The following is a 227,263-nucleotide window of genomic DNA, read 5'->3' on the forward strand; positions in this document are numbered from 1 at the left end:
AGTCAGTGCCCTTGTCACGTTCGGACAGTGCTTTCTCGCGGAAGCTGGCAAGGATCTGGGATAAAACTGATGGCATCGTACGTTCCTTATTTATCGTGCTTCTAGGCAATCACAGAGCCTGACGCTACGCTCCAGATCCGTCCTGAAATCCAGTACTTATGGGTGCCGGGTGAGCTAGCACATGAGGAGGCTCCACACTCAGTTCCGGTTTATGAGAAGAATTGTAAGATGCTATAATTACACATGCAATTCCGCTTTACAGGCTTTATGTTACGCTAGACTGAAAAGGGATTTACACACTCAGTTCCGGATACTCTATAAATCAAACAGTTACCAGCCAGAACCGGGTTATAACCCGAACAATGATGGCGACGCGATCTGCAGGGTGCGAATGCTCAACTCAGGCAGGCAACCCCCACACGAAACCGCAACCGGATCTGGATTTGCGCAAACACCGGAAGCGCTAAAACACAAACCCCAGAAACGACAAAAGGCAGCCCTTTCGGAACTGCCTTTTGTACTACTGCGATCGAAGCGATGCTTGATAACAGCAGCTTAGATGGTGCGGACGGAGAGACTCGAACTCTCACAGCTTGCGCCGCTGGAACCTAAATCCAGTGTGTCTACCAATTTCACCACGTCCGCGTGGTCTAACCTTTGAAACAAAAGCGCCGGGCTTTTTAAGACCCAGCGCTCTTTTCGAATATGGGGTGGACGATGGGGATCGAACCCACGACACCAGGAGTCACAATCCTGTGCTCTACCAACTGAGCTACGCCCACCATATTGCGTTTACATCTACATCTGCTGCGCCTAGCTGCCTAATGGCACGCCCGGCAGGACTCGAACCTGCGACCATCCGCTTAGAAGGCGGATGCTCTATCCAGCTGAGCTACGGGCGCTTATCAATCTGCAAGCAGACTTTAAGTCTTTCGGCATCTGCAGTCACAGCCTATCACTAGGAGATTCTGCGTTTGCCGTCTTATCCAGCAACTGGCTGTGTTCGACAGCGGGGCGAATATTAATGAGTGTTCTCGTACCCGTCAACACTAAAATCGAAAAAAAATCAGTTAGATAAAGGAGTTACATGAAAATAGTAGGCTCGCGCCTTTGCCCGACACCTTCTACATGCGAGAATACACACCCTTTTCCATCCCCCCTCAATGGTTAACCAAGCGCAATGACTGCACAACTGATTGACGGCAAAGCGATCGCCGCCAGCCTACGCCAGCAGATAGCCCACCGTGTCGCCGAGCGCCGCGAGCAGGGTCTTCGTGCACCAGGCCTGGCAGTAATCTTGGTCGGTAGCGATCCGGCCTCTCAGGTTTATGTCTCACACAAGCGCAAGGACTGTGAAGAAGTCGGCTTTGTATCTCAGGCTTATGACCTTCCAGCTAGCACCAGCCAGCAAGACCTTGCCGACCTGATCGACCGTCTTAATGACGAAGCGAGCATCGACGGCATTCTGGTGCAATTGCCGCTGCCGGATCACCTCGACTCATCATTGATCCTCGAGCGTATCCGCCCAGACAAAGATGTCGACGGCTTCCACCCGTACAACATTGGCCGCCTGGCTCAACGCATGCCGTTGCTGCGCCCTTGCACACCGAAAGGCATCATGACCCTGCTGCACAGCACAGGCGTGGATCTTTATGGTTTGCACGCGGTGGTTGTCGGTGCCTCCAATATCGTCGGTCGTCCGATGGCGATGGAATTGCTTCTGGCAGGCTGCACCGTGACCATCACTCACCGCTTCACCAAGGATCTGGCTCGCCACGTCAGCGATGCAGATCTGGTTGTAGTTGCCGCCGGCAAGCCGGGCCTGGTGATGGGTGAATGGATCAAGCCGGGCGCGATCGTCATTGATGTCGGTATCAACCGCCAGGAAGACGGCAAGCTGATTGGCGACGTGGTGTACGAAACCGCCCTGCCCCGCGCTGGCTGGATTACCCCGGTTCCAGGCGGCGTTGGCCCCATGACGCGCGCCAGCCTGCTGGAAAACACCTTGCACGCTGCTGAGCATCTGCACGACTGATTAGCTTGGCGCGTACAGCAAAACGCCCCGACTGCTTGCAGTTCGGGGCGTTTTTGTTTTAACAGCGCGATAGCAAAACCTACTGACGCACCAGACGGCGATTATCCGGCGCAATAGGCGAGGTGCTGCGATACGGATTGATATCCAGCCCGCCTCGGCGCACATAGCGCGCATAGACAGTGAGTGATTCTGGCTTGAGCAAACGCTGCAAATCCAGAAAGATGCGCTCGACGCACTGCTCATGAAAATCAGCGTGCTGACGGAAGCTCACCAGGTAAGCCAGCAAACTGGCTTGATCAATGGCCGGGCCGCGGTATTCGATCACCACCGTGCCCCAGTCCGGCTGACCGGTCACCGGGCAATTGGATTTGAGCAGGTTACTGTAAACAGTCTCACTCACCACCCGCTGCGCGTCACAAGCCAACAATTCCGGACGCGGCTGCGCATAATTGCTTATCGCAACGTCCAACTCGTCAATGCAGGTGCCAGGCAACTGCGCGACGCCTTCGGCGGCAACCTCATTAAGGCTGCGCACACGCACGGCCACCGGCTTGCCCGCAGCAGCAGACAAATCCTTGACCATAACCGCCGCCACAGCGTCGGCATCGGCGAATACGGATTGGTTGAGTGAGTTCAGGTAGAGCTTGAACGACTTCGATTCGATGATATTGGGTGAGTCTGCCGGAATCGCGAACTCGGCCATCGCCACGACCGGCTTGCCGCTCGGCAGCAACCACGACAACTCAAAGCAGTTCCAGAAATCCACGCCCTGATAGGGCAACGTCTCAGCCGTCAGCCCCAACTCGGCCCACTTCGGCGCACGCGGTATCGGAAACAACAGCTGTGGCGAGTAAGTGGCAATGTATTCACTGGACTTGCCCAGCGGCGAATTTTCAGCAGAGTGATGCATGACGGCAACCCAATCAGAACGCTACGTTAAAAGACTCAAGCCAGCTCAGCGACAATATCTGCCAACGCCTGCGCGGGTGACACCGCCTTGCTGATCGGGCGACCGATAACCAGATAGTCGGAGCCAACTTGCAGCGCCTGCTTCGGCGTGAGAATCCGCCGCTGGTCGTCCAGCGCGCTGCCTGCCGGGCGAATACCCGGGGTAACCAACTGCAATTGCGGATGAGCGATTTTCAGGGCTTGCGCCTCTTGCGCAGAGCAGACCAAACCGTCGAGCCCCGACTGCGCCGCCAAACCGGCCAGACGCAGAACCTGCTCTTGCGGCTCAACATCAAGGCCAATGCCTGCAAGATCCTCGCGTTCCATGCTGGTCAGCACGGTCACGCCGATCAGTAGTGGCTTCGGTCCATTCAGTGATTCAAGGGTTTCGCGGCATGCTGTCATCATGCGCTGGCCGCCTGAGCAGTGCACATTGACCATCCACACGCCCATTTCAGCCGCTGCCTTGACCGCCATCGCCGTGGTATTGGGGATGTCGTGAAACTTCAGGTCAAGAAACACCTCGAAGCCCTTTGCGCTCAATGCCGCGACGATATCTGGCCCGCAACGGGTGAATAACTCTTTACCAACCTTGACCCGGCACAGAGCAGGATCAAGCTGATCGGCAAGTGCCAGGGCAGCATCACGAGTCGGGAAATCCAGGGCAACGATAATCGGCGTCTGGCAAGCAGGCATGGGTGTTCTCTCGGGTCAGTCAAATTCGCCGCGCATTGTAGCGTAAGGCGCTGCGCCTTGCTGACCCGCTAATCAACATTCAACATTTGCAGGCGCCGGGCGAGATCTGACTGACAATTGATCTGCACACGCTGCAGCCCGAGCCAGTCGCACATGGCCTGCAAGTTTTGCTGCAAAGCCCGCAGCGCCTCCTCATCCAGCCCATGCACCTCAGTGTGCAGCGCATGCACAGCCAGAACCCCTGCCGCCCGCTCAGCCCGCAGATCCACCCGTGCCAAAAGCTGTTCATTGTGCAGAAACGGCAGCACGTAATAGCCATACACACGCTTGTGTTGCGGTGTATAAATTTCCAACCGATAGCGAAAATCAAATAGCCGCTCGGTACGCGGTCGCGCCCAGATCAACGAGTCAAACGGGGACAGCAACGCACTGCGCTGCACTTTGCGCGGGATGCTGATTTGCGCCGGCGCATAAGCGGCCTGCGGCCAGCCCTCGACGCTCATTTGCTGCAGCGCGCCCTCCTCCAAAAGCTCGGCAAGGCGCGCTTTGCTGTCGACAGCATCGAGGCGGAAGTAATCGCGCAGGTCCGCCTCGGTTGCCACGCCTAATGCATGCGCTGCAAACAACAGCAATTGGCGCTGCGATTCAGCCTCATCTGGCACCGGCTGCTCCAGCACAGCTTTGGGCAGGACGCGCTGCGGCAAATCGTACAGGCGCTCAAAGCCTTTACGCTGCGCAACCGTTACCTCACCCGCGGCAAACAACCATTCGAGCGCGTGCTTTTCTGCACTCCAGCCCCACCAGCCGCCAGTTCCTTTACCGCCCGAAGCCAAACTGCCCGCCCCTAAAGCGCCACGCTCCTGCACCTGTTGCAGAACCTGCTTGATCAACGGCTGTTGTTCGCGACCGAAAGCGGCCAACTGCTTATAAATCCCCGCTCCGGCTCGGGCACGCTGCATGCGCCAGACCATCAGCGGATAACGCTCAAGCGGCATTAACGAGGCTTCGTGCCCCCAGCACTCGAAAAGACTGCGTTTAGGCCCCCACGCCTCGCGCTCTAGCAGTACTTGCGGGTAAACACCTAATCGCGAGAACAGCGGCAAATAGTGCGAACGCACTAGCGCATTCACCGAATCGATTTGCACCACAGCCAAACGCTGCAAGGCAGACCGAATCTGCGCCGCCTTCGGCGCCTGCACACGTTCGGTCGCGCGCCCGTGAAACCCTTGCGCCGCCAATGCCAGGCGGCGCGCCTGCTTGAGAGAAAGTGACTGCTCGCTGCGCATTAACCAGCCTCCTTGTGGGATTTATCCATGATGCCGAGAAACCCGTTCAGGCGCAGCAAGCAATCAACCTTCACTCATTTACTCAAAGGGTCATCCCAGAACGGCCGCCGGGTTTCTTGCATGATATCGGCCCGGCTCAAGCCAATATCCTTGAGTGCGGCATCACTCAATGCAGACAGACGCCGACGCTGGCTCGATAGCTGCCGCCACCGCATAAGCCGCGCATAGACAGCACGCAAAGCTGATAAAAGACCGACAGACGCATGAGTCGGCACACTGACAATCGCATAACCTTTTTGACCTTTCATCTCATCGCCCTCCTGTGGGGTTGGCGACAGTTTCACTCCGGGCTTATGATCAATCTAACGAATGTTTCTTATGTCTTGCATCTCTGAGATTGATCAATGGCCAACTACCCCAGCATCGACAGCGAGCTGCTGCGCACCTTCGTCGCCATCGCCGATCACGGCGGATTTACGCGCGCAGCCAATGCCGTGAACCGCACGCAATCGGCTGTCAGCATGCAGATGAAGCGCCTCGAAGAAGATGTCGTGCAGCGCGCGTTGTTTGAGCGCGACGGCCGGCAGGTCAAGCTGACCGCGGAAGGCCAAGTGCTGCTGGGCTATGCGCGGCGCATTCTCAAGCTGCACGGTGAAGTAATAAACACATTGCGCGAGCCGCACATGGTCGGTTCCGTGCGAATCGGTACACCGGATGATTATGTGATGCGCTTTATGCCGGGGATTCTGTCGCGCTTTGCCCAGGAGTTCCCGCTGGTTCAGGTAGAGCTGCATTGCGAGCCCTCCTTTCAGCTCCTGCAACGCCACGACCTCGACCTGACCATTGTCACCCGCGAGCCAGGCACCGAGATTGGCCAATTACTCCGCCAGGAGCGCATTGTCTGGGCCGAGGCTCAAGGCTTCAGCCCGCATGAGCAGGAGCCGCTGCCACTGGCCATGTTCAATTCACAATGCTTTTGCCGGTCCTGGGCCTGTAATGCATTGGACGCAATCGGTCGCGAATACCGGCTGGCTTATACCAGCCCCAGCCTGTCGGCAATCATGGCCGTCGTCAGCGCGGGGCTTGCGGTAACCGCGCAACTGCAAAGCCTGATTACGCCCGACATGCGCATTATCGGCGAAGCAGAAGGTTTACCGCCGATGCCATCAGCCAGCATCGTCCTGCTGCGCAATGAGCAAAGCCAGTCTCCGGTGACCGAAGCACTGGCCGAACAGATTGTTGAAGGCTTCAGACTTTAAGCCACAGCGAAGCCGCGCAAACCAGCAAAAAACCCGCGAACAAGCCGCGCAGAACCTGCTCTGACAACGCATGGGCAAGCTTCACGCCCCAACTGATACTGAGCAGACCGCCGATTGCTAACGGCAAACCAAGCGCCCAGTCCACATGATCATGCAACGCATAGGTGACCAGCGTCACCCCGGTGCTCGGGGCTGCCAGCGCCAGCGAGAGGCCCTGAGCGATCACCTGTGTAGTGCCGAAAATACTGGTCAGCACTGGAGTTGCCAGCACCGCACCACCCACACCAAACAAGCCGCCGAGCAATCCCGCGCCACCTCCGAGTGCAGCCAGCCAAGGCCACGGATAGCGCAACTCGGTGCCACCAGCAGGTGGGCGAAAATAGATCCGCGCCAAGTTGTACAGGGCCAAGGCAATCAGAAATCCGACGAATGCCAAACGCATGCGCCCGGCATCGAGGCCGACCGCCCAACTCGCGCCCATCAATGCAAAAATGAAGCTGCTTATGGCCAGCGCCAGCGCATGGCGAATATCAATCCGGTTGCGCTGGTGATAACGCCACAGTGCCAACAGCACATTAGGCACAACCATGACCAGCGCGGTGCCCTGAGCCATCTGCTGATCGAGACCGAATAACACCCCCATCGCCGGGATTGCAATCAGACCACCGCCGATGCCGAACAAGCCGCCGAGAGAGCCAAGTGCGGCGCCTAATAACAGGTTTAGAACAAAATCGATCACACAGGCCTCAGGGTCAAAAGAGCAAACACGCAAAAATGCCGCCTACTCAAGCAAGCAGCAGATGGCGCCAGATTAACGGCTCGCGACTATCCCGGAAACGCACAACAGCGCACAATGGCTATGCGCACCATGCAAAAGCAGGACAACCATGAATCCGGATGCACTCAACGCTCAACTCAGCCTTTTTCTCGATGTGCTCGACACCGGCAGTTTTTCGGCCGCTGCCAGACGTCACCCGTTAACACCGTCAGCCGTGGCCCGGCGCATGGATTCGCTTGAGCGCTCACTTGGCACGGTATTGTTTAACCGAACCACCCACGCTGTGCGCGTCACACCCGCAGGGCAAGCTTTTGCCGAGCGCGCCAGACGCATTCTTGGCGAGCTGAATCTGGCCCGCGCCGAAGCGGTATCGCTGACAACCCAGCCAGAGGGATTGATCCGCATTGATGCGCCCTCACCCTTCGGCCGCCGGCATCTGGCGCCGGCCATTGCCGACTTTCTCAAAGCCTATCCGGGCCTTGATGTGCAGTTACGCCTGATCGACAGTTTTGTTGATTTGCAGGGCGAGCATCTGGGCGAAGTTGATTTGGTGTTGCGCATCGGCCCAATGGCCGACACTCGCCTGGTGGCGACGCCGCTCTCGCCGCTGGTACGGGTTGCCTGCGCCAGCCCCGAGTATCTGGCGCAACACGGCACACCGCAGTCCCCTTCGGAGTTGACCGAGCATCACGGACTCGATTGGAGCATCCTCGCCCCGCCGCACGCGTGGCGATTTGAAGACTCAGGGAAAACCAACGCGTACCGCCCCAAACGCCTGCGCATGACCGCCAATAACGCCGAAGCCTTGCTTTTCAGCGCAGTAGGCGGCCTCGGCATCGCCCACCTGCCGACGTGGTTGATTCACGAGCACCTGCTGCGCGGTGAACTACAGGCGTTGTTTTGCCAAAACGGCCTGCCGCCCGCCGAACCCAGCGGTATCTACGCCTTGCGCCTGGACCGCGAAAGCACGTCACGCAGCCGCTTGCTGCTGGAGTTTCTCAAACAACGCTTCGCCCCCGTAGCGCCATGGGACCTTTCCCTGCAAAGCCTGTTCGCCGCGGGTTAAATACCGCCGCAAAAGCCATACACAAAGCTCCCCAAGCCCAACGATCGCCATGACGGATTAACCTGCGGTTTATCCATCCTCCACATCCCGATCACAGACAACACCAACCCGGAGGATGGATAGCCCCTTCGGGGCAATCCGTCATAGCAATGTGTGCAACGCCACATCTCCCGCGCGTGGCATTCCATAATCCGGCAAATCGCCAAAAACGAACGCAAAAACCCACCACACCCAGAGATCGCCATGACGGATTAACCGGCGGTTTATCCATCCTCCCCCATCTCGGGAAATACCAAAACCGGAGGATGGATAGCCCCTTCGGGGCAATCCGTCATAGCCATTTGTGCAACGCCGCACCTCCCGCGCGTGGCATTTCATAACCCGGCAAATCGCCAAAACCGAACGCAAAAACCCGTCACGCCCAACGATCGCCATGACGGATTAACCTGCGGTTTATCCATCCTCCACATCCCGATCACAGACAACACCAACCCGGAGGATGGATAGCCCCTTCGGGGCAATCCGTCATAGCAATGTGTGCAACGCCGCACCTCCCGCGCGTGGCATTTCATAACCCGGCAAATCGCCAAAAACAAACACAAACCCCAACCACACCCAGAGATCGCCATGACGGATTAACCGGCGGTTTATCCATCCTCCCCCATCTCGGGAAATACCAAAACCGGAGGATGGATAGCCCCTTCGGGGCAATCCGTCATAGCCATTTGTGCAACGCCGCACCTCCCGCGCGTGGCATTTCATCATCCGGCAAACCGCCAAAACCGAACGCAAAAACCCGTCACGCCCAAAGACCGCCATGACGGATTAACCGGCGGTTTATCCATCCTCCACATCCCGATCACAGACAACACCAAGCCGGAGGATGGATAGCCCCTTTGGGGCAATCCGTCATAGCCATCTGTGCAACGCCGCATCACATGCACGGGGGCTTTGGCTATTCAACAAATCGCCTGAACCACGCCCAAACCTCGTCGCCCCTACGACCGAAGCCAAATTGCAGCCGAAAAAAAGCCCGGCGCAATGGCCGGGCTCTTTTGATCGCAGGTTAAAGCAGGTCTTAGACCGGTGCTTTAGCGCGCGACTTGTACTCGCCAGTGCGGGTATCGATTTCGATCCAGTCGTCGATTTCGCAGAAATCAGCAACCTTAACTTCGGTACCGTTGCTCAGCTTGGCAGGCTTCATCACCTTGCCAGACGTGTCGCCACGTGCAGAACCTTCGGTGTAAGCGATCTGACGAACGATGGTAGTCGGCAGGTCAACAGAAACAACTTTGCCTTCGAAGAATACGGCTTCGCAAACGTCGGTCATGCCGTCAACGATGAAAGGCATAACGCTTTCCAGGTCGTCTTTGTTCAACTCGTACTGGTTGAACTCTTCGTCCATGAAAACGTAGTTCGGCTCGCTGTAGTACGAGTAGGTTACGTCTACGCGATCGAGGATAACCGGCTCAAGCTTGTCGTCAGCCTTGTATACGGTTTCAGTCGAGGAACCGGTCAACAGGTTGCGCAGCTTCATTTTAACGATGGCACTGTTACGACCGGACTTGGTGAACTCGGCCTTTTGGATAAGCCAAGGTTGGCCGTCGATCAGAGCCACACTGTTGGGCTTCATTTCTTGTGCGGTTTTCATACTAATATCCGGATTTGAATGGAGTTACAGAATTCTGAGCCGCGTATCATAGCCAATTTTGCTGAAACTGCACCAGCGTCGTCGCAAGATCTTGATATTCGGCCTGCTGCTCACACCACTTTTCGGCATGCGCCGACAGCTCATCCCAATGCAGCAACACCGCCTGCCAAGGCTCTGCAACCGACTCCTGCGCACTCCAAGCCTGCCACAGCGAGGTGATTGCGGCGCCAGCCAGCGGCGATAAGTCGCGACAGTAAAGCGACAAAAAGGCCTGCATTTTTTCCCAATGGGCGCCTTCTTCCTGCTGATAGATATGCCACAACAGCGGTCGGCCCGCCCATTGCGCGCGCAAGAACGAGTCCTCTCCTCGTACCGCATTAAAGTCGCAACACCAGAGCAACTGGTCGTATTGGCGCTGCTCTATAAACGGCAAGATATTGATTTGCAGCGCGCCCCTGCGCTGCGAGTCGCCCGCTTTCAGATCATCAACCGCCAGCCAGCGACCAAGGTCCGCGAGAATTCGCCCTTCAGGCACCAGCAACTGGGTGCATTGCGAATCTTGCTCAAGCACATCCAGCCAGCTGGACAGACCTGCACTCTCGTAGGTAAACAGTGACATCAGCCGCGCACAGGCGATGGGCTCAACACCTATCGAGCGCAAAAACTGCTGACGAGCCTGCTCATTCGCCACAAAATCCTGGCGCTGTGTAAGCAAACCCGCCTCACGCAGCAAACCACCGGTGCTTTCAGTAAAGCCCGGGAAAAAGAAATACTTCTGCACGCCCCCGGACTGTAACGATGGCAAGCCATGACAACCACTCACCCAATCCTCTGCGCTCAAATATTCAAGGTTAAGCCAAAGAATCCGCCGCTTGCCCTCGGTAATCGCACGCACATAGGCCGCAGGCAATTCACAGGCAAACGCCTCGATTACCACATCAGCGGGTTCGACCGGCTGCCACTGACTGTGCCAATGACGCACCTCCACCCCGAGCTGCAACTGCTCGCTAGCGTCCGGGCTGGCCTGAGGACAAATGCGTGCAAATGCGGCGACATCATCGACCCACAAGCGTACGTGCAGCCCATGCTCCGCTACCAATTGCCGGGCAAGACGCCAAGTAACCCCGATATCGCCGAAGTTATCGACAACACTGCAGAAAATGTCCCACTTCACAAATTTTCGCCCTTGACTCAACAGCGCCCAGTTTAGCCTTTCGCCGCAGGCTAGGGGTATCCGGCAAAAAGCTGCAGACAGAAAAAACCCACCGCTGGGGTGGGTTAAAGTGAACCGAAGGAGCAACTCGGCTCAAGGGAGGAAACAGGTATTCACATGGTCATCGAGTAGTTGCTTGGCTCGAACTCGGACAGTTGCGACGCCCAGGCAGCTTTGCAGCGATCGGCATCCTCACGGGATGCGAACGGGCCGGACATCTGCACACCATCAACCACAATAAACCAACAAGCCAACGCACCTCTGGCGCGAAGCGCTTCAGGAACGGCACTGCCGACAAGGGACATAATGCTGAGTTGGGGCATACGAACCTCCATAACTTTGGATGGGTCTATTTTCAGACACCCCCGCAGGAATGAACAATCAGCAGGATTAATAGTGGTTATGGCTTTTTAAGATTGCGCTTTGCAGAGGATCTGTGCGCAAAGCCAGGACGCTGGGTAATGCGTGGCGCAGGCACCGCAGAAATAGCGCCCATAGAATGCAAAAAGCCCCGTAAATCTAAGATTTACGGGGCTTTTTGAGAAAGTGGCGGTGAAGATGAGATTCGAACTCATGATACGATTTCTCGTATACACACTTTCCAGGCGTGCTCCTTCAACCGCTCGGACACTTCACCGGATCTCGAAGACATTGCTGTCTGTCGAGGCGCGCTAATGTAGCCGAAGATGGATTTAAACGCAAAAGTTTTTTCAGGCTATTCATGCGCTTATGAGATTTTTCTCTGATCACGGGGCTTTTTAGCTATCTGTTGGCAGGCGAATCTGCCGAATCGCCCCGCATAACGGCACGGCCTGCTGCGCAATCGCAGGTGGAACAGCTGTACGCTGACCCATCAGTCAGTCACCGCACTTTACCGGCGTCGATTGTATGGGTAACGTCAGCCAACTTCTTGAGTAGGAAACCCGAGCATGAGCGACCTGATTAGCTATCAACTTGAAGACGGTATTGCCACCCTGACCCTGAGCAATGGCAAGGTCAACGCCATTTCTCCAGACGTAATCGCCGCGTTCAACACAGCACTGGATCAAGCCGAGCAAGACAAGGCCATCGTAATCATCACTGGCCAGCCAGGTATTTTGTCTGGCGGCTATGACCTCAAAGTAATGACCTCTGGCCCTCAGAACGCAATTGACCTGGTCGCCGCTGGCTCGACGCTGGCCCGACGCATGCTCGCCCACCCCTATCCGATTATCGTGGCCTGTGGCGGTCACGCGGTAGCCAAGGGTGCGTTCATTCTCCTCTCTGCCGACTACCGGATTGGTGTTGAAGGTGCGTTCAGCATTGGCCTCAACGAAGTGCAGATCGGCATGACCATGCACCACGTCGGCATTGAACTGGCGCGTGATCGCCTGCGCAAATCGGCGTTCCAACGCTCCGTCATCAACGGTGAGATGTTCGATCCGCAGGGCGCACTTTCAGCCGGCTTCCTTGACAAGGTTGTCGCCGCCGACGCGTTGCTGCCAACGGCACGGGCCGCGGCCGAGCAAATGAAGAAGATCAATATGAAGGCGCATAAAAACACCAAGCTGAAGGTGCGCAAAGCGCTGCTTGAAACGCTCGACAAGGCAATCGAACTGGACAAATCGTTCAGTTTCTAAGTGCTTCTGCCCTGCATGAACGTGCCTGAAGGCATGTTTGTGCAGGGTTTTGCGCCTCCCCACTCCCCCCGCAAGCATCAGGCCAGAGCCTCTGCGCCTTGCCCTCGATTGTGCTGGTAACAACCTGTTGTCTATGGCTAATTGCTGTTCCCGAGCGGCCCTCGTACACTGCGCGCCCTTATTTCAAGTCGGTCGTAGCTGATGCTTTTTATTGCCCGGATGCTGTTGATGGGGCTGCACTTCGTAATTGCCGGTGTAGCCGGTTTGCTGCTGTGCATCTGCCGTCCCTTTAACCCCGACAACAGTCGCCTTTGCGCCCGCCTCTACTCAATACCCGCGTTGTGGATTTTGCGCATAAACCTGAAAACCGAGGTCTCCTCGCTGTTCGCGAAAAAGCGCGCGTGCGTGATCATTGCCAATCACCAATCCAACTATGACCTTTATGTACTTGGCCGCGTCGTTCCTGAACGTACCGTCAGCCTGGGCAAAAAAAGCCTTAAGTGGGTGCCGTTCTTTGGTCAGCTGTATTGGTTGGCAGGTAATGTATTGCTGGATCGCGGCAATGCGCGCAAGGCCAAGCAGGCGATGCAAACCACCACCGAAACCCTGAAGAACCGCGACACCTCGATCTGGGTATTTCCTGAAGGCACGCGCAATCCGGGCCAGCAGTTGTTCCCATTCAAGCGCGGGGCTTTTCAGATGGCGATTGACGCTGGCGTGCCGATTATTCCGGTGTGCACCAGCCATTACGCGAGCACGGTTAAACTCGGTCGCTGGAACACGGGCAAAATCATGATCCGCTCGCTGGCCCCGATTGAAACGGCGCACATGACCCACAGCGACATGCCAGCATTGATCGAGCAATGCCGCGTGCAGATGCAAGACTGCATCGACCAGATGACCCGCGAGCTGATAGAGCAAGCAGCCGGTTAATCCAGCGCCCATGAAAAAGCCCGATACAGGCGACTGCATCGGGCTTTTTTACGCGTTATTGCTCACCGGCTAAAGCGCGGCAGACTCACGGCCATTGGCCACAAAACGCATCATCCACTCGGCAACAGTGCTGCCCTGATGCTGCTGCTGCAAGCTGTCGATGCCTTTGCGGTAGCTGTTTTCGCCGATGCACTGCTGGCGCAGATCGAGCAGCGCACGCGAGTAGCTGGGCACGAACTCGGGATGACCCTGGAAGCACAGGACTTGATCATCAATCGAGTAGGCGGCGATTGGACAAAACTCACTGGATGCCAACAAGGTGGCGTTTTCCGGCAGTTTAGTGACCTGATCCTGATGGCTAATCAGCAATGAAAAATCATTGGTCTGCGGCTGCAACCAGGCAGGCTTGTTGGCCAGCTGATAATTGTGCACGCCGACACCCCAGCCGTTAGTCGCACGCTCAGCCTTGCCGCCCAGCAACAACGCCAGCAGTTGGTGGCCAAAACAGATGCCCAGCAACTTGTCACCGCGCTGATAGCGGTCAAGCAAGTAGGTCTTGAGGGTTTCAATCCATGGATCAGTGCCGAAAGAATCTGCCTTGCTACCTGTTACCAGATACGCATCGTAAACCTCGGAGTCTGCCGGGTAATGACCGGCCACCACGTTGTAAACCGTGAACTCGGCAGCGATCGGCTGCTGAGCAAACAGCTGCTGAAACATGTAGCCATAGCCCTGATACTGGTCAACCAGCTCCGGGCGAAGATGATCGGTTTCCAAAATACAGATTTGCAACGGCATTAGGCAGAATCCCTAAACGCAGGTGATTGATATAAACCGTGTAATAGCGTGCCCTGCCAGGCGCAACTAGGCAATAGGCAGGGGCGCCCGTCGGGCAAAATATTACAAGAAAAATCTGCGATCGCAGATCATATTTTCTGATTAGCTAAAAAAAATGGCTGCAGCTTTAAACTGCAGCCATTTATTACGCCGATTTAACAGCTACTGAAACAACTGGCCCTTGGCAGCCTTGTCGAGCAGCAGCGCTGGCGGCAAGAAGCGATCACCGTATTGCTCAGCCAGGTATTCGGCTCGGGCGATGAAGTCTTTGATGGCGTACTGGTTGATAAACTGCAACGCGCCGCCCGTCCAGCCAGCGAAGCCGATGCCGAAGATCGAACCGATGTTGGCGTCGGCGACCGAAAGCAACACGCCCTCTTCAAGGCAGCGCACCGTTTCGATAGCTTGAATGAACAGGATGCGGTCGCGCACATCAACCGCCGGAATTTGCCCGTCCGCTTTCTCGAAGTGCTCCTTCAACCCCGACCATAGATGCTTCTTGGCGCCGGCCGGGTACTCATAGAAGCCGCCACCGGCCGCCTTGCCGCTGCGCTTGAACTCACTGAGCATCAGCTCAATTACCTCATACGCGGGATGCTCCGGCAGGGTTCGTCCCTCCTCGGCAAAGTCCTTGATGGTTTGCTTGCGGATGTGGCTCATCAAGCTCATCGAGACTTCGTCACTGATCGCCAGAGGGCCAACCGGCATGCCAGCCTTGCGCGCCTCGTTCTCGATCAGCGGCGCCGCAACGCCTTCGCCAAGCATCGCCAGCCCTTCGTTGGTAAACGTGCCGAACACCCGCGAGGTGAAGAAGCCGCGACTGTCGTTCACCACGATCGGGGTTTTCTTGATCTGCATGACGTAGTCAAACGCACGGGCCAAAGTTGCATCGCTGGTTTGCTCACCCTTGATGATCTCAACCAGCGGCATTTTGTCGACCGGGCTGAAAAAATGCAGGCCGATGAACTTGTCTTGTCCGGCCACAGCGGTAGCCAGCCCGGTAATTGGCAGGGTCGAGGTATTCGAGGCGATCACCGCATCATTCAGCGCTACAGCTTCAGCTGCTGCGGTGACATTGGCTTTCAGATCGCGGTCTTCGAACACGGCTTCGATAATCAGATCGCAGCCTTCGAAGTCGGCATCCTTGTCGGTTGCGCGAATGCGCTCAAGAAAGGCATCACGCTTGTCGACACTCATCTGGCCGCGACCGACTTTCTTCTCCAGCAGCGCAGCCGAATAGCTTTTGCCCTTCTCGGCCGCCTCGATGGATACGTCTTTGAGCACCACCTCGATACCGGCTGCCGCTGAGACATACGCAATCCCAGCGCCCATCATTCCGGCGCCGATCACCCCGACCTTGTGGGTTTTGCTCGGCTCGTATCCCTTGGGGCGCGAACCACCGGCATTGATCTGATTGAGTTGGAACCAGAAGGTGCCGATCATGTTCTTCGCCACCTGGCCGGTGGTCAGCTCGGTGAAGTAGCGCGCTTCAATCAGTTGCGCGGTGTCGAAATCGACCTGTGCGCCCTCGACCGCAGCGCACATGATTTTCTCTGGTGCGGGGTAGCAACCACGGGTTTTGTCGCGCAGTACCGAGGGCGCGATGGCGAGCATTTGCGCCACACTCGGCGTTGCCGGTGTGCCGCCCGGCATCTTGTAACCTGCCTGATCCCAGGGCTGCTTGGCCTCCGGGTTAGCCATGATCCAGGCACGGGCCTTGGCCATCATGTCATCACGGTCACTGGCCAGCGCATCGATCAAGCCGACCTTCAAGGCCGCATCAGGGCGCAACTTCTTGCCTTCGGCAAGGTACGGCAGGGCTTTTTCCAGCCCCAGCAAACGCACCATGCGCACCACCCCGCCGCCGCCCGGCAATAAACCGAGAGTGACTTCCGGCAAGCCGATCTGCACCGCGCTGCTGTCCAGCGCGATCCGATGATGGCAGGCCAGGCAAATCTCCCAACCGCCGCCCAACGCAGCGCCATTGATTGCCGCCACTACCGGCTTGCCGAGTGTTTCAAGGCGGCGCAATTGCGCCTTGATGTTAAGCGTCATCTGGTAGAACTGCGGCGCATCGGCCTGAGTCACCTTAACCAGCTCATTGAGGTCGCCGCCGGCAAAGAAGGTCTTCTTCGCCGAGGTGATAATCACCCCGCGAATCTGCTCCTTTTCAGTCTCCAGGCGTTCGACAGTCGCCGCCATGGCGCTGCGGTAATCCGCATTCATGGTGTTGGCGCTCTGGCCCGGCATATCAATGGTCAGAACGACGATATCGTCCGGGCCTTTTTCATAGCGAATAGCTTCAGTCATGCTGTTCTTTCCCCGACACTGTGCAGGCCTGCGCCGCTCAAGTTGGCGCACGGCTTGGCGTGATGATCAGATACGTTCAATGATGGTGGCGATACCCATACCGCCGCCGACACACAGCGTCGCAAGGCCGTAACGCAACTCACGCGCTTCGAGTTCGTCGAGCAAGGTGCCAAGAATCGCGCAGCCGGTCGCGCCGAGCGGATGGCCCATGGCAATCGAGCCACCATTGACGTTGACCCGCGATTCATCAACGGCCATTTCCTTCATGAACTTCATCACCACAGAGGCAAACGCCTCATTGACCTCAAACAAGTCGATATCACTGACTTGCAGCCCGGCTTTGGCCAGCACTTTGCGCGTAGCAGGCGCCGGGCCGGTGAGCATGATGGTCGGGTCGGTGCTGGTCACCGCCGTGGCAACAATCCGTGCGCGTGGTTTCAAGCCCAACTCTTCGCCCTTGGCCTTGGAGCCGATCAGCATCAGCGCCGAGCCATCGACAATGCCCGAGCTGTTGCCTGGCGTGTGTACGTGCTCGATTTTTTCGAGGTGGCTGTAAACCTGCAACGCGGTGCTGTCGAAACCCATCTGGCCGACCATGGCAAAGCTTGGCTTCAAACTCCCCAAGCCTTCAAGCGTCGAGTCCGCGCGGATGAACTCGTCATGATCAAGCAGCACCACACCATTTTGATCGGTGACCGGAATCAGCGACTTGTCGAATGAGCCATCACCGCGTGCGCGTGCGGCCTTCTGTTGAGAGCGCATGGCATAGCTGTCGACATCTGTGCGGCTAAAGCCTTCGAGGGTTGCGATCAGGTCGGCTCCAATACCCTGCGGGGTGAAATGGGTGTGCATGTTGGTTTGCGGGTCCATCACCCACGCACCGCCATCAGAGCCCATCGGCACGCGCGACATCGACTCGATACCGCCAACCACAACCAAATCTTCAAAACCCGAGCGAACCTTCATCGCCCCCAGGTTCACGGCTTCGAGCCCGGAGGCGCAAAAACGATTGAGCTGTACGCCGGAAACGCTGACATCCCAATCGGCAACCATGGCTGCTGTTTTGGCTATGTCTGCGCCCTGATCTCCGACCGGCGTGACGCAGCCGAGCACAATGTCATCGACCTGGCTGGTATCGAGGTTGTTGCGCGCCTGCAACGCGCGCAGTAGTCCAGCCACCAGATTCACGGGCTTGACGCTGTAAAGCGCGCCGTCTTTCTTGCCTTTACCACGGGGCGTGCGCACTGCATCGAATATGAATGCTTCGTTCATGTCGTCCTCATTCCTCCACGGGTGGGAGTTTGGCGGCGGTCACACCAGCTTTGGCTGGCACTCTACCGGTTCAGACTCCACCATACGCGCCAGCCCAGCGGACTCAATGACAGAACTGCTCAGGCCAATTGACCTGAGCGCTCAGACGAACGGTCAAATACTGGCGCTTTAGTGGCCAGCTCTGGAATTTCCTGTCTAGCGCAAGGGCTGCTCAATTCCTCGCGCATCAATTAATAACCATAAACACAAGAACGTGTGGCTTTAGAAACCAAATCTTATAAACAGAACTTCTCAGTCCCCCTACAGTTACCCGTGCTGGCAGTAAACGCGAGAGCGGTTCTGCGCATGATTCGCTGCCGGGTTTTGCCGGAGCGGTTAGCACCACACCGGGCACTTTAAAGAGCTACTGGCTTTTGCTTGAAAGTCGCCCCATTAACAAAAAGGGTATCTGGCCATGTTCAAACAGCCTAAGTACCGTCAGGCAGGTCTCATCGTCTTTGCGATTACCGTGGTGCTGATTCTGCCCAATCTCACGCGCCTGGTTAATTAACCGGGCTTGGCAATTCCCGTCTGACATTCGACCGCTAAGCGCAATATGCTAGGGTGATTCTCACCGTTCAGTTGAGAGACGCCATGCGTATTCTTTGTGCTTTTGCCCTCATGTTTTTCAGCCTGATGACTCAGGCCAGCGATACTCAGCTAAACGCCGCACTTGAGGCGCTCAAAGCCCCGCAAACAGTCCTGATAGATGTGCGCACCCAGCCTGAATTCGCGGCGGGCTCAATTGCCGGCGCCACACGCATCGGCCACGAGCAGATTGCCCAACAAATAGGCCAACTGAGCCCGGACAAAGACACCCCGATTGTTCTCTATTGCCGCAGCGGCGCACGCTCAGGCATTGCGCAAAACACCCTGCAAGCCATGGGCTATCGCAATGTGATCAATGCCGGCGGTTATGAAGCGCTGGCCAAGGCGCTGGAGACACAGCCATGACGCGCCTGCTCGGGGTATTCCTTGCTGCTTTGCTGTTCAGCGCCACCAGCCACAGCGCGCAGCTCAGTGTGCAAACCAATATCGGCACCCAGCACTGGTCGAGTGAACAATTGCTTGCCCATCCGCAGGTGCAGACTGTCAGCATCCCGGCCGATGTCAGCTACAAGAAACCCATGCAGTACCGTGCTGTGCCGCTCAAGGCACTGCTGGGTGAACTGCAACCGCACGATCATTTACAGGCGATCGCACTCGACGGCTTTGCTGCCGAATTACCGATGCCGGTTATTCTAGGCAACACAGCAGCACAAGCCTGGCTGGCGGTGGAAGACCCTAAAGATCCGTGGCCTGCACTGGCTGCGGGAAAGCCAAGTGCCGGGCCGTTTTATCTGGTCTGGCTGAACCCCGAAGCCAGCGGCATTGGCGCGGAACAGTGGCCGTTTCAAATTGCCAGCTTGCGCCAGCAAACCTCTGTAGCGCAGCGTTACCCTGCGCTGGTACCGGGTGAGGATGCGAGCACACAGGTTGAACGTGGATTTGTCCAGTTTCAGAAAAACTGCCTGGCCTGCCACCGTCTCAACGGCGCTGGCGATGCGCAGTTCGGGCCCGATCTGAACGTGCCGCACAACCCCACCGAGTATCTGGCCGGGGATTTTCTAAAGTCCTACATCCGTGACCCGCAGAGCCTGCGCCGCTGGCCACAAGGCAAGATGCCCGGATTCGACAGCCGCGCCATCAGCGATGAGCAACTCATCGACCTGATCGCCTATCTGGCGCACATGGTGCAGCACAAGGTTCAGCTGCCCTAGCCACTACAAGCCATAGCAGTTGCTCGGTTCGGGCAATTCAGTGAGGGCTTTGCTCAGCTCCGAGCTCCAGCGCTGGCGAATCAGGTTGTAGTACTCATCATCTTCTTCAACCCTAAAGCCTGCCGGAATATTCAGGCTGTCACTGTGATACACCAACACATCCAGCGGCATGCCCACCGACAAGTTGCTGCGCAGGGTCGAGTCGAACGAGATCAAGGCGCAGCGCAGCGCATCCTGCAAGCTGCTGAAGCAGTCCAGCGAGCGATCCAGTATCGGCTTGCCGTATTTGCTCTCGCCAATCTGGAAGTAAGGCGTGTCTTCGGTGGCGGCAATAAAGTTGCCTTGCGGGTAGATATTGTAAAGCTCAGGCGCCCCACCCTGAATCTGCCCGCCGAGCAAGAACGAGCAGCTCATGTCCACGCCTTTGGCCAGCACGCCCTGCATATCACGCTCGAGCACTTCGCGCATGGTGTCACTCACCAAAGTGGTCGCAGCAAATAGGCTGCTCACGCTGTTCAGGTTGACCCAGTCCGTGTTGAGCCGCTGCTGCAACAAGCTGATGACCGCCTGCGAGGTGGCCAGATTGCCAGCCGACTGCAGGACAATCAGCCGCTCGCCTGCCACACCAAATACATGCAGCTTGCGAAAGGTCGCGATATGGTCGATACCGGCATTGGTGCGGGTATCCGAGATGAACACCAGTCCGGCTGTGAGTTTGGCTGCCACGCAATAGGTCATGATTAATCCCTTAAAAAGACAAAACGCTCAGACCAGACAAGCCGGGCTGAGCGCGTGTTGAGGCTACAAAGTGGTTACTGTTCTTGAACCATGGGCGTCGATGCAACTTCGACCCGGGCACGCATTTGCTCGATACCGCCACCGCGCCGCATGCCGCGTACCGGACAGGCATCCAGATAGTCCAGCCCGACCGCCAACTTCAAGTGACGCGACGGTTTATCCAGGCAGTTGGTGACGTCAAAACTGTACCAGGCATCATCCAGCCAGGCCTCGGCCCATGCATGGCTGGCCAGATGATCACTGCTGTCTGTGTACAGGTAACCCGAGACATAACGCGCCGGAATCCCCAACGCGCGTGCACAGGCAAGAAACGCATGCGCATGGTCCTGGCACACCCCTTGGCGGCCGGCGAAGGCTTGCGCCGCGCTGGTCTCAATCGCCGTAGTGCCCGGCACATATTCAATATGCGAATTGAGCGCGTGCATCAGGTCGATCAGAGCACTGCGGTCACGTCGGTCGTGACACTGCTTGAGGCTGAATTCGCGCAATGCATCATCCGCCTCGGTTAATTGGGTGAAGCGCAAGAATGGATAAGCTGAAAGCGCTTCGTGTTCGGCTTCAAGGGTCTCGTTGATTTCGACCACGCCCTGCGCGCCGATTACAATCGACTCGTGCGGCTCGTCCATGGTCAGCACATGCAGAATATTGCCGTACGGGTCGACCTGCGCACGCACCGGCCGCGGCAGATTCAGCTGCCAGTTGAGCACTTGCTGGCGTTCACTGTCGTGCGGGGTCATGCGTAAATACTGGATGCTTGCCCGCACCTGATCTTCATAGTGATAGGTCGTGTCGTGGCTGATAGAAAGTCTCATGCAACCTCCAGATAGGACGCTTGAATGGTTTGGCCCAATTCGCGGACCACCTGGATAAAATCCGTCAGCCAGGTATGCAACCCTTCTTCAAGCACTTCATCAATGACGGTGTATTGCAGCCGCGCGAGCAATTCGGCGGCCAGACGTTGTGCAGGCCGGCCGTTGTCACCCGGCAAGCCACTGAGCATCAGATTCAACTCGTCTACACAGGCTCGTAGTGAGCGCGGAAGTTCTGGGCGTAACAGCAATAACTCGGACACCCGTCTCGAGTTGGGTGAGCCCCGATAGATTTCGGCAAAGGCTTCGAACGATGACAACGCCCGAAGCAAAGCGGTCCATTGGTAATAGCTGCGGGCCGGTCGCCCGTCAATTTCGTCGATGTCCTCGCCCAGCAATTCATAGCGCGCATCGAGCAAACGCAAGGTGTTGTCGGCGCGCTCGATAAAGGTGCCCAGACGAATGAACCGGTACGGCTCGCCCCGCATGATGGTGCCGAACGTAGCGCCACGGAACAGGTGCGAGCGCTGCTTGACCCACTCACAGAAGTGGCTGATACCGTAACGGCCAAGCCCCTGTTCGGAGATGCCGCGAATCTCCAGCCAGGTTGAGTTGATGTTCTCCCACATGTCTGCCGTGATGCGCCCGCGCACTGCATGCGCGTTGGTACGGGCAGCTTGCAGGCAACAATAGATACTCGCCGGGTTCTGCGGATCGAGAGCGAAAAAGGTCAGCATGCGTTCGGCATGCATCTGTCCGTACTTTTCCAGGTACTCGTCCAGCGTGCCCGTAATCAGCAACGGCATGGCCAATTCATCGAGGCCATGTTTGCTGCCGTCTTGTGGCATCAGCGACAGTGAATAACTGACATCGAGCATTCGTGCGAGGTTTTCAGCACGTTCCAGATAACGCGACATCCAGTACAAATCCGAGGCAGTTCGACTCAACATAATCAGCCCATGCTCACAGTAATGTGCCAACGCGGAGGCCTGCAGCCAAAACGGTGCAGAACGTGGTGTGATCAATGCCTGGCATAAACCCTCCTTGTTGTCTTGTTGATAGCCCGCAATGCAGTCTGCGCATTGCCCTTGTTCTAGTCCTCGACGACCCAGGTATCCTTGGTGCCACCGCCTTGCGATGAGTTAACGACCAAGGAGCCCTCACGCAGCGCCACGCGCGTCAAACCGCCCGGCACCAGCCGGGTTTCGCGGCCAGACAATACAAATGGGCGCAAGTCGATATGCCGCGGTGCAATGCCCTGTTCAACAAAGGTTGGACAGGTCGAAAGGCACAAGGTTGGCTGAGCGATGTAAGCATGGGGCTTGGCGATCAGGCGGGCGCGGAACGCCTCGATCTCAGCCTTGCTGGCAGCCGGGCCCACCAACATGCCATAGCCACCCGAGCCTTGAGTTTCCTTGACCACCAACTCACTCAGATTAGCCAGCACATGTGACAGATCAGCCGGTTTACGGCACTGCCAGGTCGGCACGTTCTTGAGAATCGGCTCTTCAGTGAGATAGAAACGTATCATTTCATCGACGTAGGGATAGATCGATTTATCGTCCGCCACCCCGGTGCCAATGGCGTTGGCCAGCACCACATTGCCCGAGCGATAGGTCGAAAGCAGCCCGGGTACGCCAAGCATTGAATCCGGATTGAATGCCAGCGGATCAAGGAAGGCATCATCGAGGCGGCGGTAAATCACATCGACCTGCTTGGGACCTGAAGTGGTGCGCATGAACAGTTTGTCATCACGCACATACAGGTCCGCGCCTTCGACCAACTCGACACCCATCTCACGCGCCAGAAACGCATGCTCAAAATAGGCACTGTTGAAGCGCCCCGGCGTAAGCACCACCACGGTCGGATTGTCGAGCGGTGATGAGGCGCGCAGCGTGTCGAGCAACAGGCTCGGGTAATGATCAATGGGTGCTACCCGCTGCGCCGCGAACAACTCGGGAAACAGGCGCATCATCATCTTGCGGTCTTCGAGCATGTAGCTCACACCGCTGGGCGTGCGCAGGTTGTCTTCGAGGACGTAATAGCTGCCGTCGCCATCGCGCACCAGATCGACACCGGCAATGTGCGCGTAGGTATTGCGATGCAGATCGAGCCCCTGCATGGCCAACTGGTAACAGTCGTTCGCCAGCACCTGCTCGGCTGGAATCACACCGGCCTTGATGATTCTCTGATCGTGATAGAGATCGGTGAGGAACATGTTCAATGCCTGAACACGCTGGATACAGCCTCGCTCGACCACGGCCCATTCACTGGCTGGGATACTGCGCGGGATGATGTCGAATGGGATCAGCCGTTCGGTGCCCTGATCATCGCCGTAAAGCGTGAAGGTAATCCCAGCACGGTGGAATAACAGGTCGGCTTCACGGCGGCGCTGCGCCAGCAGATCTTGCGGGGTTTCGGCTAACCAGCGGGTGAAGTCACGATAATGTGAACGGCACTCACCATTGGCCATATACATTTCGTCATAAAAGCTGCGGGCCATGCTCTGCTCCTTGTCACCCGATTGATGTGGAGCATTGCAAGGCCTGAGCCAGTCTGATTAATTGTTATTAATCAATTAGTTATAGCCCACGAAAAACAGAGCCGCACCAAAACAGCCCACGTGAACTGCGCCCAGCAAAGCCAATGCTCCAAACCAAAGCACATTTTGCGCAGAAGGTTTGCATCAAGGTGTTACTTGTACGCGCCAGCCACTTTTGCAGCAACAAACCACTCGTTAGGTTCATGCAAGTTTCATAATTGGCGCCAACACCCACGAAGAGCATAGCTGGGTGTTGCATCACGACTGACCGACCTGATGTTTGGGAGCATTGCGCTCAGCGTTGTTGCAGACAGTTCTGATTGGGCAAATGGGCAGGCCCGGGCACGCACAAACCCGAGCCGTTGCCGTACAGATCAAGCCGCCATCATGGCCAGCCAATGCCGGTAAAAACCCTCGGCGGTGCGATTGAGATCACGCACGCGTTGCTGAAGATTGCTCAGCATCGTGTCCAGCGATTGCTGGCTCGGCTCGGATGGATCAAGCAAGTGCGACCAGTCGCCCAGCCATTGGCGGACGAGCTCCTCGGTCATTTCAGGGTGACCTTGCAGCGCCAGAATCTTATCGCCCCAGGCAAATGCCTGATTCTCACACCACGGGTTACGCAGCAGAGGCTGCGCGCCGTCAGGGAGCATGAAGGTGTCGCCATGCCATTGGAAAATATCAAACTGCTCTGGCAGATGACTCAACCACGGGCTCTGCGCCGCCGTGGGCGTACGCTCAAGGGTTTGCCAGCCGCTCTCGGTGTAGGGCATTTTGTGGATCTGCGCGCCGAGCGCCTTGGCTAGCAACTGGCCGCCAAGACAATGGCCGATCATGGGTATGTCGCGTCGGATAAAGTGCTGCAACGCAGCGACTTCGGTTTGCAGCCACGGCAACGGATCATTAACGCTCATGGGCCCGCCCATGATGGCGACCGCCTTGGGCCGGTCGAGGTCAAGACCGTCGAGCTCACCCAGATCAACACGCAACACGCTGAAATCCAGCTGCGCCTCATCCAGCACCCGGGCAAGGTGGCCAGGGTGGCAATAATCAATGTGGGTCAGAATTACTATATCGGTCATAACAGCCTCCTGCGCCAAGTTTGCGGCATGCAGGCGGTGCGGTCGAGCATTCGGTGATACACCGGCTGGCCAGTAACCAGCCGGTGTGGTGACGCGGATGTCACTGAATCAAGGGTTTAGACGCTTGAGCTCCTGCGTCACACCCCAGCCTTCAAGTTTACCTCCCTGCGGAATTACCAGCGCTTCAAGGTCTTGTTCAAAGTCACCAATACCGTGGTATGTCGCAAACATCACCTTGCTTACTTGCAGGTGCCAGGCACCGTCTTCTCGCACGGTAATCTGGGTGTTGCATGACTCTCCACGAAAGTTTTTAGCCACTGTGCGGGCCCGCTCCTCATCCGGGAAAATGGCGTAGAACTCGATTGGGTGAAAGGCCGAAAAATCAAAACCGCCCTCTTTCATCCGCTGCAGTACATTGCTGCTGACATCATCATGCATGGCTGTGCTCATGAAACGACCCCCTCAGGCGATGGACGAAATTAACGCTGTTCCAAAGCAACCGCACATCTAGCTGCGGTGTCGCGACACCCAAACAGGTGGCGCCCGAGAATCAAGCAAGGATCTACTTGATGTGTCATAAGCCAGGCTTGGAATCAAACCCGGACAACGCGCACGAATTCATGACAAACAATCCAGTGGCGTCTATTCCATCCTAGCGCCAACTTGTACAGCTTGCATAGCCTCCTGATAACAAGCAGCAAAACCCCGCTGTGCGGCGCTACAGCCGACTATCAATCACGCCCGAGCCAGCGCATGACCAGCCGCGTGAGCCAGACAGGACTAACTTGCCCGGACCAATAGAGCAACTTGAACTGCAGGCTGACCGGCCGGTGCAACCGCGGTTGATGCGCCTGTTGCCAGCAGGCTTCGGCAATATCCTCTGCTGCCAGATTAACCCCGAGGCGTTTGAGGACAGGTGGTGAAAACGTCTGGCTGGTCACCATCGGCGTGTTAACGAACGGCGGCATCAGGTCGCCAACGCTGATCCCGTAGCGCTCCCACTCCAGATTCAGCGCTTCGGTAAGCCCGCGCACGGCAAACTTTGAAGCCGAGTACGTGGCCATGTGCTGCACGCCATAGAGCCCAGAAGCAGAGCCCATATTGATCACCTGGGCATCGCTGGTTTGCTTCAGGTACGCAAACGCAGCGTGAGTCATGTTGATCACACCCTGCACGTTGATCTGCAACAACTGCGAATGCGCGGCCGGTTCGATCTCGGCGAAATAGCCAAAGCGTAAAATCCCCGCGCAGTTGAAAAGCAGACGCAACTGGCCGTCGTGGGCCTCGGCAAAAAGCTTTACTGCATCTTCTACAGCCGCAAGGTCGGTTACATCCAAAGGCTGATGCCAGGCGCCGTTAAGCTCGGCAGCTAACTGGCTTAACGCCGCTTCGTTGACATCCAGCAGACCGACCTTCCAGCCGCGCTTGTGAAAGATTCGCGCCGTGGCGGCGCCAATGCCCGAAGCCGCCCCGGTGATCAGAATATTGTTCATCAGCAACCTCGTGATTTCAGAAACGCAGTGGCCCGCTCCAAGGCAAAATCAGAGACTTCCAACACGCCTGCGTAAACCTGAAACACGTGCCAAAGCCCTGGATAACGTTCCAGCTCCACCTTCACACCTGCGCGTTCCGCCTGCTCTGCAAGGCGCACGCTGTCATTGAGCAGCGCCTCATCTTCGCCAACCTGAATCAGCATGGGTGCCAGGCCCTGGAGATCGGCATAAACCGGCGACAGCTCAGGGCTCTCGAGCGCCACTTCCATCGGGCAGTAGAGTTGCGCCGATTGCTGCAGCCACGCCGGATGCAACATCGGGTCACCGCCTTCTGGCGTGTGGTGCTGCAATCCCGTGTAGTCGGTCAGCGGCGAAAAGCACACCAGCGCCGCTGGCTGCTGCAACCCCAACTCGCGCAGTCTCAGCGCCAGCACCAGGCTCAGGTTGCCACCGGCCGAATCACCGGCCACCACGATTTGCTCGGGGCCGTAGCCTTGAGCCAGCAACGCCTGATAAGCCGCCAGCGCATCATCGCGCGCGGCCGGAAACGGGTGTTCCGGTGCCATGCGATAGTCCAGCGCGCAAACCTCGATCTGGCCAAGACGTGCCAATGTCGTGCAGATGGAACGGTGGCTACGCGGGCTACCCACCAGGTAAGCGCCGCCATGCAGATAGAGCATCACGCTGCCGTTCGGCACCGAAGGCCGATACCACTCGCAAGGACGGCCGGCAATGTTACGCAGCGTGCGCGTGCCATCGAGCTTGGCCAGATTGATTGCGGTTAGCAGATTGATCGTGCTGCGCTGAATTGCGATGGGCACTGGCGGGCGCATAACGCTGCGAAAGCAAACTTTGAGCGCGAACCGCAAACAGCGACGCAGGGTCGGCTGAGTGACGGCCGGGGCTGAAAACTCAGCGTACGCATTCATAATCGGTCAGCTCCATCTTCCGTGTCAGTTGCCGGTAACTGAAGGTGTAACCCGGCCAGTTATTGGTATGTTTGCCCGCAGCGCTGATGTACCAACTGGTACAGCCCTGATCCCACACCGTATGTTTGATCGCGCGCTGAACGCCGCTGTTGTAGTTCGTCTCGACTGCTGGCTTGAGATTGACGTAACGCAGTTGCTTTGACTGAAGCTGTTTGATTGCGCTGAGCACATAACGGTACTGGCTTTCGAGCATGTAAATGATCGAGTTATGGCCCAGATTGGTGTTCGGCCCGTAGAGCATGAAGAAATTCGGGAACCCGCTGACACTGATGCCTTTGTACGCTTGCGCGCCCTCTTGCCACGCCTGATTGAGCGACACGCCATCGAGCCCGGTAATCTGCATGGGCGCGAGAAACTCAGAGGTCTTGAAACCTGTGCCGTAGATCAGCACATCGCAGGCATGTTCCTGGCCATCCTGAGTGACGATGCCGCGCTCACTGACGTGACTGATGGCCTGATTAACCAGCGTGACGTTGTTCTGCGCCAGCGCCGGGTAGTAGTCATTGCTGATCAGAACCCGCTTGCAGCCCATGGGGTAATCTGGCGTTAAAGCAGCGCGTTTGGCCGGATCGCGGATGGCCTTGTTGAGGTTCTGCACAAAGCGGTAACGCATGGGCTTCATCAAGCTCGGCATGCTGATAAACGCCAGGCCACGCGCTTCGTGATGGATGTATTTGAGGCCACGGTCAATCTTCTGCAGCCAGGGCATCTGTTTGACCAGCTCCAATTCCCATGCGCGGTACAGCCGGTCAGGTTTGCTGATTACATAAGCTGCCGAGCGTTGAAACAAGGTGAGGTGCTCAACCTGCGGCTGGATACGCGGAACAAATTGGATCGCCGAGGCCCCCGTGCCAATCACCCCTACGCGCTTGCCGTGCAGATCCAGATCATGGCGCCAGCAGGCCGAGTGAAAGGCCGGGCCTTTAAATGCATCGATGCCCGCAAGTTTTGGGTACATGGGCCGGCTCAATTGCCCGCAGGCACTCACCAGCACCGTCGCACTCAGTTGCTCGCCATCCGCCAGGTTCACGCGCCACTCACCTGCGCTCGCGTCGAAGGCGGCGCTCACCACTTCGGCATTGAAGCGAATCGACTCAGTCAACTTGTACTTGGCTACACAGTGCTGCAAATAACCGAGTATTTGCGCTTGCGGCGCGAACTTGCGTGACCAGTCGAGCTTGGGCTCGAACGAAAACGAGTAGAGATGCGAAGGCACATCACAGGCAGCGCCCGGATAAGAATTCTCACGCCAGGTGCCACCCACACCGCTGGCCTTTTCAAGCAATATAAAATCGTCGATACCCGCCTGCTTGAGTTTGATGGCCAGACCAACGCCGCCAAACCCTGTGCCAATGATGAGTACGCGATGGGATTTATTATTCATTATTAACTCCCTGAAACACTCGCCAACAATAGCCCGATGCTACGCAAATGGCTTATTCAGGGTTATCGCACAGCTGACTTTAAAATTGTTATTTTCGGTCAAAGCATCGGCTAAATAGGCAAGAATGCCACCTCGTGCTTTGCAACCGCATGTCGTGCCAGCCTGAAAACCGAAAACCTGTGAACTAGGCTTAAAGGTGCTGGGGACTCTTAGCTGGCATCTGCGTACAGGCGCCAATGCGCCCTTTAGCAGCAGCCAGCCTCGATACAGCGAGGTAATTATCATGACAACCTTACAGTGCACTCACCGCGATCACCTGATTCAGGCAGAAGTGATGGAGCATCCGGGCATTCCAACGCCCTGGGCTGGCGGCTGTCGCATCACCCTGCCCAACGGCCAGGTCACCCGACGGCTGCCCTTGCCCATGCAGCAGGCTTTTCTCGATGAGCTGGATAAAGCTCAACATGCCTCGATCGCCCACGGTAAATGGCTGGTCGACCAGCATCTGGATAACGGCCTGAGCCTGATGGATTCGGCGCAGCAGCACAAAAGTGCGGCCTGAACGGGCAACTCAGCGCCTGCAGGTTTAACAAGGCGCGGCAAACTAGGTATGCATTGCTGCAGCGAACGCTGCGAGTCGCGGCGCGAGCTTTGTACTGAGCAAAAGCCGGTCGGCGGGGTATTGGCAGGATTTTCACGCAATACCGGGTAGCCGCAGCTACCCGGTGTTTAGCGTTTACTGTTGCAGGTGATGCGCGTCCTTAACCCCGGTGGTGTTATCCAGCAGGCTCTTGGTTGCGGTCTGCAGGAAGGCTTCGAGGTCCTTCTTCAACAGCGGATCAATGTCGACGTGCAGACGCTCAGCGCTTGGGTTGGCACCCAGCTGATAGTCGTACAGGCGCGACTCGAATCCTTTCGGCTGAATCAGAATGCGCTCAGGCGTAACGATTGCCACGGTCTGCTCGCCACCCGATGGCTTGATCACACCAATACCATGATCGCCTTCTGGCAGGTTGAGCAAGTCGCGGCCCCAGCACTGGTGGCGCACTTCGCCGCCAAGACGGCCCATGATGGTCGGCACGATGTCTATCTGGGTGCCCACCGAATGGTTGACCTTGCCGAACTTGTCCTGAATGCCTGGGGCAATCAACAGCAAAGGCACGTTGAAGCGGAACAGGTCCATTTCGGTCAGTTGCTCGTCGCTACCAAATCCGTGGTCACCGACAATCACGAACAGCGTGTCTTTGTAGTACTTCGACTTACGCGCTTTTTCAAAGAACTGGCCCAACGCCCAGTCGGCATAACGCATGGCAGTCAGGTGCTCGTCTACCGAGCCATGCCCGGTGACTGGCTCGACCGGCAGGTCTTTTGGCAATGCGTATGGGGTGTGGTTGGACAGGGTTTGCAGCAAGGCATAGAACGGCTTGTCCTTGCCGGCAAAGTTCTCTTCCAGCTCTTTGGCGCCGCGGTCGAACATGTCCTGATCGGATACGCCCCACGTTGGGTCCATGTACACCGGATCGACGAAATCTTCGCGGCCAACAAAGTTGGTCATGCCCTGATTACTGAAGAAGCCCGACTGGTTATCCCACTGGAAGTTACCGTTGTAGACATACAGATTGTCGTAGCCACGGGCGCTCAACAACTGCGGCAAGCCGGAGAACTGGTGCGAGCCTTCCGGGGTACGCATCAAGTATTCAAATGCCGGCAGGTTCGGGAAACACGCCATGGTCGCAAACATGCCCTGATGAGTATGCGTGCCATTGGAGAAGAACCGGTCGAAGAGCAAACCTTCACTGGCCAGCTTGTCGAAGTTCGGGGTGATATCGCCCGGTGCGCCCAAGGCGCCGACAAAATGCCCGGCGAAGCTTTCCATCAGAATCACCACCACGTTACGTACCGGCAATGTACCGTCTGCAGGCGGGGTGAAATCGCGGCGGATCGCGGCTGTATCGGCATCGACAAGTTTGTCGTGCGGGGTCAGCAGCATTTTGCGTACCGCTTCCAACGCTTCGGCATCGGACATGGTCGACTTCCAGGCGTTATCGCGGTGCGACGACATGCTCGCCGAAGCGGCGGATGCCAGCGTCAGCGTGCCGTTAAGGCCCAGCTGATTGGCGAACATCGAATCAGTGGTGTAGGCATCACCCCAGCGCAGCGGCGGGCCCTGGCGCAAATGACCGCGTGCGGCAATCACCGCAATCAGCAAACAAACAATAAACACCGAGGTGCGCCAGTACCAGGCCGGGCCATTGCTCGGGCTCGATTGCAGCACGGCCTTGGGCCGGCTGAGCAGATCCAGGCCTTTGAACATTTTCGCCAGCAGCCAGGTCGCAATGGCCCAGCAGATCAGATAACGACCCACCGGATAGCCATTCCACAGCATGCTCAGAACGGTATGAACATCTTCTTCGAAGTACTGAAATACCAGGCTGTTGAGACGTTGGTGGAACTCGCGGTAGAAGTCCAGCTCGGTGATCCCGAGAAACAGGGTGATGCTCGCAAACGCAGTCAGCCAGGCCCGATGGAAGCCCCGTGCGGCCATGGCCCGAACACTCAGCAGCGACAGCAGCAAAGGCACCAGCGCGTAGACCACCAGCCGCAGGTCGAAACGGAAACCGTTGTAAAACGCCTCGACAAAGGTCGAGACCGTGTCGTTGCCGATCAGCTCGCGGTTATAGACCAACAGTGCAACACGTAATAACGCATACATCACCAGCAGCGCGACAGCACTTAACAGGGTGAACGTAAGATGACTCTTGATCGTGGGTGTGAAGCGCTTCGAAGGCGTTTTCTTATGGTCTTGCACACTGGCCATTGACTGATAATCCGTTAGTAAGGGCAATAGGGTGTCGGTCACTCAACCTGAACGCGTCAACAACGCCCCTTTCAGGGATGCTGTGGCATCTGGGTGAGCGGCGAAGCAATCGGAAATCTTAAAGCAACAAAACTCAACAAAGTGTGAAATCTGACATCAGACAACGACTTTTGAGAAGCCCGAATACAACTCAAGGGCCGTGCGGCCCTTGAGTTGTATTGCATCGATTCAGTCGTTGCTCGGCTTATTGACAGCCTGCAGAACATACTGCGGCAGCGCAAAAGCGCCACTGTGAATTGCTGGGTTGTAATAGCGCGTTACAATTCCACTCCCTGCAAAGCGCGCGCACAGGGTTTCCTGCGACAGCTTGCGGTATTCGGCATCGGTACTGCCCCAGGCAAATGTCATGCTGCCACCGATGTAAGTCGGCACCGCTGCCATATAGAAATGCCAGTCGGCAAACAGGCCGTGCATGCGCGATGCAGTGGTTTGCACCTCGCTCAACTGCATGAACGGCGTACCGTTTTGGGTCACCAGAATCCCGCCATCATTCAGGCAGCGACGGCAGGCCTGATAGAAGTTCTCGGAGAACAACACTTCGCCCGGGCCAATCGGATCGGTCGAGTCGGAGATGATCACGTCGAACTTCTCGGTGGTGTTGGCCACGAAACGCATGCCGTCATCAATCACCAGATTCAGGCGTGGGTCCTCATACGCGCCACTTGAATGGTTCGGCAGGAACTCCTTGCACATATCGACCACAGTGCCATCGATCTCAACCATGGTGATGTGCTCAACCGTTGCGTGCTTGCACACTTCGCGCAGCATGCCGCCGTCACCACCACCGATGATCAACACGCGCTTGGCTGAGCCATGAGCCAGAATCGGCACGTGGGTGAGCATTTCGTGATAGATGAACTCATCCGCTTCGGTGGTCTGGATTACGCCATCAAGCGCCATTACCCGGCCCATGCGTGCGTTCTCGAAAATCACCAGATGCTGGTGTTCGGTACGCACTTCGTGCAGCAACTTATCCATACGAAAGCGTTGACCGTAACCTTCGTAAAGCGTCTCTTGGTAATCGCTCATGACAGTGCTCCTATTAGCAATGAGTTGAACGCGGAATTCCCGCCTGTCCTGTAACCTCGATGCGCCCGCTTGTGGCAGACGCCTTAAAAATTTTGATGGCCATGAGGCTAACAAATTCAACCACGGCCAATCGATAAGGCTGCGCATTCTACGTGGCAGCGGGTTACAGGTCGAACCTTCTCAACAGCACGCCAGCACTCAATGGCAGCTAAATGCACAATGAATGTTTGAAAGTCATTTCAGCCCTGACAATTGCGCCGTGTGCGGGTAATGTCAGCGCATGGAAAACGATCAATTCACCGAGCTTGTTCTGCCCTATCAGGCGCCGTGGCAATGGCAGCAATTCCATAGCCATTTTGCCCTGCGCGCCCTCAAAGGCATCGAATCCCTGCAAGCCAACCGGTACAGCCGCAGCTTCCATATCGACGGTACTGACGGCTGGTTTTCAGTGGCGCCATCTGCAGAAGCACCTGCACTGATTCTTCGGGTGAGTCCGGGGAGCGAAGCCTGTTTACCGGCGCTGACCCAGCGCGTTCGCAAGATGTTCGACCTTGATGCAAACCCTGCACTGATCAATCAGCACTTGAGTGCCGACACCACGCTAGCGCCGCTATTGGCGCGCAATCCCGGATTGCGCCTGCCCACCGCATTTGATCCGTTCGAGCAGGCCGTGCGCGCCATAGTCGGTCAGCAGGTTACGGTGAAAGCGGCGGTGACCGTAACCGGTCGCCTGGTCGAGCGTTTAGGCAGACCGTTATCCGGGCCATCAACGCCAGGCGTCGAGCGTTTGTTTCCAACGGCCGCAGCAATTGCTGCTGCAGACTTGCAGGGCATTGGCATGCCGGGCAAGCGTGTTGAAACCTTGCAGAACTTTGCCCGCGAGATTGCCAGTGGAAACCTGCAATTGAGCATGCAAATGGGCTATCAGGCGCTGGTCGAGCGCCTTTGCGCCCTCCCCGGTATTGGCCCGTGGACTGCGGAATACATAGCGTTGCGCGCGTTTGGCGAACCGGATGCATTTCCGGACAGCGATCTCGGCCTGCTCAAGGCGCCGGTGTGGGGGAATGATGGCATCAAGGCCAAACAGCTCAAATTGTTGGCAGAGGCCTGGCGGCCGTGGCGTGCTTATGCCGCAGCGCATCTTTGGGAAAATTACTCAGGAGCATAAGTGGTGTTCTATCGATATCACAGCAGCCCAATCGGCCAACTGCTTATCGCGGGCGACGCAAGCGGGCTGCAACAACTGCTGATGGAAATTGACAGCAAGCCGTGGAAAATTGGCGAGAGCTGGCAGCCTGCTGGCAAGCAACTCGACGCCGTGTGCCGGCAACTCGATGAGTACTTTGCCGGTCGCCGCAAACGGTTCGAATTAACGCTGGCGCCGCGTGGCACCGAGTTCCAGCGCACGGTATGGCAAGCCCTGCAAGGTATCGGTTACGGCCAAACCAGCAGTTACGCCGAGCTGGCCACCGCGATTGGCCGGCCAAAAGCTGTGCGTGCTGTGGGCACTGCCAATGGCGCCAATCCGATTGCGCTGATTATTCCCTGCCATCGGGTGATCGGCCGCGATGGCAGCCTGACCGGTTATGCCGGCGGCCTGCAACGCAAAGCCCTGCTACTGCGCCTCGAAGGTGCGCAATTCCCCGAGCAGTCGCGGCTCTCGCTTTAAAGCTCGACGCACTGCATGTCGCTGGCAAATTCGACCAGGCCTTTATAGAACGCATTAATCGCCGCCAGCGTTTGCGCCTGCTGATCTACCGTGCGGCTCATGAAATGCGAGAGCAGCACCTGTTTGACCTGCGCATCACGGCTTATTTCGCCAATCCGGCTCGGCAACATATGCATGCGCACCACGACGCCCTTTGCGCCCTCGGGAATGGCGTTGTGTGCAACCAGCAGATCGCTGCCTTGGGCAAGGCGGATCAGGTTGTCACTGTGGCCGCCGTTATCACCGGAAAACGTCAGCGACTTGCCATCGATCTCGACCCGATAAGCCAGCGATGGCACCGGCCCGTGCTCGGCATCAATCGCGGTTATTTTCACCTCGCCGGTGTCCAGCGTTTGTACTTGCGGGCTTGGTGTCAGGTTATGCGCCTTGATCTGGTAACTGGCATTGCCGTTCACATATCCCTGCAAGTAAGGGTAAACGCCCTGCTCACCAACAAAGCGTTGCACGAAGGTTTCGGTATCCGCGAAGAATTTGCTCGCCGTAGGCCCGTAAACCTGCAAGTCGGTCTGCCGGTCAGTGAAGAACAGCGCCTTGATCAGCGCTGCAAAATCGGCGCTGTGATCACTGTGCAAGTGGGTCAGCAGCACAATAGGCACCTGGCTGATATCCACGCCGGCCAGGCCCATATTGTTTGCCGCCCCGTTACCGAGGTCGACCAGCACCTGCGCCACGCCGTCTGCCCACACCACATACGCGCTGGAGGCGCGCTTGTCGTTCAACTCCGGCCCACCGGAACCCAGAACCTGCAGATAAACCCCGGTTTTCGGGCAGGTGGCAGTGGCTGACTTGGATTGGCCGAGTTCGGCCTGAGCGCTTGCCGAACTGGCAATGCAAAACCCCAGCAGCGCGATTGTCCGTTTAAACATGAGCTATCTCCTTATGACTCAGCCAGCGAACGCCGGCACGGTCTCAGAGATAACAGCTTGCTGGCGTGAGGCAAAGGACCAATTACAGATTGATCAACGCAAAACTGGCCACGCACTCATGCCCTGCAAGTTCACCGCCTTCGCGTACCAGGCCGATAGTCTGCATACCGGCTTGCTGGGCTGCGTCGAGTTCTTCGACGACATCCGACAAAAACACGATCGCGTCCGCAGGCAATCCTATCGCTTCGGCAATGCGCTGATAGGAGCCCACTTCACGCTTGGGACCGGAGGTGGTATCAAAGTAGCCGCTGAACAGCGGGCTCAAATCGCCGGCTTCGGAGCAGCCAAAAATCAGCTTCTGCGCCTGAATCGAGCCGGACGAGTAAACGTACAGAGCATAGCCCTGCTGCTTCCAGCGCTTCAGCGCCTCCACTGCGTCAGGATAGACATGGCCCTTGAGTTGGCCATTGGCGTAGCCCTGCTGCCAGATCATGCCCTGCAATGCCTTGAGCGGCGTTGCCTTGCGGTCATCGGCGATCCACTGCAGGAGTATCTCGATAACCCGTATTGTGTCGGCCTCAGGCTCGGCGCTGTCTTCACGAACTGCATCGAGCAACTGCGCCACCTGCGGCTCGTGCGCATGCTCAAGCACGAACGCCGGCAAATGTTCGACCGCGTAGGGAAACAGCACCTCGAAGACAAAACTGACGGCGCTGGTAGTGCCCTCGATATCGGTAAGAATGGCTTTAACAGGCATGATCAGAGCTCTCGAATAGGCAGCGGGCGCTTGAGTTAGTCATCAATACGCGGGAAACGGCTGGCAATGTCTTCGCCGGTAAACTCGGCAACCCAGCCCTCGGGATTATTGAACAGGCGAATCGCCACAAAGTGCGGGCGCTCGCCCATATCGAACCAGTGGCGTGTACCGGCAGGCACTGAGATCAGGTCATTTTTCTCGCACAGTACGGCGTAGACGTGATCATCGATATGCAGGGTGAACAAGCCACGACCCGCCACAAAAAAACGCACTTCGTCTTCTGCATGACGGTGCTCATCCAAAAACTTGGCGCGCAGCTCAGCCTTCTGCGGGTGATCTTCGCTCAGGCTCACCACATCAACGGTGACGTAGCCGCGCTCGCTCATCAGTTGGTCGATCTGGCTTTGGTAAGCGCTGATCACCTCTTCGGAGCTGGCGCCCGGCTTGATCGGCGCACTGGCCTGCCAGCGTTCGAAACGCACGCCCACTTCGGCCAGCGTGCTGCTGATGTCTTCGGCGTGGGTCAGAACCTTGTGTGGCAACTCGGGTGATGACTCATGAAATACGCTCAGGGTGCTCATGGCGATTCCTCAGAAAATAACTAAAAAACGGCTAACGGAGTCAGATCTTGTGCAGCGCGCGCACTTTGAGTTCGCACTCGAAGAGGAACTCAAAGGCTTCAATCTGGCGCAAGGCATCACTCATCTGCGCGCCCCAGGTATACAGCCCATGCCCACGGATCAGATAACCGACGCAGTCCGGGTGCTCATCCAGCCAGACCTGCACCTTGCGGGCTAAGCGCGCGATGTCCTGATCATTGTCGAAGATTGGCACTTCAACCTGACATTCATGGGTGGTGATACCGCTAAAGGCTTTCTGCAACTCGTAATCGGCGAATACCAGCGAATCACTCAGGGTCCAACGCGAGAGTACCGTCGCATTCACCGAATGGGTGTGCAACACGGCGCCAATCGCCTCACTCCAACTGTACAGCTGCGTGTGCAACAGCGTTTCGGCAGAGGGCTTTTTACCGGGCTCAAGGCTGTTGCCGAGCAGGTCGGTGGCCAGCACATCGTCAACGCCCAGCTGGCCCTTGTGCTTGCCAGAAACGGTTAGCAACGCCGAGTCAGTGCTCAGGCGCGCCGAGTAATTACTGCTGGTGGCAGGGGACCAACCGCGTGCGTAAAGGAACTGCCCCGCTTCGATGATCTGCTGCGCAAGTGTTTCGCGAGTCTGGCTCATGGCCGCTCCTCTTTAAGGCAAGTAGCGATGACTGCCGCGCCGGCTAGAACCGCGACGCTGGCAAGCGTGAATGTCCAGGACGAGCCCAAGGTACTCCAACTGTAACCCGAATACAGGGCACCCAGTGCACCGCCCACTCCGGCTAACGCAGCGTAAAGGGCCTGCCCCTGCCCTTGCTGGCGGTCACCGAAGCTGCGTTGCACGAAATGAATCGAGGCGGCATGGAAGCTGCCAAAGGTGGCGGCGTGCATTAGCTGAGCAATGATCAGAACCACCACGTGATCGGCAAAATTGCCCAGCAAGACCCAACGCACGGCGGTTATCAGAAAACTTGCCAACAACACCCGGCGCAGTGAAAAACGCGCCAGCAACTGCGCCATGAACATGAACAGAACGATTTCGGCGAGCACGCCCAGCGCCCAGAAACCACCAATTGCGCCACGCGCATAACCGAGCGCTTCGAGGTGCACGCTGAGAAAGGTGTAGTAAGGGCCATTGCTCAATTGCATCAGGCTCACACTGAGGTAGAAGCCTAATATTTGCGGACGTTTAAGTTGCTCGATGAACCGGCCCTGACCCGCAAATTCGGGCCGATGACGGGGCTGCGCATCCGGCACCCAGAAGCTGCTGATGCAGATCGCCGCCATGATCAGCACGATTGCCAGCGGATAGGCCGCCAAACTCAAATGCTCGAACAATTGCCCGAGGCCGACGACCGCGACGATAAAACCGATGCTGCCCCAGAGGCGGATCTGGCTGTATTTGGCAGCCTGTTCGCGTAAATGCGCCAGGGTGATGACCTCGAACTGCGGCAACACTGCATGCCAGAAAAACGCATGCAGGGCCATCACCAGCGCCAGCCATGCATAACTTTTACTGATGAAGATTCCGGCAAAACTGAACAGCGTGCACACCGCGCCAAAGCGCACGATAGCCAGCCTGCGGCCGGTGTAATCGCCCAGCCAGCCCCACACGTTCGGGGCCACACAACGCATCAGCATGGTAATGGCGATCAGCTCGCCAATACGCGCAGGAGAGAATTCAAGGTAATCGAAGTACAGCGCCAGAAATGGCGCCGTGGCGCCCAGCAGGGCGAAATAGCAGAAGTAGAAACCTGAAAGCCGCCAATACGGCAATGCGCCGGGCATCGCTAACGGCTCAAAATTGGCTGATAACTTGGCGGGCCGCCAACAGGTCGGCCCGAACAAGTCCGGTTGAACCGCAGGTGATCACAACTGCCCGATTACCGGCGTGTTCACGCGCACATCCGCGTTCTGACCGCGATGGCGTAACAGATGATCCATCAGCACGATGGCCATCATCGCCTCGGCAATCGGGGTCGCGCGAATGCCGACGCAAGGGTCGTGTCGGCCCTTGGTGATCACATCTACCGGCTGGCCGTTGATATCAATCGACTGGCCCGGCGTGGTGATGCTCGAAGTAGGCTTGAGCGCCAGATGCGCAACAATCGGCTGGCCGGATGAAATACCGCCCAGAATGCCGCCGGCGTTGTTGCTGAGGAAGCCTTGCGGTGTGAGTTCGTCGCGGTGCTCGGTGCCGCGCTGGGCAACACTGGCGAAACCGGCGCCAATCTCGACACCTTTAACCGCGTTGATGCTCATCAGCGCATGGGCCAGTTCAGCATCGAGGCGATCGAAAATCGGCTCGCCCAAACCGGGCATAACCCCTTCGGCAACAACGGTGATCTTCGCGCCCACGGAATCCTGATCGCGGCGCAGTTGGTCCATGTACGCCTCAAGCTCGGGCACTTTATCGGGATCGGCGCTGAAGAATGCGTTGTTGCCGACGTGTTCCCAACTCTTGAATGGAATCTCGATGGGGCCAAGCTGGCTCATGTAGCCGCGAATGACGATGCCCTGAGTGGCCAGATACTTCTTGGCAATGGCACCGGCGGCCACGCGCATGGCGGTTTCCCGCGCCGAGCTGCGGCCACCGCCACGGTAATCGCGAATGCCGTATTTGTGGTGATAGGTGTAGTCGGCGTGGGCCGGACGGAAGGTGTCCTTGATCGCCGAGTAGTCCTTGGACTTCTGGTCAGTGTTGCGAATCAGCAAGCCGATCGAGCAACCCGTGGTACGGCCCTCGAACACGCCAGACAGAATCTCTACCACGTCATCTTCCTGACGCTGCGTTGTGTGGCGGCTGGTGCCCGGCTTGCGCCGGTCCAGATCCCGCTGCATGTCTTCGAGTGAAAGCTCAAGCCCAGGCGGGCAACCGTCAACAATCGCCACCAACGCCGGGCCATGGCTTTCGCCCGCAGTGGTAACGGAGAACAACTTGCCGTAAGTATTGCCTGACATGTGCTAAACACTCCACGTGAATCAATTCAGGGGCCATTCCTGTAGTCTGCGCAGGCTATGAAGCCCCAGTTTGCACAGCCATGCGATAACAGCCAAAAATGCAGGCCGCGAGTATACCCGTGCAGCACGCGCAGTTCACCCTTGGCCACACAAGTGCTGCACAAGCTTCACTGGCGCATTCGCGCCCAGGAGTATTTGTTGCCTGCATAGAACCTTCCGCCGCTGCGACTATCCAATCATCACCCGATGCCAATGTGCCTATATATGTTGCGAGTTCTCCTCTTGACCCTCACCCTGTTCGCCCCACTCGCCCAGGCGGCGCAAGCTGTATTGCAGCGCCCAGTGAACTTGCAGACCAGCCAGGGCACACTCTTTGGCACGCTCGAACTGCCCAAGACTGACGCGCAAATGCCCGTGGTGTTGCTCATTGCAGGTTCCGGCCCAACCGACCGTAACGGCAATAATCCGGGTGGCGGCCACAACGACACGCTGCGTCGGCTGGCCAAGCAATTGGCGCAGCGCGGTATCGCCACCTTGCGCTACGACAAACGCGGCGTCGCTGCCAGCCGCCCCGCGACGCCCAATGAGCGTGATCTCAGCGTCGAGCAGTATGTGGCCGACGCGCAAGGTTGGCTGAAAATGCTGCGAGGCGACGCGCGCTTCAACAAGGTTTTCGTCGCGGGCCACAGTGAAGGCGCGTTGATCGCCAGCCTGAGCGCCGATAAGTTCAAGGTTGACGGTATTGTCTCGATTGCCGGCAGTTCAAGGCCGATTGATCAGGTTCTGCGCGAACAGCTCAGCTATCGCCTGCCACCTGCCCTGCTGGGCAAAAGTTCGACCATTCTCGACTCGCTGATTGCCGGTAAACCGACACTTGATGTGCCGCAAGAACTTGAGGTGTTGTTCAGGCCCACGGTACAGCCCTATCTGATCAGCCTGTTCCGTCAGGATCCGGCCAAGGCCTTCAACCAGGCCGATGCACCGGCGCTGATTATTCAGGGTGACCATGACATTCAGGTCGATGTCGCCGACGCACTGCGCCTCAAGGAAGCTCGCCCCGACGCGCAACTGGTGGTCATCAAGGGCATGAACCATGTTCTGCGCATTGTCCCGCTGGACATGAAGGCGCAACTGGCCTCTTACGACAATCCGAAACTGCCGCTGGCGCGTGAATTGATCGACGCGCTGAGCCAGTTCATTGAACACACCGACCAGTAGCCATTTAAGAATGCTGAACAGCGGCCGATAGCGTAAATGCCTCCACCGGTATAGCGCACAGGATCGCCTATCATGCTCGACAGCCCAGTTGAAGAACCGACCGCCCCAGAGGCGCCTGCCGTCGATCAGCCACATCCGTGGGCCAATATCGCTCCCAGCCAGTTCCGCTTGCTGCGTCTGAGCGCGCTCAACGCGGACAGCCACACGGGCGCGCGACCGCTGAGATTTGTCCAATACGGCCGGGCCGAGCGCCACGGCAATGGCCAGAGCCTGCTGCGTTTGAGCGTACAGGTGCCGGAACTGGCGCAACGCAAAGCGCAGAACTGCCTGGAAGTGTGGATCGATCATCGCAACAAAGAAGTGCGTTTTGGCCCGGACAACGGTTTACGCATCGAGCCGCAAAACCGTGGCTTGGGGCGCTTTCTGCTGGCTCAGGGCATTGCCTGGGCGCAGCAACATTGCGCTCATTACATGATTGAAGGTGGCGCACTCTCAGTCAAACAGTCGCCTACACCGGCGGCCCGGCAACTGCGCGACCATATGCTGCAAATGCTTGGTTTCACCCTTGAGTACAGCGATGCGCAGCAACTCAAGGCTCAATACAGCGCCCCACGTGTGGGCAGCCTGAATAGCGACTGGAATGTCCAGAAAGTGCAAATTATCGAAGTCATCGAGGCCGCCCAGATGCTCGAACAAGCCGACCGCAGCCTGCTCGAGCAGGCTATAAAACTGCGCAAGGTTGAAGAGCGCATGGAGCAGTTCAAGCGTGAAGACTCAGGCCTGCGCTTCACTATCGCCTGCCTGGTAACTTTCAGTTTGTTTCAGGCAGGCTTATTGATCTGGATCGCCACCCATTGAAGCGCTGCCGTTAACCGCCAGCGCGCTCACGGAACAACGCCTGATGCTCGCGGCATTGCTCGGCCGCCAACAAGAACACGCCATGCCCGCCGTTGCTGAAGTCCAGCCAGGTAAAGTCGACCTCTGGGTATAGCGCCTGCACGTGGACCTGGCTATTGCCCACCTCGACCACCAGCGTGCCTTGCTCGGTCAGGTGATCGGCGGCCTCGGCGAGCATTCTGCGCACCAAATCCAAGCCGTCATTGCCACAGGCAAGGCCAAGTTCCGGTTCGTGATGGTATTCGGCTGGCATATCGGCGAAATCTTCCGCATCGACATAAGGCGGGTTTGACACAATCAGGTCGAAACGCTGGCCGGGCAAGCCCTCGAAACCATCGCCCTGAACGGTATATACGCGCTCCTCAATGCCGTGGCGCTCGATGTTCTGGTTGGCGACTTCCAATGCGTCATACGAAAGGTCGGCAAGCACCACCTCGGCTTCCATGAACTCGTAGGCACAGGCGATACCAATACAGCCCGAGCCGGTGCACAGGTCAAGAATGCGCATTGGCTCTTTGGCCAGCCAAGGCCGGAAGCGTTTATCAATCAACTCGGCAATCGGTGAGCGCGGCACCAGCACCCGCTCATCCACCAGAAACGGCAGGCCGCAAAACCAGGCCTCTCCCAGCAGGTAGGCGGTGGGCACTCGTTCTTCGATGCGTTTTTTTAACAACGCCTGCAAATGCGCGTGTTCGTCATCTTCAAGGCGGCAATCGAGGTAGCTATCGGCAATTTCCCAAGGCAGATGCAATGCGCCGAGGACCAGCTGGCGCGCCTCATCCCAGGCGTTGTCTGTGCCGTGACCAAAAAACAGTTCTTCACTCTGAAAGCGGCTGACAGCCCAGCGAATGTAGTCACGCAAAGTGCGCAAACGGGTGGTTGCTGCAAACATATCGGCACTCTCAAGAACGGCGAAAAGAGCCACTAGTTTACAGAACATTAAATCTACCGGCAGGCCCCTGCACACCCAGGCGCAAACGGACTGCTCAGTCAGGGCGCTTATTTGCCCATTTAAGCCGCTAAAGCAGCGGTGCTGACCTGCCAATCCCCCAATGGCACCGTTATAATTCGCAACGAATTTTTAACCCTTCCTACCCACTTAACGACTTGAGAAATCTCACAAAATGGTCATTGACCCTTTTTCGCTCACGGGCTTGCTCGTGCTGGCGATATTCCTTATTGGCATGACGCTAATCGTTTTTGAAGCACAGTTGGAGATGGATAAGTTCAAGCCCGCCATGTTCATGATGTCTGGCCTGATTGTCATCGGCGCTCATTACGCCCTCACCGATCCCAACGGCTTCCAGTATTTCCTCCACGCCCAAAGCGAAACCAAGGGCGAACTGTTCGGCCTGATCGCCTTCATGGCGTTCATGTGGATGGTGGTCGAACTGCTCAATGAACGTAACGTGTTCACCGCGCTTAACGGCTACCTGATGGGTAAAGGCTTGGGCGCCAGAGGCATGTTCTGGGCGACGGGGGCGCTGTCCGCTCTGCTTTCACCGTTCCTCAACAACATCACCACGGCGATGATTTTCGGTAAAACCGTAAAGAACATTTCGGTCAACCAGCGCTACACCCACATTGCCCTGTGCAACATCGTGATTGCCTCAAACTCAGGCGTCTGGTTCCTGGGAACCTCAACCAGCCTGATGGTGGTGCTGGCCGGAAAAATCAGCATTGCCGGGCTGCTCCTGCTGATCCCGTCCGCACTCATTGGCTGGCTGATCTTTGCCGCCGCCCTGCACTTTTTCTACCTGCGCAAACTCAGTGACGAGCAACTGATTCACATTGCCGACCAGTCAGAAACGGCGCTCAAGCCGGGCGGCGCGGGCTTGGCAGTGGTTGGCTTTTTCGCGGTTGTCGGCGCGGTTCTGTGCAACGTATTCCTGCGTGTAAGCATCGAATTCGCCATCGGTATTGGCCTGGGCATGGTCGCGATCTACGCGTGGTGGTTGATACGCAAGGGCATTGAAATGCCCTGGCAGGATCAACTGCAGAAGGTCGAGTGGAACGCCCTGCTGTTCTTCATCGGCATCATCACCGCTGTTTCATGCCTTAACCATGTCGGCTGGCTGTCGTATATCTCGCGCTTGTTCGAGATCATGCACCCCACCAGCGTCAACATGATTCTGGGCGTCGCCTCTGGCGTGATGGACAACGTACCGGTAGAAGCCGCTGCATTGATGTCCAACCCGCAACTGGGCCTCGACCAGTGGGCACTGAATGCGCTGATGGTGGGCATTGGCGGTTCGCTTACCGTGGTGGGCTCTGCTGCCGGGGTTATGGCCATGTCGCTCGATAAGACTTATAGCTTCGGCGTGCACATGAAGTTTTTGCCGGTGATCCTGCTGAACTTCTTCGGCTCTCTGGGCATCTGGTATATACAGTTCCAGGTGTTCGGGCTGTACTGACCGCACTGTGCGGTTATGCGCTCAGGTTGAACACCTGTTCGCATAACCGCTGAAGGCATTTCGCTACTAACCCTACCCAGCGCGGCAATTATCCGTAAGAATACAGGGGATAGAGCGCGTCCCGGCTCAAAGACCCAACGAGCCCTGAATACCCGGCGCAATAAAAGTCGCTCGCTGAATTTAACCTGCCGAAACCTTTAAATGGTTCACAGTCGTTATATTCAAGCGGAGAATGATCACTGTCGTATGCGCAGCAAGGACCCTTCAATGTCATATCCACAAACGTTGCTTCAACTCACCGGGCGTAGTTTTGCTCCGGCCACGATGCGCAATGCCACATTGCTGATTATTGATGCCCAGGAAGAATACCGCAGCGGCGTTCTACAACTGCCTAACGTAGAATCGGCCCTTAGCGAAATCGCCAATCTGCTGGCCGCGGCCCGCGCTGCCGGCATTCCTGTGGTCCACGTCAAACACCTGGGAATCCCAGGCGGCGTGCTCGATCCACGCGGCCCGCGTGGTGAACACATTCCTGAAGCAGCACCGATTGCCGGTGAAACCGTCGTCGAGAAGCGCCTACCTAACGCGTTCTCGGGCACCGACCTGCACGAGCGCTTGCAAGCACTCGGCCGACTCGACCTGATTGTTTGCGGGTTCATGACCCATTCGAGCATCAGCACCACGGTCCGCGCCACCAAAGATTATGGCTACCGCTGCACCATCGTCGATGCGGCCTGCGCAACCCGCGACTTGCCGACACCAGACGGTAAAGTGATGAGCGCTGCTGACATCCACAATGCTGAAATTGTCACCCTTGCTGACAACTTTGCCGCGATCGTCCCCAACGCCAGCGCGCTGATCTGATCCGGCTTGTGGTTCACACTGAGCTATCAGTGTGAACCACTGTCGAGACTGCCGGTCTCACACTCGATAACCCAAGAGGAAATCGGGATGAAACTATCCAATGGTTTTGATGCACGCCGATTGCGTCCGCGCGAGCCGCGCAGTTGGCGCCTGCGCGCAGCCTTTGCCTTAGGCGCGTTACTGGCGGCATTCGGCATATTGCTGGCGATGGCCGGCGCAGCGACCCTGCTCGGCCAGCCGGCCGCACTCGGCCCACTCAACGACTCAGTTGGGGCTTCGGTGACCATGCTGGTTATCGGCCTGATTCTGCTCTGGTCCGGTATCGGAGTCTGGCGTATGTGTCGTCGGCGTCTGCGTCGCCCGAGCGACCTCAGCATGCCTTCGCACCTGATGAAAAAACGCGATTAACGCGGCTCTGCAACAAACATCTGGCATCCTTCGGTACACTATCGGCCTTGGAGGAGGCCCCGATGCAAGACGACGATTTTTCCCTGTTCAAAGCCGAGCTGCGCGGCGTTAAACCCTTAACGCAAGATCGTGCCGATACCGGCAAATCGCGCCCGGACGTCAAACGCCTGGCCACTTTGCGCCAAGCGGCGGCAACGCGGGTTGAGTCGATCAAGGTCGACGGCCTTTCCGACCAGTTTGTAATTGACGTTGGCGCTGAAGATCCGCTGCACTGGGCGGCCAATGGCGTGCAGGAAGGCCAGATGCGCAAGCTCAAGCTGGGCCAGATTGCCTTCGACGGCAGCCTCGATCTGCACGGCATGAGTGTCGAGAAAGCCCGCGACACCCTGTGGGAGTTTCTGGCCGAGGCCAACAAGTTCGAAGTCCGTTGTGTACGTGTCACCCACGGCAAGGCTGCACGCAAAGACGGTCGCAAACCCCTGATCAAAAGCCATGTAAACACCTGGCTGCGCCAGCATCCGCAGGTGCTCGGCTTCACCTCTTGCCTGCCCAAACACGGGGGCACTGGCGCGGTTTATGTGATGCTCAAACGCACCATGATGGACGGCCGTGACGAGTAATTTTGGGCGCCATTGCCTGCGCGCATTCACCCCGAATGCGCGCACCGATTGATACAACACTTGCCAGTTTCGGGTCAGCGCCCTAACCTGCCCGTCTGTGCCTATCCGCTAATTCACAGGAAGCTCCATGTCCCTGGAACAAAACTACACCGAGATTCTTGGCCAATTGGGCGAAGACGCCTCTCGCGAAGGCTTGCTTGACACCCCCAAGCGCGCCGCAAAAGCCATGCAGTATCTCTGCCGTGGCTATCAGCAAACGCTCGAAGAAGTCACCAACGGCGCACTGTTCAGCTCAGACAACAGTGAAATGGTCCTGGTAAAGAACATTGAGCTGTACTCGCTCTGCGAGCATCACCTGCTGCCATTCATTGGCAAGGCTCACGTCGCCTACATTCCAAGCGGCAAGGTTCTGGGCCTGTCAAAAGTCGCGCGAATTGTCGACATGTTCGCACGCCGCCTGCAAATTCAGGAAAACCTCAGCCGCCAGATTGCCGATGCCGTTCAGCAGGTAACTGGCGCGATGGGCGTTGCAGTGGTGATTGAAGCGCAGCACATGTGCATGATGATGCGTGGCGTTGAGAAGCAAAACTCTTCGATGGTGACGTCGGTCATGCTCGGCGAGTTTCGCAGCAACGCAGCCACGCGCAGCGAATTTCTCAGCCTGATCAACAACTGATCCCCTAAAGCCTGCCAAACAGGTTAGCGTCAGCCAATAAAAAACCCATGCATGCATGGGTTTTTTATTGGCTGTATTCAGCAAAACGGCAGATGGAGCAGACGCTTAAAAGTCGTCTTCGACATCGCCATCCTTCATCTTGAACTCACGGGTCTGCAGATACGCATTGCGCACGAACGTATAGCGATCACCGCTGATCAGGCGTTCAGCAGAGAGCAGCTCGGCACGAACATCCACCAGGTTGACCGCATAGGTCACGTTACGTGTTGGCACATGGTCGATAAACAGGCCGGTTGCCAGCAAACCATCCGGCAACTTGCCTACGCTGTCGCGCACGGTGCTTGGGCCCAGCAGCGGCAACACGACATACGGTCCGTTAGGCACGCCCCAGACACCCAGCGTCTGGCCGAAGTCTTCATCATTAGCCTGCAAACCCATGGCGGTTGCCACGTCGAACACGCCGACAACACCCAGCGTGGTGTTTAGGATGAAGCGCGTCGTGTCTACCCCGGCATCACGCACCTTGCCTTGCAGCACGTTGTTCAAGAAATTACGGGTATCACTCACATTGTTGAAGAAGTTGTGCACGCCTGTGCGGATGAAACTCGGCGTGACAGCCTTATAGCCCTTGGCAATGGGCTTGAGGGTATACGCATCGAGCGTGTCGTTGATGTCGAACATCACACGGTTATAGCCAATCCACGGATCATCCTCAGTGGCGTAAGCCAGAACAGGCAGCACCGAGATACTGCAGCAAGCAGCCCATTTCAAAAGGCGCTTGTATACCGGCGCTCCAGACTCGTGCATCACCATCTCTCCTCAAATTACGGCTGGCCAGCAAAACCGCTTAGCCTGTTGAGGGCTGCCTGTATTGCGCAGCCCTGCAAAAATTGGCGCTCAGTATAAAGCCTGGCGCCCCTAAAGTGGCAGCTTGACAGCATTGCGCAGCAAACCCAAATAACGGCTTAGGGCGAATTTAGCTGTAGACCTCAAACACCCGCCGCCGTTACACAAGCTTGCAGTGTTTACTGCCAATTTGCGTGCAACGCTGGACTCAAGCCTCGCTCAACAATCCCAGACTCTTGCCCTTCAACACGGCTTGAGTACGACTACGAACACTCAGCTTGGTAAACAGATTATGCAGGTGCCATTTGATTGTCGCCTCCGACAGGTGCACAGCCTGAGCAATATCCCGGTTCGAAAGCCCCGCCGCGACAAAGCGCAGGATCTCCCGTTCACGGCGGCTGACGTCCTGATTATCTTCCGCGCTGTCAGGGTCGAGCTTGAGCACCTTGCATTGCTCGCGCCACTGTTCGGCAACCGACAGCCAGCGTTCCTTACGGCCAGGATCAGCCGCCAACCAGGCATCCATCAACGGATAGAGCCAATTGGCGTCATCGAGAAACATGCGCCGATAACCACAATCCCAGGCTTTTTCCAGGCTCACGCCGAACAACTCAAAGGCTTTGTCAGTGTGGCCCTTACGCCAATGAGCTACCGCTAATAGCAAGGATATATGTAGCCGCCGCTCGCGCTGATGCTCAGCCAGATGCTTACCGAGACAGGTCTCCAACACGGCCTGAGCTTTATCCGCACGGCGCTCGGCCAAGGCCAGACGGGCTTCGGTGAGCACACGAGAGGTTTGCGCCTCACTGAACCGGCCATCCGGTATCCCAGCCATGTGCCGTTGCAGTTGCAAGGACGTGCGCTCGGCCTCATTGGGGCGGCGTAGCCATAACAGGAACTGCACCCGGCAACTCATGCCCAGGGCAAATACCCGCTCATAACCTGGCGCATGCAGACCATCCAGCCAATCATCCAGCACAGCCAAGCCTTTATCCGTGTCACCGGCATAGAAATAGGCCCGCGCCATCACCAGCTTGCCCCGGCTTATCAGCTCAATCGGCGTTGCAACATCGCGCCAGGTGATTGCATCGGGCAGTTTGTCGATGATCTGTGCATGCTCATTACGCTCGTAAAGCAGATCGGCGCTGACCAGCGTCAGCGGCTCAACTACGCGGCTGTCCATCCCGTAAACTTTCTTTACACGGGCGCGGGTGTCCTCCGCAACCTGACTGCCATGCAGGAGATCGCCGGCCTCTTTACACACCAGCGCCTCGATCAGTGAAGTAACCACAAGCAAGTAGGTGTTTGCGCTTTGGCTCAGATACTGGCGTGCGCGGGCAATCGACTTGACCCCTTCATCCACCTCGCCCAGCAAGGTGTAAGCTGCGGCCTGGATGCACAAGAGACTGGCACTGAATACCGGCTGATTCTCGGACACCAGTCGCAACCAATGACGCGCGACCTTCAGGCAGCTCTCCAGCTTGTCCTGATACAGCAGGATCAAGGCCTTGAGCACTTGTGCAGCAACCATCAATTCCGCCAGACCGTAATGCAAAGCACCACTCTGGCCATGCGGCAGACGCAGGCTTACATCTTCAATCAGCGCCTCTGCCTCGGCATATCGCTGCTCCAAGGCCAGCTGCCAGGCATAAAAAATCTGGAACACGGCGTGTTCAAGAATCACCTCACTGGGTAATTGCTTGAGCACTTTGAGCACGCTGTAAACCTCGTTGCTGGAGACCAAACTGCCACCGTGCAGCTCAAGCAGCTCGGCGCCACGGGCAAAGTCGCCAGCACGTAACAGGTACTTGATCGCCTTGGCGTAATGCCCCTTATCGAGACACCATTGTGCGGCGCTGCGCTGGAGTGTCGCCAGCTCGCCACTGCTGGGTATACCAGTGCGATTGAAGTCGGCGAACAGCCCGTGGTAACGCAGCCAGCCGTCCGCCTCTTCGAGCGGTTTGACGAACAATTGATTACGCTGGAGAAAGGCCAGCATCTGCGCTGAGTCATCGCGACCGGACATCGCATCGCAAAGCTCAGCGTTGAACTCGTCGAGAACGGCGGTTTGTTGCAAGAAGCGGATCACCACATCTGGCAAGTCCGCCAGCACATCAGCTTGCAGATAATCTGCAATATTGCGTTCACTGCCGGTCAGTTGCTGCATGTACAGGGTGCGGTCAGCCACTGTACCGAGTGCCAGCGCCAGTAGTTGCAGTGCAGTAACCCAGCCTTCGCTACGCCCATGCAGCACCACCAACTCTTCCCGGCTCAGTTGCAGCTGCTTGATGTCCTGTAAATAATTGGCCGTCTGCGCCGCAGTGAATCGCAGATCCGCAGAACTCAACATGCAAGTCTGAGCCTGCAGCTCAGGTGCCAGCCCCTCAATTAGCGCACCACTGCGGGCGCTGCCAATAAGGTGTACGTGCGCGGGCAACTGGCTGATCAGCCGCTGCGAAAGCACGTTCACGCCCGGCACGGCGATGCGGTGCATGTCATCGATAAGCAGGTAAAGATCAGCCGGAAGCTTGCCAAGTGCGCGGGCAAATTCATCAATCGCCTGCTCGACCGCAGCCGCATCAACTCCCACCGGAATATGCAGGGAGTAATCAAACTGCGGGTAGCAGCTCTCGATAGCAGCACTCAGATAGTCGAGCACCCGCAGCGGATCAGTATCAGTTTCGTCACACGCCAGCCAGGCAACCTGTAAGTCGGCCGCCAGCAAGTGCGCACGGTACTGCTCAAGCAAAACGCTTTTGCCGTAGCCTGCAGGCGCGCACACTAAAGTTAATGGCCCTCGGCAAGTAGCATCGAGGCGATCGATCAGGGTTTCGCGTGGCACCAGCAGTTCGGGATTGATTGCGACGGGCGCAATTTTAGTGCGCAGCAGAGGCTGAGCCGGAGCAGTGGCATATTCAACAATTTTGTTCATTACAAGAGACTCAATTCGCGGGCACGTCGAATCGCCTGGGTGCGATTGCGAACCTTTAGTTTTTCGTAGATGTTGTGCAGGTGCCATTTCACAGTGCCCAACGCCAACTCAAGTTGTTCGCCGATCTCGGCGTTAGACATACCTTGCGCAGCCAGACACACCACCTCACGTTCACGCTCAGTCAGGCCTTCGTCCACCTCAAGCAGCGTTTGGCTTGCGCTGTAACCCGGCCAGATTGCCAACAATTGGCGGATAAAACCCTGCAGCGCTGGTTGGCGCTCAGCCGTTTCGAGCTGCTGCAGCATCAGCCGGACACTGTCTCCCTCCTCGATAAACAGCGTTCGGATGCCTTCGCGCTCGGCATCGATCAAACACTGCACCAACAAGGTTTGAGAACGTTCCTGATACCCCAGGCGTTGATAACTGAGCGCCGAGAGCAGGTCCAAACGCAGCCGGTGCAGTCCATGCCAGTCGGGAAGCAGCAATGCGCGCAGATGGGTGATTTCATGCAAGGCTTCGCTGGAATGCCCACGGGCTTGTTGCAAGCGCACGCGTGTCAGGCCTTGCATCCATTTCACCGGATTGAAGCGCATGTGCAGGTAAGGTGCCGCGAGGCTGTCCCAGTCGACGCTTTTGAGTCTCAACTCAGCCCGCTTGATGCGGTCGACTGCCGTCTCCTGGAGGATTTGCGCAACCTCATCGCCCACTGCCAGCGCATAGAAGCGCCAGGCTTTATGGCGGGCCGCCATGTTCTGCATCATCACCAGTGTGGCGTGTGCTTCCTTGGGATTTTCCTGCATGCGCTGCAAGCGCGACAAACACAACAGCCCTTGCGCGTAGACATCGATCGGGCTGATCAAATCGACAGTATCGAGCGCCCAGCGCAGACGACTTTCCAGCCCTTCGAACTCACCCTGAATGCACTTGATAACAGCCCCGGTAACGGTCGAAAGTACCAATGCCTGCGAGCGCTCGGCAAACCACGGCATGCTGTGCAGGCGCAGGTGGCTATACAGCAATGCCGCTTGCTTGATTTGCCCTTGCTCAAGACTCAACAGCAACTCGACATTGGCCAACTGCATTTCGAGGTAGCGCCCGGACAAGAAATGATTACGCTGCTGCGCCAGCGCCAACAGCCGGTGCGCCGACTGCGGCGCGCCCATCATTACGTGTGCAATGGCGCCGACAATCAGCATTGTCACCTCGACAAATGCTGAGTGCTGACCCAGGTGCACCTCAACCCGCCGGGCCAGCAGCACACAGGTCACCAAATCATCTTTCTGCAGCGCAATCACCGCTTTGATCGCCAGCGCTGCTAAATGCCTGTCACTCAGGTCGGTGGTCACCTCCAGCTCACCCCAGCCTTGCAACAGGTCGTCGATATTGCGATTGGCCTCTTGCAGCCCCATTTGCGTGGCGCGTGTCCACACATCGACCAGCATCAGCACCGGATATTCGCTGGCAATCGAGTAAGGCACGTGCTGGCGCCAGTAGGTGATAAGACTGAGTTCGCCCTGGTTGATCATCTGCATGCCGGCCGCTTCGATGAGCTCAGCCAACAGCCGCGGATCATCGGCAAGGTGCGCATGGCGAATTGCCAAGGCCTGCATGTCATGAGCAGCAAACCAGTGACTGGCGCTGTAATTCAGTTGCTTGAAACGCGCAGGATCCTGCGCTTGCAGGCGGTTACGCAGGAAGTCGGCAAACACATCGTGGAAACGGTACCAGTGCCGCTCATGGTCCAGCGGACGCAAAAACAGCTGGCGCGCTTCGAATGCTTGCAGCGTCGTCTGGCCGCCAGTGCCGCCGGTGAGGTAATCGACCAACTCACCGCTCACTTGCTGCGCCACAGCCAAGGTCATCAGCAAGGTTTGTTCATCCGCCGGTAGTGTCGACAGAACCGAATGCAACAGGTATTCGGCGACAGTGTCAGGCTCTTCCGGGCGCTCGTAATTGCCGTCGTAGGCGTCTGCGCGATGCCCCAGCCACAAGCTGGCCAAGTGCACACCCAGCACCCAACCACCGGTATGCGTGTATAAGTTTTCCAGGGCCTGGCCACTGAGTTCGTGACCGCGCTGCTTGAGATAATCCTGGGTCTCGAGTTTAGTGAGGCGCAATTCTTGCTCACCTATTTCGAGCAACAATCCCTTGGCCCGCAGGCGAGCCAGTTGCATCTGGGGTTGCGACCGGCAGCCAATCGCCAGGGTGAAATTTTGCGGCGAGAACTCAACCAGCCGGTTCAGCGCCTGTTGCAACTGCACATTGCTGATGCGATGCAAGTCATCCAGCACCAGCAACATGGGTAATACCGTTTCAGCCAACTCGACGAGCAGTGATTCCATGACAATGTCGACGGGAATATGCAGAGAGTTGCGCAGATAGTCCTGAGCATTGCTGCCAAAACCTGGAGAATGAGCGGATATAGTCGCGATCAGATGAGCAAAGAAACTTGCCGGGTCATTGTCTGCATCGACGATATTAAGCCAGGCAACAAGCGCTCCTTGCTCCATCCTGCTCGCCGCCAGCATTTGCATGGACACGGTTTTACCGAAGCCTGCAGGGGCCGAAAACTGAATGAGCTTGGCGTGGGGGTGGGCTTGAAGCGAATCGTCTACAGCCTGCCGACAGAAGTGGGCAGTAGCGGCTCTGGCAGATTCCTGCGCAGCCGCCGTCATACCCGGTACGGGTAATTCAATAACATCATCCATGATGTTTTCCTTATACACAGTGCTGGATTTGTAACAGTTACCTTCCTGGTTCTCAGCCATAGTAATCGGCTGTCCAACCCCGCGTAAACCTTGAACGAGACTAGGATCAATCGCTTGGGCGATCTACAATCGCCATCCACGCTCGTGAAAGTCCGAAATGAATATCTGCGAAATCCATCCGCTGCCGTATCAAGCCTCGCCGTGCGTTTACTTCGATGCCATCCATAAGGAATGCGGCGCGATATTGCTCGACTCGGGTCGACCGAATGCCGAGCGCGGGCGTTTCGACCTGCTCAGTGCGTGGCCGCTTGAAACCTTTGTACCTGCCCCCGACGAGTCGGCGGCAGATTACAACCAGAGACTGCGTGCGGGCCTTGCAAGGCTTCAAGCGTGCGACTATCCGACAGGCTTTGAGCTGCCATTCAGTGGCGGGCTGATGGGCTATTTCGGCTACGATTTCGGTCAGCGAATCGAACCTCAGCAGCCGAAAAGTTGTGACGATCTTGGGCTTCAGGATGCCCGCCTTGGCCTGTATGACTGGGCGCTGATTACCGACCATCAAGCACTTACCAGCCAACTGGTGTTTCATCCGAGCTTGGATGAACAGCAACGCAAAAAACTGATCGCAGTATTTGAAAAAAAGCGCGAAAGCAGCCCGCAAAACTTCAAATTGGCCGGTGATTTTCGAGCCAATATCCGATCAACGGACTACAAACAGGCCTTTGAGCGGATCCAAAGTTACATTTCAGCGGGTGATTGCTACCAGGTAAATTATGCTCAGCGCTTTCAGGCCGAGTATGAGGGTGATCCGTGGGGCGCCTATCAGGCGTTGCGTGAGGTATGCCCTACGCCGTTTTCCGGCTATCTCGGGTTGGGCGAAAACAACGCCATTCTCAGTTTATCGCCTGAGCGTTTCATGCACGTTAGCCGGGGCCATGTAGAGACCCGACCGATAAAGGGCACCCGCCCGCGCGGGCACACGCCAGAACAAGACAAAGCGCAGGCAGATGAGCTACTCAATAGCCGTAAAGATCGCGCTGAAAACTTGATGATCGTTGATTTGCTGCGCAACGATCTGGGCCGCAGTTGCCGGATTGGCTCAGTGCGCGTGCCTGAACTGTTCGCGCTCGAAAGCTACCCCAATGTGCATCATCTGGTGAGCGCAGTAACCGGTGAATTAGCCGCAGACAAAGACGCGCTGGACCTGTTTGCCGGCAGCTTTCCCGGCGGATCGATCACCGGCGCACCCAAGATTCGCGCCATGCAGATCATCGACGAACTCGAACCTACCCGTCGCGCACTGTATTGCGGTTCATTGATGTATCTGGATATTCGCGGCGAAATGGACAGCTCGATTGCCATTCGCAGCCTGCTGGCTCGCGATGGCGTTATCAGCTGCTGGGGCGGTGGCGGGATTGTTGCTGATTCACAGTGGCAGGCGGAATATCAGGAGTCGATAACCAAGGTCAATGTGTTGCTGAGTACCCTACAGAATCTTGGCAAGTAGCTAAGCCGCTGGATTGCCCAGCGGCTTATTCAACTCAGACTTGCACAGGTGCCATGTAGGCGAACGCTTCCTGAGTGAAGCGAACCCGTTCCTCGACAGACTCCGTAATGCCGTCTTTCGCCAGTTCAGCCAAACGTGCTTCGACCGCATGCGCACGCAGGGTCAAGCCACTGTTATTGGCTATCTGGATATTCAAGCCGGGACGCGCATTGAGCTCCAGGATCAAGGGACCCTTGTCCTGATCGAGCACCATGTCGACACCGATATAACCCAGCCCACACAGCTCATAACAGCCTGCAGCCAAGGTCATGAAGCCTTTCCAGTTCGGCAACTGAACGCCGTCCACGGCATTGGTTGTATCGGGGTGTTTGGAGATCTTGTTGTTCAGCCAGGTCCCGCCCAATGTCATGCCGGTCGCCAGATCAACGCCTACACCAATCGCACCTTGGTGCAGGTTAGCCTTGCCGCCCGACTGACGCGTCGGCAAGCGCAGCATTGCCATGACCGGATAGCCCATCAACACGATGATGCGAATATCCGGCACGCCTTCGTAGCTGATGCTTTTGAAGATCTGATCGGGCACCACACGGTACTCGATCAGCGCGCGGTCACGCAGGCCGCCCAACGAATAGAGACCGGTGAGAATGCTCGAAATCTGGTGCTGGATCTCATCAAGACTGATGATCCGGCCCGAGACGGTACGGAAGCGGTCTTCAAAGCGATCAGCAACTACCAGAATCCCGTCACCGCCCGCACCTTGCGCGGGCTTGACTACGAAATCACTGCGCTCACCAATGATCTTTTCAAGGTTATCGATCTCTTTTTCAGTCGAGATGATCCCGTACATTTCGGGCACGTTAATGCCCGACTCAATCGCCCGTTCCTTGGTGATGATCTTGTCATCGACCAAGGGGTACAGGTGACGCTTGTTGTACTTGAGCACGTAATCAGCATTACGTCGGTTGATGCCCATGATGCCCAGCTCTTCAAGAGCCTTCCAACGTTTCCAGAGGCCAAACATAGGTCACTCCTTGAGGAAGGCATTGAAGCGGAACAGTTCAGTCAGGCGATAGCCGCGATAGCGACCCATTGCCAACATGAAGCCCACTAGAATCAACAGGATTGCCGGGAAGGTGAACACGAAGTAAACCAGTTCAGGCACGGTCATCAGCAGATGCGCAAGCGATGCGGCGATCAGTGTGCCGACACCCACTTTCAAGGCATGGCCAGCGCCACGTTCTTCCCATGTAATCGACAGACGCTCGATGGTCATGGTCAGAATCACCATCGGGAACAATGCTACCGAAAGGCCGCGATCCATACCCAGTTTGTGGCTGAACAAGCTGATCACTGCAATCAGCACAACCACGAAGGTCAGCACCACCGACAGTCGAGGCAGCATCTGTAGTTTCAAGTGTTCAAGGTAGGAGCGCAGCGACAAGCCCAGCGCCGTAATGAAGGTAAACAGCACGATACCGAAGCCCAACCCCGTCTCGCGGAACGCCAGTGCGATCAGAACCGGCGTAAAGGTGCCGAGGGTTTGCAGGCCGCCGAGGTTACGCAAGATCAGGATGAGCAGAACCCCGATCGGGATCATGACCATGATCTGGAAGTTGTGCTGGGTCTGCAACGGCAGGCCGTAAAGGGAATAGGAAAGGAAGCCGGCATCGGTGCTTTCGTCGGTCAGTTTAGCCAGACGAATTGCATTCATTTCGCTGTTGTTCAGGCTAAATGTAACGTTGGCCTGCTTGCCGCCTTCAAGGTTCATCAGCGGGTCATTGCCCACCCACCAGACCAGTCGGTCCGACGGCAAACCTTGCTCACCACTCACCGGATTGAAATACAGCCACTTCTCGCCGTTAAAGCTGCGCAGCCAAAGCTCCGGGTCCTGCTGAATTTCAGCGGCCAGGCGAATGGTGTGTACCCGCTCCATCGGCACGTGCGCGATGGACAACAGCAACTCGACCGCCTTGGCCTTGTTTTCGGTCGAGGCATCGCCACCGAGCAGCAACTTGGCGTTGTCGTCGGCTTCGTTGTTCACCCGCTTGATGGTTTCACTGATAAAGGTTTCAACATCAGCTGAATGCTGACGAATCGGTGCAAGCAATGCTTCTGCAGCGATTTTCTCGGCGCCTTCAACCGGCAGGCTGTCGCGGAAAATCGGGCCTTTGGCCTTGGCTTGCTCACCGCTGTAGCGCTTGGTCAGTACCAGGCGGTAATAAATGGTTTGCTTGCCACTTGCCCGACGTGCAGACCAGGTGGCTTTGCGATTGCCATCGGCGCGATTGATGCTCACGCCGTAGTTATTGGAAATGAAGCTCTCGTTGAGGCTTACATAATCCTGATTGAGAGGAGGCACAAACATCTGCAGTTTGACTGGCTCGCGAGGGCTGGCCTGAAACTCGACCTTGGCGTCAATGTTCCACAAGTCGTCAGTTTCATCCGAGGTAAGGGGAATACCCAAAATGAATATCTGATAGGCAGTAATCAAAATGCCCAAGCTCACAGTGAGCAAAATCAGAATTTTAAGGTGCAAGTTAAGAGAGCGCATGGGCATTACTCGCCGGGGGTTACGTCATTGGCACAGTCAGGCTTGCCTGCTGCATATTTAAGGCTTGGATCTACCATAGCACCGAAGCGTTTGAGTGCTTCCGAGCCGATAAGAAGCGGATATTGGAATGCACTTCGGTCGGTCAAGTTCACTTCAATTTTGCGAAGCGCTTCACCCATGCAGATATCCAACTCGATTACAGGTCGGGCGGTGTAGGTTTTTTCTTCATTTGGATCATAGTCGCCGGAGCGGCGTTTGATCTTGCTGACACGGGCCAGAGGACGTTCGATAGGATTGCTGTGCGCATCATCTATGGCCAGATAAAAGCGCACCCATGTCTCGCCGTCACGCTTGAAGCGTTTGATATCACGTGCGCTGAGAGAGGCGGTCTTGGCCCCGGTATCGAGTTTAGCGGCAACCTCAATATTGAGATTCACCAACTGTGTGTATTCATTAAGGCCGTAGACAGACTTGTCCGCTGCAACTGCTACACAGGGAACAATAAATAGCCATAGAAACAGTAGGTTAGGCGTGAGTCTCATAAATCCCGTTAGTATTTTTCTCTATCAATGAGGCTAAAGACCCGCACGCATCTACCCGGCAGGCTGGTATATGCGCTGAAGTTTAGCAGGCATGCGTGAAAGCATGCTCAAACGGGGCGAAGTCTAACATGGCGCATTTGGCGGACAACAGATAGCGACCCAGTAAGTTTGTTGGGGTTGGGCTAGCAATCAGCGTCTAACGGCCAGAAGACTGTCGACAATCCCAATCACACGATTGACCATTACCGCTCAAAAAGGTATTTTTTGCCTAAATAAAACAGCCATTGTTGACAATATGCTCGATACCGTCGAAGTCCCTCTAAATCATGGCGAAGATTCTGAAACGCGCTCAGAGCAGGTTTTCCGGCGCATTCAGGCTGCAATCATCAAGGGCGAGATAGCCCCCGGCAGCAAAATTTCTGAACCTGAGCTGGCGCGCACCTATGGCATAAGCCGCGGCCCGCTGCGCGAAGCCATTCACCGGCTTGAAGGCCAACGCCTGCTGGTGCGCATCCCTCACGTCGGCGCCCGCGTGGTGTCTCTGAACCACAGCGAACTAATCGAGCTGTATGAAATACGCGAATCATTAGAAGGCATGGCCTGCCGGCTCGCTGCCGAACGCATGAGCCAGGCCGAAATTGATGAGCTTCGCCACGTACTCGACACCCATGAGCGTGATGAAGCGTTTCAGGCAGGCAATGGCTATTACCAGCAAGAAGGCGACTTCGATTTCCACTACCGGATCATTCAGGGCAGCGGCAACCGGACGCTGACGCAAATGCTCTGCTCCGACCTTTATCAACTGGTGCGCATGTACCGCATTCAGTTTTCCGCCACCCCCAATCGCCCGCGCCAGGCGTTTGCCGAACACCACCGAATTCTCGACGCCATTGCTGACCGTGACGGTGAGCTGGCGGAACTGCTGATGCGCCGTCACATCGGCGCATCGAAGCGCAACATTGAGCGTCATTATCTAGACGCAGAATCCAAGACAGCCAAAACCAGAGGTGAGTCATGAGTTTGAAAACCCCAGGCCAGCGTTTCCGCGATGCCGTAGCCGAAGAGCACCCGTTGCAGGTCATTGGCGCGATCAACGCCAACCACGCACTGCTGGCAAAACGTGCCGGTTTCAAAGCTATTTACCTGTCGGGCGGCGGTGTTGCTGCAGGCTCGCTGGGGCTTCCGGATCTGGGCATCACCGGGCTCGATGACGTGCTCACCGACGTGCGCCGCATTACCGATGTCTGCGACTTGCCGCTACTGGTCGATGTCGACACTGGCTTCGGCTCGTCGGCGTTCAACGTTGCGCGCACGGTCAAGTCGATGATCAAGTTTGGCGCAGCCGCCATTCACATCGAAGATCAGGTTGGCGCCAAGCGCTGCGGCCACCGCCCGAACAAGGAAATCGTCTCGCAGCAGGAAATGGTCGACCGGATCAAGGCTGCGGTAGACGCACGCACCGATGACAGTTTCGTGATCATGGCGCGCACCGACGCCCTGGCCGTTGAAGGTTTGGAGTCTGCGCTGGACCGCGCCGCCGCCTGTATTGAAGCCGGCGCCGATATGGTATTCCCGGAAGCCATTACAGAACTTGAGATGTACAAGTTGTTTGCGCAGAAGGTCAACGCTCCGATTCTGGCCAACATCACCGAGTTCGGCGCGACCCCGCTGTTCACCACTGACGAACTGCGCTCTGCCGATGTATCGCTGGTGCTCTACCCGCTCTCGGCGTTCCGCGCCATGAACAAGGCTGCCGAAAACGTCTACGAAGCCGTGCGTCGCGATGGCACCCAGAAGAATGTCATCGACACCATGCAAACGCGCATGGAACTTTACGATCGCATCAACTACCACGCCTTCGAGCAAAGCCTGGATGCCCTGTTCGCTCAGAAAAAGAACTGAGCCGCGCATTCCAACATCGACCCGAACAACAATTTCAAGATGATGAGGATCTAACAATGGCTGAAGCAAAAGTACTCAGTGGCGCGGGCCTTCGTGGCCAGGTCGCCGGCCAGACCGAACTGTGCACCGTCGGCAAGACCGGCGCAGGTCTGACATACCGCGGCTATGATGTGCGCGATTTGGCAAGCAGCTGCATCTTTGAAGAAGTCGCCTACCTGCTGCTCTACGGCGAGCTGCCAAATCAGGCCGAGCTCAGCGCTTATCAGAGCAAGCTGAACAAACTGCGCGATCTGCCCCAGGCGCTCAAAGAAGTGCTGGAGCGCATTCCGGCGCAAGCTCACCCGATGGATGTCATGCGTACCGGCGCCTCGATGCTTGGCAATCTGGAGCCAGAGCACAGCTTCGACGAGCAACGCGACAAGGCTGATCGTCTGCTCGGCGCGTTCCCGGCGATCATGACTTACTGGTATCGCTTCAGCCATGATGGCGTGCGTATCGACTGCAACAGCGACCAGGCCACTATTGGCGGCCACTTCCTCCAGTTGCTGCACGGCAAAGCGCCGAGCGAATTGCACGTTAAAGTGATGAACGTTTCGCTGATTCTCTACGCTGAACACGAATTTAACGCCTCGACCTTCACCGCCCGCGTTTGCGCCTCAACCCTGTCGGATATTTTCTCCTGCGTTACGGCAGCCATCGGTTCCCTGCGCGGCCCGCTGCACGGAGGCGCCAACGAAGCGGCAATGGAGATGATCGAGAAGTTCGCATCTGCCGAGGCCGCCACTGCTGGCACGCTGGACATGCTCGCCCGCAAAGACAAGATCATGGGCTTTGGCCACGCGATCTACAAAGACTCCGACCCCCGTAACGAGGTGATCAAAGGCTGGTCCAAGCAGTTGGCCGATGAAGTGGGCGACACTGTGATGTTCCCGGTCTCCGAAGCCATTGACGCGGTCATGTGGGAGCAAAAGAAACTGTTCCCCAACGCCGACTTCTATCACGCCTCGGCTTACCACTTCATGGGCATCCCGACCAAGCTGTTCACGCCGATCTTCGTTTGCTCGCGGGTGAGTGGCTGGACCGCACACGTATTCGAGCAGCGCGCCAACAACCGGATTATTCGCCCCAGCGCGGAATACACCGGTGTAGAGCAACGCGCAGTAACGCCGCTAGAGCAGCGCTAATTGCTAGCGGGGAGGTGGCGCGATAAGCCCCTCCCCCGACCGGTCATTGTCGATTACCTGATTGAGCCCAACGCTATGAACACTGAATTTCGCAAGAATCTTCCCGGCAGCGTGCTGGATTACTTCGACGCCCGTGCGGCGGTTGATGCGATCCAGCCCGGTGCCTATGCAAAACTGCCGTACACCTCTCGCGTATTGGCTGAAAACCTGGTGCGTCGCTGTGACCCGAGCATGCTCAACGCGGCGCTAAGCCAGCTGATTGAGCGCAAGCGTGACCTCGACTTTCCCTGGTTCCCGGCGCGCGTGGTGTGCCACGACATTCTTGGCCAAACCGCATTGGTCGACCTGGCGGGTCTGCGCGATGCCATCGCTGAGAAAGGCGGTGATCCCGCGCAAGTTAACCCCGTCGTGCCCACTCAGCTGATTGTCGACCACTCGCTGGCCGTCGAATTTGGCGGGTATGACAAAGACGCCTTTGCCAAAAACCGCAGCGTCGAAGACCGTCGCAACGAAGACCGCTTTCACTTCATCGAGTGGACTAAAAAGGCCTTCAAGAACGTCGACGTGATCCCGCCCGGCAACGGCATCATGCACCAGATCAACCTGGAGCGGATGTCGCCCGTGGTTCATGCACGTGAAGGCGTTGCCTTCCCGGACACGCTGGTCGGCACCGACAGCCACACCCCGCACGTCGATGCGCTGGGCGTGATTGCCATTGGTGTCGGCGGCCTGGAAGCCGAGAGCGTAATGCTCGGCCGCGCCTCCTACATGCGCCTGCCAGATATCATCGGCGTTCGCCTGTCGGGCAAGCGCCAACCGGGCATCACCGCCACCGATATCGTGCTGGCGATTACCGAGTTCCTGCGCAGCCAGAAAGTTGTTTCCTCGTACCTTGAGTTCTTCGGAGAAGGCGCCGACGCCCTGACCCTCGGTGATCGGGCAACTATCTCGAACATGACCCCGGAATTCGGGGCGACAGCGGCGATGTTCTACATCGACCAACACACCATCGATTACCTGACGCTGACAGGCCGTGAGCCGGAGCAAGTCAAACTGGTCGAGAACTACGCCAAGGTTACGGGCCTGTGGGCGGACGACCTGAAAACTGCTGAATACGAGCGCGTTCTCGACTTTGATCTGTCTTCGGTGGTACGCAACATCGCCGGCCCAAGCAACCCGCACAAACGCGTCGCCACCACAGACCTCGCCACAGCGGGCATCTCTGGCGTGGTTGAGAATGAAGCCGGGCTGATGCCGGATGGCGCGGTAATCATCGCGGCCATTACCAGCTGCACCAACACCAGCAACCCGCGCAACGTCATCGCCGCTGCCCTGCTCGCCCGCAACGCCAATGCGCGCGGCCTGACCCGCAAGCCATGGGTTAAAACCTCGCTGGCTCCCGGCTCGAAAGCAGTGCAGTTGTACCTTGAAGAAGCCAACCTGCTGACCGAACTTGAACAGCTCGGTTTTGGCATCGTCGGCTTTGCCTGCACCACCTGCAACGGCATGAGCGGCGCACTGGACCCGGTAATCCAAAAGGAAGTGATCGACCGCGACCTCTACGCCACCGCAGTGCTGTCGGGTAACCGCAACTTCGACGGGCGTATCCATCCGTACGCCAAACAGGCTTTCCTGGCTTCGCCGCCGCTGGTCGTTGCCTACGCGATTGCCGGCACCATTCGTTTCGACATCGAAAAAGACGTGCTCGGCATCGATCAGGCCGGTAACGCCGTTACCCTGAAAGACATCTGGCCATCGGATGAAGAGATTGATGAAGTGGTGAATGCCAGCGTCAAGCCGGCCCAGTTCAACCAAGTCTACATCCCGATGTTCGCCATCGAAGCCGACAATGGCGAGAAGGTCGAGCCGCTGTACGACTGGCGCGCACAGAGCACTTACATCCGTCGTCCGCCTTACTGGGAAGGCGCTTTGGCTGGTGAGCGCACGCTTAAAGGCATGCGCCCACTCGCCGTGCTGCCAGACAACATCACCACTGATCACCTGTCGCCGTCGAATGCGATCCTGCTCAACAGCGCGGCCGGTGAATACCTGCACAAAATGGGTTTGCCGGAAGAAGACTTCAACTCCTACGCCACCCACCGCGGCGATCACCTGACCGCACAACGGGCGACCTTTGCCAACCCGAAACTGCTCAATGAAATGGTGGTTGAAAACGGTGTGGTCAAACAAGGTTCTCTGGCGCGCATTGAGCCGGAAGGCAAAGTCACGCGCATGTGGGAAGCGATTGAAACCTACATGGAGCGCAAGCAACCGCTGATCATCATCGCCGGTGCTGACTACGGCCAGGGCTCATCCCGTGACTGGGCGGCCAAAGGCGTGCGTCTGGCCGGTGTTGAAGCCATCGCCGCTGAAGGTTTTGAACGTATCCACCGCACCAACCTGGTCGGCATGGGCGTGTTGCCACTTGAATTCCTGCCGGGCACAACCCGCAAGACGCTGGAAATTGATGGCAGCGAAACCTACGACGTGATTGGCGAGCGCACACCACGCGCCACCCTGACGCTGGTGATCAACCGCAAAAACGGTGAACGCGTTGAAGTGCCCGTGACTTGCCGCCTCGACACCGCTGAAGAGCTGTCGATTTATGAGGCCGGAGGTGTGCTGCAGCGTTTCGCGCAGGACTTCCTTGAGTCTGCAAACGTCTCGTAAGCCTGCCGCGGTCACGGCGGAGCAATTCGCCGTGACCGCCCTCTTCTTTCAGTGACGGTTCGCGGCGCTAGGTTCAGCGCGTAGCGGCCCTCACTTCACGCAGTTTCAGAGGACATAACCCACATGTCTCATGTAGCGCAAATCAAAGTCCCGGCCACTTACGTTCGGGGCGGTACCAGTAAAGGCGTGTTTTTCTGCCTGCAAGAGCTTCCGCCATCGGCCCAGGTCGCCGGTGCTGCGCGCGACGCTTTGCTGATGCGCGTTATTGGCAGCCCTGATCCGTACGGCAAACAAATTGACGGCATGGGCGGCGCCACTTCCAGCACCAGCAAAACCGTGATCATCAGCAAAAGCAGCCAGCCGGATCACGACATCGACTATCTGTTCGGCCAGGTGTCCATCGACAAAGCCTTCGTCGACTGGAGCGGTAACTGCGGCAACCTCTCAGCCGCCGTTGGCCCGATCGCGATCAGCAAGGGCTTGGTCGATGCCAGCCGCATTCCACAGAACGGCATCCTCACGCTGCGCATCTGGCAGGCCAACATCGGCAAGTCGATCATCACTCACGTACCGATTACCAACGGTGAAGTCCAGGAAACCGGCGACTTCGAACTCGACGGCGTGACCTTCCCTGCCGCCGAAGTGAAGCTTGAGTTCATCGACCCGGCTGCTGATGAGGATGACGGCGCAGGCAGTTCAATGTTCCCCACCGGCAATCTGGTAGATGACTTGGAAGTGCCGGGCATTGGCACGCTCAAGGCGACAATGATCAACGCTGGCATTCCGACCATCTTCGTCAACGCCGAAGCCATTGGTTACACCGGCACCGAGTTGCAGGAAGCGATTAACAGCGACCCGAAAGCGCTGGCCATGTTCGAATCGATCCGCGCCCACGGTGCGCTGCGCATGGGCCTGATCAGCCACATTGATGAAGCCGCCAAACGCCAGCACACGCCCAAGGTTGCATTCGTTGCACCGCCGGCCGCCTACACCACGTCCAGCGGCAAGTTGCTTAATGCGGGCGACTGCGAACTGCTGGTACGCGCCATGTCGATGGGCAAGTTGCATCACGCCATGATGGGCACGGCAGCGGTGGCTATCGGTACTGCAGCGGCCATTCCCGGCACGCTGGTGAATACCGCAGCCGGCGCCAAGGCGCGCAACGAGGTGCGCTTCGGGCATCCGTCCGGCACTTTGTGTGTAGGCGCAGAAGCCACGCAAGAGAACGGCGAATGGAAAGTCACCAAGGCCATCATGAGCCGCAGTGCACGGGTACTGATGGAAGGCTGGGTACGGGTGCCCGGCGACTCGTTCTAGAAATGCGCCTGGCGGGATGAGCGCGTTGCCAGCACGCTGAGTTTTCTTGCAACGCGTCTTCTTACGTGCGGCGCTCGCCGGGTTTTAACCCGCTGTAAACAACAAAGCCCTGATTATACGATCAGGGCTTTGTTGCATCTCAGGTCTCAGTAAGTCGGTAATTCGACGTCGGCAAACAGCTCTTCCAGCTCGGATTTGTTGTGGCAAGCCACAGCCTTGGCGAGCATGTCACGGCTCAGGTGCGGGGCGAATTTCTCGATGAAGTCGCACATGAAACCGCGCAGGAATGTGCCGCGACGGAAACCGATTTTGGTGACGCTCGACTCGAACAATTCGCTGGCATCGAGTACTACCAGATCCGGATCGTGCGCGGCATCCACCGCCATCTTGGCAAGAATGCCCACGCCCAAGCCAAGGCGCACATAGGTTTTGATCACGTCGGCGTCGGCTGCGGTGAACACCACCTTGGGCGACAGACCGCGATGACTGAAAGCTTCGTCCAGTTTGGAACGGCCGGTAAAACCAAACACGTAAGTGACAATCGAGTACTCAGCCAGGGCTTCCAGGGTGAGCTTCGGCAGTTTGGTCAGCGGGTGGCCTTGCGGCACGACCACACAGCGGTTCCAGCGATAGCACGGCATCATCACCAGATCATTGAACAACTCAAGACCTTCGGTGGCGATGGCAAAGTCCACCGTGCCGTCAGCGGCCATTTCGGCGATTTGCATGGGCGTGCCCTGATGCATGTGCAGGGCAACATCCGGGTATTGCTTGATAAAGCTGCTGATCACCGGCGGCAAGGCATAGCGCGCCTGGGTGTGGGTGGTGGCGATAGACAACGAGCCTTTCTTCTCGTTGGAGAATTCCTGGGCGATCTGCTTGATGCTTTCGACCTTGCGCAGAATCTCGCCAGCGGTGGTGATAATCCGCTCGCCTGCCGGTGTAACACGAGTCAGGTGTTTACCGCTGCGGGCAAACACCTCAACGCCTAGTTCGTCTTCGAGCAGGCGGATCTGTTTACTGATGCCGGGCTGAGAGGTGTACAGACTTTGCGCAGTGGCGGAAACGTTGAGATCATGGTGCGCAACCTCCCAGATATAGCGCAATTGCTGAAGCTTCATAACTATCCCTCAAAGCAGTTGAGCAGCCATTCAATTGGCGGCTGCCGCATATAACCATAAGAATGGTTCAATTGATCCAAACTGACCATAAATTTAATTTTTATCCGCTATCGCTCAAAGATCAGGGCGACCCCGGTGTTGCAGCATGGGCACCATATACACCGGAACTTCAGATAACTGCACCAACCTCAGGGCTGTGCGCCCCATCGGAATGTCCATATCCGTGCCGTGGCTGTGACTGCCTACGACCAGCAAGTCGACGTCGAGTTTCTGCGCCTCCTCAAGAATCATCAGTGGCGGGTCGCCCTGCACAACGCGCACGCCGGTAATCAAGTCGAGATCATCGGACATCTCGCCCAACTCGTCGCGAAAACCCTCTAACACGCGCGTCTCAATGCTGGCCATAACGGTGCTCAAGCCGCTTGTGCGCAACTCATGCATCCGCTCTTCATCAAGGTAGGTTTTCAACACCGACTCGGCAAACAAGCCGATTGGCTCGACCGCGTGCACAACATACAGCCTGGCGTTAAAACTGCGCGCCAACCCCAGTGCATGTTGCAACACATACGGGGCGTAGAGCCCTAGATCGGTGGCATATAAAATCGTTCGAACCATACGGCCTCCACTGCCAACGAACCCTTGCTCTTGAGCTTAGCAGCGCTACCAACAAGTCAACAAAAAGCCTAGCTTTTAGGACAAGTGGCTATAAGGCGATGGCAATAAAGGCCGCCAAACCCAGCCGTGGCGGCCGTTTAGAGGTGTGGCTCGTTGCTGATGCCATGCGGCACATGACCAGTGGCGACTACTTTACTGGCCTTCTCGCAATGCCCGGCCTGATCATCGAAAAACACATCAGCGGCAAAGGTTTCGAGAATTTTCGATTTCTCCAATCCGCCCAGGAAGAACGACTCGTCAAGGCGGATATTCCAGTCGCGCAAGGTTCTGATAACGCGTTCGTGAGCCGGCGCAGAACGCGCGGTCACCAGCGCTGTGCGGATCGGGCAACTCTCCTCCGGGAATTCCTGCTGCAGCAGGTGCAGCGCCGCCAGAAACGGCTTGAATGGGCCGCCGGGTAGCAGCTCTCTGGCGGAGTTGCGTTCGTGGGTCTGGAATGCCTCCAGCCCGGCTTCCTGAAACACCCGCTCGGAGGCATCCGAGAACAGCACCGCATCGCCATCGAATGCAATCCGCAGCTCATTGCTGGCGGCCCGTCGCGGCCCACCGGACAAAATCGTCGCGGCGCCGAAACCGGCCCGCAAGGCACTGCGCACATCTTCAGCATGGGTGGACAAGAACAGGTGGCAACCAAAGGCCGCCAGATACGGGTCCGGGCTGCGGCCGCCGACAAATGCAGCGCGGGAAATGCCCAGCCCATAATGCTGGATCGAGTTGAACGCCCGCAGGCCAGTGTCAGCGCTGTTGCGCGAGACCAGAATCACCTCGACCCGTGGCTGACCCAGCGCCTTGTTCAGCCCCAGCAGCTTTTCGACCAAAGGAAAGGCGTCGCCCGGCAGAAGAATTTCATCTTCGTGGGCGATCTGGTATTGGCGGTATGCCTCAACGCCTTCGCTTTCGTAAACGCGATGGCTTTCACTGAGGTCAAATAATGCCCGCGAGGAAATTGCCAGCACCAGCTTGTCGCTCATTACCTTGGCCATTGCCACCTCGCTATCAATTGGTACGCTGCTCGAGAAACCGCAAAGCCTGATACAGCGCTTCGACTTTAGGCATGCTCACGCCCGCCGCTTTGGCCGCCGCCAGTGGCACCTCATACAACGCTGGCAGCTCTGCCGGACGGCGATGGGCGAAGTCATGGTACATGCTAGGCAAATACTCGGGCATGCGCGCAGTCGCGCCCAACAATTTGCCGACAATGCCTTCTGGGAGCTGATGGCCACAGGCAGCGGCGGTGTCGACCACCTCCTGCATCATTGCAGCGACCAGTGCGTGGCTGTCCGGGTTGGCCATCATGGCTTGGGTGTCGGCATTAAGCAGCACCGACAAACCGTTGTAGGGCACGTTCCAGGCCAGCTTTTGCCAGCGCGCCTGCTCCAGATTGGCCATTGGCGCGCTGTCGATACCGGCAGCTTTGAACAACCCGACGCCCTGTTCAAGAATCGCCTGACGCTGCGCCGCATCAGCAGGTCCGGAGTGGTAACCGAGATTGATTGCGCCTAACGCCTGATGCTCAACCACGCCCGGCGCCGATCGCGCCACGCAGATGTAGCAAAGCCCGCCCAACAGGTGCAGCGTGTCCGGCAGCAGTGGACGCAGGGCCTCTTCGACGCCCAAGCCGTTTTGCAGCAATATCACCTTGCAATCCGGCCCGGCGAGCTGGCTGATAATTGGGGCCAGTTCCCCATTACTGGTGGTTTTAGCCCCCACCAACAGCCAGTCGCACGCCGGCATGTCCTCAACTGAGCGGTAAGCCTGCACAGGCGCCAGCGTCATCGGGCCATGTACCTGGCTATTGATTTGCAGGCCGTTCTGCTCGACGGCGGCGTATTCACTGCGCAGTAAAAAGTGCACATCGAAGCCTGCTTTCGCCAGCATTACGCCATAAAAACCGCCAATTGCGCCGGTACCAACAATGCCAATACGCGGTTTTGTGTTGCTCGACATCAGGGAAGCTCCTCAGCCGGACGGCTTAATGCGCCGTCCACGGCGTTCGTTAATTCGTGAAGATTCAAACGCGCCTGCACGGCGCCGTAAAAGTCGCCATCGCGCACAACAAACAGCGCAGGCAAGTGAAATACCTCATAGCGCTGCACCAGCCCCGCGTTGTCAGCCGCATCGATCCACGCCAGCCGGTCAACAGGTAACGCCATGTGCGGTAAATGAGCGCGCGCATATCGGCAACTGGCACAACCTATGCTGGTAAATAGCACGAGGGAGATGCCTGGCAAAGCCAGCAATTGCTGATCGGCATCAAAATCTGTGAGTTCAAGCTCCGGCAAAATTGGACCCTTGATTTGCTTGCAGTCGATACATGTGGAGTGTTCCCGAATGCGGAGTTTTTTGCGCCATCCAAGCAGTATTCCTGTCGAGTTGCGCCTATGCAGGCAACCCGCACCGCCTCGCCAGCGCCTGCACAATATAAGTCTTGGCGGGATCGCCTGTAACTCCCCGCGTGCATTTCGCCGTGGCGCGGCCGTTGAATTGCGCATTCGCCTGCTCGGTGACGATGTGTTCTGCGCGGGTGTTGTCGCGTGGTGCCAGCAACAAGGTGCTGAATATCTGGTCGGGGTCGCCTTTACAGATCAGGACACCCTGTTTCGCGCACGCATGGTGGAGCAGGTCTGCCAGATTGAGCACTACCGCCTGCAGCGCGAACAGGAACTCGGCGTGCCTCTGTGCTGCGAAAGTATCGCGGCTGAGTGGGTTGCCGAACACGCCGCCCAGTTTGGGCAGCCCGGCCAGCAGCAATTGTGACGTTTTGCGGCACAGCATCCACCACCAAAACGCCTTATTCAGCCGACGATAGCCGCGCAAAACGACTGCAGAATCAGGCCAAAGCGGCCAATTTTTTACGATCAACCCTGTGCATCGTCAAATTCCGCGCCATTAGCCGGATTAATCGCCCCTGAACCCATTGTCTCCCGCGCCTGTTACGCGCTAAGGTTCTGGTTCCCCGCTGTGCCCAAATTGCTGTGCTCCGCCACACGGGGAACGCTGGCGGCCGGCACCCGTGACCTGATGACTCTGACTGATGAGAAGCACGATGGCTGATTTACCAATTGATGACCTTAACGTTGCCTCCAACGAGACGCTCATCACCCCCGAACAACTCAAGCAGGAAATTCCCCTGACGGCAGCAGCGCTGAAAACCGTCTCTGCGGGCCGCGAAGTTGTTCGCAATATTCTGGATGGCAAAGATCACCGTCTGTTTGTGGTGGTGGGTCCCTGCTCTATTCACGATATCAAAGCGGCTCATGATTACGCCGAACGCCTCAAGGCGCTGGCAGCTGAAGTGAGCGATACGCTGTATCTGGTTATGCGCGTTTATTTTGAAAAGCCGCGCACCACCGTTGGCTGGAAAGGCCTGATCAACGACCCGTATCTGGATGACTCGTTCAAGATTCAGGATGGCTTGCACATTGGCCGTACCCTGCTGCGCGATCTGGCAGAAATGGGCCTGCCAACCGCAACCGAAGCACTCGACCCGATCTCCCCGCAGTACTTGCAGGACCTGATCAGCTGGTCGGCAATCGGCGCACGCACCACCGAATCGCAAACTCACCGCGAGATGGCCTCGGGTCTGTCCTCGGCGGTCGGCTTCAAGAACGGCACCGACGGCGGCCTGACCGTGGCAATAAACGCCCTGCAGTCAGTTTCCAGCCCGCACCGTTTCCTCGGCATTAACCAACAAGGCGGCGTGTCTATCGTCACCACCAAAGGCAACGCCTACGGTCACGTGGTCCTGCGCGGTGGCAACGGCAAGCCTAACTACGACTCGGTCAGCGTTGCTGTTTGCGAGCAAGAGCTGACGAAAGCCGGGATTCGCCCAAATGTGATGGTTGACTGCAGCCACGCCAACTCCAACAAGGACCCGGCCCTGCAGCCACTGGTCATGGACAACGTTGCCAACCAGATTGTTGAAGGCAATCAGTCGATTGTCGGCCTCATGGTGGAAAGCCACATTGGTTGGGGCAGCCAGTCGATCCCTAAAGATCTCGACCAGCTCAAGTATGGTGTTTCGATCACCGATGCCTGCATCGACTGGGACACAACGGCCAAGACGCTGCGTGACATGCGTACTAAGCTCAAAGACGTGCTGCCCAAGCGTGACCGCGCCTGAGTTTTCAGCACCTACAAAAACGCCGGGCAATGCCCGGCGTTTTTGTAGGTAAACCAATCAGCTTTCGGCGTTGTCGCGCTGGCGGCGCTCCATGTAGCGCTCTACATACGAGCACGACGGAATCACCGAGTAGCCCATGCGATCAGCATACTGCAGCGCATGCTCGGTTAACGCCGCGGCAATACCGCGCCCGCGCAAAGAGTTGGGCACAAATGTGCGGTAGATATCCAGCGTTTGCTTACCCAAGTCCATATAGGCCAAATAAGCACGATCACCGTCCACTGTGGTCTCAAACTGGTGACCTGCCTGGTCATGGAGAATGGATAACGCCTCGCTCATTGTTACTCCTCTGGCGGACTGATACTGCATCCGCGTCGATCTAATTATTTGGGCGACGACTGCTCGGTAAGACGCAATGTTCTGCCAGGGTTTGCTTGGATCAACCGGCACGTGTGCGTCTGAACAGGCAATACAGATTGCCAAATACGCTAAGTCGAAAGCAGCGCATTTGCGCTGCCAACTCCGCTGATAAACACAGTGTTTGTGCATTTATCTGGCAGGGTAATTATTGGCAATATATTCGCGCTTTCTGGCGCTGCCGTCAAAAATCACCCCGAGCTTATCACCAGCCTCCCTAACAACCAAATAGAATCAATAACTTAGACAATACTAAGAACGGCAATGCAACTCAGCACGGCCACCACCGGAATGCACACAGTCACCACAAACATATCCTTGTAAGCCTGTTTGTGGGTGAGCCCCATGATCATCAACATGGCGATCACGGCGCCGCAATGCGGCAGCGAGTCAAAGCCGCCCGAGGCAATATTGGCGATCCGGTGCAAAACCTCAGGCTCAATTCCCATGTCCAGGTATTTGGGCGCCAGCGTCTGCATGAAGATTTGCAACCCGCCCGACGACGAGCCAACGATGGCGGACACCACGCTCACCGACGTGAACACAGAGAGCAAGGCTGGCATGTCGACCTCAAGAATCCAGTTAGCGAACTGCGAAAAGCCAGCGGTATGGGTCACCACACCGCCAAAGCCGATAACCGCTGCGGTGTTCAGCAGCGGCATGATCGCATCGTCAGCGCCCTGCCCCAAAGTAGCCAGAGTGTTACGGCGCAGACCCGGAAACAAGCCGATAGCAACCAGCGTGGCGACCATCAATGCAAGGCTCGGCCAGAGAATAGGTTGGCGTTGACTAAAGTTCAGTACCTGCGCGAAAGCGCCGGACCCTGCCGGATCAATACCGGCCAGCAAGAACAGGCGCGGCAACACGATAATCCCCAATACCAGCGCAATCGGCACCAGCGCCAGCCCCCAATGCGGGCCACTGCCGGAGGTGTTGGCCAGCTGCTCCATGCGCTCATCCTGCGCATTGGCCTCAAAGCCTTCCCCGCGCGCTTTAGCCAGACGCCACTCGCGCTGCACATAGGCCATGCCCAGAACAATCATCAGCGCACTGGCGAAAAGACCAATCCAGGCACCTGCAAACAGGTCGGTGCCCAATGCTGTCGCGGCAATGACGTTATGAATCGAAGGAGTGCCGGGCAAGGCCGTCATGGTGAACGTACCCGCCCCGAGCGCTGTAGCCGCACAAAACAGACGCTTCGGCAGGTCAGCTTCGCGCATCATGCTCACGCCCAGGGGATACATGGTGAAGATCACCACAAACACCACCACGCCGCCGTAAGTCAGCAAGGCACACACCAGCATCGCCACCCAGAGCGTGCGCTCAACGCCAAGCTTACGCGTGATGATCATGGCAATGCTGTTAGCCGCCTGGCTTACGGCCATCACTTTGCCAAAGATGGCGCCACAGACGAATAGTAGAAAGAACTTACCGGCAAAGGTGAATGCACCCAGCGGCCCGAAGGGGAAAAACTCGAGCAGGGCCTGCGGCACGAGCAAGTTGTTGGTCAGCGCAACGACAATCGAGCAAAGTACAACCGCGATGAAAATATTGACCCCACGCAGGGCCATGAACATCAGTAAAACCAAGCCTGCAAGCAAGCCAAAATTCCCTAACATACTGCTCTCCAATTCAATCTTATTGTTATCTAGCGCGGACTCTTCCGAAGAAAAATCGAACAGCTGTTTTATATCAACAAAGCGCCCCTAACGCGACAGGCCAACGGCCTTTGATTACTTTTCACCCACTTTGTTCGGTAAAGATGAAATTTTCCCCGGAAGTGAAAAAAATAGTGCTCTGACTTGCGTCTTCTCCGTTTACTTACTACAAGTTATGGGTAGTATGTACGCGGCTATTTTCCCGCTACTGGGAATATGCTCTTATGGAAAAACTCGCTCTCTTAAGGGGAACACGATGAACAACGTTCTGAAATTCTCTGCTCTGGCTTTGGCCGCAGTATTGGCTACCGGTTGCAGCAGCATGTCCAAAGAAACTGAAGCACGTCTGACCGCAACTGAAGACGCCGCTGCTCGTGCACAAGCCCGTGCTGACGAAGCCTATCGCAAGGCTGACGAAGCTATGGCAGCTGCTCAGAAGGCTCAGCAAACTGCTGACGAAGCCAATGAGCGCGCTCTGCGTATGCTGGACAAAGCCAGCCGCAAGTAATAACCCCCGGGTTATTAAAGAAAGCCGACCCAGTTTATGGGTCGGCTTTTTTATTGCCTGGCGTTTAAGCGTAAAACAGCGGGCGGGTTAATAGCCGTGTAATAAAAAACCCGCAGGCTGTTGAGCACTACGGGTTTTGTTTACGCCGCTTTACTTAATAAGCGCCGAGTTGCTCCGCTTGCGGGGCTACGCTCTGTTCAGCGATTTCGATGGGCAAGCCATCCTGCGCTGCAACCACTTCACGCACCACATCCCAATCCAGATGCAGGCCACTCAATTCATCGCTCTTGAGCAGGGCATTGATAACGGCCGTGTGCTTGTCAACGATCGAAGTATTACCGGTGTCATCCAGCGGCTCGTGCGCCTCTAAGTAGATCTTGCCGTTACTGCGGCCGAACTTGTAGGGCTCATTAATGATGCGCACCGAAGTACCGACTTTGGTCATCGCCGCCAATTCCAGGACATTGTTATTGAACATGCGGAAACAGCCGTGGCTGACGCGCATACCAATACCAAACTTCTTATTGGAGCCATGAATCAGATAACCCGGTACAGACAAACGCATTTTGTACGGGCCCAATGGATTGTCCGGGCCTGGCGGCACGACCGTTGGCAGCGGATCGCCATCGGCAGCGTGCTCTTCGCGAATCGACTTGGGCGGATACCAGGCCGGGTTGGCGATCTTGTCAGTAATACGCGCGTTGGCCACGGGTGAGCCCCAGCCTTCACGACCAATGCCCAGCGGGTAGGTGTAAACCTTGTTCTGGCCCTTGGGGAAGTAGTACAGGCGGTACTCAGCCAGATTGATCACGATCCCTTCACGCGGGCCTGGCGGCAGAATGAAGCGCGTCGGCAGGATAACCTCTGAACCCTCACCCGGCAGCCAGGCATCGATGCCCGGGTTGGCCGCCAGCATTTCCGAATAACCGAGGTCGTTGGCGGTGCCGAGGTCAGCGAAGGTGTCTTCGTACTTTGCCTTGACCACCCGCACTTCGCCGATGATGTCGTCACCAGCTGGCGGCAGAGGAAACTCGAGGGCAAAGGCAGAGCCAGCCGCCAGACACAGCGAGGCAACTGAGAGGCAACGGGCGACGGCATGCATGCGCGACAACATCCGGAAATCCTTGATTAAAGAATGGTTGGGAGAAAGCATTTAAGTGTACACCTGCGCCGATACCGCTGGAGAATTTCAGACCTCTGGCCAGCCGAGTCGTTCACCCCTGCGCTGGGCCTCGAGCACCTCGCGACAAGCGACGCAGAGGCGCTTATCACGCAGCGTCGGCTTGTCAACGGGCTTCCAAAGCGGTTGCGCCGGCAGAAAGCCGCCGCACAGAGTCCGGTCGGCCACGCTACCCAGCTCAATCTGGCGAGCTGCCAGGTGCACGCGCACTTCACGGCAGGCGAACAGGTCTAGCTGCTCGTCAGGCTCGATCAAATGGTAAGCGTGCAAAGACCAAGAATGGCGCGACATCAAGGGCTCCTGAATGGGCGCGCAACATTAGCCGAAAGACGGGTGACAGAAAAGCCCATTTTCAGTGTCTTTCACTGCCATCGAGCGTATTTTTTGCGCATTGATTGTGCAGCACCCGTATCAACGAGCCAGCGCCCACAGGAATCCAGTGCACGCAATCCTCGGCTCAGAGCAGTGGCTTAAGCTGCGGCCAGACATTTTCGAGCAGTATTGATTGCGCCTCGGCGGCCGGATGAATGCCATCCGCCTGCATCAGGCGCGGCACGCCGCCCACCCCTTCAAGCAAAAACGGCACCAGCGCCACTTGCTGTTCACGGGCCAAGTCGCTGAACACATTGGCGAAAGCCGTGGTGTAGCGCTTGCCGTAATTAGGGGGCAACTGCATGCCCAGCAGCAGCACTTCGGCGCCGGCCTGCTTCGACTGCTCAATCATCGAAGAAAGATTTTGTTGCATTTGCACGGGGGCTAAACCGCGCAGGCCGTCATTGCCGCCCAGTTCCACCACAACCACTTTAGGCTTATGTTCCTGAAGCAGCGTAGGCAGCCTCGAAGCCCCACCAGCCGTGGTATCGCCGCTGATTGAGGCGTTCACCACGTGCTCGGAAAACCCCTCGGCAGCCATCCGCTCCTGCAGCAAAGCAACCCAACCCTGACGGGTATCCAGCCCGAAAGCGGCACTGATACTATCTCCAACCACCAGCACTGTACTGGCCGCGGCGGTTTGCCCCCAAAGCAACATGATCAGGGCGAAGCCGATTAACCTTTTCTGCATTGGATTCTCCATGAGCTCACACATTCTCAGCGCGCGAAACCTTAGCAAAGTGGTGCCCAGCGCTGAAGGCCAGTTAACCATACTTGACGATTTATCACTGCAACTCGCTGCGGGCGACAGCCTGGCAATTGTCGGCAGTTCCGGCTCGGGGAAGTCCACCCTGCTCGGCCTGTTGGCCGGCCTTGATTTGCCCAGCAGTGGTTCGATAGATCTGGCCGGGCATGATCTCGCCAGCCTCGATGAAGACCAGCGCGCCCGCGTCCGGGCTGAACATGTAGGGTTTGTGTTTCAGTCATTCCAACTGCTCGACAGCCTCAATGCGCTCGAAAACGTGATGCTGCCACTTGAACTTGAAGGCCGGGCCGATGCGCGCCAGCAAGCCGCCGAGTTGCTTGACCGGGTCGGCCTGGGCCAGCGCCTCAGTCATTACCCCCGCCAACTCTCCGGTGGTGAACAGCAGCGCGTCGCAATTGCCCGTGCGTTTGCGGCGCAACCGGATGTGTTGTTCGCCGACGAACCCACAGGCAACCTCGACAGCCACACAGGCGCGCATATCAGCGACCTGTTGTTCGAGCTGAACAAGGAACGTGGCGCGACACTGGTGCTGGTCACCCACGACGAACATCTGGCGCAACGCTGCAACCGCCTGATTCGCCTCGAAGGGGGCCAGTTGGTTGGCCAACAGGCCTGCTGATGACAAACTTGCCGCTGCTGCGCCTGTTCAAACTTGCCTTACGCCAATTACTTCGCGAAGCACGCGCCGGAGAAATCCGCGTGCTGTTCTTTGCCCTGCTGGTGGCAGTGGCCGCGAGTACCGCGATTGGCTACTTCAGTGCGCGCCTGAACAGCGGCATGCAATTGCGCGCCAGTGAATTCCTCGCCGCCGACTTACGCTTGAGTGCCAGTACGCAGGCCAGCCCTGAACAAATCGAGGCAGGTCTGGCGCTCGGTCTGAACCACGCCAGCAGCGTAGAATTTTCCAGCGTTATCGCCACCGATACCGGCATCCAACTGGCCAGCGTCAAGGCAGTCAATGAAGCCTACCCATTAAGAGGCCGGCTAAAAAGCGCGGCGCAACCATACGCGCAAGAGCAAGTATCTGCCGGACCAAAGCTTGGCGAGGCTTGGGCCGAGGCGCGCCTGTTTGCCGCGCTCAATCTCAAAGCAGGCGACAGCATCGATGTCGGCAACAAAACCCTGCGCCTGAGCCGTGTGCTGACCTACGAGCCAGATCGCGGCGGTGACTTTTACAGCCTGACGCCGCGCGTGCTGATCAATCTTGCCGACCTGGACGCTACCGGTGTGGTGCAGCCGGGCAGTCGGGTTAAATACTTTGAATTATGGAGCGGCGAGAGTGACGCTCTGGCGCAGTACAAGACGGCATTACAGCCGACACTGGCAGCCAACCAACGCATCCAGGGCGCCCGCGACAGTAATCGGCAGATCGGCGGTGCATTGGGGCGCGCTGAACGCTATTTGAACCTCAGCAGTCTGGCCGCTGTGCTGTTGTCCGGGGTTGCTGTCGCCCTGTCCGCCACACGTTTTGCCGCGCGGCGCTTTGATGCCAGCGCCCTGCTGCGCTGTTTCGGCCTGTCGCGCCGGCAAGCGCTGACGCTCTACAGCATCCAACTGGGTTTGCTGGGACTCAGCGCCTGCCTGTGCGGCGCACTCGTCGGCTGGCTCGCCCAGTACGGTTTGTTCTTCCTGCTCGACGGCCTGCTGCCAGGTGAAATCCCCGCTGCGGGCGTTTGGCCTGCACTGGCGGGAATCGCAACAGGTCTGGTCGCCCTTGCAGGCTTTGCCTTGCCGCCACTTGCCGCCTTGGGCCGCGTCCCTCCGCTGCGCGTTTTGCGGCGCGACATGCTGCCCGTGCCGGCAAGCTCCTGGCTGGTCTACGGCGCTGCGCTGTTGGCGCTTGGCCTGATCATGTGGCGCCTGAGCCTGGATTTACCGCTGACGCTGGCGCTGCTTGGCGGCGGTCTGCTAACAGCATGTCTGCTGGGCGGATTGCTGCTTTTAGCCCTGCGCAGCTTGCGCCGGATGATGGCGCAGGCCTCCCTGCCGTGGCGTCTTGGTTTGGGCCAACTGCTGCGCCATCCGCTCGCCGCTGCCGGGCAATCGCTGGCATTCGGCTTGATCATTCTGGCGATGGCACTGATTGCCTTGCTGCGTATTGAGTTGCTGAGCACCTGGCAAGACCAACTGCCAGCTGACGCGCCCAATCAGTTTGCGCTGAATATCGTACCGGCCGAGAAAGAAGCGTTTGCCCAACAGTTGCAAGCCATATCACCGCACGCAGCCCCGCTCTATCCCGTTGTTCCAGGCCGTTTGACTGCGATCAATGGCCAAGCCGTACGCCAACTCGTGAGCAAGGACAGCCGTGGCGAGCGGGCGACCCAGCGTGATCTGAGCCTGACCTGGGCGGCGGATCTGCCGGGTGACAACCAGTTGGTTGCCGGCAGTTGGTGGAGCCAGGAGAAGCGCGAAATACCCGGCGTCTCGGTCGAAGAGAAGCTCGCCGAAAACCTTGAACTGAAGATTGGCGACACCCTGACGTTCAATGTCGGCGGGCTAAACCGTGAAGCGCGCGTAACCAGCTTGCGCAGCGTGGACTGGAACAACTTCCAGCCGAACTTCTACATGATTTTCGAGCCAGGCACGTTGCAGGACATGCCAGTGACCTACCTCACCAGCTTCTACCTGCCAGCCGGCAACGACAAGCAGCTGGTCGAATTATCCCGCGCCTTCCCGGCGGTGACCTTGCTCGGGGTGGATGCATTGCTGAGCCAACTGCGCAGCATTCTGGCGCAGGTGACACTGGCCATCGAGTTTGTCCTCGCGTTTGTGTTGGCAGCCGGTTTTGCCGTGCTGTTCGCCGGTTTGCAAACCACCCTTGATGAACGCATTCGCCAAGGCGCGCTGCTGCGTGCTCTCGGCGCTGAACGAAAGATAGTGATCAATGCCCGCCGCGCAGAATTCGCCATGCTGGGCGCCACCAGTGGTGTGCTGGCCGCACTTGGCTGTGAGTTGATCAGCTACCTGCTTTACCGCTACGCCTTCAACCTTGAGTGGTCGCCCCATCCCTGGCTGCTGATTCTGCCGGTGATCGGCGCGTTGGCAGTCGGTGCAGCCGGTATTTGGGGCACCCGCAAAGCCCTCAACAGCAGCCCGCTCACAGTATTGCGTGAGGGCTGATACTATCGCCGCCATCTTCCACTGTGCAGTTTTTCCAGCATGAGTCGTTATCGCCCTCCCCGTACTGCAGGCACCGCCTTGATCACCCCGCAAGGCGAGGCTCGCCTGCGCGCCGAACTGCACGAACTGTGGCATGTGCGTCGCCCGCAAATTACTCAGTCGGTCAGCGAAGCCGCAGCGCAGGGCGATCGCTCGGAGAATGCCGAATACACCTACGGCAAGAAAATGCTGCGTGAAATCGACAGCCGCGTGCGCTTTCTGACCAAACGCCTTGAAAGCCTGAAAGTGGTCGACGCCAAGCCGAGCGATCCGGACAAAGTGTATTTTGGCGCCTGGGTGACGCTTGAAGATGATGACGGCAATGAATCACGCTACCGCATCGTCGGCCCTGATGAGCTGGACTTGAAACTCAATCTGATCAGCATCGACTCGCCTTTGGCCCGCGCTCTGATCGGCAAGTCACTCGACGCCGAGGTCTGCGTGCAGACCCCGACTGGCGAGAAGAACTGGTACATCATCGCCATTGAGTACCCCTGATACGCACAATCAGTTGCGGGTAATCAGGCCCTGCTTGGCGACTCGCACCAGTTGCTTCACCGCCTCTTGCAACTCGCTGGCAGCAGGCGCCTGCAGCACCGCCATATCGAAGCTGTTGTTGGCGAATTTGGCCAGGCCCTGGGCATTTTCAGCGAAGTGAATCAGAAACGTCCGCGAACCGCCCCAGCGCGCTGGCCAGCCATCGAGATGGCGTAACAAACCGGGCTGATTATTGCCTGCAAGGAGAATTTTCGGAGTGGGGAGTGACCGATCAGAGGTGACCGGGGTGCAACGTTCCAGCGTTTGGGGACAGTTCATGCTCGACTCTTCGCCTCAGAGATTCCGCTGGGCAGCGGTGGGAGGCGACACCGAACCAGCGCTTTAGCGGTATTTCGGAGTCTCGGCTGAGCGCTCCTCAGGGAGTCGATAAATCGATGATCCCGGCGCCCCGCAAGTAGCTGTTTAAATCGGCGCTTGCGGCAATCCTAGTGAAAGCTGGCGCGAACTGTCAATCGTCAATCCAGCACAATTACCCATCAACCCGAAAAAGCAGGCATTAAAAAGCCCGCCCCAGCACAGACTCATGCTGGGGCGGGCTTTTGCCAGGCAGGTTGAGGTTAGTCAGCCAGTTGCTGATCGACAGACAACTTGCCGGCACCTTCGAGCAGAATCGCCAGGCTTGCGACCAGCAAGGTCAGGGCGAATTCGTAACCGTTGTTGCTCATGAACAAGCCATTGCCGATATGCACCGAGAAAATCGCCACCACCATTGTGAATGCCAGCGCTACAGCAGCCGGGCGCACCAGCAAGCCGATAACTAAAGCCAGGCCACCAAAGAACTCGGCGCTGCCGCTGAGCAAAGCCAGCAAGTAGCCAGGCGTCATGCCAAGGCTTTCCAGCCATCCCGCGACACCGGCCAGGCCTGGGCCATCAAACCAGCCAAAGAGCTTTTGAGCGCCGTGCGCGGCGAAGATCAAGCCCACGACAATACGCAAGATTGTCAGGCCATAACCGGCTTGGGTAGCGGTGATTTTGTGCAGTAGGTTGTTCATGTTTATTGCCCTGAGTGAGAGTTGATGGACGCTATACTAACCACAAAATTAGATAATCAAAGCGGATAAAATCGCTAATTAAAATCAAGTTATTCGATTATTTACGCGAACTCACTTCACCCTTGTGCGGCTCTAGCAGGTACCGCTCACGGGAAAATGCCAAATAGTATTTGTTCACACTATTAACATAGCTCACCACGCCCATTCCCATCTGCTCCATCGCGATCCGCTCAACCTGAAAGAACCATTGATTGGGATTCAGACCGCGCCGCTTGGCCTCGGCGCGCATGCTTTGTACACGTTGCGGGCCCAGGTTGTAGCCCGCCAGAACAAAGGCCATCCGCTCACGTTCGTTGAGTTGAGCGCTGCTGAAAAAGCCGCGGCGAATCTTCGCCAGATAGCGGGCACTGGCGCGCACATTGTTATCGAGCACCCCGATATTGCTCACGCCCACGCTGCGTGCCGCGATTGGCGTCACCTGCATCAACCCGGTCGCGCCGCCATAGCCTCGCGCAGCCGGATTTAGCGTTGATTCCTTGAACGCCAGCGCTGCCAGCGTCAGCCAGTCGAAGCCCTGCTCTTGCGCATGTTTTTGCAACACTGGGCGCACCGACTCCAAACGCTTGCGCTCGGTTCTGCCCAGCGGGTAATGCACTTTGTACAGCCGCCGGTAAACGCGCTGGAATGCCGTATCCGGATCGACGGGGCTGCGGTAGGCGCGGAAGAAACGGTCAATACTGGCACTCAGCAACGGCGCATCACGGCGCACAAACCAACGCATATCGCCATCTTTGGACAGCACCAGTTTGTATTCGATACGCAGTTTGGGCATGACCTTGGCCCAGCGCTGGGCAATTGGTAATTCGACTGCCGTGACGTTGAAAATCCCGGCTTGGACCATCTCCAGCACATCCTCAACGGCCAGCGTCGGGTCCACCCATTCGATCACGATAGGCGCCATTTTTTTCATCAGAAGCGTGCTATTAAGCGCCTGAATTGCAGTGCCTGCTACGCTGCCTGCCGGCAGGGCAATACTGCGCCCGGATAATTGCTCCAGGCGCGTATAACGACGATCGCCAACCCGTCCGACCAGAACCACCGGGACGTTTTCGCGGATAGGCTTACTTGCCGTCACCTGCGCGCCCCCGCGCACATCCAGCAGTTCACCTGGCGCGACCAGATCACCCTCACCGCGCTGCAAAGCACCCAGTAACTGATCCTTGGCCTTGGGGATAATTTTCAGCTTCAGCTGCCTGCCGTTACGCGACTCACGATTGAGAAACTGCTCATAAGCCCGAAGGCGATGGTACTCAACGCCGATGCTCTCACCCTTGACCTCGCCAGAGCTGTTGCGGCTCTGGTTGATCAAGACGCGCAATTCACCGCTGGCGCGGATGTTTTCGAGATCACGTGTCGCCACGGGCTTGCCAATTTCCAGAGGTCCAGCCACGCGCGCAGCCGCCACTAAAGGCAGCAACAGCAGGCTCAAGACCAACAAAAATCGCGCCATCAAGGCTCCAGGACAGGGTTTGCTTGCATCATAAATGCGGGGATAAACCGCTTGCGCCCGCTTCAAGGGGCGCGGAGATTCTCACAGCCGGGCAAATGACGCCAGACCAACCCGACAAACAACATCACCAAAACAATGTAACCAACTGTATTTGTTGGATTTTTTTATTTTGCAAAAGCTCTGCTATGCTGCGCATCCTGACCTACAGGTAGCACCATGCAACTCATCGACATCGGCGTCAATCTGACCCACCCAAGCCTTGCCGACCAATTGGACAGCATAATCAGCCGCGCGTATGACAGTAATGTCATGCAAATGGTTCTGACCGGTACCGATCTCGCTGGAAGCGAACTGAGTCTAGAACTTTGTCGCGCACTCGACGCCAATGGCCAGCAACTTTTTTCCACGGCGGGAATTCATCCACACTCTGCCAGTGAATGGAACAGCGATTGCCGCCAGCAATTGCGCAATTTGCTCAGTGAACCCGAGGTGCGAGCCGTCGGCGAATGTGGCCTGGATTTCAATCGCGATTTCTCGCCTCGCCCGCAACAAGAGAAAGTGCTTGAAGAGCATCTGGAACTGGCCGTCGAATTGAACATGCCGGTGTTCCTGCACGAACGCGATGCCGATCAGCGACTGCTCGAAATAGTCGCTAATTACCGCGACCACCTGCCAGCGGCCGTGGTGCATTGCTTTACCGGCGAAAAGCGTGCGCTGTTCAATTATCTCGACCTCGACTTGCACATTGGTATCACTGGCTGGATCTGCGATGAGCGCCGCGGTACGCACCTGCATGCACTGGTGTCCAACATCCCCAAAGGACGCCTGATGCTGGAAACGGACTCGCCGTTCTTGCTGCCGCGCACCCTGCGCCCGAAACCCAAGAACGGTCGCAACCAACCAGCATTCCTCACTGAAGTGCTGCGTGAAGTCGCGCTGCACCGCAACGAGAGCCTCGAAGCACTGGCCGCGCACACCACGGCAACCGCAAGGCAATTTTTCTCACTGCCGGCTGTCCCAGCCGCGCAAAATATCGAGCACTGACCGGGCCGCCTGCGGCGGTCTATCTCGTCGATAGCCAGGTTCAATTCGCCTTGGCGCTGCCCTCACGCATAAGCTTTATCCAGCCACAGGAGAACGCTCATGCCCAGCACCGCCCAAGCCGTTATTGATACCCCAACCAGCTCGACCCAACAGCATGCGCAGCGTCTCTGCGCTGGCGCCTTGCTGCTCACGGCGAGCCTGATCCTGATTGATGGTTTGCTCAGCCTTCAGCTAACCAACGTCGCCTTGGCCCTGTTAGGTGGCGCCGCTGCGGTGGCTGTCATACCGTGTAGCAACTTGAAACCGACTGGCCCCCAGCCCGCAAGCTGCTGATTTAGGGCGCTTTCACTCACGTTGTCACTTTCAAGCTATTTCGTTTCGTCTGATACGAATGGCAATCTGATCGTTAAATGCAATAGCATTCTTGTTTTTAGCGGCATCTGAACCTTAGTTAGTGGCTGATCGCCGCTTGTTCGCCGCAGTCAACGAGGACGACGTATGTCGCTACAGCGACATTTCTGGGCCATGATGGCCATTGTAATGCTGCCTGCGCTTGCACTCGCGGGCGGTGATGCCTATCCAGTCGACAGGCCCGCGCTGGTTCTGCACCTGAGCGATAACCAGACGGTCCAGCTCACCTTGCAGGATCTGGCTAAATTACCCAAGCGCAGCCTGACGGTTCAAGACAGCCCCGCCTCAGCGCCTGTTGAGTGGACTGGGGTCGATGCTGACGCCCTGTTCAACAGCCTTAATCTGCAGTCACCGCCCTACAAGCTCCTCCGCTTGCAGGCTCTCAACTTTTACTCAGTGCTGGTCCCGCGGTCGGACATCGAACAATTCCACCCCATCATTGCCTACGCCCGCAATGGCCAGCCAGTGCCTGCCCACAAGTCCGGTCCGCTGTTCTGGATCTATCCCTTCGATGATTACCCCGAACTGCGCACGCAAATCCATTTCAGCCGTGCAGTCTGGCAATTGAGTGATATTTATTTTGAGTAGTTTCTGATGCCTGCATTGATGCTGAGTAGATCCCAAAAGAACCTCGCCCTGAGTGTGCTGGTTCTCATCGTGGTAACCATGCTCGGGCTGCTTACCGCCGCCTTGTTACTCGCCGGACAACAAGCCAACCAACTTGCCGCGCCCAACCTGCACGGTGAGCTTTGGCGCGCGTATCAGACCACCCGCGAGATGGAGCTCACCCTTAAAGCGGCCCGGCAATACCAACAAGGGGAAATCAGCGGCGATGATTTAGTAGTCCGCGTACAAGTTCTGCGCAGCAGTACCCGCAGGCTCCAGAACAGCAAAATATTCAGCGCCCTGCCCTTGCCGCGCCCGCGCGCCGATGAGGCGCTGGCAAGAATTATCAGCCTCAGCTCCGCTTGGAATAAACAGGCACACTTCGCGGATGAACAAGCCGCAAAGCGCCTGGCAATTCAGATAAACCGCGATATGGCGCCACTGATCGAACCCATGCACGAGGTGATGATCGCCAGCAATATCTCTCTGGCCAACAAACTCGATCATGACCGCCAGCTGCTGTACAAAAGCTTTCGCTACATTGGCTGGGCGTTGATCGGTTTGCTGATCGGCTCGACCTTGCTGGTTGCAAGGCTGATTTACAACTATCGCCAAGCCCGACAGCTGTCGAACCGGCTGAGCGAGCTTAATCATACGCTGGAAGACCGGGTCGCTATGCGCACCCTTGAGCTCAGCGAAGAACAACGCGTTCTGAACCAGATCCTGCAAGCCAGCCCGAGTGATGTGGCGTTCTTCAGCGCCGACGGCGACGAGGTTTACTTTATTAGCGAAGGCTTGCAATCGAGCTTGCTGAGCCCTTCATCTACGTTTGAGTACGCCCAGTTTTTTGCCGACCCCGCCGATGCTGAACGCTTTCACGCCAACTTGATCAACGACAATCAGGTCGATGATCTCGAGGCGCTGCTCCGCGGCCCAAGCGCACCCTACTACGCAGTGATTTCAGGACGCGTACTTGAGCACAAGGGCCGCCCTGCCCACCTGATCTGGTGTTATGACATCAGCATGCGCAAACAAATGGAAGAGTCACTGTTGGCGCTGGCCAACACCGATGCCCTGACAGGCCTCGACAACCGTCACTCGTTCTGGCGCAAGGGCGAAGCGTTGCTGCATTACACGAGGCGAACAGAACAGCATTGTGTAGCGCTGATGCTCGACATTGACCATTTCAAGCAAATCAATGACAAATACGGGCATCAGGCTGGCGATCTCGCCCTGCAAAAGGTGGCGAGCGAGTTGCAATTAGGCGTCCGTGAAAACGACATCCTCGGCCGTATTGGCGGCGAGGAGTTCGTGGTCTTGCTGCCGCATATCAGCACCGAGCAGGCCATGCCAATTGCCGAACGCCTGCGCAGCAACATTGAAGCCTTGCACCTGCCGCTCGGCAACGGCCAGTACCACTCACTGACCCTGAGCATTGGTCTGGCGAGCATGCTCACCCATGAGTCACTTGATCAGTTGCTCAACCGCGCAGACATTGCGCTTTATGAAGCCAAAGCAGCCGGGCGCAACCGCATTAGCATTTGCCCAGCGCCGGCACTTAAGCAAACACAGCCACTGCCTGTCGACTGATAGCCATCAACTCGCCGCTTGGCGTCCACATCGCCGCAGCGACATGGCCATAACCGTCGCGGGCATATTCAATCTGCGCGCGGTACAGGCACCAGTCCAGCGTTGTTAACTCGGCAACCGGCTGCATGAATTCGATGGTCCAGGTCAGCGAGCTGCCGGGCGCAGGCGTGCTCAGGCGCGGCAGCAAGGCCGGCGGCCAGGCATCCACCAGCGCCAGAATGTGCGCCTCGTCAATGCTGCAAACCTGATCCTCACCGCGCAGACGCACCCAGCCGCCCATTTCACGGTCTTCATTGCGCGTGTAAGGCATACCGCCAATCCCCCAGCGCATGGCCAGAAAGCGGATAAATTCGGGGGTAACGCCCTCGATATAGGGCAACTCGGTACAGGCCTCTGGCGCTGCGATTTGCGGAGCCGGCAACGCGCCGACGCTGATAATGGATTCGCGCGCGGCGCCAAAGCTGCCCTGAATCAGCGTCATCACTTGACCGTTCTGCACAGCACGGCCCATGACCTGAGAAACCGCTTTGCCTTCGCGCAGCACTTCAACTTCAAAACTCACCGCCACATCGGGCGCAACCGGACCGACAAAGGTAATCGCCAGCGAGCGAACCTGACGTCCTTGCGCCACTTTATTGCGCATGGCCTGATAAACGAGGGCAGCGACCAGGCCACCAAAGCTGGCACGTCCCTGCGCCCAGAGCGAAGGAATAACAACCTCGTTAGTACCGCCGCGAACGGCTGTCAGCAATTGCGTGAAAGTCATAAAAGCCTCGTCCTGATCCATTGCGCGAGTCTATGAGACTTCAGCTCATTTGCGAAGGTATCTCGAAAAGGCTCAAATTCGCGGTATGCAGGACAGGCCACGTCGCTTAAGGCGTGCAGATTATCGGGCATGCCAAGGCTGACCGGATGCGCCGGACAAAAGGCTTAAAAGCCCTCTGTTTGTGCGCCAGTGATTCAGGCCATTTGCGCCTGTAACCGCACCACGACATCCGTGCATGCCTGCTCGCACCCTTGCAGGCTGGCAGACCAGACGCCGGCGCAAGCCTGCAGATCTGGCTCGGTTTGAGCGCGGTGCAACCACTGCAAGTGATCGTGCCAAGTGCCTAAGGAGGATTGCGCCCGCTTCAATGTTGCCTGCTGGCGGGTCGATAAACCGCAGAGTTGTGGATACGCCTGGGCGCCATAACGAACACGTTTGACCAGCAAGCGCAGCTCATGCCAGTCCAGTGCTTCGCTGTGCAGCAGCGTACGCAGGCGCTGCTGGTCTTTGCGCAAACGCTTGTGAAGATGCGCGCGAAGCTGCTTGAGTTCGCCTAGCAGCTCGCTGGCCAACCAGTCTGCCGGCCAGGCCTCTAATGCCTGCAATAACTCAAGCGTCTGCTGACTGCAAGCAACACCTGCGTAGCCCTGCACCACACGCTCTGCGCGGGCACGAGCCGCGTGCTGGTCGCCCAAACGCCACAGCTCGGCCTCAAGCACTTCCAGATCGCGCAATGGGCCGGTAAGGGTGCCGAGCGCCGCCGCGCTTCTCTGCAGCTCCATGCAACTGGCGCGATCCCCCACCGGTTTGAGCAGGCTGCGCAGCTTACGCAGATTGATTCGCAGATCGTGCAAAGCCTCGGCATCGGTTCTTGCCCTGACACGTTCAACACAGGCGATAATTGCCACATGCAAACGAATCACCTGCTCCCGTAAATCCTTGGTCAGCGCGCTCAAGTTTCACTCCCTCGCAACATTATGCTTGCATCAGACTAGCTCATTGCCAGCACGGGCTCATTGCTGGCGATCAAGCCGGCTCAAGCGCAGTGGCAGCGCGCGGCGTAATTGACGTAACTGACTGCGCAACAACTTGGGATCAATCGACTCACCCGCGTAATACTGCGCCTCGAATGAGCGATAGAACTGAATAATTTCTGGCGCCTGACGCGGCAAGGCAATTGCCGCACGCCGGGCAAAATGCCCCGGCACTTCGCCAGCTTTGCGATAAATCCCGTGGCGCCTCAGCAAGCGCTCGAACTGGCTGAACAAGCGCTGCTCAGGCGCGCCGTTGCGTATCCATGGTTTGAATAACCACAGAGCAATGAACGCTAAAAACAGTGCGCCACCGCCGACCAGACTGATGATCAGCTCACGCGCCTCCACACGCCCGAACCAGCGCTGCAACAGCTCAAGTTGCTGTGCGCCCTGATACCCAAGCACCCAACGCTGCCAGCTGTAATTGAGATTATCCCAGGCCAGACGGATTTGGTTGAGCCAGGCCAGCTTGCGAAACCGTAACGGCGAGAACGGCGAACCCTCCATGAAGCTCTCTTCCCCGGCCAGCGCTTGCTCAAGGCCGGACTCTATACGTTCGGGCGCCACCTGAAACGTCGGATCGACACTTACCCAACCACGATCTGGCTGCCAGTATTCAACCCAGGCGTGAGCGTCGAACTGGCGAACCTGCACGTAATTGCCGTTGGGGTTGTACTCGCCGCCCTGATACCCCGCCACCACGCGGGACGGGATGCCGGCGGCGCGCAGGACAAAGGTCATGGCGCCGGCATAGTGGGCGCAGAACCCCCGGCGCGAGTCGAATAGAAAGTCATCGACACTGTCACGGCTCATTTGCGGCGGCCGCAAGGTGTAAACAAACGGTTGCTGATTGAAGTGCTTAAGCAGCGCATTGACCAACTGCTCATCCTGCGGATATTGCTGGCGCAGCTCCCGCGCCCATTGGCGGCTGCGCGGGTCGACGTTGGCAGGCAACTGCAGGGCGCGGCGCAAGCCGGTGCTTGAGCCGTGCGGTTCGCGCAGAGCTTGCGGCCACGAGGTCACTTGATAGAGCAAACTGCGTTCGACCGGCTTGCTGCGCTGCAAGCGGAAATCACTCAATTGCCGGGTCTGCGGCAATGACGTCTCGGCCACATCCAATGCAAATAGCCAGGGCTGAGAGCTGGGCTGCATGACGATGCTGTAGCTCACCGGATCACCGGCCTTTTGCCAGTCTGGCGAGGGCGAATAATTCAGTGCTGAGGATTGCGACCAGCGCCTGCCATCGAAACGGTCCAAGGTCAGCGCCCGCCAATACAACTCGGTTCGCGGCGGCACCTCGCCGTCAAAGCTGGCCCTGAACGCCAACGCGCCGGAGCGGCTCAAATCGGCAATATCGCCTGGCGTCATACTGTCGGACAGCCCGGTTACCGCATTCCCACCGGGCATGGGCAACGACCAGAGTGGACCGATGCGCGGAAAGAACACGAACAGCAACAGCATGATCGGCAGCGCCTGCAACATCAGTCCCGCGGCTAACTTCGCCGTGTCCCACGGACGGCTGGCGAGGCTGCTTTGCTGCAAACCGATCAGTCCGGCGAGAAGCGCGGTGACCGGCAGCACGCTGTACAGTGCCGCGGTGATGCTGTCATCAAACAGGTAAGCGGTAACCACCACAAAGAAACCGAGAAATATCAGCACCAGAGCATCACGGCGCGTGCGCATCTCGAGTAATTTGAGAATAAACGCACCCACCAACAGCACCACGCCGGCATCCAGGCCAATCAAGCTGCCCCGACTGAGAAACACCCCGCAGCCAGTGGCGATCATCAGTCCTAACTTGAGCAGCGTGCTCGGGTAATTGGCGCGCATGCGAAATATCTGCACGCGCCAAGCCGCACAACCCAACCACAAGCCGATCACCCACAGCGGCAAGTGACTCAGGTGCGGCAGAATCACCAATACCTGCGCCACCAACAGCCACGTCAGGCTGATGCGCGGAATAACCTGAATCTGGCTCATTGGCTGAGCCCTGTCAGGGCCAATGCGCGCAAACAGGCCTGACAATGAACGTCACCGGTGTCTGCCGCGATTTGCTTATCATCAAGGCGCAGCGAAAACGGTTGGTGGCGCTCGGTATATTGCAGCACCCAATAACAAAGCACCGAAAGCCGATACTCTTGATCGCCCGACAGCGCGGCGATGTCCAGGCACGTTTGACTGCCGCCGAGGCTGGCGAAATCCTTTACCAGTAAACCCATGCCCCGCGAATAGGCCTTCCAGTGCAGGCGCTTGCGTGAATCGCCGGCCTGATAACTGCGCAATCCCTGAAAGTCATCGGCGCCATCGGCCGACACGCGCAGTCCCTGTTCGTCTTCATCGCCAACGCTAGCCATCACGGGCGGTAAATCAGCGGCGATCGGTTGCGGGTAAACCAGCGCTTGTTGATCGAGATCGACCCAGCTCCAGGCTTTCAACAAGCCCAACGGAAAGCCACTTTCGACGCGCATTCTTGGCGCTTTCAACCAACCCCGTTGCGTGGTCAGCAGCGACAGTTCTGCCGGCGTACTCGCCTGTGGCGGCACATCCACAATCAACGGCGGCTCATCTGCGAACCCCAGACTAATCGCCTGATGCGCGTGGTTAAGACTTTCCAGCGTCACCTGATAACGCACATGCTCACCGACAAACACGGTGTTAGCACCCGCGGCGCGCAGCACCAAGCCGGAGAGGTTACGGTAGGTGTGCAGGATTGCCACGATGAACACTGAGCCGAGCAGAAAGGTCAGCGCGTAGGCCAAGCTATTTTGATAGTTGATGGCCGCCAGCAACATCAACGTCAGCGCCAGCAAGAACATCACGCCGACTTTGCTCGGCACAATAAATATCCGCCGCTGAGTGAGCCGCACCCGGCTGGAAGCCGGCAAGCGCCGGGTCAGCCAGCGATTCCAGCGCGCCTGCACAGCGGCGATCAAAGAGGTGTGACCTCGCGCAGCAAGCCTTGCACCAGCGTGCTGCCGCCATGTCCGGAAGGATCTGCGCGCTCACGCAGCCGATGGCCCACTACCGAAGGCAGCACCGCTTGCACGTCTTCCGGGATCACATAGTCGCGCCCGGCCAGGTACGCCCATGCACGGGAGGCTGCTAGCAATGCCAGGCTAGCCCGTGGCGACAGTCCCCAGGCAAATTGCGGCTGCGTGCGTGTGGCCTCAACCAGGCGCAGTACGTACTCCACCAGCGCATCGCTGACCCGCACCTTGGGCACCTCGGCTTGAATAGCGGCCAGTTCGCTGTGATCCAGAACGGCCGAAATCTGCGGCAGCAACGCACGCCGCGAATCCCCCAGCAGCAACGCCTTTTCAGCGCCACGCGCCGGGTATCCGAGCGACAGACGCATCAGGAAGCGATCAAGTTGTGATTCGGGCAAGGCAAAAGTGCCGCCCTGACTGACCGGGTTCTGCGTCGCAATCACAAAGAAAGGATCGGGCAATGGCCGCGTGGCGCCCTCAATGGTGACCTGCCCCTCTTCCATGGCCTCAAGCAATGCGCTCTGACTTTTTGGCGTCGCCCGGTTTATTTCGTCAGCCAACACCAACTCGGCAAAGATCGGCCCCGGATGGAAGGTGAACTGACCGGAGTCCTTGTCGAAAACCGAGGTGCCAAGGATATCGCCCGGCAATAGATCGGAGGTGAACTGCACGCGCTGAAAGCTCAGGCCAAGCACCTTGGCCAAAGCATGACTGAGGGTGGTTTTGCCCATGCCGGGCAAGTCTTCGATTAGCAGGTGGCCCCGCGCCAACAAGCAAGCCAGCGCCAGCCTTACCTGAGGTTCTTTACCCAGCAAGACCTGATTTACGGCCTCAAGGCAAGCTTCCAGTTTTCTGCGCATCGAACACTCCTTATGCAAGTGTTTCGATGCTACTGGCAGCCGCGTCCGGGGCAAAGGCCCACGTAATGATTAATCACAAAACAGTGAACTTTAGCCGGGTCTGACCATTTCGAATGTTTCAAGGGTGCGGGTATAGGCAGCGCCGCCCAAACGGCCAACCAGGTCCATCTTGTGCGGGTCTACGCGGCCCTTGTCATTGAGTACGGCGTCGCTGACATGCGCCAACAGTACCTGCGCGAAAATCATGTGGCAGTTCGGCTTGTCGCGCGGATACGGCAGGATTTCTGCAACCTTGCACTCGAATGCAATCACCGAGTCCGTCACTCGCGGCGGTGCGATCAGGCGGCTGGCAGTGCTGCCAATCTGGCACCGCTCGAACTCGCTGACGCCGTGCTCAAACCCGGCAGAGCTGGCATTCATTTGCTCGGCTTGAGCAAAGCTGACCAATTGAATGACCAGCTCACCCGTGGCCTGCACATTGCGCAAGGTGTCTTTGAGGCTGCCGTCACCATGATGGTTGACGTTCACCATCAGCGTGGGTGGCTCATCACTGATCACCTGAAAGAAACTGAATGGAGCCAGATTGCTGACGCCTTCGCGGGAGATGCTCGACACCCAGGCAATGGGCCTTGGGGTAACGGTCGAGGCCAGCCAGCGATAAGCATCGAGGGGCGCCAACTGGCTAAAATCCAACTCCATCCAGTTTTCCTCCAACGGATTAAACAATTGCCGGGGCTTAACGACCCGCGCGGGACTCATCAATGTAGAACTGGGCTTTTTTGGCCTTGCTGGTGCAGCCTTCATAGGCTTCAAATTGCTGCTGGGTTTTCGCGGCGGTCAGCAGCGACAGTGCTTTGGAATAGCTGACGGTGCCAGCAAAACCTTCAGCCTTGGCCAAATCCAGATCATGCCATGCGGCGTCCAGTTGGCTCCCGCACGAATTGCGATAATCAGTTTTACCTGCACAGCCAACCAGTGCGGCAGCCATCAGCGCTATGCAAAAAATCGATTTCATGTGTGCAACTCCGTTTAGCAATTGGGATGATTCATTGACCAGCAGTATTCACCTGAGGTTCATTTAGCAGCGCGATGTTGCAGAAACTCGACAATTGCGGCTTGCTCGCCAACGAACTCGATACGCCCCGCTTTGTTCTCTCGCTGAAACACATACATCGGGTCGTAATACTCGACCAGCAAGGTCTCTATCCATTGCCGGTGAAGGCTTACATCGCCCTGCGTTTCCTGCTCCAGCAGCGCCTGCTGCATAATGGCGGCCAGACGTTGATAACGCTCACCGCCCAAACGCTTTTGAATGTTAGTCAAGCTTTGCATTAAACGCTCAGCAAAGGCTTTGAAGCCTTCTTCAGCGCCCTGCAGGTTAATGAACTCTGCACTCAAGTCGATGACATAATCTTGAAGAATGCGCGTTGTTCGACCTTCCACGCTGTCTTCGAGCCATACCAGCGGAAAGTGCTGCATGCCTTCGTACAGTGGCAGCGGTAACGAGCACTTGCCGATGATGCGTCCTTCATCCTCAAGAACAAACTGCTCCATGCCGGCGTTGCGCTTTTTCAGAATGTCGATGGCCAGGGCATTCTCAAAATCAATTTGCATCGGCTGCCCGGTGGCGCGTTTGCCAAAACTTGAGCCCCGGTGATTAGCATGGCCTTCAAGGTCAAGGCTGTTGCCGAGCTGGGCGATCACTTCGGTCTTGCCGGTGCCGGTCATGCCGCCGACCAACACGAAATTACACTGCGCCACGGCCTGATCAGTCGTGTCGATGAGGAAATTGCGCATGGCCTTGTAGCCGCCCACGACGCGCGGATACTCGATACCGGCATCGCTTTTCAGCCATTCTTGAACCAGTTGCGAGCGCAGGCCACCGCGAAAACAATAGAGGTAACCATTGGGATTGGCGGTGGCAAACTCAGCCCAACGCTGCACCCGTTCCTCGCGCGTTTTACCTTGCACCAATTGATGGCCCAGCTTGATAGCGGCGTCCTGACCGTGCTGTTTGTAGCAGGTGCCGACCTTCTGCCGCTCGATGTCGGTCATCAACGGCAAATTCACCACGTTGGGAAACGCGCCCTTGTTGAATTCCACGGGCGCGCGGGCGTCCATCATCGGGCTGTCGTTGAGGAAGATCTGCCGGTAATCACTGCAATTGTCGCGCATCAGATAACCTCGACAGCGTATGTCTGTCGCTCGCGCAGCTGGCCAATCGGCTGCAATTGCAGGTTCAGCCCTTGCGCACAGGCGAGAAACTCAGCCTCGCCTTCTGGCGTTACCGCAACCAGCAAACCGCCGCTGGTTTGCGGGTCGCACAGCAGCAGTTTGTGCAACTCAGGCAACGGCGCAATTTTTTCGCCGTAGCTGTCGAAGTTACGCAAGGTGCCACCCGGAATGCAGCCCTGATCGAGGTAATACTCAACGCTTTCAATACGCGGTACACGGGCGTATTCGACCTCGGCCGTAAGACCGCTGCCCTCGGCTATTTCCAGCAGGTGACCAAGCAGGCCGAAGCCGGTGACGTCGGTCATGGCGGTGACGCCAGCCAATTTGCCGAAGTGACTGCCGGCCTTGTTCAGGGTGCACATCCAGTCGCGTGCCAGACCGATGTCGGCCTCGCGCAGCTTGGCCTTTTTCTCGGCCGTAGTCAGAATGCCGATGCCCAGCGGTTTGGTCAGGTACAGTTTGCAGCCTAACGTCGCGGTGTCGTTGCGCTTCATGTAGCGCTTCTCGACCAGGCCAGTTACCGCCAGGCCGAAGATCGGCTCGGGGGCGTCAATCGAATGGCCGCCCGCCAGGGTAATCCCGGCTTCGTCGCAAACCGCACGGCCGCCACGGATGACCTCACGGGCAACCTCAGGGGCCAGCACATTGACTGGCCAGCCGAGAATGGCAATCGCCATCAACGGATCACCGCCCATGGCGTAGATATCGCTGATCGCGTTGGTGGCAGCAATACGTCCGAAGTCATAAGGATCATCGACAATCGGCATGAAAAAGTCGGTAGTCGAGACCACGCCACGCTCACCATCAATGCCGTAGACCGCCGCGTCATCGCGCGAGGCATTGCCGACCCACAAATTGGGGTCGAGGTTCTGCGCCCCGCTCCCGGCGAGGATCACATCGAGGACTTTGGGAGAAATCTTGCAACCACAGCCGGCGCCGTGGCTGTATTGGGTCAAACGAATGGGCTCGCTCATAAATCCTCTGTTCTCGTCGACGGGCGGCGGCATTCTAGCAAATACGCGCACAACGCTCGCGATTCAAGCGCCTGTCTGGGCCAAATCTTTATGTTAACGGGGACGGCGTTTGCGTGCAGAACAAAGATCGGGTGATGCGTGGCGAGGCTAATCTGATAATGACGCGTATGATGACGCGTGGGCTTGGTTTTCTGGCCCATTATCTGCAGCAATATCGCGCATGCGTGCCGGTTTACCTCTGGCGCGGCGGGTTGCTGAACGACTATATTTTTGCGCCCGCGTCTCTGCGCGTTTGTTATTTAGGGGACGAAATTGACCAAGAAAAGAGTTGCACTGGTACTCGGCTCCGGCGGGGCTCGTGGCTATGCGCACATTGGCGTGATCGAGGAGTTGCAAGCCCGCGGCTATGATATTTCCTGCGTAGCCGGCTGTTCGATGGGAGCTGTGGTTGGCGGCATTTTTGCGGCTGGCAAGCTCAAGGAATACAGCGAGTGGACCCAGAGCCTGGATTATCTGGATGTATTGCGCCTGATTGACGTGAGTTTCCGGCTGGGCGCCATCCGCGGTGAAAAGGTGTTCGGGCATATCCGCGAAATCGTCGGCGATATCAATATCGAAGACCTCACCATTCCCTTCACGGCAGTGGCCACCGACCTGACCAATCAACAGGAAATCTGGTTTCAGGAAGGCTCACTGCATCAGGCCATGCGCGCATCGGCGGCAATCCCCAGCCTGTTCACCCCGGTGATTCAGGGCAAGCGCATGCTGGTCGATGGCGGCCTGCTGAATCCACTGCCTATCGTGCCGGTGGTTTCCAGCCACTGCGATCTGATCATTGCAGTCAATCTCAACTCGACCAATCAGCAAAATTATCAGTTGCCAGTCATTGAGCGCCCAGACGCCTTCAAGGGCCGCTTTGATCAACTGATGCTGTCGCTGAGCACCAAACTGCCGCAGTTCCGGCGCAAAGGCGGCGCCGATGACGAACTGTTGCTGCTCGAAGATCAGAGCGAAGCCGATGCGGTTTACCGGTCACCCGGTAAAGTGCGTGCCGAGCCCGAGGAAGAAGGCGCGCCGGTTTCCGCCAGCGGCTCGCGAGTCGCGGACATTTCCGGACCCGCCTCGTTGCTCGAATTGATCAACCAGAGCTTTGAAGTCATGCAGACCTCGCTTGCGCAGTACAAGATTGCGGGCTATCCGCCCGATATCCTGATTAACGTGCCCAAGCGTGCATGCCGGTTCTTCGAGTTCTACAAGGCACCGGAACTGATCATGCTCGGACGGCAGATTGCCAGCGACACGCTGGACCGTTACGAGAGCGGCAACTACCACGGCTAATGGTGGTTTGGCAGGCTGAGGACTCAGCCTGCCGGTTGGTCTGCTTGGTGGGTTTAGATTTGCTTTTCAGTGGGTGTCGGAGTGGTCAGGGCTGAATCGCCGGGCAGAATGACGCTTGGTACTGGGGGGCCGGCGACTGGTTTGCCAGCCACCGGTTTCCCGGCGACCCAGTCTGTAAGCAGGTTGTAGGCTACTGCTAGCAGGGTTGGGCCGAGGAACAGGCCCATGAAACCGAAGGCTAATATGCCGCCGAATACCCCGAGCAGTACGACAACCAATGGCAGGTTGCCGCCGCGGCTGATCAGGTAGGGTTTGAGAATGTTGTCGACGCCGCTGATGATCAGCACGCCCCACGCGCCCAGAAAAATCGCCATGCCGACACTGCCCTGCCAGGCCAGCCATGCAACGGCTGGGCCCCAGATGAGTGGCGGAACCATGATCAGGCTGAAGCCAAATGTCAGCACGCCGAGCAGCAACGCCCCCGGAATACCGGCAATCAAGAAACCGATATACGCCAACACTGCTTGCGCCACCGCGGTGCCGATAACGCCATTGACGACGCGTTGCACGGTGCCGGCAATCAAGTCCCGGTAATGTTCGGCGCGCTCGTCGATCAATCGCTCCAGCAGGCTTTCGGCAAATGCCGCGAGACGCGGGCCATCACGATAGAAGAAGAACAACAGAATCAAGCTCAGCCCGAGTTCGAGCACGTTACTGCCAATGCGCGCACTGCGGCCCAAAAGCCAGTTACCGATCTGCCCCAGATACGGTTGCAGCGTGGCAAACAACTGGGCGCCTTGTTCATCCACCGTATTCCAGGCGCGGATCATCCAGTCGCCAGCCAGTGGAATACTCGCCAACCAGTCGGGCGCAGGCGGCAGGCCGGTAAGCTGCAAGCTTTTGACCAGCGTGACGGCTTCACGCACGTGATCTGCCAGATTGAATCCGAGAAAACCCAGCGGCACGGCCACCAGCACAAACCAGCAAAATGTCAGGATGGCCGCTGCCAGCGCCTCGCGACCGCGCAACAGATGAGTCATGAAGCGCATGACCGGCCAGCTCGCAAACGCCAGAACTGCGGCCCAGAACAAAGCTCCCCAAAACGGCGCAAGCACCCACAAGCTGGCGCCCAGCAATCCAAGCAAAAGGATTTGCACCAGCAATCGATCATTATTGAGCATGCACCGCTCCAGCAGATTAACAACGCACAAGCCCCATGCGAATGCACAGGGCTTTTAGGGGTAAGTACGCAATAGTAGTGCTAACCGCCAGTGAAGCGACAGCGAAACGACAGTCGCCTACTGGCTATTTGATGCAGATTGAGCCGGCGGGTTCAACGCAGTACGTTGAGCCGTAATCCTTGCACCTGATCATCATCCAGCTCAAGGCGCGCAGCACGAACCCGCGCCTCGACCAACGCCTCTCGCCATGCCTCGGCCTGCGGGCCTGCCAGGGTCACACGCATGGTGCTGTCGAGATTCAGGGCGCGGGCAACCACAGTCACCCAATCCTCGGTCGGCTGTTCATGTGCAGACAATTCCAGCGTGCCGGTCACACGCAGTTGGCGCATGAGTGTTGCCGGCGTTGGCAGCACTTCGGCCAGCGTCGCATTGGCCGTGAACAATTCGGCGTGCAGATAGGCCCGGCGGTTGCCCCGGGTAATGCTGTACAGCGCAACCAGTTGGTTGTCTTGCGGCGCTGCCAGTTTCAGCAAGGCATACGCCTGCTGATCATCCGGACCGTATAAACCCGACTCGCCGAACACCGAGTTGGCCCACAGGCTGCTGGCGCCACAATCACGCCCCTGGCACCAATAGAGCAATTCGCTGCCCTGTTTCAGCACATCTTCGCGGGCCTTGTTGAACACCTCATCGGAGCTGTGTGTGGAGGGCAATTGGTAGGTCAGCGCAATTCGGGTGCCGGTGGCCTCAATTGAATTTTCATAACGCAGCCGCCCGCTGATGCGGCGAATGGAACCTTGCGGATAGATCCGTTCCTGCTCGGCCTCTTCTTCGAAATTAACAATCTTGCTGCCCGCAAAACGCGGCAAAATTTCAAGATCACGGCTTCCCGCAACATCATTCGCCGCGCCATTTGCGCTCATGCAGGCGGCTGCCAACAACGCGCCGCAGAGCAGTTTCAAACCAGTTGAGCGCACCATTAGCGGGCCATCGTCTGTTGAGTGGACTGCGCTTTATCCGCAGGTTTGGGCACCAGCAAACCGCGCTGCACTGCAGCACGCTGATCGACCGTTTTCAACCAGCGTTGCAGGTTATCCAGGCCCTCAACCGAGACACCGGCCCAGTCGTATTGGCGCACCCAGGGAAATGTTGCAATGTCCGCAATGCTGTAGTCGCCGGCAATAAACTCGGATTCGCCCAACTTGGTATTCAGCACTTCGTACAGGCGACGGGTTTCGTTTTGATAGCGCTCGATGCCAACCTGAATTTTTTCCGGCAGATAGCGGTAGAACACATTGGCCTGACCTTGCATCGGGCCGATCCCGCCCATCTGGAACATCAACCACTGAATCACCTGCGAGCGTCCCTTGGCGTCGGTCGGCATGAGCTGACCGGTTTTCTCGGCGAGATAGAGCAACACCGCGCCAGACTCAAACACCACAAAATCATCATTCTCACGGTCGATGATCGCCGGGATTCGCCCGTTCGGATTGATCTTCAGAAATGCGGGCGACTTCTGTTGTTTTTGCTCGAAGCTAAGCGCATGGACTTCATAGGGCAGTTGCAGTTCTTCCAGTGCAATTGCCACTTTTTGACCGTTGGGTGTGGCGGCGGTGTAAAAATCGATCATGCGTTTCTCCATTGCATTCGCCCCCACCTTTCCCCAGTTGCCCTGACCAAGTCAAGATGGATGCAAGAATCCTTTGAAACAGTCTGCTACACGTTGCGCTCCGGCTTCGTCATCCACGTGCAGATGGTGCCCGCCCGACAACGTGGTGACAGTGAAATACGCAGCGTCCAACCACTCCAGCACAGTCTCATGACGACTCAACGAGCCGCTTTCGGCAATGATCAGATGTGCCGGGCACTGCACCCGACTGATGAAGGCGCGCGCGTGCGCTTGTGTCAGCCGCATCACCGAGGGCAGCATCAAACGGCTGTCCGTACGCCAAGTATAGCCGCCAGGGACCGGCATCAGTCCGCGCAGGGCCAGCAACTCGGCAGCCTCACGGCTGACGCCGATCATACCGGTCATGCGCGCCTCGACAGCCCGGTCAAACTCTCGGTAAACCGGCTTGCGCTTGTTGCCGACGGCCATAAGATCGCGCAATGCCTTGCCCATGCGCTCCGGCGCCTCATCGGCTTCACCGGTAAAAGGCACAAGACCATCAATCAACGCCAGGCGCTCTATGCGTTCCGGCAATGCACCGGCCATTAACACCGATACGATTGCGCCCATCGAGTGACCCAGCAGAGAGAACCGCTGCCAGCCCATTTGGTCGGCGACGGCGAGCACGTCATAAACGTAATCCCAGATGTCATAACTGGTTCCCGCAGGGCGATGATCAGAATGACCATGACCGGCGAAGTCGAGGGCGACGATACGCAAGCCGGTAAGCTTCGGCGCCAACCGGGCAAAGCTGGCGGCGTTATCCAGCCAGCCATGCAGCGCAATCACCGGCAGGCCATCCTCAGGGCCGTAAATGTGCGCCGCGAGTTCGGTGTGCGGCAGGCTGATGCGTACCTCTTCTACAGTCGCGCTCATGCGCTCTCCTTATGCTGCGCAGTTTGCGCCCAGCGGGTCAGCAGCTTCTTCAACAGAAGCGCGGTGGTATCCGGCTGCTCGAGCGGGAACATATGCCCGCCCGGGAGCGTGAAGGTTTCACCCACGGCCGCACGGCGAACCTTGCGGCTCATATGCGGCAATACCACCCGACTCTGCTCGCCCCGCACGATGGCCAGCGGCACCTGCAAATGTTGCGGTTGGCCTGGACTTGTATGCGGCACGTTGCGGTAAATGCTGATCTCGGTAGCCGGATCGAAACGCAGCCGCAGACGCCCATCCACCTCGTGCAGGCCGTGTTCGATATAAGCATTCAGGCAGTCGGGATGGAAACCGCGGAACAAGCTTTTGCCGGCAAAGTAACGGTGCGCTTCCTGGCTGTCGCTGAACTCTCCACGCCTGCCCAGCGTGCGCCCGGCAGGGGTCAGGTGATCAATAAAGCCAAAGCGTTTGGCCGCGCGCAGCACCACCTGATCGAGGGTGGTCAGCACGGGCGAATCGAGCATCACCACGCCACGATAGAGCTGCGGCTGGAGCAAGGCGGCGTGGTAGTGCAGCAATCCGCCGAGGGAATGCCCTACGCCCCAGACTGGCTCGCCGCTTTGTTGAACTCGGTCTTGCAGGTGATGAATCAACTCCTCGACCAGGCTGTGCCAGTTGGCGTTGACCGGAAAACGCGGGTCATGGCCATGTTGCGCCAGGTAATTCACCTGATACTCAGGCGCCAGCGCGGCGAACAACGGGCTGTAAGTGGCCGACGGGAAACCGTTGGCGTGGGCAAAGAAAATAGCCTGACTCATCAATCATTCAACCTTGTATTAACTGCGCAAATTGTCCGGCAGCCCCAAGGTGCTGACAACCACTGTAAACGCCAGTGATGATGCCAACTGCGCCATGGCAGAGCACCATGGCGCGTGCATCGTCAGCTAATCAAGATTTCGGCGGCTGGCTGCCCAATGGCACCACCGCAACGGTCAACCTTGAAATACAACTGGTCTTGCCATCGTCACCACTCAGGCGAATGTCCCATACATGCGTGGTACGGCCGATGTGCACGGGGTGTGCGACTGCTGTAACGCGGCCACTGCGCAAGCCGCGCAGGTGGTTGGCATTCACCTCAAGGCCAACGCAGTAAAACTGCTTGGGGTCGATGCACTGGTAGCTGGCGGTGGAGCCGAGGGTTTCCGCCAGCACCACCGAAGCCCCGCCGTGCAGCAAGCCGTAGGGTTGATGAGTCCGTGAATCGACCGCCATGCTGGCCGTGAGGCTGTTCTCGGTGTAACCCTCAAAACGAATATCGAGCACCTCACCGATGGTATTTTTCAGGGTGTCATTCAGCTCGCTGATTTCCGGATTCCGTTGCCACACACTCATGATTGCTCCTTAATGTTTCCATCCAATCCAGTCAGACTATCAAGCCCAGATGACTGGTTCCTGGCGTTCACTCCAGGCGGCGAAGTTGGCTTTGTAAGCGTCCTCCACCACCGTACGTTTTATTTTCAGGGTCGGCGTCAGGTAGCCATTTTCGATGCTCCAGACATCGCCCACCAGCACCAGGCTTTGCAAGCGCTCATGCTGGTCCAGCTTGGCGTTGACCTCCTCCAGCAAGCTTTTCAGGCTCTGCTCAAGTTCGACCCGTGCGCCATTGGCGGCCTCGTGCCGGCCCACGTCTGAAAGCACACATAAGGCCAAAGGCTTGGCCATGCTGTCACCGATGACGCAAACCTGCTCAATACGTGTATTAACCGCCAGGCGATTTTCAATTGGCGCGGGCGCGACATATTTACCCTTGCTGGTTTTGAATATCTCTTTAATCCGGCCGGTCAGGCGCAGATAACCTTCGGTATCCTGCTCGCCTTTATCACCGGTGCGCAAAAAGCCATCAGCCGTCATCGCCTCGGCGGTCTTTGCCGGCTCTTTGTAATAGCCCTGCATATTGGCGCCGCTGCGCACCAATACCTCGCCGTTGTCGTCAATGCGCACTTCAACGCCAATGCTGTTCTGGCCAATCCAGCCTTGGCGGAACTTGCCGTTGCGGCACACATGCGAATAACCGCAGTTCTCGGTCATGCCGTACACCTCAAGCACATCCAGGCCGAGGCGCTGATACCACTTGAGCAAGGCTTCTGGCACCGGCGCGGCGCCCGACAGAGCCAGGCGCACTGCATCGAGCCCCAGACCGCTGAGTACCTTGTTACCCACGCGCTTGCCAATTAGCGGCAGTTTGAGCATGAAGTCGAGCCGCTCAGCCGGCATTTTGCTGAATACGCCCATCTGGAACTTGGTCCAGATTCGCGGCACACCGAACAACAGCGTCGGTCTGGCGCGCTTGAGATCGTTGAGAAAGGTATCGAGGTTCTGGGCAAAGAAAACCGTCTGCCCGCCATAGAAAGAGGACATTTCGACGAACATCCGCTCGGCGATATGGCACAGCGGCAGATAGGACAGCACCCGGTCACTCTCATCGATAGTGAACATCTCGATTGAATGAACGGCGGCGAAAGCGAAATTACTGAAGTGGTGCATCACCCCTTTGGGCATGCCTGTGGTGCCGGAGGTGTAGATAATGCTCGCCAGCTGATCCGCGGCAGGCGTGGGCGAGTCGCTGATGGGGGCGCACTGCTGCAGGTCATGCCAGCTGTAGTTGAGGGGTTCGCTGGGGCACAACGGCAAGCCAATAGTCGGCACGTTTTCAGGTACACCTGGCGCCATGGCCGCCCAGTTGTCGAGCTTGCCGACAAACGCCAGCTCAACCTCGGCGTGTTGCAGAACCTGACGCACCGAGTCGGCCGTGAGGTTGGGATACAAGGGAACGGATACGTGTCCGGCCATCCAGATTGCCAGATCGGCGATAATCCAGTGCGCACAGTTTTTCGAGATAATCGCCACGCGGCTTCCGGCGGGGAGTTGCCTTTCGCGCAGCCAACCCGCGGCGCGTCTGGCCTGCTCACCGACGTTTTGCCAGGTCAGGTTTTCAACCGTGCCGTCGTCCTGCGGTTGAACCATGTAGAGTTTTTCCGGGTGAAGACGCTCACGCCGGTAGAACATCTCGAGCGGTAAACACGTTGCATCAGCCATCGAACCACCTCGCTTGTTATTGTTGTGAGGGCGAACCAAGCAATTGCTTGGTTGACTATTCCACGCACAAACACAACTCGCAAGGGCTAGTTACGATTGAATCTTCACCTATTTAGCTCAGTGATCCTGATGCACCAACGCCAGCCGATCAAAACCGCCCGCAGCAAGAAACTCACCTTCAAGCTCGGCAAGGCTGGCGGTATGCATCGGCAGCGGCTGCTGGCGATGGCCATGAATCAACCAGCCCGCAAGCGCACCGACCAGTGGCTGATGCGTCACCAGCAATAAATCGCGGCCTTCAAAAGGCCCAAGCTGCGCCAGAACGTCACGGGGATCATCATCGGGCGTCAGCCACGGCACCGTCTGCAAATCGCCTGCGAAACCAATGGCCTCGCGGACGATCTCAGCCGTTTGCTGGGCGCGCACATAAGGGCTCACCAAAATATGCTGCAGGGGTCGGCCACGCAGTTGCTCCGCGGCCAACAAAACTTGCGCCCTGCCCCGTGCTGTTAGCGGGCGTTGATCATCGCTGGACGCATAGGGCTGCGCCTCACCGTGCCTTAATAGCCACAAACGCATAGCGGCGATCTCACAGTTTAGGTTCTTCGTCGCGCACTGGGTGTGGCGCCGGCGGTACGCTGTGCGCCGCTTCACCTTCAGCCGGCTGAGCCACTGGCCAATCGGCGAATGGCCACGGCTTCTCATCCGTATTGAAGGTGCCGAAACGGCCGATCTGCGCCAAATACTGGCTGGTGCTGTCCCCGAGGCGCAGCAAAGTTGCGTTCGGTGCGCCGTAGAACAGTCGGTAAACCAGCTGCACCAGCACAACCGTGCCGAGCACAAACACGGCCAACTGCCAGATAATGGTGAAGATCACCATCCACAATATCCGCAACAAAATGGATTCGCGGTCGATCTCTTGGGCCTGATTGCTCATTGAGTATCCCTCTTAAAAGCCGGTTGCTGGAATGAAGTCGACATCAGTTTTCGGCTCGGCAAGCATCAAGGCGCCGATCACCTGCTTCAACGTTCGCCCTTCAAAAAGAATTGCATGCAAGCCAGTAACCAAAGGCATATAGACCTCCAGTTCCTCGGCACGCTCCTTGAGCACCTTGATGGTGTTCACGCCCTCGGCCACTTCGCCAAGGCGATCCACGGCCTCTTCCAGGCTCAAGCCCTCGCCCAGCGCGAAACCAACCTGATAGTTACGGCTTTTCGAAGACGAGCAGGTAACGATAAGGTCGCCAACCCCGGCAAGGCCGAGAAAGGTCATTGGATTGGCTCCCAGCTGCACGGCGAAACGCGTCATTTCCGCCAGTGCCCGGGTAATCAACATGCTTTTGGTGTTCTCGCCCATGCCCATCGCAGCGGCCATGCCGGCCATGATCGCGTAGACGTTTTTCAGCGCGCCGCCGAGTTCGACCCCAAAACGATCACCGCTGGCGTAAACGCGAAACGTAGGGCCGTGAAGGACGGCTTGCACTTGCAGGCACAGGGCCTCGTCTTCACTGGCGATCACCGAAGCGGTTAGCGCACCTTCGGCCACTTCACGGGCCAAATTAGGGCCGGATAGCACGCCAATGCGCGCATCTGGGGCAATATCTTCAAGTATCTGGCTCATCAGCTTGAAGCTCTTGGCTTCGATGCCCTTGGTGGTGCTCACCAGAATCTTACCCGCCAATTGTTCTGCAACAGGTTGCAGAGCCTGACGCAGCGCACTCGACGGCAGAGCAACAAAAATAACCTCGGCGCTTTGCACAGCGCGCTCAAGGTCGGTTAATGGCTCAATGCCGGGCAATATCTTGATGCCCTTGAGGTAACGCGGGTTTTCCCCATTTTGTTTTATAGCTTCAACCTGCTCAGGATCACGCATCCAGTGCAGTACAGGCTGACCGTTTTGGGCTAGCAGGTTGGCAATTGCGGTGCCGAAGCTGCCGCCGCCGAGTACGGCGATAGGTTGCTGCTCAGTCATAACAAGTCCGTAGTTAGCCATGTGCCATGGCGATCTAAACGCATTATACGGGCCATAAACCTCTCGGCCAGCACTTGCTCTAACCCAATGCCTTAGCCAACATAGAACGCCGGCCTGTCAGGGCTGCTGAAACACGCGCCCCGCAGGCAGAAAACGTCTAATAATCAGGATCACTTATGAGTACCGCTCGCACACTCAACTCAGGCAAACCGTGCCATGCGCGTTAACATGCCGGTAAGGTTGCCATGTATTGCCAGGGCGCAGCACCTGCGCGCAGCCGCCTGCAACGCCTTTAATCCCGCTGGTGTGCAGCTCAGCCATGACACTTAATCGTCACTGGAGCATACACACGCGCATCCAGCTGATCAGCATCGGTCCGGCGTTGCTGGTCACTATATTGCTGATCAGTTATTTCACTTACTCACGCCTTGGGGATTTGCGCGAAACATTGCGCAGCAACGGTCAGTTGATTGCCGATCATCTGGCCCCGGCTTCCGCACACGGCATGGAAGAAGACAACCTCGGCGCGCTCGACGCCTTGCTGGAAAGCGCCCTGAGTAATCCATATGTACGCTTTCTTGAGATACGCGACGCCCGGAACAACGTGCTGCTTTATCGCGAAAAGGGCCAGGCGACTGAGCATGCGCCTGCCAACCTGATGGTATTTGAGGCGCCAGTCGAGCACAGCCCACTGGCATTGGGTAAGGCCACAGACACTCGCAACAGCCCCCACGTTCTGGGCAAGGTCACCGTCGGCGTGAGCGATGAGGTGCTGCGCCAACAACAGCACGATGCACTGATCAAAGCTGCACTGCTGGCGCTGATGGCATTGATTCTGGCCTTCATTGTGGCGCGTCATCTTGCCCGGCGCTTGTCCAGGCCGATCAGCTCGATGGTTAACGCCGTCACCGAAATATCCGCAGGCAATTACCAGGCGCATATCACCGAGCCAGACAATACCGAACTCGGCACTTTGGCGCGGCATATCAACAGCCTGGCGAAAAGCCTCGATCATACGGGCCGCGAACATCAGCAAGCCTTCGCCGAACTCCTGCAAACACGCGAAGAAGCCGAACAGGCCAACCGCGCCAAGTCAGATTTCCTGGCCATGATGAGCCACGAGTTGCGCACGCCAATGAATGGCGTGCTGGGCATGTTGCAGCTACTTGAAACCACCGACATGAACGATGAGCAGCAGGAATACAACGCGCTTGCCGTAGAGTCGACTGAGCACCTGCTTAAAGTCATCAACGATATTCTGGATTTCTCCCGTATCGAGCGCCGTGCCATCGAGCTTGAGTATTTGTCGTTCAATCTTCAGCAACTGCTCAACAACTCGCTGCAGGCATTCCAGCACACCGCCAAACAGTTGGGGTTAGAGCTGATCATGGATGCACAACCGGGGCTGGAACTGATCGAGGTCAAGGCGGACCCAACGCGCATCCGCCAGATTGTCGTCAACCTGATCGGCAATGCCCTGAAGTTCACTCAACAGGGCAGCGTGACCTTGAAGACCCGGTGGCAACAGCTGGACGATCAGGTGCTGTGGTTCAGCTGTTCGGTCAGCGACACTGGCATTGGTATTGCACCCGAACAGCTTGAGCATATGTTCAGCCCTTTTCAGCAGGCGGACAGTTCGATATCAAGACGTTACGGGGGCACGGGATTGGGTTTGTCGATTGCCAAAACCCTCGCAGAATGCATGAGCGGCAGCCTGGTCGCCGTGAGCAAGCAAGGCCATGGTTCAACATTCACCCTCGAATTGCCGTTGCCATTCACACACCAGTCACAACAGCCGGTCAACTTATCGCAGAAACCATTGCCCAATAACCATCACCACGTGCTGCTGGTTGAAGACAACCCGGTCAATCAGACGGTGATCGAGGCCATGTTGCGCAGCCTGGGCTATAAGGTTGATCTGGTCGAAGATGGCGCCCAAGCTGTAAGCATGCAAAACCATCAACGCTACGCAGCCATTTTGATGGATTGCCGCTTGCCAGTGATGGATGGCTACGAAGCGACGCGACAGATACGTCAGCTAAAACATTGCAAAAAGTTGCCCATAATCGCGCTCACCGCCAATGCGCTACAGGGCGACAGAGAGGCCTGTTTGAACGCGGGAATGAACGATTACCTTGCAAAACCGTTCAAAAGAGCAGACCTGCACAAAGTACTTGAACGCTGGCTGAATGCTCAAAATAGTGAGCACGGTCAGTCGGAGGAATCGACTTAAGACTTGTCTACTAGAGACAAACGGTCCGCATTTCAGGGAGAATAGGCACAGAACGGTGTACAACTGTACTCACAAGCGCTGTGACTTTCACTACAACGCAATAGTCTATGACTAAGCTACTGGCCCAAGCACATTATTCGCTGAATGCCAGTGAAGACCATACGCCCAACCTTGGCGCGTGGGGATTATTGAGGAGCTCGCATGACCAAACAAAACGCCTTCACCCGGGAAGACCTGTTGCGCTGCAGCCGCGGCGAACTGTTCGGCCCAGGTAATGCGCAACTACCTGCCCCAAACATGTTGATGATGGACCGTATCGTCCATATCAGTGAAACCGGTGGCAAGTACGGCAAGGGCGAGATCGTCGCTGAACTCGATATCACCCCTGATCTATGGTTCTTTGCGTGCCACTTCGAAGGTGATCCGGTTATGCCGGGCTGCCTCGGTCTTGACGCCATGTGGCAGCTGGTAGGTTTCTACCTGGGCTGGCAAGGCAATCCGGGCCGCGGGCGCGCTCTGGGTTCAGGTGAAGTTAAGTTCTTCGGCCAGGTATTGCCGACCGCGAAAAAACTCACCTACACCCTGCACATCAAACGCACTATCACCCGTTCGCTGATCCTGGCCATCGCCGATGGTACGGTCAGTGTTGATGGCCGTGAAATTTATAGTGCAGAAGGCCTGCGCGTCGGCCTGTTCACATCCACCGACAGCTTCTGAAGGATTTTTCCATGCGCCGTGTCGTGATTACCGGTCTGGGCATTGTTTCTTGCCTAGGCAATGACAAAGAAACCGTCTCAGCCAACCTCCGCGCTGGTAAGGCTGGTATCCGTTTTAACCCTGCCTATGCCGAAATGGGCCTGCGCAGTCATGTTTCCGGCTCCATCGACCTCAACCTTGAAGAAGTAATCGACCGCAAGATCTTACGCTTCATGGGCGATGCAGCTGCCTTTGCCTACCTCTCCATGGATGCGGCAATCAAAGATTCAGGCCTGAGCCCGGAAGACGTTTCCAACCCGCGCACCGGCTTGATCGCAGGTTCCGGTGGTGCTTCGACGCTGAATCAGATGGAAGCCATCGACACCCTGCGCGAAAAAGGCGTCAAGCGTGTCGGGCCTTACCGTGTAACCCGCACCATGGGCAGCACCGTATCGGCCTGCCTGGCCACGCCATTCAAGATCAAGGGCGTGAACTATTCGGTCTCCTCGGCTTGCGCAACCAGTGCTCACTGCATTGGCCAGGCTATGGAACAGATCCAGCTCGGCAAACAAGATATTGTCTTCGCCGGCGGCGGTGAAGAAGAGCACTGGAGCCAGAGCTGCCTGTTTGATGCCATGGGCGCCCTCTCCACCCAATACAACGACACGCCAGAGAAAGCTTCGCGTGCCTACGATGCCAAGCGTGACGGTTTCGTCATCGCCGGTGGCGGCGGCATGGTTGTAGTCGAAGAGCTCGAACACGCACTGGCCCGTGGCGCCAAGATTTACGCCGAAGTGATTGGTTACGGCGCAACATCCGACGGCTACGACATGGTTGCGCCAAGCGGTGAAGGTGCTATTCGCTGCATGCAGCAAGCCCTCGCGACGGTTGACGCACCGATCGACTACCTCAACACCCACGGCACCTCCACGCCGGTAGGTGATGTGGCCGAAATGCGTGGCGTGCGTGAAGTCTTCAAGGACAAAGCGCCAGCCATCAGCTCGACCAAGAGCCTGTCGGGCCACTCTCTGGGCGCCGCAGGCGTGCAGGAAGCCATTTACTGCATGCTGATGATGGAAGGTAAGTTCATCGCCGGCTCAGCCAACATCGAAGAACTCGACCCGGAAGTGGCGGACCTGCCAATTGCCCTCGAGACGCGCGAAAACGTTGAGCTCAACACCGTGATGAGCAACAGCTTCGGCTTCGGTGGCACCAACGCTACGCTGGTTTTGCAACGCTGGACCGGCAAGTAAGTCGTGCAGCTGTAAGCACGGCTGATGTCGTACAAAAAAGGGGCGCTTTAAGCGCCCCTTTTTAATGCCTGCGATTAGTCCGGTCAGCGCACGGTGAAACGCTGTTCAAGCAACTTTCGGTCGCCCTGAAACACCATGAACTGCCACTCGCCTGGCACGATTTCATAGGCTTCAGTGAACTCATACGCCATGACGTCATTCTTCACATCAGCCGCGACTTCCTGCTGCACCACGAATTTGTCATGGCGCTTACCGTCCGGTGTGATCACGCCCGGCGTGAGATACAGCAGCGTCAACGGCTCTTCGCCCTTGCTCTTGCCACTCAACTGGTAGCGCACGCCAAACTTGCTGCCCAGCTTCGCCGGCACAACCTTTGTGCGCTCCATCGGCCGACCGGCCTGACCGAGAATTCGCTCGCCAGACTTGAACTCTTTGTAGTCGCTCGGAAAAACGCCGTACTCGACCGGGCCTTCGACCCGGACTTCAGCATGCGTAGCAGTTGCAAAGGTCAGGCAGGCCACACTCAACAGTGCCGGCAATCGGGAGTAAAACATGATGCGCTCCTTGTTTTAGATCCCGCGAGCCTATGACAACCTCATGACAAGCCGATGACAACTGCTGTTAGCGACCCTCCTGCCCCGCGACCTCAGCCTGAACCTTGCGCGGCAATACGGCGAGGAAATTATCGCGGGCAACCTGCTGAGCAACCGCCTCGGGAAGCGCATCGAGAAACGGATCGAACTCTGACATGATTTTGCCCACATTGTCGAAACGCCCCACCACATCTGATCCAAGCATGAAGCGCGCCGGGTAACTACTCACCAACTGCACCCACTCAGGGTCCGGATTGCCGTCAGCGTCGAGCAAGTAAGGGTGCAAAACCGTCCACGAAAGGTCGATATAAAGATTCGGGTATTGCTCAAGCATCCGCGTGATCGTGGGCAGAAGGAAATCCAGCTTCTTCTGATGGCGATGAATTTCTTTACTGGTGCCCGCGTGCGCCCAAATGAAGCGCACATTCGGATGATTGCGCAGCGCGGTCTCGACCTCCTCCAGGTACAGCGGATTATCTTCGCGCTTGGAGGTGATATTCGAGTGCAGCATCACCGGCAAATCATATTCGGCAGCCAGATGATAAATACGCGCCAGCGCCTCGTTATCGGCGCGCGGCGTTTCCCCGTCGATCAAAGACGTCAGGTCATCGTGGCGGGTGAAAATCTCACCAATCCCCTGCCAGAGCCCCGGGTCCAGCTCCAGCATTTGCCGCACCAGCGCATCGGCATTCTTGTCGTTCGGATTGATCCCCGACAAGAACGGATGAAAACGCTCACGCTGCTCGGCCGGAAGACGCTTGTAGGCGCTGGCAATGAACGTATCGGTGGCGCTGAACCAATAAGCACCCGCATCATCCCCGGCGTAATAGCGTGGCCGCTTGGGCTCATCCTCGTGCCACTTCTTGGCCACCGGAATACCGGACAACATCACATGATCAATTCTGCCTTCAGCCATCTTGCTGAACAGCTCATCCATTCCAGCCGTTTCCTGAAAGAAATCGACGTAATGCAGATGCGCATCACTGTAGTGATATTCACGCGCCTGCGCGCCCGCAGAGAGCGCCGCAACCAACAACAAACCCATTCGAGATAACCGCAAATGCCTACACTCCATGTGATCTACGCAAAATAGACTCAATGATGCACGCCAAGTTCAGCAGCCTGCTTTCACGTGCCAAACGCACCGATCAATCAGGTATTTGCTACTGTGCGCTAACCGCCCAAACAACCGCAGCCGAGACCACAGAACATGAGCGCACCGCTGTCGATCCAGCCACGCAAGGACACCGTCGAAGGGCACCCCATTTTGCGCCCACTGCCCAGCGCCAAGTGCCGCAGCATCGGCCCTTTCGTATTCTTCGATCACATGCTTGAACATGACTATGCGCCCGGCAGCGGTATGAGTATCGACCAACATCCGCATATCGGCCTGTCGACCCTGACCTATCTGTTCGAGGGCAACTTGCAGCACAAAGACAGCCTGGGCTCCGATCAAATTGTCAGCCCCGGCGATGTGAGCTGGATGACCGCAGGCAAAGCGGTCGCCCACGTCGAGCGCACTCCTGAAACGCTCAAGCAAAGCGGCGGGAAATTGCATGGCCTGCAGATCTGGCTGGCCCTGCCCGCCAGTGAAGAGATGTGCGATCCCAGCTACACCTACTACCCGGCGGCCAGCCTGCCGGTAAGCGAAGGGCTTGGGGTTCGCATTTGCCTGATTGCCGGGACTGGCTTTTGCCTGGAGTCGCCCGTCAACGTGCGCTCAGCCACGCTTTACGCCGATATTCAAATGCAGGCTGGCTCGACCCTGGCGATTCCTGACGAGCACCCAGAGCGGGCGATCTATTTATTGTCAGGCGAGGCATTGCTGGACGACACGCCCATCGCAGCGCAGCAACTTGTGGTGCTGCCGGCCGGGCAATTGATGACGGTCACGGCGTGCAGCGAATGCCACTGGGTGATCATTGGCGGAGCGCCTATTGGAGCGCGGCGGATCAATTGGAATTTTGTTGCCAGCGATGCGGCGCTTATCGATCAGGCGCGCGCACGCTGGGCAAACGAAGACTGGCCCAGCGTGCCAGGCGAGACCCGGCGTATTGCCTTGCCGCGCTGACCTCAGGGTGCGACAAACACCTCATCAAGCAGATTGTGCATGGCCTTGAATGAACGAGCCGCGACCAACGGATGATATTGGTTGCGCCCCGGCACATTGGCGTCCGGATTGGTAAATGAATGCACGGCGCCGCCGTAACTGACCAGTTGCCAGTCAGCCTTGGCAGACTTCATTTCGGCGACAAAGCCATCGACCTGAGCCTGCGGCACAGACGGATCATCGGCGCCATGCAACACCAACACCGGCGCCTTGATGTTCTTGGCATCGTCTGGATTAGGCGTATCCAAATTACCGTGGAATGACACGAACGCTTTTAAATCAGCCCCGGAGCGGGCCAGTTCGAGCACTGTTCCGCCGCCAAAACAAAAACCGATCGCGCCCAGCCTGCTGGCATCCAACGCCACGCCCGCACCCTCAGCTTTGAGTACTTCGACGGCCGACTGCGCGCGCTTGCGCATCATTACCCGGTCGGCACGCACCGCACCTGCGGCCTTGCCCGCCTCTTCCGGGTTGGTTGGACGAATCGACTTGCCATACATGTCTGCGACGAACACCACATACTTGTCGCCCGCGACCAGAGCGGCCTTTTTCGCAGCGTTCTCGGTTACGCCCAGCCAGTTAGGCACCATCAGCAAGCCGGGGCGCGGCGTTTTGATGCTCTGATCATAAACCAGCAAGCCCTCGTACTCGGCACCGTCAATTTCATAACCCACTGTTTTAGCCACCATTTCGGCGTTGGCAAGGCTGCTGATCCCCAACAGTGCATAGGGAAGAATCGACTTGATCATGACAAAGGCTCCACTGGCAAATGATCATCCAACAGTAGACGCACTCAGGCGCAATACCAAGTGTTCGCGACGCGTACAGAATATTCAGGGGAAAGCCGTAATCGGCATGCCTAAATCGCAGGCACAAAAAAGCCGCTCTATTGAGCGGCTTTTTTGTTTATTTGGAGCGGGAAACGAGACTCGAACTCGCGACCCCGACCTTGGCAAGGTCGTGCTCTACCAACTGAGCTATTCCCGCAAATTACAGCACGCTAAACAACAGCGCTTACAACAAAAATGGCGTCCCCTAGGGGACTCGAACCCCTGTTACCGCCGTGAAAGGGCGGTGTCCTAGGCCACTAGACGAAGGGGACCTTGAACTTTTTTTCGTTCGATCAAGTTACCTTAATCAAACACGACGATGGTTTTCAAGCATCACCGCAAAATTTGGAGCGGGAAACGAGACTCGAACTCGCGACCCCGACCTTGGCAAGGTCGTGCTCTACCAACTGAGCTATTCCCGCAAATTACAGCACGCTAAACAACAGCGCTTACAACAAAAATGGCGTCCCCTAGGGGACTCGAACCCCTGTTACCGCCGTGAAAGGGCGGTGTCCTAGGCCACTAGACGAAGGGGACATTGCCCGGATATCACTACATGCCATCCGACTTCACTAGGCTTCGTCTTTCAACATTGCGCTAAGAAGTGGCGCGCATTCTATGGAGCCAGAAGCAACTCGTCAACACTTCTGTAAAAATTTTTTAAAATCAAAGACTTCACCCGCTAATTCAGCCCCACACTACCCACTTATAAAGCCTAGGCACTACACTCGGGCAAAATCTAAGCACTGCACGGAGCTGATAGATGTCGCCCCTGGTCATTACCATTCTTGTTGTATCGGGCATTGGCCTGCTCATTGCCATTGCCTACTGTAACCACTGGGTGGAGCGCAAAAAGCTCGAAACCTCGCGGCGCACCTCGGAGTTGAATGACCGCATCCAACGCTGCAGCGGTCTGTCCGACGCCCTGCCCGGCCAGCTAATGTCGGCTGACCTCAAGCTGCTGCTCAGCCGCCTGCAATTGCACTTCGTCAATCAGCTTCTGCTGCTCGACAAAAAAAACCAGGGTGCAATCAGCCGCAAGCAAGCACTCACCCAGCAATTGTCTCTGGGCCAGGACATTGTTCTGAATAACCCGCTGCAGGCAATCAACTCTGAGCCGCGCGGCAATGAAGTGCGCCAGCAACTGGAAAACCTGCACACGTTGATCCTGCGCAGCGCCAAAGATGGCGCCCTGAGCGTGCAGGAAGCCAAACACTGGCAAGGCGAAGTGCAACACCTGCTGGCGCAAATGCATATAGAGCTGTTCAGCAGCATCGGTCGCCTGGCCTTACAGAACGGCCAGCCTGGCAGAGCGCGACGGGCATTTGAGCAAGGCGTGCAAATGCTGCATAAACAGCCTTCACCGGAGCGCTACCAACGCGCAATAGAGAAGCTGCAAGCGCAACTCGATCAGGCCAACAGCCAACTGGTCGAAACCTCGCCAGCGCCACTTGCCGAAGACAGCGAACTGAATGCCGGCCTCAAAGGGCTTGAAACCGAAGAGGACTGGAAGAAGAAGTCGATCTACGACTAGCCGCAATTAGCTTGGGAGCAAGCTAACGGGCTGCTGGATGAAACAGCAGGCTCAAATAATCCATAAAAAAGCCCGGTGATCCGGGCTTTTTGTTGCGTGTAATCGTTTCAGATATCCGTGGCCTGCACAAACACCTCGACCATCTGCTCGATGCCGCGCTGATCTGCCTCGGAGAAGCGACCCACGTTCGGGCTATCGAGATCAAGCACACCGATCAGCCGCCCGTCCTTGATTACCGGCACCACCAACTCACTGTTAGACGCGCTGTCGCAAGCGATATGGCCAGCAAAGGCATGCACATCTTCTACCCGCTGCGTGAGCCGGGTCGCAGCCGCAGCGCCGCAGACGCCTCGGCCGAACGGGATGCGCACGCACGCCACTTTGCCCTGGAACGGGCCGAGCACCAGCTCCTCACCGCGCGCCAGATAAAAGCCAGCCCAGTTGAGGTCGGCTACTTCCTGAAACAGAAACGCCGAGAACTGCGCCGCATTGGCAATAAAGTCCCGCTCACCCGCGAGCAACGCCTGCAACTGCGCCACCTGCAAGGCATACCCGGCCAACTCATCACTCGCCTGTGGTAACTCGATCACTTATTGGCTCCCAAAAGCTGTAAACCCACCCACTGGCGGGCAAATTGATAGGCACAACGGCCATTGCGATTACCCCGCCCACCGGCCCAGCGTACCGCTGTCACCTCAAGCGCCTCGTCCCACTGCCATTGCAGGCCAGACTTCGCTGCCAGCACCTCGATCCAATGGCGAACCACTTGCAGGTAGTGTGGCTGGGTGAACGGATAAAACGACAACCAAAGGCCGAAACGATCGGACAACGCCACGGTATCCTCTACCGCTTCGGTTGGATGCACCTCACCGTCGACCAACTGATAGTCGGCGTTGTCACTCATTTTCTCGGGAACCAGATGCCGGCGGTTGGAGGTCGCGTAAAGCAGCACGTTATCGGGTGCGCGCTCCAGCGAACCATCCAGCACCGTCTTGAGTATCCGAAAATCACCTTCGCCAGCACTGAATGACAAATCATCACAGAACAGCACAAATCGCTGCGGCAACTTGCTGAGCAGTTCGACCACGCGCGGCAGATCAGCCAGATGATCACGTTCGATTTCTATCAGGCGTAATCCCTGCGCGGCGTGCTCACTCAACAGCGCACGCACCAGCGATGACTTGCCGGTGCCTCGGGAGCCCCAGAGTAACGCATGGTTGGCCGGCATCCCTTGTAAGAACTGACGGGTATTACCGGCCAGCTGGTCGCGCTGCTTGTCTACCCCAATAAGATCAGCCAAGCCCATATCGAGACTGACTTCCAGAGGCTGCAAATAACCGCTACGCCCTTCGCGATGCCAACGCGCTGCCACCGTTTGCTGCCAGTCGATTTCGATAGGCGGCGCCGGAAGCAAAGGCTCAAGACGGGCCAATACCGACTCGGCACGGCGTAAAAAATCACTCAACTGAGAGTCCACAACTTGCTCCTCTGTTAGCCAACTGCAACCACCACCGCACCCTCAGGCCGGGCGAATACGCTATCCTAGCGCCATTAATTGATTGAACGAATGGATCGAAACGGGACCCACACTCGCATGGATATCGCGCTTACCCAACGCCTGTCATTCAAACAGGCTGGCCTTGCGGTTTTGGTTGCCTTCATCCTGGGAACGACTTTAAGTCTGTTTCAGGTTGCCATTGATTATGCCAGCGAAGATGCCTCGATAAATCAGCAGATCAACTCGCTGATGGAAATCAGCCGAAATCCGGCCTCAAGAATCGCCTATAACATCGACTCCGAACTGGCTCAGGAACTGGTGCTCGGCTTATTGGCGTCGCCCGCGGTGGTGCATGCGCAAATAGTTGATAACAACAATCAGGTACTGGGCGAAGCCAGACGCCCGCCCAGTGAAAGCCCTTACCGGCCCATCAGCGACTTTCTGTTCGATGCGCAACGGACCTTCGAGGTTCACCTCAGCGTTAGCCACGCACCGCACGAAAACCTCGGTGTAATGCGCCTCGACATCGACACTTACGCCTACGGCAGCCACTTTTTACGGCGCTCGCTGCTGACATTTCTCAGCGGGTTTGCGCGCAGTTTGTTGCTTTCGCTGTTCTTGCTGGTGTTGTTCTACTTCACGCTCACCAAGCCGCTGATCCGCGTTATTCGCGCGATCAACAACCGCCGCCCCAACAGCTCTCTGGCCTATCAGCTGGAATACCCGTCCGGCCATGAGCGTGATGAAATCGGCTTGCTGGTGAATGCAACCAATCGCCAATTCGCCGCCATTGCCCGGGAAACCCAGCAGCGTCAGGACGCTGAAAGTCGCCTGACCAACTACCTCAATGAGCTGGAGAATATCGTCTCCGCGCGCACGCTCGAATTGAAAGCCAGCAACGACCGCCTGCTCGACACCAACCGCGAACTGGAACTCGCGCAGGAAGCCACGCTGCGCATGTCGCAGGCACGCTCGGCGTTTATGGCCAACATGAGTCACGAGATCCGCACGCCCCTCAACGGCCTGCTCGGCATGCTGGCGTTGTCGCTCGACGGACCACTCACCAACCAGCAGCGCCAGCAACTGACGATTGCCAATCGCTCGGGCAAGGTGCTGGTCGACCTGCTCAACAGCGTGCTTGATTTGTCCAAGTTCGAAGCCGGACAAATGGAACTCGAAGCCATCCCGTTCGACATGGCGACGATGATCGAAGACACCGCCAGCCTGCTTTCGCAGAGCGCCGCGGTGAATGTCGAGTTAACGTGCCTGATTGATCCGAGTGTGCCGGCTCAGGTGATTGGCGACCCAACCCGCGTGCGCCAGATCATCAGCAATTTGCTTTCCAACGCACTCAAGTTCACCCGTTTCGGCCGGGTTGATGTGCGCCTCAAGCGAATCGGCGGTGGCGTGCAATTAATTGTGCGCGACACCGGCATTGGCATCGCTGAAGACGCTCAGGCGCGAATCTTCCAGCCGTTCATGCAGGCCGGCGCGGACATTACCCGCCAGTTTGGTGGCACCGGCCTCGGTCTGGCTCTGACGCATCACCTGTGCAAAGCCATGAAAGGCCAGCTCAGTCTGGTTTCAAAACCGGGCTTCGGCTCGACCTTCTGCGCCGAGCTGCCGCTGCTCGGCCATTTACCGCCCGAGCAGCCCGCACCACTCAAGGGCAAGGTGCTTGCGCTGACGTCGAAGCACTCCGGCCTGAGCGATTTGCTCAGCAGTCAGTTGCCAGCCTGGGGGCTTGAATACACGCGCCTGGACACCGACGCCAGCCTGCTTGGATTAAACCCGGACCTGATTATCAGCGACTGTCCCGAATGCCTGTATGGCATGCGCCCAAATACCCGGACGCCAATTTTGCTGGTGACAGCCTACGGCAACTTCCTGGGCAATGATCAGGTTGCCGCCTTGTTACCGCTCGAACAATTGGCGCGGCCACTTTCACGCAAAGCGCTCTATGCGGGCGTGCAGCGTACGTGCAGCCAAACGCCAACCCGCGATGAGTTGAGCACGCACAGGCCAAATGTCGCACCCGGGCCAAGGCCCCAAGTGCTGCTGGTGGAAGATAATCTGGTCAATCAGTTAGTCGCCAAGGGCATGCTCAGCAAGCACGGCTGCGATGTGATTGTGGCAGCCGATGGCGCGCAGGCGTTGCAGCAACTGCAAAAGCATCCAGTTGATCTGGTGCTGATGGATTGCAACATGCCGGTGATGGACGGCTACGAAGCCACCCGTTTGATCAGGCGCAATGGCATGCATCCGGGTTTGCCAATTATCGCCCTCACGGCCAACGCCATGCCTGACGAGCGCGAGCGTTGTCAGGCCGCAGGCATGGACGACTATCTGGCCAAACCGATCCACCGTGAAGCGCTGGAGCAATTGCTCAATCGCTGGCTACGACGTGACGAAACGCCGGAGTAACTGCGCCAGATTCTGGCGCAGCGCAACCATCTCATCTTCCTCCGCACCGTGCAGGCACAACAACTCGTTGCGCAGCGGCAGCACTTGTTCGCGCAACTGGCTGCCCGCTTCGGTGAGCTGTATGTGAACTTCGCGCTCATCACGAACCGAACGCTGACGCGATACAAAACCGAGCTGTTCGAGGCGCTTGAGCAGCGGCGTCAACGTGCCGGAGTCGAGTAACAAGCGCTCGCCCAGCGCCTTCACCGTCGGCTGTTCAGGCGCCTGAACCTGCCACTCCCACAGCACCAGCATGGCCAGATACTGCGCATAGGTCAGATTAAGCTGGTCGAGCATCGGCTTGTAGGCACGAATGACAGCCCGCGAAGCCGCATAAAGCTTGAAGCACAACTGATTATCCAGCAGCAGCGATGCGTCATCTAAATGGGCCTGCGTATTCATTTCAGCAGCGCTTCGATTTCACCTGTCAGGTCTTCAGGCTTGGTCGCAGGGGCAAAACGCTTAACCTGCTGGCCATCGGCGCTGATCAGGAACTTGGTGAAATTCCACTTGATGCCTTGGCTGCCGAGCAGACCCGGTGCGCGTTTTTTCAGCTCAGTGAACAGCGGATGGGCATCGCTGCCATTCACATCAATCTTCTTGAACAGTGGAAAACTCACACCATAGTTGAGCTCGCAAAACGACGATATAGCGCCTTCATCGCCCGGCTCCTGCTTACCGAACTGGTTGCAGGGGAAGCCGAGGATCACCAAGCCTTGATCCTTGTATTCCTCCCAGAGCTTTTCCAGCCCTTTGTACTGAGGGGTGAAACCGCACTTGCTGGCAGTGTTAACAACCAGCAACGCCTTACCGGAAAAGTCGGCCAAGGTTTTTTGCTCGCCCTTGATGGTCGTACAAGGGATGCTCAGCAGATTGTTGCTCATGTTGGTTTCCGCGCAATGAATGAGTGAACTCATAAAATAGCGCTCGATTAAATTGCGTGCAATTTATATTGCCTATCATCACCAGCGGATTTACCCCGATATAGCCTGCGATGAGAAAATTCGACGCAGTCCCTTTGCCACAAACCAGACGCGACGTATTATTCGCAGCACTTTATTAGCGCAGTCCTCGCTCAGCTCAAGCTTGCAGCAACCACTGCCCCGCCTCTTCACTTCAGGATCGGTTCACATGCAGTTCAGCAAATCGAACAAGCTTGCCAACGTCTGTTATGACATTCGCGGTCCCGTCCTCAAGCACGCCAAGCGTCTGGAAGAAGAAGGCCAGCGCATTCTCAAGCTGAACATCGGCAACCCGGCTCCCTTCGGCTTCGAAGCGCCGGAAGAAATCCTGCAGGACGTGATCCGCAACCTGCCGACAGCGCAGGGTTACAGCGATTCAAAAGGCTTGTTCAGTGCCCGTAAAGCGGTCATGCAGTACTACCAGCAGAAAAACGTCGAAGGCATCGGCATCGAGGACATCTACCTCGGCAACGGTGTTTCCGAACTGATCGTGATGGCCATGCAGGCGCTGCTCAACAATGGCGATGAAGTCCTGATCCCGGCGCCCGACTATCCGCTCTGGACAGCCTCGGTGGCGCTCTCGGGCGGCAAGCCCGTGCATTATCTGTGCGACGAGCAAGCTGGCTGGTTCCCGGACATCGCCGACATGCGCGCCAAGATCACGCCGAACACCAAGGCATTGGTGCTGATCAACCCGAACAACCCGACCGGCGCGGTGTACTCCAAAGAAGTGCTCGCGGACATCGTCGAGTTGGCGCGCCAGCACAATTTGGTGATTTTCTCGGACGAAATCTACGACAAGATTCTCTATGATCAGGCCCAGCACATCTGCACCGCTTCGCTGGCGCCCGACGTGCTTTGCCTGACCTTCAACGGCCTGTCGAAGTCTTACCGCATTGCCGGTTTCCGCTCTGGCTGGGTGGCCATCAGCGGCCCGAAACACCGCGCGCAAAGCTACATCGAAGGCATCGACATTCTGGCCAACATGCGCCTTTGCGCCAACGTGCCGAGCCAGCACGCGATCCAGACCGCACTGGGCGGTTATCAGAGCATCAATGATCTGGTACTGCCGAACGGCCGGCTGTTGGAACAACGCAACCGCACCTGGGAACTGCTCAACGATATTCCCGGCGTCAGCTGCGTAAAACCGATGGGCGCGCTGTACGCATTCCCGAAAATTGATCCGAAAGTCTGCCCGATCCATAACGATGAAAAATTCGTGCTCGATCTGCTGCTCTCCGAAAAACTGCTGGTGGTTCAGGGCACCGCGTTCAACTGGCCGTGGCCGGATCATTTCCGCGTCGTCACCCTGCCCCGTGTCGATGAACTGGAAATGGCAATCGGCCGGATCGGCAACTTCCTGAAAAGCTACAAGCAGTAATCCTCAAGCCCGGTGGCAAACTCTGCGACCGGGCTTTTTTGTAAGTGATGACGTCTCAAGTTGGGCCCATGGATTTACACATCGACGATTTCTACAAAGACGCCGCCGCCACCTTGCTGATGCTGTATCAGGCCTTTCCGCGCAAGATTGCGGTGTATGTCGAAGACCTGATCGGCCGCGAAGAACCCGATGAATATGGCTTGCCGAGCAAGCGCCATCTGGGTTGCCTGAGCACCATGCTGTGGCTGGCGGATGAAGGATTTATCCGCTACGAAACCACCATCAGCTACGACGCCATGGATCAAGCCGTGCTCACCGAACGGGGCTTTTTAAATCTCACCCGCAGCGTGCCACACGTGGTCAGTAACGAGCCGGCACTGCCGCCCAGCGTGCGCCGTACCCAGGCGACACTGGCCTATCAGCTTCGTGACGCGATGAATCAACAACACAGTGAACGTATCGTCCGACTCAGCCGTCTACTCTTCGCCAATGCCGCGCCCGCCGAGCACGACACAGTTTGAAATAGTCGCCGAGTTGAAGTGTTCGATGCGCCCCCTTATATAGCCCTGTATTCAGTAGCCTTTTCCCGTTGAGGAGTTGTTTCAAACCATGAAACGCATTTTCCTGTTCCTAGCCACCAACATGGCGGTGTTGTTAGTCGCCAGCGTCACGCTGAAGCTGCTGGGCGTTGATCGTTACACCGGACAGAACTACGGCAGCCTGCTCGCGTTCTGTGCCGTCTTCGGCTTTGCAGGTTCGCTGGTGTCGCTGTTCATCTCCAAGTGGATGGCGAAGATGAGCACAGGCACGCAGATCATCACTCAACCGCGCACACGCCATGAGCAATGGCTGTTGCAGACCGTTGAAGAGCTGTCGCGCGATGCCGGTATCAAAATGCCGGAAGTGGGCATTTTCCCCGCTTACGAGTCGAACGCATTCGCCACCGGCTGGAACAAGAACGATGCATTGGTAGCCGTAAGTCAGGGCCTGCTGGAACGCTTCTCGCCCGACGAAGTGAAAGCCGTTCTGGCCCACGAAATCGGCCACGTTGCCAATGGCGACATGGTCACGCTGGCGCTGATTCAGGGCGTAGTAAACACCTTCGTGATGTTCTTTGCGCGGATCTTCGGTAACTTTGTCGACAAAGCCATTCTGAAAAACGAAGGTGGCCCGGGTATTGGCTACTTTGTTGCGACCATCTTCGCAGAACTGGTACTCGGCATTCTGGCCAGCATCATCGTCATGTGGTTCTCGCGTAAGCGTGAATTCAAGGCCGATGAAGCCGGCGCCCGCCTTGCCAGCACCGAATCCATGATCGCAGCCCTGCAGCGCCTGCGCTCTGAGCAGAACGTGCCTGTCGAGATGCCAAGCACCTTGGCTGCATTCGGCATCAACGGCGGCCTGAAAAACGGCCTCGCCGGCCTGCTGATGAGCCACCCGCCGCTTGAAGTGCGCATCGAAGCCCTGCGCCAGCGTCGCTAAAACGCATCGCAGCAACCGAAAAAAGGCGACCACGCAGGTCGCCTTTTTTATTGCCCGATAGCCAGCCCTGCCCGATGCGTGTTCAGCAGACGTTGAACCCGCGCCAGAAAACCCGGTCAATTTTAATAACTGCAGCCCTGTGGCTACAGCCTCCTTCGCAAGCCGAAAACGGCCCTGAACAGGAGCAAAACCATGACCGAATACAATTGGGATCTGATTGAAAACTTACTCCGCCATGCCCAGAGCAGTGGCGGTGAGTCGTTCAAGCCTCGCGAATACGCCGAACAACTGGCGCATCAGAAAAGCACGATCAGCACCGCCAAGCCCAATCTGGATGACCTGAAAAAACTCGCCTGCGATTACGAAGCCTTACTGCTAAAGGCGGACTTCATTGCACCACGGCCCGAAGAGCGCGGTGGCAACGGCGAAAACTTCGTGCTTACCGATCGCGGCCAACGCCTGCTGAACCTGCTTGGCAATCAGCAAGCCCGCGAACAACTCGACGCCAAAGGCAAGGCCGCGCTGGTACCTGAAGTGTTCGACTCCCTGCCCGCAACAGCCCCAATCGCAAGTCGCTGATTAGCCACCGGCTCTGATTTCAGCATTAATGACGGAGTAGTCGTACTGGCGGGAAACCCGGGCTTTTTCCGTGTGCTCTAAGCGTGACTGGTCGCCATGTGGCGGCCCGGGCGCTGACTCGATCTCGCACCACCCCACGCAGGACTAAAAGACCAGCGCGGGGCGATTCGACATACCATCAGTGACGTCAGTCTTTCAGCAGCCTGTAAACCCGCTCATCAAGCGCCGTCAGGCCGCGCTCAGCAAAGCGCCAGTTCAATCCCATGACATCGGACACCTCTAGCGTCTCAAGCTGCCAGCCAGCGCTGTACAACGCCTTAACTTCTTCAGGATTCACCGCGAACGGCGGGCCATCCATCTGCGCCTGATCATATTCAAGCGTCACCAAGAGTCCCTGGGCGCCTGCCGGCAAAATACTCAGCAAGTGAGCGGCATAACGCTGGCGCATTTCGGGGGGTAACGCGATCAACGCCGCACGGTCGTAAAACCCAACGCAAGCGCCAACCTGCTCTGCAGTCAGGGCAAAGAAGTCACCGCAATAAATCTCTACCGGGCCGGCGCTGTAAACCGTGAAAGCACCTTCTTGGCGAATGCCGGGCGTCAGTTGTTGCTCGGCAAAGAACGCCTGTGCCGCTGTCTCGGCCAACTCTACCCCTAGAACCTTATGACCCTGTGCAGCCAACCAGGCCATGTCCAGGCTCTTGCCGCACAGTGGCACCAGAATTTGCGAGCCGTCTGCCCCGGCGTCGGTAAATTGCAGGGTTTGCCAAAAGCGCTGCAAATAGTCGTTAACCTGCTTGGCGTGAAAACCGATTTCGTTGCGCGCCCAGCGCTGTTGCCAGAATTCAGCTTGCATAATCACTCCTCGGTAGTTGACTGCATGGTGCCGCAAATTGGACTCATGCGCCAAGCCACCGAATACCTGCCGGTCAAGCATCCAGTTTTCTGATCGATTTAGTCAAATAAACCCATTTGAGTTGCCGACTTTATCGATAGAAAATCGCGCCTATCACTGAGGAGCACGTATGCAACCGAGCCTGTACATTTCTCACGGATCGCCCATGCTCGCCCTCGATCCGGGCGCCATCGGCGTTGCATTGCGCCGACTCGCCGATGCGCTGCCGCGGCCAGACGCGATTGTGCTGATGTCGGCGCATTGGGCCAGCCACGACCTGCGCGTCAGCAGCGCCGCACATCCCGAAACCTGGCACGACTTCTCGGGCTTTCCGCCCGCCCTGCACCAAGTTCAGTACCCGGCGCCAGGCAGCCCTGAACTTGCCGGGAAAATCCTGCAAATGCTCGATGCCAGCGACCTGCCTGCACAAGCAGATGAGCAACGACCATTCGATCATGGCACTTGGGTGCCGTTATCATTGATGTATCCGCAGGCCGATATCCCGGTGGTGCAAATTTCACTGCCGGTCAAACAGGGCCCTGAATTTCAGCAACGTATCGGCAAGGCGCTGCGGCCGTTGCGCGAACAAAACATCCTGCTGATCGGCTCAGGCAGCATCACCCATAACCTGTATGAACTCGACAGATATGCAGAACCCGAAGTGAGCGCACCCTGGGCGCAAGCATTTCGCGACTGGATGGTGGCAGCATTGTCCGCCGGCGATGAAGAGGCGCTGCTCAACTACCGCCAAATCGCCCCGCACGCCACACGAAATCACCCAACCGATGAGCACTTGCTGCCGCTGTACTTCGCACGGGGTGCAGGCGATGCATTCAAAATTGAACACAGCGGTTTTACTCTGGGATCACTGGCAATGGATATTTACAGCTTTGCCTGAATACGCGCACGCCAATTCATCGAAGTAAACAGTCGATTATTCAAGTCGCGGGATACCAAGGGGATTCAATAAGGAGTTATTGCGTTGGGCTTCCCAGTTGCTGGGAGCCGATTACAGCGGAACACTATTTGTAGTGATCAACTGTTTTCTGAACAGCTAGAGGTCTTGAGGCTATTTTCTTGATTTTAATAGCACTCTCACTTTGCATGCCAAAATATTCTTTTAAGTGCCTTTCAGCAACCTTCCTTGATCAAGCCAAAGCAAATCCACATCACCGTTAACTAAAGCTCGGATATGGGCTACTCTGTTCGAGTGTCTCATATTCGGCTCAATACATAACAAAGACTTAGGATATTTTAGATATGCAACAATAACTGCATCATAATCATCGACCCCACTTGCCATTATTGTCCTAATACCAAGCCCTCCAGAGAGGTTACTGCCATAATAAGCTATCTTTAGGTAAGCGGAGGCGATTTCTTTTTTTTCGAATTCACTACTTAGCATAACCGCTAAAATCTGCTCTCGAATTTTCCTTCTTGGTGTCTTCTCGTATCGTCTAGTAACTGTGCGAACTAGTTGCTGTTCTATCGTGCTCGCTCCTTGCGTTCTTCCTACTGCGACCCTTACTTTTAACGCTCTAATTATTGCAAAAGGGTCAATACCATAATGGAGTGAACTACGATGATCTTCTGCGATTATCAAGGTATACAAAAGAGAATCACTTATTTCTACCGGATACTTCGGTCTCAACTCATGGACAACAGAAATGCAATTGTTTAAATCATCGATTATTGATCTATATGCAAATAGCCTTACCAGCGCAGCTGCTAGACTGATGGGGACCGTGAGCACTTTGAAGGATGCTCTTTGAAGGCTTCTCTGCCACACAATACAGTTCCTTTTGTGTTTGCCGCTGTAGAATAAAACTCCCCTGAAAATGGAATAAACCTTTTAAATATCAACCCAAAAAACCTATACCTATCTATTTTGACAAGCATATATATCGTGCTATCTCTAAGCTCACCTTTCTCTATAATATGAAGGTGCAAAACACTGCTCCTTATATAATTTCTTTCCACTCTTCCCGTTATCACACCGCGACTCTTACCTACCCCCTCAAAGTCATTACAGGCCTCAGGAGTCATATCACCAGTTTTCTCAGAGGTACCTGAAATTATGTACCCATCGGAATAAAGAATCAGAGTGTGGAAAGTAATCAGATTCCTATATGGATTATAGGCAGAAGAAGTTGCAGAGCTTTTTGTATGAAAAACCCCTGAGTAATTGGCGGCCCTATTGAAAAACTCTCGAATCGTGAAAATCACGAGTGCCGTGACCAATGCAGCAACAAGCGAACCATAATTTGATGAAGCCAAACCAAAGTTGTGTATTACATAAAGGGTACTTACAATCGCTTGACAGGCACTCAAAACATAAAGCTCTAGAGTTATACAAAAAGACATTAGTAGCTTCCACCTCGCAAACCGAGCATTTACCAAAATGCTAGCATGATCAGTGGCCGATAGTACTAACTGTGATTATTATATTGAAATCTGAAAGATCAGTATTGGGAGCATTAGCCCCAAAAGTTCAGATAGATAAAATTTCTCTACATATGCATGAGCACGCAGATTTTCAACTATCGAAAATTTAGCCAATAATTCTCGTCACGCCTTTCACAACATTAATTTGAAGCGGAGTCATTCGCTTGGGAGCAGAGTTGATGCCCTCGGCATAAGCGAATAGATTCCAACGAGCTAAACTGGAGCGTTTGACCGCCCTTAGGGACAAAATCTAGCAATGCATTCAGCCCATACTGAAGAAGGTCATTCATCCCCAGCAGGCTGACCTATGCGCTGCAAAACAATCGCGACGAGTCTTTCGAATACATGGGTATACCCAACACTCAACTATAAAGTATTAGTGCAGCGCGGGAGGATCGATACAGGTGATGCAGAAGCCGCGCTTGAGATGACAGCATACAGAACAAGAATGACACGAGCAGTCCACCGCTTAGGTGTACCTAAACGCGACACTTCAAGACTTTTGAGAGATAACCCTTTGAGAATTAAAGGGCTGGCGTTATTGGAGGCGTCCCTACCAGCCACACCCCGGCACACAATGTTCCCGCTGTGGCTGCTTCCTTCCGGATCTGACCAGGTTCACGGGTAATCGTTGCGGAGGGACCGGTAGGGCCACCATAACGCGCCCGCCTTGCAGCGAGCGCCGCCATTGTACCGGCTTGAGCTAAAGTTACAACCTTCTCAATCACTTAGCCTGCAAATCAGGCGCAAGCGCTGAGGATATTGATCACAATCAACGCGCAAACCGGCGTGTGCACTAAGCTTGCTGTGACATTTTGCCCGCTTAATCTTCCCAGCCATCGGGGAATTTCCTGCAAGCGTGCGAGTCACATAAGCGTCTTGCACGCCTGGCACACGCCACAAGCAGTGCCATTGGCGGCAAAACGCAGTAACCTGCAACAGCGCTAGATGCGCAGCCCATCTCTACAAGGAGCAACAGCATGGCCATGACTAAAGATCAGTTGATCAGCGACATTGCAGAAGCCATCGACACCCCGAAGGCGACTGTTCGCGCGGCACTTGAACAGCTCAGCGAAATCGTCAGCGATGCCCTCGAAAACGGCGATGAAATCACCCTGCCAGGTATCGGCAAGCTCAAGGTCACCGAGCGCCCTGCACGCACCGGCCGCAACCCGCAAACGGGCAAGGCGATCGAAATTGCAGCGAAGAAAGTTGTTAAGTATGTACCCGCCAAGGCTCTGACTGACGCGATCAACTGATCCGCCAAAGGCTGACTGCCCGCCTTTAGGCGCAAGCAGCAAGCGGGTTATCACATCTGGATAACCCGCAGCCACCCACCGGCTCGCACGCCCTGTGCAGAGCCTGCTTTAAACCTCGATACCGTAACCTGCCAGGCGCTGAATAAACTGCGCCTCGTCCAGCACAGCCACGCCCAGCTCAGTTGCCTTCGCCAGCTTGGAACCCGCCCCGGGCCCTGCTACCACGCAGGTGGTTTTGGCAGACACTGAACCGGCTACCTTGGCGCCCAGCCCTTCGAGCTTTTCCTTGGCCACATCACGGCTCATGATTTCCAGGCTGCCGGTCAGCACCCAGGTTTGTCCGGCCAGCGGTAAACCCTCGACCTGCTTTTTCTCACTTTGCCAGTGCATGCCGAAATCACGCAGTTGCGCCTCAATCGCCAGCGCCCGCTCAGCATTCGCCGGATCATCGAAGAAATCACGCAGCGAGCGGGCTGCCTTTTCGTTCAGGCGTTCGACTTGGCGCAAATCCAGCCAGTCAGCCTGGATAATCCCCTCAAGTGACTGGAATCGAGCAGCCAGCCTTTCAGCGCCGGTTGCCGCGATGGAGGCAATATTGAGCTTGTCGATAAAGCCGGCGAGCGTGGTGCAGGCAGCAAATTCAGGATGCAACTCGCCCTCTTCCTGCAATTGCAGGCCGCGCTCGAGCAAATCGGCAATTACCTGACGGTTATGCGGATCGATAAAGAAGCTGTGTATTTCGTGCGCCACTTCCAGCCCGACGTCTGGCAGATAAGTCAGCACTTCCGGCAACGCCCGCTGGATGCGCTCAAGCGAGCCCAGCGCGCGCGCCAGTAGCTTGGCGGTCTCCTCGCCTACATCAGGAATACCCAGCGCATAGATAAAGCGTGCGAGCGTCGGCTTGCGGCTGTCGGCAATTGCTGCGAGCAGGTTCTTGCTCGACAGCTCGGCAAACCCCTCCAGCTGCACCACCTGATCGAACGTCAGCGTGAAGAGATCAGCGGGCGAGCGCACCAGCCCTTCATCGACCAGTTGCTCGACGCTCTTCTCGCCGAGCCCTTCAATATCCATGGCACGGCGCGAGACGAAATGAATAATCGCCTGCTTGAGCTGGGCCGCGCAGGCCAGACGGCCGAAGCAGCGATAGATCGAACCTTCGACAAACGATTCCTTGCCCTTGCTGCGCTTGACCAGTTGGGTGCGCTCGACATGCGAGCCGCACACCGGACAATTCTCGGGGATGCTCACCGCACGCGCATCGGCGGGGCGACGCTCGGTCACCACCTGCACCACTTGCGGGATTACATCGCCGGCGCGGCGGATGATCACGGTATCGCCGATCATCAATCCCAAACGCGCTACTTCATCCATATTGTGCAGCGTGGCGTTGGACACCGTAACGCCCGCCACTTTCACCGGCTTGAGGCGCGCCACCGGGGTGACTGCTCCCGTGCGGCCAACCTGAAACTCAACATCCAAAAGCTCGGTCAGCTCTTCCATTGCCGGGAATTTATGGGCAATCGCCCAACGTGGTTCACGCGCCCGGAATCCCAGCTCGCGCTGACTGGCCAGGCTGTTGACCTTGAACACCACGCCGTCTATCTCATACGCCAACGACTCGCGGCGCTCGCCAATGTCCCGGTAATACGCAAGACACTGATCGATGCCCTTGGCCAGTTTCAGCTCGCGACTGATCGGCATGCCCCAGTCTTTGAGCGTCTGCAAAATGCCGATATGGGTTTGTGGCAGCTCGCCCTCAACCTGCCCGATGCCGTAGCAGCAGAATTCCAGCGGACGCGCGGCGGTGATCTTGGAGTCGAGCTGGCGCAAGCTGCCAGCCGCCGCATTGCGGGGGTTGGCAAATGTCTTGCCGCCCAGCGCGAGTTGGCGCTCGTTAAGCGCCTCAAAACCGGCCTTGGACATGAACACTTCGCCGCGCACTTCAAGAACCGCAGGCCAGCCCTCGCCCTGCAGCTTTAACGGCACATTCCGGATGGTGCGCACATTGACGCTGATGTCTTCACCCGTGCTGCCGTCGCCACGCGTAGCGCCGCGCACCAGCAGGCCGTCGCGGTACAACAAGCTCACCGCCAAACCGTCGAGCTTGGGTTCGCAGCTGTATTCAACCTCCGCGCCGCCACCGAACAAATCGCCGGCGGGCAAATCCAGCCCTTCACGCACTCGCCTGTCGAAGCTGAGCATGTCCGCTTCTTCGAAGGCGTTGCCGAGGCTGAGCATTGGCACTTCGTGTTTGACTTCGTCAAAGGCTGTCAGCGCCAGGCTGCCGACTCGCTGTGTGGGCGAGTCCGGCGTAATCAGGTGCGGGTTATCGGTTTCAAGTTGCTTCAACTCTTTGAACAGACGATCGTACTCGGCATCCGGAATGCTCGGTTCATCAAGTACGTGGTAGCGGTAATTGTGCTGATCAAGTTCGGCACGAAGTTCAAGAATGCGCTGGGCAACTTCACTCATAACAATGTCTCGGAAACGAAAAGAGCAGCCGCAGCTGCTCTTTTTCTGGTCATTAACTGTTTGCTTGCAGCGGCGCTAAAAGCAAACCTTAACTCTGGATGCTGTGCTTACTTTAGCTTGCCTGTCATCTGACGGCGCTCGAACTCGACAATCCGCTGACGATAATGCTCGATGGTTTGCGCGGTCATGACACTGCGCTGATCGTCTTTCAACTCACCGTTCAGCTCGTGCGCCAGTTTGCGCGCGGCAGCCACCATCACATCAAAAGCCTGCTTGGGGTGACGCGGGCCTGGCAAGCCGAGGAAGAAACTCACGGCGCGGGTGCTGAAACCCTCGATATCGTCGAGATCAAAAGTACCCGGCTTCAATGCATTGGCCATGGAGAACAGCACTTCGCCATTGCCGGCCATGCTTTCGTGGCGATGGAAAATATCCATCTCGCCAAAGCGCAGGCCACTTTCAAGAATATTCTGCAGCAGTGCCGGGCCTTTGAAGCCATCACTGTCACGCGCGATTACGTTGATAACCAGCACTTCGTCGACCGGTGCCTGCTCTTTTTCGGGCTTGGCTGGCTCGGCGATTTTTCCAGCCTTTTCAGGTTTGCTCGAAACCGGCTCATCGAGGTCGAGATTAAGGTTCAGATCACCCTGTTGCGGCTCTTTGGAAGGACGGCGGCCAGAGTCGCGCGCACTCATCGACGGCAAATCGGTCTCGTCGAACGAAGGCTCTTTGTGCTCGGCAGGGCTAAGCACGCGTGGCGGGCTCAGCAAATCCGGGTCGCTGTCATCATCCGGGAGATTGGCAGCACTGCGATCAAGTTTGAACTTCAACTTGCCCTTGCCGCCGCGCATGCGCCGCCAGCCGTCGAACAAGATACCAGCGATCACAATGATGCCGATGACTATCAGCCACTCGCGCAGACCGAATTCCATGAAATACCCTGACCCCTAAAAAATTAAAAACAAAAATGAAGCCGAAAAACCCAGGCTTCCAACACTCTACTTGTACTGCCAAATGCACTTAAGGCTCTAAATTCTGGCGGGTGACTTCTACCTGTAACAAAAGTGGGCAATAAGCTATCACGACGAACGGTAACTTTACACTGCCCCAAGCGTAAAACAGTCACTCACACGCCTGTTCTGCGAAGAACTTGAGTAACAATCAATAAAGCACAGTCTACAAGTTGTAATTGTGCATTTCGAGATTGTTTTCTCAGCCCGGCGTACACAACCCAGGCAACCCTCAGAAAACCGCCCTGTCAGGCATCAACCATCGCCAGCGCTTCCTCGACATCTACCGCAACCAGACGCGAACATCCCGGTTCGTGCATGGTTACACCCATTAACTGATCCGCCATTTCCATGGCGATCTTGTTATGCGTGATGTAGATGAACTGCACTTTCTCGGACATCTCCTTGACCAACCGCGCGTAACGGCCGACGTTGGCGTCGTCCAGTGGTGCATCCACTTCATCGAGCATACAAAATGGCGCGGGATTCAACTGAAAGATAGCAAATACCAATGCCAGAGCCGTCAGTGCTTTCTCACCGCCAGACAACAAATGGATGGTGCTGTTCTTCTTGCCGGGCGGGCGCGCCATGATCGTTACACCAGTATCGAGTAGATCTTCGCCCGTGAGTTCCAAATAAGCGCTGCCGCCGCCGAAAACTTTCGGAAAAAGTGCCTGCAAACCGCCGTTGATTTGATCGAACGTCTCCTTGAATCGATTACGTGTTTCCTTGTCGATCTTGCGGATGACGTTCTCCAGCGTTTGCAATGCCTCTTCAAGGTCGGCGTTCTGCGCATCCAGATAACGCTTGCGCTCGGACTGCTGCTGATACTCGTCAATCGCCGCCAGGTTGATTGCACCGAGGCGCTGAATTTTCCCGCCAAGGCGCTCAAGTTCCTCTTCCCAGGCGCCCTCGCTGGCATCCGCAGGCAAGGTACCGAGCACGGTATGCAGGTCATAGCTGTCCTCGCCGAGCTGATCCTGCAACGCTTTGCGCCGCACATTGAGTGACTGCCACTCCATGCGCTGTTGTTCGAGCTGACCGCGCAACAGCTGCGACTGCTGCTCGGCCTGGGTTCTGCGCTTTTCAGCGTCGCGCAATTGGCGGTCGGCATCTTCCATCGCCAGCCGTGCATGCTTGAGTTCATCTTCGACGCCCATGCGCCGGTCAAGCAGCTCCTCAAGCTTGAGGCGCAACTCTTCAAGCGGCGCTGCGCCCTCCTCCAAATTCAAACTGAGCTGCTCACGGCGCTCGTGCAGGCGCTCGGATTGCAGCTTGAGGCGATCCAGCGCTTGGCGCGTCGAGTCATGCTGTGCGCGCAACGAGCCCATGCGCACCGCCAAGTGATGCGCATGGTCTTTATGCTGACGCGCATCCTGGCGCACCCGATCGAGGCGCTCGCGTAATTGGTCACGCAATGCCTGCAAGGTCTCTCGCTGCTCATTGTCGAGCGCCATCGCATCCAGCGACTCTTGCAGCAACAAACGGCTCTCGCCCAACTGCTCATGCTCAAGTTCACGTTGAGCGCTGAGTTCGGCAATTTCATGGTCGAGTCGCTGGCGGCGCAACGTCAGTTGCTCGGCCTTGGCCTGGCTGGCCGAAAGCTGAGCCTTGAGTTCACTCAACTGGCGGGCCTGATCCTGAATCTGCCGACGCAAGGACTCGCGCTGCTGCTCAAGCTGAGTTTGCTGTTCACGCAATTGCTCGAGACGCTCATCAAGCACCTGCAACGAGGCTTCGCGCTCTGCACATTCAAAGCCTAATTGTTCGATCTCCTGGCCGCGTGCCAGCAGCCCGCTTTCGGCCTCGCTGGCACGACGAATCCGCAAGAAATGCCGCCCCAGCCAATAGCCATCACGGCTGATCACGCTTTCATCATCGGCCAGTGTCGAACGGGCAGCCAAGGCATCATCAAGGGTTTCAACCGTGCGCACGCGCGCCAGCCACGGCGCCAGATCAATCGACGCCTCGACCTTATCGAGCAAACTGCCGGCCACTCTCGTGGCGCCTTTGCTGGCCGTTATCAGCCGCAGGTCGCCCTGACTGAAGCTGGCAAAGTCGTAATCGCTCAAGCCTGCCGCCTGGCCGTCATCCAACAGCACAGCTTGCAGGTCGGCGCCAAGCACGGTTTCTACGGCCAGCTCCCAGCCAGTGTCTACCCGCAAGCCTTCGGCCATGCGCGGCAAATTGGCCAACTGCTGGGCCTGCAACCATTGTGCTGTGCCCTGCCCCGGATCCAGCGCGGCCTGCTGCAACGCCTCAAGCGATGCCAGGCGACCATTGAGTCGCTGCAGCTCACCCTGCGCTTGTTGCTGGGCCTGACCGGCCTGCTGCAATTCGTCACGCAGTTGTTGCAGGCGCTCAGCTACTTCGGCCTCGCTCACTTGCAGGGTTTCTTCCTGCAGCAAACCGGCAGCCACTTGCTCGCCCAATTCGATAATCGCGGCATCCTGCGGATCTGCGCTCAGCTGCTCCAATTCATCAGCCAGACGCCGCTGACGCTCGGCCAGGCGTTCAAGCCCTTGCTCCAATTGCTGAATGCGCGATTGCTGCACCTCGGCCTGACGACGCGGTTCGGCGGATGACTGATTGAAGCCATCCCACTTTTCCTGCCAGCCCTGCATGGCCGTCTCAGCGTCTTCAAGCGCCGCGGCACTCTCTTCAGCGGCCGCCGCCGACAATTCCTGCTCAGGCGCCAGTTGGCCAAGCTCCTCGTCGAGCGTGGCCAACAGCGTGCTGTCGTGCCCAAGATGCGACTCGGTCTCCTGACGCGAACGCTCGGCCTCCATCAGGTCATCCTGCAACTGGCGGAGACGTTGCTGGCCGTGCTGAATACTCTGCTCGACGCGAGCGATATCACCGCCCACCGAATAGAAGCGCCCCTGCACCAGATTGAAACACTCGGAAAGCTCGTGATGACCGTCGCGCAGGCGCTCAATGCTCGCATCGGCGTTGCGCTGCTCGGCCACCAGCGCCTCAAAACTGATTTCCTGATTGCCGATAACCGCTTCGCGCTGACCCACCTGTTCATTCAGGGTTTGCCAACGCAGGGCTGTCAGCTGCGCCTTGAGCTGGCGTTCTTCGGCTTTGTACTCCTGATACTTCTCGGCGGCCTGGGCCTGACGATGCAGGCGTTCAAGCTGGCGCTCGAGCTCTTCGCGCAGGTCAGTCAGGCGCGCAAGGTTTTCGTAGGTACGGCGAATACGGTTTTCGGTTTCGCGGCGGCGCTCCTTGTACTTGGAGATGCCCGCCGCTTCCTCGATGAAGTTGCGCAAGTCTTCGGGCTTGGCCTCGATCAACTTGGAGATCATGCCCTGCTCGATAATCGAGTAGCTGCGCGGGCCCAGACCAGTACCCAGGAAAATATCGGTAATGTCACGCCGGCGGCACTTGGTGCCGTTGAGGAAATAGGTGTTCTGACTGTCCCGCGTGACCCGGCGGCGAATCGAGATTTCGTTGTAACCGGCGTATTCGCCCACCAGCGTGCTGTCGGAGTTGTCGAACACCAGCTCAATCGACGCCTGCGTTACGGGCTTGCGGGTATTCGAGCCATTGAAGATAACGTCAGTCATCGACTCGCCGCGAAGGTTCTTTGCCGAACTTTCGCCCATCACCCAGCGTACTGCGTCGATAATGTTCGATTTACCGCAACCGTTCGGCCCCACGACGGCAGCCATGTTGCTCGGAAAGGTCACGGTTGTCGGGTCGACGAAGGACTTGAACCCGGCCAGCTTTATACACTTCAGGCGCATGCGCAGTTCGCCTCACGCGCAGCCAGCGCTGGCATCGGGTAAAAAGCAATTGCCTGAGTTCGCTCAAACGGCTTGAGCGCGCCACGGATGATCCGGCCACCATGGTCATGGTATTGGGCAATCTGCTCGGCGAGGCTGTCCGATGCCTTGAACGTCATGTTGATCCTTAGGTTCTGTTGACCTATTTGGGCTAAAGGCCCGCCATGCTTGGCGCGGGCGCAGTGTAACACAGCAAAAACAGCCTCAAAGCCACTGGCTCTGCAACGCCAACAGCCTTATTCAAACTTGCCAATCGCGGCACAATAACACTGTCGCCCGGCAACCCGGTAAGATGCTTGAGTGGGCGAACAACGTGCTCGCGCCGTAACCCGACATACCGCGCCATTGCACCCGCAGCCCGCGCTAAGCGGAGCGCCGTTTGCTACAGAACGTTGGGTTCCATCTCCAGCTCAACCCCAAAACGCTCGGCTATATCGTGCTGAATCCGCTGCGCCAGCGCCAGCAGCTGCTTGCCGCTGGCATTGCCGTAATTGACCAGCACCAGCGCCTGCAGCTTGTGCACGCCCGCGTCACCCTCGCGAAAGCCTTTCCAGCCTGCACGCTCGATTAGCCAGCCAGCGGCCAGTTTGACCTGCCCATCCGCCTGCGGGTACGCCACAACGTCGCTGTGCAACTGGCTGATCTGTTCGGCAAGCGCAGCACTGACCAACGGATTCTTGAAGAAACTACCGGCATTCCCCAGTTGCGACGGGTCGGGTAGTTTTTCACTGCGAATCGCGCAAATCGCCTGGCTCACATCGGTCGCAGTCGGATCAGTGATGCCTTGTGCCTGCAAACGCTGCTGCACCGGCCCATACCCCAAATGCAGGACATTGCGGCGGGTCAGCGCAAAGCGCACCCGCAGAATCACCCAACGTCCGGGCTGCTGCTTGAATATGCTGTCGCGGTAAGCGAACGCGCAGTCTTCTGCGCTGAACTCACGCAATTCACCGCTTTCGCGGTCCAGCGCGGTCAACCCGGCGAATACATCTTTGATTTCGACGCCGTAGGCACCGATATTCTGCATCGGCGCTGCGCCCACAGTGCCGGGAATCAGGCTGAGGTTTTCCAGGCCAACAAAGCCCTGCGCCAGGCTCCATTGCACGAATGGATGCCACGGCTCGCCAGCTTGCGCCTCGACCACAACCCTGTCGGCGTCATCTTCAATAATGTTGATACCGCGAGTCGCCATGCGCACGACCAGCGCATCAATGTCGCCAGTGATCAGCATGTTGCTGCCGCCGCCGAGTAACAGCACCGGCAGTTGCTGCTGCTCGGCGAAACTCAGTGCCGAGCGTAGTTGCTCATCGTCGTGTACTTCAACCAGTGCCTTGGCCGACGCCTCGATGCCAAACGTATTGAGACGTTTGAGCGAGACGTTGTGCTCAACCTGCAAGCTCATAAACGTCCCTCAAGCTCAGCCACCAGCGCATCACAGGCCTGCTCGAGCAGATCGAGCACGTTCTCAAACCCATCATCGCCGCCGTAATACGGGTCCGGCACCTGCTCCACTGCCAAGCCGTAGCGGCGCAGGAACAGGTCGAGTTCAGCGCGGCCATTAGCAGGCTGAAACTTGGCAAGGTTGCTCAGGTTGCTGTTGTCCATCGCCAGAATCAGGTCGAAGGCGGCAAAGTCTGCCGTTGAGACCTGACGCCCGCGCAAACCCGACAGATCGTAACCACGGGCTTGCGCGGCACTGCGCATTCGGCTGTCGGGTGGATTGCCGACATGCCAGTCACCCGTGCCCGCTGAGTCGACTTCAATCTGCGCGCTCAACCCCGCCTTGCGCAATTTTTGGCGCAAGATGCCTTCAGCCGCAGGCGAGCGGCAGATATTGCCCAGACACACGAACAATACGCGCATCAGTCGGCCAACAACTGACGAACACGGTCCAGGTCTTCCTGGGTATCAACCCCGGCAGGAGGCGCTTCCAGCGCGTCGGCAACATGGATGCGCACGCCATTCCACAGCGCCCGCAATTGCTCCAGGCACTCGGTGTTTTCCAGCCAGCACGGGCCCCACTCAACGAAGTCGTGCAGGAACTTGGCGCGATAGGCGTAAATTCCGATGTGCCGGCGGTATGGCACACCGGCTGGCAACTGGTCGCGCTCACCGGCAAAGTCATCCCGCGCCCACGGCAGCGGCGCGCGGCTGAACGTCAGCGCCAGACCATTGAGGTCGGTGACAACCTTGACCACATTGGGGTTGAACAGTGCAGCCGCCTCGTTGATCGGCTCTGCCAGCGTGGCAATGCCCGCCTGCGCATTGGCGGCCAGATTGCTGGCGACCTGATCGATAATCACCGGCGGTATCAGTGGCTCGTCGCCCTGCACGTTGACCACGATGGCATCTGCAGGCAAACCCAGCGCTGTGGCCACTTCAGCCAGGCGGTCGGTACCTGAATTATGATCGACCCGCGTCAGCAGCACCTCGGCACCGAACGCCTGACAACGCTCGACGATGCGTGCATCGTCAGTTGCAATCACCACCCGATCAGCGCTGCTTTTACAGGCTTGCTCCCAGACATGCTGGACCATCGGCTTGCCTGCAATGTCCTGCAAAGGCTTGCCGGGCAGGCGCGTGGAGGCATAACGCGCCGGGATTACTACCGTGAATGCAAGGCTCATTTACTTGTCCAGTCGCTCATCAGTATTGAGGGTGCGCGCTTCTGTTTCGAGCATGACAGGGATACCGTCACGCACCGGATAAGCCAGGCCATCGGTTTTGCAGATCAGTTCGGATTTATCGGCAACCAGCTTCAGCGGGCCTTTGCACAGCGGGCACGCCAGAATATCGAGTAATTTCGGGTCCATGGACAATCCTTAAACATCAATGGGCCGCCCGGCCGAGCACCAGAGTGCGGGCTAGCGCGGCAGATCAGTAGGTTGCAGCAACGCCTGCACGCGTTCGGTGAACCACAAGGTGAAGGCTTCTGAAGGCTGAGCATCAACCGCAAGATACCACCAGTTCGGCTGGGCAAAGGCGTGGCACTTGACCGCGTCTTTTTCCGTCATCACCAACGGCAGCGCCGGGCTGAAATCCAGCAGTTGCGCAGAAAACTGCGCATGGTCACTGAACGCATGCGTTATGGGCTGCAAGTGTAGCGCTTCGAGGGTTTTGAAGAAACGCTGAGGATTACCGATTCCCGCGACTGCATGCACCTGCTGGCCATTGGGGAAATGGTCCAGCGGGCAACGCTCGCCGGTCAGTACATTGATCAACGCCTGCGGCTGCAGGGTGAATCCAAAGCCGTCTTGCGGATCTGTCGGCGCACCGTTGTAGAGCAACGCATCCACCGATTCGAGCCGTTCAACCGGCTCACGCAATGGCCCCGCTGGCAAGCAACGGCGATTGCCTAAACCACGCGCCGCATCGATCAGCACCAACTCCATGTCGCGGGCCATGCGGTAATGCTGCATGCCGTCGTCACTGAGAATCAGCTGCAAGGGTTCGGCGTCCAGCAAGGCGGCAATGGCGCGACTGCGATCAGGGTCGATCATCAGCGGCACGCCGCTGCGCTGAACAATCAGCAGCGGCTCATCACCCGCAATCGCTGCGTCTTGATCTGCCTCGACCCGCCACGGCAATTGCGGCGGCTTGGCGCCATAACCGCGACTGACCACGCCGACCTTGATGCCGCGCTGCTGGCAATAATTGACCAGCCAGAGGATCAACGGCGTCTTGCCGGTGCCGCCTACGGTGATGTTGCCGACCACGATAACCGGCACGGGCGCACGGTAAATCTCGCCGACACCGGCCAGAAAACGCTCGCGCTTGCCCTGCACCACTCGGCGATAAAGCGCTTCCAGCGGGCTGAGCGCGCCGAGCAGTGGATGCCCTTTGTACCAGGCAGCAACAAGACCATCAGACAACGGCATCGGAGAACCTCAAGAAAAAACGACTGCGCCGCTGATCAGGGCGCAGTCTCGGCCTCGACGGTGGTGATTCGCAGGTGCGCGAAGCCCAGCTTGCCCGCTGCGTCCATCGCCGTAACCACGGCCTGGTGCTCGGTTTTGGCGTCGGCACTGATGCTCAATGGCAAGCTGGTGTCGCCATCGGACTCTTTCTGTAGCGCGTTCATCAGGCTGTTGAGGTCGCTTTTCAGCAGCTCCTTGCCATTCACCGAGAACGTACCGTCTACCGCGATCAACACTTCAAGCTGCTTGATTTCGGTCTGTTCCGGCGGAGTGCCGGTTACAGCCTCAGGCAAATCGACCTTAAGCTGAGTTTCGCGGGTGAAGGTTGTCGTCACCACAAAAAACAGCAGCAGGATAAACACCACATCAATCAATGGGGCGAGGCCGATCTCGACATTTTCACGTGGCTTGCGTCGAAACTTCACGCCTTGTCCCCGCCTATCTCTACGTCACGATCCCCCTGCACCACTTCAACCAGCTTGATTGCTTCCTGCTCCATGCCAACCACCAACTCATCAACCCGACGCTGCAGGTAACGGTGAAAGAACAGAGCCGGGATCGCGACCATCAAGCCCGCTGCCGTGGTAATCAGCGCCTTGGCGATACCGCCGGCGAGCAATGGCGCGTTGGCCATGCCTGAATCCATGAACGAGGAGAAAATCTGGATCATGCCCAACACGGTGCCGAGCAAGCCGAGCAACGGGGCGATGCCGGCAATGGTGCCAAGGGCATTGAGATAGCGCTCAAGATCGTGGACGACGCGTGCGGCCGCCTCTTCGATGCATTCCTTCATGATCTCGCGGCCATGCTTGGAGTTGGCCAGTCCCGCGGCGAGAATTTCACCCAACGGCGAGTTGGCGCGCAGCTCCTTGAGCTTTTGCGCGTTGAGTTTCTTGGCCTTGATCCAGCCCCAAACGGTGGCCAGCAAGTTGCCAGGCTTGACGCGACTCGGGCGCAAGGTCCACAGCCGCTCGGCAATGATCGCAGCCGCCGCAATTGAACACAGTATGATTGGCAGCATCATCCAGCCACCCGCTTTAACCAGTTCCCACACAGTGAACAACCCCCTCGATAAAAGTCGCGCCACTCTAGCATAGGGTCAATCGCTAGCCGACCGCCGCTGTTCTCATTTTTCTCGCCAAAAGCGAGATTCTGTCCGCAATGTTTTAGCGTCTGTGAACTGACCAAGCTGAACGGTCACCGCGCCCTGCTCCACAGTGTCGTACACGCGCGCCGGAATTTGCGCATAGCGCGCCAATACATCCGGGGCCGGGTGACCAAAAGCATTGTGCTTGCCCCGCGAGATTAGCACCGCTTGCGGGGCAACCCGCTGAACAAATGCGCGAGAAGACGACGAACGACTGCCATGATGCGCCGACAGCAGCCAGCGCGCCTCAAGTTCCAGCCCACTGGCCAGCAACGCGCTTTCGGCCGCCACATCGATATCGCCAGTCAGCACGATCCGCTCGCCCTGCGCTTCAATGATCAGCACGCATGACGCCTGATTCGCATCACTGGCATCTGCCCAGCGCCAGCTATGCAGGATCACGCCATCCCACTGCCATGAGCGTTGCCGGCATGGCTGAGCCTGCCAGCGTGGCGGTAACCGGCCGGCCTCACCACTGATGACATGCTCGACCGGCATGCCATCGATTACCGCCGAGGCGCCGCCTATATGATCATTATCGCCATGACTCAACAGCAGAAGGTCGAGCTGCGCGATATTCAGCGCGCGCAGCGAAGGGAGCACCACGCGCTCACCCAAATCAAAGTCGCCGAAGCGCGGCGCCGCGTCATACAACAACGCATGGTTGCGCGTACGCACCACCACCGCAAGGCCCTGACCGACATCGAGCATGTTCACGACAGCCGTACCCTCTGCGATTTTCTGCGGTGTGGTGAAGAGCAACGGCAGCATCAGCGGCCAGCCAAACAAGCGCAGCGGTAACCCCGAGGGCAGCAACAGCAACAACGTGCCCGCACAAGCCAGTAACCACACGCCCAGACCATAAGCACCCGGCGGCCATGCGGGCAGCCAATGCGCCAGCGGTGTGAGCCCGCGAAACAGCATCTCGACCAAGCCGCCGGCCAACCATAAAAGCCCTGCCCCCACATGAGGCACCGGCAACAGCAGGCTGCCCGCCAGTGCCAACGGCACGATGACCAACCCCACCAATGGCACCGCGACAAGATTCGTCAGCGGCCCACTCAGACTCACGGGCAGTCCCAATGCCAGCATCATCGGCAGCAACCCCAAGGCAATCGCCCACTGCGCGCGCACCAGCGATTGCCCCCACGACCAACCGCCGAGTCGCCCACTGAAAATCAACAAGAGCAGCGCTACCGCTGAAAAGGACAACCAGAAGCCAGCCTGCAAACTCGCCAGCGGCTCATTGAGCAGCACCACGATCAAGGCAAACAGCAACACGTAGGACGCGCCAATCCGACGAAATCGCAAACGCCAAAGCAGGACCAACCCGACCATCGCACAAGCACGCTGCACCGGCACCTGAAACCCGGCCAGAAACCCGTAGACCAATGCGCCGCACAGCGCTAACGCACAGGCGCATGGCAGCCAGGGAATGGCTTGTGGCCACCAGCCGATCCGCGCCAGACCCGCGACCAGCGCATACAACAGCCCCGCCAACAAGCCGATATGCGTGCCGGATATCACCAACAAATGCACAGTGCCAGTGGCTTTGAGTGTGGCCCAGTCAGCGGGCGCGATTGCTGAGCCATCGCCCACTACAAGCGCCGAAAGCATCGCCTCCCGTCCATTTGCCGGGGTTGCCAACAGCCGCTTGCGTAACCTGTCGCGCCAACTGCCCAGACCACTCGCCGGGGCAATACGCTGGCCGTCCTTGACCGAACCGGTTGCGCCGATGCGTTGCGCCAGCAACCAGGTTTCATAATCGAACACCTGCGGATTGACCAAGCCATGCGGGCGTTTCAAGCGCACAGCTAAACGCCAGACTTCACCCGCAACCACCGAATGCTGGCCGTACCAGGAGAGGCGTATTTTTTGCGGCAATACCGCCCGGCGCGAAACCGGGTGTGCGAGCTCAAAGCGCACAACGCCATCATCCTGCTGCGCCAGCCCCACCACCTGCCCTTGCAACCAGAGCGTGCGACCATCCAGCTCAGGGGCCAGGCGGTCATCCAGCGCCAGCTGTGCACTGGCGCACGCCCATGCCAGCCCCCAGCACGAACCAGCCAATGCTGTTAATCCGGGTGAACACCAAACCGACAGCCAGCAATACGAGCAGGCCAAGCAGCCACGGTGGCGGCAGCACGGGCAATAAACGTAATGACAATAAGCCGAGCACAAGCGCTATCATCCCTGAGCGCATTCGAACTCCTTGAACACCCGTTCCCTGGGCGATTGCAAAAGCTGGGTGAAAAACTTGGCGAAGCGGTTTAGCATCGCTGCGCTGAGGTTAGTCGAGCCAGAGCACTTGCATGGGTGAGCAATGAATTTTCCTGCGATTGCCAGCCAAAATTCTCTTGATCAAGGTTGAGAGAGCAGCCCTTAACTTTTGAGTGCATAATACTGGCGCTTTTAGCCGGTCAGAGACCTTACATGCCGCGTCGTTTTATTAAGCGCTACATGCCAAACCCGGAGAGCATCAGGAACAACAAGTCCCTGCGCTTTCTAGGCACGTTGATGCACGACCCCAATTTGTGGCACTTGAATCGCCACTCAGTCAGCCGCTCCATGGCGATCGGTTTTTTCTGGGCTATGATTCCAATGCCCATGCAAATGGTGGCCGCTGCATTCTCGGCGGTGTTCTTGCGCGGCAACCTGCCCATCTCTGTCGGCTTGGTCTGGCTGACCAACCCCATCACCATGCCGCCGGTGTTTTATTGCAGCTACAAGTTCGGCGCCTGGCTGATGAGCACCCCGACCTTAAGAATCCCTGAGCATGTAACCCTGCACTGGGTTGGCCAGGTTCTGCAAACGCACTGGCAGCCGCTCTATCTGGGTTCATTTGTGCTCGGCCTGATCCTCGCGGTGCTCAGCTACTTCGGCACCAACGCTTACTGGCACTGGTGGGTTCGGCGCAACTGGCGCAAGCGTCAGGAAGCCCGCGCACAGAAAGGCCAATAGCTGCGCGCCAGCAAGCCAGCCCATTGTTATCGTCGATTGATTATTGCCCCATTGAACGTGGCGACGCGACGTTCGGGTTCAGCCTGCGCAAGCCTGTAAGCGGCTGGCAGTTGAGCGGAAGGCGCCGCCTTGCGACAGGCGCCCCGCTCCACGCTTATTCGTAGCGCAACGCTTCAGCAGGCTGAATGCGCGATGCCCGCCATGACGGGTACAGGGTGGCGAGAAAACTCATGCCCAATGCGGCCACGCAGATCAGCACCACATCGGTAACCTGCAATTGCGAAGGCAGGCTGTTGATGAAGTAGACATCCGAGCTGAACACATGCTGGCCACTCACGCGCTCAATCCAGCCCACCAACTGGCTGACGTTGAGCGCTGCAGCAACGCCCAGCACGCAGCCGATCAAGGTGCCGATCGTGCCGATCACCGTACCTTGAACGATGAAGATACCCATGATCTGCCGCGGTGTGGCACCCAGCGTTCGCAGAATGGCAATGTCCGCGCCCTTATCGGCGACCACCATGATCAATGTCGCGATGATATTGAACGCGGCCACTGCAACGATCAGCAGCAGCAACAAGCCGATCATGGTTTTTTCCATTTTCATGGCGCTGAACAGACTGCCCTGCGTCTGCGTCCAGTCACTGGCCTGATAATTCGCGCCCAGATCAGCCGCCACAGCCGCTGAGACCTGAGGCGCTTGATACAGATCCTTGAGTTTGAGCCTTACGCTCTGCACCTGGCCCGGCTCATAGCGCTGAATATCCGCCGCATCAGCGACGTTGATCAACGCCAGCGAGCTGTCCAGCTCCGCGCCCACCTTGAACACGCCAACCACGTTGAGGCGCTTCATGCGCGGGGTAATACCGCCAGGCACAGCACTGAGTTCGGGCACGATCAAGGTCAGTTTGTCACCGACTTTGAGCTGGAAGCGCCGCGCGGTGATAGCACCAATCACCACGCCACTTTCGCCCGGCTGCAAATCGCTGAGCTTACCGGCGATCATGCTGTTGCCAATGATCGATACCTGCGGCTCAAGCGCCGGATCGACGCCCTGCAACTGAATCGGCTGCATGCTGCCACGGTAAGACAACATACCTTCCAGCTCGGCAAATGGCACCGCCGCCAGGACTTCAGGGTTCTGTTTGGCCTTGGCCGCCACTGCTTGCCAGTCATCAAGCGGCTCGCTGGCAGCGATGCTGGCGTGCGGCACCATGCCGAGAATCCGCGAACTCATTTCCTGCTGGAAGCCGTTCATCACCGACAGCACCACGATCATGGCCAGCACGCCGAGGGCCAAGCCGATCATCGAGGTCAGCGAAATAAACGAAATGAAGTGATTACGTCGCTTGGCCCGCGTGTAGCGAGCCCCGATAAAAATACTCAGAGGCCGAAACATCAGTTGGCCACCAGTTTGCCGTCTTCAAGACGCAGAATGCGGTCCATCTTGCGCGCTAACTCAAGGTCGTGAGTTACCACCACGAACGCCGTGCGCGATGAAAGACTCAGCTCTTTGATGAGGTCCTGAATGCCCAGCGCGGTATGATGATCGAGGTTGCCGGTCGGCTCATCGAGCAGCACCACACCCGGATTATTCACCAGAGCCCGCGCAACCGCGACGCGTTGACGTTCGCCGCCAGACAGCTCGGCAGGCTTGTGCGACAGGCGGTGACCCAGCCCCACGCGCTCAAGCAATGCAGTGGCACGCTCACGCGCCTCGCGGATTGAGGTCTTGCCGATCAGCAGCGGCATGCAGACGTTTTCCAGCGCGGTGAACTCGGGCAGCAAGTGGTGAAACTGGTAGACGAAGCCCAGCGCGCGGTTACGCAACAGGCCACGTTGTTTTTCGTTGAGTGCGGACAATTCCTCGCCCGCCAGCCAGACGCTGCCGGTACTCGGCGTATCCAGCCCGCCCAGCATGTTCAGCAGGGTACTTTTACCCGAGCCGGAACTGCCAACAATTGCCAGGCGCTCACCCGGATGCAGCTCAAGCTGCAGGCCATCGAGCACCACAACCGATTGCGGGCCTTCGTCATAACTCTTGCTTAGGTTGCGACAGCTCAGAACAGCCTGATCCTGCATCACTCGATCACCCTTAACCGGATTACTCATAGCGCAACGCCTCCGCAGGCTGGGTGCGCGCAGCACGCCATGCCGGGTATAGGGTCGCGAGAAAACTCAACAACAAGGCCGCACCGCAAACCATCACCACATCAGAGGTGAGCAGCTGCGAGGGCAGATAATCAATAAAGTAGACGTCGGCGTTGAGGAACTTGATCCCCAACAGGCGCTCGATACCGGCAATCGCAGCACTGACGTTGAGCGCTGCGAATATGCCCAGCAATGCGCCGATGGCTGTACCAATCACACCGATGACCGTGCCCTGCACCATGAAAATCGCCATGATCTGCCGGGGCGTCGCGCCAAGGGTGCGCAAGATGGCGATATCGCCTTTCTTGTCATTCACCACCATCACCAGCGTCGAAATGATATTGAACGCAGCCACCGCAACTATCAGCAGCAGGAGCAAGCCGATCATGGCCTTTTCCATGCGTATGGCCTGATACAGATTGCCGTGGGTGCGGGTCCAGTCGCGGGCATAAAAGTCGCCCTGACCGAGTGACTGAGCAAGCTGCCAGGCAATACGTGGCGCCTGGAACAGGTCATCGAACTTGAGGCGAATGCCTTGCACCTGATCACGCGGCCAACGCTGCAGGCGGGCCAGATCCTCGACGTTGGTCATGGCCAGATAGCCGTCGATCTCACCCGCGCCGACATGGAAAATGCCAACCACGGTAAAACGCTTGAGCCGCGGAAACATCCCCGCTGGCGTGACCGAAACCTCGGGCGAGACGAAGGTGATCTTGTCGCCCATGCCGACGCCGAGCTTCTTCGCGGCGTTGTCACCGATGACAATTCCAAAATCGCCGGCCTTGAGTGAATCCAGGCTGCCTTGTTTGAAGAAGTTGCCGATGATCGAGACTTTCGCCTCCTCGACCGGATCAACTGCGTTGATCAGCACTTTCGACACTTTGCCGTTGTTGGTCAGCAGCCCCTGCATCTGGCTGAATGGCGCAACGGCGAGCACCTGTTTGTTGGCCATGGCCTTGTCGCCAAGGCTGCGCCAGTCGCTCAAAGGCGTCGGGCTTTCGATGGTGGCATGCGGAACCATGCCCAGCACGCGGCTGCGCATTTCATGATCGAAGCCATTCATAACAGACAGCACTACAATCATTACCAATACACCGAGCGCGAGCCCGATCATGGAGGTGAGGGAGATGAATGAAACAAAATGGTTGCGGCGTTTGGCTCGCGTGTAGCGTGTACCAATAAATACGAACAGAGGTCTGAACATGTTGGAAGTTGCTTCGCGGAAAAGAGAAACGTCCTTGTGGCGGGGCTCGACGAGCAGCTTTACACTCTGACCACTACTGCTGCTGCGGGTTCGCCATGCCGACTCAAGATGAAAAAGATCGACGCGAATACTATCGCATCGAAGATACGATAGCACTGGATTTCCGGCAGTTAAGCGCCGCCGAAGCGGCCTCGCAAGAGCCACTTGTGGGCGGCTCGACTGTGTTCAATCTGCTCAGTGAATTGCACCTGCTCGACTTCGAGTCGCAGCACATGTTGCGCCATATCAGTGAGCGCGACCGCACGCTGGCCAGCTACCTGAAGGTCATTAACAAGCGCTTCGACCTCCTCAGCCAGGCGGTTGCACAGAGCCTGCTGGAAGATATCGGCGAGCCACGCCCGGTCATCATCAGCGAGGGTGGCGTGAGTTTCAGCGACCCGGAAAAACTGCAAGTCGGGACACAGCTTGCAATGAAAATTGTGCTGATGCCGCAAGCATTGGGCCTGATGTTGCGCGCAAAAGTTGTGCATTGCACCGCGATCGCCACCGACAGCTACGACATCGGCACCGAGTTCGAAGCGTTAACCGATGCACAGCGCCAATTACTTGCCCGGCATATATTGCAGCGCCAGGCGCATGAGCGCCGCACGGCAAGGGAGCAGGCAGATTTGACCTGACCTGCGCTGCCCCAGTCGCCCCAAGAAAATTGTCTACAGCCCACCTGACCCGCGAGCCTGCCATGCGCTGTTTGCCACTGTTATTTGCTGCACTGCTACCACTGGCCTGCAATGCCGAAACCCTGACTATTCCGCTGGGCACACAAGGCGCTGGCGCTGATGCGCCCGTACTGCCTGAGCGTGGCGAGTCGCGTCGGGCAGTTCTTGAGCGTTACGGGCTGGCCGATGAAGAGCACGCACCGGTTGGCAATCCGCCGATTACGCGCTGGGATTATCGCCAGTTCAGCGTCTACTTCGAGTATGACCATGTTGTCGACAGCGTTCGCCACCGTCCCGTGCGCGCGCAGTAATCCGAGCGGCTCTGCTGCGCGGCTTGACCGGCATGGCGCCAGGCTTTATCAATAGCACTGTGCATCGCTGAGGCAGCGATCCGTCGTTAATTCAAGGAGCTACTGTGACGCTGATTTATGGACACCGCGGCGCCAAAGGCGAAGCCCCAGAAAACACCCTGCGCAGCTTCCAGCAATGCCTTGAGCATGGCGTAACGCGTTGCGAGCTGGATTTGCACCTCTCGCGAGATGGCGAGCTGATGGTCATCCACGACCCGACTCTAAAGCGCACCACCGGCCGGCGCGGCAAGGTAGTCGAACATGACGCCGCCGAGCTGGTTGAATACGATGCGCGCCAAGGTGGCCCTGGCGCTGTGCAACCCTGCCCGATTCCGCGCCTCAGCGAACTGTTCGAGAAATGCCCGTTTGAGCATTGGCAGCTTGAAGTCAAAAGCGCCTCCAAGGTGCGCGCCGCCCGCACGGTTGAAGCCATTGCGGCGCTGGCCGAAAAATTCGGCATCAGCGACAAGGTGACTGTCACCTCCAGCTCACGCGAAGTATTACGCGCCCTGCAACGCCTTGCGCCGCACCTTTCACGCGGGCTGGTGGCCGAGTACTCCTGGCTCGACCCGATCAAGGTCGCCCTGCACTATGATTGTCAGTATCTGGCGCTGAACTGGACCCTGTGCACCCCGGAGCGACTGCTCAAGGCGCAGAAAGCAGGCTTGCACGTCACCGTTTGGACGGTTAACGAGCCGGCACTCATGCGCAGACTCGCCGACTTTGGTGCAGACAGCATCATCACCGATTTTCCGGGGCTGGCGGTGCGTACGCTGAGTAGCTGACGCGCAGGCTGGATGAGGAAAACGATCGCCACTTAGAGTTGGCGATTGGCCTTAAACCAAAAAACCGCCCATGAAGGCGGTTTTTTGTTGCAGCCTGATCAGAAACTTTCGCGATTGGGCCACTGCCAATCTTGCGAGTTACTGAACGGGTCCTCCCCGACCGGCTCAGGCCACCGATCGGAGTCGGTCAAAAAAGCCGGTTGAGCCCGTCAAACGCAGCCACCCGATAGGCCTCAGCCATGGTCGGGTAGTTGAAGGTGGTGTTGACGAAATACTTGAGAGTATTCGCCTCGCCCTTCTGGTTCATGATCGCCTGACCGATGTGCACAATCTCAGAGGCCTGATAGCCGAAGCAATGCACACCCAGAACTTCCAGGGTTTCGCGGTGGAACAGAATTTTCAGCATGCCCACCGGCTCGCTGGAAATCTGCGCACGGGCCATGCCCTTGAAGAACGCCTTGCCCACTTCGTAAGGGATTTTATCCTGGGTCAGCTCGCGCTCGTTCTTACCGATCGAGCTGATTTCCGGAATGGTATAAATCCCGGTTGGCACGTCATTGACGAAGCGCCAGCTGTCGTTCTGCACGATGCTGCCCGACGCCGAACGCCCCTGATCGAATGCGGCGCTGGCCAGGCTCGGCCAACCGATCACATCACCGGCGGCGTAGATATTCTTCACCGAAGTGCGGTAATGCTCATCCACTTCCAGCTGGCCGCGGCCGTTGGCTTTGAGGCCGACGTTTTCCAGCGCCAGTTTGTCGGTGTTGCCAGTACGGCCATTACACCAGAGCAACGCATCTGCCTTGATCTTCTTGCCGGATTTGAGGTGCAGCACCACGCCGTTATCAACGCCTTCAATGCGCTCATATTCTTCGTTATGGCGGATCAACACGTTGGTGTTGCGCAGGTGATAGCTCAGGGCGTCTGAGATTTCAGCGTCGAGGAAGCTGAGCAACTGATCGCGGTTGTCGATCAGGTCTACCAGCACGCCCAGACCGCTGAAGATCGACGCGTATTCACAACCGATTACACCGGCCCCGTAAATGATCAGGCGGCGCGGCGTGTGGCTCAGCGTCAGAATGGTGTCGCTGTCGTAAACACGCGGGTGATTGAAATCTACGCCGTCCGGGCGATAGGGACGCGAACCGGTCGCGACCACGATGTCCTTGGCCACCAGTTTCTCGACCGCGCCTGTCGGGCAAACCACTTCAACGGTGTGCTCGTCGGCAAAGCTGGCAGTGCCGTGGAATACATCGATACGGTTGCGGGCGTAGTAGCCGGTGCGTGAAGACACCTGCTTGGAAATTACCCGCTCAGCGCTTTTCAGCACGTCCGGAAACGAGAACCAACGTGGCTCGCCGATCTGGCGGAACATCGGGTTAGTGTTGAACTGCATGATCTGACGAACCGAGTGACGCAGTGCCTTGGACGGCACAGTGCCCAGGTGTGTGCTGTTACCGCCGACTTCGCGGCGGCTGTCGACTACAGCCACTTTGCGCCCGGCCTTGACCGCATTCATTGCCGCGCCTTCACCTGCGGGGCCCGAACCGAGCACCACCACATCGTAGTTGTAGACCGCCATGTTTACTCCTCAGATCACACCGGGCGTTTAGCCACGCCTCGGCAGGGCCGCGTTGCAAAATGAACGCGGCAATCAAAAATGTGCGTAACGTTTAGCTGCCTGTAAAACAGGTTTTAAAGCTTGGTTGCATCGTAGGCCAGAGCTGTTTTCTGAGTGCCTTCGGCGCTGTTGACCTCTTCGCACTTCTCACGGCTACCACCGCAGATCGAGCACTCTTTCTCGATGCCCAGATTGGCGATACCGCCGCACGAACCAGCGATCGGTTTACGCCCCATGATGACGCCAACGGCCATCATTGAAACGACTGAGATCATGACCAGAAATACCACGACGAATGTCATTGCTCTTCTCCCGCAGCGAATAGCTGCTCGAATGCCGGACTACTGTGTGTGACGAAGGCTTTACCCTCACGCGTCACGAAGAATGCGGCGATATTTGCCTGTTTAGCATACGCCATACCGCGCTCCGGACCCAAAACCATCAGCAAGGTCGACAAGCCATCGGCCAACTGGGTCGACTCGTTGGCGACCGTCACCGAGGCCAGTTTGTGGGTAATCGGCGCGCCGGTTAGTGGATCGATGGTGTGCGAGTAACGCACGCCATTTTCCTCGAAATAGTTACGGTAATCGCCAGAGGTGGAAATGCCATAACCATCGAGTTGCAGAATCTTTTGTGAAACCCGCTCATCATCACGCGGCGCTTCGATCGCAATACGCCAAGGCTCGCCATCCGGCTTATTGCCAGCGGCCTTAAGCTCACCAGTGGCCTCGACCAGATAACTGCTGATGCCCAGCTCACGCAGACGACTGATAATGCGGTCGACCGTGTAACCTGCAGCAATGCTGTTAAGGTCGAGTTGGATATCGACATCCTTGCACAAGGATTGTCCGTCTATGCGCAGATGCTGGTGGCCGATGTGCCGACGCGCTTCGGCGATCTGTTCAGCGCTCGGGACTTTCTCAACCCGCGCCTGCGGACCAAACCCCCAAAGGTTGAGCAACGGCTCAAGGGTCAGGTCGAATGCACCATTGCTGTCATCTGATAACTTGCTGCCGCTACGCACCAACTCAAGCATGCCTTCGGGAAGCTTCATGCAACTGCCGGCGGGGGCTTTGTTGAATTGCGAGATCAGCGAATCATCACGGTACGTCGACATCTGCTGATCAACCTCGGCCAGAATCGCCTCGGTCTCAGCGCGCACCTTATCGACATCAGGCGTGGCATCGGTGTGCACGTATTTGACGCTATAAGTGCTGCCCATTGTCGGGCCGCCAAACTCTTCTACCCGGTCCGAAAACCAGCAGCCCGTTAGGGCTGCCGCCAAGGCGACAGCAATAACGGGCTGAAGTACAGCGTGTTTCATGATCAACCGCCGAAGTCGTCGAGAAGGATATTTTCCTGCTCTACACCCAGATCAACCAGCATCTTGATCACAGCGGCGTTCATCATGGGCGGACCGCACATGTAGAACTCGCAATCTTCAGGGGCCGGATGGTCCTTCAGATAGTTCTCGTACAGTACGTTGTGGATGAAGCCTTTGAGGCCGGTCCAGTTGTCTTCAGGCTGCGGATCGGAAAGCGCCAGATGCCACTGGAAGTTCGGGTTCTCGGCCTGCAGCTGATCGTACTCTTCGTTATAGAACGCCTCACGCATGGAGCGTGCGCCGTACCAGAAGCTGATCTTGCGGGTCGACTTCAAACGCTTGAGCTGATCGAAGATGTGCGAACGCATAGGTGCCATACCCGCACCACCGCCGATGAAGATCATCTCTGCATCGGTGTCTTTGGCGAAGAACTCACCAAACGGCCCGTAAACAGTGACCTTGTCGCCCGGCTTGAGGCTGAACACATACGAAGACATCTGGCCAGGCGGCAAGTGATCCTTGCCCGGTGGCGGCGATGCGATACGGATGTTGAACTTAACCAGACCGACTTCTTCCGGATAGTTGGCCATCGAGTAAGCGCGAATCACCGTCTCGTCAACCTTGGAGATATACTTCCACTGGTTGAACTTGTCCCAATCGCCGCGATATTCCTCTTGAATATCGAAGTCTTTGTAATGCACTTCGTGCGGTGGGCACTCAAGCTGAACATAACCGCCTGCGCGGAAGTCAACGCTCTCGCCTTCCGGCAGTTTCAGCGTCAGCTCCTTGATGAAGGTGGCAACGTTCGGGTTCGACAGAACCGTGCATTCCCACTTCTTCACGCCGAACACTTCTTCCGGCACTTCGATCTTCATGTCCTGCTTAACCGCAGCCTGACACGACAGACGCCAGCCTTCTTTGGCTTCACGACGGGTGAAGTGCGACTCTTCGGTGGAGAGCATTTCGCCGCCACCCTCAGTGATTACGCACTTGCACTGCGCGCAAGTACCACCGCCGCCACATGCAGACGACAGAAACACATTGTTGGCCGCCAGGGTTTGCAGAAGCTTGCCACCAGCCGGCACGGTAATGGTTTTTTCACCGTTGATTTCGATGTTCACGTCGCCGCTGGAAACCAGCTTGGCGCGCGCCATCAGAATGATCACCACCAACGCCAGAACGATGGCGGTGAACATGCCTATTGCGAGGAAAATTTCGTAATTCATCTGATCATTCCGTCCTTACAACTGCACGCCAGAGAAGGACATGAAGCCCAGAGACATCAAACCGATGGTAATGAAGGTGATACCCAAACCCTGCAAACCAGCCGGCACGTCACTGTACTTGAGCTTCTCGCGAATCCCTGCCAGAGCGGCGATTGCCAGTGCCCAAGACAGACCAGAACCGAAACCGTAAACGGTACTCTCGGCCAGGTTGTAGTCACGCTGAACCATGAACAGCGTGCCGCCCATGATTGCGCAGTTTACGGTGATCAGCGGCAGGAACACGCCCAGCGCGTTGTACAGCGCAGGTACGTACTTATCCAGGAGCATTTCGAGGATCTGTACGATTGCCGCGATAACACCGATGTAGCTCAGCAGACCGAGGAAGCTCAGGTCAACGTCCGGCAGACCGGCCCAAGCCAGCGCGCCATCTTTGAGCAGGTAGGTGTAGATCAGGTTGTTGGCCGGAACGGTAATAACCTGTACCACGATTACCGCGATACCCAGACCAATCGCCGTCTCGACTTTCTTCGAGATCGCGATGAACGTACACATGCCCAGGAAGAAGGCCAGTGCCATGTTCTCAACGAAAACGGCCTTAGCCAGCAGGCTCAAATAGTGTTCCATTAGTAAGCCTCCTTATTCGAGACCTGTGGCGCCATTTTGAAGCTTGGCTTCTCAACCTGGTCCTTCTTCCAGCTACGGATAGCCCAGATGAACAGGCCAATCAGGAAGAACGCGGACGGTGGCAACAGCAGCATGCCGTTCGGCTGATACCAGCCGCCGTCGTTGATCACCGGCAGAATTTCGAAACCGAGCAGTTTGCCGGCGCCGAACAGTTCACGAACGATACCCAGTGCGATCAGCATGGCGCTGTAGCCCAGACCGTTACCGATACCGTCGAAGAACGACAGCACTGGCGGGTTCTGCATGGCAAACGCCTCGGCGCGGCCCATCACGATACAGTTGGTGATGATCAGGCCGATGAATACCGACAGCTGCTTGGACAGGCTAAAGGCATACGCCTTAAGTACCTGGTCCACCACAATTACCAGGGACGCAATGATCACCATCTGCACGATCATACGAATCGAGCTTGGGATCTGGCTGCGGATCATCGAGATAAACAGGTTGGAAAACCCGGTTACCAAGGTCAATGCGATCGACATTACCAGCGCGGTTTTCAGGTTCGAGGTAACCGCCAGTGCGGAACAGATACCCAGAATCTGCAAACCAATCGGGTTGTTGTTGAAGATCGGATTGAGCAGGACTTCTTTAATAGTCGGCTGCGACATGATCAAGCCTCCCCTGCGCGTAATTTAGTGATAAACGGACCAAAGCCTTCTTCACCCATCCAGAACTTGAGCAGGTGATCGACGCCATTACTAGTCAGCGTTGCACCCGCCAGCGCATCAACCTGATGCTCTGCTTTCGGGCTCTTCGGGTCTACGCCACCTTTTACCACCGAGATGGCAACTTTGCCGTCGTCAGCGTAAATGGTTTTGCCTGGCCACAGTGCCTTCCACTTCGGATTGTCGACTTCGCCACCAAGACCCGGTGTTTCAGCGTGCTGGTAGAAACCAAAACCGCTGACCGTGTCGAGGTCGGCTTTAAGGGCGATAAAGCCATAAAGAGTCGACCACAGGCCCTGACCACGAATAGGCAGAACCACTTTATCCAACTTGCCGTCGGCCTGAACCAGATACACGATGGTGTAACGCTCGCGGCGCTTGAGCTTGGCCAGATCCTGATCGGACGTCAGCGCAATCGACTCAGCCGGGTCTTTGGCACCCTGCAGCGGCTCATACTTGAGCGGGTCTTTGGCATCGCTGAACGTGCCAGTTTGCAGGTCAACGATCTTGGCAGTAATGCGATCATTGAACAGCGCCTTGACTTCTTTACCGCTCATGCCCGGATTACCCAGACCGGCGATCGCCAGAATGCTGCGCTGCTTGTCGAGCAGACGGTTGTCTTGCTGCGTCGGCTTCAGCGCAATGGCTGCACCGGCAACGAAGACCGAGCACACCAGGCAAACCAACAGGGCCACCAGCAGCGTGCGTGCTGTGGATTCTTTTTGACTAGACATTGCGTGCCAGCCTCCGCTTGATATTGGCTTGAACGACGAAGTGATCGATCAGCGGTGCAAACAGGTTAGCGAACAGAATCGCCAACATCATGCCTTCCGGGAAGGCCGGATTGACAACACGGATCAAGACGACCATGAAGCCGATCAGCGCACCAAAGATCCACTTGCCGGTATTGGTCATCGAGGCCGACACCGGATCGGTGGCCATGAAGAACATACCGAAAGCGAAACCACCGACTACCAAGTGCCAGTACCACGGCATTGCGAACAGCTGATTGGTATCTGAACCAATGGCGTTGAACAACATGCTCAAACCGATCATGCCGATCATCACGCCAGAAACGATGCGCCACGAAGCAATCTTGGTAATCAGCAAGATGCCGCCACCGATCATCAGAGCCAGCGTGCTGGTTTCACCCAACGAGCCATGAATGGTGCCGACAAACGCGTCCATCCAGGTAATGCCGCTGCCCACAATGTTCTCAACGCCGCCAGCAGCCGCGAGGCTCAGCGAAGTTGCACCGGCAAAGCCGTCGACCGAAGTCCACACCGCATCGCCAGACATTTGCGCCGGGTAGGCGAAGAACAGGAACGCACGGCCAGCAAGTGCCGGGTTGAGGAAGTTCTTACCGGTACCGCCGAACACTTCCTTACCGATCACCACACCGAAGCTGATGCCCAGCGCCACTTCCCAGAGCGGGATGCTTGGCGGCAGGATCAGGGCAAACAACACGGAAGTTACGAAGAAACCTTCGTTGACTTCGTGCTTGCGGATCGAGGCAAACAGGACTTCCCAGAAACCGCCGACAATAAAGGCAGTGGCATAGACCGGGAGGAAGTAGGCAGCGCCCTGGATAAAGTTATCCCAGAGACTGGTCGGGTCGAACCCGGCCATGGCACTGATCAGCGAGAAACGCCAGCCTTCCTGAGCGGCCAGCAGATCCGGAGTTGCGCTGTAGATCAGGTTGGCCTGATAGCCAGTGTTCCACATGCCGAAGAACATCGCCGGGAAGGTACACAGCCAGACGGTGATCATCATGCGCTTGAGGTCGATGCCGTCACGCACGTGGGCGGTGGTTTTGGTCACGCTGCCCGGGCGATAGAAAAACGTATCGACTGCTTCGTACAAGGCATACCACTTCTCGTACTTGCCGCCGTGTTCAAAGTTGTGCTCGATTTTATCGAGGAATGCACGGATGCCCATGATCAACCCTCCTTCTCGATGCTTGCGAGGTTGTCGCGCAGGATCGGGCCATATTCATACTTACCAGCACATACATACGTGCACAGCGCCAAATCTTCTTCATCGAGCTCAAGGCAACCCAGTTTCTGGGCCATCTCGGTGTCGCCGACGATCAGATAACGCAACAGTTGGGTTGGCAGAACATCGAGCGGCATGACCGCCTCGTAGTTGCCGACCGGAACCATGGCGCGCGGGCTACCGTTGGTCGTGGTGGAGAAAGCAAATTTCTTCGCAGCCGCCAGTTTGGAGACGAAGATATTCATCACAGAGTGCTTGTTCACACCGGCACGCAGGTAATGCAGCATCTCGCGGTCATTGCCTTCAACCAGGCAAGACACCTGCTGGTGATAACGACCGAGGAAGGCAAATGCGCCCTGAGCAGTACGACCGCCCAGCACCGAACCCGAGATAACACGGTTTTCACCTGGCTCAAGCTCACCGGCAGTCAGCTCTTGCAGGCTGGCACCCAGACGGGTACGCAGCAGGCGTGGCTTGGTCACAACCGGACCGGCCAGTGCAACAACGCGCTCAACCCACAGTTGACCTGTGGTGAACAACTTGCCGATAGCAATCACGTCCTGATAGCCGATAGACCATACGCTTTTAGTGGCGCTGACCGGATCGAGGTAGTGAATGTGTGTACCGGCGAGGCCAGCAGGATGCGGGCCAGTAAAGCTTTCAGACTGAACATTGCTCAGCTTGTCGCCAGGAATGTTGGCGCCTTCAGCCTTGCACACGAATACCTTGGCCAACGCCGACAGCACTTTAAGGCCGTCTTCGAAGTCTGCCGCATACTCGGCAATAACCACAGCCGGGTCTGCCGCAAGCGGGTGGGTATCGATTGCAGTCACGAAAATAGAGCTAGGCACGGCGTCAACCGCTGGGACCTTGCTGAACGGACGTGTACGCAATGCGGTCCACAGACCAGACTGCTGCAAATTCTCACGAACCTGAGCAGACTCGAGAGCCGCCAATTGGGCGCTCGGGTATTGCGCGAATGTTTCCTGCTCGTCACCGTCAAGATCAATCACCACCGACTGCAGAATACGCTTCTCGCCGCGATGAATTGCACTGACAACGCCAGCACCTGGAGCGGTATACACCACGCCAGGCGTTTTCTTGTCGGAGAACAGAATTTGTCCGAGCTTGACCCGATCACCGACCTGAACGTTCATCGTTGGCTTCATACCGTGGTAGTCGAAGCCGACGACGGCGATGCTGCGTACGGGCCTTGCGGCTTCAATACGCTGCACCGGCTCACCGGTGATGGGCAAGTCGAGCCCACGTTTAATGTTGATCATAGGTTTGCCTAACCACTGATTTAAAAGCTTTTTCTAGAATACGGTCAACGTCTGTAAGCCTAATGAAAAATCCCACACTGCAATAAATGCAGCGTGCAAGGCGATGTTGAGCGCGGGTAAAAAATCCGTTTGATTATAAAGACGCCCCCCTCCACTGACCACCCAAGCGCTTGCTTTTTTTAACTATTCCGTAACAGGGCGCAACAGAGAGGGGCTTGACTCAGGTCAGAAGCAGGCTCAAATAAGACTAAAGTCTGAGGACAACTTACGACATGCGAAATATTCTTATTTTCATAGTTCTTTGCCTGCTCGGCTTCAATGCATTTGCCAACACCAGCGAGCGACTTAATCAGGCGGCATTTGCCCCGCAAGTGCGCATCGACAATCAGCCACTGACACTTAAAAGCCAGGCGGTGTTCACCTACTTGTGGGCAGACGTATACGCCGCAGCGCTATACACCCGCCCCGAACAGAGCCCCAAGCAAGCACTACGCCTTAATAGCAATACGCGCCTTGAGCTTTATTACTTCAGGGCGATAGACCGTGATGATGTGATTAAAGCGGCCTGGACCACCTTGGAGAAACAGTTAACCACTAACACACTGGAAAAACTACGCAGTGAAATCGATCGATTGCACGCGCAGTTCACTGACATACGCCCCGGCGACCGCTACGCGCTTAACTTCGACCCGACCAATGGTCTGAGCCTCGACATTAACGGGGCGCGGCGCTTCACCAGCCCAAACACCGAGCTTGCCCGTGCCTACCTCGGCATCTGGCTGGCCCCTTCTGGCTTGTCCGACGAGCTGCGCAACACCCTTCTCGCCGAACAGTGAATCTTTATCGAGCCCATAAAAAACGGGAGCCGAAGCTCCCGTTTTTATTTACCCGTGGCGGTTAGCCTGGAAACGCTGGTGGGTTAACCCCAACCATGTCTTCCATCACACGCACCACCTGGCAGCTGTAACCGAACTCGTTGTCGTACCAAACGTACAGAACAACGCGGTTATCGTTGGCGATGGTCGCCTCGGCATCAACCACACCGGCGTGACGCGAACCCACGAAGTCGGTCGAAACCACTTCCTGCGAGTTAACGTAGTCGATCTGCTTGTGCAGTTCCGAGTGCAGCGCCATGTAACGCAGGTAATCGTTAACTTCTTCGCGGGAAGTCGACTTCTCAAGGTTGAGATTGAGAATCGCCATCGACACGTTAGGCGTCGGCACACGGATCGCGTTACCGGTCAGCTTGCCCTTAAGAATCGGCAATGCTTTAGCCGCAGCGGTAGCTGCGCCGGTTTCCGTGATAACCATGTTCAGCGCTGCCGAACGACCACGGCGGCTGCCTTTGTGGAAGTTATCGATCAGGTTCTGGTCGTTGGTGTACGAGTGCACAGTTTCAACGTGACCATTGACGATGCCGTACTTGTCATTGATTGCTTTAAGCACCGGCACGATGGCGTTGGTGGTGCAAGAAGCGGCCGAGACGATCTTGTCGTCTGCGGTGATTTCTGCGTGGTTGATGCCGTGAACGATGTTCTTCAGCTCGCCTTTACCCGGCGCTGTCAGAACTACACGATCAATACCCGGGCACTTCAGGTGCTGGCCCAAGCCTTCGGCGTCACGCCACTTACCGGTGTTGTCCACCAGCAAAGCGTTCTCGATACCGTACGAGGTGTAATCGATCGAAGCTGGATCGTTCGAGTAGATCACCTGGATCAGGTTGCCGTTGGCAGTCAGAGTGCTGTTGGCTTCGTCAACAGTGATGGTGCCGTCGAACGGACCATGTACCGAATCACGACGCAGCAGGCTTGCACGCTTGACCAGGTCGTTGTCAGCACCTTTACGCACAACAATGGCGCGCAGACGCAGGCCATCGCCACCGCCGGTCTTTTCGATCAGGATGCGTGCCAGCAGGCGGCCGATGCGGCCAAAGCCGTAAAGCACCACGTCAGTGCCCTGACGTCCGGCAACATTTTGCTGACCGGCTACAGTCGTCAGCTCATCACGCACGAACTGCTCCATGCTGCGACCGTTAGCTTCTTTGTGGAACTTGGCAACCATGCGGCCAAGGTCAACAGAAGCAGCGCCCAGCTTGAGCTCGCTCATGGTTTTCAAAATCGGGAACGTGTCGTGTACCGACAGTTCGTTATCGCCATCCAGACGGTGGCGCGCATAACGGTGAGCCTTCAGGATCTGAATAACCGAACGATTGATCAGGCTACGACCATAGATCGAAGTGACCACGTTGTTATTGCGATAGAGCTGGCCAATCATCGGAATCATTGCTTCCGCGAGGGCTTCGCGATCAATCCATTCACCAAGACACTGGTCGGGCTTCTGAGTCACGGGCAGTACCTTCCACATTCTGTAGGGGCTGAAAAAAGGGGCTACATTATGACGGCGGACGCGCTTTCGAGCAATGCAATCGTGTCATAACTGACAGCAGGCATGCTTGATCGGTACAATCAGCGCCCTTGTGTCTTGACCGTGAGCTGCCTGTGCCCGTACTGCGCCTACCGTCCCTGCCCGCCTCGGCCGGCAAACAACACTGGGGGAACCTGCCCGGTGCCGCCTTGAGCCTGGCGATTGCCGAAGCCGCCAGCAGTGCAAAGCGTTTCACTTTGTTACTGACTGCCGACAGCCAAAGTGCTGAGCGCCTTGAGCAAGAACTCAGATTCTTCGCCCCTGAGCTGCCGGTTTTGCACTTCCCGGACTGGGAAACACTGCCGTATGACCTGTTTTCCCCTCACCAAGACATCATTTCCCAGCGTATTTCTGCGCTGTATCGCCTGCCAGAGCTGAAACACGGGGTTTTGGTAGTCCCGATCACCACCGCCCTACATCGCCTGGCACCTAAACGTTTCTTGCTGGGCAGCAGCCTGGTGCTTGATGCCGGGCAAAAGCTCGAAGTCAACGAGATGCGCAGCCGCCTCGAAGCCGCTGGATATCGCTGCGTGGACACCGTGTATGAGCATGGCGAATTTGCCGTGCGCGGTGCGCTGATCGACCTGTTCCCGATGGGCAGCCACCAGCCGTACCGCATTGATCTGTTCGATGACGAAATCGAAACCCTGCGCACCTTCGACCCGGAAACCCAGCGCTCGATCGACAAGGTCGACTCGATCAAGCTGTTGCCTGCGCGCGAATTCCCGCTCGAAAAGAAAGCCGTGACCGATTTCCGCGGACGCTTTCGCGAGCGTTTTGACGTTGATTTCAGGCGTTGCCCGATCTATCAGGATCTTTCGACCGGCATTACCCCGGCCGGTATCGAGTATTACCTGCCGCTGTTCTTCGAAGAGACCGCGACCCTGTTCGACTACCTGCCGCAAGACACGCAGGTGTTCTCGCTGCCCGGTATCGAAAAGGCCGCCGAACAGTTCTGGACCGATGCGCGCAACCGCTACGAAGAGCGCCGCGTAGACCCTGAACGCCCATTGCTGCCGCCAAGCGATATTTTCGTGCCGGTTGAACACTGCTTTGCACGCCTGAAAGACTGGCCTCGCGTGGTCATCAGCAAGGAAGACATCGAAGACGGCGTCGGCCGCCAGCGCTTCAATGCGCAGCCGATGCCAGATTTGGCGATTCAAGCCAAGTCCAGCGAACCACTCGCCGCCCTGCGCCGGTTTATCGAAAACTACCCGGGCCGCATTCTGTTCTGCGCCGAATCCGCCGGTCGCCGCGAAGTACTCCTCGAACTGCTGGCCCGGCTCAAGCTCAGCCCGCGCGAGTTCGAGGGCTGGCCGCAGTTCACTCAGGCCAAAGATCGCCTTGGCATCACCATCGCACCGCTCGACGAAGGCTTGGTGCTGGATGAAATCGCCCTGATTGCCGAAAGCCCGCTGTTCGGCCAACGCGTCATGCAGCGTCGGCGTCGCGAGAAAACCCGTGACGCTGGCGAAAACGTCATCAAGAACCTCACCGAACTGCGCGAAGGCGCTCCGGTGGTGCACATCGATCACGGTGTTGGCCGCTATCAAGGCCTGATCACCCTGGAAATCGACGGCCAAAGCGCTGAGTTTCTGTCGCTGCAATACGCCGAAGAAGCCAAGTTGTACGTGCCGGTTGCCAGCTTGCACCTGATTGCCCGCTACACCGGCAGCGATGACGCCCTTGCGCCACTGCACCGCCTTGGCTCTGAGGTTTGGCAGAAAGCCAAGCGCAAAGCGGCCGAACAGGTGCGCGATGTGGCCGCTGAACTGCTGGATATCTATGCCCGCCGCGCTGCCCGTGAAGGCTACGCCTTTGCAGATCCGATGGCTGATTACGCCACATTCAGTTCGGGTTTCCCGTTTGAAGAGACGCCAGACCAACAAGCAGCCATCGACGCGGTTCACGACGACATGCTCGCGCCCAAGCCGATGGATCGCCTGGTCTGTGGCGACGTTGGCTTCGGCAAGACCGAAGTCGCAATGCGTGCGGCCTTTATCGCTGTGCATGGCGGCAAACAAGTCGCGATCCTGGTGCCGACCACCCTGCTCGCCCAGCAGCATTACAACAGCTTCCGCGACCGCTTCGCCGACTGGCCGGTAAAGGTCGAGGTGATGAGCCGCTTCAAGAGCGCCAAGGAAGTTGGCGAGGCCATGCAGCAATTGGCCGAAGGCAAGGTTGATATCGTCATCGGCACGCACAAGTTGCTGCAGGATGACGTCAAGTTCAACAACCTGGGGCTGGTGATCATCGACGAAGAACACCGTTTCGGTGTGCGCCAGAAAGAGCAACTAAAAGCGCTGCGCAGCGAAGTCGACATTCTCACCCTCACCGCCACGCCAATTCCGCGCACGCTGAACATGGCCGTTGCCGGCATGCGCGACCTGTCCATTATCGCCACCCCGCCAGCGCGGCGTTTGTCGGTACGTACCTTTGTGATGGAGCAGCAAAACACTGTCATCAAAGAGGCGCTGCTGCGTGAACTGCTCCGTGGCGGTCAGGTTTACTACCTGCACAACGATGTTAAAACCATCGAAAAATGCGCCGCTGATATCGCCGCACTGGTGCCTGAAGCCCGTATTGGTATCGGCCACGGACAAATGCGCGAGCGCGAGCTGGAACAGGTGATGGGCGACTTCTATCACAAGCGCTTCAACGTGCTGATCGCCTCGACCATTATCGAAACCGGCATCGACGTGCCGAGCGCCAACACCATCATCATCGAGCGCGCCGATAAGTTTGGCCTTGCCCAGCTGCATCAGTTGCGCGGCCGCGTCGGTCGCAGCCACCACCAGGCGTATGCGTACCTGCTGACGCCGCCGCGCAAGCAACTCACCGACGACGCGCAGAAACGCCTCGAAGCCATCGCCAACGCGCAAGATCTCGGCGCAGGCTTTGTGCTGGCCACCCACGACCTTGAGATTCGTGGCGCTGGCGAGCTGCTTGGTGACGGCCAGAGCGGTCAAATCCAGGCCGTTGGCTTCACGCTGTATATGGAAATGCTTGAGCGCGCGGTGAAGTCAATCCGCAAAGGTGAGCAACCTAATCTCGACCAGCCACTCGGTGGCGGCCCCGAGGTCAACCTGCGCGTACCGGCACTGATCCCGGAAGACTACTTGCCCGACGTGCATGCGCGGCTGATTCTGTACAAGCGCATTGCCAACGCCGCCAACGAGGATGACCTCAAGGAACTGCAGGTTGAAATGATCGACCGGTTTGGCCTGCTTCCCGAGCCGACCAAGAATCTGGTGCGCATTACCCTGCTCAAATTGCAGGCCGAAACACTCGGCATCAGCAAAGTCGACGCCGGTCCGCAAGGTGGTCGCATCGACTTCACCGCCGACACCCAGGTTGATCCGCTAACCTTGATCAAGCTGATCCAGAGCCAACCCAATCGCTATAAATTCGAAGGCGCGACGCAGTTCAAATTCCAGATTCCGATGGAACGCCCCGAAGAACGTTTCAATACCCTTGAGGCGCTGTTTGAGCGCCTGATGCCGAAAAACTAAGGATTTTGCATGCGCGCATTTCAAAGTGCTGCCTTACTCGCCCTCACCCTGCTGACGCTCGCGTCCGCGCCTGTGAGCGCCAATGATACTTACAAGGTCGAGGTCATCGTATTCCGCCAGCCGGGCGAGCCTATCCCCTCGAGCAAGCTCGCGCCGGAAGGCTGGAGCGCCGGCGCCATGACCATCAGCAAAGAGCAATCACGCGAAACCGCACTGGACCAGGAGGCGGCCAAGCTCAGCCCTGAAAACGGTTATGAAGTGCTGCTGCATCAAGCCTGGAGCCAACCCATCAGCGAGACGCCAAACAGCGTAGCGATCTCCAACGGCGAGCAGCAACTGGGGCATTACCCAGTAGAAGGCACGCTGACATTCAGCCAGGGGCGCACATTCAAGGTCGACACGCAGCTGTGGGTCAACCAGTTCGACTCCAGCGGCTTGGTCAGCGCCAGCGAACACATCAAGAAAACCGGCTCACCCGTCACCCGCGGCAAACTGACCTTCATCGATTACCAAAGCCTCGGCATATTGATCCGCATCCGCTAACCCCCCCCCGCCCGGGCAAAACAATCGCAAGCCCGGGCCAAAACCCCGGCGGTTGGAGGGTAACGTACGAATGATGGATGACGATGATAGCGTGCGAGCGTTGGATATCGTGCGGAGGATGGATAGCGTGCGCAGCACCGCAATCCGTCATAACCCTCGAAGCCGCAGCATAAATCCCACGCCAACCCGCAGACCGCCATGTCGGAAGCCGCGATGCGGATTCCAACCTCCATTGGAATAACAGGCAATCATTTCAAAACCCACCAACCCACCGGCAGATTGAAAACGTACGGTCGATGGATAACGATAGATAGCGTGCGGAGGATGGATAGCGTGCGCAGCATCGCAATCCGTCATAACCCTCGAAGCCGCAGCATAAATCCCACGCCAACCCGCAGGCCGCCATGTCGGAAGCCGCGATGCGGATTCCAACCTCCATTGAAATAACATCCGTTCAATTCAACACCCAACAACCCACCGGCAGATTGATAACGTACGGTCGATAGATAACGATGGATAGCATGCGGAGGATGGATAGCGTGCGCAGCACCGCAATCCGTCATAACCCACGCAACCGCATCATAAATCCCGCCCCAATCCGCAAAACAGTCATGTCGGAAGCCGCAATGCGGATTCCAACCTCCGTCGGATTTAGAGCTCATTAAACTCACACCCCAGACAGCATAAAGGCCCGCAAGCGGGCCTTTATGCAAATCAAAACCTGAACGCGATCAGCTCAGTACTCTGGCCAATACGGCTTTGACCTTGCCCATACCCTGCTCAAGCGCACGCTCGATCTCGGCCATGGTAATCAATGCGGTGGTCTTGCCCGCTGCCGGGTTAACCACCAGCGACAGGCACGCATACGGCAGAGAAACCTCACGCGCCAACACGGCCTCAGGCATACCGGTCATGCCGACGATATCGCAACCATCACGCTCCATGCGGGCGATCTCAGCTACTGTTTCGAGGCGCGGGCCTTGAGTGGCGCCATAAACGCCGTGGCTGCTGAATTCACAGTGTTCGGCAGCAAGCGCGGCGATCAACAGTTCACGCAACTTTTCATCGTACGGGTAGCTGAAATCAACGTGGGTCACGTGATCGAGCTCGCCTTCGAAGAAGGTGTGTTCGCGGCCCGAGGTGTAATCAATCACCTGATGCGGCACGCAAAAGTGCCCGGTGCCCATGGCCATGTGAATGCCGCCCACAGCATTGACGGCAATGATCGCCTCGGCGCCTGCCTGCTTCAGTGCCCAGATGTTGGCCCGATAGTTAACCTGATGCGGCGGGATACGGTGCGGATGGCCGTGACGCGCCAGAAACAACACTTCACGCCCGGCGTATTCGCCACGCAGCACCGGAGCCGATGGCGCGCCGTACGGCGTGTCCACATTTAATGCAGCCGTAATTGTCAGGCCTTCCAGCTGGGTCAGGCCCGTACCGCCAATGATGGCGTAAACAGTCATCAAGCGCCCCTTATTCGATTAATTGTGCGCTACGCAGCGCGTTAATGGCATTCAACCATCGTGGGTGCTGGCGGTATTCAACACCGGGGAATGACTGGCGACGCATGCGCGCCAAGCCATCCGGCGCTACAACCTGCAAGCGCTGGGCTGCGCTCAACGCCAGCTCGGCGGCGGCACGGTCGTTACACACCAGGCCCATGTCGCAGCCGGCACTGAATGCAGCTTCGATACGGCTCGCCGCATCGCCCACCACGTGAGCGCCCGCCATGGACAGGTCATCACTGAAAATCACGCCTTTGAAGCCCAGTTCGCCGCGCAGGATCTCCTGCAGCCAGCGTTTGGAGAAACCTGCCGGTTGGTTATCGACCTGCGAGTAAATAACGTGGGCCGGCATGACGGCGGCCAGTTGATTGCCGAGCAGGGTAAACGGCTGCATATCTTCAGCGCGAATTTGCTCAAGGCTGCGTTCATCCACCGGAATAGCCACATGCGAATCGGCTTCTGCCCAACCATGCCCTGGGAAATGCTTACCGGTTGCAGCCATACCCGCCTGATTCATGCCACGGATAAATGCTCCCGCCAACTCGGCAGCACGCTGCGGCGAACTTTCAAAGGCGCGGCTGCCCACCACTGCACTGCGCTGGTGATCGAGGTCGAGTACCGGCGCAAAGCTTAAATCGAGCCCGACAGCCAGCACTTCAGTGGCCATCAGCCAGCCGCAATGCTCGGCCAGTTCAGCCGCATTGTTGTTATCGGCAATGGCGCGCATGGCAGGCAGGCGAACGAAACCCTGACGCAAACGCTGAACGCGACCGCCCTCTTGGTCCACGGCCAGCAGAATATCCGGGCGAACTGCGCGAATAGCTGCCGACAGTTCGCGAACCTGACGCGGGTCTTCGATGTTGCGGGCAAATAAGATCAGACCACCGACTTCGGGCTGACGCAGAATTTGCCGGTCCTCGGCCGTCAGCCAGGTACCGTCGATGTCCAGCATCAGTGAACCTTGCATGCTTGAGCTCACAAATATTCCTTAAGTAAGTGACGCCTGCGCCCATTGCGGACACGGCGCCTCATCGATCAAAACGCGGCAACCTACCGAGACCCTGTCATACAGACCGATCAAGTCGGGATTACGCAGCCGAATGCAGCCATGAGACAACGCAACACCCATGGGTTCAGTCGGCGGCGTGCCATGCAAATAGATATAACGACGAAAGGTATCCACCTTGCCCAAACGATTACGCCCGGGCTCACAGCCGCTCAACCAGAGAATGCGGCTGAGAATCCAGTCGCGCCCCGGGAACTGCTCGGCGAGCGCTGCAGACCAGACCTCGGAGGTCCAGCGGCGGCCACGCAATACGGCACCTTCCGGCAGGCCTGCGCCGATTTTGGCGCGCACCACATGTAGGCCACGCGGCGTGCAACCGGAGCCGTTGAGTTCGCCAGCACCATTCAGGGCAGTGGACACAGGCAGGCGTACAACCAGCGCATCATCGGCAAAACCGTAGAGCGTCTGATCAGCCAGAGAGATATGTAGAAAGTTAACGGTAGACATGCGCGCTAGCTTAGCGGAACAAAGCCAGCGCGCCCACCCGTGAGCGCTTAAACCTTGGCGGTTGCGCTTGAGCCTTTGGCACGGGGAATCAGCTGTGCGGCCGCCAATGCAGGATCAGACACGCCGGTTTCCGAGCGCATGCCGGCAGCGAGGAAAGGCACCATCAGGCGCATGACCTGCTCGAGCGACGTATTAACCCCGAAATCGGTTTCCGACATGGCGCGCAATGCCTTGATACCGGACATGCTGAACGCGGCGGCACCGAGCATGAAGTGCACGCGCCAGAACAGCTCAAGCGGCGGAATGCGCGGCGCAGCATCATGGACGAGGAGCATGTAGCGACGGAAAACCTTGCCGTAAACTTCTTCAAGGTACTTACGCAAGTGGCCCTGACTCTGGCTGAACGCCAAGCCGAGCAAGCGCATGAAGATTGACAAGTCATTACCACTGCGCGGCTTTACCGCCAGCGCCTGCTCGACCAACAACTCGAGCAATTCTTCAAGGGTGGCCTTGTAGCCCGGCGTGGCCTGACGTCGGTCAAGCTCACGCTCAAGGCTGACACAGAAAGGACCGAGGAAGCGTGAGAACACAGCCTGAATCAAGGCTTTCTTCGAGCCGAAATGATAGTTAACCGCCGCCAGATTGACTCCAGCCTTGCTGGTGATCAATCGCAAAGACGTTTCGGCAAAGCCCTTCTCGGCGAACAGTTGCTCGGCCGCATCGAGAATGCGCTCTACGGTTTCTGACTGTGCCATAAACGAATACCTGACAAACACTTGTTTGAAACATACGTATTAGATGAACAGCTTGTCAAGCTACAACTTCAATCATCACACAAGTGAATAACAAGCTTTATAGCAAAGTCCACGCCGATATTAACGAGACGTTTCACACAACCTGCAAGTAACACTGATTTCGGGCGGCGACATGGCAACAGTGAAAAAGGATTATTGCCAAGCTCGATCTACTGTATATAATCCCAGTCACTGTATAAAAAGACAGAGCCCAGAAATGATTAAGCTGACGCCACGCCAATCCGAGATCCTTGAGTTCATCAAGCGCTGCATCGAAGACAACGGCTTCCCGCCTACCCGGGCAGAAATCGCTCAGGCGCTCGGTTTCAAGTCGCCCAACGCCGCCGAAGAACACCTTAAGGCACTGGCCCGCAAAGGGGCCATCGAAATGACGCCGGGCGCTTCTCGCGGCATCCGCATCCCGGGTTTTGAACCCAATGAAGAAGACGGCTTGCCAGTTATTGGCCGGGTCGCTGCGGGCGAACCTATTCTGGCACAACAGCACATCGAAGAATCCTGCAAGATCAATCCGGCGTTCTTTCATCCGCGCGCCGATTATCTGCTGCGCGTGCATGGCACCAGTATGAAGGACATCGGCATTCTGGACGGTGACCTTCTAGCCGTGCACACCACGCGTGAGGCCCGCAACGGCCAGGTCGTGGTCGCCCGGATCGGCGATGAAGTCACCGTTAAGCGCTACAAGCGCCAGGGCAATACCGTTTGGCTGATTGCTGAGAACCCTGAGTTCCAGCCAATTGAAGTCGACCTTGAACAACAAGAATTGGTTATCGAAGGATTGAGCGTCGGCGTTATACGCCGCTAGAGGAGTTCTCATGCAGTTTCCACAGTCGCACAACCGCACACAATTGCCACTGTTTGATGCGTTTCTCCCAGCTCCTGCTCTGGTGCCTGAAGCACCTGCGCACATCGAGCGAGTGGAAACACCAGAAGCATTCAGTGAAATTTCCCTACGCGGAGCCGCTGGATCCTGCCTGAACCTGCTCGCCCCAATGCTGCGAGAACTGAGCGAAAACAACGAGCAACGCTGGCTGACCCTGATTGCGCCGCCAGCAAGCCTCACCCAAGCGTGGCTACGCGACGCAGGCCTCAATCGCGAGCGCATCTTGCTGCTGCACCCGCGCAGCAAGCAGACGCCCTTGCAGCTGGCTCAGGAAACACTGCGTCTGGGCCGCAGCCATACCGTGATCAGCTGGCTGCATCCGCTGGAACGTAAAGCCCGCCTGTTGCTTGAAGCCGCCGCCAAAGAAGGTGCAGCGCAGAGCCTGAATATCAGCCTTGGCTGAACCCGCCTAATCATTGAGCCAACAAAAAAGAGCAGCCCTGAGGCTGCTCTTTTTATGTGTGTACTCTGCCGATTGAATCAGTGCAGTACGCGCGGACCTTCGTCGTGCTGAAAATCGTTTTCAGCAAGATGACCGGCCATCTGCACGCCCACATTGAGCATGGCCTTGGCCACTTCTACGTGCTGGCCCTGCAGAAATGTCTTGGCTTCCTCAGAGAAATCGAGCACTACCAGCGACTCTTCATCCTCTGCGCGACGCAGAGCAATGCGGCCGTCAGGTAGTTCAACGATTTCCAGAAACGAGGTAGGCATAAGTATGAATCTCCAAGTTAGCCAATTATTGTAACAGGCGACCGAGACTCACCCTAGCCCGCCGATCAAATCGCTGCTTACCACTCAGTCAGCGATTCACGAAAGCGTCGTGCCAACGACTTCAATTCCTGACGCCACGCCTCAAGTTCAGCACTGCTCAACTCGACCGGCTCTTCTTCAAGCGTCACCGAAGTGATTAGCGGTGTGGTCGGGTCTACTTTGGCCTTGCTGGCAGTCTGCTGCGGCACAAAGAGATCGGTATAGGCCTTCAGCAATTGTGCCAGCCAGGTTTCAGATTGCCCGGCAAGCTCAACCAGCTCTGCAAACTCAGGGCTCGGCGCTGCTTCAAGCAACGCTTTATCGAGCAGAATTTCGGCGCGCGGCGCATTGCTTTGAGGCAGCCGATAGAAACCTGCCACTTCATGGCACAGCCCAAGCAGCGCGCCGTACAAGTGAAACAAAGCCGATTCGCGCTCAGCCTGAATCAACGCCGGAGAATTAATCGCCTGGCCAGCCTCGGCCTTGCGCAACGACTCCAGCGAGAGCCCGGCATAAAAGATCTTTTGATTGGTGCGGGTGTAAAGTTCGCTCGCCATGTTGGCGCCCTCCACTGCGGATCAGTTCAACATACGCGCGCCAGCGACGTACTGGCGCGCGCTTTTGATCAGCGTTTCTTGTCTTCGACTTTCCACTTGCCGCCATCAAAGAACGCTTTCCAGCCAGTCGGCTTACCGTCGACTTCGGTCTGGACATATTGCTCTTTGGTCTTGCGGCTGTAGCGCACTACAGACAGACGCCCTTCCGGGTCTTTCTTTGGTGCGTCGAGCAAGAAGTGGTATTTCGGGTCGATCTCGTCCTTATGCGGGATCAACTCAGCGACCAGCGGCGCACGTGTTTCACGATTCTTCGGGAACTGGCTTGCGGCCAGGAACAGTCCGGAAGCGCCGTCACGCAGAATGTACGTGTCGTTAACCTTCTCGCACTTGAGTTCCGGCATTTTGACCGGATCCATCTTGGGTGGCGCCGGCTCACCGCTGCGCAGCAACTTGCGGGTGTTCTTGCATTCCGCGTTGGTGCAACCGAAGAACTTGCCGAAACGACCGGTCTTCAACTGCATCTCGCTGCCGCACTTGTCGCACTCAAGGCTCGGGCCTTCGTAGCCCTTGATGCGGTACTGACCCATCTCGATTTCATAACCCGCACAGTCCGGGTTATTGCCGCAAATGTGCAGCTTGCGGGTTTCGTCGAGCAGGTAGGCATCCATCGCCGTGTCGCAAATCTTGCAGCGATGCTTGCTGAGCAATAGCAACGATTCCGACTCGCCCTCATCGTCCGCCGCAATTTCATCGCCTGGGACCAGATTGATGGTCGACTTGCAGCGCTCTTTCGGCGGCAAGCTGTAGCCCGAGCAACCGAGGAACACGCCGGTCGAGGCGGTGCGAATCATCATCGGACGGCCACATTCGCGGCACGGAATATCAGTCAGCGTTGGCGAGTTGGCACGCATACCGCTGTCGCCATCGGCTGCTACTTCAAGCTTCTTCTTGAAGTCGCCGTAGAACTCGTCAAGCAGGTGTTTCCACTGACGTTCACCCTGCGCCACATGGTCGAGGTTCTCTTCCATGCTCGCGGTGAAACCGTAGTCCATCAGATTGGAGAAGCTTTCGCTCAAGCGCTCGGTAACGATGTCGCCCATCTTCTCGGAATAGAAACGCCGGTTGTGGATGGCCACATAGCCACGATCCTGAATCGTCGAAATAATCGCCGCATAAGTCGACGGGCGACCGATGCCGCGCTTTTCCATCTCTTTAACCAGGCTGGCTTCAGAGTAACGCGCGGGCGGCTTGGTGAAGTGCTGAGTCGGATCGAGCTTGAGCAGCTTGAGCACCTCGCCTTCAGCCATGTCCGGCAGCACGCCATCATCGCCAGGCTTGCCGACTTGCGGCAACGCACGGGTGTAACCGTCAAACTTGAGGATACGGCCCTTGGCGCGCAGCTCGAAGCGATCTGCAGCCACGGTAACCGTGGTCGACAGGTATTTGGCAGGCGGCATCTGGCAGGCCACGAATTGGCGCCAGATCAGCTCGTAAAGACGCTCAGCATCACGCTCCATGCCGCTCAACTGAGTTGGCTTGGTGTTGACGTCGGACGGACGAATCGCTTCGTGCGCCTCTTGTGCGCCTTCCTTGCTGCTGTAAACGTTAGGCTTTTCTGGCAGGTACTCCTTGCCGTACTCACCCACGATAAAGTCACGCACCATGCTCACGGCGTCAGCCGACAGGTTGGTCGAGTCGGTACGCATATAAGTGATGTAACCCGCTTCGTACAAACGCTGGGCCATCATCATGGTTTTCTTCACACCAAAGCCCAGGCGCGTACTGGCAGCCTGCTGCAAGGTGGACGTAATAAACGGCGCCGACGGCTTGCTGCTGGTCGGTTTGTCTTCACGTTTGGCAATGCTGTAGCTGGACGACTTGAGCGCCTCAACGGCGGCCATGGCCTGTGCTTCGTTGAGCGGCTTGAAGGCAGCGCCATTCTCACGGGCCACTTCAAAGCGCACGGTGTCCTTGTTGCCAGTGGCCAGATCAGCGTGCACATCCCAGTACTCTTCCGGGACAAATGCGCGAATCTCTTTCTCGCGCTCAACAACAAGCTTCACCGCTACCGACTGCACACGGCCGGCCGACAGGCCACGCGCGATCTTCGCCCACAACAGTGGCGAGACCATGTAGCCCACGACGCGATCGAGGAAGCGCCTTGCCTGCTGAGCATTGACTCGATTGATGTCGAGATCGCCCGGCTTGGAGAACGCCTCTTGAATGGCTTTCTTGGTAATTTCGTTGAACACCACCCGCTTGTAGCGGCTGTCATCACCACCAATGGATTCGCGCAGGTGCCATGCAATGGCTTCCCCCTCGCGATCCAAGTCGGTTGCGAGATAGATGGTGTCGGCTTCTTTAGCGAGTCGGCGCAGTTCGTCGACGACCTTTTCTTTGCCTGGGAGGATCTCGTAATGGGCCTTCCAGCCGTTTTCCGGATCAACCCCCATGCGCGCCACCAGCTGACGCTTGGCTTTTTCCTTGGGCGTCAATACTGGCGCCTCTGAAGCTGCCTTACCGCGTTTGGCGGGCTCTTTAGCCGCACTAGCCGAACCACTGGTAGGCAGGTCTCGGATATGGCCGATGCTCGACTTCACCACGTACTCGTTACCCAAGTACTTGTTGATGGTCTTGGCCTTGGCCGGGGATTCCACGATGACCAGCGATTTACCCATGGATCAGAAGATTCCTGAAGTTCGAAAAATTTGAAAGGCGCATCCGCCTGACGTGGCACCGCTATATATAGTGGCGATAGAGCCGAGGTCAAGCACAGTAATTGCGCGACAGTGACTCAGGGACGGTCGAAAAGTGGCGTATGCGCCTCAACCAGAGCGAATCGAGGGACACTTTCACCCTCAACTGTAACGTGACTGCAGAACATTTCCAGCGGACGCACCCAAATCCCGTATTCACCATACAGGGCTTGATAGACCACGACCTGCTCTTGTGTTTCAGAATGCCTGGCCACGCCGATAACGCGATACTCGGGGCCTTTATAATGGCGATACAGTCCGGGTTGCAAATCCATCGTGATAATCCTTGAAAAAAATCTGACGCCGGACAAACAAAAACCGGGGCACTTGGCCCCGGTTTGATGCCAGCTAACGCTTAAACGCGTTCGAAGACAGTCGTAATACCCTGACCGAGGCCCACGCACATAGTAGCAACACCCAAGGTGCCGCCATTTTGCTTCATGACGTTGAGCAGGGTACCGGAGATACGGGCTCCGGAACAACCAAACGGGTGACCCAGTGCAATCGCGCCGCCGTGCAGGTTGACCTTTTGCTCCATCTGATCGAGCACTTTCAGGTCTTTCAACACAGGCAGAGCTTGGGCTGCAAAGGCTTCATTGAGTTCAAAGAAATCAATGTCACCGATGCTCAGGCCAGCACGAGCCAGGGCTTTCTTGGTCGACGGAACCGGGCCGTAACCCATGATCGCCGGATCAACACCCGCAACAGCCATGGCGCGAACCACAGCCATCGGCTGGATACCCAGATCCTGTGCACGCTGAGCGGACATCACGATCATGCAGGAAGCGCCGTCAGTGATCTGCGAAGAAGTACCCGCAGTCACGGTGCCGCCTTTCGGGTTAAACGCCGGACGCAATGCAGCCAGGCTTTCGATCGTGGTCTCTGGACGAATGGTCTCGTCGTAGTCGAACACTTTCAGGAAGCCGTTCTCGTCATAACCCTGCATCGGGATGATTTCGTCTTTGAATTTGCCTTCGACTGTCGCTTTGTGCGCCAGACGATGCGAACGCTCGCCGAATGCATCCTGCTGCTCACGGGTGATGCCGTGCATCTTGCCGAGCATTTCAGCAGTCAGACCCATCATGCCCGAGGCTTTTGCCGCGTACAGCGACAGGTGCGGGTTTGGATCAACGCCGTGCATCATGCCAACGTGGCCCATGTGCTCCACACCGCCAACCACGAACACGTCGCCGTTACCGGTCTGGATCGCCTGCACAGCAGTGTGCAGCGCGCTCATGGAAGAACCACACAGACGGCTGACCGTCTGGCCGGCACTGGTGTGCGGGATCTGGGTCATCAGCGACGCCATGCGCGCGATGTTCCAGCCCTGCTCCAGGGTCTGGTTTACGCAACCCCAGATCACGTCTTCGACTTCAGCCGGATCGACCTTGGTGTTACGGTCCAGCAGGCCGCGAATCAGGTTCGCCGACATGGTTTCGGCACGGGTGTTACGGTGCATGCCGCCCTTGGAGCGCCCCATCGGGGTGCGACCGAAGTCGACAATCACTGCATCTCTTGGATTCAAGCTCATCGTTTTACTCTCGCTTTAATCTGTCCGCTATTAACCGAAAAACTTCTGGCCGTTTTTAGCCATTTCACGCAGTTTTTCGGTCGGCTGGTACAGCGCACCCAGTTCGGCATACTTGTCGGCCAGGGCAACGAATTCGGCAACACCAATGCTGTCGATGTAACGCAGCGCACCACCACGGAATGGAGGGAAGCCAATACCGTAGATCAGGCCCATATCGGCCTCAGCAGCGGTATCCACAATGCCGTCTTCCAGGCAGCGTACGGTTTCCATGCACAGCGGAATCATCATGAAGTTGATGATGTCTTCGTCAGTCAGTTCGCGTTCTTCGCGGATGATCTGCTTGAGCAGCTCATACGACTGCGGATCAACGACTTTCTTCGGCTTGCCGCGCTTGTCAGTCTCGTAAGCGTAGAAACCTTTACCATTTTTCTGACCAAGGCGATCGGCTTCGTACATCACGTCTACCGCGGTACGGCCTTCTACAGCCATGCGATCCGGGAAGCCTTCAGCCATTACGTCACGGCCGTGGTGGCCAGTGTCGATGCCGACAACGTCAGACAGGTACGCCGGGCCCATTGGCCAGCCGAACTTTTCCATGACTTTGTCGATACGGGTGAAATCAACGCCGAACTCAAGCAGCTTGGAGAAGCCACCGAAGTACGGGAACAGTACACGGTTGACCAGGAAGCCCGGGCAATCATTAACCACAACCGGGGTCTTACCCATCTTCTTGGCGTAGGCAACAGTAGTCGCGATAGCCACGTCGCCCGACTTCTCGCCACGGATAACCTCAACCAGCGGCATCATGTGTACCGGGTTGAAGAAGTGCATGCCACAGAAGTTTTCCGGACGCTTGAGGGCCTTGGCCAGCAAGCTGATGGAAATGGTCGAGGTGTTGGAGGTGAGAATGGCGTCTTCACGCACCACGCCTTCAACTTCAGCCAATACGGCTTGCTTGACCTTCGGGTTCTCGACAACGGCTTCTACAACGATATCGGCGTTGCCGAAATCGCCGTAAGACATGGTCGGGCGAATAGCGTTAAGCGCCTCAGCCATTTTCGCCGGAGTCAGACGGCCTTTCTCAACGCGCTTGCCAAGCAGCTTGGACGCTTCGTTGAGGCCAGTCTGGATACCGTCTTCACGGATGTCCTTCATCAGGATCGGCGTGCCTTTGACGGCCGACTGATAGGCAATACCGCCGCCCATGATGCCAGCGCCGAGTACGGCAGCCAGTTTCACGTCTTTGGCGATTTCGTCGTGGTGCTTGGCTTTTTTCTTCAGTTCCTGATCGTTCAGGAACAGGCCAATCAAGCTGGCAGCAACCGAAGTCTTGGCCAGTTTGACGAAGCCTGCCGCTTCAACTTCCAGCGCTTTGTCGCGGCCGAAGTTTGCAGCTTTCTGAATGGTTTTGATCGCTTCAACCGGCGCCGGGTAGTTCGGGCCAGCTTGACCGGCAACAAAACCCTTGGCGGTTTCAAATGCCATCATCTGCTCGATGGCATTGAGCTTGATCTTATCCAGCTTCGGCTGACGCTTGGCCTTGTAATCCAGCTCGCCGGAAATGGCGCGCTTGATCAGGTCCAGAGCTGCGGCCTGGAGCTTGTCCGGAGCAACCACAGCATCGACAGCGCCTGCTTTGAGGGCGTCTTCAGCACGGTTTTCCTTGCTCGCAGCAATCCACTCAATGGCGTTATCAGTACCGATCAGGCGTGGCAGGCGCACAGTGCCGCCGAAGCCCGGGTAGATACCCAGCTTAACTTCTGGCAGGCCGACTTTAGCGGTGGCCGACATGACGCGGTAATCCGCAGCCAGGCACATTTCGAAGCCGCCGCCCAGTGCGATGCCGTTGATGGCCGCAACTGTCGGAACATTAAGGTCTTCGAAGTCGCTGAAAATCTTGTTGGCTTCAAGGTTGCCGGCGACCAGCTCTTCATCAGGCAGCTTGAAGTTTTCAACGAACTCGGTGATATCGGCGCCGACGATGAATACGTCTTTGCCGCTGGTAACAATCACGCCTTTGATCGAACCATCGGCCTTGATTGCATCAACGCTCTGACGCAGTTCGTTAAGGGTTAGACGGTTGAACTTGTTGACGGACTCACCCTTGAGGTCGAAATTCAATTCGACGATGCCACTCTCAAGAGCCTTAACCGTGATGGCTTTACCTTCGTAAATCATCAACTGATCTCCACGGTATGGAAGCTAAACAGTACACATCGGTGCCTACTGACCAACCAGCGTGCGGGTAAAAACCCTTAAAGTCGCTAATTGCCCAGAACACCCGCCGACGCGATATTCGGAACAAGTGACCTTGCCTTATTCAGGCAAACGGTCAATTCATACGCCCGTTTGATTTGGGTAGCACACCTTCACGGAAATCCCCGTGATTGTCAATTGCCACACAACGACTCCAATCCTTTATAGCGCTGCAAATTGCAGTTTCAGGCTGCTCTGCAATTGCTTCAAAAGCATTATCATCAATGGCAATGAAGCACTATTTCATATTTACCAGCCGTTACCAGTGCAATTTTCCGAACAACGCCGCAGAGCCCGGACGGAACCTGATAAAGCAGCTAGCAGCCACACGCAGCACGGCTTTGTTGTCTCAGCGGGCTATGCCATAATGGCTGACTGCCTGATCTTGGCTTTGGACATCCCTGTAAGTTTGGGACAGTCCTCGACGCACAATGTTTCAATTGCGTCTAAAGTGAATGCACGGTCGCCAACGCTGACCGTCGAAATAGCCGCTATTGATTACAGTGCAAAATTGATAGCGAAGATTTCGCTGAAAAGAATTCCGGCCTGCCTGGCCAACCCTAAAGCCCAGTGGCAGCACTGGGCTTTTTCTTTTGCGCTAATAAACCGCGCAACCGCTGCCTTGGGCTAGGCGTGCGCCTTGAGGAAAGTGGCGATTTTCTCCAGATCGCCCGGCTTGCCGGCCTCGCCCCAGCAAATACCGACCATCTGCGCATTGGCTTCTGCTTTATAAACATCCGCCGGCAACTCGGCCAACGCGGCCGCGAGCGCAGGGTCCGCACAAGGCTCACGCCACTGATTAAGCCAATTACCAGCGCCATCTTGCCAAAAGCACCAATGCTCGCGCCGCCCACGCAGGCGTGAACGGTGATATTGCGGGCAGGAATCGAGCGGTTTATTTTCCAACCAGTAAGGCCACTCTTGCCGTGAAAGCTGCATGATGAGGCCCATTCGCCGGGCTTCGGTGCGAACATCCATACGCCCGCGCAACCGGCGCGAAGGCATCAACATTGCGAACGGGCTCAACACACAAAAAAGCAAGATTAGTATTATCCAAAAGTTCATTGCATGTAGCCCATTGAGAAATGCCTGTGTAAGGTGAATAAAACAGCCATACTTATTACTATCGGTCACTCTTATAAGGAGTTCCCCATGTCCTACCAGCATATTATGGTCGCCGTCGACTTAACCGAAGAGTGCGACCCGGTAATGAAACGTGCAGTAGCGCTCGCCGATGGCACGCATGCCAAGCTGTCGGTGGTTCACGTTGTAGAGCCAATGGCGATGGCCTTTGGTGGCGATGTGCCGATGGACCTGTCGATGTTGCAGCAGCAACAGTTTGATCAGGCTCGCGAGCGCCTTGATGCATTCTCGACCAAATACCCGCAGCTGCTCGCCGATCAACGCCACCTGACCTACGGCCAGCCGCGTCAGGAGATCCACAAGCTTGCGGAAGAGCAAGGCTGCGACCTGATCATCGTCGGCAGCCACGGTCGTCATGGTCTCGCCCTGCTGCTCGGCTCGACCGCCAATGACGTGCTGCACGGTGCACCTTGCGATGTACTCGCAGTACGCCTGAAAAAAGATTCATAAGCGCTTTGTAGATTCCACCCGCCTGCTCCCCGCAGGCGGGTAGCCTGATCAGCCTTCCAGTTCCGCCCAACGCTCAACCAGCGCATCCAACTCAGCCTGCTTGGTTTCCACTGTGGCCAGTACGGCGGCGGTCTTGTCGGCGGCTTGCTGATAAAACGCCGGATCAGAAATCTGCTCTTGCAGCGCAGCCAGCTCGGCTTCCAACTGATCGATTTGCCCCGGAATTGCTTCCAGTTCACGCTGCAGCTTGTAGCTCAATTTCTTTTTCGCCGGCGCTGGCTGCTCAACCACCGGAGCGGCTGGTTCAACTGGCGCCTCAACCACTGCCGAGGCCAGTTCTGCCTTGCCCGACTTGGTTTCACCGACGCCCAGCAAACGTGCCGAGCCACCCTGACGCAGCCAGTCCTGATAACCACCAACGTACTCACGCACACGGCCTTCACCTTCAAACACCAAGGTGCTGGTCACGACGTTGTCGAGGAATGCCCGGTCGTGGCTGACCATCAGCACAGTGCCCGGGAATGTCAGCAAGACTTCTTCAAGCAGCTCAAGGGTCTCGACGTCGAGGTCGTTGGTTGGTTCATCGAGCACCAGCAGGTTGGCGGGCTTGCTGAACAGCTTGGCCAGCAACAAGCGCGCACGCTCACCACCCGACAGCGCTTTAACCGGCGTGCGGGCACGCTGCGGGCTGAACAGGAAGTCGCCAAGATAACTGAGCACGTGACGGTTTTGGCCGTCGATCTCGATGAAGTCGCGACCTTCAGCCACGTTATCGATTACGGTTTTTTCCAGATCCAGCTGATGACGCAACTGGTCGAAGTACGCCACATCAATGCGCGTACCTTCGGTAACGCTGCCGCTGGTAGGCTGCAGGCCGCCCAGCATCAGCTTCAACAGGGTGGTTTTGCCGGTACCGTTAGCGCCCAGCAGACCAATACGGTCGCCACGCTGCAGCACCATTGAGAAATCCTTGACCAGAAATGGGCCGCCCGGATGCGCAAAGCTGACGTCTTCCAACACCATGACTTGCTTGCCTGACTTCTCGGCAGTTTCCAGCTGGATGTTGGCCTTGCCGGTACGCTCGCGGCGCTCACTGCGCTCAACACGCAATGCTTTAAGGGCACGAACACGGCCCTCGTTACGGGTGCGACGGGCTTTGATGCCCTGACGAATCCACACTTCTTCCTGGGCCAGACGCTTGTCGAACAGCGCATTCGCTGTTTCTTCAGCCGCCAGCGTTGCTTCTTTATGCACGAGGAAGCTGGCGTAATCGCCGTTCCAGTCGATCAGGCCGCCACGGTCCAGCTCAAGGATGCGCGTGGCCAGATTTTGCAGAAATGAACGGTCGTGGGTAATGAACAGAACCGCGCCCTGAAACCCGGTCAAAGCCTCTTCCAGCCAGGCGATTGCACCGATGTCCAGGTGGTTGGTTGGCTCGTCGAGCAACAGCAAATCCGGCTCGGATACCAGCGCCTGCGCCAGCAGCACGCGACGACGCCAGCCACCAGAAAGCTCGGCCAGGGTTTTGTCGGCCGGCAATTGCAGGCGGCTCAGGGTGCTGTCGACCAGTTGCTGCAAGCGCCAGCCGTCACGGGCTTCAAGGTCTTGCTGGACATGCATGAGCTTGTCTAGATCGGCATCGCTGTGAATGTTCTGGCTGAGGTGATGGTATTCGGCGAGCAATGCACCCACGCCATCCAGACCTTCCGCCACCACATCAAATACAGTGCGGCCATCGGCGACCGGCAACTCTTGCGGCAGCTCACCGATTTTCAGCCCGGGCGCGCGCCATACAGCGCCGTCATCGGGTTTCTGATCGCCCTTGACCAACTTGAGCATGCTCGACTTGCCCGTGCCGTTGCGGCCAATGATGCACACGCGTTCGCCACGGGCAATCTGCCAAGACACCTTGTCCAGCAGCGGCGATGCGCCGTAGGCCAGGGAGATATCGGTGAACTTAAGCAGGGTCATAACAAGCCTCAACAGTGCGGCGATGACATTGGCCTGATGGGTTACTGCGCTTGAATGCACCTAAGCCGCAGAACCGCTGAAGCCGAGGGAGGCCATCGCGAAAACTAATAGTTGCCGGCGCAACACGCTCAGCAAAACTGGGCGCGCATTCTACCCGAGATAGCGCAAGCCTACCCGGGCATTTTTCCGCCTTTACACGTTAAGCCGACCATCTGCCTTTCGTCCGACCCCAGCAAACAGCTAAGCTAGGGTCATTCGGCGCTATGTTCAGCGTGCGCCCCACATGCCAACTCAGGAAGAGTCATGTTCTGTCGCCCTTTCACTCTGATTTCTTGCATTGTTCTCTCTTTAAGTTCAATCGCATCGGCTCAGGCTGCGAGCCTCAGCCAGCAACGTCAATACTATGATGAGGCCAAACGTGCTCTGGCCAAGGGCGACGACGGCCCGTATCGCCGTTACGCCAGCGCCCTCAGCGGCTACCCGCTGACACCCTATCTGGCATACGACGAATTGACCGCCCGCCTGAAAAGCGCCAGCAATCAGGAAATCGAAGCGTTTCTCGCCAAGCATGGTGATTTGCCTCAGGCCAGCTGGATGAAACTGCGTTGGTTGCGCTGGCTTGCCCAACGCGGCGATTGGGCGACGTTCGAAACCTATTACGATCCATCGCTGAATTTCACTGAACTCGACTGCCTGCACGGCCAGTATCAGCTAAGCCACGGCATGCTCGAAGAAGGCGATGCCACGGCGAAGAAACTCTGGCTGGTCGGCAAGTCGCAACCCAACGCGTGTGACCCGATGTTCGAGCAATGGGCTGCGACCGGCAAGCTCACCGAGGATCTGCGCTGGCAGCGCGCCAAACTGGCTGTAGAGCGAGGCAACTACGGTCTGGCCACGTACCTGAGCAAAACCATGCCAACCCTCGGCGGTCGCGCGCAACTGATGGTCGATGTTGCGCAGAAGCCGCAAATCCTCAGCCAGACCAACCGTTTCCTGCCCGCCGATGCAGCAATGGCTGACGTGGTAGGTTTGGGCCTGCGCCGCTTGGCACGCCAAGACCCGGAAAAAGCCCTGAGCCTGCTCGATGGCTACAGTTCGCGCATGCATTTTTCTGAATCCGAAAAGCTGGCGATTGCCCGTTCGATTGGCTTATCAATGGCCAAGAACTTCGACCCGCGCGCACTGCCGGTCATGGCCAAATACGATCCGGACATGCGTGACGACAACGTCAGCGAATGGCGCGCACGCCTGCTGCTGCGCTTTGGTCGCTGGGATGAAGCCCACAAGCTGACCGAGAACATGCCCAAGGAACTGGCTCAGACCAGCCGCTGGCGTTACTGGCAGGCCCGCAGCCTGCAACTCGCGGAGCCGAACAGTACCGAGCCGGCCAAGCTGTATCGCAGCCTCGCCACCGAGCGCGACTTTTACGGTTTCATGGCGGCCGATCAGGTCAAACTGCCCTATTCGTTGAATAACCAGCCAATGAAGCTCGACCCCAGCGTCGTCGCCAAGGTACGCAACACGCCCGGCATTCAGCGGGCGCTGGAGTTTCATGACCGTGGCGAAATCGTCAACGGCCGCCGCGAGTGGTATCACGTAAGCCGCCGCTTCAGCCGCGAAGAACTGGTTGCCCAGGCGCGTCTGGCCTACTCGATGCAATGGTATTTCCCAGCCATCCGCACGCTCGGCCAAGCGCAATACTGGGACGATCTGGATGTACGCTTCCCGGTGATCTATCGCAAAGAGCTCACCCGCGAAGCCAAGAAGCGCGGCCTGCATTCCAGCTGGGTGTTTGCCATTACCCGTCAGGAAAGTGCGTTTATGGCCGATGCACGCTCACCGGCTGGCGCAATGGGCTTGATGCAGCTGATGCCGGCCACCGCCAAAGAGACGGCGCGTCGTTACGACATCCCGCTGGGCTCAGCGAATCAGGTCTTGGTGCCCGACACCAATATCCAGCTAGGCGCGGCGTACATGAACCAGATTTACGGCCAGTTCAATGGCAACCGCGTACTCGCTACGGCGGCATACAACGCCGGGCCGGGTCGTGTGCGTCAGTGGCTACGAGGCAGCGATCACTTGGCGTATGACGTTTGGGTGGAAAACATTCCTTACGATGAAACCCGTAAGTACGTGCAGAACGTGCTGACTTATGCAGTGATTTACGGCAAGAAACTCAACCTGCCACAACCACTGATTGGCTGGAACGAACGCTACTTCGACGACCAGCAATAACTGGCAAAACGGAAAAGATCAGGTGCGGGCAAGCCGCACCTGATCTCTTTACTCAAGCACCTCGACCGCCATTCCCACCTGCAACTCACCTGCACCATCGGCAATCAGGTTCTGGCCGAAATACACCTCGCCTTCGCGCTCACGATAAGTCTTCAAAGTGGTCAACGGTTCGCGATCGGCGCTGCGCTCACCCGTGGCCGGATCGAGCGTGGTCATGATGCAGCGCGAACAACCCTTGGCCACCCGAAATTCGATTTCGCCAATGCGAATACGCTTCCAGCTGTCTTCGGCATAAGGCTCAGCGCCGGTAATAACCAGATTCGGCCGGAAACGCAGCATCGGCAGTTCACGCCCGACCCGCGCCGACAAATCATCCAGCGAGGACTGCCCAATCAGCAGCAACGGAAAACCATCGGCAAAACCCACCTTGTCGCCCGCCTCGCCATAACCGCTGTCCACTTGCCGGGCACGCGCCTCAGGCACATACACCAAGCGGCAGTCACGCCCGAGAAAACGACTAACCCACTCGGCGGCCTCATCACCGGCATCCGGCACACGAAAGCTGTCGCGCCACACAGTGACGCCGCGCAAAGCATCTTCTCCGGTCGGCACCGCAACGAACAGCTCAGGCATATTCGGCGCCGTCAGCAGTACGCCATCCTCGCCGCGCCAGTGAACATTCATCTGAGTCATCTGCGCCAGCAAGCGCTGCGTCAGGAAGCGCCCAGACTCGGCATCCACCGCCATCCACCGGCGATCACCCTGCAACCCAAGTAAACCGACCCTGCTACTATCAAGCAACTGCCCTGCGGCAGATTTCATTGGGTAGCGATACAACGCCGAGAGACGCATCATGACAACAGATCCCCGCCTGCAAAAAATTAAGTTTCGGGCCGCTGGCAAACATTTGCCCAAAGGCCTGCTATTGGCGTGCACATTATTGCTCAGCGCCTGCAGCGGCACGCCAGCTGAAAATCTGGGTGTTCATAATGGTCAGTTGGCGCCCTGCCCCAGCTCACCCAACTGCGTCAGCAGCCAGGCCAGTGATGCCGACCACAAAGTAGCCCCGCTGCCACTACTTGGCAGCGCCGAGAACACCCGCGAGACCTTACTGAAACTGATTAACAGCCAGCCCGGCGCACGCCTTGTCGATCAGGATACGTCGTATCTGCGCGCCGAGTACACCAGTGACTTGCTGCGTTTTGTGGACGATGTCGAGTTCATGATTACCGCCAGCGACGTGCAGGTGCGCTCGGCCTCCCGCCTCGGCTATTCCGATTTGGGAGTGAACCGTAAACGCGTCGAACAACTGCGCCAACGCATGCTGCAATTGCCGCAGCCTTAATTCGAAAGCAAGTCTGAGCCGGCTGGCAGGTGCACTCGCAGCGCCGCGGGCCGCGCGACAAAGCGCATCTTGCGCCCCGAACGCGGCTCCCCGTCGAGATTAACGTCGAGCCCTTCATCCGCTTCAATTTCCAGCCAGGCGAGACGCGCACTCAGCGAAACACTTTCAACGCCATTCAGCGTGCCATTGAGCATGGTGCCCAAGGTGCTCACCGCATCCGCTTGCGCCGGAACAATGCAAACATCCAGCAAGCCGTCGTCTATTCGCGCTTTCGGGCAGAGCACGTGCCCGCCGCCCGCTTGCCGGCCATTGCCAATACCCAGCGCCAGAAACTCGCCCTGCCACTCGAAATCCGGCCCGGTGAAACGGCCAAATGCACTGTGCACTTCGGCGAACCGGCTAAGCCCGGTGAGGAAGTACGCTGCCCCGCCCAGCGCGGCTTTAAGGTCTTCCGGGGTATTGGCAGTCACGCTCGAGCCGAATCCGCCGGTGGCCATATTAAGGAACAGCTGACCGTCGAGGTCGCCCAGATCGATACGCTGGGGTGCCTTGTCGAGAAGTTTCAGCGCGGCATGCGGATTGAGCGGCACGCCTGCGGCCACACAAAAGTCGTTGGCCGTGCCCAGCGGTAACAGGGCCAGGCTCACGCGGGTATCTTGCAGCGCCATGGCTTCGGCGACATCACGCAAGGTGCCGTCACCGCCGCCGGCAATCAGCGTTGCGTAGTCATCTTGCAGTGCCTCGTTGACGATTCTCGCTGCATCGCCCGCCTCCCAGGTAACCCGCACATCGATGTGCCAGCCACTTTTGCGCTTGGCCATTACGGCGGCGCGCACTTCGGGGTCCATGGCCTTCTTGCCATGCAATATCAATAACGCTTTGCGTTCCTGCATCAATCCTCCTCTTGTCACGGCCACTGGCACAAATGCGGGCAAGGACAGCGCTGACAAATAATCTAATTAATAGATATTAATACGCAAATATTCAGCATTTTATATCGAATCAATTTGACGGAAGATAGCGTTCAACCCAACTAAGGGGTCGGTTGAATCCACTGCCGACATCAAGTGATGAGGATATACCAATGATCGAAGTTCGCCCGTTTGAGCAATTAGGTGGTGCAAATCACGGCTGGTTGGCCGCTCGTCATCACTTCTCATTTGCCGAATATTACGACCCTAAGCGCATGGCCTGGGGCCAGTTACGTGTATGGAATGATGATGAAATAGCGCCGCAAACAGGCTTTCCACCGCACCCGCACCGCGACATGGAAATCATTACCTATGTACGTAAAGGCGCTATCACTCACCAGGACAACCTCGGCAACAAAGGCCGCACTGAAGCCGGCGATGTTCAGGTCATGAGTGCCGGCACCGGTATCACCCACAGCGAATACAACCTTGAGGATGAGACCACCCAGATATTTCAGATCTGGATAATGCCCAATCAGTTCAACTCGGCGCCATCCTGGGGTGCCAAGCCTTTCCCGAAGGCTGAGCGCGCCGGCCAGTTTGTCACCTTGGCGAGCGGCAACCCCGAGGACAGCGATGCTCTTTCAATTCGGGCTAATGCCCGGGTTGTGGCCGCGACAATCAAGGCCGGGCATTCGGCGGATTATCAGATTGCAGCGGGCCGCAAGGTGTATCTGGTGGCGGCAACAGGTGCCTACAGCGTAAATGGCGTGGCCGCCAAGGCACGTGACGGGGTTGCGATAAGCGACACCCAAACCATCAGTGTCAGCGCCAGTGAAGACACCGAAATTGTTCTGGTCGATGTTGAGTAAACCAACGCTCCGCCGGTCTGCCGTGCGGAGCGTTTTGCTGTACTTTTAAAACTATCCCAGCAACTCAGTCAGCGGGATAAACCGCACGCTGTCGCCTTCAGCCAGCGTGGTGTTTTCCAGCACCTCGGCCAAACCATCGGCCCAGGCAGCGCTGCGCAGAACCCCGGAACTCTGATTCGGATAGATCACCACGCGCCCGTGCTCCATACGCGCGCGCAAGTATTCGCGACGTTTGCCCGCTTTGCTCCAGGTAAAACCGGCAGGCACCTCGAAACCGAGTGGAGCAACATTCTTCACGCCCATCCGGCGCAGCAGATAAGGCCGCGCCAACAGGCCGAAGGTGACCAACGTAGACGCCGGATTACCGGGCAACCCCAGCACCGGCACGCCGCGAAAATGACCAAAGGTCAGCGGTTTGCCGGGTTTGATTGCCAGCTTCCATAAGGTCAGCTCGCCTTCTTCGCGCAGCGCCTCACCTAAAAAGTCAGCTTCGCCAACCGACACACCGCCGGTTGAAAGGATTAAATCAGCGCCTTTCAATGCACCCAGCGCCGCACGGGTAAGCTCAAGGTCATCGGCAAGAATGCCGCCATCAATCACTTCACAACCCAAGCGCTGCAACCAGCTCATCAGCAAGCGCCGGTTACTGTTGTAGATTTGCCCGGCAGCCAGTGGCGTCCCCGGCTCGACCAACTCATCGCCGGTCGATAACACCGCCACCCGCACACGCCTTCGCACCATCAATCTGGCTGCACCTAATGAAGCCGCCAAGCCCAATTCGATTGGCCCAAGCTGCGTACCCGCCGGTAACACCGTATCGCCGACACGGGTTTCCTGACCTTGGGCGCGCACATTCTGGCCCAAGCGCATCGCGTGCTTGAACTGCACGCTGCCATCGGCTGCAAGCTCGACGTTTTCCTGCATTTCAACCGTGTCGGCACCTGCCGGCAGCGGTGCGCCGGTGAAGATCCGCGCACAAGTGCCGGGCTGCAATGTGGTCGGCGCGGTGCCGGCCTGAATGCGCTGACTAACCTGGAGCGCAGTGCCCTGCCAGTCGGCCAAAGCCAATGCATAACCATCCATTGCGCTATTGGCCCAGGGCGGCAGATCCAGGCTGGAAATCAGCGGCTCGGCCAGAACGCGGCCATCGGCTTCAGCCAACTCAACACTCTCAATTTCCAGCGCAGCGCCAGCACTCGCCTGCTCCAGCAAGCGTTCAAGCGCCGCTTCGACTGGCATCAAACCAGGCTGATCACAGCAACTCATCCGCGACTCTCACATGCATCGGCAACTTGCAGATGCGGGACGAAATTGCAGGGCCGGTGACGCGAGTCGAGTTGCTCGGCGAGAATGCCGTCCCAAGCGGTGCGACAGGCATTGGTCGAACCCGGCAGACAGCAAACCAGGGTGTTATTCGACAGCCCCGCCAAGGCGCGCGACTGCACGGTGGAAGTGCCGATATCGGCAACCGAAATCTGACGGAACAGTTCGCCAAAGCCATCGACTTTTTTATCCAGCAAGCAGCTCACCGCTTCCGGCGTGCTGTCGCGTCCGGTAAAGCCGGTTCCACCTGTGATCAGCACAACCTGCACTGAATCCTCGGCAATCCACGTCGCGACCTGAGCGCGGATCTTGTACAGATCATCTTTCAGAAGCACACGCGAGGCCAGGTTGTGACCGGCTGCCTGCAAGCGGTCTACAAACAATTGCCCGGAGGTGTCAGTATCGAGTGAGCGCGTATCGCTGACGGTCAGTACGGCTATATTCAGGGGCACGAACTGCGCCTCGGCCTTGTGATTCATGGCAGGCTTCCAATAGTTAGAGACAATGGCCATATTTATATCACAAGCCCAACTCAGGAAACGTTGACATGGATGCGCCAACAAGCGAGAACCTCATTTCGGTTTTACTGCTCGCAGGCGGCAGAGGACAACGCATGGGCGGCCACGACAAAGGCCTGCTGTTATGGCAGGAACGACCACTGATAAGTTGGTTGTATGAACTTACGCGGCCACTGACAGACGACTTGATCATCTCGTGCAATCGCAACCTGCCGCGCTACAGCGAATACGCCGATCAACTGGTGCAGGATGAATCCGACACCTTTGAAGGGCCGCTGGGCGGGATTCGTGCCGGCCTCAATGTCGCCCGCCACGCGCAGCTTCTGGTACTGCCCTGCGACGCGCCGAAAGTCGACGCCGCACTGATTCGCTCGCTGATTGAAAACGCTGGCAAACAGCCGGTAGTGGTGCGACAGGACGGCTACTGGGAGCCGCTGTTCAGCCTGATTCCAACCTGTTTAAAAGACGATCTCGAAGCGGCCTGGCAGCGCGGCGAACGCAGCCCGCAACGCTGGCTGCGCACACTCGACCCGGTGGCGGTGGAATGCGCTAATGACGACCCTCGCTTGGCTAATTTGAATACACCAGAGCGCTTAAATTAACTCGCCTCACAACACATCACTTACAAACGGGGAACTTTAAAAGCTTTACCCCGTCCGAAGGGATGTACACCTTTCGTTATAGCTCAGGAGAGAAACAATGAATCAACGGTATATCGCCGCCGCTGTGCTAGCCCTCGGTCTGGTCGCACTGACTGGGTGCTCCTCGCCTTCCGTGATCACGTTGAATGACGGCCGGGAAATTCAGTCTCTGGATGTTCCAGATTATGACGACGACACCGGTTTCTACGAATTCGAGCAATTGGATGGTAAGCGTACCCGCGTCAACAAAGACCAGATCCGCAGCGTTAAAGAGCTATAAGCAACAGCTGCACTCACCCCGCGGGTTAGCTTGAAATCTGCGCATGAGTGCCCGAGGCCCATCATTATTGATCGCTCTCAGGCACTTCGGCGTGGTTAATTTTTTTGAGCTAACCTCTTGTACTGTAAAACTTTTTCAGTACAATTTGGATTATTCGGAGTGTAGCGCAGCTTGGTAGCGCGTCTCGTTCGGGACGAGAAGGTCGCAGGTTCGAATCCTGTCTCTCCGACCAAATCCCGGATTGCACTGTCGACTCATCGACGCCCGCAATCTTCAAAAAGCCCGCCTCAGCGCGGGCTTTTTTGTGCCTGCGAAAAACCGCTCGAAAGGCGCAGAGTAAAACACTTGCTAAGTGGAGTGCCCGCCCTGAATCGGGCGAAAAATATTGCGGCGTTTAACCTCGCGCCAATTGATAACAGCACGCTGGCGGTTCTATTCTAGAAACATCGGCATTCCTGTTCTGCAGCCCCTAAACGCTGCTCTCTCCAACACATGCCATACGGAGGATTCAGCCACACGTTTGCTTTCGTCACGCGCGGGCACCGACAATGGTTGACCTACGCGTCATTGGCACTCTCCATCCTGATGCACTGGCCGTAGCGAGCTCAGTCGTATCGCTTTCAGGGAAATTAGAATGGCAGAAAGAAAAGTAATAAACGCATCCGTCAGCCCCAAGGGCAGTCTTGAAACGCTGTCGCAACGCGAAGTACAACAACTCAGCGAAGCCGGCTCTGGCAGCACCTACAAACTCTTTCGCCAATGCGCGCTGGCTATCCTCAACACCGGCGCGCACATCGATAATGCCAAGACCATTCTCGACGCTTACAAGAGCTTCGAGGTGCATATTCATCAGCAAGACCGTGGCGTTCGTCTGGAGCTGCTAAACGCGCCTGCCGATGCCTTCGTCGATGGCGAGATGATCGCCAGCACCCGCGAAATGCTGTTCAGCGCCTTGCGCGATATCGTCTACACCGAGAGCGAACTCAACAGCCAGCGTATCGACCTGAGCAGCTCGCAAGGCATCACCGATTACGTGTTCCATTTACTGCGTAATGCACGCACCTTGCGCCCCGGCGCTGAGCCGAAAATGGTGGTGTGCTGGGGCGGTCACTCGATTGACACAGTGGAGTATCAATACACCAAGAAAGTCGGCCACGAACTCGGCCTGCGCTCGCTGGATGTCTGCACCGGTTGCGGGCCAGGTGTGATGAAAGGCCCGATGAAAGGCGCAACCATCGCCCACGCTAAACAGCGCATCACCGGCGCACGTTATCTGGGCCTTACCGAGCCGGGCATCATTGCCGCCGAAGCGCCTAACCCGATTGTCAATGAGCTGGTGATTTTGCCCGACATTGAAAAGCGCCTTGAGGCGTTTGTGCGGGTGGGCCACGGCATTATTATTTTCCCGGGTGGCGCGGGCACGGCAGAAGAGTTTCTCTACCTGCTGGGCATCTTGATGCACCCGGAAAACCGCGAGTTACCCTTCCCGGTCATTCTCACCGGCCCGAAAAGTGCGGCGCCGTATCTTGAGCAACTGCATGCATTTGTCGGTGCTACGCTGGGCGAAGCAGCGCAGCAGCACTACCAGATCATCATCGACAATCCGGTGGAAGTCGCGCGACAAATGACAGCGGCCTTGAAGGAGGTCAAACAGTTCCGTCGTGAGCGCAACGATGCATTCCACTTCAACTGGATGCTGAAGATCGACGAGAGCTTCCAGCGCCCGTTCGACCCAACGCACGCCAACATGGCCAGCTTGCAACTAAGCCATGACTTACCGCCGCATGAATTGGCCGCCAACCTGCGCCGGGCGTTTTCCGGCATCGTCGCCGGCAACGTCAAGGACAAGGGTATCCGTCTGATCGAAGAACACGGTCCGTATGATATTCACGGTGATGCCGCGATCATGCAGCCGCTCGACAAACTGCTGCAGGCATTCGTCAGTCAACACCGCATGAAGTTGCCGGGAGGCGCTGCATACGAGCCGTGCTACCGCGTAGTGAGCTAACTGCAACCGGCTGATTCGCCCGCCAATAAGCGGCGCAAATCAGCCGAACTTTGTGGCTATTGCGCAGACGGTATCAGCACAAATTTCCCCACATGGCGCTTCTGCAGAAACGCTTGTTGCGCCTGCACAATGTCTTGCAGCGCGAAGGTTTCGGCCAACACCGGGCTGATTTCGCCCTCCTCGATATAGCTCACCAAATTCGCAAACACCGGCTCATCCCACGCGGTCGTCCCGATCAGGGTGATGTCCTTGAGGTACATGTCGCGCATATCGAGCGCAACCACTGGCCCGGCGATGGCACCGGACGACACCAGTCGCCCGCCACGTTTGAGCACTTTCAACGCGACAGGGAAATTAGCCCCCGCAACGTTATCAACCACCAGATCTACTGCGTTCTCGCCCAGCACCTCAAGCAGATTCGCCGAACGACTGATAACCTGATCGGCGCCAAGACCGGCCACTGCATCCAGCTTCTCGGCCCCGGCAACAGCGATTACCGTGGCACCCCGGCGCTTGGCCAGTTGCAACGCGGCCACGCCGACGCCGCCCGATGCGCCCATAATCAATACACGCTCGCCCGCTTGCAGATTAGCGCGGTGCAACATGTTCTCCGCCGTGCCGTATGCACAAGGAATGGTGCCCAACTCGGCATCGCTCCAGTCGCAGTCAATCGGGAACACTTCACTGGCAGGTACTTTCACGTACTGGGCAAACGCGCCGTCAAAGTCCGAGCCCATCCACAGCGTGTCGAGTGAATCAAAGCCGTTCTCACGCATACACGCGCGCACCAGCACCCGTTTACCCAACAAATGCCCGTGTGTGTGATCGGCAGCCGCAACGACTTCACCGCAGCAATCGGTGCCCTGAATAAACGGAAAAGGCGTGGCGGCATTCCAGCCACCCTCGCCTCTCTGCGCTGTCAGCGCTTCGCTGGAAGCGGTGTTGGTGGACTCGGTAATGGCCGATGAGTACCAGCCAAGGCGCGTATTGATCTCGGTGTTATTGACCCCGGCAGCCAGCACTTTGAGCAGCACTTCACCCGCCAACGGCACAGGCATTGGCACGTCCTGATAAACCAGCTTTTCATAGCCGCCATTGCCGGTGGTCACAATCGCCTTCATTACACTGCGCGTCATAATTTTCATGGCCTCAACTCTGGATCAGACAAACCACTGGCCTGAACTCTTGCTAGACCTTCCCCTATGCACAGGCAGAAGTAAACCTCGCCCAGCCTTGGCGCCAACTCTTGGCAAGCGGGTATCACTCATCGCATTATCGATACTCACCTCGCCAGGGACGCCGCCATGAGTTGGTCAGCCAAGCAATACAGCCTCTTTGAACAGCAGCGCACACGGCCGGTTCACGACCTGATTGCCGCCATTCCCACCCAAAGCGTGCACACTGCCATCGACCTCGGTTGCGGGCCGGGCAACTCCACCCAAGTGTTGGCGCAGCGTTACCCGGACGCTTCTGTCAGCGGACTCGACAGCTCTGCCGACATGCTCAAGGATGCACGCCAGCGTCTGCCCGAACTGCGCTTTGAGCAGGCTGACATCGGCGACTGGAGTCCCGCACACAATGTCGATGTCATTCTCGCCAATGCCTCGCTGCAATGGGTGCCCGAACATGGAGACTTGTTTCCAAAGCTGGTGAGCAAACTGAATAAAGGTGGGACGTTGGCGGCGCAGATGCCGGATAACCTGCAAGAGCCTGCACATGTGCTCGCCCGCCAAGTGGCGCAAGACCCGCGCTGGGCGCACAAGATTGCCGAAGTCCGGCATCCGCCACGCCACTCGCCCGATTTCTACTACGCCCTGCTCCGCGAGCACTGCTCTGCGGTCGATGTCTGGCGCACCACCTATTACCACCCGCTGGAAAATCATCAAGCCATTGTCGAGTGGTTCAAAGGCACCGCACTGAGGCCCTTTCTAGCGGCGCTTGATGAAGCAGAACAACAAGCGTTTACCGAGCAATACCTGCAGCAGATCAGCAAAGCCTATCCCGCACTTGCTGATGGCAGCGTGTTGCTGCCATTCCCAAGGTTGTTTATTTGCGCGACGCGATAGTGGGTAACTGCACAGGCCTGAGCAGCCATTAGCATCGGATTTGACCAGCGTAACTCGTGGGAGTGAGCGGCAGAGAACGGCCAGAAGCTGATATCTGAATAAGCCGAAGAACTAGCCGTCGGTATTGAAAGCTAAGAATCCCGCGCCGCACTCTCCTCAGAAGCAATCTATATCTGAGGAGAGCGAGCAGGACTAGCTTGGTCTGAGACTAACTACCTGGTTTTTTTAGACCGATGTCTTTACGCGGATATTTCTCAAAAGTGGCCAGGTGTCGTCCCGCCCTAGCCATTACCTGAGGCAGTCCCCATTCGAAACGTGAGTGGCCCTGGCTACTCTGCTCCTTGGGATCCATATATAGATTATATACCCAGGGGCTCATACCCAGGTTCTGCACCGTGCTTTCGTCAAGGTTGCGGTGGACGGCCTGGTTGAGAAAGACCTTGAAGTGGACTTTGTATTCCATCCAGCGAACAGCCATCAGCTCGTTCTCGGCATACATAAACACCGCATCACGCTTGGATTTGCCATCGTCAGCCAGCAGGAAAGACGTCTGGTCTATGCCGTCGATGTAACGCTCTGAAGGAATCTTGTCGGTGATGCCAGCCAGGGCCAGTGAGGTGTTGAACATGTCGGTCAGATCGAACAGGCCATCACTGATCCGGTTGGGGGCAATTGTGCCTGGCCAGTAGGCGATCCCGGGGACGCGTACGCCGCCTTCCCAGGTTGTGCCTTTGCCACCGCGAAATGGCTGGTAGCCACTGTCCGGCATGAGATCCTCGTTGCCGCCGTTGTCGGAGGTGAAGAACACCAAGGTGTTTTCCAGCTGGCCCGTTTCTTTCAGCGTTGCAATCAGGCGGCCCACGATGTCATCGACTTCCAACATGGCGTCACGGTAAGGAAAGCCTGCGGGGCTTTTCCCTTCATAGCCTTTTGCCGGGTAAGTATCGTTATGCAGTCGTCCGAAGGAGTGGTAGAGATAGAACGGCTTGTTGTCTTTGGCGCTGCGACGAATGAAATCATCAGAGAAGTCAGCAAATTTTTGATCGATCTCGGCCAGTTGCTCGATTGTGGTTATTTTTTCCGCCACCTCCAGTTTGCCATTCTTGATCCCCTTGGTAATCGCCGGCTCACTGGTTTGCCGCAAGGCCTTGAGGCGCTCAGGGCGTAACACCATGTCGGGATAACGCTGCTTGTCGAGCTGTTGGCTAAAGTCGCTGATCACCGACAAGATGCCGTAGTACTCGTCATAGCCAACCTGATTGGGGTAGCTGCCGTCAGCGTCGCCTAGGTGCCATTTGCCAGACATCGCAGTGCGATAGCCCGCATCAGAGAGCAGTTTGGCGGTGGTGATTTCCTCTGCCCATGGATTGACCTTGAGCACCTCACCACTGAGTGTTGGCCGGGTAAGACCACTGCGCGTCGGGATTCGGCCCGTGTTCAGGGCGGCGCGAGTTGGTGTGCAAGTTGGTTGCGCATAGGTGTTGAGCAGTTTCAGGCCTCCTGCTGCCAGAGAGTCGATTTGTGGCGTTGGCGCACCGATCAGCAGGCCGCCGCCGTATGTCCCTGGGTCTCCCCAGCCCATGTCATCAACCAGCAGAATGAGGATGTTCGGTTTACGTCCGAACTTCTTCTCTAGCGCAGAGAGTTTGGCGGCAGCTGCTTTCTCCTGTTCAGGACGATCAATGGCAGCCTCCAGATAGGGCCTATCCTGTGCAGGGAGTGTGAATGCATTGTTCTGTGTGAGCTCTGCGTGCACAGTCGTGACAGTCAGGAGCAGGGCTGTTGTTATTAGGGTTCGTAGATTATTCATGTCACCTCCGTGTATATGGACACCAATAAGTGATGCGCCCTTGGCGCGTCGCTTAACTACCTAGCCAAGGCAGATATCGCGGCCTCCTTGAAGAGACTCGCAGATGACATTTGAGGGGTATTTAACTGTTTGGCCAAGCATTGTCAGCCTAGATGCTCTGTCCTCCGAGCGCCAATGCTCGGACTAGGGTTCTTGGCCGGGGAATGACAGTGCACTGAAATCCTCAATCGCCGATGTTAATTTGCCTTTGCTGTATGCAGCTGCCGGTCGTTCCACATCGTTAAAGCGAAGCGCTACTGTGACATTGTCAATGTACAGATCAAGGCAATCATTTTTTCCGTAAGCCCCCCGTCGCGACTGACCGCTTTTGGCCGTTCCCTACCGATCAAAGCCACAACGCTAACTGGCCATATCCGATGCAATTTGCAGCCATAAAAACTGCAAACGGCAAGTCACGTCGAATCCAGGCCGTCGACTACCGGAAGTGCATGTTCTCAGTGAGCGCGTTTAATGCACAGGCGCCGCGCCAGACAGGTAGAATCAACTACATAATCCAACGGGTGGATGGGCGTAGTGGAATTTCAACACGGTTTTATTTTGTCGCGACATTGGCGTGATACGCCAGGCGGCAGCGTGGTGGAGTTCTGGCTGGCAACCGATGAGGGCCCGCGTCAGTTGCGCTTGCCGCTGCAAACCTCGGTTGCGTTTATTCCGGCCGAGCAGCGCCAGCAAATTGAAGCCCTGCTCGCCAACGAGACGGGCTGCGAGTTACGCACGCTGAGCCTGCGTGACTTTCAGCAACGCCCGGTGCTTGGCTTGTACTGCCAGCAGTACCGTCAACTCATGCAGCTCGACAAATTGCTGCGTAAAGCCGGCGTGGATGTTTACGAGGCCGACATCCGTCCGCCGGAGCGTTACCTGATGGAGCGTTTCATCACCGCCGGTGTGAGCTTTACAGGCACCGTCGATGCACACGGCATCGTGACCGACGCGCAACTCAAGCCAGCCCCAGACTATCGCCCGTCGTTGCGGCTGGTCTCGCTGGACATCGAAACCACCGAGCATGGCGAGCTGTATTCGATAGCCCTTGAAGGCTGCGGCCAGCGCGATGTGTATATGCTCGGCCCGGCGAATGGTGATGCCACCCCGCTCGACTTCAACCTGCAGTATTGCGCCTCAAGGGTCGAGCTGTTGCAGCGACTCAACGAGTGGTTTGCCGCCCACGATCCCGACGCGATTATCGGCTGGAACGTGGTGCAATTTGACCTGCGCATACTTCACCAGCACGCGCGCAGGCTCGCCGTGCCCCTGCTGCTTGGGCGCGGCAACAGCGAAATGCTCTGGCGCGAACATGGCAGCCGCAGCCACTACTTCGCAGAAGCGGCGGGCCGGCTGATTATCGACGGCATTGAAGGTTTGCGCTCAGCCACCTGGAGCTTCCCTTCCTTCAGTTTGGAAAATGTCGCGCAAACCCTGCTTGGCGAAGGCAAGTCGATCAGCACGCCGTACCAGCGCATGGATGAAATCAACCGGATGTTCGCCGAAGACAAGCCGGCGCTGGCGCACTACAACCTCAAGGACTGCGAACTGGTAACCCGCATCTTCGACAAGACCGAACTGCTGCGCTTTCTGCTCGAGCGCGCCAGTGTCACCGGCCTGCCTGCGGATCGCAGCGGCGGTTCGGTGGCCGCCTTTACGCACCTGTACATGCCGCTGATGCACCGCAAGGGTTATGTCGCGCCCAATCAGGGTGAGCGACCACCCGAAGCCAGCCCCGGCGGTTTTGTGATGGACTCGCAGCCAGGCTTGTACGACTCAGTGTTGGTGCTCGACTTCAAGAGCCTGTACCCCTCGATCATCCGCACCTTCCTGATCGACCCGATAGGCTTGATCGAAGGCCTGCAGCAACCCGATGATGCACATTCTGTCGCCGGTTTCAGAGGCGCACGCTTCTCGCGCGAAACCCATTGCCTGCCGTCTATAGTGGCGCGGGTTGCCGAAGGCCGCGAGACAGCCAAACGTGAGCACAATGCACCGTTGTCGCAAGCGTTGAAAATCATCATGAATGCATTCTACGGCGTGCTGGGTTCCAGTGGCTGTCGCTTCTTCGATCCGCGCCTCGCCTCCTCCATTACCCTGCGCGGCCACGAGATCATGCGCCTGACCCGCGAGCTCATCGAGGCGCAGGGTTACGCGGTCATTTACGGCGACACCGACTCGACATTTGTCTGGCTCAAGCGCCCGCACAGCGAGGCCGACGCAACCCGTATCGGCCACGAGCTGGTCGCCACCGTCAATCAATGGTGGAAGACCCATTTGCAGCAGCACCACGGCCTAGAAAGTGCGCTGGAATTACAGTTCGAGAGCCACTATTGCCGCTTCCTGATGCCGACAATCCGCGGCGCGGAGGAAGGCAGCAAAAAGCGCTACGCTGGCAAGGTGCGGCGCAGCGACGGCACCTCGGAAATGGTCTACAAAGGCCTGGAAACCGTGCGCAGTGACTGGTCGCCACTGGCTCAACAGTTCCAGCGCGAACTGTATCAACTGATCTTCGACCAGAAACCTTATCAGGCGTACGTGCGCGACTACGTGCAACGCACACTGGCGGGCGAACTTGATGACCTGCTGGTGTACCGCAAACGCCTGCGCCGACCGCTCAATGATTACCAGCGTAATGTACCGCCGCATGTACGCGCCGCCCGCACCGCCGACGAATACAACGCCGAGCTGGGCCGGCCGATGCAATACCAGAACGGCGGCTGGATCAGTTACGTCATCAGCAAGAACGGCCCCGAACCACTTGAGATTCGCCGCGCCGCTATCGACTACGACCACTACCTGACTCGCCAACTGCAACCAGTGGCGGACGCCATTCTGCCGTTTGTTGATGACGACTTCAGTACTTTAGTTGGCGGCCAGTTGGGGTTGTTTTAAAGCACTGCACTCTGCGGCGGAGTATGTTTGGGTAATTGCAAGAATTTGACCAAGAGACATCGTCGCCATAGTGTTAGTTTTCGGCCAAAAACTGCCGGTCGCGAGAGGCATAACAACTGGTTCAAATCGCTCGCTCCGCTCGTTGGGACGGGCTTAAGCCCGCCCCCTTAACCAAACGTTAGGCAATAAATGTGGAGGCTGAAAGATGAGTGACCTGAAACAAAAAATTTATGAGTGCCCATGCAAGCAATGCCGCGCACTATATCGGCTGATTGAGGAGTCTGGGGCAAAAATCAGGTTTTCCGAAGTAAATGCTGGGCGACTTTGTGAGCTAGCGGTAGTGGCTGCCGAAGGAGTCGATGGAATGCCTGAAATTGCCGTTGTCGCAGCAAGAAGATTATACGCTAAGCACTTGGGCGTAAGTCTTACTGGGCCTACCAGCAACGCAGATTATCCGGCTCACATTCAGTGGGCAGTAAGCAATTCAAACCATAATCCAGCAGCTAAAAACAAAATTAATCTTGGCAGGGCTAAGGCCATATATGTGAATGGTAGGTTTATTCTTCAGTAGCCGACTATCTAAAGCGCCTATCAAGGCGCTGAAATCGCTTATTTCATTCGCTGGGACGGCGATCCGCCGCCCCTTAACAAGGTGGTTGGCGGTTAAGGAGGTTCTATGGCGGAGCAGCGCGAATTTGATATTGCCCTCTCGTTCGCTGGCGAGGATCGGGACTATGTGGACCAGGTAGCAAACCTCCTGAGAGACTCAGGCGTAAAGGTCTTTTATGACGTCTTCGAAGAAGCGAGTCTTTGGGGCAAGAACCTTTACGAGTACCTATCTGAGATTTATATGAACAAGGCGTGTTACACGATCATGTTCATATCGGAGTACTACGCGAAAAAGATGTGGACAACCCACGAGCGGAACTCTATGCAAGCTCGGGCATTCCAAGAAAGTCAGGAATATATCCTCCCGGCCAGGTTCGATGACACGGCTATACCAGGGGTTCTGCCTACAGTTGGATATATTTCCTTGATCAATCGCACTCCAGACAAGTTTGTAGAGATCATTCACAAGAAACTCATCAATAGCGGGAGAACTGTACCGTCTTACGCAGTCCGCAAGGCTCTATTCTCAACAGCAGCGATCCCACGCGTTGATCCAAAGATGCCTCGCGTATCGGTAATGTCTACGTCCGGAGCTGTCGTGTCCGGAGCGACAGTCGTCGCCATTGCGGATAACGACACAACGAAGACTGGACACACCGACTCCAGCGGAGTCGCAGCCTTCACGATTACAACTCGCCGAAGCTATCAACTACTTGTCGCACACGCAGAGTTTCCGGGAGCCGTAATCCCATCATGGGACCCGGCGGAGGATATTGAGATATCGCTGGCGCCAACTGAGAACACAGGGTCAGTGCTATGTCATAGCACCTGCTACATACCAGGTCTTGAGGGTCGCCTTGATCCGATTCTGGATACCAGCAAAAGATCGTACCTATACGCCGACAATATCGCGATCAATGGACGCGAGAGTCAGCCAGCCACATTCAAAGTTAATCACCCCTTTGAGCTAGAGGATTCCAACGGGGTGGTGATGCAAGTTCGCGTGCTGCACATTCAAGGGAGCACGTCATTGTTACAGTTCGTGCGACCACGATATGACCGCTAACCATCGGCTCTACCCAAAGTCCTTGCTGCCGCTTCGCGTCGTAAGCGCCGCGGGTAAATCGGGGCCTTAAATGGCGTGGCAAAGTGTGAGTAGCCCTTGGTGCCGTAGCCACTAAATGACCGTTCCTTGCCGTATGCTGCCTATCTCAATTAGCTGCTTAAGCTCACTTCCGTCCTCCTCCTGCAACCACACTTCAATCCAAATACATACGCATAGCCAATTACGCTGCCACCGCACCTATTCGCCCCTCCACCCGAGCAAACTCACTCTGCAACCAAACGAGTAACGTGCAATCTGCACGACCAAAACCCTTGAAGTTTGCGAATCGCATGATGGCACTAAGCCTTACAAATCTATAACCCATTGAAAAACATAAGAATATAAAAACCAAAAAAGCTGGCACAGGCCTTGCGATAGTTAAGACGTATCTGGAGCCAACACAGGCTGCATATCGAATCACTCGCAAGGAGACGCTACGATGAAAAAGCCAATGAATAAGACCCTTATCAGCGCCGCAGCTGCCACAGCATTGAGCCTTAGCATGGCGAGTTCGGTCTGGGCAGGTTCCGAGCCTGGCGCAGAGCCAATGATTCCGGCTGAAGGCACCACCATGAACGAGATGAATCAGGGCGCAGCCGCGCAGTCTGATGAGTGGATCACTGAAAAGGTCCAGCAGAATCTCGGCACTGAAGTGACCCTGAAAACGGCCAACATCAATGTCGACACCATGAAAGGTATAGTGACCTTGACCGGTACCGTTGCCACTGACGAAGCCCGTGACAAGGCTGTCGAGCTTGCAGAAGCGGTAGATGGCGTTAACGAAGTCAAAGCAGAAGCACTGACTTCGCCGAAGTAAGCCAGCAGTAACTGATATTTTAATCAGTAAACAAAGCCCCGACGTTGATAGCGTCGGGGCTTTGTTGTTTACGTAAGTATTTGCTCAGTAGCATGCAGCCGTGGCCGCGGATGCTCAGTCATCCGTGCTGCAGAACTGCCCGGCCAGCTCAATACGCTTAAACGATGCGCGAGCTTCGGTTGGGGTGATTGCGACTAACCGATCCAGCCGCAATTCAAAAGCGCCCTCGTTATTTTGCAGCTTAAGAAACTCTTCCTTGCTTGGGGCGGTACGTGTGTCGACCGCCCTCGCCTGCAAGGTGCTGCCGTCATCGAGTTCAAGCAACAGCTCATAGCCATGCAAACAGGCGATTTCCAGATAATCATAGAGATCACAATTCAGCGGTTTGTAGGTGCTCATGGCAAACTCCGCTTTGATACTTTGCAGGCCCGCAAGTTGCTCAAACTGGCGCGAGCGCCGGTTACCACTTACCGGTGTTGGCCATCGACTTCCAGGGTTCTGCAGGCGCCAGTGGCTCACCTGCCTGAAGCAGTTCGATGGAGATATTATCCGGCGAGCGGACAAAGGCCATGTGGCCGTCACGCGGTGGCCGGTTGATGGTTACGCCGTGATCCATCAAGCGCTGGCAAGTGGCATAAATGTCATCTACGCGGTACGCCAGATGGCCAAAATTACGGCCTTCGCCGTACGGCTCCGGGTCCCAGTTGTAGGTCAATTCAACCTGCGCTTCGTGATCACCGGGCGCGGCCAGAAATACCAGCGTGAAGCGACCTTGCTCGCTTTCGTGGGTTTTCAGCAACTCGAGCCCAAGCGCATCGCGATAAAAGCGTAGTGACTGCTCGATATCGGTCACGCGGACCATTGTATGTAGGTATTTCACAAGTTTCTCCAGTCAGTAGCTGTCTGATATTAACCAGACAGGCTTAAACCTTGGCGCTGATTGAGCGATAAGGCTGGGCATTCACCGGGTTTGATAAACGCACCTCAACCGGCGCTGCAATCCACTCGCCGGCCTGCGCGCGATAGCCTTTGTAGTGCTCGCTTTCGCGGTGCGCTTCAACCGCAGCCATATCGTCGTAAATTTCGAAAATATCAAACACGTTGGCATCGTCAGCGCGCACGAACAGGTCGTAGCGCTGGTTGCCCGCCTCGGCGCGCGAATGGCTGACCATCAATTGCAGCGCCTTTTCCATGTTTTCGCGATGTTCTGGTTTAACAGTAACGGTGGCAAAAATAGCAACGGTCATGAAAATCCTCCTGAATTCAATACGCCAAAAGCGCCAGGCACGGGCCTGACGCTTTCGCTGCAAACAAGGCTTAAAGCAGTTTCATCAGCGCTTCGGCAGTTGCATCCGATGAGCCTGGGTTCTGCCCGGTAATCAACAAGCCATCAACTTCGACATGGCTTTGCCAGTCATCGCTGCGGCTGTACAAACCGCCGTTGCCTTTAAGCATATCTTCTACCAGAAATGGCACCACATCGGTCAACTGCACGGCCTCCTCTTCACTGTTGCTGAAGCCAGTGACCTTCTTGCCCTTAACCAACGGCTGCCCATCGGCAGCTTTGGTGTGGCGCAGCACGGCCGGCGCATGGCACACCGCCGCAACGGGTTTGCCCAGCCCCTGGAAACGCTCGATCAGGGCAATCGACTTCGCGTCTTCGGCCAGATCCCACAGCGGGCCATGGCCGCCCGGGTAAAAGACCGCATCGAAGTCTTCGGCTTTCACTTGCTCAAGCTTGACTGTGTTGGCCAAGTCTTTTTGCGCCGCCGGGTCCTTGTCAAAACGCCGCGTGGCATCAGTCTGTGCGTCATCCGCCGCGCTGTTCGGGTCAATCGGCGGCTGGCCGCCCTTGGGCGATGCCAGCGTCAGCTCAACGCCGGCGTCTTTGAATACATAGTAAGGGGATGCAAATTCTTCGAGCCAGAAGCCGGTTTTATGGCCAGTGTCGCCAAGTTGATCGTGGGACGTAAGCACCATCAGAATCTTCATGTTGATTGCCTCCAGCGGCTAAAGCCAGGTTCGGTTTAAGTTGTGAGGATGATAGCCACACACCTATCATTCGAAAATTCAAAAGAAGTAATTGCTGGTATCCAAATTTTGAATATCGTAAATAAAGACCTCAATCTGCTGCTGGTGTTCCATGTGCTCTATCAGGAGCGCAGCGTGTCGCGAGCCGCCGTGCGCATGGCTATCAGCCAACCGGCGCTGAGCCATAAGCTTAATAAGTTGCGCCATGAATTGGCCGATCCCTTGTTTGTGCGCGCACCGCGTGGCCTCACGCCAACGCCCCGTGCACACGAGTTGGCGCCAGAGGTGCAGAGACTGGTGGCCGCGCTGGAGTCTTTTTACGACCAGAGTGAAGGCCGCGACTTCCTCACCCGCACAGAGCACATCCACCTCTACACCACCGACTACATGGAACAAACCCTGCTGCCGGGCCTATTGCCGCGCCTGCGCAGTCAGGCGCCGAATCTGGTGCTGATCACTCACAATACCCGTGGATTATTACCCCGCGAAGAACTCGAGAAAGGCACCTGTGATCTGGCCATTGCCGGTTTTTTTGCCGATCTGCCGGATACGTTTCGCCAACAGCGACTGCTCAGTGAAGACTTCGTCGTGCTGGCCTCAAAGAGCAATCAACAGCTGGCAGGCGACCTTGATATGCAAACGTATCTGGCCTGCGAACACCTGCTGACCACGCTCACCGGCGACCTCAACGGCATTGTCGATCGCGCACTTGAGGCCAACGGCTTGAGCCGCAAAGTGGCTGCGGGTTTATCCAGTTTTCTGGCACCGACCCGGCTGATTCGCGGCACAGACTTACTGCTCACCTGCTTGCGCTCAATCGGTGAGGAAGCCATCGCCCGCGATCCGGATTTACGCCTGTATCCGCTGCCGCTGCCATTGCAGCTGCCCACTGTCGAGGTGATGCAAATATGGCATGAGCGCACCGATGCAGATCACCTGCGCCGCTGGTTGCGTCAGCAGATCCAAACGCTGGCGAGCGAGTTGCACGCTGGCCGCTAGTCTGCCCACGCACGGCTCAAGGCCTGTAACGCGCGCTCAATATCTGGCTCAGCGACTGCCGCAAACCCCAACACCAGCCCGGCCCGCTGCGCCTCGGGCGGGGTGCTTTCAGGCAGCCAGTAGCTGCTCAGGCCATTGACCTCAACGCCTACGTTGGCTGCGCGTTCAATCAGTTCACGCTCGCGCTCGACGCTGCTCACGCGCACGCACAGATGCAGCCCTGCATCAACGGCGGGCATGGCAGCGCAGCCGCGAATATTCTTCGGCCAGTGTGCCAGTAGCATGTCGCGCCGACTGCGCGCTGCCGTACGCATGCGCCGGATATGTCGCTGAAAATGGCCACTGCTGATGAACTCGGCCATCACCGCCTGCGTGCCGATTTCGGAGTGGCGAATGTCCAGCGCTCGGCGGCGGGAAAATGCCTGCGCCAATGCAGGCGGCAACAGCAGATAGCCGAGTCGCAACGCCGGAAAGGTGATCTTGCAGAAGGTGCCGACGTACAACACCCGTCCCTGCCGGTCGAGTGCGGCCAATGGCGCAAGCGGTGTTCCGTTGTAGCGGTACTCGCCATCGTAATCGTCTTCGATAATCCAGCCATCGTTACGTTCGGCCCACTCCAGCAGCTCAAGACGACGTTGCAGGGACAACGTCACGCCGGTTGGGTATTGATGCGATGGCGTGAGATAGACCAACCGGCAATTCTCGACCCCTGCTAATTGCGCGGTATTCAAGCCGTCCGCATCAACTTCGATGCCTTGCAGTTGCGCCCCTGCCACGGCCAGCGCATGCCCTGCAGCGCGATAACCCGGATTTTCGACCGCTACTTTATCGCCCGGCCGCACCAGCAGTTGAGCACACAAGCTGATGGCTTGCTGGGCGCCACAGGTGATGACGATTTGCGCCGGATCACACGGCAAGCCACGGCTGTTGCGCAAGTAGGCAGCGATCAGTTCTCGCAACTTGCGATCACCCGCTGGGTCGCCATACCCGAGCCGGGCAAAATCCGGCTTGCGCCAGAACTTGGCCGAAAGCCGCGCCCAAGTCTCGAAGGGGAACAAGTCAAACGCGGGAACGCCTACCCGAAATGCGCGCGGGGCCCCGGCTGGCGGCAATGGTAAATAGTGATTCTCTAGTTGCTGCACGGCAGCGCTTGGCGCAGGGTTATCGGCCGTGTTGGGGATTACCGGCGAAATCGCCGCCAGGTCGGCAACGTAGGTTCCATCGCCCACCCGCCCTTGTATGTAGCCTTCGGCGTAGAGCTGATCGAGTGCACGGGTCACGGTGTTGCGTGAAATTCCCAGCACGCCGGCCAAATCCCGACTGGCCGGCAAGCGTACGCCGCTGGGCAGGCGTGCATCGAGAATCCGTTCACGAAGCGCCTCATATAACTGACGCGCCAATGCGCGGCCCGGCTTTAAATGGATGCCCGACAAATCGACCGGCAGGAGTGGCGCAACCGTCATAAATTGGCCCTACGAAATTGGCAGATAATGGATCTTACAACAGACCATTAACTTGCATAGCATGAATCCACCAATACGGAGCCAGTGCCATGTATATACCCAGCGCCTTTCGTGTGGACGATATCCACGCGCTGCACAACGCCATCGACAACAGCCGGCTCGCCACCGTGATCAGCCAGGGGGCTGAAGAACTTCAGGCCAGCCAACTGCCACTGCTATTGGTCCCTGATGAAGGCCCTAACGGCACGCTTTATGGCCATTTCGCCCGTGCCAATGGCCACTGGCGCGAACTCGCTGAAAATCCTTCAGCATTGGTGCTGTTCACTCCGGCCGATGCTTACGTCAGCCCCAGCTGGTATCCGGCAAAAGCGGCGCATGGCAAGGTCGTCCCAACCTGGAACTACATCAGCGTTGAGGTGCGCGGCAAAGTTGAAGTGTTTGAAGACAAGGAGCGCCTGCTGCAATTGGTCAGCCGCCTGAGCCAGCGCCATGAAGCCGGCCGCCCGCAACCGTGGGCCGTAAACGATGCGCCGGCCGATTACATCGACAGCATGCTGCGCGCCATTGTCGGCTTCGCCCTGCCCATCGAGCGCATCGAAGGCAAATTCAAGCTGAGCCAGAATCGCGATATCCCCGACCGCATTGGGGTCAGCACCGGCCTGAATCAAAGCGCTGATCCGCGTGATGTCGAATTGGCCGGGCATCTCGGGCAAACCCTTTCAACCAAACCATAAGCGAGCCGTTCATGACCGTCGAAATCCGCCGCGTCAGCCCAGCCGATCACGCCAACTGGCTGGTACTTTGGCAGGGCTATCAGCAGTTCTATAAAACCGAGATCAGCACTGAAACCAGCGCAATCACCTGGCAGCGTTTTCTCGACGCCAACGAGCCGATGCACGCGGCGCTGGCCTGGGAGGACGGCAAGGCGGTGGGCATGGTGCACTGGATTTATCACCGCTCGTGCTGGACCACGGGCGATTATTGCTACCTGCAGGATCTTTTTGTGGACGCGACGCAGCGCGGCAGTGGCGTGGGCCGCCAACTGATCGAGCGTGTGTATGCCGAGGCCAAAGCGGCTGGCGCATCGCGGGTTCACTGGCTCACACACGAGACCAATACCGACGCCATGCAGCTTTATGAGCGCATTGCTGATCGCTCCGGTTTCGTTCAATACCGCAAACTTTTCTGAACAGGAACAGCGCTATGTACAACCCGGAAAAAATCGACTGGCAACCTGCCCAAGCGCCGTCCCGCCAACCGCTGCAGGGCCACTACATACGCCTTGAACCCCTGGATACCACGCGCCATGGCGATGATCTGTGGCAAGCCCTGCAAGGCCCGGAGGCCGACGCCGTGCTGTGGGATTACCTGCCCTACGGCCCGTTCCCGGAGCGTGAGGCATTCAATACGTGGTTGGCAGGCCATGAAGCCAGCCGTGATCCGCTGTTTTTTTGCGTGATTGATCTGGCATCAAACAAAGCCGTCGGGCTGTTGAGCCTGATGAGCATCGTGCCGAAAGACGGGCGTATCGAAATTGGCCATGTTGCGTTTGGCGCACCCATGCAACGCACAATCGGCGCAACGGAAACCTTCTGGCTGCTGGCGAGCCTGGCCATGGATACGCTGGGCTACCGGCGCTTGGAGTGGAAGTGCAACGCCAATAACGCCCGCTCAATGCGTGCGGCCGAGCGCTTGGGCTTTCGCTATGAAGGCACGTTTCGCCAGCACATGGTGGTCAAGGGTGCGAATCGGGACACGGCGTGGTTTTCGATCATCGACAGCGAATGGCCAGACTGCCGTAGCGCGTTTAGCCAGTGGCTGAGCCCGGCCAATTTCGCCGCCGATGGCGCTCAGTTAAAGCGCCTGGATGAACTGCGCAACGCGCCCTCAAACTAGGCGCGATGTCATTACTGGGCGGCCTCGTTTCAGGCGTTGGCCGCCGTTTCAGCGACGCGCTTGCAGGCCCGGACCAGCGCCTGACTGAGATCGACTGCCGAGAACTTGGTCAGCACATCATTGGCCCCTACGCTGTGCGCGCGGGCCGTGTTCATGGTGCTGTCGAGCGAGGTATGCAGCAACACGTAAGTATGAGCAATACTCGGCCGCTGGCGAATTTCACTGACCAGACTGTAGCCATCCATCTCCGGCATCTCGATATCTGAAACCAGCACCTCAATCGGCGTGCCCGCGGCCTCTTCATCAAGCAACAGTTGCAACGCGGCAGCGGCGCTGCGGACCGCCTGACATTCAAGGCCCAGCTTGCGCAGGGTGATCAGGGTTTGCTGCAGCGCCACGTGCGAGTCATCCACCACCAGCACGCGACATCCTTCGATCAGGTTACGCTCGCTGCGGGTCAGTTGCTGTTCATCAAGCTCTTCCGGCAAGACCGGCGCGATTTCATGCAGGACTTTCTCGATATCAAGCACCTGCACAATGGTGCCGTCAATCTGTGTCACACCCGTAATGAAGGCGCGTGCGCCAGTGCCTTTGGGAGGCGGCCGCACATCGCTGGTCGCGCACTGGACAATCCGCTCGACACTCTTAACGTGTAACGCCTGACGCGAGCGGCTAAGCGCTGTGACAATCAAACACCCTTCCTGGCTGTCATTGCCGCCCTGCTCGCCGACCGCGCGGGCCAGATCAATCACGTTCAGCGGTGCGCCGCGCAAGGTCGCGACGCCGCGCACATGCGGGTGGCGGTTAGGCAATTTGGTCAGGGTTGGACACGGAATAATCTCATTAACCTTGAGCAGGTTGATTCCCAGCAAACGACCACTGTGCAGCCGAAACAACAACAGCGACAATCCATCGGTCAATGCTGCACTCATTCCCTACTCTCCTTAACTCGAATTCTGCGTTTGCAGGCTGAGCCTTGCCAGCCTTTGCAGCGACAACGCTTCAGCCCAGAAAGGCAACGATCTGTTCGGCCTCGAAAGGCCAGTTCAACTCCGCACCGGTATCAACCCGGCGCAGCACCGGAATACTCAACGCGTATTGCTCAACCCACTCTTCGTGCTCGGCAATATCGATCAACTCAACCAGTAAGCCATGCTCCACAAATGGGATCAGCATGGCCTCGGCCACTTCACACAAATGGCACCCAAGGGTGCCGAACAACTGACATTCAGGGAGCATCAGCCTCCCCTCCACTGACAAATCAACAGGCTTGCAGTTTAGCACTGCAGACCTCGCCGGCACTGCACCAACCGGGCTGATAATAGTGAATACAACCCGCCTTAATAATCAGCAGCGGTGATGCGAATCAAACAAGTCTTATTTAAATACTCACATCATCTTGCGGCGCATTAACGGTTGATTAATGCCAGATTTCGCTAACCCTACAGCGCCGTGCAACAGGACTGATTAACTCACTGTTGCCGTCTGATCAGACTCATCTGAATAGCGCTACTTACATATGTGTAGCGGCCCGAACCAATAAAACTTTAATCGCTGATAATTGCAGTAACTTGTGCGCTAACTGTCACAGCCCCACGCTAGAGCCGGCGGTGCCTGCAGGCAACGACCTACCAGTCATCAGATGACTGCTTGATTAGCGCATGCTCACTACTAAAGTCTAAATGCCAGTGATTTCAACCCGTGTTTTATTTCAGTGCGTGATAGATGGGCCATAAATAACAAGACCTGCACACACCATCGTGGAGAAAATAATAATGCGTACAACTTCTCTCGCCCGCGCTGTGGCTCTCGCCACATTAGGGGCCAGCATGACGTTACCCACTCTTGCCCATGCCGAATTTATCAAGGACAGCAAGGCCAGCGTAGAGCTGCGTAACTTCTATCTGAACCGCGACCTGCGTGATACCACGCCGGCACAGCAGAGCAAACGTGAAGAATGGGCACAGGGCTTCCTGTTCAAAGCTGAATCGGGCTATACCGAAGGCACCGTCGGCTTCGGCCTTGATGCGTACGCAGGGCTGGGTCTGAAACTCGACTCCTCGCCAGATCGTGCAGGCACCAACCTGCTGCCGGGCAGTTTTGGCAACAAGGCACCGGATGATTACTCGGATGGTTTTGTTACCGGCAAGGTTAAAATCTCCAAGACGGTCGGCAAAATCGGCGGCCTGACGCCCAAGCTGCCAATCCTCTCTGCCAACGACTCACGCCTGCTGCCGCAGACCTTCCTCGGTGGTCACATCAACTCGATGGAAATCGAAAACCTGACCTTTGATGGCGGTATCATCAAAGAGCTGAATCAGCGCGATTCGACCGACTTCGAAGACCTCAGCATGACTGGCGGTGGCAAGCGCAACATCTCCTTCGGCAGTGGCGGCAATCAGGGTGATGACCTGAACTTCGCCGGGTTGTCGTACAAATGGAACAACCTGACCACCACCTATAATTACGGCCAACTGGAAGAGCTGTACACGCAGCACATCTTCAACGTTGTGCACGTACTGCCGATTGCCGACAAACAGAGCCTGAAAACCGATCTGCGCTATGCGCGTTCCAATGACGACGGCTCAACCAACGTCGACAACGATGCCTACGGCGCAATGTTCACCTACGCGCTGGGCTCTGCCAGCATGGGCCTGGGTTACCAGAAAATGACCGGCGATACCGGTTACGCCTATGTCAGCGGCAGTGACCCGTTCCTGGTCAACTATGTACAAATCGGCGACTTTGCCAACAAGGATGAAAATTCATGGCAGGCGCGGTTTGACTACAACTTTGCCGGCGTGGGGATTCCCGGCCTGACGTTCATGACGCGCTACCTGACCGGCGACAATATCGACCTGATCACCACCCCAGGCGAAGGCAAGGAGTGGGAGCGCAACACGGATATCGCTTACGTGATTCAGGAAGGCCCGGCGAAAAATCTCGGGTTTAAATGGCGTAACGCGACCGTGCGCAATAACTTTGCCAACGACCTGGACGAAAACCGTCTGATCATCAGCTACACCCTGCCGCTGTATTGATCGCAGGGCGTTAGTTAAACGTATGGCCAAAATCCACGGGGAAATTAGCGTGGGTTTTGGCCACTACCTGCAAGCCCAGACACCGCAATCGGTCTGATCCGGCAAGAGACTCCCACCGGATCAAAGACGCGCTAGATATTCATCACGTTAAGAACACGCGATGCCGCGCTGTCATCAATCTTCAAGCTGGCGAAATCAAACAGGTTGCGGTCCGCCAACTGTGAAGGCACCACATTGCCCAGCGCACGGAACATGATTTCGGTGCGACCAGGCGATTTGCGTTCCCACTCCTGAAGCATTTCCTTGACCACCTGACGTTGCAGGTTTTCCTGCGAGCCGCACAGGTTACACGGGATGATCGGGAATTCCTTGAGCGTCGAGTACGCTTCAATATCCGCCTCGTTACAGTACGCCAGCGGGCGAATCACCACGTTCCGGCCGTCATCGGCGAGCAACTTCGGCGGCATGGCCTTGAGTGTGCCGCCGTAGAACATGTTCAGGAAGAACGTCTCGAGGATGTCATCACGGTGGTGCCCAAGCGCCATTTTGGTTGCACCAATTTCATCGGCAAAGGTGTACAGCGTGCCGCGACGCAAGCGTGAGCACAGCGAGCACGTGGTCTTGCCCTCCGGGATTTTCTCCTTGACCACCGAGTAGGTGTCTTTCTCGACGATGTGATACGGCACACCGATCGACTCAAGGTAGGCAGGAAGCACATGCTCAGGGAAACCCGGCTGCTTTTGGTCCATGTTGACCGCAACAATCTCGAACTTGATCGGCGCCACTTTCTGCAAATGCAAAAGCACATCCAGCATGGTGTAGCTGTCCTTGCCGCCCGAGAGGCACACCATGACCTTGTCGCCGTCTTCGATCATGTTGAAGTCGGAGATCGCTTCGCCAGCCTGACGACGCAGACGCTTTTGCAGTTTGTTCTGATTGACCGAGAGGGTGCCCATGTACGCAGGAGTCCGGAGTTAGGTGCTAAAGGCGGGCATTTTACGCAGAAACCGCGACAGACCCCAGCCCATTAATCAGGATCCAGCACTTATTGCCCTCCCCGGCACGGCGAGTGGCTCTGGTCGGCAGCATTTTGGGTGAAAGTATTTCGCCTGAAAATGTGCCGCAGCTGGCATTTTTCACGCGGTTTCACTGGCCAATAAGCTGTAAATGCTAGGCTCAAGGCATGACTGAAGATTTAGATCCACGCCTTGAGCTATCGGAGCAGGTGCACGCACTGCTGCTCGAAACGCCCGCTGGGCTCAGTGAATATGCCCTGATCCAGTTGCTCAAAGAGCGCCACTCAAGCCACATCCCCAACCTGCCGCTCACCGATAAGCTGGTGCTTTTTCGCACCCACTTTCTGGTTTTCAATGCGCTCTACATCCTGCGCGACCAACTCTGGGCCGAGCAAAGCGGCGCGCTGCTGATCAGTCCGCTGCACATCGAATTGCAAGCGTACAGCAGCGGTGCACGTGCGCTCAGCGAGCATGACCCTTTGCGTGAATACTATCTGGATCTGAACAACTTGCGCGACACCGACGAAGCCGAGGTCGAAAAGCTGCTTACCAGTTTCTGGACCCGCATCCGCGGCGGCGATGAGAAAATTGCCGCACTGGAATTGTTCGAGTTGCATGAAGCCAAACACGCCCTCGACCTGAGCACCATCAAACATCGCTATCGCCAGCTGGTCAGTCAGCATCACCCGGATCGCGGCGGCAATACAGAGCGGTTGCAGACAATTAACAAGGCGATGGAAATACTACAGCGCTATTACAGCTAGCGTTCAAATACCAATTTGCTCTAATCAGCTGGCCTCTTGTTTGTTAATCCGGTGCCATACTGCGTCATACGGTCGCAGTTGATTTGGCCCGTACTCGGTTTTGCTGCCTACGCAACCCGAGCGCTCCGCCGGGGGGCGACCGCATAAAAAGAGGAGGTGCCTGGTATGATCCACCACGTTTGGGGGCTCTTCACCCATCCCGACCAAGAATGGCAAGAAATTCGTGGCGAGGAGGAAAGCATTAGCCACATGTATCTCACCCACGTCCTGATTCTCGCGGCGATCCCCGCGATTTCAGCCTTTATCGGTACCACCCAGGTTGGCTGGTCGATAGGCGGACGAACACCGGTGATGCTCACCGAAGGCAGTGCAATGTCGATGGCCATCATGAGCTACCTGGCAATGCTTGCAGGGGTTGCAGTGATGGGGGCATTCATTCACTGGATGGCGCGTACATACGACTCCAGCCCGAGCTTCGCCCAATGCGTAGTTTTTGCGGCTTACACTGCAACCCCACTGTTCATAGGAGGTTTGGCGGCACTTTATCCGCACTTGTGGCTGGGCATGCTGGTGGGTACCTGCGCCATTTGTTACACGGTTTACCTGTTGTATGTGGGCATACCGACCTTTATGGGCATCCCGTCAGATGAAGGCTTCATGTTCTCAAGCTCGGTGCTTGCAGTCGGTCTGGTCGTGCTGGTGGCGATGATGGCCAGCGCCGTGATTCTCTGGGGGCTGGGCGTGGGTCCGGTGTACACCAACTAGTTATAAAACCTTTTCAACGAAACCACCTACGGGTGGTTTCGTCGTTTTAGGCTGCCAGCAACCGCAAGCTTGGGCATAATTGGCTGGCACTCACTCACTGCTGGATACCATGCCCGAACAGATTCTCGCCCGCGTCGAAGCCTGCTACCAGCAAGCAGAAGCCTTCTTCAAAAAGCCATTTTTGCGCCCCGAGGTCAGCTTCAAACTGCGCGGGCAAAAGGCCGGCGTTGCCCACCTCACAGAGAACAAATTGCGTTTCAACCCCGAGTTGTACCGTAATAACCGTGAAGACTTCCTCAAGCAGACCGTCGCCCACGAAGTGGCGCACCTGATTGCCCATCAACTCTTTGGCTTGAGCATTCAGGCCCACGGTGAGGAATGGCAATTGATCATGCGCGGGGTCTACGAGTTACCGCCCAATCGCTGCCACACCTACGAGGTAAAACGGCGTAAGGTCAACCGCTTCATCTATCGCTGCGCGTGCCCGGCGCCTGAAGACGAGTTCCCATTCTCGGCGCAGCGTCATGGTTTGGTCAGCAAAGGTCGGCGTTATTTCTGCCGGCGTTGCAAGGCAACACTGAACTACAGTGGCGAACAACGCATCGAATAATCGTCATCCTGCTCACTTAGGCTGACGGTAAGCAACCTGCAACCCACTGGTGTGCAGGCACGCCTCTCTTCAGACAAGGATCTGCCGATGATTGAATCCATCCTGCTAACGGCTGCGCGCCTGACCACGTTTGCCCAGAGCACGCTGCTCACCAGCGCCAGCGGCTTTTACTTTGAGCGTGATGAGCGTCTGTTTCTGGTGACCAGTCGCCACGTCGTCAGCGAGACCGGACACAATCCGGATCGGCTCGAAATAGAGATTCATACCAATGCCGAGAACATGGCCGAGTCCACCGGCTTCTCGATCCCGTTGTATCAGAACGGCAAAAGTATCTGGCGTCAGGCTCAGGATGGCACCGGCGATGTTGATGTCGCAGTCATAGAGCTTGATCGAAGCGCCCTGCCCGCCAGCATGGTTTATCGCGCATTCAAACCCGAACATCTGGAGTACTCCGAAGAGCAGGCCGAGGTCGGCAATTCTTTATTGGTGGTGGGCTTTCCGCTGGGCTTTCACGACACCCTGCACCACTTGCCAGTCGTACGTCAGGCAACTATTGCCTCGTCTTTCGGCCTGCGCTTTCAGGGCCAGGGTTACTTCCTCAGTGACGCCCGCACGCACCGCGGTATCAGCGGTGCCCCGGTGGTGATGCGCACGCAAGAATCTGCTGCACTCGGCGGCCTGCCGTACATTCTGCTCGGAATTCACTCGGCGCGGCTGGATGTCGGCACCCGCGACCTGCACGCCGATGAGGCGCTGGGGCTTAATTGCAGCTGGTATGCCGATATCCTCATGACGTTAACCGAGAATTGATTCGCTCAGGCGACTGCCCCAGAGGCTTTCAGCTCACTGATTTGCGCCTCGCTGTAACCCAGCGCCTGCAACACCGCCACCGTATGTGCACCAACGGCTGCGCCAATATGGCGCGGCTGCGGCAAGCCGGCTGAGAACTTTATCGGGCAGGCGATCTGGGTCTGGCTGTGTTCAGCGTCTACTGGCACCTGCACGGTCACTCCGCGCGCCTTGAGCTGCGGATGCTCGACCGCCTCGCTGATTTTGAGCATGGGTTCGACGCAGGCGTCGAGTGCCGCAAAGACCTCGCACCACTCGGCAAAGTCACGTTTCTCGAACTCAATCTCAATCGCCCGCTTAAGGTTGGCCTGATCTTCGGGTTTCGGCGACAAGCCCATGCGCGCCAATTCAGGCTTGCCGATGGCCGCACAGAACTGTTGCATGAACTGCGGTTCCAGACTGCCGACAGAGAACCAGCGACCATCGCGGCTGCGGTAATAATCGTAGAAACTTCCGCCATTGAGCACCTGATTCTGCATATCCGGCTCGACCCCGGCCGCGAGGAATCCGGCCCCCGACATACCGTGCAGGCTGAATGAGCAGTCGGTCATGCTGATATCAACATGCTGCCCTTCACCACTGACCTGACGCTGGATGACGGCCGCCAGTAGTCCCATCACGCCATGCAACGATCCGCCGGCGATATCGGCCAACTGCACACCCAGCGGCAGCGGCCCGCTCTCTTGGCGTCCGGTGTAACTGGCCACACCAGACAACGCCAGGTAATTGATATCGTGACCGGCGCGCGCCTTGAAAGGGCCGGTTTGACCGTAACCGGTGATCGACACGTAAATCAGCCTGGGGTTGATGGCTTTAAGCGCCTCATAGCCAAGCCCCAGTTTCTCCATCACACCTGGGCGAAATTGCTCCAGCACAATGTCGTACTCACTCACCAACTGCTTGACCAGTTCAACCGCCTGCGGCTTTTTCAGATCCAGAGCAATGCTGCGCTTATTGCGATTGAGGTAGGCGTGGCTGGCCGAAACGCCGTCTACGTGCGGCGGCAGAACGCGAACTAAATCAGCCCGGGTCGGCGACTCAACACGCAGCACTTCGGCGCCCATATCGGCCAGTAGCAGCGAGGCAAATGGCCCTGGCAGCAGGGTCGAGAAATCCAGAATTTTCAGTGAAGCCAACGGCCCGTTCATGGCGTTTCCTTGGTTCTGCCCATACGTTTGCGTACAGGCTGGATAAAGACATCGCGTGCAATCCGATAAGGGCAAGGTTGCGTCAGTGTGCAATCGCGCAGCAGCAAATCAACCGCCGATGTAACGACTGACGAGTTCCTCGTGCGGCAAGCCTGCGTTGAAACATGCAAACCTTTCAATAGCATCGGTGCGCTCTGCACAGCAGATTAGGCGGCGCAGCGCACTCACTCAATGACTCATCTGCTCAGGCTCGATTGACGCATTCGTTCAGGCGATAATGGCCGCCGCGCAATCCAGGCATTGGCGCAGGCGCTGGCTTAATCACCCCGCAATGGTTGAAAATACCCGCCATCGCCCGAACCCACCGAGTTGCCAGACCGCAGCTCACTGCAAAATTTTACCGACAACGGAGGATCCATATGCGCTCTGAACGAGCCCCGACCTACAGCCCACTTCCCGCAAAGCTGGTTGGCGCATTGATGCTGATAGTGGGAATTGTCCTGCCGAGCGCAGGGATTTATCTGGGCTTGCTCGAACAATCGTGGTTCTTTCTGGCACACGCGTTATTTTTTGTAATCACCAGCGTGCTGCTGTTCAAAACCCATCCGGGCGCTATCGCGGTCTATGCCCTCGGCATGATTATCTGCACCGCTTGGGCCGTTGCCGAAGTTCACCTTGATCAAATGCGCCTGCTGCCGCGCCTGACCATGTGGTTCGTGTTTGGCCTGATATTGCTGCTGCCCTGGGTGCGTCGCCCGCTGCACCCAAAAGTGGCTCCGGTAGCTGTTTTACTGCTGACGCTGGCCGTGGTGACCACCGCAACGGTCGCGGTGCTGAGCCAGCTGTACATGATGAATATTCTGCCCTGAGCCGAACCGCCTGTGGCCTATCGTGACTGCGGCTGCCTGCCCGTCACGATAGGCCAGCAATGGCTGCATTCCCCGCAAAATCCCGCAGCACACGCACGCATCCGCCGCAGTTGCCGGCAAATATGCCAACACCCTTGTTGCAAGCACATCCGCATGGCTAAGATCGCAGGGTTTTAACCCGAGATAGGCGAATGCGCGAGCGCTCCATTGCCAGTCATTTCGTGCGAGCCGCCTTGCGCGGCGCCGAGATGCACGGCCACGATTGCCACCGCTTGCTGCGTCAGTTGAATATTCAGCCGGCACTGCTTGAGGAGCCGCGTGCGCGATTGGCGCCCGAGCAATTCACCCAATTGATTCGCCTGTTGTGGGAAACCCTCGACGACGAATATCTGGGCTTTGGCGTACAACGCAGCCGACGCGGCACATTTGCGATGATGTGCCACGCAATCATCAACTGCCGTTCACTGGAAAAAGCGCTCAGCCGGGGGGCATTGTTTTATGGCTTGTTTGCTGACGCTCCCGCAATCACCTTGAAAATTGTAGGTGACAGCGCCGAGTTGAGTGTGGATGGCAGCCAACTGAATGACCCGGATCACTTTCTGCTAGAAAGCCTGCTGGTGATCTGGCATCGGCTGGGCAGCTGGCTGATCGGCCAGCGCATCACACTAGAGCATGTCAGCTTTGCCTACAGCGAACCCGCACATGCCAGCGAGTACGAGCTGTTATTTCCCTGCCCACGGCAGTTTTCAGCCGCGCAGACCACGCTGCGTTTTCATCGGCGTTACCTGAACATGCCGCTGTTGCAGGATGAACGCACCCTCAAGCATTTCCTGCTGCGCTCACCGGCAGACTTGCTCGCCCGCCCGCACGGCGGGCACACATTAGGCAGCCAGATTCGGCGCTTGCTCGGCCGCGATTGCACGCAATGGCCCGACCTTGAATGCGTCGCCAAACACCTGCACATGAGCCCGCAAACCCTGCGCCGGCATCTGCGCGAAGAAGGTTGCAGTTTTCAGGAGCTAAAGGATCAGCTGCGCCGCGACCTGGCGATTTATCACCTCGGGCGCGACGAACTGTCGATTCAGGCCATCGCCGAGCAGTTGGGTTTTTCCGAACCCTCGGCGTTTCACCGGGCCTTTAAAAAATGGACGGGCCTTACGCCCGGTAACTACCGCGCGCAAGAATCCTGAGACGCTTACAAACGTCGTGCGCGCCAAGCGGCGAAGATGAACAAACACGCCAGCACACCAAGCAATGGCAACCAGCCAAAATGCTGCCAAACATAACCGGCCGCGTAACCCACCACACTCGAGCCCAGATAATAGGCGCACAGATACAGCGCCGAAGCCTGTGCCTTGGCGCCGTTGGCACGCTGACCGACCTGGCCACTGGCCACTGCATGGGCCGCAAAGAACCCCAACGTAAACAGGCCCAAGCCGATAACCACAGCAAACAGATGGGTAGAGGCGCAGAGCAAGACGCCCACCAGCATGATGCCGATGCCACTTTGCAGCACTTGGCGAGCACCGAAACGTGGCACCAGACGCCCTGCCCAACCGGCGCTCAAAATGCCCATCAAGTACACCGTGAAGAGCATGCCGATAACCGTTGAGGACAGATTGAACGGCGCGCCGGCCAGGCGAAATGCAACGTAATTGAACAGCGCGACAAAGCCGCCCATCAGCAAAAATGCCAACGAGAACAGGCAGCGTAATTCACGGTTTTGCAGGTGCATGGCAAAGTTGTTGAGCAAGCCGCGAACCGACAATGGCTGCGCGTGGAAATGCCGTGAAGGCGGCAGCAGCCAGGCAAAGCTGATCAGCGCCAACACACCCAACACACCGATTCCGCCCAGCGCCCAATGCCAGCCACCGAGGTCACTTAACAGACCAGCCAAGAGCCGCCCCAGCAGACCGCCCAGTGCCGTGCCGCCAATGTACAGCCCCATCGCGGCAGGCAGCGCTTGCGGGTCGAACTCCTCGCCAACATAGGCCATCGCCAGCGCGGGCAACCCACTCAAAGCCAGGCCGAGCAATGCGCGAAACAGCAACAACAGGTCCCAGCTGGTGACGAATGCGCAGGCAATCCCCAGCACACTGGCAATCCCTAATGCGCCCAGCATCACCGGCTTGCGGCCCCAGCTTTCGGCCAGCGCTCCCGACACCAGCAGGCACAGGGCCAAACTCATCGTGGTCAGCGATAACGCCAGACTGCTGGTGGCAGCCGACACCGCAAACTCTTCAGCCAGCAACGGTAATAACGGCTGCACGCAATAGAGCAATGCGAAGGTCGCAAATCCTGCACAGAACAGCGCCAGAGTTGCTTGGGTATAGGCGCGGGTTCCTTGTTTCAGGTGGTGTGATTCGGGCATTGACTGATCCATTGATAGAGATCACTTAGGGCAGGATTCAAGCCGCTAATTATGACCGAAAGTGGCGCGCCAGTGGGCGTCTCAATGGGTCATGGGCAACACAGGAGGTGCAAATAGCCTGCCCTGTAGCGGGTTTCATGCAGACCGTTTGTCGGTGATCAGACAGGCCAATCGATTTTTCCAAAGGGGCAACTAAGCTGATAACAACAGCAAACGGAGTCTGACTACATGGACCAGACGAATCAAAATAATGCTGACAAAGGCAAAGAAACGCGCCTGTTTCTATTCCTGATTATCTGCCTGTTTCCCGTTCTCGCCGTTGCCATTGTCGGTGGCTATGGTTTTTTTGTGTGGTTCTTGCAAATGCTCGTGGGGCCTCCCGGTCCGCCCGGTTGATAGCAACCGAAAGCGCCCTACACATTGCGGAGCATATCCATGCAAGAAACCCTGCACATAGCCAGTTTACTGGTGCACGCACGCCCCGAATTATTCGCGCAGGTGAAAGCCAACCTGCGCCTGTTGTCTGACCTCGAACTGCATCAGGAAAGCCCGCTGGGCAAGCTGGTGGTGGTAATCGAGGCGGAGAATGAAAGCCAGATTCTTAAGCGTATTGATCAAATCAGTAATTTGCCGGGTGTGCTCAACGCCGCTCTGGTCTATCACGAAATACTCTCCCCGGAAGGAGAATCCCAATGAGCATGACCCGTCGCGAGTTTGCCAAAGCCCAGGCCGCTGCAATTGCCGCAGCAGCTGCCGGGATGCCGATTGTGACCTCGGCAAGCAATCTGGTTACTGAAGCAGACATGACTACCCTTGACTGGAACAAGGCCCCCTGCCGCTTCTGCGGCACCGGGTGCAGCGTGATGGTCGCCACCAAAGACAATCAAGTCGTGGCCACCCACGGTGACGTCAAGGCCGAGGTCAATCGCGGCCTCAATTGCGTTAAGGGCTACTTCCTGTCGAAGATCATGTACGGCGTCGACCGCCTGACCAAACCGATGCTGCGCATGAGCAACGGCCAGTACGACAAGCAAGGCGAGTTCGTCGAGATCAGCTGGGACCAGGCTTTTGACATCATGGCCCAGAAGTACAAGGAAACCATCAAGGCCAACGGGCCTGAATCGGTCGGCATGTTCGGTTCCGGGCAATGGACGGTGTGGGAAGGCTACGCCGCCAACAAACTGATGAAAGCCGGGTTTCGCAGCAACAACATCGACCCCAACGCGCGCCACTGCATGGCCTCGGCAGTTATGGGCTTTATGCGCACCTTCGGCATGGACGAGCCAATGGGGTGTTACGACGACATAGAAGCCACAGACGCCTTCGTACTGTGGGGCTCGAACATGGCCGAGATGCACCCGATTCTGTGGAGCCGGGTCACTGACCGGCGCCTGAGCCACCCCGAGGTCAAGGTTGCCGTGCTCTCGACATTCGAGCATCGCAGCTTTGAGCTGGCCGATATTCCGATGGTGTTCACCCCGCAAACGGATTTGCTGATTCTCAACTACATCGCCAATCACATCATCGAGTCCGGCGCAGTCAATCAGGACTTTGTCAGCAAGCACACCAAGTTTGCCAAGGGCGCCGACGACATCGGCTACGGCCTGCGCGCCGATAATCCGCTGGAGATGCAGGCCAAAAACGCCGACAAGGCCAACACCTGGACCGACATCTCGCTTGAGCAGTTCGCCGAATTCGTCAAACCCTACACACTGGACCGCGCAGCCAAGGAAAGCGGCGTTCCGGCTGAGCGCCTGCGAGCACTGGCCGAGCTATACGCAGACCCAAAACGCAAAGTCGTGTCGTTCTGGACCATGGGTTTCAACCAGCACACCCGCGGTGTGTGGGCGAATAACATGGTCTACAACATCCACCTGCTCACCGGCAAAATCAGTGAGCCGGGCAACAGCCCATTCTCTCTGACCGGCCAACCGTCAGCGTGCGGTACGGCCCGCGAAGTCGGCACCTTCTCCCACCGCCTGCCAGCAGACCTGGTGGTGAATAATCCCAAGCACCGCGAAACCGCAGAAAAAATCTGGAAAGTCCCGGCCGGCACCATTCAGGAAAAGCCTGGTTTTCATGCCGTGCAACAGAGCCGCATGCTCAAGGACAACGTGCTCAAAGTCTATTGGGCAATGGCCAGCAACAACATGCAGGCTGGCCCCAATATCATGCAGGAAACCTTGCCGGGCTGGCGTAATCCCGACGCCTTCGTGGTGGTTTCCGACCCGTACCCGACTGTGTCAGCGCAGGCAGCCGACTTGATTTTGCCGACCGCCATGTGGGTGGAAAAGGAAGGCGCTTACGGCAACGCCGAACGCCGCACGCAGTTCTGGCATCAACTGGTTAGCCCGCCCGGCGACGCCAAGTCCGACCTTTGGCAGTTGATGGAGTTTTCCAAGCGCTTCACCACCGATGAAGTCTGGCCTGCCGAATTGCTGACAAAAGCGCCGGAGCTCAAAGGTAAAACACTGTTCGATGTGCTCTACAAAAACGGCAATGTCGACAAATTCCCCAGTGAAGACCTGGCCGAAGGTTACCTCAACGATGAGGTCAAGGCGTTTGGCTTCTATGTGCAAAAAGGCCTGTTCGAAGAATACGCCACCTTCGGGCGCGGACACGGCCACGACCTTGCCCCATTCGATGATTACCACGTCGCACATGGCCTGCGCTGGCCGGTAGTAGATGGCAAAGAGACCCGCTGGCGTTATCGCGAGGGGCTGGACCCCTATGTCGAGAAAGGCAGCGAGGTGCAGTTTTATGGCAATGCCGACAACAAGGCGATCATTTTCGCCCTGCCATACGAGCCCGCGGCCGAGTCTCCGGACGAGGAATATCCATTCTGGTTATGCACCGGTCGGGTGCTTGAGCATTGGCACACCGGCAGCATGACCCAGCGCGTGCCGGAACTGCACAAGGCCGTACCGGACGCCGTGGTGTATATGCACCCCGAAGATGCCAAGGCGATGAATGCCCGACGCGGCAGCGAGGTCAAGGTCATCAGCCGGCGTGGTGAAACACGTGCCCGGATTGAAACACGCGGGCGCAACAAACCGCCTCAGGGTCTGGTTTTCGTGCCGTTCTTCGACGCCAGAAAACTGATCAACAAAGTCACCCTGGATGCCACCGACCCGATCTCCAAGCAAACCGACTACAAGAAGTGTGCGGTGAAGATCGAACTGGTCAAAATGGCCTGAGGAATTCAGTCATGAGTTATCGCCTACTGCCGTTGATGCTACTCGCCGTGTTCGGCCTGGCTGTTGCCAGCGACCTCAACTACCCACTCGATGCGCCGGCGCCGGATAGCCGGCGCGCCGGTGGCACCATCAGCGAAAGCCTGCCTGCGCCCGAACTGAGTGTGACCGAAAACAAAGACCTCAAACGCGAACGCAATTACCCCGAGCAGCCGCCGACCATTCCGCACAGTATTCGTGGCTATCACCTCGATAAAAACAGCAACAAGTGCCTGAGCTGCCACAGCCGCGCCAACAGCGAGCGCAGCCAGGCGCCGATGATTAGCATCACGCACTACATGGACCGCGACGGTCAGCCACTGGCGGCGGTATCGCCACGGCGCTACTTCTGCAATCAGTGCCATGTCACGCAAAAGAATGCCCCGACCCTGGTCGAGAATAATTTCGAAACCATCGACCAGTTACTGGAAAAGCAAGCCGCTGAAGCGGCGAAGAAACCCTAAGGAGAGGCGTCATGAAAGCATTGCTCGCCTTACTCAAGGATTATTGGGGCGTACTGCGTCGGCCCAGCGTGCACTACAGCCTGGGATTTTTGACCCTGGTCGGTTTTATTTCCGGGATTATTTTCTGGGGCGGATTCAACACGGCGCTGGAGGTGACCAACACCGAGGAATTCTGCACCTCCTGCCATGAAATGCGCGACAACGTGTTTGTTGAACTCAAGGACACCATTCACTACAGCAACCGCTCAGGCGTGCGCGCCACCTGCCCGGACTGCCACGTGCCGCATAAATGGACTGACAAGATCGCACGCAAGATGCAGGCTTCCAAAGAGGTCTGGGGCAAGATTTTCGGCACCATCAACACCCGCGAGAAGTTTCTGGCTCACCGCCGCGAATTGGCCGAGCACGAATGGAAACGGCTCAAGGCGAATGACTCGCTGGAATGCCGCAATTGCCACAACTTCGATTACATGGACTTTACCAAACAGGGTAAACGCGCCACGCAAATGCACTCAACCGCACTGGCCAGTGGCGAGGCAACCTGTATTGATTGCCACAAGGGCATCGCCCACAAACTGCCAGACATGAGTGGCGTGCCTGGCTGGTAAATTCAGCGACACTGGTTCTTTACAGGATTGAATTTGCCGTGTGAAAGTCCTTATGCCGCTGTGCAATATCTGCAGGCTGCGGCATAAGGACGTTTACGTTGGACATCTGGGTCTTCCTCGCCGTTATTCTCGCAGCCGCCTTGCACGCTGGCTGGAACGCACTGCTTAAAATCGGCCTCGACCGCTACCTGACCGCCTCGCTGATTCAGATAAGCGCGGGCATCGCGGCGTTGCTGGCAGCGCCATTCGTGGCCTTCCCGTCGAGCGCCGCGTGGCCGTGGATCGGCCTGTCAGCGTTGCTGCACATCGGCTACAACCGGTTTTTATCCTCGGCCTACCAACACGGCGATCTGGGCCAGGTCTACCCGATAGCCCGAGGCAGCTCGCCGCTGATTGTCGCTGCTCTATCGGTATTTTTGCTTCACGATCACCTCAGCAGCGGCCAATTGCTGGGCTTGCTGATTCTGGTCGCCAGCATCTGGCTGATGGCCTTTTATGGCGGCAACCGCCACGCTCCGATGAATCGGCCACTGCTGATCAACGCACTGCTCACGGCGGCCTGCATCGCCGGCTACACCTTAAGCGATGCAGCGGGCGCGCGACTTAATCAGGATGCATTGTCCTATTCGATCTGGCTGTTCATCACCAACGGCGTGGTCACCGCACTGGTGCTGGCCCTGTTGCGCGGCCCAAAAGTGTTTCTCGCATTGCGCGGCCATTGGCGTGACGGTTTTATCGGCGGCGTCATGTCGATGCTGGCTTACAGCATTGTGATCTGGGCCATGACACAGGCGCCCGTGGCGCTGGTGTCGGCCATGCGCGAAACCAGCGTGGTATTTGCCCTGCTCATCGGCTGGCTATTACTCAAGGAAACGCTGCCGATTCGACGCCTCTTCGCCTGTGGCGCGATCATGGCCGGGGTCATGCTGATGAAGGTGTTCTGAGTCATTTGCCCGTTGAACCATTTGTTCTGTCGCGTCAGGCCAATCTGGCCAACTAGGCCCTGTAAACCCTACTTAAGCGACTGGCTTAGCCCGCCTGCGCCATGCAAAATACGCCAATGATCAATAGCCCCGAAATGCCCGCCTGTTGTAGCGACCTGAGTCAGCACTGGCCATTCCCGCAGCCGTTAACCGACGTGGTGTTGACCAGTTGCCACTTCGACCCTGCGCAATTGCTGGCAGAAGACTTTGCACGCTGCGATATCGCGCCGGTGCGCGGCGTCGCCAAGCGCCAGACCGAGTATCTGGCCGGACGCCTGTGCGCCCGCCAGTCGCTGCTCAGCCTGACGGGTACAGCCAGCGTGCCTGCAGTGGGCACCGATCGGGCGCCGCAGTGGCCAAGCGATGTGTGCGGCTCGATTACCCACGGCCAAGGCTGGGCCGGTGCAATTACCGCGAGCCGCTCGGACTTTCGCGGGCTCGGCATAGACGCCGAGAAACTGCTGCCCGCGCAACGCGCCGAACGCCTCAGCGCGGAAATACTCACGCCCAATGAACTCAAGCAAATGATTGGCTTGTCAGATGAGCAACGCGCCTGGCGCATAAGCCTGACGTTTTCGATTAAGGAAAGTCTGTTCAAGGCCCTGTATCCGCAGGTGCTCACCCGATTTTATTTTCACGACGCCGAACTCATCAGTGCCGATGCCAGCGAAAGCGGCGCGGCGCGGATGCGCCTGTTGATCGATTTATCCGAACAATGGCCTGCGGGCAGTGAGTTGACCGGCCAGTTCAGCCTGATAGCTGAACATGTGCTGAGTTTGATCAGCATCCCAGCGTGAAGCAGCAAGCCCTGTTGAGCCCAGCGAAAAACCGGCAAATCCTATAAACTCGGGGCATTGCTGCCCGGAGTGCTCTATGCGTGACGAACTCAACCAAGGCCTGATCGATTTCCTGCAGGCCTCGCCCACCCCTTTCCATGCCACCGCAAGCCTGGCCATGCGCCTTGAAGCTGCCGGTTATCAGCGCCTCGATGAGCGCGAAACCTGGCGCACCGAAGCCGGTGGTCGCTACTACGTAACCCGTAACGATTCCTCGATTATCGCTTTCAAACTTGGCAAGCGCTCGCTGATCGAGGGCGGTATCCGCCTGGTCGGCGCGCACACCGACAGCCCGTGCCTGCGCGTTAAGCCGCATCCCGAGCTGCAACGTCAGGGCTTCTTCCAGCTCGGCGTCGAGGTGTATGGCGGCGCGCTGCTGGCGCCATGGTTCGACCGTGACTTGTCGCTGGCCGGGCGCGTGACCTTCCGCCGAGACGGCAAGGTCGAGAGCCAGTTGATCGACTTTGAATTGCCGATTGCCACCATCCCCAACCTGGCCATTCACCTCAACCGTGAAGCCAATCAGGGCTGGGCGATCAACCCGCAAACCGAATTGCCGCCAATTCTTGCGCAAATCGCCGGCACCGAGCCGGCCGATTTCCGTGCGCTGCTGGCCAGCCAATTGGCGGGCGAACACAGCCTCAATGCCGACGCCGTACTCGACTACGAGCTGAGCTTCTACGACACCCAGCCCGCTGCCGTTATCGGCCTGTCGCGCGACTTCATTGCCGGTGCCCGCCTGGACAACCTGTTGTCCTGCTACGCCGGTCTGCAAGCCCTGCTCGACTCCGCCGACAGCGAAACCTGTGTGCTGGTGTGCACCGACCACGAAGAAATCGGTTCAAGCTCTGCCTGCGGCGCCGATGGACCGATGCTGGAACAAGTGCTGCGCCGCCTGCTGACCGACGAAGACGCCTTTGTGCGGACCATTCAGCGCTCGTTGCTGGTCTCGGCCGATAACGCCCACGGCGTGCACCCCAATTACCCGGATAAGCACGACGCCAACCACGGCCCGAAACTTAATGCCGGCCCGGTGATCAAGATCAACAGCAACCAACGCTATGCAACCAATAGCGAAACAGCCGGTTTCTTCCGCCATCTGTGCCTTGAGAACGAAGTGCCGGTGCAGAGTTTCGTGGTACGCAGCGACATGGCGTGCGGCTCGACCATCGGCCCGATTACCGCCAGCCAGCTAGGCGTGCGCACGGTCGACATCGGCTTGCCAACCTTTGCCATGCACTCGATCCGCGAGCTGGCGGGCAGCCACGATCTGGCACATCTGGTGACTGTTCTGAGTGCATTCTATTGCAGCCCTGAGCTGCCTTGAGGTCCACATGATCGAACATATTCGTAACAGTTTGCTGGAGGCGCAAACCGCGCTGAACAACTTCATCAACAATGAGCAAACCCTGCGCAATATCGAGCAGGCTGCACAATTGTTGGTGAACAGCTTTGAGCATCAGGGCAAGGCGTTTTCCTGTGGCAACGGCGGTTCGATGTGCGATGCCATGCACTTTGCCGAAGAGCTGACCGGACGTTACCGCAACAACCGTCCGGGCATTGCGGCTGTGTCGATCAGCGACCCAAGCCACATCAGCTGTGTGGCCAATGACTTCGGCTACGACTTCATCTTCTCGCGCTATATCGAGTCACACGGGCGCAGCGGTGACGTGCTGATCGCCATCAGCACCAGCGGCAAAAGTCCTAACGTGTTGAATGCGGCAGAAGCGGCGAAAAAGCTCGGGGTCAAGGTCATCGGCATGACCGGCAAGCCCGGCTCCAAGCTCGAAGCGCTGGCCGACGTCTGCATCTGTGCGCCAGGCGGTGATTACGCCGATCGCGTGCAAGAGCTGCACATCAAGGTGCTGCACATTCTGATCGAGATGGTCGAGCGCAAGCTCAGCCCGCAGAACTACGCTTAAGGCTTAGCACTCAAGCGATTTAGCGCTGAAGCCCGTGCGCCGTTGAACAAGCGACGCACGGTTTGCCTTCCGCCCAACACGCTACTCCAGCGCGGCAAGGCGCTCCTCAAGCTCGGCGATTCGCGCCTCCAGCGCTTGCAGGCGTTGCTCATAGGCTGGACTGGGAGCGGCCTGACTGGTGTCTGCCGAGGCGGCGCGGGCCTCAACGGCGGCCTGAAAGTCTGCCGGCTCACCCAGTAAATGCATGTAGCGATCTTCACGCTGGCCGCTCTGGCGCGCCACCTGACACGCCATGCCCCGGGTTATCAGGCGGTCGATACCTTGCTGCACGTGCTCGACATCATCAAAGGCAAACAGCCGGCTGCTGCGGGTTAGCAGTTCATTCAGCGTTTGTGGCCCGCGCAACAACAGTAAGCCAACCAGCGCCACCTGCGGCGCAACCAGTTCCAGGGTTTTATCGGCACGCTGCTCCCAACGGTCAGCGCGGCTGCCCATCTGCAAACGTGCCAGCCCGCGCGCCTCTAGGCTGCGCAAAGCCTGCCCGACAGGCCCCGGCGCAAGGTTCATGATCGGCTCGCGGCTGGTCTTCTGATTACAGGCCAGCACCAGCGCATTGAGTGTCAGCGGATAGGCCTCAGGCGTGGTCGCCTGCTTCTCTATCAGGCAGCCCAACACTCGCGCCTCGACAGCTGAAAGCTGCACGGCGTCGTCAGCGGTTTCAGCCGTATCGGCATCCAGGGTTTGATCATTCATGGCAGTTCTCGCTCAGTCGGAGTGCACCTAGACTATCCTGAGCGCGGGATGGATGAAACGCTGAAAAGCGACGTTTGCTGATCTTGGCTGATGTGCGTCACCCAAGACTGGCTGCGGTTGTGCTAGAGTCCGCCGCTTATTTTTGCGCCCAAACCCAACAGGCGCAGCACATAACTAGATGAGCACTGCCAAAAGCAGTCAGGCGTTCATCCGAACCCGCCGCTCGATCACCGACTTTTTGAGACAGTTATATGACTGATCACCCGCTATTTCGTCTGATCAACCGCACCAGCCTGGTCACCCAGATCATCATCGGCCTGATTGCCGGTATTGCGCTGGCGTTCTTCTTCCCCCAGGCCGCACATAAAGTCGGCCTGCTCGGCAATGTGTTTGTCTCCGCGCTGAAAGCTGTTGCACCGGTGCTGGTATTTATTCTGGTCGCCGCATCCATTGCCAACCATCAGCGCGGGCAGCAAACCCATATCAAGCCGATTCTGGTGCTTTACCTGCTGGGCACGTTCAGCGCAGCACTGGTAGCGGTATTGGCCAGCTTCGCCTTCCCGTCCAGCCTGACGCTGGTCAGCAACAGCGCCGACCTGTCGCCTCCGGGCGGCATCAGCGAAGTTCTCACGACGCTGCTGATGAACGTGGTCGATAACCCGGTCAACGCCCTGCTCAAAGGCAACTTCATCGGGATTCTGGCCTGGGCCATTGGTCTCGGTTTTGCTTTCCGCCATGCCACTGCCAGCACCAAGCAAATGCTTGGCGACATGGCCGGAGCGGTGACGTCGGTGGTGCAGATGGTCATTCGTCTGGCGCCGCTGGGCATCTTCGGTCTGTTCGCGGCAACGCTGGCCGAAACCGGCATGAGCGCCCTGCTCGACTACCTGCATCTGCTGCTGGTGCTGGTCGGCTGCATGCTCTTTGTGGCATTGATCATCAACCCGGCAATCGTGTACTGGAAGATCCGCCGCAACCCTTACCCGCTGGTTTTCACCTGCCTGCGCGAGAGCGGTATCACGGCATTCTTCACCCGCAGCTCGGCCGCCAACATTCCGGTCAACCTGCAATTGTGCCGCCGTCTGGGTCTGCATGAAGAAACCTACTCGGTGTCGATTCCACTGGGTGCGACCATCAACATGGCCGGCGCCGCGATCACCATCACCGTGCTGACACTGGCAGCCGTGCACACCCTCAACATCGCCATCGACTTGCCGACCGCGCTGCTGCTCAGCCTGCTGGCCTCGATCAGTGCGTGCGGCGCTTCCGGTGTGGCCGGCGGTTCTCTGCTGCTGATTCCGCTGGCGTGCAGCCTGTTTGGCATTCCCAACGACGTGGCCATGCAAGTGGTTGCGGTCGGCTTCATCATCGGTATCGTTCAGGACTCGGCAGAAACTGCGCTGAACTCCTCGACCGACGCACTGTTCACCGCCGCGGCGTGTATCGCCAATGGCGCCGTCAGCGTTCCGGCTGAAAACCAGCCGCAATAAGCTGAATCGCGGGGCAGCAGGCAATCTGCGCCCCGCAACACCGGCTCTAAGCCGTCTGTGGCACCTCGACACTGACGTGAATGGCATCGTGACGCCAATACTCAAGGTCACAATCAATCAAACGCCCATGCTGATCCCGGTTGATTCGGGTAACCCGTAATGCCGGGCTGCCGGCGGCCACCTTTAAGCTGCTGGCGGCATCGGCGTGCAGCGCTGTCGAAACCATATCGAAACGCACCCGCCCATAGAAAATCCCGTACTCGCTGGCATAGACCTCCGTGAGCGAACGACGCAGGTCGAATTCGAGAATCCGCGGAAAGAAACGTGGATTGAGATAATGCTCGACATACAGCACCAGCCGACCGTCCACCCGGCGCACACGACGTACCTGATAAACGCTGGATAATGCCGGCAACTCGAGCAGCTGACAGACCTCGCTGGTGGCCGGCATCAGGCGTGCGCTGAGCACCTCGGTTGCGGGCACGCGGCCCTGCTCTGTGACCATTGCATGGAAATGGCTGGTCACCAGCGGGTTGTAGGCCAGTCGCGCCGGGGAAACAAACCAGCCACGGCGGTCCTCGCGATAGACCAACCCCTGCGCCTCTAGCTGGCTTAACGCCTCACGCAAGGTAATGCGTGTGGTTTCAAACAATTCACTGAGCCTGCGTTCGGACGGCAGCTTGCATCCAGACGTGAGCAGGCCATGCTCGATCTGCTCCTGCAGCGCGCGGCAAATCGTCGTAACAGCCCGCGGAGCCTCTTCGCCCATCGGTACTTCCCCTGGCCTAGTCCAACCTCGCGACCGGATCATCCGGCCGGATAGTGAGTAAAGCCTATTCAGGCTAGATGACCAGCAGATGACAACGCGCTGCAGGCAGGCATTTCCCAGGTTCGACGCACCCATTAATCAAGCACTTATCCATGGTCTACGCTTGTTCTGCAACAGTCGGCGCACAGGCTAGACATCTCTGTCGGCTGGATTAAATAAAACTGTCA

221 protein-coding genes, 9 tRNA genes, 1 other RNA gene and 1 pseudogene are annotated in these 227,263 nt (G+C 57.4%); 90 read left to right on the top strand and 142 right to left on the bottom strand.

Annotated elements, in window-relative coordinates; all coding sequences use genetic code 11:
• Positions 1–560 precede the first annotated feature (560 nt).
• The 3 genes from BM395_RS00005 to BM395_RS00015 all read right to left on the bottom strand — a co-directional run bounded on the left by BM395_RS00005 (position 561) and on the right by BM395_RS00015 (position 902).
• Positions 561–645, bottom strand: a tRNA-Leu gene (locus BM395_RS00005).
• Positions 646–706: 61 nt separating this feature from the next.
• Positions 707–782 (bottom strand) — tRNA-His (locus BM395_RS00010).
• Between the two features lie 43 nt (positions 783–825).
• A tRNA-Arg gene (locus BM395_RS00015) sits at positions 826–902 on the bottom strand.
• Between the two features lie 278 nt (positions 903–1,180).
• Between BM395_RS00015 and folD the strand changes: the two genes are divergently transcribed.
• The gene (gene folD, locus BM395_RS00020; protein WP_069898591.1) at positions 1,181–2,035 is read left to right on the top strand and encodes a bifunctional methylenetetrahydrofolate dehydrogenase/methenyltetrahydrofolate cyclohydrolase FolD; all 855 of its coding nucleotides are present in this window, start codon (positions 1,181–1,183) and stop codon (positions 2,033–2,035) included.
• Between the two features lie 79 nt (positions 2,036–2,114).
• Here the strand turns inward: folD and queF are convergent, their stop codons facing one another.
• From queF to BM395_RS00040, 4 genes are all read right to left on the bottom strand, one after another.
• Complete coding sequence (gene queF, locus BM395_RS00025) at positions 2,115–2,945, bottom strand: NADPH-dependent 7-cyano-7-deazaguanine reductase QueF (protein WP_090508463.1); 831 nt, start codon at positions 2,943–2,945, stop codon at positions 2,115–2,117.
• 35 nt (positions 2,946–2,980) lie between these two features.
• Positions 2,981–3,679, bottom strand: a complete 699-nt coding sequence (gene pyrF, locus BM395_RS00030; protein WP_090508464.1) for an orotidine-5'-phosphate decarboxylase — start codon at positions 3,677–3,679, stop codon at positions 2,981–2,983.
• A gap of 68 nt (positions 3,680–3,747) precedes the next feature.
• Positions 3,748–4,965 carry a winged helix-turn-helix domain-containing protein gene (locus BM395_RS00035; protein ID WP_090508465.1) on the bottom strand — a complete coding sequence of 406 codons (1,218 nt, stop codon included), beginning with the start codon at positions 4,963–4,965 and terminating at the stop codon, positions 3,748–3,750.
• Between the two features lie 74 nt (positions 4,966–5,039).
• Positions 5,040–5,273 (bottom strand): DUF1127 domain-containing protein, encoded by a 234-nt coding sequence (locus BM395_RS00040; RefSeq protein WP_090508466.1) that lies wholly within the window; start codon positions 5,271–5,273, stop codon positions 5,040–5,042.
• 96 nt (positions 5,274–5,369) lie between these two features.
• Here BM395_RS00040 and BM395_RS00045 point away from each other — a divergent pair, with 96 nt between their 5' ends.
• Positions 5,370–6,224 carry a LysR substrate-binding domain-containing protein gene (locus tag BM395_RS00045; protein ID WP_090508467.1) on the top strand — a complete coding sequence of 285 codons (855 nt, stop codon included), beginning with the start codon at positions 5,370–5,372 and terminating at the stop codon, positions 6,222–6,224.
• Here BM395_RS00045 and BM395_RS00050 read toward each other — a convergent pair.
• Positions 6,214–6,960 (bottom strand): sulfite exporter TauE/SafE family protein, encoded by a 747-nt coding sequence (locus tag BM395_RS00050; RefSeq protein WP_425287575.1) that lies wholly within the window; start codon positions 6,958–6,960, stop codon positions 6,214–6,216. The two genes, BM395_RS00045 and BM395_RS00050, sit on opposite strands and share 11 nt — an antisense overlap.
• 151 nt (positions 6,961–7,111) lie before the next feature.
• Here BM395_RS00050 and BM395_RS00055 point away from each other — a divergent pair, with 151 nt between their 5' ends.
• Positions 7,112–8,068, top strand: a complete 957-nt coding sequence (locus BM395_RS00055; RefSeq protein WP_090508469.1) for a LysR family transcriptional regulator — start codon at positions 7,112–7,114, stop codon at positions 8,066–8,068.
• A 1,078-nt stretch (positions 8,069–9,146) separates the two neighbouring features.
• Here BM395_RS00055 and efp read toward each other — a convergent pair.
• The 4 genes from efp to BM395_RS00075 all read right to left on the bottom strand — a co-directional run bounded on the left by efp (position 9,147) and on the right by BM395_RS00075 (position 11,569).
• Positions 9,147–9,719, bottom strand: a complete 573-nt coding sequence (efp, locus tag BM395_RS00060; RefSeq protein ID WP_069898600.1) for an elongation factor P — start codon at positions 9,717–9,719, stop codon at positions 9,147–9,149.
• 46 nt (positions 9,720–9,765) lie between these two features.
• A complete protein-coding gene (earP, locus tag BM395_RS00065; RefSeq protein WP_090508470.1) occupies positions 9,766–10,893 on the bottom strand; it encodes an elongation factor P maturation arginine rhamnosyltransferase EarP in 1,128 nt (375 codons plus the stop codon).
• Positions 10,894–11,045: 152 nt separating this feature from the next.
• Entirely contained in the window at positions 11,046–11,255 is a 210-nt protein-coding gene (locus BM395_RS00070; RefSeq protein ID WP_069898604.1) for a hypothetical protein, read from the bottom strand.
• A 224-nt stretch (positions 11,256–11,479) separates the two neighbouring features.
• Positions 11,480–11,569: transfer RNA gene (locus tag BM395_RS00075), tRNA-Ser, on the bottom strand.
• Between the two features lie 292 nt (positions 11,570–11,861).
• Between BM395_RS00075 and BM395_RS00080 the strand changes: the two genes are divergently transcribed.
• Together BM395_RS00080 and BM395_RS00085 are read left to right on the top strand one after the other, a co-directional pair.
• The gene (locus tag BM395_RS00080) at positions 11,862–12,551 is read left to right on the top strand and encodes a crotonase/enoyl-CoA hydratase family protein (RefSeq protein ID WP_069898606.1); all 690 of its coding nucleotides are present in this window, start codon (positions 11,862–11,864) and stop codon (positions 12,549–12,551) included.
• A 201-nt stretch (positions 12,552–12,752) separates the two neighbouring features.
• Positions 12,753–13,484 (top strand): 1-acylglycerol-3-phosphate O-acyltransferase, encoded by a 732-nt coding sequence (locus BM395_RS00085; protein ID WP_090508471.1) that lies wholly within the window; start codon positions 12,753–12,755, stop codon positions 13,482–13,484.
• A gap of 69 nt (positions 13,485–13,553) precedes the next feature.
• On the opposite strand, the gene BM395_RS00090 is transcribed toward BM395_RS00085, so the two are convergent.
• The 3 genes from BM395_RS00090 to BM395_RS00100 form a co-directional block, all read right to left on the bottom strand.
• Entirely contained in the window at positions 13,554–14,282 is a 729-nt protein-coding gene (locus tag BM395_RS00090) for an amidotransferase (RefSeq protein ID WP_069898610.1), read from the bottom strand.
• A gap of 201 nt (positions 14,283–14,483) precedes the next feature.
• Positions 14,484–16,631, bottom strand: a complete 2,148-nt coding sequence (locus BM395_RS00095) for a 3-hydroxyacyl-CoA dehydrogenase NAD-binding domain-containing protein (protein ID WP_090508472.1) — start codon at positions 16,629–16,631, stop codon at positions 14,484–14,486.
• A 66-nt stretch (positions 16,632–16,697) separates the two neighbouring features.
• Complete coding sequence (locus BM395_RS00100) at positions 16,698–17,903, bottom strand: acetyl-CoA C-acetyltransferase (protein ID WP_090508473.1); 1,206 nt, start codon at positions 17,901–17,903, stop codon at positions 16,698–16,700.
• Positions 17,904–18,536: 633 nt separating this feature from the next.
• On the opposite strand from BM395_RS00100, the gene BM395_RS00105 reads away from it, so the two are divergent.
• Together BM395_RS00105 and BM395_RS00110 are read left to right on the top strand one after the other, a co-directional pair.
• Entirely contained in the window at positions 18,537–18,896 is a 360-nt protein-coding gene (locus tag BM395_RS00105) for a rhodanese-like domain-containing protein (RefSeq protein WP_090508474.1), read from the top strand.
• Entirely contained in the window at positions 18,893–19,702 is an 810-nt protein-coding gene (locus BM395_RS00110) for a cytochrome c (RefSeq protein ID WP_090508475.1), read from the top strand. The genes BM395_RS00105 and BM395_RS00110 overlap by 4 nt, the downstream gene beginning before the upstream one ends.
• A gap of 3 nt (positions 19,703–19,705) precedes the next feature.
• On the opposite strand, the gene BM395_RS00115 is transcribed toward BM395_RS00110, so the two are convergent.
• The 9 genes from BM395_RS00115 to BM395_RS00155 all read right to left on the bottom strand — a co-directional run bounded on the left by BM395_RS00115 (position 19,706) and on the right by BM395_RS00155 (position 28,799).
• Positions 19,706–20,440 (bottom strand): proteasome-type protease, encoded by a 735-nt coding sequence (locus BM395_RS00115; RefSeq protein ID WP_090508476.1) that lies wholly within the window; start codon positions 20,438–20,440, stop codon positions 19,706–19,708.
• 74 nt (positions 20,441–20,514) lie between these two features.
• Positions 20,515–21,312 (bottom strand): transglutaminase family protein, encoded by a 798-nt coding sequence (locus BM395_RS00120; protein ID WP_069898622.1) that lies wholly within the window; start codon positions 21,310–21,312, stop codon positions 20,515–20,517.
• Positions 21,309–22,259, bottom strand: coding sequence for an alpha-E domain-containing protein (locus BM395_RS00125; RefSeq protein WP_069899675.1), 951 nt, complete (start codon positions 22,257–22,259; stop codon positions 21,309–21,311). The genes BM395_RS00120 and BM395_RS00125 overlap by 4 nt, the downstream gene beginning before the upstream one ends.
• Positions 22,260–22,402: 143 nt before the next feature.
• A complete protein-coding gene (locus BM395_RS00130) occupies positions 22,403–23,812 on the bottom strand; it encodes a circularly permuted type 2 ATP-grasp protein (RefSeq protein WP_090508477.1) in 1,410 nt (469 codons plus the stop codon).
• A gap of 413 nt (positions 23,813–24,225) precedes the next feature.
• A complete protein-coding gene (locus tag BM395_RS00135) occupies positions 24,226–24,933 on the bottom strand; it encodes a type 1 glutamine amidotransferase (protein ID WP_090508478.1) in 708 nt (235 codons plus the stop codon).
• Between the two features lie 108 nt (positions 24,934–25,041).
• Entirely contained in the window at positions 25,042–25,383 is a 342-nt protein-coding gene (locus tag BM395_RS00140) for a ribonuclease E inhibitor RraB (protein ID WP_069898628.1), read from the bottom strand.
• 281 nt (positions 25,384–25,664) lie between these two features.
• The gene (locus BM395_RS00145; protein WP_090508479.1) at positions 25,665–26,426 is read right to left on the bottom strand and encodes an SDR family oxidoreductase; all 762 of its coding nucleotides are present in this window, start codon (positions 26,424–26,426) and stop codon (positions 25,665–25,667) included.
• Entirely contained in the window at positions 26,426–27,355 is a 930-nt protein-coding gene (locus tag BM395_RS00150) for an alpha/beta hydrolase (RefSeq protein ID WP_090508480.1), read from the bottom strand. The genes BM395_RS00145 and BM395_RS00150 overlap by 1 nt, the downstream gene beginning before the upstream one ends.
• Positions 27,339–28,799: a flavin-containing monooxygenase gene (locus BM395_RS00155; protein ID WP_090508481.1), complete on the bottom strand. Its 1,461-nt coding sequence runs from the start codon at positions 28,797–28,799 to the stop codon at positions 27,339–27,341. Before BM395_RS00155 ends, BM395_RS00150 begins: the two co-directional genes overlap by 17 nt.
• Positions 28,800–29,082: 283 nt before the next feature.
• On the opposite strand from BM395_RS00155, the gene BM395_RS00160 reads away from it, so the two are divergent.
• Positions 29,083–29,361, top strand: a complete 279-nt coding sequence (locus BM395_RS00160) for a hypothetical protein (protein ID WP_090508482.1) — start codon at positions 29,083–29,085, stop codon at positions 29,359–29,361.
• Between the two features lie 174 nt (positions 29,362–29,535).
• On the opposite strand, the gene BM395_RS00165 is transcribed toward BM395_RS00160, so the two are convergent.
• Positions 29,536–31,617: an LTA synthase family protein gene (locus tag BM395_RS00165; protein WP_090508483.1), complete on the bottom strand. Its 2,082-nt coding sequence runs from the start codon at positions 31,615–31,617 to the stop codon at positions 29,536–29,538.
• 228 nt (positions 31,618–31,845) lie between these two features.
• The gene (speE, locus tag BM395_RS00170; protein ID WP_069898640.1) at positions 31,846–32,706 is read right to left on the bottom strand and encodes a polyamine aminopropyltransferase; all 861 of its coding nucleotides are present in this window, start codon (positions 32,704–32,706) and stop codon (positions 31,846–31,848) included.
• Positions 32,707–32,986: 280 nt separating this feature from the next.
• On the opposite strand from speE, the gene BM395_RS00175 reads away from it, so the two are divergent.
• Complete coding sequence (locus tag BM395_RS00175) at positions 32,987–33,874, top strand: DNA-3-methyladenine glycosylase family protein (RefSeq protein ID WP_090508484.1); 888 nt, start codon at positions 32,987–32,989, stop codon at positions 33,872–33,874.
• A 3-nt stretch (positions 33,875–33,877) separates the two neighbouring features.
• Positions 33,878–34,375: a methylated-DNA--[protein]-cysteine S-methyltransferase gene (locus BM395_RS00180; protein WP_090509144.1), complete on the top strand. Its 498-nt coding sequence runs from the start codon at positions 33,878–33,880 to the stop codon at positions 34,373–34,375.
• Here the strand turns inward: BM395_RS00180 and BM395_RS00185 are convergent.
• From BM395_RS00185 to aroC, 6 genes are all read right to left on the bottom strand, one after another.
• The gene (locus BM395_RS00185; protein ID WP_090508485.1) at positions 34,372–35,301 is read right to left on the bottom strand and encodes an MBL fold metallo-hydrolase; all 930 of its coding nucleotides are present in this window, start codon (positions 35,299–35,301) and stop codon (positions 34,372–34,374) included. The two genes, BM395_RS00180 and BM395_RS00185, sit on opposite strands and share 4 nt — an antisense overlap.
• A gap of 82 nt (positions 35,302–35,383) precedes the next feature.
• Positions 35,384–36,058: an acireductone synthase gene (gene mtnC, locus BM395_RS00190; RefSeq protein ID WP_090508486.1), complete on the bottom strand. Its 675-nt coding sequence runs from the start codon at positions 36,056–36,058 to the stop codon at positions 35,384–35,386.
• A gap of 35 nt (positions 36,059–36,093) precedes the next feature.
• Entirely contained in the window at positions 36,094–36,639 is a 546-nt protein-coding gene (locus BM395_RS00195) for a 1,2-dihydroxy-3-keto-5-methylthiopentene dioxygenase (RefSeq protein WP_069898652.1), read from the bottom strand.
• A gap of 40 nt (positions 36,640–36,679) precedes the next feature.
• Entirely contained in the window at positions 36,680–37,300 is a 621-nt protein-coding gene (locus tag BM395_RS00200; protein WP_090508487.1) for a methylthioribulose 1-phosphate dehydratase, read from the bottom strand.
• Positions 37,297–38,448 (bottom strand): MFS transporter, encoded by a 1,152-nt coding sequence (locus tag BM395_RS00205; RefSeq protein WP_069898656.1) that lies wholly within the window; start codon positions 38,446–38,448, stop codon positions 37,297–37,299. Before BM395_RS00205 ends, BM395_RS00200 begins: the two co-directional genes overlap by 4 nt.
• An 81-nt stretch (positions 38,449–38,529) precedes the next feature.
• Positions 38,530–39,621: a chorismate synthase gene (gene aroC, locus BM395_RS00210; RefSeq protein WP_090508488.1), complete on the bottom strand. Its 1,092-nt coding sequence runs from the start codon at positions 39,619–39,621 to the stop codon at positions 38,530–38,532.
• A 264-nt stretch (positions 39,622–39,885) separates the two neighbouring features.
• On the opposite strand from aroC, the gene BM395_RS00215 reads away from it, so the two are divergent.
• Entirely contained in the window at positions 39,886–40,839 is a 954-nt protein-coding gene (locus BM395_RS00215) for an alpha/beta hydrolase family protein (RefSeq protein ID WP_090508489.1), read from the top strand.
• Positions 40,840–40,911: 72 nt separating this feature from the next.
• Positions 40,912–41,697: a hypothetical protein gene (locus BM395_RS00220; protein ID WP_090508490.1), complete on the top strand. Its 786-nt coding sequence runs from the start codon at positions 40,912–40,914 to the stop codon at positions 41,695–41,697.
• Between the two features lie 10 nt (positions 41,698–41,707).
• Here the strand turns inward: BM395_RS00220 and prmB are convergent, their stop codons facing one another.
• Positions 41,708–42,628, bottom strand: coding sequence for a 50S ribosomal protein L3 N(5)-glutamine methyltransferase (gene prmB, locus BM395_RS00225; RefSeq protein ID WP_090508491.1), 921 nt, complete (start codon positions 42,626–42,628; stop codon positions 41,708–41,710).
• 232 nt (positions 42,629–42,860) lie between these two features.
• Here prmB and nhaD point away from each other — a divergent pair, with 232 nt between their 5' ends.
• The 5 genes from nhaD (at position 42,861) to folE (ending at position 46,718) form a co-directional block, all read left to right on the top strand.
• Entirely contained in the window at positions 42,861–44,150 is a 1,290-nt protein-coding gene (nhaD, locus tag BM395_RS00230; RefSeq protein WP_069898665.1) for a sodium:proton antiporter NhaD, read from the top strand.
• Positions 44,151–44,417: 267 nt separating this feature from the next.
• The gene (locus BM395_RS00235; protein ID WP_090509146.1) at positions 44,418–45,014 is read left to right on the top strand and encodes a cysteine hydrolase family protein; all 597 of its coding nucleotides are present in this window, start codon (positions 44,418–44,420) and stop codon (positions 45,012–45,014) included.
• A gap of 87 nt (positions 45,015–45,101) precedes the next feature.
• Complete coding sequence (locus BM395_RS00240) at positions 45,102–45,422, top strand: hypothetical protein (protein WP_069898667.1); 321 nt, start codon at positions 45,102–45,104, stop codon at positions 45,420–45,422.
• A 62-nt stretch (positions 45,423–45,484) separates the two neighbouring features.
• Positions 45,485–46,042 (top strand): Smr/MutS family protein, encoded by a 558-nt coding sequence (locus BM395_RS00245; RefSeq protein ID WP_069898669.1) that lies wholly within the window; start codon positions 45,485–45,487, stop codon positions 46,040–46,042.
• A 127-nt stretch (positions 46,043–46,169) separates the two neighbouring features.
• Complete coding sequence (folE, locus tag BM395_RS00250; protein WP_069898673.1) at positions 46,170–46,718, top strand: GTP cyclohydrolase I FolE; 549 nt, start codon at positions 46,170–46,172, stop codon at positions 46,716–46,718.
• Positions 46,719–46,823: 105 nt separating this feature from the next.
• On the opposite strand, the gene BM395_RS00255 is transcribed toward folE, so the two are convergent.
• The 3 genes from BM395_RS00255 to BM395_RS00265 all read right to left on the bottom strand — a co-directional run bounded on the left by BM395_RS00255 (position 46,824) and on the right by BM395_RS00265 (position 53,204).
• The gene (locus tag BM395_RS00255; RefSeq protein WP_090509148.1) at positions 46,824–47,525 is read right to left on the bottom strand and encodes an MlaA family lipoprotein; all 702 of its coding nucleotides are present in this window, start codon (positions 47,523–47,525) and stop codon (positions 46,824–46,826) included.
• A gap of 247 nt (positions 47,526–47,772) precedes the next feature.
• Positions 47,773–50,496, bottom strand: a complete 2,724-nt coding sequence (locus BM395_RS00260; RefSeq protein WP_090508492.1) for a winged helix-turn-helix domain-containing protein — start codon at positions 50,494–50,496, stop codon at positions 47,773–47,775.
• A complete protein-coding gene (locus tag BM395_RS00265; protein ID WP_244528905.1) occupies positions 50,496–53,204 on the bottom strand; it encodes a winged helix-turn-helix domain-containing protein in 2,709 nt (902 codons plus the stop codon). The genes BM395_RS00260 and BM395_RS00265 overlap by 1 nt, the downstream gene beginning before the upstream one ends.
• A 157-nt stretch (positions 53,205–53,361) precedes the next feature.
• Here BM395_RS00265 and pabB point away from each other — a divergent pair, with 157 nt between their 5' ends.
• On the top strand, positions 53,362–54,711 hold the full coding sequence (pabB, locus tag BM395_RS00270) for an aminodeoxychorismate synthase component I (protein ID WP_090508493.1): 1,350 nt from the start codon (positions 53,362–53,364) through the stop codon (positions 54,709–54,711).
• Between the two features lie 34 nt (positions 54,712–54,745).
• On the opposite strand, the gene BM395_RS00275 is transcribed toward pabB, so the two are convergent.
• Genes BM395_RS00275 through rloA form a run of 3 tightly spaced genes read right to left on the bottom strand, consistent with a single transcriptional unit; the run spans position 54,746 to position 57,804 of the window.
• Entirely contained in the window at positions 54,746–55,732 is a 987-nt protein-coding gene (locus tag BM395_RS00275) for an alpha-L-glutamate ligase-like protein (protein ID WP_090508494.1), read from the bottom strand.
• A 3-nt stretch (positions 55,733–55,735) separates the two neighbouring features.
• A complete protein-coding gene (gene rloB / locus BM395_RS00280; RefSeq protein ID WP_069899680.1) occupies positions 55,736–57,262 on the bottom strand; it encodes an osmotic stress tolerance membrane protein RloB in 1,527 nt (508 codons plus the stop codon).
• A gap of 5 nt (positions 57,263–57,267) precedes the next feature.
• Positions 57,268–57,804: a retropepsin-like aspartic peptidase RloA gene (rloA, locus tag BM395_RS00285; RefSeq protein ID WP_069898677.1), complete on the bottom strand. Its 537-nt coding sequence runs from the start codon at positions 57,802–57,804 to the stop codon at positions 57,268–57,270.
• A gap of 295 nt (positions 57,805–58,099) precedes the next feature.
• Between rloA and BM395_RS00290 the strand changes: the two genes are divergently transcribed.
• The 5 genes from BM395_RS00290 to prpF all read left to right on the top strand — a co-directional run bounded on the left by BM395_RS00290 (position 58,100) and on the right by prpF (position 64,877).
• The gene (locus tag BM395_RS00290; RefSeq protein WP_069898678.1) at positions 58,100–58,822 is read left to right on the top strand and encodes a GntR family transcriptional regulator; all 723 of its coding nucleotides are present in this window, start codon (positions 58,100–58,102) and stop codon (positions 58,820–58,822) included.
• Positions 58,819–59,706 (top strand): methylisocitrate lyase, encoded by an 888-nt coding sequence (gene prpB / locus BM395_RS00295; RefSeq protein WP_069898679.1) that lies wholly within the window; start codon positions 58,819–58,821, stop codon positions 59,704–59,706. The genes BM395_RS00290 and prpB overlap by 4 nt, the downstream gene beginning before the upstream one ends.
• Positions 59,707–59,762: 56 nt before the next feature.
• A complete protein-coding gene (prpC, locus tag BM395_RS00300; protein WP_069898680.1) occupies positions 59,763–60,890 on the top strand; it encodes a bifunctional 2-methylcitrate synthase/citrate synthase in 1,128 nt (375 codons plus the stop codon).
• Positions 60,891–60,965: 75 nt separating this feature from the next.
• Entirely contained in the window at positions 60,966–63,560 is a 2,595-nt protein-coding gene (acnD, locus tag BM395_RS00305) for a Fe/S-dependent 2-methylisocitrate dehydratase AcnD (RefSeq protein ID WP_090508495.1), read from the top strand.
• Between the two features lie 123 nt (positions 63,561–63,683).
• Positions 63,684–64,877 (top strand): 2-methylaconitate cis-trans isomerase PrpF, encoded by a 1,194-nt coding sequence (gene prpF, locus BM395_RS00310; RefSeq protein ID WP_090508496.1) that lies wholly within the window; start codon positions 63,684–63,686, stop codon positions 64,875–64,877.
• Between the two features lie 146 nt (positions 64,878–65,023).
• On the opposite strand, the gene cysB is transcribed toward prpF, so the two are convergent.
• From cysB to BM395_RS00335, 5 genes are all read right to left on the bottom strand, one after another.
• A complete protein-coding gene (gene cysB, locus BM395_RS00315) occupies positions 65,024–65,998 on the bottom strand; it encodes an HTH-type transcriptional regulator CysB (protein WP_069898685.1) in 975 nt (324 codons plus the stop codon).
• A 114-nt stretch (positions 65,999–66,112) separates the two neighbouring features.
• Complete coding sequence (locus BM395_RS00320; RefSeq protein ID WP_090508497.1) at positions 66,113–66,613, bottom strand: universal stress protein; 501 nt, start codon at positions 66,611–66,613, stop codon at positions 66,113–66,115.
• A 137-nt stretch (positions 66,614–66,750) separates the two neighbouring features.
• Positions 66,751–67,656, bottom strand: coding sequence for a 5'-nucleotidase (locus BM395_RS00325; protein ID WP_090508498.1), 906 nt, complete (start codon positions 67,654–67,656; stop codon positions 66,751–66,753).
• A gap of 13 nt (positions 67,657–67,669) precedes the next feature.
• Complete coding sequence (locus tag BM395_RS00330; RefSeq protein WP_090508499.1) at positions 67,670–68,620, bottom strand: putative 2-dehydropantoate 2-reductase; 951 nt, start codon at positions 68,618–68,620, stop codon at positions 67,670–67,672.
• The gene (locus BM395_RS00335) at positions 68,620–69,006 is read right to left on the bottom strand and encodes a YbbN family protein (protein WP_090509153.1); all 387 of its coding nucleotides are present in this window, start codon (positions 69,004–69,006) and stop codon (positions 68,620–68,622) included. Before BM395_RS00335 ends, BM395_RS00330 begins: the two co-directional genes overlap by 1 nt.
• Here BM395_RS00335 and BM395_RS00340 point away from each other — a divergent pair.
• Positions 69,005–69,430: a PilZ domain-containing protein gene (locus BM395_RS00340; protein ID WP_069898695.1), complete on the top strand. Its 426-nt coding sequence runs from the start codon at positions 69,005–69,007 to the stop codon at positions 69,428–69,430. The two genes, BM395_RS00335 and BM395_RS00340, sit on opposite strands and share 2 nt — an antisense overlap.
• A gap of 289 nt (positions 69,431–69,719) precedes the next feature.
• Positions 69,720–70,796 (top strand): 3-deoxy-7-phosphoheptulonate synthase, encoded by a 1,077-nt coding sequence (locus BM395_RS00345; RefSeq protein WP_170860522.1) that lies wholly within the window; start codon positions 69,720–69,722, stop codon positions 70,794–70,796.
• A gap of 57 nt (positions 70,797–70,853) precedes the next feature.
• On the opposite strand, the gene BM395_RS00350 is transcribed toward BM395_RS00345, so the two are convergent.
• Both BM395_RS00350 and BM395_RS00355 read right to left on the bottom strand, forming a co-directional pair.
• Positions 70,854–71,135, bottom strand: coding sequence for a GNAT family N-acetyltransferase (locus tag BM395_RS00350; RefSeq protein ID WP_069898699.1), 282 nt, complete (start codon positions 71,133–71,135; stop codon positions 70,854–70,856).
• A 320-nt stretch (positions 71,136–71,455) separates the two neighbouring features.
• Positions 71,456–72,832 (bottom strand): GntP family permease, encoded by a 1,377-nt coding sequence (locus BM395_RS00355; RefSeq protein WP_090508501.1) that lies wholly within the window; start codon positions 72,830–72,832, stop codon positions 71,456–71,458.
• A 295-nt stretch (positions 72,833–73,127) separates the two neighbouring features.
• Between BM395_RS00355 and oprI the strand changes: the two genes are divergently transcribed.
• Entirely contained in the window at positions 73,128–73,379 is a 252-nt protein-coding gene (gene oprI / locus BM395_RS00360) for an outer membrane lipoprotei OprI (protein ID WP_069898703.1), read from the top strand.
• A 154-nt stretch (positions 73,380–73,533) separates the two neighbouring features.
• Here oprI and BM395_RS00365 read toward each other — a convergent pair whose 3' ends face one another.
• The 3 genes from BM395_RS00365 to BM395_RS00375 all read right to left on the bottom strand — a co-directional run bounded on the left by BM395_RS00365 (position 73,534) and on the right by BM395_RS00375 (position 75,622).
• Positions 73,534–74,493 carry a L,D-transpeptidase family protein gene (locus BM395_RS00365; RefSeq protein WP_090508502.1) on the bottom strand — a complete coding sequence of 320 codons (960 nt, stop codon included), beginning with the start codon at positions 74,491–74,493 and terminating at the stop codon, positions 73,534–73,536.
• A gap of 75 nt (positions 74,494–74,568) precedes the next feature.
• Positions 74,569–74,850 carry a hypothetical protein gene (locus tag BM395_RS00370; RefSeq protein WP_069898707.1) on the bottom strand — a complete coding sequence of 94 codons (282 nt, stop codon included), beginning with the start codon at positions 74,848–74,850 and terminating at the stop codon, positions 74,569–74,571.
• Positions 74,851–75,016: 166 nt separating this feature from the next.
• Positions 75,017–75,622, bottom strand: a complete 606-nt coding sequence (locus tag BM395_RS00375; RefSeq protein WP_170860523.1) for an arylesterase — start codon at positions 75,620–75,622, stop codon at positions 75,017–75,019.
• A 10-nt stretch (positions 75,623–75,632) separates the two neighbouring features.
• On the opposite strand from BM395_RS00375, the gene BM395_RS00380 reads away from it, so the two are divergent.
• The 3 genes from BM395_RS00380 to greB are packed head-to-tail and all read left to right on the top strand — an operon-like array spanning position 75,633 to position 79,354.
• Positions 75,633–76,316 (top strand): ABC transporter ATP-binding protein, encoded by a 684-nt coding sequence (locus BM395_RS00380; RefSeq protein ID WP_069898711.1) that lies wholly within the window; start codon positions 75,633–75,635, stop codon positions 76,314–76,316.
• Positions 76,316–78,817 carry an ABC transporter permease gene (locus BM395_RS00385; RefSeq protein WP_090508504.1) on the top strand — a complete coding sequence of 834 codons (2,502 nt, stop codon included), beginning with the start codon at positions 76,316–76,318 and terminating at the stop codon, positions 78,815–78,817. Before BM395_RS00380 ends, BM395_RS00385 begins: the two co-directional genes overlap by 1 nt.
• Positions 78,818–78,856: 39 nt before the next feature.
• Positions 78,857–79,354, top strand: coding sequence for a transcription elongation factor GreB (gene greB / locus BM395_RS00390; RefSeq protein ID WP_090508505.1), 498 nt, complete (start codon positions 78,857–78,859; stop codon positions 79,352–79,354).
• Between the two features lie 9 nt (positions 79,355–79,363).
• On the opposite strand, the gene BM395_RS00395 is transcribed toward greB, so the two are convergent.
• From BM395_RS00395 to BM395_RS00405, 3 genes are all read right to left on the bottom strand, one after another.
• Positions 79,364–79,672 (bottom strand): hypothetical protein, encoded by a 309-nt coding sequence (locus tag BM395_RS00395; protein WP_069898717.1) that lies wholly within the window; start codon positions 79,670–79,672, stop codon positions 79,364–79,366.
• Positions 79,673–79,971: 299 nt separating this feature from the next.
• Positions 79,972–80,406: a DoxX family protein gene (locus tag BM395_RS00400; RefSeq protein ID WP_069898719.1), complete on the bottom strand. Its 435-nt coding sequence runs from the start codon at positions 80,404–80,406 to the stop codon at positions 79,972–79,974.
• Between the two features lie 97 nt (positions 80,407–80,503).
• Entirely contained in the window at positions 80,504–81,916 is a 1,413-nt protein-coding gene (locus BM395_RS00405; protein ID WP_090508506.1) for an MltF family protein, read from the bottom strand.
• Positions 81,917–82,132: 216 nt separating this feature from the next.
• Between BM395_RS00405 and BM395_RS00410 the strand changes: the two genes are divergently transcribed.
• The 4 genes from BM395_RS00410 (at position 82,133) to BM395_RS00425 (ending at position 85,567) form a co-directional block, all read left to right on the top strand.
• Positions 82,133–82,960 (top strand): TatD family hydrolase, encoded by an 828-nt coding sequence (locus tag BM395_RS00410; RefSeq protein ID WP_090508507.1) that lies wholly within the window; start codon positions 82,133–82,135, stop codon positions 82,958–82,960.
• Between the two features lie 99 nt (positions 82,961–83,059).
• A complete protein-coding gene (locus tag BM395_RS00415; protein ID WP_090508508.1) occupies positions 83,060–83,293 on the top strand; it encodes a hypothetical protein in 234 nt (77 codons plus the stop codon).
• A 165-nt stretch (positions 83,294–83,458) separates the two neighbouring features.
• The gene (locus tag BM395_RS00420; RefSeq protein ID WP_090508509.1) at positions 83,459–83,959 is read left to right on the top strand and encodes a putative pterin-binding protein; all 501 of its coding nucleotides are present in this window, start codon (positions 83,459–83,461) and stop codon (positions 83,957–83,959) included.
• A gap of 18 nt (positions 83,960–83,977) precedes the next feature.
• Entirely contained in the window at positions 83,978–85,567 is a 1,590-nt protein-coding gene (locus tag BM395_RS00425; RefSeq protein WP_244528906.1) for a sensor domain-containing diguanylate cyclase, read from the top strand.
• Here BM395_RS00425 and BM395_RS00430 read toward each other — a convergent pair.
• The 9 genes from BM395_RS00430 to selD form a co-directional block, all read right to left on the bottom strand.
• The gene (locus BM395_RS00430; RefSeq protein ID WP_090509155.1) at positions 85,536–86,333 is read right to left on the bottom strand and encodes an acyl-CoA thioesterase; all 798 of its coding nucleotides are present in this window, start codon (positions 86,331–86,333) and stop codon (positions 85,536–85,538) included. The genes BM395_RS00425 and BM395_RS00430 overlap by 32 nt on opposite strands.
• 194 nt (positions 86,334–86,527) lie before the next feature.
• Positions 86,528–87,289, bottom strand: coding sequence for a CHAD domain-containing protein (locus BM395_RS00435; protein ID WP_090508511.1), 762 nt, complete (start codon positions 87,287–87,289; stop codon positions 86,528–86,530).
• Between the two features lie 57 nt (positions 87,290–87,346).
• Positions 87,347–89,347, bottom strand: a complete 2,001-nt coding sequence (locus BM395_RS00440) for a transglutaminase TgpA family protein (RefSeq protein ID WP_090508512.1) — start codon at positions 89,345–89,347, stop codon at positions 87,347–87,349.
• The gene (locus BM395_RS00445; protein WP_090508513.1) at positions 89,344–90,300 is read right to left on the bottom strand and encodes a DUF58 domain-containing protein; all 957 of its coding nucleotides are present in this window, start codon (positions 90,298–90,300) and stop codon (positions 89,344–89,346) included. The genes BM395_RS00440 and BM395_RS00445 overlap by 4 nt, the downstream gene beginning before the upstream one ends.
• The gene (locus tag BM395_RS00450) at positions 90,297–91,214 is read right to left on the bottom strand and encodes an AAA family ATPase (protein WP_069898736.1); all 918 of its coding nucleotides are present in this window, start codon (positions 91,212–91,214) and stop codon (positions 90,297–90,299) included. Before BM395_RS00450 ends, BM395_RS00445 begins: the two co-directional genes overlap by 4 nt.
• A gap of 90 nt (positions 91,215–91,304) precedes the next feature.
• On the bottom strand, positions 91,305–91,913 hold the full coding sequence (locus BM395_RS00455; RefSeq protein ID WP_090508514.1) for a flavin reductase family protein: 609 nt from the start codon (positions 91,911–91,913) through the stop codon (positions 91,305–91,307).
• 37 nt (positions 91,914–91,950) lie between these two features.
• Positions 91,951–92,229, bottom strand: coding sequence for a hypothetical protein (locus BM395_RS00460; RefSeq protein ID WP_069898739.1), 279 nt, complete (start codon positions 92,227–92,229; stop codon positions 91,951–91,953).
• Positions 92,230–92,288: 59 nt separating this feature from the next.
• Positions 92,289–93,389 carry a tRNA 2-selenouridine(34) synthase MnmH gene (gene mnmH, locus BM395_RS00465; protein WP_090508515.1) on the bottom strand — a complete coding sequence of 367 codons (1,101 nt, stop codon included), beginning with the start codon at positions 93,387–93,389 and terminating at the stop codon, positions 92,289–92,291.
• Entirely contained in the window at positions 93,389–94,423 is a 1,035-nt protein-coding gene (selD, locus tag BM395_RS00470) for a selenide, water dikinase SelD (protein WP_069898741.1), read from the bottom strand. The genes mnmH and selD overlap by 1 nt, the downstream gene beginning before the upstream one ends.
• Positions 94,424–94,735: 312 nt before the next feature.
• Here selD and BM395_RS00475 point away from each other — a divergent pair, with 312 nt between their 5' ends.
• Positions 94,736–95,761, top strand: a complete 1,026-nt coding sequence (locus tag BM395_RS00475) for a patatin-like phospholipase family protein (RefSeq protein WP_090508516.1) — start codon at positions 94,736–94,738, stop codon at positions 95,759–95,761.
• A gap of 53 nt (positions 95,762–95,814) precedes the next feature.
• On the opposite strand, the gene BM395_RS00480 is transcribed toward BM395_RS00475, so the two are convergent.
• The 11 genes from BM395_RS00480 to BM395_RS23690 all read right to left on the bottom strand — a co-directional run bounded on the left by BM395_RS00480 (position 95,815) and on the right by BM395_RS23690 (position 104,876).
• Positions 95,815–96,942, bottom strand: a complete 1,128-nt coding sequence (locus BM395_RS00480; protein WP_090508517.1) for an AI-2E family transporter — start codon at positions 96,940–96,942, stop codon at positions 95,815–95,817.
• A 152-nt stretch (positions 96,943–97,094) separates the two neighbouring features.
• A complete protein-coding gene (locus BM395_RS00485; protein WP_170860524.1) occupies positions 97,095–97,922 on the bottom strand; it encodes a DUF4892 domain-containing protein in 828 nt (275 codons plus the stop codon).
• Positions 97,922–98,572, bottom strand: a complete 651-nt coding sequence (locus tag BM395_RS00490) for a glutathione S-transferase family protein (RefSeq protein WP_090508518.1) — start codon at positions 98,570–98,572, stop codon at positions 97,922–97,924. The genes BM395_RS00485 and BM395_RS00490 overlap by 1 nt, the downstream gene beginning before the upstream one ends.
• 51 nt (positions 98,573–98,623) lie before the next feature.
• The gene (locus BM395_RS00495; protein WP_090508519.1) at positions 98,624–99,487 is read right to left on the bottom strand and encodes an alpha/beta hydrolase; all 864 of its coding nucleotides are present in this window, start codon (positions 99,485–99,487) and stop codon (positions 98,624–98,626) included.
• Complete coding sequence (locus BM395_RS00500) at positions 99,484–100,305, bottom strand: alpha/beta fold hydrolase (RefSeq protein WP_090508520.1); 822 nt, start codon at positions 100,303–100,305, stop codon at positions 99,484–99,486. The genes BM395_RS00495 and BM395_RS00500 overlap by 4 nt, the downstream gene beginning before the upstream one ends.
• Before the next feature lie 130 nt (positions 100,306–100,435).
• Entirely contained in the window at positions 100,436–100,879 is a 444-nt protein-coding gene (locus BM395_RS00505; protein WP_069898748.1) for a hotdog fold thioesterase, read from the bottom strand.
• A gap of 39 nt (positions 100,880–100,918) precedes the next feature.
• Complete coding sequence (locus BM395_RS00510; RefSeq protein ID WP_090508521.1) at positions 100,919–102,583, bottom strand: AMP-binding protein; 1,665 nt, start codon at positions 102,581–102,583, stop codon at positions 100,919–100,921.
• Positions 102,584–102,700: 117 nt separating this feature from the next.
• The gene (sixA, locus tag BM395_RS00515; protein WP_090508522.1) at positions 102,701–103,162 is read right to left on the bottom strand and encodes a phosphohistidine phosphatase SixA; all 462 of its coding nucleotides are present in this window, start codon (positions 103,160–103,162) and stop codon (positions 102,701–102,703) included.
• A gap of 10 nt (positions 103,163–103,172) precedes the next feature.
• Complete coding sequence (locus tag BM395_RS00520) at positions 103,173–103,520, bottom strand: DUF4389 domain-containing protein (protein ID WP_090508523.1); 348 nt, start codon at positions 103,518–103,520, stop codon at positions 103,173–103,175.
• 12 nt (positions 103,521–103,532) lie between these two features.
• Positions 103,533–104,555 (bottom strand): NAD(P)H-dependent glycerol-3-phosphate dehydrogenase, encoded by a 1,023-nt coding sequence (locus BM395_RS00525; protein ID WP_069898752.1) that lies wholly within the window; start codon positions 104,553–104,555, stop codon positions 103,533–103,535.
• A gap of 195 nt (positions 104,556–104,750) precedes the next feature.
• A complete protein-coding gene (locus tag BM395_RS23690) occupies positions 104,751–104,876 on the bottom strand; it encodes a hypothetical protein (protein WP_280142199.1) in 126 nt (41 codons plus the stop codon).
• Here BM395_RS23690 and BM395_RS00530 point away from each other — a divergent pair.
• The 3 genes from BM395_RS00530 to fabB all read left to right on the top strand — a co-directional run bounded on the left by BM395_RS00530 (position 104,875) and on the right by fabB (position 108,737).
• Positions 104,875–106,788, top strand: a complete 1,914-nt coding sequence (locus tag BM395_RS00530; RefSeq protein WP_090508524.1) for a response regulator — start codon at positions 104,875–104,877, stop codon at positions 106,786–106,788. The two genes, BM395_RS23690 and BM395_RS00530, sit on opposite strands and share 2 nt — an antisense overlap.
• Positions 106,789–106,989: 201 nt before the next feature.
• Positions 106,990–107,505, top strand: a complete 516-nt coding sequence (fabA, locus tag BM395_RS00535) for a 3-hydroxyacyl-[acyl-carrier-protein] dehydratase FabA (protein WP_069898754.1) — start codon at positions 106,990–106,992, stop codon at positions 107,503–107,505.
• Positions 107,506–107,516: 11 nt separating this feature from the next.
• Positions 107,517–108,737, top strand: a complete 1,221-nt coding sequence (fabB, locus tag BM395_RS00540) for a beta-ketoacyl-ACP synthase I (protein ID WP_069898755.1) — start codon at positions 107,517–107,519, stop codon at positions 108,735–108,737.
• Positions 108,738–108,820: 83 nt separating this feature from the next.
• Here the strand turns inward: fabB and BM395_RS00545 are convergent, their stop codons facing one another.
• Together BM395_RS00545 and BM395_RS00550 are read right to left on the bottom strand one after the other, a co-directional pair.
• Positions 108,821–109,291 carry a DUF3859 domain-containing protein gene (locus tag BM395_RS00545; RefSeq protein ID WP_090508525.1) on the bottom strand — a complete coding sequence of 157 codons (471 nt, stop codon included), beginning with the start codon at positions 109,289–109,291 and terminating at the stop codon, positions 108,821–108,823.
• A 67-nt stretch (positions 109,292–109,358) separates the two neighbouring features.
• On the bottom strand, positions 109,359–110,375 hold the full coding sequence (locus BM395_RS00550) for an amidohydrolase family protein (protein WP_069898758.1): 1,017 nt from the start codon (positions 110,373–110,375) through the stop codon (positions 109,359–109,361).
• A 165-nt stretch (positions 110,376–110,540) separates the two neighbouring features.
• Here BM395_RS00550 and BM395_RS00555 point away from each other — a divergent pair, with 165 nt between their 5' ends.
• Positions 110,541–111,401, top strand: a complete 861-nt coding sequence (locus tag BM395_RS00555; protein WP_090508526.1) for a pirin family protein — start codon at positions 110,541–110,543, stop codon at positions 111,399–111,401.
• A 2-nt stretch (positions 111,402–111,403) separates the two neighbouring features.
• Here the strand turns inward: BM395_RS00555 and BM395_RS00560 are convergent, their stop codons facing one another.
• From BM395_RS00560 to BM395_RS00580, 5 genes are all read right to left on the bottom strand, one after another.
• Positions 111,404–112,189 (bottom strand): dienelactone hydrolase family protein, encoded by a 786-nt coding sequence (locus tag BM395_RS00560; protein WP_090508527.1) that lies wholly within the window; start codon positions 112,187–112,189, stop codon positions 111,404–111,406.
• Between the two features lie 162 nt (positions 112,190–112,351).
• A tRNA-Gly gene (locus BM395_RS00565) sits at positions 112,352–112,427 on the bottom strand.
• A 39-nt stretch (positions 112,428–112,466) separates the two neighbouring features.
• Positions 112,467–112,542, bottom strand: a tRNA-Glu gene (locus BM395_RS00570).
• Positions 112,543–112,616: 74 nt separating this feature from the next.
• Positions 112,617–112,692: transfer RNA gene (locus tag BM395_RS00575), tRNA-Gly, on the bottom strand.
• Positions 112,693–112,731: 39 nt separating this feature from the next.
• Positions 112,732–112,807: transfer RNA gene (locus tag BM395_RS00580), tRNA-Glu, on the bottom strand.
• A gap of 226 nt (positions 112,808–113,033) precedes the next feature.
• Here BM395_RS00580 and BM395_RS00585 point away from each other — a divergent pair.
• Positions 113,034–113,804 carry a hypothetical protein gene (locus tag BM395_RS00585; protein ID WP_090508528.1) on the top strand — a complete coding sequence of 257 codons (771 nt, stop codon included), beginning with the start codon at positions 113,034–113,036 and terminating at the stop codon, positions 113,802–113,804.
• A 107-nt stretch (positions 113,805–113,911) separates the two neighbouring features.
• Here the strand turns inward: BM395_RS00585 and BM395_RS00590 are convergent, their stop codons facing one another.
• Positions 113,912–114,394: a GAF domain-containing protein gene (locus tag BM395_RS00590; protein WP_069898766.1), complete on the bottom strand. Its 483-nt coding sequence runs from the start codon at positions 114,392–114,394 to the stop codon at positions 113,912–113,914.
• Positions 114,391–115,281, bottom strand: a complete 891-nt coding sequence (locus BM395_RS00595; protein ID WP_090508529.1) for an ATP-binding protein — start codon at positions 115,279–115,281, stop codon at positions 114,391–114,393. The genes BM395_RS00590 and BM395_RS00595 overlap by 4 nt, the downstream gene beginning before the upstream one ends.
• Positions 115,282–115,398: 117 nt before the next feature.
• On the opposite strand from BM395_RS00595, the gene BM395_RS00600 reads away from it, so the two are divergent.
• Positions 115,399–117,726 carry a hybrid sensor histidine kinase/response regulator gene (locus tag BM395_RS00600; RefSeq protein WP_090508530.1) on the top strand — a complete coding sequence of 776 codons (2,328 nt, stop codon included), beginning with the start codon at positions 115,399–115,401 and terminating at the stop codon, positions 117,724–117,726.
• Here BM395_RS00600 and BM395_RS00605 read toward each other — a convergent pair.
• On the bottom strand, positions 117,700–118,167 hold the full coding sequence (locus BM395_RS00605; protein WP_090508531.1) for a MarR family winged helix-turn-helix transcriptional regulator: 468 nt from the start codon (positions 118,165–118,167) through the stop codon (positions 117,700–117,702). The genes BM395_RS00600 and BM395_RS00605 overlap by 27 nt on opposite strands.
• Complete coding sequence (locus tag BM395_RS00610; RefSeq protein ID WP_090509159.1) at positions 118,164–118,649, bottom strand: glutathione peroxidase; 486 nt, start codon at positions 118,647–118,649, stop codon at positions 118,164–118,166. The genes BM395_RS00605 and BM395_RS00610 overlap by 4 nt, the downstream gene beginning before the upstream one ends.
• A gap of 247 nt (positions 118,650–118,896) precedes the next feature.
• Between BM395_RS00610 and BM395_RS00615 the strand changes: the two genes are divergently transcribed.
• From BM395_RS00615 to BM395_RS00630, 4 genes are all read left to right on the top strand, one after another.
• Positions 118,897–120,108: a pyridoxal phosphate-dependent aminotransferase gene (locus tag BM395_RS00615; protein WP_069898774.1), complete on the top strand. Its 1,212-nt coding sequence runs from the start codon at positions 118,897–118,899 to the stop codon at positions 120,106–120,108.
• Between the two features lie 68 nt (positions 120,109–120,176).
• A complete protein-coding gene (locus BM395_RS00620) occupies positions 120,177–120,629 on the top strand; it encodes a hypothetical protein (RefSeq protein ID WP_090508532.1) in 453 nt (150 codons plus the stop codon).
• Between the two features lie 88 nt (positions 120,630–120,717).
• Positions 120,718–121,590: a protease HtpX gene (gene htpX, locus BM395_RS00625; protein ID WP_090508533.1), complete on the top strand. Its 873-nt coding sequence runs from the start codon at positions 120,718–120,720 to the stop codon at positions 121,588–121,590.
• Between the two features lie 192 nt (positions 121,591–121,782).
• Complete coding sequence (locus BM395_RS00630; protein WP_090508534.1) at positions 121,783–122,169, top strand: transcriptional regulator; 387 nt, start codon at positions 121,783–121,785, stop codon at positions 122,167–122,169.
• A gap of 187 nt (positions 122,170–122,356) precedes the next feature.
• Here BM395_RS00630 and BM395_RS00635 read toward each other — a convergent pair whose 3' ends face one another.
• Entirely contained in the window at positions 122,357–123,025 is a 669-nt protein-coding gene (locus BM395_RS00635) for a thiopurine S-methyltransferase (RefSeq protein ID WP_090509162.1), read from the bottom strand.
• A gap of 169 nt (positions 123,026–123,194) precedes the next feature.
• Here BM395_RS00635 and BM395_RS00640 point away from each other — a divergent pair, with 169 nt between their 5' ends.
• On the top strand, positions 123,195–123,962 hold the full coding sequence (locus BM395_RS00640) for a DODA-type extradiol aromatic ring-opening family dioxygenase (protein ID WP_090508535.1): 768 nt from the start codon (positions 123,195–123,197) through the stop codon (positions 123,960–123,962).
• 222 nt (positions 123,963–124,184) lie between these two features.
• On the opposite strand, the gene BM395_RS00645 is transcribed toward BM395_RS00640, so the two are convergent.
• Together BM395_RS00645 and ffs are read right to left on the bottom strand one after the other, a co-directional pair.
• A complete protein-coding gene (locus tag BM395_RS00645; RefSeq protein ID WP_170860525.1) occupies positions 124,185–124,853 on the bottom strand; it encodes a biosynthetic peptidoglycan transglycosylase in 669 nt (222 codons plus the stop codon).
• 1,207 nt (positions 124,854–126,060) lie between these two features.
• Positions 126,061–126,157, bottom strand: an RNA gene (gene ffs / locus BM395_RS00650) — signal recognition particle sRNA small type.
• Between the two features lie 332 nt (positions 126,158–126,489).
• Here ffs and BM395_RS00655 point away from each other — a divergent pair.
• Positions 126,490–126,768: an HU family DNA-binding protein gene (locus BM395_RS00655; RefSeq protein WP_069898783.1), complete on the top strand. Its 279-nt coding sequence runs from the start codon at positions 126,490–126,492 to the stop codon at positions 126,766–126,768.
• A 108-nt stretch (positions 126,769–126,876) separates the two neighbouring features.
• Here BM395_RS00655 and ligA read toward each other — a convergent pair whose 3' ends face one another.
• The 13 genes and pseudogenes from ligA to BM395_RS23765 all read right to left on the bottom strand — a co-directional run bounded on the left by ligA (position 126,877) and on the right by BM395_RS23765 (position 141,308).
• A complete protein-coding gene (ligA, locus tag BM395_RS00660; RefSeq protein ID WP_090508537.1) occupies positions 126,877–129,240 on the bottom strand; it encodes an NAD-dependent DNA ligase LigA in 2,364 nt (787 codons plus the stop codon).
• A gap of 107 nt (positions 129,241–129,347) precedes the next feature.
• Positions 129,348–130,172, bottom strand: coding sequence for a cell division protein ZipA (zipA, locus tag BM395_RS00665; protein ID WP_090508538.1), 825 nt, complete (start codon positions 130,170–130,172; stop codon positions 129,348–129,350).
• 326 nt (positions 130,173–130,498) lie between these two features.
• The gene (gene smc, locus BM395_RS00670; RefSeq protein ID WP_090508539.1) at positions 130,499–134,002 is read right to left on the bottom strand and encodes a chromosome segregation protein SMC; all 3,504 of its coding nucleotides are present in this window, start codon (positions 134,000–134,002) and stop codon (positions 130,499–130,501) included.
• A gap of 53 nt (positions 134,003–134,055) precedes the next feature.
• A pseudogene (locus BM395_RS23090) lies at positions 134,056–134,160 on the bottom strand (GntR family transcriptional regulator); the annotation flags it as partial.
• 263 nt (positions 134,161–134,423) lie between these two features.
• Entirely contained in the window at positions 134,424–135,443 is a 1,020-nt protein-coding gene (gene murB / locus BM395_RS00675) for a UDP-N-acetylmuramate dehydrogenase (protein WP_090508540.1), read from the bottom strand.
• Positions 135,440–135,904: a low molecular weight protein-tyrosine-phosphatase gene (locus tag BM395_RS00680; protein WP_090508541.1), complete on the bottom strand. Its 465-nt coding sequence runs from the start codon at positions 135,902–135,904 to the stop codon at positions 135,440–135,442. Before BM395_RS00680 ends, murB begins: the two co-directional genes overlap by 4 nt.
• A complete protein-coding gene (gene kdsB / locus BM395_RS00685) occupies positions 135,904–136,668 on the bottom strand; it encodes a 3-deoxy-manno-octulosonate cytidylyltransferase (RefSeq protein WP_090508542.1) in 765 nt (254 codons plus the stop codon). Before kdsB ends, BM395_RS00680 begins: the two co-directional genes overlap by 1 nt.
• Positions 136,669–136,854: a Trm112 family protein gene (locus BM395_RS00690; RefSeq protein WP_069898793.1), complete on the bottom strand. Its 186-nt coding sequence runs from the start codon at positions 136,852–136,854 to the stop codon at positions 136,669–136,671.
• Between the two features lie 51 nt (positions 136,855–136,905).
• Positions 136,906–137,919 carry a tetraacyldisaccharide 4'-kinase gene (gene lpxK, locus BM395_RS00695; protein ID WP_090508543.1) on the bottom strand — a complete coding sequence of 338 codons (1,014 nt, stop codon included), beginning with the start codon at positions 137,917–137,919 and terminating at the stop codon, positions 136,906–136,908.
• Positions 137,920–137,954: 35 nt separating this feature from the next.
• The gene (locus BM395_RS00700; RefSeq protein WP_069898796.1) at positions 137,955–138,383 is read right to left on the bottom strand and encodes an ExbD/TolR family protein; all 429 of its coding nucleotides are present in this window, start codon (positions 138,381–138,383) and stop codon (positions 137,955–137,957) included.
• Positions 138,380–139,012, bottom strand: a complete 633-nt coding sequence (locus tag BM395_RS00705) for a MotA/TolQ/ExbB proton channel family protein (RefSeq protein ID WP_069898798.1) — start codon at positions 139,010–139,012, stop codon at positions 138,380–138,382. Before BM395_RS00705 ends, BM395_RS00700 begins: the two co-directional genes overlap by 4 nt.
• 72 nt (positions 139,013–139,084) lie before the next feature.
• On the bottom strand, positions 139,085–141,175 hold the full coding sequence (locus BM395_RS00710) for a DNA internalization-related competence protein ComEC/Rec2 (protein ID WP_342029832.1): 2,091 nt from the start codon (positions 141,173–141,175) through the stop codon (positions 139,085–139,087).
• The gene (locus BM395_RS23765) at positions 141,114–141,308 is read right to left on the bottom strand and encodes a hypothetical protein (protein ID WP_342029833.1); all 195 of its coding nucleotides are present in this window, start codon (positions 141,306–141,308) and stop codon (positions 141,114–141,116) included. Before BM395_RS23765 ends, BM395_RS00710 begins: the two co-directional genes overlap by 62 nt.
• A 230-nt stretch (positions 141,309–141,538) precedes the next feature.
• Between BM395_RS23765 and BM395_RS00715 the strand changes: the two genes are divergently transcribed.
• Positions 141,539–142,066 (top strand): DUF2062 domain-containing protein, encoded by a 528-nt coding sequence (locus tag BM395_RS00715; RefSeq protein ID WP_069898800.1) that lies wholly within the window; start codon positions 141,539–141,541, stop codon positions 142,064–142,066.
• Positions 142,067–142,220: 154 nt separating this feature from the next.
• Here the strand turns inward: BM395_RS00715 and BM395_RS00720 are convergent, their stop codons facing one another.
• The 3 genes from BM395_RS00720 to BM395_RS00730 are packed head-to-tail and all read right to left on the bottom strand — an operon-like array spanning position 142,221 to position 145,421.
• The gene (locus BM395_RS00720) at positions 142,221–143,465 is read right to left on the bottom strand and encodes a lipoprotein-releasing ABC transporter permease subunit (RefSeq protein ID WP_090508544.1); all 1,245 of its coding nucleotides are present in this window, start codon (positions 143,463–143,465) and stop codon (positions 142,221–142,223) included.
• A complete protein-coding gene (lolD, locus tag BM395_RS00725; protein WP_090509164.1) occupies positions 143,465–144,148 on the bottom strand; it encodes a lipoprotein-releasing ABC transporter ATP-binding protein LolD in 684 nt (227 codons plus the stop codon). Before lolD ends, BM395_RS00720 begins: the two co-directional genes overlap by 1 nt.
• Before the next feature lie 22 nt (positions 144,149–144,170).
• A complete protein-coding gene (locus tag BM395_RS00730) occupies positions 144,171–145,421 on the bottom strand; it encodes a lipoprotein-releasing ABC transporter permease subunit (RefSeq protein WP_069898804.1) in 1,251 nt (416 codons plus the stop codon).
• Positions 145,422–145,516: 95 nt separating this feature from the next.
• Here BM395_RS00730 and BM395_RS00735 point away from each other — a divergent pair, with 95 nt between their 5' ends.
• The 3 genes from BM395_RS00735 (at position 145,517) to BM395_RS00745 (ending at position 147,272) form a co-directional block, all read left to right on the top strand.
• The gene (locus tag BM395_RS00735; RefSeq protein ID WP_090508545.1) at positions 145,517–146,098 is read left to right on the top strand and encodes a PilZ domain-containing protein; all 582 of its coding nucleotides are present in this window, start codon (positions 145,517–145,519) and stop codon (positions 146,096–146,098) included.
• Between the two features lie 62 nt (positions 146,099–146,160).
• Entirely contained in the window at positions 146,161–146,448 is a 288-nt protein-coding gene (locus tag BM395_RS00740; RefSeq protein ID WP_090508546.1) for a phosphodiesterase, read from the top strand.
• Between the two features lie 104 nt (positions 146,449–146,552).
• Positions 146,553–147,272, top strand: a complete 720-nt coding sequence (locus tag BM395_RS00745) for a glycerophosphodiester phosphodiesterase (protein WP_090508547.1) — start codon at positions 146,553–146,555, stop codon at positions 147,270–147,272.
• 187 nt (positions 147,273–147,459) lie between these two features.
• Here BM395_RS00745 and sthA read toward each other — a convergent pair whose 3' ends face one another.
• The 9 genes from sthA to BM395_RS00790 form a co-directional block, all read right to left on the bottom strand.
• A complete protein-coding gene (gene sthA, locus BM395_RS00750; protein ID WP_069898813.1) occupies positions 147,460–148,854 on the bottom strand; it encodes a Si-specific NAD(P)(+) transhydrogenase in 1,395 nt (464 codons plus the stop codon).
• A 113-nt stretch (positions 148,855–148,967) separates the two neighbouring features.
• Positions 148,968–149,195, bottom strand: a complete 228-nt coding sequence (gene nqrM, locus BM395_RS00755) for a (Na+)-NQR maturation NqrM (protein WP_069898815.1) — start codon at positions 149,193–149,195, stop codon at positions 148,968–148,970.
• Positions 149,192–150,217: an FAD:protein FMN transferase gene (locus BM395_RS00760; RefSeq protein WP_090508548.1), complete on the bottom strand. Its 1,026-nt coding sequence runs from the start codon at positions 150,215–150,217 to the stop codon at positions 149,192–149,194. Before BM395_RS00760 ends, nqrM begins: the two co-directional genes overlap by 4 nt.
• A gap of 2 nt (positions 150,218–150,219) precedes the next feature.
• Complete coding sequence (gene nqrF, locus BM395_RS00765; RefSeq protein ID WP_069898819.1) at positions 150,220–151,443, bottom strand: NADH:ubiquinone reductase (Na(+)-transporting) subunit F; 1,224 nt, start codon at positions 151,441–151,443, stop codon at positions 150,220–150,222.
• Positions 151,444–151,458: 15 nt separating this feature from the next.
• Positions 151,459–152,067, bottom strand: a complete 609-nt coding sequence (nqrE, locus tag BM395_RS00770) for an NADH:ubiquinone reductase (Na(+)-transporting) subunit E (RefSeq protein WP_010485177.1) — start codon at positions 152,065–152,067, stop codon at positions 151,459–151,461.
• Positions 152,067–152,741, bottom strand: coding sequence for an NADH:ubiquinone reductase (Na(+)-transporting) subunit D (locus BM395_RS00775; RefSeq protein WP_170827724.1), 675 nt, complete (start codon positions 152,739–152,741; stop codon positions 152,067–152,069). Before BM395_RS00775 ends, nqrE begins: the two co-directional genes overlap by 1 nt.
• On the bottom strand, positions 152,738–153,526 hold the full coding sequence (locus BM395_RS00780) for a Na(+)-translocating NADH-quinone reductase subunit C (RefSeq protein WP_069898823.1): 789 nt from the start codon (positions 153,524–153,526) through the stop codon (positions 152,738–152,740). Before BM395_RS00780 ends, BM395_RS00775 begins: the two co-directional genes overlap by 4 nt.
• Positions 153,519–154,730 (bottom strand): NADH:ubiquinone reductase (Na(+)-transporting) subunit B, encoded by a 1,212-nt coding sequence (locus BM395_RS00785; RefSeq protein WP_069898825.1) that lies wholly within the window; start codon positions 154,728–154,730, stop codon positions 153,519–153,521. Before BM395_RS00785 ends, BM395_RS00780 begins: the two co-directional genes overlap by 8 nt.
• A 2-nt stretch (positions 154,731–154,732) precedes the next feature.
• Positions 154,733–156,070 carry a Na(+)-translocating NADH-quinone reductase subunit A gene (locus tag BM395_RS00790; protein ID WP_090508549.1) on the bottom strand — a complete coding sequence of 446 codons (1,338 nt, stop codon included), beginning with the start codon at positions 156,068–156,070 and terminating at the stop codon, positions 154,733–154,735.
• Between the two features lie 272 nt (positions 156,071–156,342).
• On the opposite strand from BM395_RS00790, the gene BM395_RS00795 reads away from it, so the two are divergent.
• Complete coding sequence (locus tag BM395_RS00795) at positions 156,343–156,906, top strand: chalcone isomerase family protein (protein ID WP_090508550.1); 564 nt, start codon at positions 156,343–156,345, stop codon at positions 156,904–156,906.
• A 61-nt stretch (positions 156,907–156,967) separates the two neighbouring features.
• On the opposite strand, the gene BM395_RS00800 is transcribed toward BM395_RS00795, so the two are convergent.
• Entirely contained in the window at positions 156,968–158,434 is a 1,467-nt protein-coding gene (locus tag BM395_RS00800; protein WP_069898831.1) for a glyceraldehyde-3-phosphate dehydrogenase, read from the bottom strand.
• 134 nt (positions 158,435–158,568) lie between these two features.
• Here BM395_RS00800 and mfd point away from each other — a divergent pair, with 134 nt between their 5' ends.
• Positions 158,569–162,006: a transcription-repair coupling factor gene (gene mfd, locus BM395_RS00805; protein ID WP_090509167.1), complete on the top strand. Its 3,438-nt coding sequence runs from the start codon at positions 158,569–158,571 to the stop codon at positions 162,004–162,006.
• A 9-nt stretch (positions 162,007–162,015) separates the two neighbouring features.
• Positions 162,016–162,549: a CsiV family protein gene (locus tag BM395_RS00810; protein ID WP_090508551.1), complete on the top strand. Its 534-nt coding sequence runs from the start codon at positions 162,016–162,018 to the stop codon at positions 162,547–162,549.
• A 731-nt stretch (positions 162,550–163,280) separates the two neighbouring features.
• On the opposite strand, the gene BM395_RS00815 is transcribed toward BM395_RS00810, so the two are convergent.
• Genes BM395_RS00815 through BM395_RS00830 form a run of 4 tightly spaced genes read right to left on the bottom strand, consistent with a single transcriptional unit; the run spans position 163,281 to position 166,325 of the window.
• A complete protein-coding gene (locus tag BM395_RS00815) occupies positions 163,281–164,015 on the bottom strand; it encodes an S-methyl-5'-thioinosine phosphorylase (RefSeq protein ID WP_090508552.1) in 735 nt (244 codons plus the stop codon).
• A 10-nt stretch (positions 164,016–164,025) separates the two neighbouring features.
• Positions 164,026–165,024 carry a beta-N-acetylhexosaminidase gene (nagZ, locus tag BM395_RS00820; RefSeq protein WP_170860526.1) on the bottom strand — a complete coding sequence of 333 codons (999 nt, stop codon included), beginning with the start codon at positions 165,022–165,024 and terminating at the stop codon, positions 164,026–164,028.
• 21 nt (positions 165,025–165,045) lie between these two features.
• A complete protein-coding gene (locus BM395_RS00825; protein WP_090508554.1) occupies positions 165,046–165,570 on the bottom strand; it encodes a L,D-transpeptidase in 525 nt (174 codons plus the stop codon).
• Positions 165,571–165,617: 47 nt separating this feature from the next.
• Entirely contained in the window at positions 165,618–166,325 is a 708-nt protein-coding gene (locus tag BM395_RS00830) for a TetR/AcrR family transcriptional regulator (protein ID WP_069898843.1), read from the bottom strand.
• A gap of 256 nt (positions 166,326–166,581) precedes the next feature.
• On the opposite strand from BM395_RS00830, the gene lexA reads away from it, so the two are divergent.
• Together lexA and sulA are read left to right on the top strand one after the other, a co-directional pair.
• A complete protein-coding gene (gene lexA, locus BM395_RS00835) occupies positions 166,582–167,187 on the top strand; it encodes a transcriptional repressor LexA (RefSeq protein ID WP_069898845.1) in 606 nt (201 codons plus the stop codon).
• A 10-nt stretch (positions 167,188–167,197) separates the two neighbouring features.
• Complete coding sequence (gene sulA, locus BM395_RS00840) at positions 167,198–167,668, top strand: SOS-induced cell division inhibitor SulA (protein ID WP_090508555.1); 471 nt, start codon at positions 167,198–167,200, stop codon at positions 167,666–167,668.
• Between the two features lie 77 nt (positions 167,669–167,745).
• Here the strand turns inward: sulA and BM395_RS00845 are convergent, their stop codons facing one another.
• The 6 genes from BM395_RS00845 to fadB all read right to left on the bottom strand — a co-directional run bounded on the left by BM395_RS00845 (position 167,746) and on the right by fadB (position 175,040).
• Complete coding sequence (locus BM395_RS00845) at positions 167,746–167,979, bottom strand: hypothetical protein (protein WP_069898849.1); 234 nt, start codon at positions 167,977–167,979, stop codon at positions 167,746–167,748.
• A 77-nt stretch (positions 167,980–168,056) separates the two neighbouring features.
• Positions 168,057–168,575, bottom strand: coding sequence for a DUF6586 family protein (locus BM395_RS00850; RefSeq protein WP_090508556.1), 519 nt, complete (start codon positions 168,573–168,575; stop codon positions 168,057–168,059).
• A 68-nt stretch (positions 168,576–168,643) separates the two neighbouring features.
• Positions 168,644–171,253 (bottom strand): type I DNA topoisomerase, encoded by a 2,610-nt coding sequence (topA, locus tag BM395_RS00855; protein WP_069898851.1) that lies wholly within the window; start codon positions 171,251–171,253, stop codon positions 168,644–168,646.
• Between the two features lie 116 nt (positions 171,254–171,369).
• Positions 171,370–171,606 carry a DUF1653 domain-containing protein gene (locus BM395_RS00860; RefSeq protein ID WP_090508557.1) on the bottom strand — a complete coding sequence of 79 codons (237 nt, stop codon included), beginning with the start codon at positions 171,604–171,606 and terminating at the stop codon, positions 171,370–171,372.
• 80 nt (positions 171,607–171,686) lie between these two features.
• Positions 171,687–172,862: an acetyl-CoA C-acyltransferase FadA gene (gene fadA, locus BM395_RS00865; RefSeq protein WP_090508558.1), complete on the bottom strand. Its 1,176-nt coding sequence runs from the start codon at positions 172,860–172,862 to the stop codon at positions 171,687–171,689.
• 30 nt (positions 172,863–172,892) lie between these two features.
• Entirely contained in the window at positions 172,893–175,040 is a 2,148-nt protein-coding gene (gene fadB / locus BM395_RS00870; protein WP_090508559.1) for a fatty acid oxidation complex subunit alpha FadB, read from the bottom strand.
• A gap of 205 nt (positions 175,041–175,245) precedes the next feature.
• Between fadB and BM395_RS00875 the strand changes: the two genes are divergently transcribed.
• Positions 175,246–175,749, top strand: coding sequence for a hypothetical protein (locus tag BM395_RS00875; RefSeq protein ID WP_090508560.1), 504 nt, complete (start codon positions 175,246–175,248; stop codon positions 175,747–175,749).
• Here BM395_RS00875 and BM395_RS00880 read toward each other — a convergent pair.
• Positions 175,746–176,183 (bottom strand): hypothetical protein, encoded by a 438-nt coding sequence (locus BM395_RS00880; protein ID WP_090508561.1) that lies wholly within the window; start codon positions 176,181–176,183, stop codon positions 175,746–175,748. The genes BM395_RS00875 and BM395_RS00880 overlap by 4 nt on opposite strands.
• An 87-nt stretch (positions 176,184–176,270) precedes the next feature.
• On the opposite strand from BM395_RS00880, the gene BM395_RS00885 reads away from it, so the two are divergent.
• Complete coding sequence (locus tag BM395_RS00885; protein ID WP_090508562.1) at positions 176,271–176,711, top strand: universal stress protein; 441 nt, start codon at positions 176,271–176,273, stop codon at positions 176,709–176,711.
• Positions 176,712–176,759: 48 nt separating this feature from the next.
• On the opposite strand, the gene BM395_RS00890 is transcribed toward BM395_RS00885, so the two are convergent.
• Positions 176,760–178,682: an ATP-binding cassette domain-containing protein gene (locus tag BM395_RS00890; protein ID WP_069898863.1), complete on the bottom strand. Its 1,923-nt coding sequence runs from the start codon at positions 178,680–178,682 to the stop codon at positions 176,760–176,762.
• Between the two features lie 303 nt (positions 178,683–178,985).
• Here BM395_RS00890 and BM395_RS00895 point away from each other — a divergent pair, with 303 nt between their 5' ends.
• Positions 178,986–180,917 carry a transglycosylase SLT domain-containing protein gene (locus tag BM395_RS00895; RefSeq protein WP_090508563.1) on the top strand — a complete coding sequence of 644 codons (1,932 nt, stop codon included), beginning with the start codon at positions 178,986–178,988 and terminating at the stop codon, positions 180,915–180,917.
• 48 nt (positions 180,918–180,965) lie between these two features.
• Here BM395_RS00895 and BM395_RS00900 read toward each other — a convergent pair whose 3' ends face one another.
• Entirely contained in the window at positions 180,966–181,772 is an 807-nt protein-coding gene (locus BM395_RS00900; RefSeq protein WP_090508564.1) for an MOSC domain-containing protein, read from the bottom strand.
• On the opposite strand from BM395_RS00900, the gene BM395_RS00905 reads away from it, so the two are divergent.
• Entirely contained in the window at positions 181,771–182,262 is a 492-nt protein-coding gene (locus tag BM395_RS00905; protein WP_090508565.1) for a DUF1499 domain-containing protein, read from the top strand. The two genes, BM395_RS00900 and BM395_RS00905, sit on opposite strands and share 2 nt — an antisense overlap.
• Here BM395_RS00905 and yegS read toward each other — a convergent pair.
• The gene (yegS, locus tag BM395_RS00910; protein WP_090508566.1) at positions 182,259–183,155 is read right to left on the bottom strand and encodes a lipid kinase YegS; all 897 of its coding nucleotides are present in this window, start codon (positions 183,153–183,155) and stop codon (positions 182,259–182,261) included. The two genes, BM395_RS00905 and yegS, sit on opposite strands and share 4 nt — an antisense overlap.
• Before the next feature lie 191 nt (positions 183,156–183,346).
• Between yegS and BM395_RS00915 the strand changes: the two genes are divergently transcribed.
• On the top strand, positions 183,347–184,045 hold the full coding sequence (locus BM395_RS00915; protein WP_090508567.1) for a pirin family protein: 699 nt from the start codon (positions 183,347–183,349) through the stop codon (positions 184,043–184,045).
• Positions 184,046–184,096: 51 nt separating this feature from the next.
• Here the strand turns inward: BM395_RS00915 and BM395_RS00920 are convergent, their stop codons facing one another.
• Together BM395_RS00920 and moaB are read right to left on the bottom strand one after the other, a co-directional pair.
• Positions 184,097–185,311 carry a molybdopterin molybdotransferase MoeA gene (locus BM395_RS00920; RefSeq protein WP_090508568.1) on the bottom strand — a complete coding sequence of 405 codons (1,215 nt, stop codon included), beginning with the start codon at positions 185,309–185,311 and terminating at the stop codon, positions 184,097–184,099.
• Positions 185,308–185,847, bottom strand: coding sequence for a molybdenum cofactor biosynthesis protein B (gene moaB / locus BM395_RS00925; protein WP_069898874.1), 540 nt, complete (start codon positions 185,845–185,847; stop codon positions 185,308–185,310). The genes BM395_RS00920 and moaB overlap by 4 nt, the downstream gene beginning before the upstream one ends.
• A 68-nt stretch (positions 185,848–185,915) precedes the next feature.
• Between moaB and mobA the strand changes: the two genes are divergently transcribed.
• The 4 genes from mobA (at position 185,916) to ppnN (ending at position 188,815) form a co-directional block, all read left to right on the top strand.
• Positions 185,916–186,488 carry a molybdenum cofactor guanylyltransferase MobA gene (mobA, locus tag BM395_RS00930; RefSeq protein ID WP_090508569.1) on the top strand — a complete coding sequence of 191 codons (573 nt, stop codon included), beginning with the start codon at positions 185,916–185,918 and terminating at the stop codon, positions 186,486–186,488.
• A gap of 97 nt (positions 186,489–186,585) precedes the next feature.
• The gene (locus BM395_RS00935) at positions 186,586–186,807 is read left to right on the top strand and encodes a YgdI/YgdR family lipoprotein (protein WP_069898878.1); all 222 of its coding nucleotides are present in this window, start codon (positions 186,586–186,588) and stop codon (positions 186,805–186,807) included.
• Between the two features lie 155 nt (positions 186,808–186,962).
• Positions 186,963–187,039 (top strand) — tRNA-Pro (locus BM395_RS00940).
• A 402-nt stretch (positions 187,040–187,441) separates the two neighbouring features.
• Positions 187,442–188,815, top strand: a complete 1,374-nt coding sequence (gene ppnN, locus BM395_RS00945; RefSeq protein ID WP_069898880.1) for a nucleotide 5'-monophosphate nucleosidase PpnN — start codon at positions 187,442–187,444, stop codon at positions 188,813–188,815.
• 56 nt (positions 188,816–188,871) lie between these two features.
• On the opposite strand, the gene BM395_RS00950 is transcribed toward ppnN, so the two are convergent.
• Entirely contained in the window at positions 188,872–189,960 is a 1,089-nt protein-coding gene (locus BM395_RS00950; RefSeq protein WP_212633008.1) for an alcohol dehydrogenase family protein, read from the bottom strand.
• 159 nt (positions 189,961–190,119) lie between these two features.
• On the opposite strand from BM395_RS00950, the gene tam reads away from it, so the two are divergent.
• Positions 190,120–190,881, top strand: a complete 762-nt coding sequence (tam, locus tag BM395_RS00955) for a trans-aconitate 2-methyltransferase (protein ID WP_090508570.1) — start codon at positions 190,120–190,122, stop codon at positions 190,879–190,881.
• A 208-nt stretch (positions 190,882–191,089) separates the two neighbouring features.
• On the opposite strand, the gene BM395_RS00960 is transcribed toward tam, so the two are convergent.
• The gene (locus tag BM395_RS00960; RefSeq protein ID WP_090508571.1) at positions 191,090–192,691 is read right to left on the bottom strand and encodes an arylsulfatase; all 1,602 of its coding nucleotides are present in this window, start codon (positions 192,689–192,691) and stop codon (positions 191,090–191,092) included.
• A gap of 573 nt (positions 192,692–193,264) precedes the next feature.
• Here BM395_RS00960 and BM395_RS00965 point away from each other — a divergent pair.
• The 4 genes from BM395_RS00965 (at position 193,265) to BM395_RS00980 (ending at position 198,156) form a co-directional block, all read left to right on the top strand.
• Positions 193,265–195,625: a DNA polymerase II gene (locus tag BM395_RS00965; protein ID WP_170860527.1), complete on the top strand. Its 2,361-nt coding sequence runs from the start codon at positions 193,265–193,267 to the stop codon at positions 195,623–195,625.
• A gap of 205 nt (positions 195,626–195,830) precedes the next feature.
• Positions 195,831–196,196, top strand: coding sequence for a hypothetical protein (locus tag BM395_RS23260; protein ID WP_170860528.1), 366 nt, complete (start codon positions 195,831–195,833; stop codon positions 196,194–196,196).
• Between the two features lie 105 nt (positions 196,197–196,301).
• Positions 196,302–197,300, top strand: coding sequence for a TIR domain-containing protein (locus BM395_RS00975; protein WP_090508573.1), 999 nt, complete (start codon positions 196,302–196,304; stop codon positions 197,298–197,300).
• A 490-nt stretch (positions 197,301–197,790) separates the two neighbouring features.
• Positions 197,791–198,156: a BON domain-containing protein gene (locus BM395_RS00980; RefSeq protein WP_170860529.1), complete on the top strand. Its 366-nt coding sequence runs from the start codon at positions 197,791–197,793 to the stop codon at positions 198,154–198,156.
• Positions 198,157–198,270: 114 nt separating this feature from the next.
• On the opposite strand, the gene BM395_RS00985 is transcribed toward BM395_RS00980, so the two are convergent.
• The 4 genes from BM395_RS00985 to BM395_RS01000 form a co-directional block, all read right to left on the bottom strand.
• Positions 198,271–198,555: a Rho-binding antiterminator gene (locus BM395_RS00985; protein ID WP_090508575.1), complete on the bottom strand. Its 285-nt coding sequence runs from the start codon at positions 198,553–198,555 to the stop codon at positions 198,271–198,273.
• Positions 198,556–198,616: 61 nt separating this feature from the next.
• Positions 198,617–199,036, bottom strand: a complete 420-nt coding sequence (locus tag BM395_RS00990) for a VOC family protein (RefSeq protein ID WP_069898894.1) — start codon at positions 199,034–199,036, stop codon at positions 198,617–198,619.
• Positions 199,037–199,079: 43 nt separating this feature from the next.
• On the bottom strand, positions 199,080–199,403 hold the full coding sequence (locus tag BM395_RS00995) for a putative quinol monooxygenase (protein ID WP_090508576.1): 324 nt from the start codon (positions 199,401–199,403) through the stop codon (positions 199,080–199,082).
• 70 nt (positions 199,404–199,473) lie between these two features.
• Positions 199,474–200,148: a type 1 glutamine amidotransferase domain-containing protein gene (locus tag BM395_RS01000; RefSeq protein ID WP_069898898.1), complete on the bottom strand. Its 675-nt coding sequence runs from the start codon at positions 200,146–200,148 to the stop codon at positions 199,474–199,476.
• A 108-nt stretch (positions 200,149–200,256) separates the two neighbouring features.
• On the opposite strand from BM395_RS01000, the gene BM395_RS01005 reads away from it, so the two are divergent.
• A complete protein-coding gene (locus tag BM395_RS01005) occupies positions 200,257–201,186 on the top strand; it encodes a LysR family transcriptional regulator (RefSeq protein ID WP_090509175.1) in 930 nt (309 codons plus the stop codon).
• Here BM395_RS01005 and pdxR read toward each other — a convergent pair.
• Complete coding sequence (gene pdxR / locus BM395_RS01010; RefSeq protein WP_090508577.1) at positions 201,183–202,649, bottom strand: MocR-like pyridoxine biosynthesis transcription factor PdxR; 1,467 nt, start codon at positions 202,647–202,649, stop codon at positions 201,183–201,185. The genes BM395_RS01005 and pdxR overlap by 4 nt on opposite strands.
• Positions 202,650–202,738: 89 nt before the next feature.
• On the opposite strand from pdxR, the gene BM395_RS01015 reads away from it, so the two are divergent.
• Genes BM395_RS01015 through BM395_RS01025 form a run of 3 tightly spaced genes read left to right on the top strand, consistent with a single transcriptional unit; the run spans position 202,739 to position 204,545 of the window.
• A complete protein-coding gene (locus BM395_RS01015; RefSeq protein WP_090508578.1) occupies positions 202,739–203,383 on the top strand; it encodes an FMN-binding negative transcriptional regulator in 645 nt (214 codons plus the stop codon).
• Between the two features lie 11 nt (positions 203,384–203,394).
• Positions 203,395–203,838 carry a GNAT family N-acetyltransferase gene (locus BM395_RS01020; protein WP_090508579.1) on the top strand — a complete coding sequence of 148 codons (444 nt, stop codon included), beginning with the start codon at positions 203,395–203,397 and terminating at the stop codon, positions 203,836–203,838.
• A 14-nt stretch (positions 203,839–203,852) separates the two neighbouring features.
• On the top strand, positions 203,853–204,545 hold the full coding sequence (locus BM395_RS01025; RefSeq protein WP_090508580.1) for a GNAT family N-acetyltransferase: 693 nt from the start codon (positions 203,853–203,855) through the stop codon (positions 204,543–204,545).
• Positions 204,546–204,574: 29 nt separating this feature from the next.
• Here the strand turns inward: BM395_RS01025 and BM395_RS01030 are convergent, their stop codons facing one another.
• A complete protein-coding gene (locus tag BM395_RS01030; protein ID WP_090508581.1) occupies positions 204,575–205,477 on the bottom strand; it encodes a chemotaxis protein in 903 nt (300 codons plus the stop codon).
• A 70-nt stretch (positions 205,478–205,547) separates the two neighbouring features.
• Positions 205,548–205,784 (bottom strand): glutaredoxin family protein, encoded by a 237-nt coding sequence (locus tag BM395_RS01035; protein ID WP_069898910.1) that lies wholly within the window; start codon positions 205,782–205,784, stop codon positions 205,548–205,550.
• A gap of 536 nt (positions 205,785–206,320) precedes the next feature.
• On the opposite strand from BM395_RS01035, the gene BM395_RS01040 reads away from it, so the two are divergent.
• Entirely contained in the window at positions 206,321–207,586 is a 1,266-nt protein-coding gene (locus tag BM395_RS01040; protein ID WP_090508582.1) for an OprD family porin, read from the top strand.
• A 131-nt stretch (positions 207,587–207,717) separates the two neighbouring features.
• Here BM395_RS01040 and ttcA read toward each other — a convergent pair whose 3' ends face one another.
• The gene (gene ttcA / locus BM395_RS01045) at positions 207,718–208,542 is read right to left on the bottom strand and encodes a tRNA 2-thiocytidine(32) synthetase TtcA (RefSeq protein ID WP_069898914.1); all 825 of its coding nucleotides are present in this window, start codon (positions 208,540–208,542) and stop codon (positions 207,718–207,720) included.
• Between the two features lie 227 nt (positions 208,543–208,769).
• Between ttcA and BM395_RS01050 the strand changes: the two genes are divergently transcribed.
• From BM395_RS01050 to BM395_RS01065, 4 genes are all read left to right on the top strand, one after another.
• Positions 208,770–209,366 carry a DNA-J related domain-containing protein gene (locus tag BM395_RS01050; protein ID WP_069898916.1) on the top strand — a complete coding sequence of 199 codons (597 nt, stop codon included), beginning with the start codon at positions 208,770–208,772 and terminating at the stop codon, positions 209,364–209,366.
• A gap of 165 nt (positions 209,367–209,531) precedes the next feature.
• Positions 209,532–210,131: a Yip1 family protein gene (locus BM395_RS01055; RefSeq protein ID WP_069898918.1), complete on the top strand. Its 600-nt coding sequence runs from the start codon at positions 209,532–209,534 to the stop codon at positions 210,129–210,131.
• Positions 210,132–210,240: 109 nt separating this feature from the next.
• Positions 210,241–210,741 (top strand): SprT family zinc-dependent metalloprotease, encoded by a 501-nt coding sequence (locus BM395_RS01060; protein ID WP_090508583.1) that lies wholly within the window; start codon positions 210,241–210,243, stop codon positions 210,739–210,741.
• A gap of 87 nt (positions 210,742–210,828) precedes the next feature.
• On the top strand, positions 210,829–211,551 hold the full coding sequence (locus tag BM395_RS01065; RefSeq protein ID WP_090508584.1) for a S1 family peptidase: 723 nt from the start codon (positions 210,829–210,831) through the stop codon (positions 211,549–211,551).
• A gap of 5 nt (positions 211,552–211,556) precedes the next feature.
• Here the strand turns inward: BM395_RS01065 and BM395_RS01070 are convergent, their stop codons facing one another.
• Positions 211,557–212,738, bottom strand: coding sequence for a CaiB/BaiF CoA transferase family protein (locus tag BM395_RS01070; protein WP_090508585.1), 1,182 nt, complete (start codon positions 212,736–212,738; stop codon positions 211,557–211,559).
• A gap of 419 nt (positions 212,739–213,157) precedes the next feature.
• Between BM395_RS01070 and BM395_RS01075 the strand changes: the two genes are divergently transcribed.
• Positions 213,158–213,607: a hypothetical protein gene (locus BM395_RS01075; RefSeq protein ID WP_069898926.1), complete on the top strand. Its 450-nt coding sequence runs from the start codon at positions 213,158–213,160 to the stop codon at positions 213,605–213,607.
• Positions 213,608–213,798: 191 nt separating this feature from the next.
• Complete coding sequence (locus tag BM395_RS01080) at positions 213,799–214,797, top strand: AraC family transcriptional regulator (protein WP_090508586.1); 999 nt, start codon at positions 213,799–213,801, stop codon at positions 214,795–214,797.
• 5 nt (positions 214,798–214,802) lie between these two features.
• Here BM395_RS01080 and BM395_RS01085 read toward each other — a convergent pair whose 3' ends face one another.
• Positions 214,803–215,978: an MFS transporter gene (locus tag BM395_RS01085; RefSeq protein ID WP_090508587.1), complete on the bottom strand. Its 1,176-nt coding sequence runs from the start codon at positions 215,976–215,978 to the stop codon at positions 214,803–214,805.
• Positions 215,979–216,206: 228 nt separating this feature from the next.
• On the opposite strand from BM395_RS01085, the gene napE reads away from it, so the two are divergent.
• From napE to lpcA, 9 genes are all read left to right on the top strand, one after another.
• Positions 216,207–216,374, top strand: a complete 168-nt coding sequence (gene napE / locus BM395_RS01090) for a periplasmic nitrate reductase, NapE protein (RefSeq protein ID WP_069898934.1) — start codon at positions 216,207–216,209, stop codon at positions 216,372–216,374.
• 39 nt (positions 216,375–216,413) lie between these two features.
• Complete coding sequence (locus tag BM395_RS01095; protein ID WP_069898936.1) at positions 216,414–216,674, top strand: chaperone NapD; 261 nt, start codon at positions 216,414–216,416, stop codon at positions 216,672–216,674.
• Positions 216,671–219,175 carry a nitrate reductase catalytic subunit NapA gene (napA, locus tag BM395_RS01100; RefSeq protein WP_090508588.1) on the top strand — a complete coding sequence of 835 codons (2,505 nt, stop codon included), beginning with the start codon at positions 216,671–216,673 and terminating at the stop codon, positions 219,173–219,175. The genes BM395_RS01095 and napA overlap by 4 nt, the downstream gene beginning before the upstream one ends.
• 11 nt (positions 219,176–219,186) lie before the next feature.
• Positions 219,187–219,675 (top strand): nitrate reductase cytochrome c-type subunit, encoded by a 489-nt coding sequence (locus BM395_RS01105; RefSeq protein ID WP_090508589.1) that lies wholly within the window; start codon positions 219,187–219,189, stop codon positions 219,673–219,675.
• A gap of 11 nt (positions 219,676–219,686) precedes the next feature.
• Positions 219,687–220,283 (top strand): cytochrome c3 family protein, encoded by a 597-nt coding sequence (locus BM395_RS01110; RefSeq protein WP_069898942.1) that lies wholly within the window; start codon positions 219,687–219,689, stop codon positions 220,281–220,283.
• Between the two features lie 98 nt (positions 220,284–220,381).
• Positions 220,382–221,227 carry an EamA family transporter gene (locus BM395_RS01115; protein ID WP_069898943.1) on the top strand — a complete coding sequence of 282 codons (846 nt, stop codon included), beginning with the start codon at positions 220,382–220,384 and terminating at the stop codon, positions 221,225–221,227.
• A 116-nt stretch (positions 221,228–221,343) separates the two neighbouring features.
• On the top strand, positions 221,344–222,063 hold the full coding sequence (locus tag BM395_RS01120) for a 4'-phosphopantetheinyl transferase family protein (protein WP_090508590.1): 720 nt from the start codon (positions 221,344–221,346) through the stop codon (positions 222,061–222,063).
• A gap of 76 nt (positions 222,064–222,139) precedes the next feature.
• Positions 222,140–223,429, top strand: a complete 1,290-nt coding sequence (locus BM395_RS01125) for a M18 family aminopeptidase (RefSeq protein WP_069898945.1) — start codon at positions 222,140–222,142, stop codon at positions 223,427–223,429.
• Between the two features lie 7 nt (positions 223,430–223,436).
• Positions 223,437–224,024, top strand: a complete 588-nt coding sequence (gene lpcA / locus BM395_RS01130) for a D-sedoheptulose 7-phosphate isomerase (RefSeq protein ID WP_069898946.1) — start codon at positions 223,437–223,439, stop codon at positions 224,022–224,024.
• 81 nt (positions 224,025–224,105) lie between these two features.
• On the opposite strand, the gene BM395_RS01135 is transcribed toward lpcA, so the two are convergent.
• Positions 224,106–224,777: a YceH family protein gene (locus BM395_RS01135; RefSeq protein ID WP_090508591.1), complete on the bottom strand. Its 672-nt coding sequence runs from the start codon at positions 224,775–224,777 to the stop codon at positions 224,106–224,108.
• A gap of 251 nt (positions 224,778–225,028) precedes the next feature.
• On the opposite strand from BM395_RS01135, the gene sstT reads away from it, so the two are divergent.
• Entirely contained in the window at positions 225,029–226,267 is a 1,239-nt protein-coding gene (gene sstT / locus BM395_RS01140) for a serine/threonine transporter SstT (RefSeq protein WP_090508592.1), read from the top strand.
• 46 nt (positions 226,268–226,313) lie between these two features.
• Here the strand turns inward: sstT and BM395_RS01145 are convergent, their stop codons facing one another.
• Entirely contained in the window at positions 226,314–227,036 is a 723-nt protein-coding gene (locus tag BM395_RS01145; protein ID WP_069898951.1) for a UTRA domain-containing protein, read from the bottom strand.
• Between the last annotated feature and the right edge of the window lie 227 nt (positions 227,037–227,263).

Source organism: Pseudomonas marincola (genome assembly GCF_900116605.1).
Lineage (GTDB): Bacteria > Pseudomonadota > Gammaproteobacteria > Pseudomonadales > Pseudomonadaceae > Aquipseudomonas > Aquipseudomonas marincola.

Bases quoted from the DNA above. Each gene is read 5' to 3' on its own strand.
- folD (WP_069898591.1), top strand. From the start codon at position 1,181: ATGACTGCACAACTGATTGACGGCAAAGCGATCGCCGCCAGCCTACGC.
- queF (WP_090508463.1), bottom strand. From the start codon at position 2,945: ATGCATCACTCTGCTGAAAATTCGCCGCTGGGCAAGTCCAGTGAATAC.
- pyrF (WP_090508464.1), bottom strand. From the start codon at position 3,679: ATGCCTGCTTGCCAGACGCCGATTATCGTTGCCCTGGATTTCCCGACT.
- BM395_RS00035 (WP_090508465.1), bottom strand. From the start codon at position 4,965: ATGCGCAGCGAGCAGTCACTTTCTCTCAAGCAGGCGCGCCGCCTGGCA.
- BM395_RS00040 (WP_090508466.1), bottom strand. From the start codon at position 5,273: ATGAAAGGTCAAAAAGGTTATGCGATTGTCAGTGTGCCGACTCATGCG.
- BM395_RS00045 (WP_090508467.1), top strand. From the start codon at position 5,370: ATGGCCAACTACCCCAGCATCGACAGCGAGCTGCTGCGCACCTTCGTC.
- BM395_RS00055 (WP_090508469.1), top strand. From the start codon at position 7,112: ATGAATCCGGATGCACTCAACGCTCAACTCAGCCTTTTTCTCGATGTG.
- efp (WP_069898600.1), bottom strand. From the start codon at position 9,719: ATGAAAACCGCACAAGAAATGAAGCCCAACAGTGTGGCTCTGATCGAC.
- BM395_RS00070 (WP_069898604.1), bottom strand. From the start codon at position 11,255: ATGCCCCAACTCAGCATTATGTCCCTTGTCGGCAGTGCCGTTCCTGAA.
- BM395_RS00080 (WP_069898606.1), top strand. From the start codon at position 11,862: ATGAGCGACCTGATTAGCTATCAACTTGAAGACGGTATTGCCACCCTG.
- BM395_RS00085 (WP_090508471.1), top strand. From the start codon at position 12,753: ATGCTTTTTATTGCCCGGATGCTGTTGATGGGGCTGCACTTCGTAATT.
- BM395_RS00090 (WP_069898610.1), bottom strand. From the start codon at position 14,282: ATGCCGTTGCAAATCTGTATTTTGGAAACCGATCATCTTCGCCCGGAG.
- BM395_RS00095 (WP_090508472.1), bottom strand. From the start codon at position 16,631: ATGACTGAAGCTATTCGCTATGAAAAAGGCCCGGACGATATCGTCGTT.
- BM395_RS00100 (WP_090508473.1), bottom strand. From the start codon at position 17,903: ATGAACGAAGCATTCATATTCGATGCAGTGCGCACGCCCCGTGGTAAA.
- BM395_RS00105 (WP_090508474.1), top strand. From the start codon at position 18,537: ATGCGTATTCTTTGTGCTTTTGCCCTCATGTTTTTCAGCCTGATGACT.
- BM395_RS00110 (WP_090508475.1), top strand. From the start codon at position 18,893: ATGACGCGCCTGCTCGGGGTATTCCTTGCTGCTTTGCTGTTCAGCGCC.
- BM395_RS00115 (WP_090508476.1), bottom strand. From the start codon at position 20,440: ATGACCTATTGCGTGGCAGCCAAACTCACAGCCGGACTGGTGTTCATC.
- BM395_RS00120 (WP_069898622.1), bottom strand. From the start codon at position 21,312: ATGAGACTTTCTATCAGCCACGACACGACCTATCACTATGAAGATCAG.
- BM395_RS00125 (WP_069899675.1), bottom strand. From the start codon at position 22,259: ATGTTGAGTCGAACTGCCTCGGATTTGTACTGGATGTCGCGTTATCTG.
- BM395_RS00130 (WP_090508477.1), bottom strand. From the start codon at position 23,812: ATGGCCCGCAGCTTTTATGACGAAATGTATATGGCCAATGGTGAGTGC.
- BM395_RS00135 (WP_090508478.1), bottom strand. From the start codon at position 24,933: ATGACCGATATAGTAATTCTGACCCACATTGATTATTGCCACCCTGGC.
- BM395_RS00140 (WP_069898628.1), bottom strand. From the start codon at position 25,383: ATGAGCACAGCCATGCATGATGATGTCAGCAGCAATGTACTGCAGCGG.
- BM395_RS00145 (WP_090508479.1), bottom strand. From the start codon at position 26,426: ATGAACAATATTCTGATCACCGGGGCGGCTTCGGGCATTGGCGCCGCC.
- BM395_RS00150 (WP_090508480.1), bottom strand. From the start codon at position 27,355: ATGAATGCGTACGCTGAGTTTTCAGCCCCGGCCGTCACTCAGCCGACC.
- BM395_RS00155 (WP_090508481.1), bottom strand. From the start codon at position 28,799: ATGAATAATAAATCCCATCGCGTACTCATCATTGGCACAGGGTTTGGC.
- BM395_RS00160 (WP_090508482.1), top strand. From the start codon at position 29,083: ATGACAACCTTACAGTGCACTCACCGCGATCACCTGATTCAGGCAGAA.
- BM395_RS00165 (WP_090508483.1), bottom strand. From the start codon at position 31,617: ATGGCCAGTGTGCAAGACCATAAGAAAACGCCTTCGAAGCGCTTCACA.
- speE (WP_069898640.1), bottom strand. From the start codon at position 32,706: ATGAGCGATTACCAAGAGACGCTTTACGAAGGTTACGGTCAACGCTTT.
- BM395_RS00175 (WP_090508484.1), top strand. From the start codon at position 32,987: ATGGAAAACGATCAATTCACCGAGCTTGTTCTGCCCTATCAGGCGCCG.
- BM395_RS00185 (WP_090508485.1), bottom strand. From the start codon at position 35,301: ATGTTTAAACGGACAATCGCGCTGCTGGGGTTTTGCATTGCCAGTTCG.
- mtnC (WP_090508486.1), bottom strand. From the start codon at position 36,058: ATGCCTGTTAAAGCCATTCTTACCGATATCGAGGGCACTACCAGCGCC.
- BM395_RS00195 (WP_069898652.1), bottom strand. From the start codon at position 36,639: ATGAGCACCCTGAGCGTATTTCATGAGTCATCACCCGAGTTGCCACAC.
- BM395_RS00200 (WP_090508487.1), bottom strand. From the start codon at position 37,300: ATGAGCCAGACTCGCGAAACACTTGCGCAGCAGATCATCGAAGCGGGG.
- BM395_RS00205 (WP_069898656.1), bottom strand. From the start codon at position 38,448: ATGCCCGGCGCATTGCCGTATTGGCGGCTTTCAGGTTTCTACTTCTGC.
- aroC (WP_090508488.1), bottom strand. From the start codon at position 39,621: ATGTCAGGCAATACTTACGGCAAGTTGTTCTCCGTTACCACTGCGGGC.
- BM395_RS00215 (WP_090508489.1), top strand. From the start codon at position 39,886: ATGTTGCGAGTTCTCCTCTTGACCCTCACCCTGTTCGCCCCACTCGCC.
- BM395_RS00220 (WP_090508490.1), top strand. From the start codon at position 40,912: ATGCTCGACAGCCCAGTTGAAGAACCGACCGCCCCAGAGGCGCCTGCC.
- prmB (WP_090508491.1), bottom strand. From the start codon at position 42,628: ATGTTTGCAGCAACCACCCGTTTGCGCACTTTGCGTGACTACATTCGC.
- nhaD (WP_069898665.1), top strand. From the start codon at position 42,861: ATGGTCATTGACCCTTTTTCGCTCACGGGCTTGCTCGTGCTGGCGATA.
- BM395_RS00235 (WP_090509146.1), top strand. From the start codon at position 44,418: ATGTCATATCCACAAACGTTGCTTCAACTCACCGGGCGTAGTTTTGCT.
- BM395_RS00240 (WP_069898667.1), top strand. From the start codon at position 45,102: ATGAAACTATCCAATGGTTTTGATGCACGCCGATTGCGTCCGCGCGAG.
- BM395_RS00245 (WP_069898669.1), top strand. From the start codon at position 45,485: ATGCAAGACGACGATTTTTCCCTGTTCAAAGCCGAGCTGCGCGGCGTT.
- folE (WP_069898673.1), top strand. From the start codon at position 46,170: ATGTCCCTGGAACAAAACTACACCGAGATTCTTGGCCAATTGGGCGAA.
- BM395_RS00255 (WP_090509148.1), bottom strand. From the start codon at position 47,525: ATGCACGAGTCTGGAGCGCCGGTATACAAGCGCCTTTTGAAATGGGCT.
- BM395_RS00260 (WP_090508492.1), bottom strand. From the start codon at position 50,496: ATGAACAAAATTGTTGAATATGCCACTGCTCCGGCTCAGCCTCTGCTG.
- BM395_RS00265 (WP_244528905.1), bottom strand. From the start codon at position 53,204: ATGGATGATGTTATTGAATTACCCGTACCGGGTATGACGGCGGCTGCG.
- pabB (WP_090508493.1), top strand. From the start codon at position 53,362: ATGAATATCTGCGAAATCCATCCGCTGCCGTATCAAGCCTCGCCGTGC.
- BM395_RS00275 (WP_090508494.1), bottom strand. From the start codon at position 55,732: ATGTTTGGCCTCTGGAAACGTTGGAAGGCTCTTGAAGAGCTGGGCATC.
- rloB (WP_069899680.1), bottom strand. From the start codon at position 57,262: ATGCGCTCTCTTAACTTGCACCTTAAAATTCTGATTTTGCTCACTGTG.
- rloA (WP_069898677.1), bottom strand. From the start codon at position 57,804: ATGAGACTCACGCCTAACCTACTGTTTCTATGGCTATTTATTGTTCCC.
- BM395_RS00290 (WP_069898678.1), top strand. From the start codon at position 58,100: ATGCTCGATACCGTCGAAGTCCCTCTAAATCATGGCGAAGATTCTGAA.
- prpB (WP_069898679.1), top strand. From the start codon at position 58,819: ATGAGTTTGAAAACCCCAGGCCAGCGTTTCCGCGATGCCGTAGCCGAA.
- prpC (WP_069898680.1), top strand. From the start codon at position 59,763: ATGGCTGAAGCAAAAGTACTCAGTGGCGCGGGCCTTCGTGGCCAGGTC.
- acnD (WP_090508495.1), top strand. From the start codon at position 60,966: ATGAACACTGAATTTCGCAAGAATCTTCCCGGCAGCGTGCTGGATTAC.
- prpF (WP_090508496.1), top strand. From the start codon at position 63,684: ATGTCTCATGTAGCGCAAATCAAAGTCCCGGCCACTTACGTTCGGGGC.
- cysB (WP_069898685.1), bottom strand. From the start codon at position 65,998: ATGAAGCTTCAGCAATTGCGCTATATCTGGGAGGTTGCGCACCATGAT.
- BM395_RS00320 (WP_090508497.1), bottom strand. From the start codon at position 66,613: ATGGTTCGAACGATTTTATATGCCACCGATCTAGGGCTCTACGCCCCG.
- BM395_RS00325 (WP_090508498.1), bottom strand. From the start codon at position 67,656: ATGGCCAAGGTAATGAGCGACAAGCTGGTGCTGGCAATTTCCTCGCGG.
- BM395_RS00330 (WP_090508499.1), bottom strand. From the start codon at position 68,620: ATGTCGAGCAACACAAAACCGCGTATTGGCATTGTTGGTACCGGCGCA.
- BM395_RS00340 (WP_069898695.1), top strand. From the start codon at position 69,005: ATGCGGAGTTTTTTGCGCCATCCAAGCAGTATTCCTGTCGAGTTGCGC.
- BM395_RS00345 (WP_170860522.1), top strand. From the start codon at position 69,720: ATGGCTGATTTACCAATTGATGACCTTAACGTTGCCTCCAACGAGACG.
- BM395_RS00350 (WP_069898699.1), bottom strand. From the start codon at position 71,135: ATGAGCGAGGCGTTATCCATTCTCCATGACCAGGCAGGTCACCAGTTT.
- BM395_RS00355 (WP_090508501.1), bottom strand. From the start codon at position 72,832: ATGTTAGGGAATTTTGGCTTGCTTGCAGGCTTGGTTTTACTGATGTTC.
- oprI (WP_069898703.1), top strand. From the start codon at position 73,128: ATGAACAACGTTCTGAAATTCTCTGCTCTGGCTTTGGCCGCAGTATTG.
- BM395_RS00365 (WP_090508502.1), bottom strand. From the start codon at position 74,493: ATGTTGTCGCGCATGCATGCCGTCGCCCGTTGCCTCTCAGTTGCCTCG.
- BM395_RS00370 (WP_069898707.1), bottom strand. From the start codon at position 74,850: ATGTCGCGCCATTCTTGGTCTTTGCACGCTTACCATTTGATCGAGCCT.
- BM395_RS00375 (WP_170860523.1), bottom strand. From the start codon at position 75,622: ATGCAGAAAAGGTTAATCGGCTTCGCCCTGATCATGTTGCTTTGGGGG.
- BM395_RS00380 (WP_069898711.1), top strand. From the start codon at position 75,633: ATGAGCTCACACATTCTCAGCGCGCGAAACCTTAGCAAAGTGGTGCCC.
- BM395_RS00385 (WP_090508504.1), top strand. From the start codon at position 76,316: ATGACAAACTTGCCGCTGCTGCGCCTGTTCAAACTTGCCTTACGCCAA.
- greB (WP_090508505.1), top strand. From the start codon at position 78,857: ATGAGTCGTTATCGCCCTCCCCGTACTGCAGGCACCGCCTTGATCACC.
- BM395_RS00395 (WP_069898717.1), bottom strand. From the start codon at position 79,672: ATGAACTGTCCCCAAACGCTGGAACGTTGCACCCCGGTCACCTCTGAT.
- BM395_RS00400 (WP_069898719.1), bottom strand. From the start codon at position 80,406: ATGAACAACCTACTGCACAAAATCACCGCTACCCAAGCCGGTTATGGC.
- BM395_RS00405 (WP_090508506.1), bottom strand. From the start codon at position 81,916: ATGGCGCGATTTTTGTTGGTCTTGAGCCTGCTGTTGCTGCCTTTAGTG.
- BM395_RS00410 (WP_090508507.1), top strand. From the start codon at position 82,133: ATGCAACTCATCGACATCGGCGTCAATCTGACCCACCCAAGCCTTGCC.
- BM395_RS00415 (WP_090508508.1), top strand. From the start codon at position 83,060: ATGCCCAGCACCGCCCAAGCCGTTATTGATACCCCAACCAGCTCGACC.
- BM395_RS00420 (WP_090508509.1), top strand. From the start codon at position 83,459: ATGTCGCTACAGCGACATTTCTGGGCCATGATGGCCATTGTAATGCTG.
- BM395_RS00425 (WP_244528906.1), top strand. From the start codon at position 83,978: ATGCTGAGTAGATCCCAAAAGAACCTCGCCCTGAGTGTGCTGGTTCTC.
- BM395_RS00430 (WP_090509155.1), bottom strand. From the start codon at position 86,333: ATGACTTTCACGCAATTGCTGACAGCCGTTCGCGGCGGTACTAACGAG.
- BM395_RS00440 (WP_090508512.1), bottom strand. From the start codon at position 89,347: ATGAGCCAGATTCAGGTTATTCCGCGCATCAGCCTGACGTGGCTGTTG.
- BM395_RS00450 (WP_069898736.1), bottom strand. From the start codon at position 91,214: ATGCGCAGAAAACTGGAAGCTTGCCTTGAGGCCGTAAATCAGGTCTTG.
- BM395_RS00455 (WP_090508514.1), bottom strand. From the start codon at position 91,913: ATGGAGTTGGATTTTAGCCAGTTGGCGCCCCTCGATGCTTATCGCTGG.
- BM395_RS00460 (WP_069898739.1), bottom strand. From the start codon at position 92,229: ATGAAATCGATTTTTTGCATAGCGCTGATGGCTGCCGCACTGGTTGGC.
- mnmH (WP_090508515.1), bottom strand. From the start codon at position 93,389: ATGCGCGACAATTGCAGTGATTACCGGCAGATCTTCCTCAACGACAGC.
- selD (WP_069898741.1), bottom strand. From the start codon at position 94,423: ATGAGCGAGCCCATTCGTTTGACCCAATACAGCCACGGCGCCGGCTGT.
- BM395_RS00480 (WP_090508517.1), bottom strand. From the start codon at position 96,942: ATGCTCAATAATGATCGATTGCTGGTGCAAATCCTTTTGCTTGGATTG.
- BM395_RS00485 (WP_170860524.1), bottom strand. From the start codon at position 97,922: ATGGTGCGCTCAACTGGTTTGAAACTGCTCTGCGGCGCGTTGTTGGCA.
- BM395_RS00490 (WP_090508518.1), bottom strand. From the start codon at position 98,572: ATGATCGATTTTTACACCGCCGCCACACCCAACGGTCAAAAAGTGGCA.
- BM395_RS00495 (WP_090508519.1), bottom strand. From the start codon at position 99,487: ATGAGCGCGACTGTAGAAGAGGTACGCATCAGCCTGCCGCACACCGAA.
- BM395_RS00500 (WP_090508520.1), bottom strand. From the start codon at position 100,305: ATGAGTCAGGCTATTTTCTTTGCCCACGCCAACGGTTTCCCGTCGGCC.
- BM395_RS00505 (WP_069898748.1), bottom strand. From the start codon at position 100,879: ATGAGTGTGTGGCAACGGAATCCGGAAATCAGCGAGCTGAATGACACC.
- BM395_RS00510 (WP_090508521.1), bottom strand. From the start codon at position 102,583: ATGGCTGATGCAACGTGTTTACCGCTCGAGATGTTCTACCGGCGTGAG.
- sixA (WP_090508522.1), bottom strand. From the start codon at position 103,162: ATGCGTTTGTGGCTATTAAGGCACGGTGAGGCGCAGCCCTATGCGTCC.
- BM395_RS00520 (WP_090508523.1), bottom strand. From the start codon at position 103,520: ATGAGCAATCAGGCCCAAGAGATCGACCGCGAATCCATTTTGTTGCGG.
- BM395_RS00525 (WP_069898752.1), bottom strand. From the start codon at position 104,555: ATGACTGAGCAGCAACCTATCGCCGTACTCGGCGGCGGCAGCTTCGGC.
- BM395_RS00530 (WP_090508524.1), top strand. From the start codon at position 104,875: ATGACACTTAATCGTCACTGGAGCATACACACGCGCATCCAGCTGATC.
- BM395_RS23690 (WP_280142199.1), bottom strand. From the start codon at position 104,876: ATGGCTGAGCTGCACACCAGCGGGATTAAAGGCGTTGCAGGCGGCTGC.
- fabA (WP_069898754.1), top strand. From the start codon at position 106,990: ATGACCAAACAAAACGCCTTCACCCGGGAAGACCTGTTGCGCTGCAGC.
- fabB (WP_069898755.1), top strand. From the start codon at position 107,517: ATGCGCCGTGTCGTGATTACCGGTCTGGGCATTGTTTCTTGCCTAGGC.
- BM395_RS00545 (WP_090508525.1), bottom strand. From the start codon at position 109,291: ATGTTTTACTCCCGATTGCCGGCACTGTTGAGTGTGGCCTGCCTGACC.
- BM395_RS00550 (WP_069898758.1), bottom strand. From the start codon at position 110,375: ATGGGTTTGTTGTTGGTTGCGGCGCTCTCTGCGGGCGCGCAGGCGCGT.
- BM395_RS00555 (WP_090508526.1), top strand. From the start codon at position 110,541: ATGAGCGCACCGCTGTCGATCCAGCCACGCAAGGACACCGTCGAAGGG.
- BM395_RS00560 (WP_090508527.1), bottom strand. From the start codon at position 112,189: ATGATCAAGTCGATTCTTCCCTATGCACTGTTGGGGATCAGCAGCCTT.
- BM395_RS00585 (WP_090508528.1), top strand. From the start codon at position 113,034: ATGTCGCCCCTGGTCATTACCATTCTTGTTGTATCGGGCATTGGCCTG.
- BM395_RS00600 (WP_090508530.1), top strand. From the start codon at position 115,399: ATGGATATCGCGCTTACCCAACGCCTGTCATTCAAACAGGCTGGCCTT.
- BM395_RS00605 (WP_090508531.1), bottom strand. From the start codon at position 118,167: ATGAATACGCAGGCCCATTTAGATGACGCATCGCTGCTGCTGGATAAT.
- BM395_RS00610 (WP_090509159.1), bottom strand. From the start codon at position 118,649: ATGAGCAACAATCTGCTGAGCATCCCTTGTACGACCATCAAGGGCGAG.
- BM395_RS00615 (WP_069898774.1), top strand. From the start codon at position 118,897: ATGCAGTTCAGCAAATCGAACAAGCTTGCCAACGTCTGTTATGACATT.
- BM395_RS00620 (WP_090508532.1), top strand. From the start codon at position 120,177: ATGGATTTACACATCGACGATTTCTACAAAGACGCCGCCGCCACCTTG.
- htpX (WP_090508533.1), top strand. From the start codon at position 120,718: ATGAAACGCATTTTCCTGTTCCTAGCCACCAACATGGCGGTGTTGTTA.
- BM395_RS00630 (WP_090508534.1), top strand. From the start codon at position 121,783: ATGACCGAATACAATTGGGATCTGATTGAAAACTTACTCCGCCATGCC.
- BM395_RS00635 (WP_090509162.1), bottom strand. From the start codon at position 123,025: ATGCAAGCTGAATTCTGGCAACAGCGCTGGGCGCGCAACGAAATCGGT.
- BM395_RS00640 (WP_090508535.1), top strand. From the start codon at position 123,195: ATGCAACCGAGCCTGTACATTTCTCACGGATCGCCCATGCTCGCCCTC.
- BM395_RS00655 (WP_069898783.1), top strand. From the start codon at position 126,490: ATGGCCATGACTAAAGATCAGTTGATCAGCGACATTGCAGAAGCCATC.
- ligA (WP_090508537.1), bottom strand. From the start codon at position 129,240: ATGAGTGAAGTTGCCCAGCGCATTCTTGAACTTCGTGCCGAACTTGAT.
- zipA (WP_090508538.1), bottom strand. From the start codon at position 130,172: ATGGAATTCGGTCTGCGCGAGTGGCTGATAGTCATCGGCATCATTGTG.
- smc (WP_090508539.1), bottom strand. From the start codon at position 134,002: ATGCGCCTGAAGTGTATAAAGCTGGCCGGGTTCAAGTCCTTCGTCGAC.
- murB (WP_090508540.1), bottom strand. From the start codon at position 135,443: ATGAGCTTGCAGGTTGAGCACAACGTCTCGCTCAAACGTCTCAATACG.
- BM395_RS00680 (WP_090508541.1), bottom strand. From the start codon at position 135,904: ATGCGCGTATTGTTCGTGTGTCTGGGCAATATCTGCCGCTCGCCTGCG.
- kdsB (WP_090508542.1), bottom strand. From the start codon at position 136,668: ATGAGCCTTGCATTCACGGTAGTAATCCCGGCGCGTTATGCCTCCACG.
- BM395_RS00690 (WP_069898793.1), bottom strand. From the start codon at position 136,854: ATGGACCCGAAATTACTCGATATTCTGGCGTGCCCGCTGTGCAAAGGC.
- lpxK (WP_090508543.1), bottom strand. From the start codon at position 137,919: ATGCCGTTGTCTGATGGTCTTGTTGCTGCCTGGTACAAAGGGCATCCA.
- BM395_RS23765 (WP_342029833.1), bottom strand. From the start codon at position 141,308: ATGCGCTCAGGGATGATAGCGCTTGTGCTCGGCTTATTGTCATTACGT.
- BM395_RS00715 (WP_069898800.1), top strand. From the start codon at position 141,539: ATGCCGCGTCGTTTTATTAAGCGCTACATGCCAAACCCGGAGAGCATC.
- BM395_RS00720 (WP_090508544.1), bottom strand. From the start codon at position 143,465: ATGTTTCGGCCTCTGAGTATTTTTATCGGGGCTCGCTACACGCGGGCC.
- lolD (WP_090509164.1), bottom strand. From the start codon at position 144,148: ATGCAGGATCAGGCTGTTCTGAGCTGTCGCAACCTAAGCAAGAGTTAT.
- BM395_RS00730 (WP_069898804.1), bottom strand. From the start codon at position 145,421: ATGTTCAGACCTCTGTTCGTATTTATTGGTACACGCTACACGCGAGCC.
- BM395_RS00735 (WP_090508545.1), top strand. From the start codon at position 145,517: ATGCCGACTCAAGATGAAAAAGATCGACGCGAATACTATCGCATCGAA.
- BM395_RS00740 (WP_090508546.1), top strand. From the start codon at position 146,161: ATGCGCTGTTTGCCACTGTTATTTGCTGCACTGCTACCACTGGCCTGC.
- sthA (WP_069898813.1), bottom strand. From the start codon at position 148,854: ATGGCGGTCTACAACTACGATGTGGTGGTGCTCGGTTCGGGCCCCGCA.
- nqrM (WP_069898815.1), bottom strand. From the start codon at position 149,195: ATGACATTCGTCGTGGTATTTCTGGTCATGATCTCAGTCGTTTCAATG.
- BM395_RS00760 (WP_090508548.1), bottom strand. From the start codon at position 150,217: ATGAAACACGCTGTACTTCAGCCCGTTATTGCTGTCGCCTTGGCGGCA.
- nqrF (WP_069898819.1), bottom strand. From the start codon at position 151,443: ATGAATTACGAAATTTTCCTCGCAATAGGCATGTTCACCGCCATCGTT.
- nqrE (WP_010485177.1), bottom strand. From the start codon at position 152,067: ATGGAACACTATTTGAGCCTGCTGGCTAAGGCCGTTTTCGTTGAGAAC.
- BM395_RS00780 (WP_069898823.1), bottom strand. From the start codon at position 153,526: ATGTCTAGTCAAAAAGAATCCACAGCACGCACGCTGCTGGTGGCCCTG.
- BM395_RS00785 (WP_069898825.1), bottom strand. From the start codon at position 154,730: ATGGGCATCCGTGCATTCCTCGATAAAATCGAGCACAACTTTGAACAC.
- BM395_RS00790 (WP_090508549.1), bottom strand. From the start codon at position 156,070: ATGATCAACATTAAACGTGGGCTCGACTTGCCCATCACCGGTGAGCCG.
- BM395_RS00795 (WP_090508550.1), top strand. From the start codon at position 156,343: ATGCGAAATATTCTTATTTTCATAGTTCTTTGCCTGCTCGGCTTCAAT.
- BM395_RS00800 (WP_069898831.1), bottom strand. From the start codon at position 158,434: ATGTGGAAGGTACTGCCCGTGACTCAGAAGCCCGACCAGTGTCTTGGT.
- BM395_RS00810 (WP_090508551.1), top strand. From the start codon at position 162,016: ATGCGCGCATTTCAAAGTGCTGCCTTACTCGCCCTCACCCTGCTGACG.
- BM395_RS00815 (WP_090508552.1), bottom strand. From the start codon at position 164,015: ATGACTGTTTACGCCATCATTGGCGGTACGGGCCTGACCCAGCTGGAA.
- nagZ (WP_170860526.1), bottom strand. From the start codon at position 165,024: ATGCAAGGTTCACTGATGCTGGACATCGACGGTACCTGGCTGACGGCC.
- BM395_RS00825 (WP_090508554.1), bottom strand. From the start codon at position 165,570: ATGTCTACCGTTAACTTTCTACATATCTCTCTGGCTGATCAGACGCTC.
- BM395_RS00830 (WP_069898843.1), bottom strand. From the start codon at position 166,325: ATGGCACAGTCAGAAACCGTAGAGCGCATTCTCGATGCGGCCGAGCAA.
- lexA (WP_069898845.1), top strand. From the start codon at position 166,582: ATGATTAAGCTGACGCCACGCCAATCCGAGATCCTTGAGTTCATCAAG.
- sulA (WP_090508555.1), top strand. From the start codon at position 167,198: ATGCAGTTTCCACAGTCGCACAACCGCACACAATTGCCACTGTTTGAT.
- BM395_RS00845 (WP_069898849.1), bottom strand. From the start codon at position 167,979: ATGCCTACCTCGTTTCTGGAAATCGTTGAACTACCTGACGGCCGCATT.
- BM395_RS00850 (WP_090508556.1), bottom strand. From the start codon at position 168,575: ATGGCGAGCGAACTTTACACCCGCACCAATCAAAAGATCTTTTATGCC.
- topA (WP_069898851.1), bottom strand. From the start codon at position 171,253: ATGGGTAAATCGCTGGTCATCGTGGAATCCCCGGCCAAGGCCAAGACC.
- BM395_RS00860 (WP_090508557.1), bottom strand. From the start codon at position 171,606: ATGGATTTGCAACCCGGACTGTATCGCCATTATAAAGGCCCCGAGTAT.
- fadA (WP_090508558.1), bottom strand. From the start codon at position 172,862: ATGAGCTTGAATCCAAGAGATGCAGTGATTGTCGACTTCGGTCGCACC.
- fadB (WP_090508559.1), bottom strand. From the start codon at position 175,040: ATGATTTACGAAGGTAAAGCCATCACGGTTAAGGCTCTTGAGAGTGGC.
- BM395_RS00880 (WP_090508561.1), bottom strand. From the start codon at position 176,183: ATGAACTTTTGGATAATACTAATCTTGCTTTTTTGTGTGTTGAGCCCG.
- BM395_RS00885 (WP_090508562.1), top strand. From the start codon at position 176,271: ATGTCCTACCAGCATATTATGGTCGCCGTCGACTTAACCGAAGAGTGC.
- BM395_RS00890 (WP_069898863.1), bottom strand. From the start codon at position 178,682: ATGACCCTGCTTAAGTTCACCGATATCTCCCTGGCCTACGGCGCATCG.
- BM395_RS00895 (WP_090508563.1), top strand. From the start codon at position 178,986: ATGTTCTGTCGCCCTTTCACTCTGATTTCTTGCATTGTTCTCTCTTTA.
- BM395_RS00905 (WP_090508565.1), top strand. From the start codon at position 181,771: ATGACAACAGATCCCCGCCTGCAAAAAATTAAGTTTCGGGCCGCTGGC.
- BM395_RS00900 (WP_090508564.1), bottom strand. From the start codon at position 181,772: ATGATGCGTCTCTCGGCGTTGTATCGCTACCCAATGAAATCTGCCGCA.
- yegS (WP_090508566.1), bottom strand. From the start codon at position 183,155: ATGCAGGAACGCAAAGCGTTATTGATATTGCATGGCAAGAAGGCCATG.
- BM395_RS00915 (WP_090508567.1), top strand. From the start codon at position 183,347: ATGATCGAAGTTCGCCCGTTTGAGCAATTAGGTGGTGCAAATCACGGC.
- BM395_RS00920 (WP_090508568.1), bottom strand. From the start codon at position 185,311: ATGAGTTGCTGTGATCAGCCTGGTTTGATGCCAGTCGAAGCGGCGCTT.
- moaB (WP_069898874.1), bottom strand. From the start codon at position 185,847: ATGAATCACAAGGCCGAGGCGCAGTTCGTGCCCCTGAATATAGCCGTA.
- mobA (WP_090508569.1), top strand. From the start codon at position 185,916: ATGGATGCGCCAACAAGCGAGAACCTCATTTCGGTTTTACTGCTCGCA.
- BM395_RS00935 (WP_069898878.1), top strand. From the start codon at position 186,586: ATGAATCAACGGTATATCGCCGCCGCTGTGCTAGCCCTCGGTCTGGTC.
- ppnN (WP_069898880.1), top strand. From the start codon at position 187,442: ATGGCAGAAAGAAAAGTAATAAACGCATCCGTCAGCCCCAAGGGCAGT.
- BM395_RS00950 (WP_212633008.1), bottom strand. From the start codon at position 189,960: ATGAAAATTATGACGCGCAGTGTAATGAAGGCGATTGTGACCACCGGC.
- tam (WP_090508570.1), top strand. From the start codon at position 190,120: ATGAGTTGGTCAGCCAAGCAATACAGCCTCTTTGAACAGCAGCGCACA.
- BM395_RS00960 (WP_090508571.1), bottom strand. From the start codon at position 192,691: ATGAATAATCTACGAACCCTAATAACAACAGCCCTGCTCCTGACTGTC.
- BM395_RS23260 (WP_170860528.1), top strand. From the start codon at position 195,831: ATGAGTGACCTGAAACAAAAAATTTATGAGTGCCCATGCAAGCAATGC.
- BM395_RS00975 (WP_090508573.1), top strand. From the start codon at position 196,302: ATGGCGGAGCAGCGCGAATTTGATATTGCCCTCTCGTTCGCTGGCGAG.
- BM395_RS00980 (WP_170860529.1), top strand. From the start codon at position 197,791: ATGAATAAGACCCTTATCAGCGCCGCAGCTGCCACAGCATTGAGCCTT.
- BM395_RS00985 (WP_090508575.1), bottom strand. From the start codon at position 198,555: ATGAGCACCTACAAACCGCTGAATTGTGATCTCTATGATTATCTGGAA.
- BM395_RS00995 (WP_090508576.1), bottom strand. From the start codon at position 199,403: ATGACCGTTGCTATTTTTGCCACCGTTACTGTTAAACCAGAACATCGC.
- BM395_RS01000 (WP_069898898.1), bottom strand. From the start codon at position 200,148: ATGAAGATTCTGATGGTGCTTACGTCCCACGATCAACTTGGCGACACT.
- pdxR (WP_090508577.1), bottom strand. From the start codon at position 202,649: ATGACGGTTGCGCCACTCCTGCCGGTCGATTTGTCGGGCATCCATTTA.
- BM395_RS01015 (WP_090508578.1), top strand. From the start codon at position 202,739: ATGTATATACCCAGCGCCTTTCGTGTGGACGATATCCACGCGCTGCAC.
- BM395_RS01020 (WP_090508579.1), top strand. From the start codon at position 203,395: ATGACCGTCGAAATCCGCCGCGTCAGCCCAGCCGATCACGCCAACTGG.
- BM395_RS01025 (WP_090508580.1), top strand. From the start codon at position 203,853: ATGTACAACCCGGAAAAAATCGACTGGCAACCTGCCCAAGCGCCGTCC.
- BM395_RS01030 (WP_090508581.1), bottom strand. From the start codon at position 205,477: ATGAGTGCAGCATTGACCGATGGATTGTCGCTGTTGTTGTTTCGGCTG.
- BM395_RS01035 (WP_069898910.1), bottom strand. From the start codon at position 205,784: ATGCTCCCTGAATGTCAGTTGTTCGGCACCCTTGGGTGCCATTTGTGT.
- BM395_RS01040 (WP_090508582.1), top strand. From the start codon at position 206,321: ATGCGTACAACTTCTCTCGCCCGCGCTGTGGCTCTCGCCACATTAGGG.
- ttcA (WP_069898914.1), bottom strand. From the start codon at position 208,542: ATGGGCACCCTCTCGGTCAATCAGAACAAACTGCAAAAGCGTCTGCGT.
- BM395_RS01050 (WP_069898916.1), top strand. From the start codon at position 208,770: ATGACTGAAGATTTAGATCCACGCCTTGAGCTATCGGAGCAGGTGCAC.
- BM395_RS01055 (WP_069898918.1), top strand. From the start codon at position 209,532: ATGATCCACCACGTTTGGGGGCTCTTCACCCATCCCGACCAAGAATGG.
- BM395_RS01060 (WP_090508583.1), top strand. From the start codon at position 210,241: ATGCCCGAACAGATTCTCGCCCGCGTCGAAGCCTGCTACCAGCAAGCA.
- BM395_RS01065 (WP_090508584.1), top strand. From the start codon at position 210,829: ATGATTGAATCCATCCTGCTAACGGCTGCGCGCCTGACCACGTTTGCC.
- BM395_RS01070 (WP_090508585.1), bottom strand. From the start codon at position 212,738: ATGAACGGGCCGTTGGCTTCACTGAAAATTCTGGATTTCTCGACCCTG.
- BM395_RS01075 (WP_069898926.1), top strand. From the start codon at position 213,158: ATGCGCTCTGAACGAGCCCCGACCTACAGCCCACTTCCCGCAAAGCTG.
- BM395_RS01080 (WP_090508586.1), top strand. From the start codon at position 213,799: ATGCGCGAGCGCTCCATTGCCAGTCATTTCGTGCGAGCCGCCTTGCGC.
- BM395_RS01085 (WP_090508587.1), bottom strand. From the start codon at position 215,978: ATGCCCGAATCACACCACCTGAAACAAGGAACCCGCGCCTATACCCAA.
- napE (WP_069898934.1), top strand. From the start codon at position 216,207: ATGGACCAGACGAATCAAAATAATGCTGACAAAGGCAAAGAAACGCGC.
- BM395_RS01095 (WP_069898936.1), top strand. From the start codon at position 216,414: ATGCAAGAAACCCTGCACATAGCCAGTTTACTGGTGCACGCACGCCCC.
- napA (WP_090508588.1), top strand. From the start codon at position 216,671: ATGAGCATGACCCGTCGCGAGTTTGCCAAAGCCCAGGCCGCTGCAATT.
- BM395_RS01105 (WP_090508589.1), top strand. From the start codon at position 219,187: ATGAGTTATCGCCTACTGCCGTTGATGCTACTCGCCGTGTTCGGCCTG.
- BM395_RS01110 (WP_069898942.1), top strand. From the start codon at position 219,687: ATGAAAGCATTGCTCGCCTTACTCAAGGATTATTGGGGCGTACTGCGT.
- BM395_RS01120 (WP_090508590.1), top strand. From the start codon at position 221,344: ATGATCAATAGCCCCGAAATGCCCGCCTGTTGTAGCGACCTGAGTCAG.
- BM395_RS01125 (WP_069898945.1), top strand. From the start codon at position 222,140: ATGCGTGACGAACTCAACCAAGGCCTGATCGATTTCCTGCAGGCCTCG.
- lpcA (WP_069898946.1), top strand. From the start codon at position 223,437: ATGATCGAACATATTCGTAACAGTTTGCTGGAGGCGCAAACCGCGCTG.
- BM395_RS01135 (WP_090508591.1), bottom strand. From the start codon at position 224,777: ATGAATGATCAAACCCTGGATGCCGATACGGCTGAAACCGCTGACGAC.
- sstT (WP_090508592.1), top strand. From the start codon at position 225,029: ATGACTGATCACCCGCTATTTCGTCTGATCAACCGCACCAGCCTGGTC.
- BM395_RS01145 (WP_069898951.1), bottom strand. From the start codon at position 227,036: ATGGGCGAAGAGGCTCCGCGGGCTGTTACGACGATTTGCCGCGCGCTG.